The sequence below is a fragment of the Micromonospora humida genome, assembly GCF_016901255.1.
Lineage (GTDB): Bacteria > Actinomycetota > Actinomycetes > Mycobacteriales > Micromonosporaceae > Micromonospora > Micromonospora wenchangensis.
In genome coordinates, this window is record NZ_JAFEUC010000006.1 from 57,672 (window position 1) to 286,647 (window position 228,976).

General features: G+C 72.4%; 210 protein-coding genes, 3 tRNA genes and 4 pseudogenes (2 of these 217 only partly in view). 121 read left to right on the forward strand and 96 right to left on the reverse strand.

Annotated elements, in window-relative coordinates:
• Positions 1-135, forward strand: partial view of a poly(ethylene terephthalate) hydrolase family protein gene (locus JQX11_RS13650; RefSeq protein WP_204925354.1) — the 3' portion only. It extends 1,350 nt beyond the left edge of the window; only the last 135 of its 1,485 coding nucleotides appear in the window; the start codon falls outside the window, past its left edge; its stop codon occupies positions 133-135.
• Between the two features lie 274 nt (positions 136-409).
• Positions 410-2,767 (forward strand): low temperature requirement protein A, encoded by a 2,358-nt coding sequence (locus JQX11_RS13655; protein ID WP_204925355.1) that lies wholly within the window; start codon positions 410-412, stop codon positions 2,765-2,767.
• 25 nt (positions 2,768-2,792) lie between these two features.
• Here the strand turns inward: JQX11_RS13655 and JQX11_RS13660 are convergent, their stop codons facing one another.
• Both JQX11_RS13660 and sigJ (JQX11_RS13665) read right to left on the reverse strand, forming a co-directional pair.
• A complete protein-coding gene (locus JQX11_RS13660) occupies positions 2,793-4,019 on the reverse strand; it encodes a cellulose binding domain-containing protein (RefSeq protein ID WP_204925356.1) in 1,227 nt (408 codons plus the stop codon).
• 110 nt (positions 4,020-4,129) lie between these two features.
• Positions 4,130-5,053, reverse strand: a complete 924-nt coding sequence (sigJ, locus tag JQX11_RS13665) for an RNA polymerase sigma factor SigJ (protein WP_232377848.1) — start codon at positions 5,051-5,053, stop codon at positions 4,130-4,132.
• Positions 5,054-5,360: 307 nt separating this feature from the next.
• Between sigJ (JQX11_RS13665) and wrbA the strand changes: the two genes are divergently transcribed.
• Positions 5,361-5,969 carry an NAD(P)H:quinone oxidoreductase gene (gene wrbA, locus JQX11_RS13670; RefSeq protein WP_204925357.1) on the forward strand — a complete coding sequence of 203 codons (609 nt, stop codon included), beginning with the start codon at positions 5,361-5,363 and terminating at the stop codon, positions 5,967-5,969.
• Positions 5,970-6,141: 172 nt separating this feature from the next.
• On the opposite strand, the gene JQX11_RS13675 is transcribed toward wrbA, so the two are convergent.
• From JQX11_RS13675 to JQX11_RS13695, 5 genes are all read right to left on the reverse strand, one after another.
• The gene (locus JQX11_RS13675) at positions 6,142-7,332 is read right to left on the reverse strand and encodes a cytochrome P450 family protein (protein WP_204925358.1); all 1,191 of its coding nucleotides are present in this window, start codon (positions 7,330-7,332) and stop codon (positions 6,142-6,144) included.
• Between the two features lie 57 nt (positions 7,333-7,389).
• Entirely contained in the window at positions 7,390-8,304 is a 915-nt protein-coding gene (locus JQX11_RS13680; RefSeq protein WP_204925359.1) for an aromatic prenyltransferase, read from the reverse strand.
• A 78-nt stretch (positions 8,305-8,382) separates the two neighbouring features.
• Positions 8,383-9,381, reverse strand: coding sequence for a methyltransferase (locus tag JQX11_RS13685; RefSeq protein WP_204925360.1), 999 nt, complete (start codon positions 9,379-9,381; stop codon positions 8,383-8,385).
• 82 nt (positions 9,382-9,463) lie between these two features.
• Positions 9,464-10,534 carry a methyltransferase gene (locus JQX11_RS13690; RefSeq protein WP_204925361.1) on the reverse strand — a complete coding sequence of 357 codons (1,071 nt, stop codon included), beginning with the start codon at positions 10,532-10,534 and terminating at the stop codon, positions 9,464-9,466.
• Between the two features lie 86 nt (positions 10,535-10,620).
• Positions 10,621-13,353, reverse strand: coding sequence for an ATP-binding protein (locus tag JQX11_RS13695; RefSeq protein WP_204925362.1), 2,733 nt, complete (start codon positions 13,351-13,353; stop codon positions 10,621-10,623).
• A gap of 1,663 nt (positions 13,354-15,016) precedes the next feature.
• On the opposite strand from JQX11_RS13695, the gene JQX11_RS13700 reads away from it, so the two are divergent.
• The 9 genes from JQX11_RS13700 to JQX11_RS13740 all read left to right on the forward strand — a co-directional run bounded on the left by JQX11_RS13700 (position 15,017) and on the right by JQX11_RS13740 (position 24,789).
• Positions 15,017-16,600, forward strand: a complete 1,584-nt coding sequence (locus JQX11_RS13700; RefSeq protein WP_204925363.1) for an AMP-binding protein — start codon at positions 15,017-15,019, stop codon at positions 16,598-16,600.
• Between the two features lie 105 nt (positions 16,601-16,705).
• Complete coding sequence (locus JQX11_RS13705) at positions 16,706-17,464, forward strand: DUF3050 domain-containing protein (RefSeq protein ID WP_204925364.1); 759 nt, start codon at positions 16,706-16,708, stop codon at positions 17,462-17,464.
• A gap of 112 nt (positions 17,465-17,576) precedes the next feature.
• Positions 17,577-18,692 (forward strand): type III polyketide synthase, encoded by a 1,116-nt coding sequence (locus tag JQX11_RS13710; protein WP_204925365.1) that lies wholly within the window; start codon positions 17,577-17,579, stop codon positions 18,690-18,692.
• 17 nt (positions 18,693-18,709) lie between these two features.
• Complete coding sequence (locus JQX11_RS13715; RefSeq protein WP_204925366.1) at positions 18,710-19,258, forward strand: cupin domain-containing protein; 549 nt, start codon at positions 18,710-18,712, stop codon at positions 19,256-19,258.
• 13 nt (positions 19,259-19,271) lie between these two features.
• Positions 19,272-20,414 carry a DegT/DnrJ/EryC1/StrS family aminotransferase gene (locus JQX11_RS13720; protein ID WP_307826176.1) on the forward strand — a complete coding sequence of 381 codons (1,143 nt, stop codon included), beginning with the start codon at positions 19,272-19,274 and terminating at the stop codon, positions 20,412-20,414.
• On the forward strand, positions 20,411-21,532 hold the full coding sequence (locus JQX11_RS13725) for a polyprenyl synthetase family protein (protein ID WP_204925368.1): 1,122 nt from the start codon (positions 20,411-20,413) through the stop codon (positions 21,530-21,532). The genes JQX11_RS13720 and JQX11_RS13725 overlap by 4 nt, the downstream gene beginning before the upstream one ends.
• Positions 21,533-21,659: 127 nt before the next feature.
• The gene (locus JQX11_RS13730) at positions 21,660-22,337 is read left to right on the forward strand and encodes a vWA domain-containing protein (protein ID WP_204925369.1); all 678 of its coding nucleotides are present in this window, start codon (positions 21,660-21,662) and stop codon (positions 22,335-22,337) included.
• The gene (locus tag JQX11_RS13735; RefSeq protein ID WP_204925370.1) at positions 22,334-23,188 is read left to right on the forward strand and encodes a protein phosphatase 2C domain-containing protein; all 855 of its coding nucleotides are present in this window, start codon (positions 22,334-22,336) and stop codon (positions 23,186-23,188) included. The genes JQX11_RS13730 and JQX11_RS13735 overlap by 4 nt, the downstream gene beginning before the upstream one ends.
• A complete protein-coding gene (locus tag JQX11_RS13740) occupies positions 23,185-24,789 on the forward strand; it encodes a serine/threonine-protein kinase (protein WP_204925371.1) in 1,605 nt (534 codons plus the stop codon). The genes JQX11_RS13735 and JQX11_RS13740 overlap by 4 nt, the downstream gene beginning before the upstream one ends.
• An 832-nt stretch (positions 24,790-25,621) precedes the next feature.
• Here the strand turns inward: JQX11_RS13740 and JQX11_RS13745 are convergent.
• Positions 25,622-25,990, reverse strand: coding sequence for a hypothetical protein (locus JQX11_RS13745; protein WP_204925372.1), 369 nt, complete (start codon positions 25,988-25,990; stop codon positions 25,622-25,624).
• A gap of 53 nt (positions 25,991-26,043) precedes the next feature.
• On the opposite strand from JQX11_RS13745, the gene JQX11_RS33415 reads away from it, so the two are divergent.
• Entirely contained in the window at positions 26,044-28,914 is a 2,871-nt protein-coding gene (locus JQX11_RS33415) for a CHAT domain-containing protein (protein ID WP_204925373.1), read from the forward strand.
• An 18-nt stretch (positions 28,915-28,932) separates the two neighbouring features.
• Here JQX11_RS33415 and JQX11_RS33595 read toward each other — a convergent pair whose 3' ends face one another.
• From JQX11_RS33595 to JQX11_RS13770, 5 genes and pseudogenes are all read right to left on the reverse strand, one after another.
• The gene (locus JQX11_RS33595; RefSeq protein WP_372444593.1) at positions 28,933-29,049 is read right to left on the reverse strand and encodes a hypothetical protein; all 117 of its coding nucleotides are present in this window, start codon (positions 29,047-29,049) and stop codon (positions 28,933-28,935) included.
• Between the two features lie 113 nt (positions 29,050-29,162).
• Positions 29,163-30,011: pseudogene (locus tag JQX11_RS33065) on the reverse strand (sensor histidine kinase); the annotation flags it as partial.
• Positions 30,012-30,066: 55 nt separating this feature from the next.
• Positions 30,067-30,750 (reverse strand): response regulator transcription factor, encoded by a 684-nt coding sequence (locus JQX11_RS13760; RefSeq protein WP_204925374.1) that lies wholly within the window; start codon positions 30,748-30,750, stop codon positions 30,067-30,069.
• A 40-nt stretch (positions 30,751-30,790) separates the two neighbouring features.
• Positions 30,791-31,480: a VanZ family protein gene (locus JQX11_RS13765; protein ID WP_307826177.1), complete on the reverse strand. Its 690-nt coding sequence runs from the start codon at positions 31,478-31,480 to the stop codon at positions 30,791-30,793.
• Positions 31,481-32,743, reverse strand: a complete 1,263-nt coding sequence (locus tag JQX11_RS13770) for a serine hydrolase domain-containing protein (protein WP_204925375.1) — start codon at positions 32,741-32,743, stop codon at positions 31,481-31,483. It abuts the gene before it with no gap.
• A 219-nt stretch (positions 32,744-32,962) separates the two neighbouring features.
• On the opposite strand from JQX11_RS13770, the gene JQX11_RS13775 reads away from it, so the two are divergent.
• Genes JQX11_RS13775 through JQX11_RS13785 form a run of 3 tightly spaced genes read left to right on the forward strand, consistent with a single transcriptional unit; the run spans position 32,963 to position 35,216 of the window.
• The gene (locus tag JQX11_RS13775; protein ID WP_204925376.1) at positions 32,963-33,358 is read left to right on the forward strand and encodes a GntR family transcriptional regulator; all 396 of its coding nucleotides are present in this window, start codon (positions 32,963-32,965) and stop codon (positions 33,356-33,358) included.
• Complete coding sequence (locus JQX11_RS13780) at positions 33,355-34,254, forward strand: ABC transporter ATP-binding protein (protein ID WP_204925377.1); 900 nt, start codon at positions 33,355-33,357, stop codon at positions 34,252-34,254. The genes JQX11_RS13775 and JQX11_RS13780 overlap by 4 nt, the downstream gene beginning before the upstream one ends.
• Positions 34,251-35,216, forward strand: coding sequence for an ABC-2 membrane transporter-related protein (locus tag JQX11_RS13785; RefSeq protein ID WP_204925378.1), 966 nt, complete (start codon positions 34,251-34,253; stop codon positions 35,214-35,216). Before JQX11_RS13780 ends, JQX11_RS13785 begins: the two co-directional genes overlap by 4 nt.
• Positions 35,217-35,242: 26 nt before the next feature.
• On the opposite strand, the gene bla is transcribed toward JQX11_RS13785, so the two are convergent.
• Positions 35,243-36,148 carry a class A beta-lactamase gene (gene bla / locus JQX11_RS13790; RefSeq protein WP_204925379.1) on the reverse strand — a complete coding sequence of 302 codons (906 nt, stop codon included), beginning with the start codon at positions 36,146-36,148 and terminating at the stop codon, positions 35,243-35,245.
• Positions 36,149-36,268: 120 nt separating this feature from the next.
• On the opposite strand from bla, the gene sigJ (JQX11_RS13795) reads away from it, so the two are divergent.
• The 4 genes from sigJ (JQX11_RS13795) (at position 36,269) to JQX11_RS13810 (ending at position 41,985) form a co-directional block, all read left to right on the forward strand.
• On the forward strand, positions 36,269-37,213 hold the full coding sequence (gene sigJ / locus JQX11_RS13795) for an RNA polymerase sigma factor SigJ (RefSeq protein ID WP_204925380.1): 945 nt from the start codon (positions 36,269-36,271) through the stop codon (positions 37,211-37,213).
• Between the two features lie 81 nt (positions 37,214-37,294).
• Positions 37,295-38,482, forward strand: a complete 1,188-nt coding sequence (locus tag JQX11_RS13800) for an NAD(P)/FAD-dependent oxidoreductase (protein ID WP_204925381.1) — start codon at positions 37,295-37,297, stop codon at positions 38,480-38,482.
• Between the two features lie 185 nt (positions 38,483-38,667).
• A complete protein-coding gene (locus JQX11_RS13805; protein WP_204925382.1) occupies positions 38,668-39,471 on the forward strand; it encodes an ABC transporter ATP-binding protein in 804 nt (267 codons plus the stop codon).
• Positions 39,472-39,474: 3 nt separating this feature from the next.
• Positions 39,475-41,985, forward strand: a complete 2,511-nt coding sequence (locus tag JQX11_RS13810) for an ABC transporter permease (protein ID WP_204925383.1) — start codon at positions 39,475-39,477, stop codon at positions 41,983-41,985.
• Between the two features lie 131 nt (positions 41,986-42,116).
• On the opposite strand, the gene JQX11_RS13815 is transcribed toward JQX11_RS13810, so the two are convergent.
• The 3 genes and pseudogenes from JQX11_RS13815 to JQX11_RS32435 all read right to left on the reverse strand — a co-directional run.
• Positions 42,117-42,776: a response regulator gene (locus tag JQX11_RS13815; RefSeq protein WP_204925384.1), complete on the reverse strand. Its 660-nt coding sequence runs from the start codon at positions 42,774-42,776 to the stop codon at positions 42,117-42,119.
• On the reverse strand, positions 42,764-43,498 hold the full coding sequence (locus JQX11_RS32425) for a sensor histidine kinase (RefSeq protein WP_307826196.1): 735 nt from the start codon (positions 43,496-43,498) through the stop codon (positions 42,764-42,766). Before JQX11_RS32425 ends, JQX11_RS13815 begins: the two co-directional genes overlap by 13 nt.
• Positions 43,490-43,998, reverse strand: a pseudogene (locus JQX11_RS32435) (sensor domain-containing protein); the annotation flags it as partial. The gene JQX11_RS32425 and the pseudogene JQX11_RS32435, both read right to left, overlap by 9 nt.
• A 134-nt stretch (positions 43,999-44,132) precedes the next feature.
• Between JQX11_RS32435 and JQX11_RS13825 the strand changes: the two are divergent.
• Positions 44,133-44,339 (forward strand): hypothetical protein, encoded by a 207-nt coding sequence (locus JQX11_RS13825; protein ID WP_204925385.1) that lies wholly within the window; start codon positions 44,133-44,135, stop codon positions 44,337-44,339.
• 155 nt (positions 44,340-44,494) lie between these two features.
• Positions 44,495-44,707 (forward strand): hypothetical protein, encoded by a 213-nt coding sequence (locus tag JQX11_RS13830; RefSeq protein WP_204925386.1) that lies wholly within the window; start codon positions 44,495-44,497, stop codon positions 44,705-44,707.
• Between the two features lie 174 nt (positions 44,708-44,881).
• On the opposite strand, the gene JQX11_RS13835 is transcribed toward JQX11_RS13830, so the two are convergent.
• From JQX11_RS13835 to JQX11_RS13845, 3 genes are read right to left on the reverse strand one after another with little or no spacing between them, the layout of a single operon-like run.
• A complete protein-coding gene (locus JQX11_RS13835; RefSeq protein ID WP_204925387.1) occupies positions 44,882-45,040 on the reverse strand; it encodes a hypothetical protein in 159 nt (52 codons plus the stop codon).
• The gene (locus tag JQX11_RS13840) at positions 45,037-45,390 is read right to left on the reverse strand and encodes a serine hydrolase (protein ID WP_204925388.1); all 354 of its coding nucleotides are present in this window, start codon (positions 45,388-45,390) and stop codon (positions 45,037-45,039) included. Before JQX11_RS13840 ends, JQX11_RS13835 begins: the two co-directional genes overlap by 4 nt.
• Before the next feature lie 38 nt (positions 45,391-45,428).
• Positions 45,429-47,021, reverse strand: coding sequence for a DUF6194 family protein (locus tag JQX11_RS13845; RefSeq protein ID WP_204925389.1), 1,593 nt, complete (start codon positions 47,019-47,021; stop codon positions 45,429-45,431).
• Positions 47,022-47,068: 47 nt separating this feature from the next.
• Between JQX11_RS13845 and JQX11_RS13850 the strand changes: the two genes are divergently transcribed.
• Entirely contained in the window at positions 47,069-47,794 is a 726-nt protein-coding gene (locus JQX11_RS13850) for a TioE family transcriptional regulator (RefSeq protein ID WP_204925390.1), read from the forward strand.
• A gap of 95 nt (positions 47,795-47,889) precedes the next feature.
• Here the strand turns inward: JQX11_RS13850 and JQX11_RS13855 are convergent, their stop codons facing one another.
• Positions 47,890-49,977, reverse strand: a complete 2,088-nt coding sequence (locus tag JQX11_RS13855; RefSeq protein WP_204925391.1) for a copper-translocating P-type ATPase — start codon at positions 49,975-49,977, stop codon at positions 47,890-47,892.
• A 201-nt stretch (positions 49,978-50,178) separates the two neighbouring features.
• Here JQX11_RS13855 and JQX11_RS13860 point away from each other — a divergent pair, with 201 nt between their 5' ends.
• Positions 50,179-50,370: a transposase gene (locus JQX11_RS13860; RefSeq protein WP_204925392.1), complete on the forward strand. Its 192-nt coding sequence runs from the start codon at positions 50,179-50,181 to the stop codon at positions 50,368-50,370.
• Positions 50,371-50,428: 58 nt separating this feature from the next.
• On the opposite strand, the gene JQX11_RS13865 is transcribed toward JQX11_RS13860, so the two are convergent.
• Positions 50,429-51,223: a response regulator gene (locus JQX11_RS13865; RefSeq protein ID WP_204925393.1), complete on the reverse strand. Its 795-nt coding sequence runs from the start codon at positions 51,221-51,223 to the stop codon at positions 50,429-50,431.
• The gene (locus JQX11_RS13870) at positions 51,220-53,454 is read right to left on the reverse strand and encodes a sensor histidine kinase (RefSeq protein ID WP_204925394.1); all 2,235 of its coding nucleotides are present in this window, start codon (positions 53,452-53,454) and stop codon (positions 51,220-51,222) included. Before JQX11_RS13870 ends, JQX11_RS13865 begins: the two co-directional genes overlap by 4 nt.
• A gap of 119 nt (positions 53,455-53,573) precedes the next feature.
• Between JQX11_RS13870 and JQX11_RS13875 the strand changes: the two genes are divergently transcribed.
• The 4 genes and pseudogenes from JQX11_RS13875 (at position 53,574) to hppD (ending at position 57,842) form a co-directional block, all read left to right on the forward strand.
• Complete coding sequence (locus tag JQX11_RS13875) at positions 53,574-54,854, forward strand: alpha/beta fold hydrolase (protein ID WP_204925395.1); 1,281 nt, start codon at positions 53,574-53,576, stop codon at positions 54,852-54,854.
• Between the two features lie 184 nt (positions 54,855-55,038).
• On the forward strand, positions 55,039-55,212 hold the full coding sequence (locus tag JQX11_RS13880; protein WP_204925396.1) for a putative ATP-grasp target RiPP: 174 nt from the start codon (positions 55,039-55,041) through the stop codon (positions 55,210-55,212).
• Positions 55,213-55,517: 305 nt separating this feature from the next.
• A pseudogene (locus JQX11_RS32440) lies at positions 55,518-56,342 on the forward strand (prenyltransferase); the annotation flags it as partial.
• 306 nt (positions 56,343-56,648) lie between these two features.
• On the forward strand, positions 56,649-57,842 hold the full coding sequence (hppD, locus tag JQX11_RS32445) for a 4-hydroxyphenylpyruvate dioxygenase (RefSeq protein ID WP_232377890.1): 1,194 nt from the start codon (positions 56,649-56,651) through the stop codon (positions 57,840-57,842).
• On the opposite strand, the gene JQX11_RS13890 is transcribed toward hppD, so the two are convergent.
• The 5 genes from JQX11_RS13890 to JQX11_RS13905 form a co-directional block, all read right to left on the reverse strand.
• A complete protein-coding gene (locus JQX11_RS13890) occupies positions 57,798-57,995 on the reverse strand; it encodes a hypothetical protein (RefSeq protein WP_204925398.1) in 198 nt (65 codons plus the stop codon). The genes hppD and JQX11_RS13890 overlap by 45 nt on opposite strands.
• Before the next feature lie 25 nt (positions 57,996-58,020).
• Entirely contained in the window at positions 58,021-58,155 is a 135-nt protein-coding gene (locus JQX11_RS33420) for a hypothetical protein (protein WP_307826179.1), read from the reverse strand.
• Between the two features lie 219 nt (positions 58,156-58,374).
• A tRNA-Arg gene (locus JQX11_RS13895) sits at positions 58,375-58,447 on the reverse strand.
• A 35-nt stretch (positions 58,448-58,482) separates the two neighbouring features.
• A tRNA-Ser gene (locus tag JQX11_RS13900) sits at positions 58,483-58,573 on the reverse strand.
• A 407-nt stretch (positions 58,574-58,980) separates the two neighbouring features.
• Entirely contained in the window at positions 58,981-59,154 is a 174-nt protein-coding gene (locus JQX11_RS13905) for a hypothetical protein (protein ID WP_204925399.1), read from the reverse strand.
• 656 nt (positions 59,155-59,810) lie between these two features.
• Here JQX11_RS13905 and JQX11_RS13910 point away from each other — a divergent pair.
• Complete coding sequence (locus JQX11_RS13910) at positions 59,811-60,431, forward strand: hypothetical protein (protein WP_232377850.1); 621 nt, start codon at positions 59,811-59,813, stop codon at positions 60,429-60,431.
• A gap of 31 nt (positions 60,432-60,462) precedes the next feature.
• Here the strand turns inward: JQX11_RS13910 and JQX11_RS13915 are convergent, their stop codons facing one another.
• Positions 60,463-61,236 (reverse strand): CPBP family intramembrane glutamic endopeptidase, encoded by a 774-nt coding sequence (locus JQX11_RS13915; RefSeq protein ID WP_204925400.1) that lies wholly within the window; start codon positions 61,234-61,236, stop codon positions 60,463-60,465.
• Between the two features lie 145 nt (positions 61,237-61,381).
• Between JQX11_RS13915 and JQX11_RS13920 the strand changes: the two genes are divergently transcribed.
• A complete protein-coding gene (locus JQX11_RS13920; RefSeq protein WP_204925401.1) occupies positions 61,382-62,500 on the forward strand; it encodes a globin domain-containing protein in 1,119 nt (372 codons plus the stop codon).
• 98 nt (positions 62,501-62,598) lie between these two features.
• Here the strand turns inward: JQX11_RS13920 and JQX11_RS13925 are convergent, their stop codons facing one another.
• A complete protein-coding gene (locus JQX11_RS13925; protein WP_204925402.1) occupies positions 62,599-64,098 on the reverse strand; it encodes a peptide deformylase in 1,500 nt (499 codons plus the stop codon).
• Between the two features lie 352 nt (positions 64,099-64,450).
• On the opposite strand from JQX11_RS13925, the gene JQX11_RS13930 reads away from it, so the two are divergent.
• Positions 64,451-65,230: a hypothetical protein gene (locus JQX11_RS13930; protein WP_204925628.1), complete on the forward strand. Its 780-nt coding sequence runs from the start codon at positions 64,451-64,453 to the stop codon at positions 65,228-65,230.
• An 18-nt stretch (positions 65,231-65,248) separates the two neighbouring features.
• On the opposite strand, the gene JQX11_RS13935 is transcribed toward JQX11_RS13930, so the two are convergent.
• The gene (locus JQX11_RS13935; RefSeq protein ID WP_232377893.1) at positions 65,249-66,946 is read right to left on the reverse strand and encodes a DUF6311 domain-containing protein; all 1,698 of its coding nucleotides are present in this window, start codon (positions 66,944-66,946) and stop codon (positions 65,249-65,251) included.
• 409 nt (positions 66,947-67,355) lie between these two features.
• Between JQX11_RS13935 and JQX11_RS13940 the strand changes: the two genes are divergently transcribed.
• Positions 67,356-68,066, forward strand: coding sequence for a class I SAM-dependent methyltransferase (locus JQX11_RS13940; protein WP_088642340.1), 711 nt, complete (start codon positions 67,356-67,358; stop codon positions 68,064-68,066).
• Between the two features lie 51 nt (positions 68,067-68,117).
• Here JQX11_RS13940 and JQX11_RS13945 read toward each other — a convergent pair whose 3' ends face one another.
• Positions 68,118-68,651: a YbhB/YbcL family Raf kinase inhibitor-like protein gene (locus JQX11_RS13945; protein WP_204925404.1), complete on the reverse strand. Its 534-nt coding sequence runs from the start codon at positions 68,649-68,651 to the stop codon at positions 68,118-68,120.
• Between the two features lie 133 nt (positions 68,652-68,784).
• Between JQX11_RS13945 and JQX11_RS13950 the strand changes: the two genes are divergently transcribed.
• Positions 68,785-69,165 (forward strand): nuclear transport factor 2 family protein, encoded by a 381-nt coding sequence (locus JQX11_RS13950; protein ID WP_204925405.1) that lies wholly within the window; start codon positions 68,785-68,787, stop codon positions 69,163-69,165.
• Here JQX11_RS13950 and JQX11_RS13955 read toward each other — a convergent pair.
• A complete protein-coding gene (locus JQX11_RS13955) occupies positions 69,149-69,487 on the reverse strand; it encodes a hypothetical protein (RefSeq protein ID WP_204925406.1) in 339 nt (112 codons plus the stop codon). The genes JQX11_RS13950 and JQX11_RS13955 overlap by 17 nt on opposite strands.
• A gap of 524 nt (positions 69,488-70,011) precedes the next feature.
• Here JQX11_RS13955 and JQX11_RS13960 point away from each other — a divergent pair.
• From JQX11_RS13960 to JQX11_RS13975, 4 genes are all read left to right on the forward strand, one after another.
• Positions 70,012-70,254 carry a GntR family transcriptional regulator gene (locus JQX11_RS13960; protein WP_204925407.1) on the forward strand — a complete coding sequence of 81 codons (243 nt, stop codon included), beginning with the start codon at positions 70,012-70,014 and terminating at the stop codon, positions 70,252-70,254.
• A gap of 78 nt (positions 70,255-70,332) precedes the next feature.
• Positions 70,333-70,611 (forward strand): type II toxin-antitoxin system Phd/YefM family antitoxin, encoded by a 279-nt coding sequence (locus JQX11_RS13965; protein WP_204925408.1) that lies wholly within the window; start codon positions 70,333-70,335, stop codon positions 70,609-70,611.
• Complete coding sequence (locus JQX11_RS13970) at positions 70,608-71,018, forward strand: type II toxin-antitoxin system VapC family toxin (protein ID WP_204925409.1); 411 nt, start codon at positions 70,608-70,610, stop codon at positions 71,016-71,018. Before JQX11_RS13965 ends, JQX11_RS13970 begins: the two co-directional genes overlap by 4 nt.
• A gap of 82 nt (positions 71,019-71,100) precedes the next feature.
• On the forward strand, positions 71,101-72,546 hold the full coding sequence (locus JQX11_RS13975; RefSeq protein ID WP_204925410.1) for an ATP-binding protein: 1,446 nt from the start codon (positions 71,101-71,103) through the stop codon (positions 72,544-72,546).
• Between the two features lie 213 nt (positions 72,547-72,759).
• Here the strand turns inward: JQX11_RS13975 and JQX11_RS13980 are convergent.
• Positions 72,760-72,846: transfer RNA gene (locus JQX11_RS13980), tRNA-Ser, on the reverse strand.
• A 295-nt stretch (positions 72,847-73,141) separates the two neighbouring features.
• Here JQX11_RS13980 and JQX11_RS13985 point away from each other — a divergent pair.
• Positions 73,142-74,119, forward strand: coding sequence for an NAD(P)H-quinone oxidoreductase (locus JQX11_RS13985; protein WP_204925411.1), 978 nt, complete (start codon positions 73,142-73,144; stop codon positions 74,117-74,119).
• Positions 74,120-74,159: 40 nt separating this feature from the next.
• On the opposite strand, the gene soxR is transcribed toward JQX11_RS13985, so the two are convergent.
• Entirely contained in the window at positions 74,160-74,621 is a 462-nt protein-coding gene (soxR, locus tag JQX11_RS13990; protein WP_204925412.1) for a redox-sensitive transcriptional activator SoxR, read from the reverse strand.
• Between the two features lie 45 nt (positions 74,622-74,666).
• Here soxR and JQX11_RS13995 point away from each other — a divergent pair, with 45 nt between their 5' ends.
• Together JQX11_RS13995 and JQX11_RS14000 are read left to right on the forward strand one after the other, a co-directional pair.
• Complete coding sequence (locus JQX11_RS13995) at positions 74,667-75,389, forward strand: thiamine pyrophosphate-binding protein (RefSeq protein ID WP_204925413.1); 723 nt, start codon at positions 74,667-74,669, stop codon at positions 75,387-75,389.
• Positions 75,390-75,391: 2 nt separating this feature from the next.
• Positions 75,392-76,276 (forward strand): transketolase family protein, encoded by an 885-nt coding sequence (locus JQX11_RS14000; RefSeq protein WP_204925629.1) that lies wholly within the window; start codon positions 75,392-75,394, stop codon positions 76,274-76,276.
• Positions 76,277-76,301: 25 nt separating this feature from the next.
• Here JQX11_RS14000 and JQX11_RS14005 read toward each other — a convergent pair whose 3' ends face one another.
• Positions 76,302-77,006, reverse strand: coding sequence for a glycosyltransferase family 2 protein (locus JQX11_RS14005; RefSeq protein ID WP_204925630.1), 705 nt, complete (start codon positions 77,004-77,006; stop codon positions 76,302-76,304).
• Between the two features lie 145 nt (positions 77,007-77,151).
• Here JQX11_RS14005 and JQX11_RS14010 point away from each other — a divergent pair, with 145 nt between their 5' ends.
• A complete protein-coding gene (locus tag JQX11_RS14010; RefSeq protein WP_204925414.1) occupies positions 77,152-79,422 on the forward strand; it encodes a glycosyltransferase family 39 protein in 2,271 nt (756 codons plus the stop codon).
• 66 nt (positions 79,423-79,488) lie between these two features.
• Here the strand turns inward: JQX11_RS14010 and JQX11_RS14015 are convergent, their stop codons facing one another.
• The 6 genes from JQX11_RS14015 to JQX11_RS14040 form a co-directional block, all read right to left on the reverse strand.
• Positions 79,489-80,082 carry a hypothetical protein gene (locus tag JQX11_RS14015; protein ID WP_204925415.1) on the reverse strand — a complete coding sequence of 198 codons (594 nt, stop codon included), beginning with the start codon at positions 80,080-80,082 and terminating at the stop codon, positions 79,489-79,491.
• Positions 80,083-80,137: 55 nt separating this feature from the next.
• Entirely contained in the window at positions 80,138-81,577 is a 1,440-nt protein-coding gene (locus JQX11_RS14020; RefSeq protein WP_204925416.1) for a sensor histidine kinase, read from the reverse strand.
• Complete coding sequence (locus tag JQX11_RS14025) at positions 81,570-82,265, reverse strand: response regulator transcription factor (protein ID WP_204925417.1); 696 nt, start codon at positions 82,263-82,265, stop codon at positions 81,570-81,572. Before JQX11_RS14025 ends, JQX11_RS14020 begins: the two co-directional genes overlap by 8 nt.
• A gap of 68 nt (positions 82,266-82,333) precedes the next feature.
• Positions 82,334-82,846 (reverse strand): hypothetical protein, encoded by a 513-nt coding sequence (locus tag JQX11_RS14030; protein WP_204925418.1) that lies wholly within the window; start codon positions 82,844-82,846, stop codon positions 82,334-82,336.
• 122 nt (positions 82,847-82,968) lie between these two features.
• Positions 82,969-84,087, reverse strand: a complete 1,119-nt coding sequence (locus JQX11_RS14035) for a phosphotransferase (RefSeq protein WP_204925419.1) — start codon at positions 84,085-84,087, stop codon at positions 82,969-82,971.
• Positions 84,088-84,242: 155 nt separating this feature from the next.
• On the reverse strand, positions 84,243-85,415 hold the full coding sequence (locus JQX11_RS14040) for a thiolase family protein (protein WP_204925420.1): 1,173 nt from the start codon (positions 85,413-85,415) through the stop codon (positions 84,243-84,245).
• 104 nt (positions 85,416-85,519) lie between these two features.
• Here JQX11_RS14040 and JQX11_RS14045 point away from each other — a divergent pair, with 104 nt between their 5' ends.
• Positions 85,520-85,945: a PH domain-containing protein gene (locus tag JQX11_RS14045; RefSeq protein WP_204925421.1), complete on the forward strand. Its 426-nt coding sequence runs from the start codon at positions 85,520-85,522 to the stop codon at positions 85,943-85,945.
• Between the two features lie 28 nt (positions 85,946-85,973).
• On the opposite strand, the gene JQX11_RS14050 is transcribed toward JQX11_RS14045, so the two are convergent.
• Together JQX11_RS14050 and JQX11_RS14055 are read right to left on the reverse strand one after the other, a co-directional pair.
• Positions 85,974-86,921, reverse strand: coding sequence for a rhomboid family intramembrane serine protease (locus tag JQX11_RS14050; RefSeq protein ID WP_204925422.1), 948 nt, complete (start codon positions 86,919-86,921; stop codon positions 85,974-85,976).
• 27 nt (positions 86,922-86,948) lie between these two features.
• Complete coding sequence (locus JQX11_RS14055) at positions 86,949-87,479, reverse strand: peptidylprolyl isomerase (RefSeq protein WP_204925423.1); 531 nt, start codon at positions 87,477-87,479, stop codon at positions 86,949-86,951.
• A gap of 84 nt (positions 87,480-87,563) precedes the next feature.
• On the opposite strand from JQX11_RS14055, the gene JQX11_RS14060 reads away from it, so the two are divergent.
• Positions 87,564-88,442: a hypothetical protein gene (locus tag JQX11_RS14060; protein ID WP_204925424.1), complete on the forward strand. Its 879-nt coding sequence runs from the start codon at positions 87,564-87,566 to the stop codon at positions 88,440-88,442.
• A gap of 253 nt (positions 88,443-88,695) precedes the next feature.
• The gene (locus tag JQX11_RS14065) at positions 88,696-89,619 is read left to right on the forward strand and encodes a polysaccharide deacetylase family protein (protein ID WP_204925425.1); all 924 of its coding nucleotides are present in this window, start codon (positions 88,696-88,698) and stop codon (positions 89,617-89,619) included.
• An 11-nt stretch (positions 89,620-89,630) separates the two neighbouring features.
• Here the strand turns inward: JQX11_RS14065 and corA are convergent, their stop codons facing one another.
• Both corA and JQX11_RS14075 read right to left on the reverse strand, forming a co-directional pair.
• Positions 89,631-90,779 (reverse strand): magnesium/cobalt transporter CorA, encoded by a 1,149-nt coding sequence (gene corA / locus JQX11_RS14070; RefSeq protein ID WP_204925426.1) that lies wholly within the window; start codon positions 90,777-90,779, stop codon positions 89,631-89,633.
• A 310-nt stretch (positions 90,780-91,089) separates the two neighbouring features.
• Complete coding sequence (locus JQX11_RS14075) at positions 91,090-92,184, reverse strand: aminotransferase-like domain-containing protein (RefSeq protein ID WP_204925427.1); 1,095 nt, start codon at positions 92,182-92,184, stop codon at positions 91,090-91,092.
• 200 nt (positions 92,185-92,384) lie between these two features.
• On the opposite strand from JQX11_RS14075, the gene JQX11_RS14080 reads away from it, so the two are divergent.
• From JQX11_RS14080 to JQX11_RS14095, 4 genes are all read left to right on the forward strand, one after another.
• Positions 92,385-93,194, forward strand: a complete 810-nt coding sequence (locus tag JQX11_RS14080; protein ID WP_307826180.1) for a hypothetical protein — start codon at positions 92,385-92,387, stop codon at positions 93,192-93,194.
• 100 nt (positions 93,195-93,294) lie between these two features.
• Positions 93,295-94,026 (forward strand): phosphocholine cytidylyltransferase family protein, encoded by a 732-nt coding sequence (locus tag JQX11_RS14085; RefSeq protein ID WP_204925428.1) that lies wholly within the window; start codon positions 93,295-93,297, stop codon positions 94,024-94,026.
• Positions 94,014-95,081: an iron-containing alcohol dehydrogenase family protein gene (locus tag JQX11_RS14090; protein ID WP_204925429.1), complete on the forward strand. Its 1,068-nt coding sequence runs from the start codon at positions 94,014-94,016 to the stop codon at positions 95,079-95,081. The genes JQX11_RS14085 and JQX11_RS14090 overlap by 13 nt, the downstream gene beginning before the upstream one ends.
• Positions 95,056-95,775 carry a CDP-alcohol phosphatidyltransferase family protein gene (locus JQX11_RS14095; RefSeq protein ID WP_204925430.1) on the forward strand — a complete coding sequence of 240 codons (720 nt, stop codon included), beginning with the start codon at positions 95,056-95,058 and terminating at the stop codon, positions 95,773-95,775. The genes JQX11_RS14090 and JQX11_RS14095 overlap by 26 nt, the downstream gene beginning before the upstream one ends.
• 41 nt (positions 95,776-95,816) lie before the next feature.
• Here JQX11_RS14095 and JQX11_RS14100 read toward each other — a convergent pair whose 3' ends face one another.
• The 3 genes from JQX11_RS14100 to JQX11_RS14110 are packed head-to-tail and all read right to left on the reverse strand — an operon-like array spanning position 95,817 to position 99,372.
• On the reverse strand, positions 95,817-96,767 hold the full coding sequence (locus JQX11_RS14100) for a tetratricopeptide repeat protein (RefSeq protein ID WP_204925431.1): 951 nt from the start codon (positions 96,765-96,767) through the stop codon (positions 95,817-95,819).
• Entirely contained in the window at positions 96,757-99,015 is a 2,259-nt protein-coding gene (locus JQX11_RS14105; RefSeq protein WP_204925432.1) for a CHAT domain-containing protein, read from the reverse strand. The genes JQX11_RS14100 and JQX11_RS14105 overlap by 11 nt, the downstream gene beginning before the upstream one ends.
• Before the next feature lie 27 nt (positions 99,016-99,042).
• Entirely contained in the window at positions 99,043-99,372 is a 330-nt protein-coding gene (locus JQX11_RS14110) for a hypothetical protein (RefSeq protein WP_204925433.1), read from the reverse strand.
• Between the two features lie 269 nt (positions 99,373-99,641).
• On the opposite strand from JQX11_RS14110, the gene JQX11_RS14115 reads away from it, so the two are divergent.
• From JQX11_RS14115 to JQX11_RS14125, 3 genes are all read left to right on the forward strand, one after another.
• Positions 99,642-100,739, forward strand: coding sequence for a tetratricopeptide repeat protein (locus tag JQX11_RS14115; RefSeq protein ID WP_232377851.1), 1,098 nt, complete (start codon positions 99,642-99,644; stop codon positions 100,737-100,739).
• A gap of 174 nt (positions 100,740-100,913) precedes the next feature.
• A complete protein-coding gene (locus tag JQX11_RS14120) occupies positions 100,914-101,723 on the forward strand; it encodes a pectate lyase (protein ID WP_307826181.1) in 810 nt (269 codons plus the stop codon).
• A 263-nt stretch (positions 101,724-101,986) separates the two neighbouring features.
• Positions 101,987-102,184, forward strand: coding sequence for a hypothetical protein (locus tag JQX11_RS14125; RefSeq protein WP_204925434.1), 198 nt, complete (start codon positions 101,987-101,989; stop codon positions 102,182-102,184).
• Between the two features lie 307 nt (positions 102,185-102,491).
• On the opposite strand, the gene JQX11_RS14130 is transcribed toward JQX11_RS14125, so the two are convergent.
• Together JQX11_RS14130 and JQX11_RS14135 are read right to left on the reverse strand one after the other, a co-directional pair.
• Positions 102,492-102,686, reverse strand: a complete 195-nt coding sequence (locus tag JQX11_RS14130) for a DUF397 domain-containing protein (RefSeq protein WP_204925435.1) — start codon at positions 102,684-102,686, stop codon at positions 102,492-102,494.
• A gap of 8 nt (positions 102,687-102,694) precedes the next feature.
• The gene (locus JQX11_RS14135; protein WP_204925436.1) at positions 102,695-103,522 is read right to left on the reverse strand and encodes a helix-turn-helix domain-containing protein; all 828 of its coding nucleotides are present in this window, start codon (positions 103,520-103,522) and stop codon (positions 102,695-102,697) included.
• A 244-nt stretch (positions 103,523-103,766) separates the two neighbouring features.
• Here JQX11_RS14135 and JQX11_RS14140 point away from each other — a divergent pair, with 244 nt between their 5' ends.
• From JQX11_RS14140 to JQX11_RS14150, 3 genes are read left to right on the forward strand one after another with little or no spacing between them, the layout of a single operon-like run.
• Positions 103,767-103,937 carry a hypothetical protein gene (locus tag JQX11_RS14140; protein ID WP_204925437.1) on the forward strand — a complete coding sequence of 57 codons (171 nt, stop codon included), beginning with the start codon at positions 103,767-103,769 and terminating at the stop codon, positions 103,935-103,937.
• Complete coding sequence (locus tag JQX11_RS14145) at positions 103,924-105,123, forward strand: helix-turn-helix domain-containing protein (protein ID WP_307826182.1); 1,200 nt, start codon at positions 103,924-103,926, stop codon at positions 105,121-105,123. The genes JQX11_RS14140 and JQX11_RS14145 overlap by 14 nt, the downstream gene beginning before the upstream one ends.
• 2 nt (positions 105,124-105,125) lie before the next feature.
• Positions 105,126-105,332, forward strand: coding sequence for a hypothetical protein (locus JQX11_RS14150; protein ID WP_204925438.1), 207 nt, complete (start codon positions 105,126-105,128; stop codon positions 105,330-105,332).
• A gap of 235 nt (positions 105,333-105,567) precedes the next feature.
• On the opposite strand, the gene JQX11_RS14155 is transcribed toward JQX11_RS14150, so the two are convergent.
• Complete coding sequence (locus tag JQX11_RS14155; RefSeq protein ID WP_204925439.1) at positions 105,568-106,842, reverse strand: glycosyltransferase; 1,275 nt, start codon at positions 106,840-106,842, stop codon at positions 105,568-105,570.
• A gap of 24 nt (positions 106,843-106,866) precedes the next feature.
• Here JQX11_RS14155 and JQX11_RS14160 point away from each other — a divergent pair, with 24 nt between their 5' ends.
• From JQX11_RS14160 to JQX11_RS14175, 4 genes are all read left to right on the forward strand, one after another.
• The gene (locus JQX11_RS14160) at positions 106,867-107,727 is read left to right on the forward strand and encodes an Fpg/Nei family DNA glycosylase (protein ID WP_088643573.1); all 861 of its coding nucleotides are present in this window, start codon (positions 106,867-106,869) and stop codon (positions 107,725-107,727) included.
• A 329-nt stretch (positions 107,728-108,056) separates the two neighbouring features.
• A complete protein-coding gene (locus tag JQX11_RS14165) occupies positions 108,057-109,568 on the forward strand; it encodes a sugar transferase (RefSeq protein ID WP_204925440.1) in 1,512 nt (503 codons plus the stop codon).
• A gap of 40 nt (positions 109,569-109,608) precedes the next feature.
• Positions 109,609-110,832 (forward strand): sensor histidine kinase, encoded by a 1,224-nt coding sequence (locus tag JQX11_RS14170; RefSeq protein ID WP_204925441.1) that lies wholly within the window; start codon positions 109,609-109,611, stop codon positions 110,830-110,832.
• 17 nt (positions 110,833-110,849) lie between these two features.
• Positions 110,850-111,611 carry a LytR/AlgR family response regulator transcription factor gene (locus tag JQX11_RS14175; protein WP_088643667.1) on the forward strand — a complete coding sequence of 254 codons (762 nt, stop codon included), beginning with the start codon at positions 110,850-110,852 and terminating at the stop codon, positions 111,609-111,611.
• A 157-nt stretch (positions 111,612-111,768) separates the two neighbouring features.
• Here JQX11_RS14175 and JQX11_RS14180 read toward each other — a convergent pair whose 3' ends face one another.
• Together JQX11_RS14180 and JQX11_RS14185 are read right to left on the reverse strand one after the other, a co-directional pair.
• A complete protein-coding gene (locus JQX11_RS14180) occupies positions 111,769-113,850 on the reverse strand; it encodes a choice-of-anchor D domain-containing protein (RefSeq protein ID WP_204925442.1) in 2,082 nt (693 codons plus the stop codon).
• Positions 113,851-114,125: 275 nt separating this feature from the next.
• On the reverse strand, positions 114,126-115,508 hold the full coding sequence (locus tag JQX11_RS14185) for a hypothetical protein (protein WP_204925443.1): 1,383 nt from the start codon (positions 115,506-115,508) through the stop codon (positions 114,126-114,128).
• Between the two features lie 275 nt (positions 115,509-115,783).
• Here JQX11_RS14185 and JQX11_RS14190 point away from each other — a divergent pair, with 275 nt between their 5' ends.
• The 5 genes from JQX11_RS14190 (at position 115,784) to JQX11_RS14210 (ending at position 120,991) form a co-directional block, all read left to right on the forward strand.
• A complete protein-coding gene (locus JQX11_RS14190; RefSeq protein ID WP_204925635.1) occupies positions 115,784-116,179 on the forward strand; it encodes a hypothetical protein in 396 nt (131 codons plus the stop codon).
• 1 nt (position 116,180) lies between these two features.
• Complete coding sequence (locus JQX11_RS14195) at positions 116,181-117,821, forward strand: sodium/solute symporter (RefSeq protein ID WP_204925444.1); 1,641 nt, start codon at positions 116,181-116,183, stop codon at positions 117,819-117,821.
• A gap of 136 nt (positions 117,822-117,957) precedes the next feature.
• The gene (locus JQX11_RS14200) at positions 117,958-118,722 is read left to right on the forward strand and encodes an ABC transporter ATP-binding protein (RefSeq protein ID WP_204925445.1); all 765 of its coding nucleotides are present in this window, start codon (positions 117,958-117,960) and stop codon (positions 118,720-118,722) included.
• The gene (locus tag JQX11_RS14205; RefSeq protein WP_204925446.1) at positions 118,707-120,401 is read left to right on the forward strand and encodes an ABC transporter permease; all 1,695 of its coding nucleotides are present in this window, start codon (positions 118,707-118,709) and stop codon (positions 120,399-120,401) included. Before JQX11_RS14200 ends, JQX11_RS14205 begins: the two co-directional genes overlap by 16 nt.
• On the forward strand, positions 120,401-120,991 hold the full coding sequence (locus JQX11_RS14210; protein ID WP_232377852.1) for an SRPBCC family protein: 591 nt from the start codon (positions 120,401-120,403) through the stop codon (positions 120,989-120,991). The genes JQX11_RS14205 and JQX11_RS14210 overlap by 1 nt, the downstream gene beginning before the upstream one ends.
• Here JQX11_RS14210 and JQX11_RS14215 read toward each other — a convergent pair.
• From JQX11_RS14215 to JQX11_RS14225, 3 genes are read right to left on the reverse strand one after another with little or no spacing between them, the layout of a single operon-like run.
• Positions 120,918-121,388, reverse strand: a complete 471-nt coding sequence (locus JQX11_RS14215; RefSeq protein ID WP_204925447.1) for a nuclear transport factor 2 family protein — start codon at positions 121,386-121,388, stop codon at positions 120,918-120,920. The genes JQX11_RS14210 and JQX11_RS14215 overlap by 74 nt on opposite strands.
• Positions 121,379-121,594, reverse strand: coding sequence for a DUF397 domain-containing protein (locus tag JQX11_RS14220; RefSeq protein WP_204925448.1), 216 nt, complete (start codon positions 121,592-121,594; stop codon positions 121,379-121,381). Before JQX11_RS14220 ends, JQX11_RS14215 begins: the two co-directional genes overlap by 10 nt.
• Positions 121,591-122,376, reverse strand: a complete 786-nt coding sequence (locus JQX11_RS14225) for a helix-turn-helix domain-containing protein (RefSeq protein ID WP_204925449.1) — start codon at positions 122,374-122,376, stop codon at positions 121,591-121,593. The genes JQX11_RS14220 and JQX11_RS14225 overlap by 4 nt, the downstream gene beginning before the upstream one ends.
• A 558-nt stretch (positions 122,377-122,934) precedes the next feature.
• Here JQX11_RS14225 and JQX11_RS14230 point away from each other — a divergent pair.
• From JQX11_RS14230 to JQX11_RS14285, 12 genes are all read left to right on the forward strand, one after another.
• Positions 122,935-123,696, forward strand: a complete 762-nt coding sequence (locus JQX11_RS14230; RefSeq protein ID WP_372444594.1) for a flavin reductase family protein — start codon at positions 122,935-122,937, stop codon at positions 123,694-123,696.
• A gap of 265 nt (positions 123,697-123,961) precedes the next feature.
• Positions 123,962-124,333, forward strand: coding sequence for a DUF485 domain-containing protein (locus JQX11_RS14235; RefSeq protein WP_088643583.1), 372 nt, complete (start codon positions 123,962-123,964; stop codon positions 124,331-124,333).
• Positions 124,311-125,984: a monocarboxylic acid transporter gene (locus JQX11_RS14240; protein WP_204925450.1), complete on the forward strand. Its 1,674-nt coding sequence runs from the start codon at positions 124,311-124,313 to the stop codon at positions 125,982-125,984. Before JQX11_RS14235 ends, JQX11_RS14240 begins: the two co-directional genes overlap by 23 nt.
• Positions 125,985-126,146: 162 nt before the next feature.
• On the forward strand, positions 126,147-127,124 hold the full coding sequence (locus JQX11_RS14245) for a GDP-mannose 4,6-dehydratase (RefSeq protein WP_204925451.1): 978 nt from the start codon (positions 126,147-126,149) through the stop codon (positions 127,122-127,124).
• A 77-nt stretch (positions 127,125-127,201) separates the two neighbouring features.
• A complete protein-coding gene (locus JQX11_RS14250; protein WP_204925452.1) occupies positions 127,202-128,431 on the forward strand; it encodes an LCP family protein in 1,230 nt (409 codons plus the stop codon).
• A gap of 259 nt (positions 128,432-128,690) precedes the next feature.
• Positions 128,691-129,899: an LCP family protein gene (locus tag JQX11_RS14255; protein WP_204925453.1), complete on the forward strand. Its 1,209-nt coding sequence runs from the start codon at positions 128,691-128,693 to the stop codon at positions 129,897-129,899.
• Positions 129,900-130,096: 197 nt separating this feature from the next.
• Complete coding sequence (locus JQX11_RS14260) at positions 130,097-131,038, forward strand: LCP family protein (protein ID WP_204925454.1); 942 nt, start codon at positions 130,097-130,099, stop codon at positions 131,036-131,038.
• A gap of 84 nt (positions 131,039-131,122) precedes the next feature.
• Positions 131,123-131,458 carry a rhodanese-like domain-containing protein gene (locus JQX11_RS14265; RefSeq protein ID WP_088643589.1) on the forward strand — a complete coding sequence of 112 codons (336 nt, stop codon included), beginning with the start codon at positions 131,123-131,125 and terminating at the stop codon, positions 131,456-131,458.
• Positions 131,459-131,468: 10 nt separating this feature from the next.
• Positions 131,469-132,260, forward strand: a complete 792-nt coding sequence (locus JQX11_RS14270; protein ID WP_204925455.1) for a glycerophosphodiester phosphodiesterase — start codon at positions 131,469-131,471, stop codon at positions 132,258-132,260.
• A gap of 116 nt (positions 132,261-132,376) precedes the next feature.
• Positions 132,377-133,834: a sensor histidine kinase gene (locus JQX11_RS14275; RefSeq protein ID WP_204925456.1), complete on the forward strand. Its 1,458-nt coding sequence runs from the start codon at positions 132,377-132,379 to the stop codon at positions 133,832-133,834.
• Between the two features lie 54 nt (positions 133,835-133,888).
• A complete protein-coding gene (locus JQX11_RS14280; protein WP_372444587.1) occupies positions 133,889-134,335 on the forward strand; it encodes an ATP-binding protein in 447 nt (148 codons plus the stop codon).
• A 53-nt stretch (positions 134,336-134,388) separates the two neighbouring features.
• Entirely contained in the window at positions 134,389-135,270 is an 882-nt protein-coding gene (locus JQX11_RS14285; RefSeq protein WP_204925457.1) for a DUF5926 family protein, read from the forward strand.
• 32 nt (positions 135,271-135,302) lie between these two features.
• Here JQX11_RS14285 and JQX11_RS14290 read toward each other — a convergent pair whose 3' ends face one another.
• Positions 135,303-136,520, reverse strand: a complete 1,218-nt coding sequence (locus tag JQX11_RS14290; protein ID WP_204925458.1) for an arginine deiminase — start codon at positions 136,518-136,520, stop codon at positions 135,303-135,305.
• Positions 136,521-136,684: 164 nt separating this feature from the next.
• Here JQX11_RS14290 and JQX11_RS14295 point away from each other — a divergent pair, with 164 nt between their 5' ends.
• The 4 genes from JQX11_RS14295 (at position 136,685) to pheA (ending at position 139,752) form a co-directional block, all read left to right on the forward strand.
• On the forward strand, positions 136,685-137,422 hold the full coding sequence (locus tag JQX11_RS14295; RefSeq protein WP_204925459.1) for a hypothetical protein: 738 nt from the start codon (positions 136,685-136,687) through the stop codon (positions 137,420-137,422).
• Between the two features lie 175 nt (positions 137,423-137,597).
• Positions 137,598-138,056 carry a PAS domain-containing protein gene (locus JQX11_RS14300; RefSeq protein ID WP_204925460.1) on the forward strand — a complete coding sequence of 153 codons (459 nt, stop codon included), beginning with the start codon at positions 137,598-137,600 and terminating at the stop codon, positions 138,054-138,056.
• A 177-nt stretch (positions 138,057-138,233) separates the two neighbouring features.
• A complete protein-coding gene (locus JQX11_RS14305; protein ID WP_307826183.1) occupies positions 138,234-138,785 on the forward strand; it encodes a hypothetical protein in 552 nt (183 codons plus the stop codon).
• Positions 138,786-138,795: 10 nt separating this feature from the next.
• Positions 138,796-139,752 (forward strand): prephenate dehydratase, encoded by a 957-nt coding sequence (gene pheA / locus JQX11_RS14310; RefSeq protein WP_204925461.1) that lies wholly within the window; start codon positions 138,796-138,798, stop codon positions 139,750-139,752.
• A gap of 114 nt (positions 139,753-139,866) precedes the next feature.
• Here pheA and JQX11_RS14315 read toward each other — a convergent pair whose 3' ends face one another.
• The 3 genes from JQX11_RS14315 to JQX11_RS14325 all read right to left on the reverse strand — a co-directional run bounded on the left by JQX11_RS14315 (position 139,867) and on the right by JQX11_RS14325 (position 141,619).
• Positions 139,867-140,586: an AIM24 family protein gene (locus tag JQX11_RS14315; RefSeq protein WP_088643597.1), complete on the reverse strand. Its 720-nt coding sequence runs from the start codon at positions 140,584-140,586 to the stop codon at positions 139,867-139,869.
• Positions 140,587-140,737: 151 nt separating this feature from the next.
• A complete protein-coding gene (locus JQX11_RS14320) occupies positions 140,738-141,082 on the reverse strand; it encodes a metallopeptidase family protein (RefSeq protein ID WP_204925639.1) in 345 nt (114 codons plus the stop codon).
• 108 nt (positions 141,083-141,190) lie between these two features.
• A complete protein-coding gene (locus JQX11_RS14325; protein WP_088643598.1) occupies positions 141,191-141,619 on the reverse strand; it encodes an OsmC family protein in 429 nt (142 codons plus the stop codon).
• A 153-nt stretch (positions 141,620-141,772) separates the two neighbouring features.
• Here JQX11_RS14325 and JQX11_RS14330 point away from each other — a divergent pair, with 153 nt between their 5' ends.
• The 3 genes from JQX11_RS14330 to JQX11_RS14340 all read left to right on the forward strand — a co-directional run bounded on the left by JQX11_RS14330 (position 141,773) and on the right by JQX11_RS14340 (position 144,321).
• Entirely contained in the window at positions 141,773-142,501 is a 729-nt protein-coding gene (locus tag JQX11_RS14330; RefSeq protein ID WP_204925462.1) for a hypothetical protein, read from the forward strand.
• 186 nt (positions 142,502-142,687) lie between these two features.
• A complete protein-coding gene (locus JQX11_RS14335; RefSeq protein ID WP_204925463.1) occupies positions 142,688-143,509 on the forward strand; it encodes an HAD family hydrolase in 822 nt (273 codons plus the stop codon).
• Positions 143,509-144,321: an HAD family hydrolase gene (locus tag JQX11_RS14340; RefSeq protein ID WP_204925464.1), complete on the forward strand. Its 813-nt coding sequence runs from the start codon at positions 143,509-143,511 to the stop codon at positions 144,319-144,321. Before JQX11_RS14335 ends, JQX11_RS14340 begins: the two co-directional genes overlap by 1 nt.
• A gap of 2 nt (positions 144,322-144,323) precedes the next feature.
• On the opposite strand, the gene JQX11_RS14345 is transcribed toward JQX11_RS14340, so the two are convergent.
• A complete protein-coding gene (locus tag JQX11_RS14345; protein ID WP_204925465.1) occupies positions 144,324-144,914 on the reverse strand; it encodes a bacterial proteasome activator family protein in 591 nt (196 codons plus the stop codon).
• Positions 144,915-144,985: 71 nt separating this feature from the next.
• On the opposite strand from JQX11_RS14345, the gene JQX11_RS14350 reads away from it, so the two are divergent.
• Positions 144,986-145,831: an alpha/beta hydrolase family protein gene (locus JQX11_RS14350; RefSeq protein WP_204925466.1), complete on the forward strand. Its 846-nt coding sequence runs from the start codon at positions 144,986-144,988 to the stop codon at positions 145,829-145,831.
• A gap of 29 nt (positions 145,832-145,860) precedes the next feature.
• A complete protein-coding gene (locus JQX11_RS14355; protein WP_204925467.1) occupies positions 145,861-147,075 on the forward strand; it encodes an ABC transporter substrate-binding protein in 1,215 nt (404 codons plus the stop codon).
• Between the two features lie 57 nt (positions 147,076-147,132).
• On the opposite strand, the gene ddaH is transcribed toward JQX11_RS14355, so the two are convergent.
• Positions 147,133-147,966: a dimethylargininase gene (gene ddaH, locus JQX11_RS14360; protein WP_372444588.1), complete on the reverse strand. Its 834-nt coding sequence runs from the start codon at positions 147,964-147,966 to the stop codon at positions 147,133-147,135.
• Positions 147,967-148,025: 59 nt separating this feature from the next.
• Between ddaH and JQX11_RS14365 the strand changes: the two genes are divergently transcribed.
• On the forward strand, positions 148,026-148,484 hold the full coding sequence (locus tag JQX11_RS14365; RefSeq protein ID WP_204925468.1) for an Lrp/AsnC family transcriptional regulator: 459 nt from the start codon (positions 148,026-148,028) through the stop codon (positions 148,482-148,484).
• Positions 148,485-148,540: 56 nt separating this feature from the next.
• Here JQX11_RS14365 and JQX11_RS14370 read toward each other — a convergent pair whose 3' ends face one another.
• From JQX11_RS14370 to mobA, 3 genes are all read right to left on the reverse strand, one after another.
• Complete coding sequence (locus JQX11_RS14370; RefSeq protein ID WP_204925469.1) at positions 148,541-149,653, reverse strand: T3SS (YopN, CesT) and YbjN peptide-binding chaperone 1; 1,113 nt, start codon at positions 149,651-149,653, stop codon at positions 148,541-148,543.
• A gap of 140 nt (positions 149,654-149,793) precedes the next feature.
• Positions 149,794-150,051 (reverse strand): DUF6457 domain-containing protein, encoded by a 258-nt coding sequence (locus tag JQX11_RS14375; protein ID WP_088643673.1) that lies wholly within the window; start codon positions 150,049-150,051, stop codon positions 149,794-149,796.
• Positions 150,048-150,920, reverse strand: a complete 873-nt coding sequence (gene mobA / locus JQX11_RS14380) for a molybdenum cofactor guanylyltransferase (RefSeq protein ID WP_307826184.1) — start codon at positions 150,918-150,920, stop codon at positions 150,048-150,050. The genes JQX11_RS14375 and mobA overlap by 4 nt, the downstream gene beginning before the upstream one ends.
• A gap of 37 nt (positions 150,921-150,957) precedes the next feature.
• On the opposite strand from mobA, the gene fdhD reads away from it, so the two are divergent.
• Positions 150,958-151,812: a formate dehydrogenase accessory sulfurtransferase FdhD gene (gene fdhD, locus JQX11_RS14385; protein ID WP_204925470.1), complete on the forward strand. Its 855-nt coding sequence runs from the start codon at positions 150,958-150,960 to the stop codon at positions 151,810-151,812.
• Between the two features lie 126 nt (positions 151,813-151,938).
• On the opposite strand, the gene JQX11_RS14390 is transcribed toward fdhD, so the two are convergent.
• Positions 151,939-152,193 carry a flavin reductase gene (locus JQX11_RS14390; protein WP_204925471.1) on the reverse strand — a complete coding sequence of 85 codons (255 nt, stop codon included), beginning with the start codon at positions 152,191-152,193 and terminating at the stop codon, positions 151,939-151,941.
• Positions 152,190-152,489, reverse strand: coding sequence for a hypothetical protein (locus JQX11_RS32455; protein ID WP_307826185.1), 300 nt, complete (start codon positions 152,487-152,489; stop codon positions 152,190-152,192). The genes JQX11_RS14390 and JQX11_RS32455 overlap by 4 nt, the downstream gene beginning before the upstream one ends.
• Positions 152,490-152,964: 475 nt before the next feature.
• Here JQX11_RS32455 and JQX11_RS14400 point away from each other — a divergent pair, with 475 nt between their 5' ends.
• Together JQX11_RS14400 and JQX11_RS14405 are read left to right on the forward strand one after the other, a co-directional pair.
• A complete protein-coding gene (locus JQX11_RS14400; protein ID WP_204925472.1) occupies positions 152,965-153,759 on the forward strand; it encodes a helix-turn-helix domain-containing protein in 795 nt (264 codons plus the stop codon).
• The gene (locus JQX11_RS14405) at positions 153,756-153,947 is read left to right on the forward strand and encodes a DUF397 domain-containing protein (RefSeq protein WP_204925473.1); all 192 of its coding nucleotides are present in this window, start codon (positions 153,756-153,758) and stop codon (positions 153,945-153,947) included. The genes JQX11_RS14400 and JQX11_RS14405 overlap by 4 nt, the downstream gene beginning before the upstream one ends.
• A 324-nt stretch (positions 153,948-154,271) precedes the next feature.
• On the opposite strand, the gene JQX11_RS14410 is transcribed toward JQX11_RS14405, so the two are convergent.
• Positions 154,272-155,318, reverse strand: a complete 1,047-nt coding sequence (locus JQX11_RS14410; protein WP_204925474.1) for a DUF4192 domain-containing protein — start codon at positions 155,316-155,318, stop codon at positions 154,272-154,274.
• A gap of 153 nt (positions 155,319-155,471) precedes the next feature.
• Between JQX11_RS14410 and JQX11_RS14415 the strand changes: the two genes are divergently transcribed.
• From JQX11_RS14415 to JQX11_RS14435, 5 genes are all read left to right on the forward strand, one after another.
• Entirely contained in the window at positions 155,472-156,386 is a 915-nt protein-coding gene (locus JQX11_RS14415; RefSeq protein WP_204925475.1) for a fructosamine kinase family protein, read from the forward strand.
• Positions 156,383-157,396: a GTP 3',8-cyclase MoaA gene (gene moaA, locus JQX11_RS14420; RefSeq protein ID WP_204925476.1), complete on the forward strand. Its 1,014-nt coding sequence runs from the start codon at positions 156,383-156,385 to the stop codon at positions 157,394-157,396. Before JQX11_RS14415 ends, moaA begins: the two co-directional genes overlap by 4 nt.
• A gap of 1 nt (position 157,397) precedes the next feature.
• On the forward strand, positions 157,398-157,643 hold the full coding sequence (locus JQX11_RS14425) for a MoaD/ThiS family protein (protein WP_088643614.1): 246 nt from the start codon (positions 157,398-157,400) through the stop codon (positions 157,641-157,643).
• Between the two features lie 12 nt (positions 157,644-157,655).
• Positions 157,656-158,903 (forward strand): metallophosphoesterase, encoded by a 1,248-nt coding sequence (locus JQX11_RS14430; protein WP_204925477.1) that lies wholly within the window; start codon positions 157,656-157,658, stop codon positions 158,901-158,903.
• A gap of 126 nt (positions 158,904-159,029) precedes the next feature.
• Positions 159,030-162,224, forward strand: a complete 3,195-nt coding sequence (locus JQX11_RS14435) for a UvrD-helicase domain-containing protein (protein ID WP_204925478.1) — start codon at positions 159,030-159,032, stop codon at positions 162,222-162,224.
• Positions 162,225-162,327: 103 nt separating this feature from the next.
• Here JQX11_RS14435 and JQX11_RS14440 read toward each other — a convergent pair whose 3' ends face one another.
• The gene (locus tag JQX11_RS14440) at positions 162,328-163,008 is read right to left on the reverse strand and encodes a prepilin peptidase (RefSeq protein ID WP_204925479.1); all 681 of its coding nucleotides are present in this window, start codon (positions 163,006-163,008) and stop codon (positions 162,328-162,330) included.
• A gap of 151 nt (positions 163,009-163,159) precedes the next feature.
• On the reverse strand, positions 163,160-164,134 hold the full coding sequence (locus JQX11_RS14445) for an EamA family transporter (protein WP_204925480.1): 975 nt from the start codon (positions 164,132-164,134) through the stop codon (positions 163,160-163,162).
• A 175-nt stretch (positions 164,135-164,309) separates the two neighbouring features.
• Here JQX11_RS14445 and JQX11_RS14450 point away from each other — a divergent pair, with 175 nt between their 5' ends.
• From JQX11_RS14450 to JQX11_RS14460, 3 genes are all read left to right on the forward strand, one after another.
• Entirely contained in the window at positions 164,310-164,879 is a 570-nt protein-coding gene (locus tag JQX11_RS14450; RefSeq protein ID WP_307826186.1) for an LppU/SCO3897 family protein, read from the forward strand.
• Between the two features lie 1,717 nt (positions 164,880-166,596).
• A complete protein-coding gene (locus JQX11_RS33425; RefSeq protein WP_204925642.1) occupies positions 166,597-167,043 on the forward strand; it encodes an LppU/SCO3897 family protein in 447 nt (148 codons plus the stop codon).
• A 148-nt stretch (positions 167,044-167,191) separates the two neighbouring features.
• The gene (locus tag JQX11_RS14460) at positions 167,192-168,439 is read left to right on the forward strand and encodes an ATP-binding protein (protein ID WP_204925482.1); all 1,248 of its coding nucleotides are present in this window, start codon (positions 167,192-167,194) and stop codon (positions 168,437-168,439) included.
• 68 nt (positions 168,440-168,507) lie between these two features.
• Here the strand turns inward: JQX11_RS14460 and JQX11_RS14465 are convergent, their stop codons facing one another.
• Positions 168,508-169,053 (reverse strand): GNAT family N-acetyltransferase, encoded by a 546-nt coding sequence (locus JQX11_RS14465; RefSeq protein ID WP_204925483.1) that lies wholly within the window; start codon positions 169,051-169,053, stop codon positions 168,508-168,510.
• Positions 169,054-169,253: 200 nt separating this feature from the next.
• On the opposite strand from JQX11_RS14465, the gene JQX11_RS14470 reads away from it, so the two are divergent.
• Together JQX11_RS14470 and JQX11_RS14475 are read left to right on the forward strand one after the other, a co-directional pair.
• Complete coding sequence (locus tag JQX11_RS14470; protein ID WP_088643621.1) at positions 169,254-169,799, forward strand: DoxX family protein; 546 nt, start codon at positions 169,254-169,256, stop codon at positions 169,797-169,799.
• Between the two features lie 204 nt (positions 169,800-170,003).
• A complete protein-coding gene (locus JQX11_RS14475) occupies positions 170,004-171,440 on the forward strand; it encodes a glycosyltransferase 87 family protein (protein ID WP_204925484.1) in 1,437 nt (478 codons plus the stop codon).
• Between the two features lie 67 nt (positions 171,441-171,507).
• On the opposite strand, the gene JQX11_RS14480 is transcribed toward JQX11_RS14475, so the two are convergent.
• The 4 genes from JQX11_RS14480 to moaC all read right to left on the reverse strand — a co-directional run bounded on the left by JQX11_RS14480 (position 171,508) and on the right by moaC (position 174,232).
• Positions 171,508-171,942: a molybdenum cofactor biosynthesis protein MoaE gene (locus tag JQX11_RS14480; protein WP_204925485.1), complete on the reverse strand. Its 435-nt coding sequence runs from the start codon at positions 171,940-171,942 to the stop codon at positions 171,508-171,510.
• Positions 171,936-173,195 carry a molybdopterin molybdotransferase MoeA gene (locus JQX11_RS14485; RefSeq protein WP_204925486.1) on the reverse strand — a complete coding sequence of 420 codons (1,260 nt, stop codon included), beginning with the start codon at positions 173,193-173,195 and terminating at the stop codon, positions 171,936-171,938. Before JQX11_RS14485 ends, JQX11_RS14480 begins: the two co-directional genes overlap by 7 nt.
• 78 nt (positions 173,196-173,273) lie before the next feature.
• Complete coding sequence (locus JQX11_RS14490; RefSeq protein ID WP_204925487.1) at positions 173,274-173,744, reverse strand: MogA/MoaB family molybdenum cofactor biosynthesis protein; 471 nt, start codon at positions 173,742-173,744, stop codon at positions 173,274-173,276.
• Positions 173,741-174,232: a cyclic pyranopterin monophosphate synthase MoaC gene (gene moaC, locus JQX11_RS14495; RefSeq protein WP_204925488.1), complete on the reverse strand. Its 492-nt coding sequence runs from the start codon at positions 174,230-174,232 to the stop codon at positions 173,741-173,743. The genes JQX11_RS14490 and moaC overlap by 4 nt, the downstream gene beginning before the upstream one ends.
• 686 nt (positions 174,233-174,918) lie before the next feature.
• Between moaC and JQX11_RS14500 the strand changes: the two genes are divergently transcribed.
• From JQX11_RS14500 to JQX11_RS14520, 5 genes and pseudogenes are all read left to right on the forward strand, one after another.
• The gene (locus tag JQX11_RS14500; protein ID WP_204925489.1) at positions 174,919-177,447 is read left to right on the forward strand and encodes a putative bifunctional diguanylate cyclase/phosphodiesterase; all 2,529 of its coding nucleotides are present in this window, start codon (positions 174,919-174,921) and stop codon (positions 177,445-177,447) included.
• A pseudogene (locus JQX11_RS14505) lies at positions 177,444-178,730 on the forward strand (glycosyltransferase 87 family protein); the annotation flags it as partial. The gene JQX11_RS14500 and the pseudogene JQX11_RS14505, both read left to right, overlap by 4 nt.
• Positions 178,731-178,757: 27 nt before the next feature.
• Positions 178,758-179,390 (forward strand): phosphoribosyltransferase, encoded by a 633-nt coding sequence (locus tag JQX11_RS14510; protein WP_204925643.1) that lies wholly within the window; start codon positions 178,758-178,760, stop codon positions 179,388-179,390.
• Positions 179,391-179,419: 29 nt separating this feature from the next.
• Positions 179,420-179,845 carry a TFIIB-type zinc ribbon-containing protein gene (locus tag JQX11_RS14515; protein ID WP_204925490.1) on the forward strand — a complete coding sequence of 142 codons (426 nt, stop codon included), beginning with the start codon at positions 179,420-179,422 and terminating at the stop codon, positions 179,843-179,845.
• A 136-nt stretch (positions 179,846-179,981) separates the two neighbouring features.
• The gene (locus JQX11_RS14520) at positions 179,982-180,665 is read left to right on the forward strand and encodes a maleylpyruvate isomerase N-terminal domain-containing protein (RefSeq protein WP_204925491.1); all 684 of its coding nucleotides are present in this window, start codon (positions 179,982-179,984) and stop codon (positions 180,663-180,665) included.
• A gap of 19 nt (positions 180,666-180,684) precedes the next feature.
• On the opposite strand, the gene JQX11_RS14525 is transcribed toward JQX11_RS14520, so the two are convergent.
• Positions 180,685-184,281, reverse strand: coding sequence for a replicative DNA helicase (locus JQX11_RS14525; RefSeq protein WP_232377923.1), 3,597 nt, complete (start codon positions 184,279-184,281; stop codon positions 180,685-180,687).
• A 406-nt stretch (positions 184,282-184,687) separates the two neighbouring features.
• Between JQX11_RS14525 and JQX11_RS14530 the strand changes: the two genes are divergently transcribed.
• The gene (locus JQX11_RS14530; RefSeq protein ID WP_204925493.1) at positions 184,688-186,364 is read left to right on the forward strand and encodes a hypothetical protein; all 1,677 of its coding nucleotides are present in this window, start codon (positions 184,688-184,690) and stop codon (positions 186,362-186,364) included.
• Between the two features lie 103 nt (positions 186,365-186,467).
• Here the strand turns inward: JQX11_RS14530 and rplI are convergent, their stop codons facing one another.
• The 4 genes from rplI to rpsF all read right to left on the reverse strand — a co-directional run bounded on the left by rplI (position 186,468) and on the right by rpsF (position 188,114).
• Positions 186,468-186,914 carry a 50S ribosomal protein L9 gene (rplI, locus tag JQX11_RS14535; protein ID WP_088643629.1) on the reverse strand — a complete coding sequence of 149 codons (447 nt, stop codon included), beginning with the start codon at positions 186,912-186,914 and terminating at the stop codon, positions 186,468-186,470.
• Between the two features lie 14 nt (positions 186,915-186,928).
• On the reverse strand, positions 186,929-187,168 hold the full coding sequence (gene rpsR / locus JQX11_RS14540) for a 30S ribosomal protein S18 (RefSeq protein ID WP_007073789.1): 240 nt from the start codon (positions 187,166-187,168) through the stop codon (positions 186,929-186,931).
• 41 nt (positions 187,169-187,209) lie between these two features.
• On the reverse strand, positions 187,210-187,746 hold the full coding sequence (locus JQX11_RS14545) for a single-stranded DNA-binding protein (protein ID WP_204925494.1): 537 nt from the start codon (positions 187,744-187,746) through the stop codon (positions 187,210-187,212).
• A 77-nt stretch (positions 187,747-187,823) separates the two neighbouring features.
• On the reverse strand, positions 187,824-188,114 hold the full coding sequence (gene rpsF, locus JQX11_RS14550; protein ID WP_088643630.1) for a 30S ribosomal protein S6: 291 nt from the start codon (positions 188,112-188,114) through the stop codon (positions 187,824-187,826).
• A gap of 528 nt (positions 188,115-188,642) precedes the next feature.
• Here rpsF and JQX11_RS14555 point away from each other — a divergent pair.
• Both JQX11_RS14555 and JQX11_RS14560 read left to right on the forward strand, forming a co-directional pair.
• Positions 188,643-189,425 (forward strand): deoxyribonuclease IV, encoded by a 783-nt coding sequence (locus JQX11_RS14555; protein WP_204925495.1) that lies wholly within the window; start codon positions 188,643-188,645, stop codon positions 189,423-189,425.
• A 6-nt stretch (positions 189,426-189,431) separates the two neighbouring features.
• Positions 189,432-191,756: a hypothetical protein gene (locus JQX11_RS14560; protein ID WP_372444589.1), complete on the forward strand. Its 2,325-nt coding sequence runs from the start codon at positions 189,432-189,434 to the stop codon at positions 191,754-191,756.
• A 136-nt stretch (positions 191,757-191,892) separates the two neighbouring features.
• On the opposite strand, the gene JQX11_RS14565 is transcribed toward JQX11_RS14560, so the two are convergent.
• From JQX11_RS14565 to JQX11_RS14575, 3 genes are all read right to left on the reverse strand, one after another.
• Entirely contained in the window at positions 191,893-193,401 is a 1,509-nt protein-coding gene (locus JQX11_RS14565; RefSeq protein ID WP_204925496.1) for a glycosyltransferase family 87 protein, read from the reverse strand.
• 165 nt (positions 193,402-193,566) lie between these two features.
• Positions 193,567-196,503 carry a transglycosylase domain-containing protein gene (locus JQX11_RS14570; RefSeq protein WP_204925497.1) on the reverse strand — a complete coding sequence of 979 codons (2,937 nt, stop codon included), beginning with the start codon at positions 196,501-196,503 and terminating at the stop codon, positions 193,567-193,569.
• A gap of 197 nt (positions 196,504-196,700) precedes the next feature.
• A complete protein-coding gene (locus tag JQX11_RS14575; protein ID WP_204925498.1) occupies positions 196,701-197,147 on the reverse strand; it encodes a DUF5318 domain-containing protein in 447 nt (148 codons plus the stop codon).
• A 175-nt stretch (positions 197,148-197,322) separates the two neighbouring features.
• Between JQX11_RS14575 and JQX11_RS14580 the strand changes: the two genes are divergently transcribed.
• Both JQX11_RS14580 and JQX11_RS14585 read left to right on the forward strand, forming a co-directional pair.
• Positions 197,323-197,961 (forward strand): PadR family transcriptional regulator, encoded by a 639-nt coding sequence (locus tag JQX11_RS14580; protein ID WP_204925499.1) that lies wholly within the window; start codon positions 197,323-197,325, stop codon positions 197,959-197,961.
• Positions 197,962-197,984: 23 nt separating this feature from the next.
• Positions 197,985-199,064, forward strand: a complete 1,080-nt coding sequence (locus tag JQX11_RS14585; RefSeq protein WP_204925500.1) for an inositol-3-phosphate synthase — start codon at positions 197,985-197,987, stop codon at positions 199,062-199,064.
• A gap of 75 nt (positions 199,065-199,139) precedes the next feature.
• On the opposite strand, the gene JQX11_RS14590 is transcribed toward JQX11_RS14585, so the two are convergent.
• The 5 genes from JQX11_RS14590 to JQX11_RS14610 all read right to left on the reverse strand — a co-directional run bounded on the left by JQX11_RS14590 (position 199,140) and on the right by JQX11_RS14610 (position 205,464).
• Entirely contained in the window at positions 199,140-200,612 is a 1,473-nt protein-coding gene (locus JQX11_RS14590) for a DUF4407 domain-containing protein (protein WP_204925501.1), read from the reverse strand.
• Complete coding sequence (locus JQX11_RS14595) at positions 200,605-201,606, reverse strand: hypothetical protein (protein ID WP_204925502.1); 1,002 nt, start codon at positions 201,604-201,606, stop codon at positions 200,605-200,607. Before JQX11_RS14595 ends, JQX11_RS14590 begins: the two co-directional genes overlap by 8 nt.
• Positions 201,607-201,671: 65 nt before the next feature.
• Positions 201,672-203,918, reverse strand: a complete 2,247-nt coding sequence (locus JQX11_RS14600) for an NACHT domain-containing protein (protein ID WP_204925503.1) — start codon at positions 203,916-203,918, stop codon at positions 201,672-201,674.
• A complete protein-coding gene (locus tag JQX11_RS14605) occupies positions 203,911-204,702 on the reverse strand; it encodes a hypothetical protein (protein WP_204925504.1) in 792 nt (263 codons plus the stop codon). Before JQX11_RS14605 ends, JQX11_RS14600 begins: the two co-directional genes overlap by 8 nt.
• Before the next feature lie 282 nt (positions 204,703-204,984).
• The gene (locus JQX11_RS14610) at positions 204,985-205,464 is read right to left on the reverse strand and encodes a methylated-DNA--[protein]-cysteine S-methyltransferase (RefSeq protein WP_204925505.1); all 480 of its coding nucleotides are present in this window, start codon (positions 205,462-205,464) and stop codon (positions 204,985-204,987) included.
• 189 nt (positions 205,465-205,653) lie between these two features.
• Between JQX11_RS14610 and JQX11_RS14615 the strand changes: the two genes are divergently transcribed.
• From JQX11_RS14615 to JQX11_RS14630, 4 genes are read left to right on the forward strand one after another with little or no spacing between them, the layout of a single operon-like run.
• Positions 205,654-206,175 (forward strand): SigE family RNA polymerase sigma factor, encoded by a 522-nt coding sequence (locus JQX11_RS14615; RefSeq protein ID WP_204925506.1) that lies wholly within the window; start codon positions 205,654-205,656, stop codon positions 206,173-206,175.
• Positions 206,172-207,257, forward strand: coding sequence for a TolB-like translocation protein (locus JQX11_RS14620; RefSeq protein ID WP_204925507.1), 1,086 nt, complete (start codon positions 206,172-206,174; stop codon positions 207,255-207,257). Before JQX11_RS14615 ends, JQX11_RS14620 begins: the two co-directional genes overlap by 4 nt.
• A gap of 30 nt (positions 207,258-207,287) precedes the next feature.
• Entirely contained in the window at positions 207,288-207,809 is a 522-nt protein-coding gene (locus JQX11_RS14625) for an NfeD C-terminal domain-containing protein (RefSeq protein WP_307826197.1), read from the forward strand.
• A 28-nt stretch (positions 207,810-207,837) separates the two neighbouring features.
• Entirely contained in the window at positions 207,838-209,358 is a 1,521-nt protein-coding gene (locus tag JQX11_RS14630; protein WP_204925509.1) for a flotillin family protein, read from the forward strand.
• A 59-nt stretch (positions 209,359-209,417) separates the two neighbouring features.
• Here the strand turns inward: JQX11_RS14630 and JQX11_RS14635 are convergent, their stop codons facing one another.
• Positions 209,418-210,875: a CCA tRNA nucleotidyltransferase gene (locus JQX11_RS14635; protein WP_204925510.1), complete on the reverse strand. Its 1,458-nt coding sequence runs from the start codon at positions 210,873-210,875 to the stop codon at positions 209,418-209,420.
• A 300-nt stretch (positions 210,876-211,175) separates the two neighbouring features.
• Here JQX11_RS14635 and murJ point away from each other — a divergent pair, with 300 nt between their 5' ends.
• The 7 genes from murJ (at position 211,176) to JQX11_RS14670 (ending at position 219,441) form a co-directional block, all read left to right on the forward strand.
• Entirely contained in the window at positions 211,176-212,753 is a 1,578-nt protein-coding gene (gene murJ, locus JQX11_RS14640) for a murein biosynthesis integral membrane protein MurJ (RefSeq protein WP_372444595.1), read from the forward strand.
• 445 nt (positions 212,754-213,198) lie between these two features.
• A complete protein-coding gene (locus tag JQX11_RS14645) occupies positions 213,199-214,794 on the forward strand; it encodes a protein kinase family protein (protein ID WP_204925512.1) in 1,596 nt (531 codons plus the stop codon).
• A 43-nt stretch (positions 214,795-214,837) separates the two neighbouring features.
• The gene (sigM, locus tag JQX11_RS14650; protein WP_204925513.1) at positions 214,838-215,620 is read left to right on the forward strand and encodes an RNA polymerase sigma factor SigM; all 783 of its coding nucleotides are present in this window, start codon (positions 214,838-214,840) and stop codon (positions 215,618-215,620) included.
• Positions 215,617-216,609, forward strand: coding sequence for an RsmA family anti-sigma factor (locus tag JQX11_RS14655; RefSeq protein WP_204925514.1), 993 nt, complete (start codon positions 215,617-215,619; stop codon positions 216,607-216,609). Before sigM ends, JQX11_RS14655 begins: the two co-directional genes overlap by 4 nt.
• A 177-nt stretch (positions 216,610-216,786) precedes the next feature.
• On the forward strand, positions 216,787-217,737 hold the full coding sequence (gene trxB / locus JQX11_RS14660) for a thioredoxin-disulfide reductase (RefSeq protein WP_204925515.1): 951 nt from the start codon (positions 216,787-216,789) through the stop codon (positions 217,735-217,737).
• Between the two features lie 36 nt (positions 217,738-217,773).
• The gene (trxA, locus tag JQX11_RS14665) at positions 217,774-218,097 is read left to right on the forward strand and encodes a thioredoxin (protein ID WP_088643651.1); all 324 of its coding nucleotides are present in this window, start codon (positions 217,774-217,776) and stop codon (positions 218,095-218,097) included.
• Between the two features lie 189 nt (positions 218,098-218,286).
• Complete coding sequence (locus tag JQX11_RS14670) at positions 218,287-219,441, forward strand: N-acetylmuramoyl-L-alanine amidase (protein WP_204925516.1); 1,155 nt, start codon at positions 218,287-218,289, stop codon at positions 219,439-219,441.
• A gap of 24 nt (positions 219,442-219,465) precedes the next feature.
• Here the strand turns inward: JQX11_RS14670 and JQX11_RS14675 are convergent, their stop codons facing one another.
• Positions 219,466-220,131, reverse strand: coding sequence for a GNAT family N-acetyltransferase (locus tag JQX11_RS14675; protein ID WP_088643653.1), 666 nt, complete (start codon positions 220,129-220,131; stop codon positions 219,466-219,468).
• A gap of 297 nt (positions 220,132-220,428) precedes the next feature.
• Between JQX11_RS14675 and JQX11_RS14680 the strand changes: the two genes are divergently transcribed.
• Together JQX11_RS14680 and JQX11_RS14685 are read left to right on the forward strand one after the other, a co-directional pair.
• A complete protein-coding gene (locus JQX11_RS14680) occupies positions 220,429-221,736 on the forward strand; it encodes an aminotransferase-like domain-containing protein (RefSeq protein WP_204925517.1) in 1,308 nt (435 codons plus the stop codon).
• A gap of 7 nt (positions 221,737-221,743) precedes the next feature.
• Positions 221,744-222,739, forward strand: a complete 996-nt coding sequence (locus tag JQX11_RS14685) for a D-alanine--D-alanine ligase family protein (RefSeq protein WP_204925518.1) — start codon at positions 221,744-221,746, stop codon at positions 222,737-222,739.
• Between the two features lie 50 nt (positions 222,740-222,789).
• On the opposite strand, the gene JQX11_RS32465 is transcribed toward JQX11_RS14685, so the two are convergent.
• From JQX11_RS32465 to JQX11_RS14710, 5 genes are all read right to left on the reverse strand, one after another.
• Positions 222,790-223,818, reverse strand: a complete 1,029-nt coding sequence (locus JQX11_RS32465) for a hypothetical protein (protein WP_307826188.1) — start codon at positions 223,816-223,818, stop codon at positions 222,790-222,792.
• A 1,610-nt stretch (positions 223,819-225,428) separates the two neighbouring features.
• Positions 225,429-226,481 (reverse strand): ParB/RepB/Spo0J family partition protein, encoded by a 1,053-nt coding sequence (locus JQX11_RS14695; protein WP_204925519.1) that lies wholly within the window; start codon positions 226,479-226,481, stop codon positions 225,429-225,431.
• Positions 226,482-226,508: 27 nt separating this feature from the next.
• Positions 226,509-227,855: a ParA family protein gene (locus tag JQX11_RS14700; RefSeq protein WP_307826189.1), complete on the reverse strand. Its 1,347-nt coding sequence runs from the start codon at positions 227,853-227,855 to the stop codon at positions 226,509-226,511.
• A 264-nt stretch (positions 227,856-228,119) separates the two neighbouring features.
• On the reverse strand, positions 228,120-228,821 hold the full coding sequence (gene rsmG / locus JQX11_RS14705) for a 16S rRNA (guanine(527)-N(7))-methyltransferase RsmG (RefSeq protein WP_232377932.1): 702 nt from the start codon (positions 228,819-228,821) through the stop codon (positions 228,120-228,122).
• Between the two features lie 118 nt (positions 228,822-228,939).
• A protein-coding gene (locus JQX11_RS14710; protein ID WP_204925521.1) for a Jag family protein crosses the window boundary here: on the reverse strand, positions 228,940-228,976 show its final stretch. It continues 542 nt past the right edge of the window; only the last 37 of its 579 coding nucleotides appear in the window; the start codon falls outside the window, past its right edge; the stop codon is at positions 228,940-228,942.

Genomic DNA, 228,976 nt, shown 5'->3' on the forward strand with positions numbered 1-228,976 from the left:
GCCAACGGCACCATCAGCAGCGTGCAGTCCGGGCGGTGCCTGGACGTCTGGAGCACGGCCAACGGGGCGCAGGTCCAGCTCTACGACTGTCACGGGCAGACCAACCAGCGGTTCACCCTGACGCCCCTGACCTGACGGCCCGGCCGGCACCGACCGGCGACCGCTGCCGCACCACGCGGACCGGGCCGGTGTCTCCCGCATCAAGGGAGACACCGGCCCGCTCCCGGTGGGCGTACGCGGCGGAGGTGCATTCCGCCCGGCGCCGACCGTTCGCTCCGCTAATCGACGTTGGCGGGACAAGCCGTGTCCGGTTTGCGAGGCTTATCGGGTGCGGAGGGATGATCCCGCGCCACACCCGACAGCCGGGGGTCGGCGTCTGGTGGCCCGTGACCCCGGGGCCATCGGCGATGTGAGCTGGGTCGAGCTCTTCGTCGATCTGCTCTTCGTGTTCGCGTTCCTGGCCGTCACCACGCTGATGGCCGAGCATTTCAGCCCCCTCGGGTTGGTCCAGGGCGTGCTCGTGATCCTCCTTCTCTGGCACTGCTGGACCCCGTGTGTCTGGCTCGGCAACGTGGTGCACCTCGACCGGGGGATCATGCCCCCGATCATGCTCGGCATCGCCGCCGCCCTGCTGGCGATCGGGGTCGCGATACCCGAGGCGTTCACCGACCGGGCCGGCGGGCTGCCCGGCCCGATGGTGCTGATCTGCGGATATCTGCTGATCAGGGCGACCGCCATGGTCGTCCTCACGTTCGTCAGCCACCGGGGCGAGGGCAGACAGCCGTCGGTGGTCGCCGCCTGGTTGATCTTCATCGCCGGTGGGCTGGTGCTGCTCGCCTCCTACCTGGTGCCGCCGCTGCTGCCGGCGATCGTCGACGCCGCCCTGGTGCAGGCTGTGCTGTTCGCGAGCGCTCTCATGATCGACTCGCTGATCCTCGTGGCGGCCAGCAAGGGCGGCTGGCGGGTCGTCTCGCCCTGGCACCTGGCCGAACGGCACGCCCTGATCGTGCTCATCGCGCTCGGCGAGACAATCATCTCGATCGGCGCCAGCGAGGGGCTCGGGGTGGACCGCCCGGTGACCTCCCAGTTGGCCGTCGGGGCGGTGCTGGGCATCACCGTGGTCTTCGCGCTGTGGTGGAGCTACTTCGACCTGGCCAAGGTGATCATCGAACGGGCCCTGCGGGCCAGCTCCGGGCGGGACCGCGCCCGGGTCGGTCGGGACGTCTACAGCGGGCTGCACCTGCCCATGATCGGCGGGTTGATCTTCTTCGCGCTGGGGCTGAAGTACCTCAACACGCACGCCACCCCGAAGAGCACCCACCCGTGGCCGTCGGCCGGCGTCGCCATCCTGTACGGCGGTGTGCTGCTCTATCTGGGCGCGCTCGTCGTGGTGGAGTGGCGGGCGGTCCGGTTGCTGGGTCGGGGTCCGCTGGTGGGGGTGGCGCTGCTGACGGCGCTGCTGACGGTGGTCGGACGGCTGACCGCGGTGCAGGCGCTGGTGGTGCTCGTCGCCGCCGTCTGCACGATGCTGGTGCTGGACAACACCCTCTTCCGGCGGAAACACCGGCAACTTCACGAGTCGGTCGAGCAGGAGAGCCTCCACGTCGGGACGGTCGACCCTCGGGAACTCTTCGTCGACCTCGTGTTCGTGTACGCCTTCATCGAGGTCACCGCGGTGATGAACCGGTTTCCGACCCTGCTCGGCCTGGCCCAGGGCATGATCCTGCTGGCGCTGCTGTGGTGGGCCTGGACGTCGTACACCTGGCTCGCCAACGCCGTGCGGCACGACAGCACGTTGGTGCGGCTGTGCACGGCGGGCATCATGACGGCGGTGCTGCTGATCGGGCTGGCGATCCCGCAGGCCTTCGTCCCCCTGCCCGGCAGCCTCCCCGGCCCGCTGCTGGTCGTCGGGTGTTACATCGGCGTCCAGCTCATGCAGGGGTTGATCTTCCGGCAGCTCGTCCGGGAGAACTCCGACCTGCGGGGCACCCGGACCCGGTTCGTCGCCACGACCGCCACCATCGCCGTCCTGCTGGTGATCACCGTCATCGAGGTGGTCGCCCCCGACGCGGTCGCCCGGCACCCCGCCATCACGCTGCTCTGGGTGGCCGCGCTGCTCGTGCAGTACGTCGCCGGGTACTGGGCCGGTGGGCGGCTGTGGCGGATCAGGCTGGTCCGGCACTGGGCCGACCGGCACGCCCTGGTCATCCTGATCGCCGTCGGCGAGGCGGTCCTCTCCGTCGGCATCTCCATCAACAACGTGCCGATCTCCGCCCCCACGCTGGTCGTCGTCGTCGCGTCGGTGGTGGCCCTCGGCACGATCTGGTGGAGCTACTTCACCGGCATCGACGCGGCCCGGATCGCCCTCGGGGCCTACGAGGGGGACCGTCGGGTCCGCGCCGCGCGGGACGCGTACACCTATCTGCACCTGCCGATGATGGCCGGGATCGTCCTGGTCGCCTACGGCCTGCACCAGACCCTGGCCGCGTCCCAGGAGCGGCACAGTGCCCTGCTGGGCCACTACACGCTGTTCTTCGGGGTGGCGTTGTACCTGTTCGGCAACCAGATGTTCTGGCTGCGGATCTTCCGGACGGTCAGCCCCCACCGGCTCATCGGCGCGGTGGTGGTCACCGTCCTCGCGCCGGTGACCGTCGCGCTGCCGTCCGTGGTCTCGTTGTTGCTGCTGACCGTGCTCGGCGTCGGCTTCGCCGTCGTCGAGGCGGTGCAGGAGGGTGACCCGCGGACCCGGCGGCCCGCCCGGACGTGACCCGGCTCCGGCGGCCCGACCGGGCTCAGCCGGCGGTGCAGGGGCTGCCGTTGAGCCCGAAGCTGGTCGGTGGCGCGTTGCTGGTGCTCCAGCTGCCCTGGATGCCGAAGCTCACCGAGCCGTTCGCCGGTATGACGCGGTTCCAGTCGACGTTGCGGGCCGTCACCGTGGCCCCGCTCTGGCCGGTCGTCGCGTTCCACCCGGAGGTGATCTGCTGGTCCCCCCGGAAGCTGAAGGTGAGCGTCCAGCCGTCCACCGGCGCGGTCGCGGTGTTCTGGACCGTCACGACGGTGACGAACCCGCCCTGCCACTCGGACTGGTTCTGGTAGGTCACCCGGCAGGTGGGCGGCGGCGGCATCGGCGTCGTCGGCGGGGTGGGCGTCGTCGGCGCGAAGACCGTGTTGGAGGCGATCGAGACGTTGCCGGCCGCGTCGCGGGCCCGCACGTAGAACTGGTACCGCAGCGGCGTCGACGGCGGGGGCGGCGGGGGGAGCGCGATCGTGTACGTCGTCGTCGACACGGTGGCGACCAGGAACGAGCTGTACCAGCCGTCGAAGCGGTAGACGTTGTAGCCGCTCACCCCGACGTCGTCGGTCGACGGTGACCAGGAGAGCGTGGCGGTCGAGTCGGTCACGTCGCCGAGGGTCAGGTTCTGCGGCGCGCTCGGCGGGGTGGTGTCCGGCCCGGTGTCGGTGACCGGGGTGACCACGGTGACCGGCTCCGACGCCAGGGAGCGGTGCCCGACGACGTCCCGGGCGGAGATCCGGAACAGGTACTGCCGGCCCGGCGTGATGTAGTTGCTGATCGTGGTGGTGGTGACGTCGCCGACGCTTGCCGACATGACGACGTCGTCGAAGGGGCTGTAGTACGTGATGTCGTAGCCGGCGATGGCGCAGCAGCCGGGGGTCGCGGCCGTCCAGGTGAGGGTGACCGACCTTGTCCTGACCTGGCTGGCGGTGACGTTCGTGGGCACGCCCGGCGGGAAGGGCGAGGTGTTCGGTGTGCCCGGCGGGGTGGTGGGTGCCGCAGTCGGCGGCGGCGTCGTGGCCGCTCCCGTCAGGGGTGCCGCGGCGGGTGCGGGCGCGACCCCGGGGAGCCCACCGGCGGCCGCTCCGGGGGGCGTCGTGGTGCCGGCACCGGCGGCCGGTACGGCGATCGCTCCCACGCCGAACACGGCGATCGACGAGACGACGGCGACGAGCAGGCCGGGCCGCACGCGGCGGCGCGGCGCGGACGAACGGACCCCTGGCATACGTCCACCGTGCGTCAATACATCGACGACTGTCAACGACTTACACCAACCGGTGCGCGGTTCCCGAGCCACCTCGACCCGTTCGGGTCCGACACCGGCCCCCGCACCGCTCAGCCGGCCGTCCAGGCACGGAGCTTGTCGGGATTGAGGACCGTCCAGATGCGCCTGATCCGCTCACCCTCGACGTCGAACGCCAGCACCGCCCCGACGACGCCCGCCACCTGCGCCACCAGACCGGGTTGCCCGTTGACCGTGCGCTCCAGGAGTCGGACGCCGGAGGCCGCACCGCCCCGATCGGCGAAGAAGCGCGCGATCCGCTCGGCGCCCTCGATCGGGTGGAGTACGGCGCTGACCAGTCCGCCGCCGTCACCGGTCGCGGTGGCGTCGGGCGTCAGCAGACCGACGAGCGCGTCGATGTCGGTGTCCTCCCACGCCTGCTTGAAGGCCCGCACGACACCGGCCTGCCGGGCTGCCGGCACCCTGGGCGCCGACGATCCGCGCACCCGGCGACGGGCGGACGAGGCCAACTGGCGGCACGCGGCGGGCGTACGGCCGACGACCTCGGCCACCTCGGCGAAGGAGTACCGGAAGACGTCGTGCAGGATGAACGCGACGCGCTCGGCCGGTGTCGTCGATTCGAGCACCACCAGGAAGGCCATGCTGATCGACTCGTCCAGGGTGACCCGGTCGACCGGGTCACCCGTACCGTCGCCGGTCCACTCGGCACTGTCGGGCAGGGGCTCCGGAAGCCACTCCCCCACGTAACGTTCCCGCCGGACGCGGGCCGAGCCGAGCACGTCGAGGCAGATCCGGCCGGCGACCCTGGTCAGCCAGGCACCCGGGGTCTCGATGGCTCCCCGCTGGTCGGGGGAGAGGGCATACCAGCGGGCGTACGCCTCCTGCACGACGTCCTCGGCGTCGGCCAGGGACCCGAGCAGCCGGTACGCGAGACCGATGAGCTGGGACCGCTCGCTCACGGGTCCACTCGGGGCCACCTCGGGCCAGTCCAGTCCGGGCCCGCTGGGGTTGGTCATGCTGACGCCGACTCCCTTGATCGTCCGCTTCCCCACCGGTTCGACCGACGGCACCCGCAGCTGCGGAGTCGAAGCGCCGCCTGACATTCGGCAGGGCTGTTTCGTCGTATCGGTAGGCCGAACACTATCCCAGCAAACCGCGGGGAGAACCTGACATGAACCTCGCCCCGGGCGACACCGACACCGTCGTGGCGGACCTCGCGCCGCCGGTGCCGGCCGGTCTCGTCCGGGGTCACTTCGGCCCGTGCTCCGTCAGCAGTTGATCCACGGCCATCGTCACGGCACCGCCGACCGGGAGAGAACGATCATGGAACCAGTGAACCTCGCGATCATCTACTACAGTGCCACCGGCACCGTGCACACGCTGGCCAAGGCCGCGGTCGAGGGGGCGGAGAAGGCCGGCGCGAATGTACGCCTGCGCAGGGTGGCCGAGACGGCTCCGGCCGAGGCTGTCAACGCGAGGGAGGAGTGGGCCCAGCACGTCCAGGACACCGCCGACGTCGAGGTGGCCAGTGGCGACGACCTGGAGTGGGCCGACGCGGTCATGTTCGGCACCCCCACCCGCTTCGGTCTCGTGTCGAGCCAGCTCAAGGCATTCATCGACACCCTCGGTCCACTGTGGTTCCACGGCAAGCTCTCGAACAAGGTCTACTCGGCCTTCACCGCCTCCAACAGCGCGCACGGCGGGCAGGAGTCGACCCTCCTGTCGCTGTCCAACATCTTCTACCACTGGGGCGGGATCATCGTTCCTCCCGGCTACACCGACCCGATCCAGTTCCAGTCGGGCAACCCCTACGGCACCTCCCACGTGGCCGGGGGTGGCCCGCCCAGTGACGTCACCCTCCAGGCGGCCCGCTACCAGGCCCGCCGCGTGGTCGACACCATGGCCGCGCTGAAGGCGGGCCGCCCCGCCTGATCCGACCTCCGGCGACAGCCGTGGGAGGGGTGACCCGCCGGCCGGGCCGGCGGGTCACCCCTCGACGTGGCCCACGAAGCGGGGACGGGACGGTGGTCGTCCGGCCCGACCGGACCCACCCGGGCCGTCCTGCCGGCGACAGGTCGTCATACGCCGCCGGTGGCGTACGCCGTCAACCGGCGAGCCGGACCGGCAGCGCGGCCAGCCCTCGGGTGAGCAGGCCCGGGTGCCACTCGATGGCGTCGGCATCCACCGCCAGCCGGGCCTGCGGGAACCGGGCCAGGAAATCCCCGATGGCGACCTGTGCCTCCATCCGGGCCAGCGGCGCCCCCATGCAGAAGTGGATGCCGTAGCCGAACGAGAGGTGCGGGTTGCGCTCACGGTTCATCAGGAACCGGTCGGCGTCGGCGAACGCGGCGCCGTCCCGGTTGGCCGCGTGCAGGGACACCATGACCAGATCCCCCGCCGCCACCTCCGTACCGAAAAGGTTCATCGCCGTGGTGACGGTGCGCAACGCGGCACCCGTCACGGGGCTCTCGTACCGGAGGAACTCCTCGATGGCCTGGGGCAGATCCTCGGGGTGGGCCCGGATGTGGTCGGCCAGCTCCGGGGTCCGCAACAGCAGGTAGAGACCGTTGCCGATCAGGTTCGTCGTGGTCTCGTGGCCGGCGACGACGAACAGGAAGGCCGTCGAGATCAGCTCGTCCTCGGTGAGCCGGTCGGCCTGGTCCCGGGCGGCGATCAACGCCGACAGCAGCGCGTCGTCCGGGTCGACCCGACGCCGGGCGACCAACCCCTGCAGGTGCGCCACGAAGTCGGTGACCTCGCGGACCGGAAAGACCGGCGCTCCCAGCCCGGCGCTGAACGCGTCGGCCCACCTCCGGAAGTTGGCCCGGTCCTCGACCGGCACCCCCAGCAGTTCGGAGATCACCTGGACGGGCAGCGGGGACGCGTACCCGGCGATGAGATCCGCCTCGTCGGCACCGGCCGCGAGCCGATCCAGCAGATCCCCGGAGAGGTGTTCGACCCGGGGACGCAGCGCCTCGATCCGCCGGGGCACGAAAGCCTTGGCGACCAGCCTGCGCAGCCGCGTGTGGTCGGGCGGGTCGATACGCAGCATCGACGTGTTCATCGCGGACCGCACCTGCGGACTCAACGCGCCCTGGTCGAACCAGTCGTGCTGGTCCCGGTTGGACAGGCGGGGATCGTTCAGCGCCTCGCGCACCTCGGCGTGCCGGGTGACCATCCAGACCGGCACGCCGTTGGGTAGCCGCACCTGCCGGACCGGTCCGGCGGCGTGCATCGAGGTGAGGAAGTCCTGCACCGTACCGGTCAGGTCGAGGACATCCGGGGAGTCGCTCATCAGCACCACTGCTCTCTCACACGGCGACGGCTACGGACCGGGACAACGCGCGTGGCGTCACCCGCTTGTCGTACCGGAGTCGGACAGCAACATCTGGTCCAGCATCCGGGGCTGCCAGTTGTAGTACGACTGGACCTTGTAGTTCTCCTCACCGGTCGACGACACCCCTGCGTAGTAGACGAACCTGCTGTCGGCGGCGTTGTTGGGCAGCCCCCGGAGAAACTGCTCGATCTTCGGTTCCAACGGGACCGGGAGGGATGCCGAATCCGACGTCATCACGGCGAAGCAGAATCGCTCGACCGCCGAGGACTCCCAGCCCAGGCTGGCGTAGATGCCGAAGGAATGCCGGGCGAGCCGGAGCATCCGCTCGCCCGGATCGGGCAGACCGAGTTCACGGGTCATCGACAGGACGCCCTCGGGGGTGAGGCATGCGTCGGGCAGCGCACCGAAGTACACGTTCACCGTCCGGTGCCGGTAGTCGATGCCGAAGGTGTTCACCCTGTCGTCGAGGCCGCGCCGGGCGAAGAACTCCATGTTGTCGGCCAGACTGCGGGGCATCGAGGGACATGCGGCGAGCGTGGCCAGCGACTGCATGCCGTCCGGCGGGAAGAAGACGTATATCTTCTTGAACCCGCCGGCCACGCCGAAGTCGATTCCGTAACCGGCGATCGGACAGTTCCCGCGGATCTCGGCGAGCAGGGCACCGACCGGGTGGTCCGCCCTCCCGGTGAGCCCGTTCGACAGCGCCACCGCGTACGGGTCGACCTCCCTCCCGACGGTGAAGCGCCAGTCGAGATCACCCTGGTACCGCGTCCCGGTCGCCACCCGGAGCGCGATGACGGCACTCGGCAGCGAATCCGCGTACGCGTCCAGGATGGGCTGGACCCGCTCATGCGAGCAGGGCACCTCCAGCAACCGGGCCGACTCCTCGATGGCCGAGTACAGGTCTGCTGACTCGGGGTGCTCGGACATTCATCCTCCAGGTGTCCGGGCCGGCGCGCGGAGCACGGGCCGACCCGTCGGCAGCGGCAGAAGCATGGGTTGGCCCGGCTAGCGGGCGAGGATCACCGTGGTCGGCGACGGAGTGGGGTGGAAGGTGACGTCCTCGAAACCGGCCTTGGCGAGCCATGCCAGGTAGTCGGCCCGCCGCCAGGTCCCGCCCCGCCTGCTCTTGAGCAGCATCTCCGCTGCGAAGATCAGCGAGAAGGAGGGGCCGCTCCGGTCGTCGTCGACCACGTAGTCACAGATGACCAGGGTGCCGCCGGGCCGCAGCGCGCCGCGCACCTTCGCGAGCAGGGCCGTGTTGTCCTCCGGGCCCTCCTGGTGGGCCACGTGGGAGTAGACCACGACGTCGTAGGCGGCGGCCGCCAACTCGGTGCTGTGGAAGTCCCCGTCGATGCAGGTGAACCGGTCCGCGACCCCCTGCTCGGCGACCAGCCGGCGGGCGATCGCGTTGATCGGCGCCCAGTCGAGCTGGGTGGCCCGGGCCGCCGGGTTCAGCCCGAGCCACGCGGCCGAGAAGATCCCCGAGCCGCCGCCGAGATCCAGGATCGAGATCTCGCCGGCGTCCGCCAGTCCCAGCAGTTCGGCGACGATCGCCGTGACCGGGACGGACTGCGGGGCGATGGCCGTCACCACCTTCTTCCAGTGGGGGTTGTCGGCGACCTCCACGGTCGCGGCCCTGATCGGTCCGCCGGCACGGACCACCTCCGGCAGGTCCGCCAGCGCAGCCATGTGGGTCATCTTGAGCTTGGCGAACTCGCTCAGGCTGGTGGGTTTCCCCTCGACCAGGAAGGTGCTCGCCTCGGCGGTGTTGCGGTAGCGACCGTCGTGCAGCTCGACCAGGCCGATGCCGACGAGCCCGTCCAGGAGGGTCTGCGCTCCGCGCTCGGAGATGCCGGACCGGTCGGCCAACCCGCCGGCGGTGTCCGCGCCGGCCTCCAGGTGGGTGAAGAGCGAGTGGCTCGCCGCCGCGCCGAGGATGCCGGTGGCCCAGTAGCCGTTGACGAGGTGCATGATGCGGTCCGGGGTGGGCTGGTCGCTGGTCATGCTGCTCCTGCTCGGGTGTGGGGGTGCAGTGCGCACCCGGTGCCGGCGACGGGGGTCGGTGGGGCGCTCCGGTCCCGGCTGGTCATGCGGTCTTCGTCGCGAAGAGGATGAACCGTCTCGGGATGGCGTCCGGTGGGATGTCGGCGGGGTCCTTGCCGACCACCCGGGTCAGCTCGAAGCCGCACTCGGCAAGCCAGTCGCGGTACGTCGACACCTTCTGCAACCCGCCCTGAGCGGTGGCGCAGCCGAGCAGGAACGTCGGGAAGAAGTCGACCTGGGAGTCGTCGCGATCGGTGACGTCCTCGGGATAGACCGGCGCCAGGATCACGAGCTGACCACCGACCTCCAGGGCCCCGTTGGCGCTCCTGAGGATCCTGAGCACGTCACCCCTGTCGTACATGTCGAGGTAGTGCTTGATCAGCACCACGTCGAAACCGGTCGGGACATCCGTGAAGATGTCGCCGCCGACGAACGAGCAGTGTTCCTCGACGCCGTGTTCCCGGAAGTTGCGCAGCGACTCCTCCTCCTTGCCGGGCGCGTCGAAGTTCGTGACGTGCAGGCCCGGTGACGCCTTCGACCGGTAGGTCATGATCGATCCGAGACCGTTTCCGCCGAGCAGGTCGAGCACCCGCGCGCCGGCCGGAATGTCGAGGTTCTCGAAGAACCAGCCGTAGACGTGGCCGGTCTCCAGCTGCGCCAACCGGCCCCACGACTCGAGGATGTCCTGGTGTTCGGCCGCGGCGTCGAAGAGCGTGCCGTCGAAGCCGTACAACTCCTTGAGCCCCACGAGCGTTCCGGTCTGCACGCTCTCGGTGAGATAGAACATCTGCCGGAGCATGGCCACTTTGATCATCTTCATGAAGGCGAGCGCGCGGTCGAGGTCGGCCTCCGCGACGCCACCGAGGGCGTCCAGCGAGTAGGCGCGTGAACCCTCGTCGTACGCGACGAAGCCCTCCTTGACCATCAACTGCAGGAGCTGCTCCACCGCGTCCGGCTTCACCCCCACCGCGTCACCGAGCTTCACCGCCGTCAGACCCGGGTTCTCCCGCAACCGATCGATCAGCCCGAGCTCGAAACAGGACAGCAGGTTCATGAATCGCGTCGGCCCCACCATGTACTCACGGAACCGGGCGAGCGTGGCTTCTGGCGTCATGTACTGATCCCTCCGAATTGTTTGCTGCCGCGGCACGACAGGTGACCCCGGCACCCACCACGGAACGTCCCGGGACCGGCTGATGGTCAGTTAGGGTTCGGCCCCTGATCGGATCTGCCGTCGAGCATCGACCACCGGGCTTGGCCGGGACTGTTCGACCGGTTGGCATCGACTTGGGGGAGGTCGGTCAGGGCCAGGCGGTCGTTCACGAGCCGGGTCAGCGCAAGCGCCTCGTCCGACAGGGCGACCCGGCGACCCCGGTCGTCGTCGCGCATGCGGGCCACGCCCAGGCAGGACAGCAGCAGGGCATGGGACACCGGGTCGGTCACCTGTGCCAGTGCGCGCTCCAGGGCGTCGACGAGCCGACGGCCGGCCTCACCGTCGCCGGACTGACGCCAGAGCGGCTCGCCGACCGCCGCCGCCGCCACGGCTACCAGCCGGGAGGTGGCCGGTTTGCCACGGGACTCCCCCACGACCAGTGACTCCTCGATGGCCTGGATGAACACGGGCAACCCGTCGCGCGGGTTCCCGGCGCGGTACAGGCTGGTGCCCAGCCCGAGCAGCAGCGGATACCTGTCGAAATCCTCCCGCTGAGCCAACTCCGCGGCGGTCAGGGCCTGCCGCCAGAGTGTGGCGGCCTCCCCGAACGCCAGTCGGGTGTCGGCCGCCCGTGCCGCGGCGGCCGCGTACGTACAGGCGCGGGCGGCGGCTGCGGGATCGAGTTCGGCGGCCAGCAGCCAGTGCCGGGCGATCTCGGCGGCTCGTTCCGGAACACCCGCCCAGGCCCGGACCGCCGCCATCCCGATCCGTCGGTGCAGCCTGACCCGGCGCAGTCGCCCGATCGACTCGTAGAGCGCCTCGGCGGCCAGGGCGTGGGTGAAGCGGAACCATCCCAGTCGCTGCTCGTCCTCGACGATCAGGCCCACCGCGCCGGCGGCGTCCATGATCTCCAACGCCGACTCGATCCCGATGCCGGCCGCCTCGGCGACGATCTCGATGGCGAAGTGTCGGCCGGCGACGGCGGCCACCGACACCACGTCGAGGGCGGACTGCGGGAGACAGCCCATCCGACGAAGCACCACCTCACGTACCGGCACGGGCACCGGCACCGTGTGCGGATGCGCGAGATGCTCGTCGGTGGTCAACAGCTTGATGAGTTCCCGCAGGAAGAACGGGTTGCCCTCGGTGCGTTCCCAGAGCCCCTCGGCGGTCGGCCTACCGACCTCCCGGTGCAGCAGGTCGCTCGCCAGGCACCTGGTCTCCCGGACGTCCAGACCCGCGAGCTCTATCCGGGTCAGCTCCGAGCGGGCGAGTGCGGCAAGCGTCTCGGCCAGGGACGCCGCCTCCCCCGACCGGTAGGACACCGCCAGCAGGAGGCGGTTCTCCGGCACCGACTCGGCCAGGTGGGCCAACAACTTCAGGGAACTCGCATCGGCCCGGTGCAGGTGGTCGAAGACGATCACCAGGGGTGCGGCCTGGGATGCGTCGGTCAGGTAGTGCAGGATCGCCTCGAACCGGCGCAGCGTGGCCGTGGCCACCTCGGTGCCGTCCGCCATCTGCTGGTGGTCGCCGTTGAGGAGTTCGGCCACCGGCGCGGGCACGGGATGGTGCGGGAAGCAGGTGCCGGCCGCCCGCAGGATCTGCTCCCACAACCACAGGGGCGGTGCGACGACGTGTTCCGGGCAGCTGCCCCAGAGCACCGGCGCACCCGCCAGCATGGCGAACCGGCGCAGCAGGCTGGTCTTGCCGATGCCGGGCTCACCGGAGACGGTCACCACCCGGCCCCGACCGGTCGCCCCGGTCAACGCGTCGAGCAGTTGCCGCAGGGCGTCCTCCCGGCCGACGAATACCTCGCCGTCCACCAGCGGCGACGGTGCTGCCGGTGGGAGCGGGCCGGTCGTCCGGGCCCGCCCCGTCGCGGCGGGCCGGTCGGGACCGGTCGGCACCGCGACAGGCGGGGCGGGACGCCACTCCAGCGCCGGCACCTGGTTGAGAATCTCGCGTTCCAGGTGCTGGAGTGACGGTCGTGGGTCGATGCCCAGTTCCTCGGACAGCCGCCGCTGGGTCGCCCGCAGCACACCCAGCGCGTCGGCCTGCCGGCCCGCCCGGTACAACGCCAGGCTTAACAGCTCGCAGCCGTACTCGCGCAACGGATAGGCGTGGACGAACGCGTCGAGTTCGGCGACGGCCACCTCGTGCGCGCCGACCGCCAGGAGCGCCGCACAGCGCGCCTCGACAACCGACAGCCGCAACTCCTCCAGTCGCGCCACCTCCGGCACGATGCAGGGGGCGTACGCCACCTCCGCGTAGGCCTGCCCACGCCAGAGCGACAGGGCGGTCTCGAACTCGCGTAGCGCCTGCTGCGCGTCGCCCCGGTCCCACGCCTGCCAGCCGGCCGTGGCATGTCCGCTGAACCGGTGGACGTCGACGTCCACGACCCGCCTGTCCAGCAGGTAGCCGGGCGGGCAGGTGCGCAACACCGTGGCCGGGGTCCGTGGTGCCCGGTCCGGCTCCAGCACCCGGCGCAGATTGGCCACGTACGCCTGCAACGAGGCCATCGCCGACGGCGGTGGGTGCTCCGCCCACAGCGCTTCCAGAATCACCTCGACCGCCACCGGCTGACCGGCCCGGCTCACCAGCAACGCCAACAGCGCGCGCTGCTTCGGTGCGCCCAGATCGACCAGTCGGCCCGCGACCACCGCCTCCAGCGGCCCCAGCGCGCGGAACTCCGCCAGGACCCGGCAGGCGACCCGCGCCTCATCCCTTCGGGAGGGGTCCGACGCGGTACGGAATGAGGACCCCGCAGCAATATTGATCATGCGTCGGCACTTCCGGTGTGAACAGCGGAAGAAGCGCAACGACACGGGTCCGGTGTGACGATACCAAATGGTTTGTGGTCCCGCTTGCCCGTTACCCGGGCATGGACCGCAGACCGCATGACGGTGCCCCTTCCCCCGCGGCTACCTAGGCTGCGCTCATGTTGCCGGGCAAAACGCTACCGCCGACCGGAGGTGGTGGCAATAAGGACCATAACCTTCGCTAATCGATGCAGGTCATTGATGGTATCGAGTCGGGACGCCCTCGCTTCGGGCACCCGTTGACATCACCGAAAAGGCGTCACGATGTTAGGCCGGGGTGGATGGTGTCGGGTTTCCGCCGCCTGGATGATCACGGTGCCACTTCGGCGTACCCTTATGCGCGATCACGGCTGCCGGCCGGGGTGCGTCCATGCTGCCCGGCGCATTTCCGGCGGACGCGTTCCGGGTCCGCCCCGGGCCAGCCGGACGGCGGCCACAGTCGATCCACAACGGCCCGCCCAGCTCAGCATTCCGCGCCGTCGCAGCGTGCGCCGCCGGGGCCGGACCAGCGAACCACACCGACCCACGGGCCCGCGCGGACACACCGGCCAGTGGCCACCGACCGGCCGTACGCACGCCGGGGCCGACCGGTGTCCCCCGTCGACGCGTGACGTCACCGGCGGCTACAGCGGGCCAGGCTGCGCGGCGCCATTTTCGGGCATCCCTCTTGCCGTCGGCTTGGTGTCGACTTGGAATCGACTTGACGCGGCCTGCCGACCGGACCACCCGACGCGGTGATCGGATAATCGACGACACGGGCGCTGGTGATCGATTGTTATTGCAAGCGAATTTTCGGCAAGTGGCCCCCGGGGACGCCCTCCGGACAGGCTCTCCCACCTGTCGACCTCACCAATACGCGACACCCGGCGCATATGGTCGAACTCACGGAGACTGCTGCCGGCCGGCGACGGAGTCCGGTTTCCCCTAAGGGTACGACGGGAGCGCGCCGACGAAACCGCCTCGAAAACGGTTTCCGACGAACCGCAGCCCCGGTCGACATCAAGGCGGTACCGCAGGCACGAAAGTGTCGCGTCGGATACCTGGCCCCGGGCAGAAAAGCGGGGCGGTCCCGCCGAGACCGGCTGGAGACCGTGCACGACCACCGCGACCGAGCACCTCACCTCCTCGCCACCCGGCAGCCTGGCGGCACCGCGCCCGGACACCGAGGTCGCCCGGCCCGTCCAGATCGGCCCGGATCACGCCGGACCGGCCGGCGGCGAGGACGGGACGTCGAGACGACCGGGTGTGTAGCGCCGGTGGATCGCCTGACCGGCGCGCTGGTCCAAGACCGCACCAAGCCGGCACCAAGCCGCCGGACAGTCCGGGTCAAGCCCCGTACTCGATGCTGTGCGAGGCAGCGCACCCGGAAGCGGGAGCAGGACGCCGCCGGGACCGATGTCGACCGGCGCAGATGGGCACAGCCGTAGCAGAGCAGGGCCGGCGCGTCACCGAACCAGCACCGTCCACGCACCGGCGACTCCTCCCGATCGAGGTCGCGGCGTCCCGGACCGATCGACCCGGCCGGGCCGGTGCACCCCGCGCCGCAGGGGCGTGGACCCCTCACACGCACCGGTACGCAACAACGGCCCGAACGGCCGTCAGAGATCCCGAGGAGGCGGTTCAGATGAAGGGCTCCGCGATCCACCGCTCGATCCGGAAGGACGGCCTGCACCTCGGTCTCGTACCGCAGATGGCCGCGGCCCGGAACAGGTCCACCCTGCTCACCCTCGACCACGACCTGGACGTCCTCCCGCAGGCGGGCCGGCGGCTGACGGTGGCCGAGATCGCCGGCCACGTGGACGACCTGGCGGCCCGGCTGTGGGCGGCCGGGGTACGACCGGGAGAACGGATCGCGATCTACAAGAGCGCCAACTTCGACGTCTGGGTGCTGGCGAGCGCCGCGTCGCGCGTCGGCGCGGTGCCCGTGCTGCTCTCGCCCGCCCTGGACGCCGCCACCGTCGGCGCGCTCCTCGGCCGGCTGGAGCAGCCGAACCTGCTCACCGATGACCGTAAGCTCGACGACCTGGCCGACGTGCCACTCGCCGAACTCACCAGGCGGGTGGTCACCGTGACGGGGCGCCGCCCCGGTACGGCGTCGCTCGCCGACCTCGCCGGCTCCCCGCGGATCACACCGGTGTGCCGGAAGTTCGACGAGCCAGCGATGATCACCCACACCTCGGGTACCACCGGACTGCCCAAGCTCGTCGTGCACACGCCGCAGACGATGGGCGCCCGGCTCACGCCGCAGTGGCGGCTGCTGTCGCTGATGCGCCGACGGGAGACGGTCGCGATCCACATCTCCTTCGTGCACTCACGGATGTTCGCAGCGATGGCACTGGCGTTGTTCTTCGAGATGCCCGTACTGCTCATGCGGGAGTCCGATCCGGACCGCGTCGCCGACCTGTTCCTCGCCAACCGGCCGGGATTCATCGAGGTGCTCCCCAACTCGCTGATGGAGTGGGAGCGACTCACCGAGGACCGGCGCAAGCCGTTCGCGTCGATCAAGTACTTCAGCACGACGTTCGACGCGATCCACCCCCGGACGATGAGCCGGCTGCTCAGGTCCTCCGAGCGGCGGGGAGCGCTGTTCTTCCAGATCTACGGCCAGAGCGAGGTCGGCCCGGCCGTCGGCCGACCGTACTTCCGCCACTCCGCCCACCGGGCGAACGGCCGCTGTGTCGGCTGGGCGATGCCGGGATGCGCGCGGATCCGGGTGGTCAGCCGCAACGGCAGGCGACCCTCGGAGACGAATCCCGGCTTCATCGAGGTCGCCTGGCCCGGCCTGGCCAAGACCTACTTCGCCGAGCAGGAGCGGTACGACACCAACCGGGACGACGAGTGGTGGCGCACCGGGGACGTCGGCTACCGGACCAGGTTCGGCTGCCTGCACATGTTCGATCGGGAGGTCGACATGATCCCCGGGTTGCGCAGCGCGCTGGAGGTCGAGGACGTCATGCTCGGGGAACTGGAGGAACTGACCGAGTTGGTCGTGGTGCCCGGCCCGAACTCCGAGCCGATCCCGGTCATCTGCACCCGGGACGACCAGCCGCTCGACCTCGACCGATGGCGTACCGCCGCCGCCAGGTTCCCCCAACTGGCCGCCCCGATCCAGATCCCCCAGGCCGACCTGCCCCGTACCGGCACCCTGAAGGTCCAGCGGATCGCGTTGTCACACCGGCTCCAGGGTGAGCTGGAGAAGCGGAGCTGACGGGCACCGCCACGTCGACGGTCGCGGGCCCGACCCACGGTGCCGGCCGCCCCCGTCGGGTCGGCTGACCCCCACGACGTCCCATCGATTGACCGGGAGAAGAAGTTGACCGCGCATGCTGAGTTCGACACGGCACGGGCCAGGCTGATCGACCACCCCCTCTATGCGCAGATCTCCACCGAGGAGCGGCTGCGGATCTTCATGAAGCACCACGTCTTCGCCGTATGGGACTTCTTCACCCTGCTCAAGCGCCTACAGACCGAGGTGACCTCGGTGACCCTGCCCTGGCGACCCCGGGGGCACGCCGAGCACGGCCGGTTCATCCTGGAGATCGTCCTGGCCGAGGAGACCGACGAGGACATCGGCGGGGGTTACGTCAGCCACTTCGAGCTGTACCGACGGGCCATGGACGAGATCGGTGCCGACACCGCGCCGATCGACGGGTTCCTCGCCGCCCTCGACCGCGGTGTCAGCCCGACTGCGGCGCTCAAGGACGAGCAGATCCCGCCCAGTGTCCGCGACTTCGTCGGCCACACCCTCACCGTGGCGCTGGACGGCGCACCGCACGAGGTGGCGTCGTCGTTCTGCCACGGCCGGGAGAACCTGCTGCCCGACGTCTTCTCGGCGGTCCGCGCCAACGTCGACGACGTACTCGCCAACGCGCCGGTGTTCCGTCACTACCTCGACCGCCACATCGCCCTCGACCACGACGAACACGGGCCGCTCGCCCTGCGGCTGCTCGCCGCGCTCTGCGACGGCGACCCGCAGCGTGAGGCCGAGGCCACCGCCGTCAGCATCGCGGCGGTCAGGGCACGCATCGGCCTCTGGGACGGGGTGCTCGCGGAGTTCGACGCAGTTCGTTGACCGATCACGTCCCGCCGGACCGCCGGTCAGGGACCGGGCCTGGGTGCCCGGACGCCCCGACCAGGCCAGCGGCCGGTGACCCCCGAATGCCGAGAGAGAGTGGTTTCCCGAGATGCCTACGTTGTGCAAGCCGTCGGTGGGTGTACCGGAACACGTCGTCACGATGGAAGAGACCCTGGAGTTCGCCAGGACGGTCCACGCCGGCAACCCGCAGCTTCCGCTCGCGCTCCGACTGATCGGGAACACCGGGGTACGCAAGCGGCACATCGTGCAGCCGATCGAGCAGGCGCTGCGCCACCCGGGTTTCGAGGAGCGCAACCGGATCTACGAGATCGAGTCCAAGAAGCGCTGTCCGGGCGTCATCGAGCAGGCCCTGGCACACGCCGGGGTGACCGCGCGGGACATCGACGCGATCATCTACGTGTCGTGCACCGGCTTCATGATGCCGTCGCTGACCGCCTGGCTGATCAACACGATGGGCTTCCGACCGGACACCCGGCAGCTCCCGATCGCGCAGTTGGGCTGCGCGGCCGGTGGGACGGCGATCAACAGGGCGCACGACTTCTGCACCGCGTACCCCGGGGGCAACGTGCTGATCGTCTCCTGCGAGCTCTGTTCGCTCTGCTACCAACCCACCGACGACGGGGTCGGTTCGCTGCTGTCCGACGGGCTGTTCGGCGACGCGGTGGCGGCCGCCGTGGTGCGGGGCCACGGTGGCACCGGCATCACGCTGGAACGCAACGCCTCGTACCTGATCCCGGACACCGAGGACTGGATCTCCTACGCCGTCCGGTCCACCGGATTCCACTTCCAGCTGGATCGCCGGGTGCCCGGCACGATGGAACCCCTCGCCCCGGTGCTGCGCCGCTTCACCGACGGCCACGGCTGGGACGTCGGCAAGCTCGACTTCTACCTCATCCACGCCGGCGGTCCGCGCATCCTGGACGACCTCGCCAAGTTCCTCGACGTCGACCGGGAGATGTTCCGGCACAGCTGGGCGACCCTGACCGAGTACGGCAACATCGCCAGCGCGGTCGTCCTCGACGCCGCCCGCAGGCTCTTCGACGAGGATCCGCCGTCCCCGGGGGACCACGGGATCATCGCGGCCTTCGGCCCCGGCATCACCGCCGAGATGGCGGTGGGCAGCTGGAGCACCGACACCCGCGCGGCCCTGGACCTGGCGCCCCCCGCCGCCGCGGTTGCGCACCGCGACCCGGAACTGGTCTAGGGAGAGGGGAACATCGCATGAGTGGCCTCATCGTCCCACCCGGCGAGGGACGCAAGCTGATCACCAAGGCACAGGAGGTCACCTTCAAGGTGACCGAGGCACACGGCTCGGCCACGTCGATCTTCGAGGTGGTGGTGCCACCCGGCTTCGACGTCGGGGCGCACACCCATCACCACGCGCAGGAGTTCTTCTACGTCCTCGACGGCCGACTCGACCTGCTGGCGTTCGAACCCACCACCCGCACCCCGCACGGGTGGCAGGACTGGGCGTCCGCCGACGGGGACCGGGTGGTGACGGCGGGTCCGGGTAGCTGCATGTTCGTCCCGGCCGGCTGCCCGCACGCGTTCCGCAACTCCACCGACGAGCCGGCGCGGATGCTGTTCCAGAGCCATCCGTCGCCCGACCACGAGAACTACTTCGAGGAGATCGTGGAGATCTTCTCCGCAGGGAAATCGGTGGACCCCGACGCCGTGCAGCGACTGCGCGACAGGTACGACGTCGACCAGATCACCCCCCTGCGCTACGGCCTCCCGGCCCTGACCGGCACCAACGGCAATCCGGCGTAGTGGGGAGATGAGAGTGGACGCGATTCCTCTGGTCCGACCGAGTCTGGGCGAGCGGGAACTGGCCGCGGTCGCGCAGGTGTTCGCCTCGGGTTGGCCGGCCGGCCAGGGACCGAGTGGCAAGGCCCTGGAAGCCGACCTCACCCGCCGGTACGGCGTGGCCGACGCGGTCGCGGTCAGCAACTGCGGTGCCGCCCTGCACCTGGCACTGCTCGCCCTCGGCGTCACCGAGGGCGACGAGGTGATCGTCGCCGACTACACCTTCCCCGCGCCCGCCCACGCCGCCCGCTACGTCGGCGCCACCCCGGTCTTCGCCGACGTACGCCCCGACACCGGCACCGTGGACCCGCAGGCCGTCGCCGCTCTGATCGGCCCCCGTACCGTCGGTGTCATCGCCGTGGACACCCTCGGCCTGCCGGCGGACTACGACGAGCTGAACGACCTCACCCGGCGTCACGGGCTGTTCCTCGTCGAGGATGCCGCCTGCGCCATCGGCGCGACCTACCGCGGTCGACCCGCCGGTGCCCTGGCCCCCGTGGCGTGCCTGTCCTTCCACGGACGCAAGGGCATCACCAGTGGCGAGGGTGGCGCCCTGCTCACCACCGATCCCGCCCTCGCCGTCGACGCGCGCCTGCGCTCCTCGTTCGGCATCGGCAGCATCTTCGACCAGGCCCAGGTCGTCGGCCTCCCCATTCCCGAGTTCACCGAGATCGGCTACAACTACAAACTCTCCGACATCGCGGCGGCGATCCTCCAGGTGCAGCTCACCCGCATCGAGGAACTCCTCGAACGCCGCCGTGCCGTCGCCGCGCACTACGCCCACCTGCTCGCCGACGAGGACCTCGTCACCCTGCCGCACGTACCCGACGACCGCAGCCATGCCTGGCAGTCCTACCTGGTCACCCTGCATCCGGACGTCGACCGCGCCACCGTCGCCACCGCCCTGCGCACGCACGGCATCGGCTGTGGTCACGGCACCTGGGCCAGCCACCGGCAACCCGTCTACGCCAGCAGCCAGCACTGCCCCGTCTCCGCCGACCTCGCCCGGCGCAACCTGGCCATCCCGATGCACGCCGAACTCACCCCCGACCAGGTGGAACGGGTCGTCGCGACCCTGCGCACCGCGCTGCACACCCGGACCCGGGCGGGAGCGGCGTGAACACCCGTCCACCCGTCGTGGAGCACCGGGCCGCCGGTCCGGCAGTCGGGACGACCGTGGGTACCGAGGCGATCGACGCCGTGCTGCGGCGGTTCTTCGTCGACCGCCGGGCGGAGGCCGACGCGATCGGGCCGGGCTTCGCCACCGCCGTCGCCGAGCTGGAGGGTCACGTGTTGCGCGGCGGCAAACGCGTACGGCCGACCTTCGCCTGGCTAGGGTGGATCGGTGCCGGCGGCGACGAGGCCGGCCCCACCGCGGAGGCGGTACGTCACACCTGTGCCGCGCTCGAACTGCTCCACGCGTCGGCGCTGATCCACGACGACATCATCGACGCCTCACCGACCCGCCGCGGTCACCCCGCCGCGCACGTGGCCTTCGCCGAACACCACCGCCACCACGGCTGGCCGGGTGACGCGGAGTCGTTCGGCACCGGCAGCGCCATCCTCACCGGGGACCTGGCCCAGGGCTGGGCCGACGACATGATCCGCGACGCCGGCCTCCCGGCCGACGCGTACGAACGGGTCGGCCCCGTCTGGTCGGCCATGCGCACCGAGGTCCTGGCCGGCCAACTGCTCGACCTGTGGGCCGAGGCCGGCCACGACGAGGAGGTCGACTCGGCGTTACGGATCGACAGGTACAAGACGGCTGCCTACACGGTTGAGCGACCGCTGCACATCGGCGCGGCTGTCGCGGGCGCGGGTGCCGGTCTCGTCGCCGCGTACCGGGCGTTCGGCGTCGACATCGGCATCGCCTTCCAGTTGCGTGACGACCTGCTGGGGGTCTTCGGCGACCCGGAGTTGACCGGTAAGCCGTCCGGCGACGATCTGCGCGAGGGCAAACGGACGGTGCTCCTCGCCACGGCCCTGCGCTTCGCCGACGACCGCGATCCGGCCGCTGCGGCCTACCTCCGGGCCAGGATCGGCACCAGTCTCACGGCCGACGAACTGCGCAGCATACGGGGCATCTTCACCGACATCGGCGCGGTCGACCACGTCGAGCGGGACATCACCCGCCGCACCGGGCGGGCCCTCGCCGTGCTGGAGGCCAGCGACGCCACGTCCCACGGTCGTCGTGGGCTCGCCGCGATGGCGGTCAGCGCGACGCAACGACGCTGGTGAGCGGGTTCGACACCGCTCGACGCCGCCGCCCGGCGACCCGGCGGGGCGGCACGTCGCGCACCGCCACCGCCACATAGACGCACGGTGTTACGTTGAAGCCGTCCACTGACGACGGTTGGGGGTACGCATGGCGGAGACTGCCGGGCGGGTGCTGCCGGTCTACCTGGTGGCGGACGAGTCCGTCTCCATGACACCGGTGGTGGGCGAGCTGAACGCCGGACTCCAGTCGCTGCACGACGCCCTGCTGCGCGAGCCCCTCGCGGCGGCCAAGGTCAGATTTTCGATAATCGGCTTCTCCGAGGACGTGATCGTCCACTCGGCCCTGTCCGACCTGCGCAACGAGACGGCGCTGCCGCAGTTGTCGGTACGCGCCGGCACCTCCTACGGTGCCGCGTTCCGTCTGCTGGTCGACCGGATCCCGGCCGATGTACGGGCCCTCAAGCGGGAGGGCTTCGCGGTGCACCGGCCGGCGGTGTTCTTCCTCAGCGACGGGCAGCCCACCGACCCGGGCCAGTGGGAGCCGGTCTACGCCGAGTTGACCGACCGGGAGCGCACCCCGACCGCACCGAACATCATCGCGTGCGGCATCGGTGAGGCGCGGGCCGAGACGATCCTGCACGTGGCGACCCGGCCGGAGTTCGCGTTCGTGGCCACGCCCGGGGTCGAGGTGGGCTTCGCGATCGCCGAGTTCTGCACCGCGCTGACCCGCAGCGTCATCAGGTCGGGGCAGGCCGTCGGGGGTGACACCGCAGAGCTGGTCGTGGAGCGGCCGGACAGCTTCCGGATGGCCGTGGACGTGGTGTGAGCTTCGACTGGACGCCGCCGCTGATCGGGGTGCCGGGGCCGCAGGTGCCGGCCCACGCCCCGCAGACGCAGCCGTACCGGCCGGACACCGTGGCCGACGGCTGGGCGGCGGCCGGTTTCGAGGTACGGGCGGCCTCGGTGCGCGGGCCCGGCCACCGGGCGTCCGGCGTACCCCGGCAGGATGACTTCGCGTTGGCCACGGCGGCCGGTTCGGTGATCGCGGTGGTGGCCGACGGGGTCTCCAACGCCCCGCTGTCCCACCTGGGCGCAACCATGGTGTGCCGGACGGTCGTCGACTACCTGCAACGCGCCGACGACCCCGTCGACTGGCACGACCTGCTGCGCTGCGCGGGCTGGGCGCTCGTCGAGTACGCCGGACGGCAACTGGGCGAGACCGATCCGCAGCGGGCCGAGTCGCTGCTCGCCAGCACCGTGGTCGTCGCCCTGGTCCGGCCGGACGGCCCCGGACGGGCGGTCGCCCACCTGGTCCGGGTCGGCGACTCGGCCGCCTGGCGGCTGCGCGACGGCACCTGGGAGCCACTGTTCACCGACCCGGCCGACCCTGGGGGCGAACTGCTCCCGGACGGCGTCGCCGCCCTGCCCCGGGTGCCCGCCGAGGTCGACCCGGTGACGGTGACGCTCACCGCGGACGACGTGCTGGTACTGGCCACCGACGGCTTCGCCGAGCCGCTCGGGCACGGCACCGGGGACCTCGGGCGGCTGTTCGGCGACGCGCTGACCACGCCTCCCGCGATGACCCGACTCGCCTGGATGCTCGACTTCACCGGCGGGTCGTGGGACGACGACCGCACCGTGCTGGCCGTCTGGCCGGTGCCGCCCGAGCCGTCATGACCGGCCCGCTGCCACCCGAGGTGAGCCTGTCCGCCCTCGGCCCGCGTACCCGCATCGGCACCGGCGGCCAGGGCACCGTCTACGCCCTCACCGAGGACCCCCGGTGGGTCTACAAGGAGTACGCGACCCGGTTCGTCGACGACGTCGACGTCACCACGTTGAACCGGTTCGTCCGGCTCACCGCCGGGGCCGGCCCGGATGCGGAGACGCTGCTCGGTCTCGCCGCCTGGCCCACCGCGATCGTCCGCAAGGAGGGCGTGGTCCGTGGGTTCCTGATGCCACGGGTACCCGACCGGTTCCGGGTCCGCATCCAACTGCCGCGCGGACCGGACACCGTCCTGGCCCAGGTGCAGTACCTCTTGAACAGCGACGACTACCTGCTCGACCGTGGGCTGCACATCGACGACCGGATGCGTCTGGAACTGCTGCGGGACACCGGCGAGGCGTTGACCCTGCTGCACCGGCTCGGCATCTGCGTCGGCGACCTGTCACCGAACAACCTGCTGTTCAGCCTCGACTCCCGGCCCCGGTGCTACTTCATCGACTGCGACGCGATGCGGCTGCACGGCGACTCGGTGCTGGCGCAGGCCGAGACCCCCGAGTGGCACGTGCCGGACGCGGACGCCGAGGAGCTGGCCACGCCCGCCACCGACGCGTACAAGTTCGGGCTGCTCGCGGTGCGCCTGTTCGCCGGTGACCAGCAGACCCGTGACCCGCAGGCGGCCCGGCCGCGACTCGACCGGCACCTGGTCACCCTCGCCGGCCGGAGCCTGGACCCCACCCCGCACCTGCGGCCCGCCCCGCAGCAGTGGTCGGACGCCCTGGAGCGGAGCATCCGCCGCACCCCGCCGACGGCACCGCCACAACGGGCCGCCACCGCCCCGAACGGCCCGGAGCCGACCCGCCCGGACCCGGTCCGCCGCGTCGTCCCCGCGTCCGCGATGGCCGTCGCCCGGCCGGCCGGCCGGGGTTGGGGTCTGGCCGTCGCGGCGCTGGCCGCGGTCGCGGTGCTGGCCGGCCTGCTCAGTGGCAACGACGACTCCCCGGGCAGGCCCTACCCGACCAGGCCGGTTCTCCCGACGGGACTTCTCGGGCAGCCGTCCTATCCCCCGTTGCCGACGGGGATCCCGGGTCTGACCCGGCCCACCGGCGGTGCGGCCGGGGCGACCCGGTATCCCGGCCTGCCCCTGCGGACCGGGCTCGACCTGGAGAAGCTCCTTCCGCTGGCCAGGCCCTGTCTCTTCACCGACGTCAGGGTGGGCAGTGGTCTGAACCGGACGTCCGCCCGGACGAAGTCCTCGGTCGTCGCCGTCCGTGGCTTCCTGTGCGGGATCAACACCGACTCACCACGCCTGGACGACCGGAGCCGGACCCAGCTCGCCCGGGCCGCCACCCTGACGAAGAACGGCCCGTTCCCCGTCGCGACGATCATCGGCATCCGTACCGCGACCGACGGCAACCCTCAGGTCAACGTGGTGTTCGACCCGGACGGTGCCGGCTCGTCGTCCGGCTGCTGGCGCTCCCGGCTGTCGCTCCTCACCGACGACGACGGGTACGGTGTCGGCTCGCTCTCCGCGCCGACCCGGTCGTACTGCCCGTGACCGCTGGCACCCTTGTGCAGCAGGTCGTTGACGGCGGCAGCGGTGGACGGCGGTAGCGGACGCCCCTGCTCGACCGGGAAACCCAGCTCGGCGACCAGGCCACGGTGCCGCAGGTCGACGGTCGCCTCCACGATGTCGGCGAACAGGCCCGCCGCCGACCGGGCCCGCCGCCAGGAGACGACACCGACGGTCACGCCGAGCACCGCCGCCGGCCACCACCACGGGGTCAGCGCGAGACAGAGCACCGCCCAGCCGGCCCAGGCGACGGCCCGGTCGAGCCGGTCACGCGCCTGCATCACGTCGGTGCGCCCCTCGGGGGTGAGCAGCAGCCACAGGCGCGGCCAGATCAGGCCCAGGCGCAGGCCGTACTGCGCGGCCACCCGGTCGTCGGCGAGCCGGATCCGGTCGCCGATCCAGGTGGGTCGGGCCGGCAGGTACACCGCCGGAACCACCCGTGCCCGTGCGGTGAACCGGCGCGCGGCGGCGGCCCGCCGACGGGCGGTCAACGCGGTCGCCAGCCGGCGGGCCGGGCCGGCCCAGGTGCCCAGCCAGACGTGGCGGACGACCCTGCCGGCCGCCTGGGCGCAGCCGGCGGCCACCGCCGCTGCCGCGACGACGAGCGCCCCGACCACCAGGGCCAGGCCGACCCGCTCCCGCAGGTGGTCGACGGTGTCGGCGGCGGCGAGCGCCGCCCCGGGTACGTCGAAGACGGCATCACGCCCCGGTAGCACGGCGAAGGCGGCCACCGCGAGCCACAGCAGGGCCGGGCCGAGCGCCCGGGTCAGCCAGCGGTCGTTGATCCGCCGTCCGACCTCGCCCAGCAGCACCTCGATCATGGCTCGGACCGGTACGTCATCGCCGTGTCGGCGAGCGCGCAGTGCGGCACCCGTCCCCGGTCGTCCCGGTGGGCCCGGCGCGAGCAGCGGTGCAGCGGGCAGCGGTAGTCGCCGTCGAGCACCACCGGCGCGAGGCCCTCCAGCCGGGCGCCCTCGGCGTGGTCCGACGGGCCGACGCCGATGCTGCGCTCGGTCTCGGTCCCGGTCGTCCAGCCGAGCTGCCGGCAGACCTCCACCACCGGCCTGCCGGCGGCCAGTTCGTCGAGGAGTTCGTCGAGCAGGTCGCTCCACGCCCCCGCCTCGGCACGTTCGCGCAGGGTCGGTACGGCGGCGCACAACGAGGCCAGCAGACGGCGTTGCTCCATGTACGACACTCCCGTCGGTTGACGCCCGAGCCGCCGTCGAATCTACTGAGCCGGTGCCAGCGTCCGAGCGGTCCATCGATGCGGTGGACGCGCTCATCGCCGCCTACAACGACAGTGGCGACGAGTCGCGGCTGGTCCGGGCCGAGGGCGTGGCGCGGGACCTGCTCGCGGCGGATCCGTCCCGGGTGGACGCGCTCGCCGCGCTCTCCACCGTGCTGATGCTGCGGGGCCGCACCTCGGACCCGAAGCAGCTCGACGCCGCGGTGGCCGCCGCCGGGAGGGCCACGGCGTTGACCCCACCCGACGATCCGTGGTGGGCGTACGTCAACGCCCAGCTCGCCATGGTCGTCGGCTTCCGGTTCGAACAGCGGCGCGAGGTGTCGGACCTGTCCTTGGCCAAGCGGCACGCGGACGTCGCGGTGGCCGCCGTCGGCGAGGACGACCCGCTGCGGATCGACGTGCTGCTCCGCTGCGCGAACGTGTACCGGCTCGGTTCCGAGAGGTTCGGCCAGGTGGCGGACATCGACACGGCCGTCCGGCTCAGCCGGGAGGTGCACCGGTCGACCGACCCGGACCACGTGCTCACCGCCCACCAACTGCTGGCGCTCTGCCTGGTCACCCGGTTCGCCCGGACCGGCAGCCCGGGTGACCTCGACGAGGCGATCGCGCACTGCCGTCGCGGGCTGGCCACCATTCCCGCACGGCACATCGACCGGGCCGCCCTCAACGGTGTGCTGGCGATCGCGCTGATGCAACGCTGGGTGAACCTGGACGGCGACGACGACGCCGACCTGCGCGAGGCGGTCCAGGTCAGCCGGCAGGTCGTCGCCGACCTGCCGAGCATCGGCACGGTCCGCGCGCAACTGCTCGCCACCCACGGCGCCCTGCTGGTCATGCACGGCCTCAGCAGCAACTCGTCGGCGCACCTGGACGAGGCGATCCGCAGCTCCCGGGAGGCCGCCGACGCGCCGACGGCCGGCACCCAACGGGCCGGCCACCTGGTCAGCCTGGCCCACTCGCTGCTCGTGCGGGCCCGGATGAGCAGCGACCCGGCCGGGGTCAGCGACGCCGTCGACACCGGCATGGCCGCGCTGGCCGGATTCTCCCCCGGCCACCCGGACCGGGCGCGGGCCCTCAACGTGCTCGGCACGGCACTGCGGACGCGCTACCTGATCGGTCGGGACCCGGCCGACCTCGACGCCGCGGTCGGCATGTGGCGGTCGTCGGCGGCCTCCCGGGCAGGTGCCGTCGGGATCCGGATGACCGCGGCCCGCACCTGGGCGCAGACCGCCGCCGAGGCCGGTGACGCCGAGCTGGCCCTGGAGGCGTACGGCACCGCCGTGGGTCTGCTGCCGCTGCTCGCGTGGCGGGGTCTGGACCGTACCGTGCAGGAGAAACGGCTGGCCGCGGTGTCCGGCCTGGCCGGTGACGCGGCTGCCTGGGCCATCGCCGCCGGGCAGCCGCACCGCGCGGTGGAGCTGCTGGAGCAGGGCCGTCAGGTGCTGTGGTCGCAGGCCCTGCAGACCCGCAGCGACCTGTCCGCGCTGGCCACGGTCGCGCCCGCGCTCGCCGAGGAACTCGACCGGACCCGTCGGGAGCTGGACGGAACCGGGGCGTCCCCGGTCGGCGAGCTGCCGGCCCGTCCCGGCTGGGAGCTGGGTCGCGACCTGCTGGCCGGCGCGCTGGATGGACCGCACCACGCGGGGACCGAGGACGCCGGTCACCGTCGCCGGTTGGCGGAACGCTGGGAGCAGCTCGCGGCCGAGGCCCGCCGCCTGCCGGGCTTCGAGAACTTCCTGCACCCGCCGTCGTTCGCCGCCCTCCAGCCGGCCTGCGCGGGCGGGGCGGCGGTGCTGGTCAACACGTCCCGTTGGCGCAGCGACGCGATCATCGTCACCGCCGACGGGGTACGCGCCGTGCCGTTGCCGTGGCTGTCCCACGACACCGCGCAGCGTCGGGCCGTGGCGTTCCTCGACGTGCAGCGGGCGGTGGAGGAGGGCGGCGGGCCGGTCGAGCGGGCCGCGCTGCGCCAGACGCTGGTGTACCTGCAACGGTGGCTCTGGGACACCGTCGGCGAGTCCGTCTGCGCGGCCCTCGACGACATCCTCGGTGGCGGTCCGGACCGGCGGCACCGGGTGTGGTGGTGCCCGACCGGGCCGTTGACGATGCTGCCGCTGCACGCCGCCGGCCGGTTCGGCGCGAGCGCCCCGCTCGCCGCGAGACGCCGGATCTCGGTCGCCGCCCGCTGCGTGTCGTCCTACACCCCGAGCCTGTCAGCGCTGCTGCGCGCCCGCGCCACCCCGACGCCGGACGGGGCGCCGCAGGCGTTCGCGGTGGGGCTCGGCACCCTGCCCGGCCAGGCGCCGCTGCCCGCGGTCAGCGACGAGCTGCGCGCGGTCAGCTCACACGTGCCCGGCCTGCGGGTGCTCTCCGGCCGCAGCGCCACCGTCGAGGGCGTGCTGACCGCGCTCGAACAGCACAGTTGGGCGCATTTCGCCTGCCACGGCGACCAGGACTTCAAGCGGCCCAGCGCCGCCGCCCTCCGCCTGGTCGACGGCAAGCTCAGCGTCCTGGACCTGGCCGGCCGGCTCGCCACCCGCAGCAGGTCGGCCGGCGGTTGCGACCTGGCCTACCTGTCCGCGTGCCGCACCGCGGCCGGTGGTCGGGACCTGCCCGACGAGGGCATCCACCTCACCGCGGCGTTGCAGATGGCCGGCTTCCGGCACGTCATCGGCAGCCAGTGGGCGGTCTCCGACCGGGTGGCGGCCCAGGTCGCCGACGACGTCTACGCCGGGCTGAAGGCGGGGGGCCGCCTGGACGCCGACGGTGCGGCCGTCGCGCTGGACCGGGCCATCGCCCGGGTACGGCGTGCGCACCCGGACCGTCCGGAGGTGTGGGCGGCGCTGATCCACACCGGTCCGTAGCAGTCCCGGGCCGGCCGGTCACCCCGTCCCGCCGGGATGGCCCATGCCGGGGAGCCGGACCGTGACCGTGAGACCTCCGTCGGGGCGGGCGACGAGGTCGAGGGTTCCGGCGTGGGCGCGGACGATGCTGTGCACGATGGCCAGGCCGAGTCCGAAGCCGGCGTGTTCGTCGGTGCGGACCCGTTCGTGCCGCGCTGGAACGGCTCGGTGAAGGTCTGCACCAGCTCGGGCGGGAGCCGGCGACCGGTGTTCTCGATCCGCAGCATGCAGTTGTCGCCGGACGCCCCGGTGTGGACCGTCACGGTGCCGCCGGTGGGCAGGTTGTGGACGACGGCGTTCTGCACGAGGTTCGTCACCATCCGCAGCAGGAGTTCGGCGGAGCCGCTGGTCCGGGCCGCCCCGCCGGTGACCTCCAGGGTGGTCCGACGTCGTTCGGCGAGGTGGAGCAGCGTCTCGGCGGCCTCCTCGGCGAGCAGGGACAGGTCGACGTCGGCACGGGTGAAGGTGCCCCGGTCGCCGTGGCCGAGCAGCAGCAGCGCCTCGGTGAGGTCGATCGCCCGCTGGTTGACGGTGTGCAGCCGGTCGAGGAGTTCGGCCGGCCCGGCGTCGGGGTCCCGGCGGGCGACGTCGAGGAGGGTACGGGAGATCGCCAGCGGGGTACGCAGTTCGTGCGAGGCGTTCGCGGCGAACCGCTGCTGCTCGGCGACGTGGGATTCGAGTCGTTCGAGCATCGAGTCGAACGCGTCGGAGAGTTCCCGGAACTCGTCCCGGCGGCCCTCCAGCCGGACCCGGTGGGACAGCGACCCGGCCGCCGCCACCCGGGTGGCGTGGGTGATGCGGGTCAGCGGCGCGAGCATCCGGCCGGCCAGGACCCAGCCGCCCAGCAGGCCGAAGACCAGCAGGATCGCCAGCACCTGGACCGCTCTCGGGGCGAAGGCGCGCAGCAGGTCGAAGCGGTCCGGCACGAACATGGTGGGAGCGGGCAGCGGGGAGCTGTCGGGTGCCGGCGTGGGTAGCCGGGGGGCGTCGATCACCTCGGGCACGTACCGCAGCAGGAACACCCACACGGTGCCGAGGAGCAGACCGCCGGCCAGCATGACGAACCCGGCGTAGCTGAGGGTCAGTTTGAGCCGGACGCTCAGGCCGGGCGCCCTAGCCACGGCCGTCTCCCGGGTGTCCGGTGTCGATGCGGTAGCCGACGCCGGGCACGGTGGCGATGATCCACGGCTCGCCGAGCCGTTTACGCAGGGTGGAGACGGTGATCCGGACGGCGTTGGTGAACGGGTTGGCGTTGACGTCCCAGGCCCGTTCCAGCAGTTCCTCGGCGCTGACGACCCCGCCCTCGGCGGCGACGAGGACCTCCAGCACGGCGAACTGCTTGCGGGTCAGCGCGACGTGGCGTCCGTCGCGGAAGACCTCCCGGCGGAACGGGTCGACCCGCAGGCCGGCGGTCTCGCGGACCGGGGGCCGGGCGTGCCCGCGCCTGCGGTCGAGCGCCCTGATCCGGAGCACGAGTTCCCGCAGGTCGAACGGTTTGGTCAGGTAGTCGTCGGCGCCGAGTTGGAAGCCGGACGCCTTGTCGTCGATCCGGTCGGCGGCGGTGAGCATGAGGATCGGCATGCCGCTGCCGGAGGCGACGACCTGTCGGGCGACCTCGTCGCCGGAGGGGCCGGGGATGTCGCGGTCGAGGATCGCCAGGTCGTAGTGGTTGAGGGCGAGCAGTTCCAGAGCCGTGTCGCCGTCGGGGGCGATGTCGGCGGCGATCGCCTCCAGCCGCAGGCCGTCCCGGACGGCCTCGGCCAGGAACGGCTCGTCCTCCACGATCAGTACGCGCACGTCGGCAGCCTATGGTCGGCGGGCAGCGGCACCGCCGCGCTCATGCCGGCCCCGGGTCGGCCGCTGCCGGCACGGGGCCGGGCGGCACCCTGCCCGGGGTACGCCACCAGCGGCGTGAGGCGAGCGCGGCCAGCCCGGCACCGACGGTGTTGACCAGTACGTCGTCCACCGACGACACCCGGTCCAGCCACAGGACGAACTGTGCGGTCTCGATCAGGACCGAGCAGCCGGCACCGAGCGCCAGGGCCCGCGGCACCGACGCCAGCGCCGGGAACCGGATCGGGGCGAAGAATCCCAGCGCCGCGAGGACCAGCAGGTTGCCGCCGATCCCGATCGGCCCCATGGTGACCAGGTCCCGTAGCGGCACCAGGCTCACCCGGCCGGGGGCGACGCCCGGCGCGGCCCCCGGCATCAGGGTCATCCACCCGAACGGCACCGTCCCGTAGACCATGCCCACCTCGGCCAGCGACCTGCGCCACGCCGAGGTGACGCCGGCGGCCCGCCGCAGCCGTGCCAGCGCCCACACCAGCAGGGCCGCCACCGGCAGGCCAACCAGGGTCATGAGCACCACCCCGTTGAACGTGTCGTAGCAGCCGTGCCACTGCCCGGCCAGGCACGTCGGGGCGGACATCAGCAGTGGCCGCCGTACGGTGAACGCCGCGCCCGCCAGCCCGAGGACAGCCAGGCCGGCGAGCACGACGGTCCGGGTCGGGGGGTCCCGCCGGGCCACTCAGCCACCGCCGCCGGGCGGGCCGACCGGCGCTCCGGTGACGGCCTCGGCCTCCCGCAGACAGATGTCCAGCATGGGTACGCCGTCGGTGTTGGCGAGGATGACGCCGACCCATCCGGTGTCCGGGTAGATGCTCCAGTTCGCGCCGATGCCGCCGGCCCCGCCGCCCCGGCCGATCACCCACTGGCCGTTGACGATGCTCACCGGCATCGTGTACCCCTCGTACGCGGTGGGCACCGGGCCCGGGAGTTTGGCCCCGGCGAACAGGTCGGCGTACGGCCGGTCGAGCACCGTGCCGTCGCGCAGCGCCTCGGCGAACCGGACCAGGTCCGGTGCGGTGGCGAAGCCGTCGCCCGAGGCGTACCCGATGTAGGCCCGGCCCGGGTTGCGGCCCGGGATGTTCGGGTCGAGGCTGCCCTTGTCGAGGTTGCGGACGGCGTCGACCAGGCTGCCGTCGGCCTGCCGCAGGTACGGGTGCGCGATGTGCCCGTCGGTGAGCCACTGGTCCCTGGTGTAGAACGCCGAGCCGGTCATCCGGCAGCGCCCGAACACGTGCCCGTGCACGTAGTCCCAGAACGTCGTGCCGGACACGGCCTCCACGACCTGCGCGGCCATGGCCAGGCCGACGCCCCCACCGGGAAGGTGGCCGTTGGACCCGGTGCCGGGCACCCCCGTCAGCGTCGCCTGCCGGACCCACTGCTGGTGGTACCCGTGCACCTCCGCCCGGCTGTGGAAGACGCGTTGCCAGTCCGGCATCGGGGCGTCCAGGCCGGAGGTGTTGGTGAGCAGGTGGTGGATGGTCACCTGCTCGGCGATCGGAGCGGCGAGCCCGGTCAGGTGGGTGCCCACCGGGTCGGCCAGCCCTACCCTGCCCTGCTGCACCAACTGGAGGACGGCCACCGACAGGAAGGGCTGGCTGCCCGAGGAGAGGTTGAAGGCGGTGCCCTCGTGGTTGCGGACCTGCCGCTCCCGGTCGGCCATGCCGTAGCTGCGGGACAGCACCGTCCGGCCCCGGTGGGACAGCAGCACCACGCCCGAGAATTTGCCCTCGGCGGCCAACCGGGCCACGTACCGGTCGTAGGCCCCGCCTGGCCGGGTGTCCGGCAGGGCCCGGTCGCGCCCGGACGAGCCGGTGCGGGCCGGCCCGGCGTGGCCGGTGCCGGCAGCCGTCAACGGCGCACCCGCCACCAACCCGGCGGCGGCCATGCCACCCCAGGTGACCAGCCTCCGCCGGTCGACACCCCGTACGGGATCCGCGTTCATGGTCACGCTCCCTGCCTGGTCGGCGGTTCGTGCGTTGACGGTGGTGCGCTCCAACTCATGGCCGTAGTCAAGACGCCGGCACGTTGCACCGGCGTATGCGTTTTCCGGTACGTCCGCGATACGGCGTACCGCCGGCCGACCGGTCTGCGGCCGGTGTGGCGGTGTTGACCGGCCCCTTACTGCTTTACTAGGGTGCTAGTAAAGCAGTAAGGGGCTCCCGTGTTCGTCTTCCGGCTCGACACCCACTCCGGCGTGCCGCCGTACCTGCAACTCGTGCAGCAGGTCCGCCAGGCGGTGCTGCTGGGCTTCCTCCGGCCCGGCGACCGCCTCCCGCTCATCCGCGAGGTGGTCGAGCACCTGGCGATCAACCCGAACACCGTCGCCAAGGCGTACCGGCAGATGGAGCAGGAGAACCTGGTCACCGGCCGGCCCGGCCAGGGCACGTTCGTCAACGAACAGCAGTCGGCGGTGATACCACCGGCGACGTACACCTCGCTGCGTCGCGGCCTGGCGACCTGGCTGCGTCGCGCCTACGCCGCCGGCCTCGACGAGCAGGCGGTCACCGCGCTCTTCACCTCCGTCCACCAGCAGACGAGGAACGAGGACGTGGCGTGACGGACACCGGGATCGCGCTGCGCACCGACGGGGTGGGCAAGCGTTACCGCAAGGGCTGGGCGCTGCGCGACTGCACCCTGACCCTGCCGGCGGGCGGCGTGACCGCCCTGGTCGGGCCGAACGGCGCGGGCAAGACCACGCTGCTGCGCCTGGTCGTCGGGTTGCTGGCACCGAGCACCGGGACGGTGGAGGTCCTCGGCCACGACGTCACCGCCAGCACCCCGCAGACGCTGTCCCGGGTCGGGTTCCTGGCCCAGGACCACCCGCTGTACAAGCGCTTCACCGTCGCCGAGCTGCTCCGCTTCGGCCGGGCCTGCAACCTGCGGTTCGACCAGGGGCTGGCCGAACGTCGGCTGGCGAAGCTGGGCATCCCGCTCGACCGGAAGGCCGGTGCGCTCTCCGGCGGGCAGCAGGCCCAGGTGGCGTTGGCGCTGGCCCTGGCGAAGCGGCCGGACCTGCTCGTCCTCGACGAACCGGTGGCCAGCCTCGACCCGCTGGCCCGGCACGAGTTCCTCCAGGTCCTCATGGGCGCGGTGGCCGAGGGCGGGGTGAGCATCCTGTTCTCCTCCCATGTCGTGCACGAGCTGGAACGTGTCTGCGACCACCTGGTCGTGCTCAACCACGGCCGGGTCACGCTCACCGGCGATATCGACACCCTCCTCGCCGAGCACCGGCTGCTCGTCGGCCCGCGTACGACCGCCGACGTGGACCGGGCCGACACGGTCGTGCAGGCCGTCCACAGCGACCGGCACACCACCCTGCTGGTACGCGACGGCGCGCTCCCCACCGCGCCCGGCTGGCAGGCCCAGCCGGTCGCGTTGGAGGACCTGGTGCTGGCGTACCTGCGCCGGCCGTCCGGGGCGGGCACGACGACCGCCCCGGGGGTGCCGGCATGACCTGGTTGATCTGGCGGCAGCACCGGACCGAAGTCTGCGTGCTGGGTCTGCTCGTCGGCATGTTCGGCATCGCCCTGCTCGTGTTCGGGACGCAGGCGCACGACCTGTTCCCCGACGGTCCCGCCCGGTGCGCGGGGCAGGCCGGCGTCGATGGGGCCTGCACGGCCTCCTTCCGCCGGCTCGACGAGGGGTACGGGGACGTCGAGAACCTGCTCGCGGCCTTCTACCTGGTCCCCGTCGTCATCGGCGCGTTCCTCGGGGCACCGCTGCTCGCCCGCGAACTGGAGGACGGCACCTGGCAGCTCGCCTGGACGCAGGCCGTGCCGCGGATGCGCTGGCTGGCGGCCAAGCTCGTGGCACTGGCCGGCGTCACCGTCGCGCTCACCGGCACGTTCACCGCGGTCCTCACCTGGTTCCGGCAGCCGTTCGACGCGTGGGAAGGGCGGTTCCAGTACGACGCGTTCGACCTGGAGGGGGTCGTTCCGGTCGCGTACGCGCTGTTCGCGTTCGCCGTCGCCACCGCCGCCGGGGCGATCCTGCGGCGCAGCCTGCCCGCGTTCGGCGTCGCGTTCGGGGCGTTCCTCTCCGCCCGGATGTCGGTGGCGCTGGTGGCCCGCCCCGCGTACGCCACCCCGCTCACCGCCATGCAGCCGGTCCCCGTCGGCGGCACCGGGCACCGACCCGGGCCCGGCGTCGCCGACTGGACGATCGAACAGGGCCACGCCGACGCGACCGGGCGCAGGCTCAGCTCGACCGAGTACCACGAGCTTGAGGACGCGGCCGACCGGGCCGGCACCAACCTCAACCAGTTCCTGCACGCCCGGGGCGTCCAGCAGTTCGGGGTCTACCACCCGGCCGACCGGTTCTGGACGTTCCAGCTCATCGAGGCGGCCCTGTTCGTCGCCGTCGCGGCAGCCCTGGTCGCTGTGGTGGTGTGGCGGGTACGACGCCGCATGATCTAGGCGAACGACGCCCCTTCCCGATCCGGTCACAGGAGTGCGGTGGTGACCTCGGCCGCCCGGGCGATGAGGGCGTCGTCGTAGCTGGCGTCCTTCGTGTCGCGGGTGGACAGCACCGCGAGGACGATCGGCGCACGGTCCGGGGGCCAGAGCACCGCGATGTCGTTGCGGGTGCCGTAGCCGCCGGCACCGGTCTTGTCGCCGACGATCCAGCCGTCGGGGACACCGGCGCGGATCAGTTCGTCGCCTGTGGTGTTGCCCCGCAGCCAGGCGGTGAGCACGTCGCGGTCCGCCGGTTCGAGGGCGTCGCCGACGACGTACGCCCGCAGGTCCCGGGCCAGGACCCGGGGGGTGCTGGTGTCGCGGCGGTCACCCGGCTTCGCCTCGTTGAGTGCGGTCTCGGAGCGGGCCGGCTCGGTGATCTCGTCACCGAGCTCGCGCAGTTTCTGCCTGAACCCGGGCGGCCCGCCGAGGCGACGCAGCAGGAGGTTGGCGGCGGTGTTGTCGCTGTGGCGCACGGCCGCGTCAGCGATCGCCCGCAGTGTCATGCCGTTGGCGACGTGCTTTTCCGTGATCGGTGAGTAGGTCACCAGGTCGTCCGCCGAATACCGCACCACCCGGTCCAGTTCGGCGTCGGTGGTCCCGTCGAGGATCTCGGCGGCGGCCAGGGCCTTGAACGTCGAGCAGTACGCGAACCGCTCGTCGGCCCGGTACTCCACCGTGCGGCCGGTGCCCGTGTCGATCGCGTAGATCCCCAGCCGTGCGTCGAACCTCTCCTCGAGCTGCCGGAATGCGTGGTTCCGGTCGGCCGTGGACGGCGGGGCGGTCGTCACCGCGCCGTCGCCTACCGGCTGGCTGGCGGGTCCGGCCGTGCCGCACGCGCTCAGGGACACCGCTGCCACCACGGCGGCGAGACTGCGTGTCGCGGGGATCATGCCTGCTCCAGGTCATTCGCGGGGTCGGGTGACGGCATCGCACGGCGAGGCCACTGTACGGCCGGGCATGCTGGTCCGGTGCGCGGATGGTGATCGGGCACCGCTGGTTAACCTGGGGCCATGCCGGTCGGGGCGCACGACGTCGAAGTCTTCGAGGGTGCCAGGGCGCGGTTGGAGGCGATCGCGTACCGCCTGCTGGGGTCGTCGAGCGACGCCGAGGACGCGGTGCAGGACACGTTCCTACGCTGGCAGTCCGCCGACCGGGGCCTGATCGCGACGCCCGAGGCATGGCTGACCAGGGTGCTCACCAACCTCTGCCTCAACCGGCTCACCTCGGCGCGGGCGCGGCGTGAGACGTACGTGGGTCAGTGGCTGCCCGAACCGGTTTTCGCCGGTGACCAGATGCTCGGCCCGTCCGACACCGTGGAGCAGCGGGAATCGGTGTCGATGGCGGTGCTCACCCTGATGGAGCGGCTCTCCGCCAGGGAACGCGTCGTCTATGTCCTGCGCGAGGCGTTCGGATACTCCCACGCCGAGATCGCCGAGATCCTCGACGTCACCGAGGCCAACTGTCAGCAGATCTTCCGGCGGGCCAGGAACCATGTGGCCGATGACCGGCGTCGGGTGGCGGTCGACGCCGCAGCGGCTCGCCGGATCGCCGAAGAGTTCCTCGCCGCGGCGCTCAGCGGCAGGACGGAATCGCTCGTGCAGATGCTGACCGACGACGCGGTCAGCATGGGCGACGGCGGTGGTGTGATCTTCTCGGTGCCCCGACCGGTCGTCGGTGGCCTGCGGGTGGCGAGGTTCCTCCGCACGCTGTTCACGCCCAGCGAGACCACCTGGGAGACGATCGGTGGTCGCCCCGAGGTGTTCGCCGAGCTCGCCAACGGCGTACCCGGGCTCGTGCTGGTGGTCGACGACCGGGTCGTCGGGATCGTCGCGCTGGATGTGACCACCGACGGCATCGCCGGCATCCACGCCCAGGTGAATCCCGCGAAGCTCCGACGGGCGACCCGTCGCTGGGCCACGTCCGAGCACGGTGCGCCGCTGACCGGCGCCTGGTGACCCGGGTCACGCCCCTCGACTGTCAGGTTTCCCGCCGCCGTCCGGTTCAGGAGGCGACACCGACCGGACAGGAGCGAAACCATGAAGCACCGCATCGTCGTCCTCGGAGCCGGATACGCCGGCGCCAACGCCGCCGCGCGCCTGGACAGGCGGCTACACCCCGCCGACACCGAGATCCTCCTGATCAACGCGGACGCCGAGTTCGTCGAGCGGGTCCGCATGCACCAGCTGGCGACCGGTCAGGACCTCAGGCCACGCCGGCTGGTCGACGTCTTCGCCGGCACCGGCGTGCAGGTACTGATCGCGAAGGTCGACGCCGTCGACGTCGAGCGCAGGACGGTCACCGTCGTCGACGCCGGCGGCCCCCGGCAGATCGCCTACGACCAACTCGTGTACGCCCTCGGCAGCACCGCCACCGACCGCGCGGTTCCCGGCGTCACCGAGCACGCCTGTCACGTCACGGGCAAGCAGTACGCGTTGCAACTGCGTAGCCGCCTGGCTGACCTCACCGCCGGCGCGACCGTCCTGGTCGTCGGTGGTGGCCTCACCGGCATCGAAACCGTCACCGAGATCGCCGAGGCCCGGCCCGACCTCAGGGCGTCGCTCGCCGCACGGGCCGGCCTCGGCGACTGGCTGAGCGACAAGGCCCGCAACCACCTGCGCCGGGCCGTCGACCGGCTCGGCATCACCGTGTACGAGCACGCCGACGTCACCGCCGTCGAGCGGGCCGGCGTCGTCACCGGCGACGGCCGGATGATCCCGGCCGACGTGACCGTCTGGACCGCCGGATTCGGCGTCCACCCCATCGCCGCGGCCACCACCCTGAGCGTCTGCGCGACCGGGCAGATCGTCGTCGACGACACCATGCGGTCGGTCTCCCACCCCGACGTGTACGCCGTGGGTGACGCCGCCTTCGCACCGGGCGTGACCGGCACGCCGCTGCGGATGTCCTGCGCTTCGGGGGTTCCCTCCGCACATCTGGCAGCCGACGTGATCGCCGCGCGGCTGACCGGTGACCGGATCCCTGCGAACAGGATCGGCTACGCCGGGCAGTGCGTCAGCCTCGGCCGCCGGGACGCGCTCGTGCAGTGGGTGACCCCGGACGACCGACCCAAGCCGTCGGCGCTCACCGGCAGGACGGCCGCGCGTTTCAAGGAACTGATCTGCAGGACCGCGGCCTGGAGCATGTCCCACCCGACCGGGATGCTGCCGACCCGCCGTCGCCGCGTGCTCCCCACCGCCGCGTCCCGTACGCGGACGGGCGGCTGAACGGAGCGCCCACCCGTGTCGCCGCGCGATCCGCCCCGCCGGAGTCACCTGACGACCGTGCCGGGCTCCTGACGGTACAGCCAGCGCTACCTCGGTCGGCCCGCCACCTGGATTGCTGGCGGGGATTCCCAAAAATATGGTTTCCAGGCGCGGAAAAAATCAACGAAAAAAATGGGAGTCCGGCGATGGCGGTTAATAGTGCACGACTCGATTTCGTGCCGACGGTGGACAGAGCGACGCCAGTGGCGGCGGTGCGGGTCCAGCAGTTGCGCAAGGTCTATGGCGGGGATCGGCACGCGGTAACCGCGCTCGCCGGTGTCGACGCGACTTTCCAGCGGGGGACATTCACCGCGGTAATGGGGCCGTCCGGCTCGGGCAAGAGCACGTTGCTGCAGACCGCGGCGGGGCTGGACCGCCCGACCAGCGGCCTGGTGTGGGTCGGGGAAACGGAACTGTCGAAGCTGTCGGAGACAAAGCTGACCAAGCTGCGACGGTCGGAGATCGGGTTCGTCTTTCAGGCGTTCAACCTCGTCGGAGCATTGACGGTGCAGGAGAACATCACGCTGCCGTTGCGGTTGTCCGGAAAGCGGGCGGACCCCCTCTGGATTCAGCAGATCGTCGAGCGGGTCGGGCTCACCGAGCGGTTGTCCCACCGCCCTTCGGAACTGTCCGGCGGGCAGCAGCAACGCGTCGCGATCGCCCGGGCACTGGCCACCCGACCGGAGGTCATCTTCTGTGACGAACCGACCGGCGCGCTGGACACCCAGACCGCCGGCGAGGTGCTGGCCCTGCTGCGCTCGGTGGTGGACGAGGCGGGACAGACGGTCATCATGGTGACGCACGACCCGGTGGCGGCGTCCTACGCCGACCGGGTGATGGTGCTGGCCGACGGGCGCATCGTGCAGGACATGCCGCAGCCGGGCGCGGCGCGGATCGCCGAGCACCTCGCGACGCTCGGGCGTCGCCCGCAGCAGACGCAGGAGGGCTGACCCGTGCTGAAACTGGCCGGACAGATGCTGCGTCACCGCAAGGGCAGCGCGGTCGCCACCCTCCTGGCGATGACCGCCGGAGTGCTGATTCTGATGTCGCTGGGCGTCCTCGTGGAGTCCGGCCTGCGCTTCACCGCCGCCCCCCAGCGTTACGCGGCCGCCGACGTCGTCGTCGCCAACCGCGACATCACGCTCACCTCCACCATGCTCGGCGAAACGGAGACGAACACCGTCGTGCTGCCCGAGGGCGGAACCGTCCCGGCCTCGATGGTCGACCGGATCCGGCAACTGCCGGGGGTGGCCACCGTCGTCGCCGACCGGACGGTGCCGGCGATCCTGCCGAACGGCGCCGCCACCGGTCACGGCTGGAGCAGCACCGCCATCACCCCGTACCAGTTGACCAAGGGTGCCCGACCCACCCGCGACACCGAGGTCGCGCTGGACGAACGGCTGGCCGCTTCGGTCGCTCCCGGCGACGAGGTGCCGGTCCTGGTGAACGGCAGCGCGCGGACGTACCGGGTCAGCGGTTTCGTCCGCCACGCGGGTCCCCGGCCCGACCCGCACGCACCACCCGCGGTGTTCTTCACCGACGCGCACGCGGCGGTCATCCACCCACGGCTGGGACAGGTCGACGCGGTGGCCGTCCTGGCCGAACCCGGTGCCGCTGCGGCCGTGGTGGCCGACGTGCGCCGGCTGGCCGCCGAGGCCGGCGTCAAGGCCTACGCCGGCGACGAACGGGGCCTGCTGGAGCAGTCCGCTGACCAGGCGGTCTCCCTCATGCTGGTCCAGCTGGGCAGCGTGTTCGGCGGCTATGTGGCGCTGCTGGTCATGTTCGTGGTGGCGGGCACCATCGGTCTCGCGGTCCGGCACCGCCGCCGTGACCTCGCCCTGCTGCGCGCCGTCGCCGCCACCCCCGGCCAGGTCGCCCGCCTGGTCCTCGCCGAGGTGGGGCTGCTCAGCCTGTTGTCGGTCGTCATCGGTGTGCCCGTCGGTTGGCTCGCCAGCCGCTGGCTGCACCAGGAGCTGGTGGACCGGGCGTTCATCCCGGACACCTTCCCGGTTCGCGGTGGCGGCTGGGCGGCGATCGCCGTGGCGGTGGCGACGGTCACGGTGGCGACCGGTGCCGCGTTGCTCGCGGCGCGCCGGACGGTGCGGATCCGCCCGACGGAGGCGCTCGGTGAGATCGCCGTGGAATCCGGCCGTAACGGTGTCCTTCGCCTGATCTTCGGCTTCGCCGCCCTGGCGGGCGGCTTCATCCTGATCGCCCTCACCGGCGCGGCGAAGGGGACCGCCGCCCTCGGGCCCGCGATGGGTCTGCTGTGCCTGTTCGTCCTCGCGGTCGCTCTGCTCGGGCCGTGGGTCAACCGGGCGGCCGCCCGTCTGCTCGCCCCGGTGCTGCGGCGGGTGTGGGGCGACAGCGGCTACCTCGCCGCGGCGAATCTGCGCGCCAACGCCCAGGGCATGGTCACGGTGCTGACCGCACTGGTGCTGTCCGTCGGCTTCGGTGGCTCGATCTGGTTCCTCCAGGACAACCTGGACAAGCAGATCGTCGCCGAGAACCGTGGTGGGATGCTGGCCCAGCAGACAGTGGTTTCCGCCACCGGACTGCCCGACTCCATGCTGGCGCAGATCCGCGACATCCCCGGTGTGCTCGCGGCGACCGGCGTACGGAACACCTCGATCATCCCGGACGGAGCCGCCGAGGGCGCGGACGCGCAGGCGATCGACCCGGAGGGCGTCGACCTCACCATGGACCTCAAGGTCCGCAGCGGGAGCCTGGCGGACCTGCACGGGTCGGCCATGGCAGCGTCGACGCTGCAGGCCGGGTCGAGGGGCTGGCGGGTGGGCGACCAGGTCACGGTGCGCCTCGGCGACGGCACACCCGCCGACCTGCGCGTCGTGGCGATCTACGACCGGGGCTTCGCGTTCGGCGACGTCACCGTCGTCAAGGACGTCGTCGCCGGGCACACCGCCGTCGCCGGCTACGAGCGGATCCTGGTACGCACCGAGCCCGGCAGGGATGTCTCCGCCGCGCTGGGCGAGGTCATCGGCCAGTACCCCGGCAGCTCGGTGACGACCACGGCCGACGTCAGCGGTCAGCTCGCCGACGACCTTGCGCTGAGCGCCTGGCTCAACAAGCTCCTGATCGGCATCATGGTCGGCTACGCCGCTCTCGCCGCGGCGAACACCATGGTCATGGCCGCGCTCGCCCGGGGCCGCGAGCTGGCCCTGCTGCGCCTGGTCGGTGTCACCGGCAAGCAGGTCAAGCGGATGGTCCACGCGGAACAGACCGGCCTGCTCGGCGTCTCGCTGCTCATCGGCGGAGCCATCGCCGCCGTCACCCTGGTGTCGATCGTGCACACGCTCACCGGCCAGCTGGTGCCCTACGTGCCACCGCTGGGATGGGTTTCCATCATCGGCGGCACGACGCTGCTGGCGCTGTTCACCACGATCCTGCCGGTTGCCCGGCTGCTCCGCGTCCCGCCGGTCGCCGGCATCGGCATCAAGGAGTAGTCAGCCACGGATCGGCCGAACACGTTCGACGGGCGGGCCCGCATCACGGGCCCGCCCGTCGACGTCCGTGTCACGGCACAGCCTGCTGTGTCCCGGCCGCACCGCCGGCTGGCGGCGCACGCCGTGGACGCTCACGACTGGCGCTGGGTGTCCTCGAGGTAGCGCAGCACCGCACTGACCCGGCGGTCCACCCGGTCGGTCGGGGTGAGGTCCAGCTTGGCGAAGATGCTGCGAATGTTCTTGTGCACCGCGCCCTCGGTGACGTACAACCGCTCCGAGATGGCCGTGTTGCCGAGGCCTTCGGCCATCAGTGACAGCACCTCACGCTCACGCGGGGTGAGCCGGTCCAGGGCGGTGTCCGGCCGGCTGCGGGCGAGCAGTTGCCCCACCACCTCCGGGTCGACCGCGGTGCCGCCCCCGGCGACCCGGTGCAGGGCGGTGAGGAACTCCTCCACCCGGCCGACCCGCTCCTTGAGCAGGTAACCGAGCCGTTCGCTGCCGCCGGCGAGCAACTCGGTGGCGAAGGCCTGCTCGACATAGGCCGACAGCACCAGGACCGCCAACCCGGGCTGTCTGCGGCGGGCCTCACCGGCGGCGACGATGCCCTCATCGGTATGGGTGGGCGGCATCCGCACATCGACGATGGCGACGTCCGGTCGGTGCTCGTCGACGGCGGCGAGGAAACCGGACGGATTGTCGGCGGTCGCCACCACGTCGAGCCCTTCCGCGCGCAGCAGCAGGACCAGGCCCTCGCGTAGCAGGGCGTCGTCCTCGGCGATCACGATTCGCACGGCAACTCCACGTCCATCGTCGTCGGCCCACCGGGTGGGCTGATCAGCAAAAACTTCCCGTCGTGGGCCTCGACCCGACGACGGATGCCGGCCAGGCCGGATCCGCCGTGCTCGTCGGCACCGCCGCGGCCGTCGTCGCTGACCGTGAGCCGGAGCCGGCGGTTCACCACGTCCATGGTGACACTCACGGCGACGCCGGCGGCCCCACTGTGCTTGACCGCGTTCGTCAGCGCCTCGGCGACCACGAAATAGGCGGTGGCCTCCACCGACACGGCGCATCGGCCGGGCAGGTGGACGTCCAGACGGCAGGGCAGGGCACACCCGGCGACCAGCCCGTCGAGCGCACCGGCCAGTCCCCGGTCGTCGAGCACCGGCGGCAGGATGCTGCGCACCACGGTACGCAGTTCGCCGAGCGCCTGTTCGGCCGCCAGTTGCGCACGCTCGACCAGTTCCCGGCCGACCGCCGGGTCCCGTGCCAGGGCCCGGCCGGCAGCGCCGAGCAGCACGGTGACCGCAACCAGGCGGTTCTGGGTACCGTCGTGCAGCGACCGCTCGATCCGGCGTAGTTCGGCGGCGTGCGCGTCCAGGGCGGCGGCCCGGGTGGCCGTCAACTGGGCCACCCGGAGGCTGAGGTCGGTGCCGGCAGGCGGCGACAGCAGCAGCAGGCCCGGCCACGCCTGGAGACGGGCCAGCCACCGGCCCGCGCCGAAGAGCACCGCCACCAGGGCCGCGCCGAGCAGCGACACGCCGATCGCGTCGACCAGGCCGTCGATCCGCCACGACACCAGGCCGGGCCCGCCGTCCTCGGGGGGTACCAGGCGGTGCCAGAACGGGAAGGTCAGGCTCTGCAGGGCGGTCAACGGCAGGGTCAGCCCGAGCAGGCCCATCGCCAGACCGAAGGAGGAGTGCACCGGCAACCAGACGAGTTCACGACGTACGGCCGGGTCACGCAGCCCGGCCAGGGCCCGGTCGGGGGCCGGGGCGGGCTGAGGATCTCCGGGCCCCACCGGGACAGCCGCAGCCGTTCGCGGTCGGCGACCGATCGCACGACCCGCAGGGCGCCGGGGATCAGCAGGATGCCGACGCCGAGGATGCTCGACACCAGCACGATGAGCAGGCACAGCAGCGCCCCGATCGCCAGTACGGCAGTGGTGAGGCCACCGACCAGGTCTTCCAGGGCGTCGACGGCGGCGCGTATCCGCTCCCCCGCGTACCGCCGCATGCCCACCTCCCGCGAGCCCCCGTCGCCCGTGACCTTAGGACACCTGCCACCGGCCTGGCAGTACAGCAGGCTGTACTGCCTGTCGTCGCGCTGGCGGGATCGTTTCCGACCCGCGATCCTCCTAGCGTGTGCTGATGGCTGAACACATCTCGTCGAGCGACGGCCGCCACCGGCGGCCGGTCCTGTGGCTGCTGCTCTTCGTGAGCATCACCGCCAACGCGATCGCGTCGTCCGTCGACACCACCACCGGCAGCACCGTCGTCAGCGTCCTCTTCGGCGTCACCGCCCTCGTCTGCGCCGGCTCCCTGGTGGTCGGCCACTACCGCCACCGCGAACAGTGAACCCGTCCGCCGCGGCCGGCGCACCGGTGGCCGCAACGGCGTCAGCGGACAATGCCGCACGGCACAGGTGCCGGAGTGTCCCCCGGGCCGATGCGGCAGGCGGATCCCTGCGGCACGATACCGCCGGGGCGGAAGACAGGGAGGCGATTCCAGCCATGACGAGCGACAGGAACACGGGCCGCCGGGGGTGGATCGCCGCTGCGACAGCCGTCCTCGCGGTGGCCGTCGTGATGGAGGAACTGCTGCGCTCCGGCACGCTGGCCGACGGTCTGCTGGACCACTGGTGGGGTCACGTCGGCAGCACCGTACTGCTGCTCGGCGGTGTGGGTGCCGGGCTGTACTTCCTGCATCGCGCGTACCGCAGCTGATCCACCCTCGAAACAGCTATGCCCTGACCGGGCCTTCAGACCCAGGTCGTCCCGCGCGGCTACGACGAGATCCTCGTCCGTAGCCGCGCCGTGACGCGTGGGGCCGTACCGGCACAGGGAAACGGGCCGGTGCGGTGGAATCCACCGCACCGGCCCGGGAAGGGCAGGTCGATCTCACCTGCCGGCGCACAGCGCCTTGTCGAAGAGGGCCAGCAACTCATCCACCTTGGCGTCGTCGTTCGTTCCGACGAGGGTGACCGCCCGGCCGTCGGTCGTGATCCCCACGCGGCTCTGGAAACCGTCGGCGTCGCCGCCGTGGCCGTACGCGGTCACCCCGCAGCTGAGCTCGAACCTGATCGTGCCCAGCCCGTAGCTCCACCCCTCGGGAAGGCCGGGGGCGACACCGTCCGGCGCATGTTCGCCAGCTCGCGCGGCTTGAGCAACCGGCCATCCTGCAGGGCGACCAGGAACTTGTTCATGTCGGTCGGGGTCGCGATCATCTGCCCTGCGGCGCCGGCGACCGACGGGTCGAAGCGGGTGATATCCAGCAGCTTGCCGTCCTGGGCGAAAAGGTAGCCCTGCGGGTGGGGTGAACGGATGCCCCGCTGCCCCGGGCCGGGGTAGTAGGTTTCCCGCAGTCCGGCCGACGCCAACAGGTCCGGAGACGACTGCCGGCCACGCACGCCTGTGGAAGCCTGCGGGCTTACAGCACCTACTTCGATCACCGGTTCCTGCGGCGCTCACGATCAGCGGCACGGGCACGGGCACGTGCCCGTTCCAGCAGTCGATCTACCTCGTCCGCGGTGGCCGGGCCCGGGTTGACCACGCAGACCCAGCCCTGCACGGCGTAGGCGGGATGGGGCATCAGCTGGTCGGTCTGCGTGAAGTCGATTGTGTCGCTGTGCGCGGCGAACTCCTCCGGTCCGTAGTTGAACAGGTTGCGGAACTCGGCGCGCCCGACCTCGATGTTGAGCCGGTATCGTCCGGGCTCGGACAGCCGGGATCGTTCGTCGAAACCGGGCACGTCGTGCCCGACGATCGTGGCGAACGGCCGCATCCGGTCCTCGCCGGCGAAGAAGAACCGGTCGCCCCAGGTGTAGGACGGCATCTCGGAGCCCGCTTCGATCCGGGTCTCGGTCACTGCGGGACGGCCGGCGATCCGGGCCGCGTCAGCCGCGCCGGGCTCCGAGCCGATGTGCAGGATCGCGTCGCAGGTCTCGACCGTGGTCGCGTCGAGCGGAAAGTACCCGAGCAGGTCCGTCACGCGTGGGCGCAGGTTACCGCCGTCGGGTGGTGCGAAGATGCCGGTCTGCGGGCCGAGGCGTTCCTCATAGGTGCCGGCCTCCGGTTGGCCGAGGCCGACCGGCCCGCTTGCCCCGAGGCTGCCGGCCACGTACAGGTATTTGTCGCCGAGCAGTGACGACACGATCGAGCCGGCGCCGTTCCACTGTGCTGTGAGGTCCTGACCATCCCAGTGGGTGTCCCACCGGCTCGGGTGCCGCTGGAGGTGGGCGTTGTTGGCGGAGACCAGGACCGGTCCACGGTCGCGTTCCAGGGCGAGGATGTCGAGCAGATTCTGCGCCATCAGCGCGTCCCGCGCCGCGAGCAGGCGGCCGATCCGCTGGGACTGGGTGCCCGGCTCGGCCATTGCGCCGTGGTAGGTGAGCAGCCCGATCGCCGTGGTGGCGAGCACCCTGGCGCGGTTCCAGGCCTGGGCGGAGGTGTCGCCGATGAGATGGGGCGCGTCGGCGTACAACCGGGATCGCAGGTCCTCGGCGAGGCCGCGTAGCGCGGCGGCCTGCGGTGAACGGCCCGGTGAACGCGACGCGTCGTACATGATCTCCGGGGCGCTCCAGCGGTCTTCCTCGCCGACCAGGCGGTCCAGGTCGGTCGTCGCTGCGCCGAGGTATTCGCACAGCTCACGCAGCAGCGGGCCAGGGTTCGGCGCACCGGTGATCTCGGTCGGGGCGTCGAAGCCATGGAAGGTGACGCGCTCTGCGGGTGGCAGTTTCCCGTTGTGTTCGCGCAGCCAGTCCACCAGTTCACGGGTGGCCGGGTGAGCACCCCAGCCGTGACTGATGCCGGTGCTCAGGTCCACCTCGTCGCGCCGGCCTTGGACGTAGTCGTCGACGGCGAGGCCAGCGGCCCGGTCCGATTCGATCGCGATCGACCGGAAGCCGTGCCCGACGAGGGTTTCGAGGATCCGGTTACGCAGGCGGGGGAATGCCGGCTCCCCGTGGTAGGGCTCACCGATCGCGAGCAGGTGCGGCCGGCGGGCACGGACAAGGGACAGCAACTCGGCGTCGAAAGCCATGACCTCAACCGTATCGTTGAACCAACCTGTGAAACTTCACTCGATTCATGCTCGGAGACTGCCACGTGAAGCCTCAAACGGTGAGGTACCGGCCGGTGGATCTGGGCCGGGCAGTCGGGCTATCCGCGCAGGCGGTCCGCAACTACGAGCAGGCCGGGATGATCCCGCCCGCCGCCCGCACGGCCAGCGGCTACCGGATCTACACCGATGACCACGTGCGCGCGCTGTCCGCCTACGTCGCGCTCATCGCGGGATACGGCCACCGCGCCGCCGGGGAGATCATGAAATCCGTGCTCGGCGGCGACCTCCCGACGGCGCTGGCCGTGCTCGACACCGCTCACATACAGCTGCACCGCGACCGGGAGACCGTGGAACGAGTCGCCTCAGCGGTCGTCCTGCTCGCCTCCGGCCCGCCGGCCACGCTGGCCTCAGATCGGCCTGTCTCGATCGGAGTCCTCGCCCATCGGCTCGGTGTCACCCCGGCCACCCTGCGTAAATGGGAACGAGCCGGAATCCTGGCCCCAGCCCGGTCACGGACCGCACGCGCCTACCACGCCGACGACGTACGCGACGCCGAACTCGCCCACCTGCTGCGCCGAGGCGGCTACCCACTACAGCACATCGCGGCCGTGATCGAGCAAGTCCACGCTGCCGGCGGCCCCGGCCCGCTGGCAGCGTCGATCGACCAGTGGCGCGAACGGATCACGACCCGCGGTCGGGCGATGCTCACCGGCTCGGCCCGCCTCGCGGACTACCTGTCCTCCTCAAGCTGACGCACAGCAATGCGTGAACCCATCAGCCCACCGCCGACATACCGGTCACGGTCATCACGCTACCGGGCTCCCGCCGGGTCGCGACGCCAACCTCGTCACGTCATCTCTTCCGGGCGCAGACGCACGCGGCGCAGCAGTTGGGCGTTCAGCGCCACCACGATCGTCGACGCCGACATCAGCACCGCCCCGACGGCCGGACTGAGAGTCACCCCGGCCCACGCCAACGCGCCCGCCGCGAGGGGAAGTGCGACGACGTTGTAGCCAGCGGCCCAGGCCAGGTTCTGGATCATCTTGCGGTAGGAGGCCCGGGACAGCGCGATCACCCCGGTCACCCCACGCGGATCGGAGGAGGCCAGCACGACCCCTGCCGACTCGATGGCCACATCGGTGCCGGCACCGATCGCGATACCCACGTCGGCGCGGGCCAGCGCCGGGGCGTCGTTGACCCCGTCACCGACCATCGCCACCCGCAGGCCCCGCCGCTGCAGGTCGGCCACGGCGTCATCCTTGTCGGCGGGCAACACCTCCGCGTACACCTCATCCTCGCCGGCCCGGAAGCCCAGGTCTGCGGCAACCGCCTCGGCGACCGGCCGCGCGTCCCCCGTGATCATGACGATCTTCCGGACGCCCTGGGCCCGCAGATCGGCGATGGCCTGCCGGGCCTCCGGGCGGACCTCGTCCTCCAACGCCAGGGCCCCGGCCACGGTGGCCCGGTCGCCGTCCAGGCGCAGCAGGTGCAACACCGCGGCTCCCCGGTCGGACCACTCCCGCTGTCGGTGGGTCAGCTCCTCGGGTATTGCCACGCCCTGTTCCCGCAGCATCGCGGGGCCGCCGACCGCGTAGCTGACGCCGTCGACCTCGGCCCGCACGCCCCGCCCGGTCAACGACCGGAACCCCGACGCCCGGCGGGCCGGCTGCCGTGCCTCGGCGGCGGACACGATCGCCCGGGCCAGGGGGTGCTCGCTGTCGGCCTCGACCGCGGCCGCGACCGCGAGGACCTCGTCGTCGGCGGTGCCGCCGACGCCCGCGACGCCGGTCAGCGCGTGTTCGCCGCGGGTCAGGGTGCCGGTCTTGTCGAACAGCACCGCGTCCACAGTACGCATCCGCTCCAACGCGAGCCGATCCTTCACCAGGATCCCACCCCTGGCCGCCACGGCGGTGGACAGGGCGATGACCAGCGGGATGGCCAGACCGAGGGCGTGGGGGCAGGCGATCACCAGCACCGTGACGGTGCGGACCACCGCCTCGCCGAGGTTGCCGACGACGGTCCAGACGACGAGGGTGACCGCCGCCGTGGCGGTGGCGATGTAGAACAGCCAGGCCGCGAACCGGTCGGCGAGCACCTGCGCCCGCCCGCTGGACTGCTGCGCCTGCGCGACCAGTCGCTGGATGCCCGCGAGGGCGGTGTCCTCGCCGACCGCGTTCACGCGGACCCGGATCGCCGCGTCGGTGGCCACCGTTCCGGCCACGACCCGGTCACCGACACCCCGGTCGACCGGCCGGGACTCTCCGGTGATCATCGACTCGTCGAGTTCGGCGCCGCCGTCGACCACCTGGCCGTCGGCCGGTACCCGCCCGCCCGGCCGGACCAGCACCACGTCCCCGACGCGCAGGTCCGCGACCGCCACCGGCCGCGGTTGGCCGTCCTCGCCGACGCGTTCGGCGTCGTCGGGCAGCAGCGCGGCCAGCGCGGCGAGGGCCCCCTGGGCTTGGCCGATGGCCTTCATCTCCTGCCAGTGACCGAGCAGCATGATGGTGACCAGGGCGGCCAGTTCCCACCAGAAGTCCAGGTCGAAGGCGCCCAGCGCGGTGGCCAGCGAGGCCACGTAGGCCACGGTGATCGCCATCGCGATCAGCAGCATCATCCCGGGCGCGCGATCCCGGATCTCCCGCACGGCTCCCTGGAGGAACGGCCAGCCGCCATAGCCGAACACGACGGTGCCCAGCACCGGCCCGACCAGGTTCATCCCGGGGAAGTCGACCCGATAGCCGAACCAGTCCATCACCATGTGGCTGGTCACCACAATGGGCACAGTCAGCACGAGGCTCAGCCAGAACTTGCGGCGGAACGCCTCCGGATCATGCCCGGCGTGCTTGTCGTGTCCCCCGTGCCCGGGCGCGCCGTGCTGTTCATGGCCCGCAGCCGCCGAGTGATCGCCGTGCTGGTGCGTGTGACGGGACATCTCGTCACCTCCTCGCCATCCACCCTATACCCCCGGGGGGTATCTGATGCGTGGTTCGCGCCTCACTCGGTCTCACCGCGCGGCCGATGAAGGTCTCGGACCGGCCCCTCGACAGGAGTCACCACCCAGCCCCGAGTGAAGTGACCCGCTGAGACCGGACATCTCCTGACTTGGCATCCTGCCGAAGAGGAGGAAACCGCTGTGGCTCGGCAGAGCAAGTACCCCGAGGAGTTCCGGAGCCAGGCCGCGGCGTCGGTGCTCGACTCCGGTCGCACGATCCGTGACGTGGGTCGGGAGTTGGGCGTCAATCACGAGACGCTGCGCAACCGGGTGGATCGGCTTCGGCAGGAACGCGACGGTGGCCGGCCCAGCGACCTGGCCGCTCGTGCGTGACTCAGGGAGTCGACGGGGCGGTAGGGGCCGGGTGCGGCATGGCCGACCGGCCGGACCTTCATCCGAGCAGCCGGCCCTTCGACGGTGGAGACCCGTGGTGCCCCGACGATTCCGGGGCCTGCTGCTCGCGTACCCCCGGGCGGATCAGCCCGCCCTCGTACGCCGCGATCGTCGCCTGCACCCGGTCGCGCACGCCCAGCTTGCCCAGGACGACCGCCACGTGGTCCTTGACCGTCGACGCGCTGATGCCCAGGACCGCCGCGATCTCGGCGTTGGACAGCCCGCGTGCCACCTGGTGCAGCACCTGCGTCTCGCGGGGGGTCAGCCCGCCGAGGCGTGCGGCGTCCTCGGGCCCGGGCCCGGTCGCGAACCGGTCGATGAGCCGGTGGGTGACCCCCGGGTCGAGCATCGCGTCCCCGGCGGCGACGACCCGGACGGCGTCGATGACCCGCTGCGGCTCCGCGTCCTTGAGCAGGAACCCGGCCGCTCCGGCCCGTAGCGCCGCGAACACGTACTCGTCGAGGCCGAACGTCGTCAGCATGACGATCCGGGTCGCCGGATGCCGCTGCCCGATCGCGGCGGCCGCCGCGATCCCGTCGGCGCAGGTCGGCCGGCCCGAGGGCGGGCCCTCCGGGCGGAGCCCCCGAACCGGCGGACCCGGGGTGGGGGGCCGGCGGGCTGGCATGCGTACGTCCAGGACGGCGATGTCGGGAGTGGTCGACGCGACGAGCGCGACGGCCGAGTCACCGTCGTGGGCCTGGCCGACGACCGCGATGTCCGGCTCTGCGTCGAGGATCGCGGCGATGCCGGCGCGCACCGTGGCCTCGTCGTCGGCGACGATGACCCGGATCATCGCAGCGCCTCCGGCAACCAGACGCGGACCGTGGTGCGGTCGGTGTCGACCGCCACCGAACCGCTGGCGGCGTCCGTCGAATCCCGCAGCGACCGCAGCACCTCCGCACCGACGGGCGGGCAGCGGCGGACCTCCAGGCCGATCCCGCCGGCGACGTACGTCACCGTGGCCACCGCGCCGTCGGCGATGAGCGCCGCGCCCGCCCGGTGCGCGGCCACCTCCAGGGGCGCGGGCAGGGACCGTGGCTCGCCGACGAACCGCAGCGCCGACCGGCGGCGCGCCGCCAGGTCGGACAGGGCGGCGACGGCGGGCGGCGGGTCGGGCCGGTCCTGGGGCAGCCCGTGCAGCAGCCGTCGCAGGGCGACCAGGCCGGCGCGGGCCTGCGCCGCGACCTCGTCCAGCCGGCCCGCCTCGGCCGCGGCGAGCGCCGAGGTGGCGTGCAGCCGCGCGCTCGCGCGCAGGTCGTCCACGATGCGCGCGCGCTCGCCCCGCGCCGCGCTGTCGGCGTGCCGGCGCACGGTCTCCCGTGCGGCGGCCTCGGCGGTCGACCGGCGGGACCGCCGCGTCGTCACCAGCCTGCCGGCGAGCCAGGCGGCGCCCAGCGGTATCGCGAGTACGACGCCCAGCACCGCACCGGCCGCGGCACGGTTCCCGGTGATGTCGGCGCCCGCGCCCAGGGCCACCCCGCCGACGGCGGCCACCGCCAACGGCGCGGCGAACCCGAGGCTGGCTGCGGGCCGGTAGGCGGCCACCGCGTACACCAGCGCCAGCTCGACCCACCAGCACCACAGGAACGTCTCCGCCGGGTCGTGCCGGGTCCAGCCGGCAGCGGTGCCGGCGAGCCAGGCGACCTGGATCGTCAACGCCGCGACCAGCGCCGCGCCGGGCGCGAGCCGGCGCCATGCCAACGGCAGCGCGTGCAGCACCAGCAGCGCGACCAGCAGCGTCGCCGGAATCGGCGCGGCCAGCGGATCGGGGCCGTCCCCGCCCGGCAGCAGCACCGTGCCCGTGGACAGCCCGAGCGCGAGGACGACCATCGCCCCGTCCCGGACCGCCGCGCCGGCCCCGGCCCAGGTCCGGACGCCCGGCGGCGCTCCCGTCGTCGCCCGGACGGGCGGCGTCGCTCCGGTCCCTGGCGGGGCACCCGGTGCCGCCCCGGGCCGCCACGGCAGCCGGGCCCGGATCCGCCATCCCGGACCGGCCGGCCCGGCGTCGAGGTCGCCGCCGACCGCCTCGACCCGGGCGCGGAGCCCGGCGATGCCGAGCCCGCTGCCCACGTCGCCGGCCGCGCGGCTGCCACCCCCGTCGAGCACCGTCACGGTGCACCCGCCGGGGTCGGCGGTGATCCGCACCGTCGCCGCCGCGCCCTGCGCGTACCGCATGAGGTTGGTCAGCGCCTCGCGGACGATCAGGTGCGCCAGGGCCGCGACCGCCGGCGGGACGACCCGCGCGGTGCGCTCGTAGTGCACCCACGGGTGGCCCGCCACCAACTCGTCGACCGTCTCGATGCCGACCTCGTCGTCCCGCCCCGCCGACGCCACCACCCGGTCCAGGTCGTCGACCGCCGCCTGCCCGGCGCCGATCGCGTGTTCGATCGCCCGCTCCCGCAGCACCGGGTCGGCGAGGCGCAGCGCCGCACCGGCGGACACGAGGATCGCGGTCAGCCGGTGACCGGCCACGTCGTGCAGCTCGGCCGAGAGCCGCCGACGTTCCTGCGCGACCGCGAGCGGCGCGAAACCGTCCACGGCCGCCCGGAAGGTCTCGGCCGAGGCCCGGTCGGCGCGGACCCGACGGCGGAACCGCCCGACCGCCCACACCCCGGCGGCCACGGCCCCGAGCACGAGCGCGGTCGCGACGGTGGCCCGCGCCGACGCGCCGGAGGCCGCCGCCGTCACGGCGAACCCGGCCACCACGGCCGCGACGCCGGCCGCCGAGACCGCCGCCGTGCGGTGCACCACCAGCGCGTACGCCGTCAGCAGCACCGCGGCCGGGCCGGCCGGGGCGGCCCCGACGACGGGGGCGGCCAGCGCGGTGGCCAGGGCGGCACCGGCCAGCGCCGGGCCGGGCACCCGCCTGCGGTAGAGCAGCGCGACCACGGCGACGACGGCGACGGCGCAGACGCCGGGCGCCAGCCGCGGGTCCGGCCGGGCGGCGAGCCACCACAGCGCCTGCGACACCGCCACGGCACCGGGAGCCCAGGTGTCGCCCAGGTCAGGGGCCCAGCGTCGCATCCCCCGATGGTACGGGCCGCCCGGCCGGTCGGGACCCCGCCGCGAGACGGGGGTGGGGCGCGCGGAAGCCGTCCTGTGGCACGACGCGCCTGCGCCAGGCACCGGCCAGCATGATCTTCATGGTTCGTTCCCTTGTTCGCCGGAGCATCGGCGTCCTGCTGCTGCCGGTCGCCGTGGCCACCGCCGTGACCGTGGGCGGCGCGGGCTTCGTCGCCACCGCGCTCGTCACCGCCTGGATACCGCTGCTGTGCGCGGTAGGGCTCGTGTTGCTGGGCACCGTCGCCCAGCTCCTCGCCCGGCCCGCGTTCGCGCTGCTCGGCGTACGACGCCGGAGCCGCGCCGCGACGGCGCTGGCCGCCGCCGTCACCGTCGCCGTCGCCGGGCTCGCCGCCGTGACCGTGTTCCGGCCCGGCCCGCACCCGGCCGCCCCGCCCCCGCCCGCCGGCGTCCGGTTCTGGGACCTGCCCACCGGATCACGGATCGCGTACGTCCACGCCGCCGCCTCCGGCACGCCCCGCCCGACGCCCGTGCTCTTCCTGCACGGCGGCCCCGGCACCCCGGGGGAGGGGGTGCCAGCCGTCGGTGCCCTGCTCGCTGCCGACGGCTTCGAGGTCTACGCCTACGACCAGCTCGGCGCCGGCCGGTCCACCCGGCTCGCCGACGTCACCGGCTACACCGTCGCCCGGCAGGTCGCCGACCTCGACGCGATCCGTGTCGAGCTGGGCGCCGAGCGCGTCGTTCTCGTCGGGCAGTCGTGGGGCGGGTCGCTCGCGGCGCAGTATCTCGCGGCCCACCCGCAGCACGTCGCCCGGGTCGTGTTCACCTCGCCCGGACCGATCTGGGCGGGCGCCTACCCGGACGGCGGAGGCGGCGACCCCTGGGCCCGGATGACCGCCGAGCAGCGTCGGCAGCGCGACGACCTGTTCGCCTCGCCCCGGGTCGTCGCCCAGGCGGTCCTGCAGGGCGTCAACCCGAACGCGGCGCACGCGCTCGTCGGCGACGACGAGGCGGACGCGCTGATGCACGCCGTCGCCGTGCTCGGCAAGGACACCGCCCGCTGCCCCGGTTCGGCACCCGCCGAGGTGCACGACAACCACCAGGGCTTCTACGTCAACCAATTGACGGTCGAGGACTTCGCCCGCATCCCCGATCCGCGGCCCGCGCTCCGGCAGGCCCGGGTGCCGGCACTGATCATGCGCGGCGAGTGCGACTTCGTCCCGTGGGAGGAAACGTACGAATACCGGCGCACGTTGCCGCAGGCGACCCTGGTCTACCTGCCGCACACGGGACACGACATCACCTCCGGCCAGCGGGAGGCGTACGACGCGCTGCTCCGCGCGTTCCTGCGCGACGAGCCGCTGCCGCTGCCGGCCTACACCTCGGCCCGACCCCCGTCGTGAGTCGGACCCCGGCGACGATCGCTCCAGCGCCGGCCCGGCCGCGCGTCCGGCGGACACCCGGCCAGCCAAGACTGGGGTCCCGAACCAGGGAGATCCCTGGTCCCAGGCGGTTCCCGGCGGCCACACACTGGCGTTCGTCCGGCCGAGCAGCCGGGCGCTCCCTCAGGGTGAACAGGGGTACGACATGAGGCGCAAGACCGTGCGGATCGACACGATTCCGGCAGGCGGCGTGGAACTGGCCGACGAGCAGCTCGCCCGAATGCTGGGCGGCCTGCCGAGGCGGGACGTCGGGGGTTCGTCGAAGACCATCGACGACATCCCCAGCGGGGGCCGGAACGACACCGACAGCGACTTCTGATCGGCCGCCGTCGCCGGCCCGCCCTGTTCCGGGCCGGTCGGCGACGGCCACTCCGCCCGGGGCGCCGATGACGGTGCGGCGATGACCGACTGGCCGGATGACCTCACGCCCGCGGGTGCTCGCCGAGCACGGGTTTCGCGACCGGCAGAGCCGCGTCGCAGGTTCAACAAATTAATAAGCGTCATTTGTATTAACGCAATCATCCCGATAATGCTAAATGTAAAACATTGATGTCGCCGATAGTGCTGGCCCTCGACGGTGGCGTACGGTCCAGGCAACCGTCCGCCTACGTAGAGATGGTCCCGATGAGTGTTGTACCGGGAAACCGCCTGACCACCGCATCGACCGGATTCATCGCTCCGCGCGTCAACGTGCGCGGCTTCGTGCGCCTGGCCCGCCTGCGCTTCCTGCTGTACAACGTCCTGCCGGTCGGCCTCGGGGTGGCCGTGGCGGTGCACCAGGGCCATGCGATAGACGTGAAGTGGTACTTGCTCGCCCAGGTGTTCGCCTGGACCGTCCACGTCACCACCCACTACTGCAACGAGTACTTCGACCTAGAGGCCGACCGGGCGAACGTCTACTTCACGCCTTGGACCGGCGGCAGCCGAGCCTTGGTCGACGGGCTCGTGCCACCGCTGGTGGCGCTCGGCACCGCGTTCGTGCTGCTGAGCGCGTCGATCGTGATGGTGGCGGTCATGCCGACCTGGCTCACGCGACTGCTCGCGACCGGTGCCGTCGTGCTGGCCTGGTTCTACACTGCGCCGCCACTGCGGCTTAACTACCGCGCGGCGGGGGAGTTCACGGTCGCTGCGATCCTCAACGGCCTGTGGCCCGCGGTTGCGGTGGCGCTGCAGACCGGGCGGGTACCAACGCTCCTGCTGGCCGTGCTGGCCCCGACCGCGCTGCTGCAGGCGGCCCGGATGATGGTGATGAACCTCGGCGACCGGCAGTCCGACGAACTGGTCGGCAAGCGCACCTTGCCGGTGATCCTCGGCTACCGCCGCGCGGTGACCGTGATCGTCGGCGCGCAGCCCGTCGCTTACCTGGCCCTGACCGCCTTCGCGCTGGCCGGCTGGGTTCCGTGGCTGGTCTGGGCGCTGATGACGGTGACCGCGCCGCTGTCCTGGTGGCTCGCCGTGCAGCTGCGCGGCGGCGCCATGCGCGATCTCGACCCGCGCCGGATGACGCCGGTCGTGTTCTGGGCGTCCAACCACGTGTCGCTCATCGTCGCGGCGGCGATGCTGGGCATGGTCCTCGACGCCGCCCGGCGCGGGGCCGGCGGCACGTCGATCGCCGTGCTGAGCGTCGTCCTGGCCGCTTACGCGGCACTGTTCGGCCACCGCCTGTGGCTCGCGAGCCGAGCCCGAGCCCAGGCTCATGCCTCGGGAGCGCCGCAGGCCGCGACGGTGACGCAGGCCCCGCCAGCCGCGACAACGCTGGGGGCCCCGGCCGCAACAAAGCCGGAAGCCACGCCGGCGGTCGCCACCGCCGATCGTACGGTCGCCGACCTCATCGGCGCCGTCGAGCGCGCCGCTGACGATCCCTTCCCGGTCGAGGACCTCGACCACCTCCGGTTCGTCGTCGGCAACGCGGTACAGGCGGCCCACTACTACCGCACCGCGTTCGGCATGACTTGCGTCGCGATGCGCGGCCCGCATCAGGGGTACCGTGACTACGCCGAATACGTGATGGTCAGCGGCACGGCCCGGTTCGTCCTCGCCGGCGCGGTGCACGCCGAGGCAGACGGGGCGGCTCACCACGCGAAGCACGGCGACGGCATCCAGGACGTCGCGATCGAGGTGACGGACGTGGACACCGCCTTCTGGTACGCCACGCAACGGGGTGCCACGGCGGTCGCCGAGCCGCACGACCTCACCGACGAGCACGGTACGGTGCGCACGGCCACGATCGCCGCATACGGCGACACCCGACACACCTTGATCGACCGTTCCCGGTACACCGGACCGTTCCTGCCGGGCTTCGTCGCGTGCGCGCCGCCGAAGGCACCGGCCTCCGGCGAGTTCTTCCTGGCCGTCGACCACGTGGTCGGCAACGTGGAGCTCGGCGCGATGGACGAGTGGGTCGAGTTCTACCGCTGCGTCATGGGCTTCACCAACATGGCCGAGTTCGTCGCCGACGACATCGCCACCGAGTACTCGGCGCTGATGAGCAAGGTCGTCGCCGACGGTACGCGCCGGGTGAAGTTCCCGCTCAACGAGCCGGCCGTGTCCCGCAAGCGCTCGCAGATCGACGAGTACCTGCAGTTCTACGGCGGGCCCGGGGTCCAGCACGTGGCGCTGGCGACGCCCGACATCGTCGCGAGCGTCGACGCGATGACGGCGGCCGGCGTCGAGTTCCTCGACACCCCCGACTCGTACTACGACGCGGAGCTTCGCGCGCGCGTCGGCGACGTCCGGGTTCCGATCGAGGATCTGCGCCGGCGCCGGATCCTGGTCGACCGGGACGAGGACGGCTACCTGCTGCAGATCTTCACCAAGCCGGTCCAGGACCGCCCGACGGTGTTCTTCGAGCTGATCGAGCGGCACGGCTCGGCAGGCTTCGGGAAGGGCAACTTCAAGGCCCTGTTAGAGGCCATCGAACGCGAGCAGGAAAGCCGCGGCAATCTTTGACCGTAACGGCGCGTCGCCCCGGATCAGCCGCCGGACCTGGCTCACGAGCAGCACCGCCGCGGAGATTGGGCCACGCCCGGACATCACGGCGCCGCGTCGCTCGCCCACGAGGCCGGCGTCGACCTGAAGACCCTGCAGGACCTCCTCGGGCACTCCAGCATCGTGATACGGCCGACACCTACACCAGCGTCCTGCCGCAGATCCAGCGCCGCTGCGCCGACGCCACCGCCCAACTGGTCCTCAACGCCGCCCGCCACACCCGCCGGAAGATCAAAGCCAGCGCCCGCGAGAACCGCCCCCACCGCAGCCCCAAAGCCGGCACCCCGGCGCCGACGAAACCGAAAACAGGTGCTCCAAACCGGCCGAAGCGCGAGCAGGCCGCAAAGCCGCAGGTCACGTCCCAGCGAACCCACGAGAAGGCCGCTTCCGGGGCTGCACACATCGCACCCACGTGACACCCACCGTCCACACAGGCCAGACAGCAGAAAGGGTCTGACCGCCGTATCGGCAGGTCAGACCCCTCATGATCTTGTGCGCCCGAAGGGACTCGAACCCCTAACCTTCTGATCCGTAGTCAGATGCTCTATCCATTGAGCTACGGGCGCCCGGTGCTCGACCAGTCTACACAACCGGTTTTGCGCGGAGACTCCGGGATTCGAACCCGGGAGGGGCTTTAAGACCCCAACCGCATTAGCAGTGCGGCGCCATAGACCAGACTAGGCGAAGTCTCCTCGGTGACCCTGCGGACCACCGCGGACGAGGATACAGGTCCGCCCCCACCCTGGGCAAAGCGACTATCCCGACGGGCGGCAATCCCTGGTGGGGGCCGCGCCGGGGGCGCCGCCGCATCGCCCCACGCGGCGTATTCCCGCGTGTGCGAGGTCACGTTCGCGGCTACGCTCCTGTTCCATGCAGGAGCAGCCGCCGAGCGACCCGCCCCGCCGCCCCTCCAGCGACCGGGCACGTCGCCGCTCGCCGGAGGCGACCTTCACGCCGCCGCCCGCGCCGCCCCGGCAGCCGCAGCCCTCCGACGATGACGCGACGGCCCGGCCGAAGCGGACCCGCCCGACGAAGGCGGCGCCGGCTGTGCTGTTCCAACCTCCTGCCGCCGAGTCACCCGTACCACCACCGGCGGCTGTCACCCGACCTCGCCGTCCGGCCGCGGGTCGGCCCGCAGCCTCGCCGTCCGGCGCGCCGGACGACCCGCCGACGGCAACGACGCCGTCCGGCACGGACGACGCACCGGCACCCGCCGCCAGCACGGCGACGCCCGCCACCGCACCAGCACCAGCACCAGCACCAGCACCAGCACAGCCCACCACCGCGCGGACGCCGGCCGCGCGGCGTACCCCCCGCAAACGGGCGACGGGCGCGGTCGCCGGCACCACCGACTCACCCCCCGGACAACTGGCACCCGACGAGGCCGCCATCCCCACCGCGACCGCACCACCGGAAACACCCTCACCGGCAGCAACAACAACCCATCCACCGGAATCAGACACACCGCCGGAAACGGCCGGTCCGTCGCAGGCGGTCACGGCCGCTCCCATGGAAACGGACACACCGACGGCAGCGGCCGCGCCGACGGAGCAGGACACGGCAACGACGGCGCAGGGCACGGCACCAGAACCGGACACCCCTTCCCGGAAGCGGACCGCGCGAAAGGCGACGACGGCGTCGACCACCCCGGCCCCCCGCCGGTCTGCGCCCCGCACGCGGGCGACCCCACCGAAGAAGGCGCCCTCGAACAAGACGCCAGCGGAACCCACCTCCGAACCGACCACCACCCCCGCCACGGACACCACTCCCGAACCGACCACGGTTCCCGCCACGGAACACACCCCGACCACCACGCAGCGTCCACCTGCCGGCCCGGACCCCGTCGGCACCCCGACCGCCGCCACCAGCGCCCCCGCCGTAACGGCGGCGGGCCCGGACGGCGCGGCAGCGGGACGCCTGGATCTGGCGGTGATCCGGACTCGACTGCTGGCCCATCCGGGGTTCGCGCCGGAGTTGCTGGCCCTGGCGGCCGTCGAGGGGATCGGGCCGCAGGCCCGGGAGTGGGCGCGCGGGCTGCGCGAGGCGTACCCGGACGCCGGTCCGGACGGGCTGGCCCGGCTGGCCACCCGGCGGTTCGTCAGGTGGGCCGGGGTGGGTGGGGCGACGGCGGCGGTGGCCGGGCTCTTCGCGCCGCTGGCCGAGCTGGCGGTGGTGCTCTGGACGCAGTCGGCGCTGGTGCTGCACGTGGCGGCGGCGTACGGCCGGGACCCGGCCGACCCGGAGCGGGCGGTGGAGTTGCTGGTGCTGACCCGGGTACACCCGGACGCGGACAGTGCCCGTACCGCACTGGACGCGGCGCGGGCGGCGGACGGTCCCGGCGACGGGCCGTGGCCGCGTGCGGCCGAGGCCGCGTGGCGGTTGGCAGCTCCGCTGGCCGCGCAGGCCGGTGGCTGGGCCGCGCTCCGGCTGGCGGCCCGGCTGCTTCCCGGGGCGGCGGTGCTGGCGACGGCGGCGGGTGACGCGGCGGCGACCGACCTGCTGGCCGCCCGCGCGGTGGCCAGCTACCGGCCCGCCCGGACCGGCAGCTAGGCCGCCCGAAGATCGGCGGGGACAGCGACGGTCAGAGCCAGTCGAACCAGTCCTTCGGCAGTAGCGAGTACCCGACGAAGGCGACCACGTCGAGCAGGGTGTGCGCCACGATCAGCGGCATCACCCGCCGGGTGCGCAGGTAGAACAGGCTGAACACGACGCCCATCACGGCGTTGCCGACGAACGCGCCGAAGCCCTGGTAGAGGTGGTAGGAGCCGCGCAGCAGCGCGCTGGTCGCGATGACCGCGCCGAGCCGCCACCGGAGTTGGCGCAGCCGGGTGACCAGGTAGCCGACCACGATCACCTCCTCCAGCACGGCGTTCTGCACGGCGGCGAGGACCAGCACCGGCACCGCCCACCACAGCGGCGGCAGGCCGGCGGGGACCAGGGTGGCGTTGACGCCGAGCTGCGCCGCCGCCCAGAACAGGGCCAGGCCGGGCAGGCCGATCAGCGCGGCGAGCCCGGCGCCCCGGGCCAGGTCGGACCCGGGCCGTCGCAGGTCCACCCCGAGGGTCCGCGCCGGGTCGCCGGGGTCGCGCGCCAGCAGGTGTACGGCGAGCAGCACCGGCAGCAGCGCGAAGGCGATGCCGAGCAGTTGGTACGTCAGGTCGAGCCAGGGCCGGGCGGACTGCGAGGTGTTGAGCGACGCGGTCTGCTTCGACAGCGGCCCGTCGGCGGTCAGTTTCGCGGTCAGCGACACCATGGCGTAGACGGCCGACTGCCCGAGTGACAGGCCGAGGACCAGCAGGGTCTCGGTGCCGAGGACCCGCCTGGACTCCGGGCGGGTGTGCTGCTCAACGGTCACCGCACCACTCTGCCCGACGGGGTGGCCCGATCGCACCGGCCGGTGGGCCCAGATGAGCCGATCGCACATTCTGTGCGACCGGTGCACACGCTCCGTGGACATTCTATCGGTGCCCGATCCGCCGTCAGGAGGAGGACCGCCCCCCGTGGACAACTTCGCTCGGCTGCTGAAGGAGAGTTGGACCCTGGTCGAGGAGGACCGGGACCGGCTGAGCGGTCGCTTCTACGCCCGGCTGTTCCTGCTCGATCCGGAGCTGCGCCGGCTGTTCCCGGCGGAGATGACCGGCCAGGGCGACCGGATCCTGGACGCGATCGTCACCGCCACCCAGGTGATGGACGACCCGGAGAGCTTCGACGAGTATCTGCGCTCGCTGGGTCGGGACCACCGCAAGTACCACGTCGACGCCGCGCACTACGCGACGATGGGGGTGGCGCTGCTCGACGCGCTGCGTACCACCGCCGGTGACGGCTGGAACCTGGAGTACGACCAGGCGTGGCGGGACGCGTACGCGGCGATCACGGCGACGATGCTGGCTGGGGCGGAGTCGGACGAGAATCCGCCGTACTGGCACGCGGAGGTGCTAACCCACGAGCGGTACGGCGGCGACACCGCCGTGCTGACCGTCCGCGCCCTCCAGCATCCGCTGGTCTGGAAGGCCGGCCAGTACGTCAGCGTCGAGGTGCCCCGGCACCTGCCCCGGGTGTGGCGGACGTACTCGGTGGCGAACGCCCCGAACGACGACAACGTGCTGGAGTTCCACGTCCGTACGCCGGCCGGCGCGGGCTGGGTCTCCGGGGCGTTGGTGCGCCGGACCAAGCCGGGTGACCTGCTGCGGGTGGCCGCCCCGATGGGCTCGATGACGGTGGACCGGGATTCCGGGCGGGACATCCTCTGTGTGGCCGGCGGGGTCGGCCTGGCCCCGGTGAAGGCGATGGTGGAGGAGCTGGCGGGCTGGAACCGGGCCCGCTGGGTGCACGTCTTCTACGGTGCCCGGCACGCCGACGAGTTGTACGGCCTGGCCGGTCTGGAGGAGCTGGTCGCCGTCCACCCGTGGCTGTCGGTGACCCCGTCGTGCAGCGACGACCCGGATTTCGCCGGTGAGCGCGGGGACGTCCCCGACGTGGTGGCCCGGTACGGCCCGTGGACGTCGCATGACTGTTACGTCTCCGGTTCGGCCGCGATGGTCCGGGCGACGTTGCGGGCGCTCGCCGAGGACGACGTACCGCCGCAGCACATCCGGTACGACACGTTCGGCAACCTGTAGAGCTTTACTCCCCCCGAACCGGGGCGCGTGCCCCCGCCCCCTGGGGCACGCGCCCCGGTCCCCTCCGTGCCCACCCGGACCGGCGTCCGGGGCAGGGTTCAGGCGTTGCTCTCGCGGTACTCCTCGACGGGGACCAGCGGCACGCCGGGGGCCATCCGGTCGGTCCAGGCCCGGCCGTCGAGGTGGTCGATCTCGTGGGCGACCAACCGGGCCATCCCGTACGCGAACGAGGTGATCATCCGGCTGCCGTCGGCGCGGGCGTGTTCGACCTCGATGCGCAGCGGCCGGGCCACCAGGCCACGGTGGTCGGCGGCGGCGAGGCAGCCTTCGTACTGTTCGACGGTTTCCGGGCTCTCCCCGACCATCCGGGGGTTGACCAGGACGACCGGCGGGGCGGCCCGGTCGGCGGGGCGGACCACGGCGACCGCGACGTCCAGGCCGATCTGCGGGGCGGCGAGGCCCGTGCCGGTGCTGAGCGGGTGCACCTCCTCGGCCCGGGCCAGCAGGTCGGTGAGCCGGTCGGCCACCTCACGGGCGGCGGCGGCCTCCCGGGGCAGGTGCAGGGGGCGGGCGGGTCGGCCGGGCGGGGTGGCCTCGGGGGGCAGCACGCCGAGGGCGCGCATCCGGTCGGCCGGTCGGGTCGGCACGGGGGGCGTCTCGACGGCTTCCCGCCGGAACCGCCACTGGAGGCGGAAGCGGGTGTTGAGCGGCGGGTCGTCGGTGGACCAGTCGAAGACCACCCGGTCCCCCCGGTCGTGCCGGCGGACCGGGGTGCGCAGCGGTCCCTCGTCGGCGGACAGCGAGGTCTCCACCCCCCACACCCGGGGGTCGAGGGCCGCCGGGAGGTCCAGTCGTACGGCGAGGTGCCGGGTGGGCAGGCGGACGGCCCGCTGGAACCAGGGGCCCCACTTGACCCGGCCGACCCGGTAGGCGTACTCGACCTCGGCGCGTTCGCCGGGGTGCAGTGGGAACCGTCCGTCGGCGTTCTCGAACAGCAGCCAGATCTCCTTGTACGCGTCCCGGTCGTGGCGGACCCGCCAGTGCATCGGTTCGCGGGCGCCGTCGTCGTGGTGGACGGCGCGGAAGCGCAGCTCGGCGAAGGTGAGCGGGTGTTCGCGGTGGTGCCGGTTGGAGCGGCCGGGGTCGTCGGGCCACCTGTCGACGGCGACCCGGACGAGATAGCGGGTGACCGGTTCGGTGCCGGCGTTGTGCAGCCGGCGGCGGATCACGCACCGGTAGGTGCCGTCGACCAGGGTGAGGGTGGCGGTCTCCCGTTCGACGACGAGCCCGGTGCCCGGGGGGAGCCAGCGGCCGGGGGGTGCGGGTTCGCGGTGGCCGGGGGTGGCGCGGGTGTGGCGGAGCTGGTCGTACTCGCGGAACCGCTGCCAGATGACGCCCCCGGCGTCGAGGACGGCCTCGGCGCGGCGGGCGAAGTCCTCGGTGGGCCGGTGTCGTCGCCCCTCGACGTGGCTCACGTACGACGGGTCGAAGCCCATCATGGTGGCGAGCTGTTTCTTGGTCAGCCCTCGCCCCGTCCGGTGCCGGGCGAGTTCCGCCGCGAACGAATCGGCGGCCCGCTCCAGGGGAGAGGTCGTCATCAGCTTCCTCACGCAGCGCAGCCGGGATGACAAGTCTTCACGTTTTTCCCATCGCCCTGTACCGAACTGGCACGTTGCCGACATATGCCTTGACATCGCCCGCGTTTTCCCCGCGTTCGGCCGGGTAGTAGCCGAACCGGGCCGATCCGTACCGACGGGACGGACATGGTGATCCCGGCCTCCCGATCCACCTCCGCAGAGACTTCCCTCAGCGCCCAGGCATGGTTAGGCTAGCCTTAGCTTCGCGGACGTAGTTTCACGGACGACCCCTCCGGCACCGGAGTGGCCGAGGAGACCGCCACCACCCGTGGCGGGCCGAGCGGGACGGGAGGGGGTCCGGATGACGGCGGTGCTGCCCGGCCAGGATCTCGCCGACCGACTCGCCCCGGTCACCGCCACCCTGCGCGCCATGTTCGGCACCGACGTGCTGCCCGGCCTCGCGCCCGGCCTGGTGGTCACCGACGACATCGGCTGGAGCCCGGCCACCACCCTCGTCGACGGCACCCGGATGCCGGAGTTCCTGCGCGCCGCCGCCCGCCGCTGGGGCGGCACCCCGCACGCCTGCGCCGCGCTGGCCTGGAAGTCCTACAGCTACTGGACGGCGCTGCCGGTGGTGCTCGGCTGGGCCTCGGCCCGCCGGGTGCCGCTGCTCGACCCGGCCGACGTGCTGATCCACTTCGAGGACCACCGGCAACTGCTGACCATGGGCCTGCACCGCTCGACGACCGTCGCGGTGCTGCCCGGTGACCCGCTCGCCCTCACCGGCCAGCCCGGCGTCCGGGTCGCCGCCGACGAGGCCGAGCTGCTCGGCCTCCTGCGGGCCTCGCTGCTCGACGCCCACCTCACCCCGATGATCACCGCGATCCAGGCGGAGGTGCGGGTCGGTGCTCGTACCCTGCTCGGCTCGGTGGCCTCGGGGATCGCGCACGGCATCCTGCGCGCGGCGGACGTCCTGCCCGGCCCGTCGGTGACCACCATCGACACGCTGCTCGGCACCCTCGGCGTGGCCGACCTGGTCGAGCTGGTGCCCGGCCGGGGCGGCGAGCCGACCGTGCAGCGGCGCACCTGCTGCCTGGCGTTCACCCTGCCCAGCCCGAAGGTCTGCCAGGGCTGCTGCGTCCGCACGGCCTGACCCGGCACCCCGGCGGGTTCACCCGGTGAGCGACCGGACGTCCCACCGCCACACCCCGCCGGTCAGCACGGGGGTGATGCCGGTCAGCGCGGTCATCGCCCGACGCAACGCGTCGGCGTGCCGGTGCGGGCCGAGGATCACCACACCGGCCCGCCAGTAGCGCAGGTCGGTCACGGCGGCCCGCCGGTCGGCGTCGGTGATCGGCCCGACGGTGCCGGTCCGCGCGATCCCGCCGAAGAAGTTGCTGGTCCGCCGGTAGGGGGCGGTGAACAGGGCGGCGTCCGGTTCGGGCGACCACGGCCGGGTGTCGGGGGCCAGGAAGTAGCCCCGGGCCAGCGGCATCTCCAACCCGGTCCGGGCCGACCAGCGCAGCGGTTCGGCGTAGGTGTTGTCGGGCAGCGGCAGGGTGACCACGCTGCGCCCTCCCGCCACGTACGGCCGCCAGCCGCCGTCGGTGACGAACTGCGGCACCGGGTCGAGCCGGGTCGCCGGCAGCGGGGTCGGCAGCAGCGGCACCAGGGCCATCAGCAGGACGGTGACCGTGGCGAAGCGGATCTGCCGGCGGGCGGCCGGATGCCGGCGGGCGAGGTCGCGGGCCCGCTGGGCACCGAGGGCCAGCAGCACCCCGACGATCGGGGTGATCGCCAGCGACCAGCGGGTGGGCACCACGGAGTGCAGCAGCGGCAGGTCCTCCAGCAGTGCCCAGGGGGCGGGGACGCCGGTGTTCCGCCCGTTGAGCTGCACCTCCCGGCCCAGCGACAGGGCGGCGAAGAGCAGCCCGAGGACGGCCAGGCCGACCACCAGGGCGTTGCGCCGCAGCCACCAGACCAGGGCGACGGTGAGGACGGCCAGCGGCCAGCCGAAGAAGGCGTTCTCCTCGGTGGGGTTGCGGGCCAGCGGGTCGGCGGACCGGGCGTCCCCGGCCAGCGACTCCCGCGACCACCCGACGAACGCGCCGAGGTCGGTACGGTAGCCCCGGATCAGCCGGGACAGCCCGTGGTAGGAACCCGGTCCGAAGAGCTGCACGTACAGCGGGTAGGCGAGCAGCACGGCGGACAGCAGCGCGGCCACGCCGAGCCCGGCGAGGAACGGTCGGGTGGCCGCGCGTAGCGGCGGTCGGCCGATGGCGAGGGCACCGACCACCACGGCCAGGGCGATCGCGGTCATCAGCAGGATCTCCAGGTTGAGGAAGGCCTGCCAGACGATCAGCAGGCCGAGCAGGAGTCCGTTGCGCAGCCACCGGCCCGGCCCGGCCAGCCGCAGGGTGCGCCAGATGATCAGTGGGACGACGAACTGGGAGGCGATGTTCGGGTGGGCGTTGGCGTGCGACACCATCGCCGGGGCGTACGCGCAGAAGGCCGCGCCGAGCCAGGCCGGCCCCCGGGATCGGGTGACCACCCGGGACAGGAAGAAGTACCAGGCGGTTCCGGTGGCCGCCATTCCGAGGGTGAGAAAGACAAGAAATGACCAGTGCGGCCCGAAGAGGACAGTGACCGGGGTCATCGGGATTGAGACGGATAATACCGAGGTATTCGCCATCAGGTTGACGCCGTCGGGCACGTTCATCCGGTCCGAGGCGAACGGATAGCTCCATTCCGTGACCACCCGCGCGCCGTGCGCCATCATCCACTCGAACTGCGCCTGGTCCGACCGGTTGTCGCGTACCCCGGCCGCCGGGTCGCGCCAGAACCGGGCGGTCACCCAGAACGCCAGCATCAGGTAGCTGACCACGGCCAACGCGTCCCACCGCCACCCGGCGGCGGACGGACGGGCCGGTGCCGGCGGCCCGGCACGCGGCGCACGGGCTGCCGGGAGCACCCGCCGCCGGCGCCGCCGGACGACCCGCCGGACCGGCACAGGTCCGGCGTCCCCGACGTCGGATCGACCGGTCCCGCGCTCCGATTCGCCAGTAGTCATAGCAATTCAGAGCGTAGTTGGCCTATGGCGGTCACGTGACATGTTTCGGGTACTGCCGTACTATGTGCCGGGTTCGCCGACCGCCGATCACGTGCCCTCCCCCGACCACATTTCGGCCTTCACAGTGCCCCGTTTCCTCCGCCCCTGACGCGGATGATTCACTCTGTCGGTCCAGGCGCGGGTCAGTCATATCGTGAGGAATCGACGCATGGCAGAAATCCTTGGGGACCAGCGCGTCCAGGCAGAGGTTCTGGAGGGCCTGGCCACCGCGGTCAACCACCGCCGGTGGTTCGTCGAACTGGCGGTGCCCCACCTCGGTGACGACCCCATCGAGATCGGCAGCGGCCTGGGCGACTACGCCCTGGAGTGGGCGCGGCACGTGCCCCGGTTCACCGCCACCGAGGCCGACCCGGACCGGCTCATCCTGCTCAAGGAGCGGCTGGTCGACGAGCCGACCATCGAGGTCCGCGAGATGCTGCTGCCGCACCCGGGGGGCGGCGACTACAGCGCGGCCGTGTCGTACAACGTGCTGGAGCACATCGAGGACCACGTGGGCGCGCTGCGCAGCATGCGCGACCTGGTCCGGCCCGGCGGTGCCGTGATCATCATCGTGCCGGCGTTCCAGTTCGCGATGGGCCCCGCCGACATCGCCACCGGCCACGTGCGCCGCTACACCAAGAAGACCCTCGGCGACGCGATGACCGCGGCCGGGCTGCGGGTCGAGACGATGCACTACGCCAACGCCCTCGGCCTGATCGGCTATTTCATGGCCACCAAGGTCTTCCGGCTGATGCCGAAGGAGGGCCCGATGGTCAAGGTGTACGACACCCTCGTCCTGCCCGCCACCAAGGCCGCCGAGCAGCTCGTCCGGCCGCCGTTCGGCCAGTCCGTCTTCGCCGTCGCCCGGGTGCCCGGCTGAGGGCACCGCACGCCCGCCGGCCCCGCGTGCGCGGGACCGGCGGGCCACCGGTCACTCCTTGATCTGGTACGTCGGCCTGATGACCGCCCGCGCCAGGGTGTGGAACGCCAGGTTGAAGCCGACGTACGCGGGGCTGGCGTCGGGCCCGACGCCGAGCGTGTCGACGTCGACCGCGTGCACGGCGAAGACGTACCGGTGCGGGCGGTCGCCCGGCGGCGGGGCCGCGCCACCGTAGCCGGTGTCGCCGTAGTCGTTGCGGACGCTGAACGCGCCGCCCAGGTCCGCCTCCCGTACGCCGGTCGGCAGGCTGGTCGTGGAGGCCGGCACGTCGACCAGCACCCAGTGCCAGAAGCCGCTGCCGGTCGGGGCGTCCGGGTCGAAGCAGGTCACCACGAAGCTCTTCGTCCCGGCCGGGAAGCCCGACCAGGCCAGGTGCGGGGAGACGTTCTCGCCACCGGTGCTGCCGTGCGCGTACCGGGCGTCCATCGGCTCGCCGTTGTGCACGTCGTCACTGGTCAGGTCGAACGACGAGACGGTCGGCAGCAGCTCGTACGGGTCCGGGGCGATCGGTCGTTCCAGGGTCATCGGGAAGGTCCTTCCGGTGTACGCGTTTTCCTCTGCCCCTTCTTACCCCGCCGGGCCGGCACGACGAACCGGAAGCACCGCGCACCGTCGGGCCGCCAGAATGAGGGGACGCGGCGGACGACCGGGAGGGCGCATGCAGGACACCGAACGTGAGGCGGAACTGTTGGAGGCGGAGCGTCGCCTCCAGGCCGCCCAGCGGGCCGGCGACGTGGCCGCGCTCGATGCCCTGCTCGACGACCGCCTGATCGCCGTCGGGCCGGACGGTCGTACGTTCAGCAAGGAGGACGACCTGGCCGCCCACCGCAGCGGCACCTCGGTGCTCGACGAGCTGGTGGAGGAGGAGCTGGAGCTGATCGTGGCCGGGACGACGGGGGTGACGTTCTTCCGGGGGCGGGTCAGCGGCACCTTCGCGGGCGAGCCGTTCGCGGCGCGGCTGCGCTACACCCGCACCTGGGCCTACGACGACGGGTACGGCTGGCGCATCCTCGCCGCCCACCTCAGCCCCGTCCCCTGACCAGTTTTCCGGGCTGCCTGCCGGCCGGCACAGGGCGGCTGCCACCGGCGTCAGGGCGGCGGCGCACACCCTGGGGTCGCCGCTGTTCAGGCCGGCCGACCGGTTGCCTGCTCTCCAGCTTCGCGGGCTGCACGAAGATCGACCGACGAGCGACCGCGTCGCCTTTGGCGTCCAGTTGGTAGACGTCGAGCCAGCACCACCCGTCGTAGGTGATCCAGTCGAGCACCCGGATGACCCGGCACCAGATCGGCTTGACGAACTGCACGCTGGCAGCGCGGGTGACGTACACCAGGTCGCCGGCCTCCGGCAGCGGCGCGTTCATCGATGGCCCCGGACGTGACGTAGCCTGCGCCACGCCCTGATCCGGGCACGGGCGGCCTCGACCAGCGGGCAGAAGCCGCCCTCGGTGCATCTGCCGCACCGGCTGTGGCGGTGGTGGTCCAGGCAGTCCCACGCGGACTGGACCAGGAGTGGCACTCCGCTGCGCGCATCCACCGCGCCCCGACGGACAGGCGCCACCCGGCAGCGGCAGTCATCGATGGCACTGCGCGGGTAGGGCTGGGGTGGCGTGCTCCGGACCGGAGCCCACGCGCCGGTCTGATTCGGATACGCGGTGGCGGGACCGGTCCGATCCAACGGTGGGGAAGCACTCGGACGGCCAGCCAGCCGGCGCAGGGCACGTGTGATCAACGAGCGCAGCATGAGCATCCGGTCCTTCTGCCGACGTTTGCGATCCTGCGAAACGGTAACGCTCCTGGTTCAGGAAGTACAGGAGGTTCAACTTGTTCAGTAGGTGCAGTACTTACCTGACGACCCGAGCTTCCTGGTCGTCCGTAGGTTGACGTCATGGTCGACCAGTTCTCGCCGACGCCCCTGTACGTGCAGCTCGCCGACCTGATCGCCAAGCGCATCGAGTCGGGAGAGTTGCAGCCGCTCAAGCCGTTACCGAGCGAGCTACGGCTACAACAGGAGTACGGGGTAGCGCGCGGCACGGTCCGCGCGGCGATCGCCCTGCTACGGGAACGCGGGCTGGTCATGACCATGCCCCAGCGCGGCACGTACGTCACCGAGAACCACCCGCAGGGGTAGGCACCGACCAATAGAAAGCGACAGTCCCGAAAAGGCCAGAAGCTAGAGCGGTAGAACGTCTAGTTCTACACTCGGGTCATGGAGCGTATCGGGGTCCGGGAGCTGAACCAGAACACGAGCCAGGTGCTGGCCCGGGTGAGTGGCGGCGAGACCCTGGAGATCACCGATCGCGGCCGCCCGATCGCCCGACTCGTCCCGGTGGGCAACGACCGGTCGGTGCTGGCCAAACTGGTGTCGGCTGGACGGGCCGTCGCCCCCACCGGCGGAGGCCCCGTGCCCTTTCCACCAAAGCTCGGTGACGAGAACGTGGACGTGGCCGCCTCGCTCGCCGCGATGCGCGACGAGGAACGCTGGTGATCTATCTCGACTCCGCCGCCGTCATCAAGCTGGTCCGGCAGGAGGAGTGCAGCACCGACCTCGTCGCCTGGCTCAACAAGCACGACGACGTTCCCCTGGTCTCCTCCGCCCTCGTCGAGGTGGAGGTCCCCAGAGCCCTGCGCCGATCAGCCCCGCAAGCGCTGATCGGCGTGCCGGCCGCCGTCGGACGGGTGTTCCGCCTGGAAATCGACAGCACGATCCGGGCGACCGCAGCCGCATTCGCCGAGCCGACACTCCGCAGCCTCGACGCCATCCACCTGGCCACCGCCCATGTGCTGACCAACGAGTCCGGCGCGGCACTCACCGCCTTCGTCACCTACGACCGACGGCTGCTCGAATGCGCCAAGGAAGCAGGACTACCTACAGCAAGCCCCGGCCAGAACTGACCTACTGGTCCCCGCCCCGACACACCCCAAATGTAACCCGACAAGCTTGAAATGTAACTCACGCGCAGTTACATTTCGCGCCATGACCGAGGACGTAGCCGACCTGGTACAGACGCTGCGTGAGGCTGGCGGGGACACGACCAGTGTCGAGGTCAAGGCTGCCGCAGGCGGACTGCCTGTATCGCTGACCTCCTCGTTGAGCGCCCTGGCCAACCTTCCCGGTGGTGGGACGATCATCCTGGGCCTGGACGAACGTACCGGCTTCCGCCCGGTGCCACTCGCTGATCCACAGATCCTCAAGCAGGGCCTCGCCACGAAGGCACGCGCGTACACGCCGCCGGTGCGCCTGTCCATCGATGATGGCGTCGTCGACGGGAAACCGGTGATCGTCGCCCGGGTCCACGAATGTGACCCCTCGGCTAAACCGTGTCGAGTCACCGCCACGGGTACCGCCTATCTCCGCGGCTACGACGGCGACTTTCCGCTGTCCGACCTGGAGACGCAAGGCTTCCTCACCGCCCGGCGACCACCGCTGTTCGATCGCCAGCCCGTTGACGGTGCCAGCTTCGATGACCTCGATCCGGACCTGGTCGCCTCGTTCCTGGCGACGGTACGAGAGCGGGACGCCACGGGACTGGGACGCTTCACCGACGACGCCGAGTTGTTGCGTCGGGCTGGAGTCACCGTGAGCGGAGGTCGCCCCACCACGGCCGGCCTGCTCGCCCTCGGTGTCCATCCGCAGCAGTTCTTTCCCCGCTACGTCATTCAGGCTTCCGCCGAACCCCTGCCCCATGACCCACCCGGAGCGCGGGCCCGCAACCAGATCACGATCACAGGGCCCATTCCCCGCATGCTCGACACCGCCCTGGACTGGGCCCGCCGCACGTTCGACACGGTCATCGTCGCCAACCCCGATGGCAGTGTCACTGATCGACCCGTCTACCCCCTGGTCGCGTTTCGCGAGATCATTGCCAACGCTCTCATCCACCGCGACCTCGACCACTGGTCACAGGCCTTCGCCATCGAGGTACGGCTGCGCCGCGACCGTCTCGTCATCACCAACCCGGGTGGCCTGTACGGCATCACTGTCGATCGACTCGGCCACGACGCCGTCACCTCCGCCCGCAACGGGCTCCTCGTGGCCATCTGCCAACACGTCCGGTCGGCCGCCACCGGCGGCCGGGTCATCGAGGCCCTCGCCAGCGGCATCCCCACGATTGCTCACGAACTGTCAGACCATGCCCTGCCACCGGCGCAGTACGTCGACTTCAATATCAGATTCACCGTGCTGCTCCGTGGCCCCGCAGCCAACTCCACGAGCCCGGCCCTCAACGCCACCGAGCTACGCATCTATGACGCGCTCGGACCCGCACCGAGGACCGTTGCCCAACTGGAGGTAATCCTCGACCTGACCGGACCCAACATTCGCAAGGCCCTCCGAAGCCTGCGCAACCGTGGTCTCGTGCACCAGGACGGCGGCAGAGGCCGCACCACCACATATCGCCACAGTCTCACTCCACGCGGCTGATGCCCACGCCGCTGTGGCTGCGGTTGCGGTCGGTGTCAGCACCGGAGCGGAACGATGCAGGACCACCGAGGAAGCCGAGTAACGCCGACACGAATGCGACACGACCAGCGAAACGAGACGGCCCAGCGGGACGAAGTGGGACCGATCCGCAGTGACGAAACGCCCCCTGCCGGCGTCCGCACTGGTCAGGGGGCATTTCTGCGGCTCAGGACGCGGAGGGTGTGGGATTCGAACCCACGAAGACATCGCTGCCTTACCGGTTTTCAAGACCAGCGCCATCGGCCACTAGGCGAACCCTCCCGAACCGCCACCCGGGGGTGCGCGGCCCGTGCCTAGTCTGCCACGAACTGCGTCCGGACGAGCCGGCCCATCGCCGTCGGGCGGGGTTCGGCGTACCGGAGAGGGGTCCTTGATCCCTGGCATGACCAGCGTGACCTCACCCGGATGGTCCACTGTGGCCGAAATTCCGGCCGTCGTGGGCGAGCGGTGGACCGCCCGGGACGACGGCCGGTGGATATTGCCGGCCGGACCTGCCCACATGGCGCTTCTCGTCGGCCGGGCGTGGTTCGTGGCCCGGATCGGGTAAGACTGGGCCATGCACGCGATCACGATCCCGGAACCCGGTGGACCCGACGCGCTCGTCTGGGCGGAGGTGCCCGACCCGGAGCCCGGCGCGGGTGAGGTGGTCGTCGAGGTGACCGCCAGCGCGGTCAACCGGGCCGACCTGCTCCAGCGGCAGGGGCAGTATCCGCCGCCGCCGGGCGCGCCCGCGTACCCCGGGTTGGAGTGTTCGGGGGTGATCGGCGCGCTCGGCGCGGGGGTGACCGGGTGGGCGGTGGGTCAGCCGGTGTGCGCGCTGCTGGCCGGCGGTGGGTACGCCGAGCGGGTGGCCGTGCCGGCCGGGCAGTTGCTGCCGGTGCCGGCCGGCGTCGACCCGGTCGACGCCGCCGCGCTGCCCGAGGTGGCCTGTACGGTCTGGTCGAACCTGATCCGGGTGGCCCACCTGGGCAGGGGCGAGACGCTGTTGGTGCACGGCGGCGGGAGCGGGATCGGCACGTTCGCGGTGCAGTTCGGCGCGGCGCTGGGCGCGACGGTGGTGGCGACCGCCCGGTCGTCCAAGCACGACAGGCTGCGCGAGCTGGGTGCCGCGCACACGGTCGACTACCGCGAGCAGGATTTCGTGGCGGAGGTCCGGCGGGTCACCGACGGCCGGGGTGCGGACGTGATCCTCGACATCATGGGCGCGTCCTATCTGGGCCGGAACGTGGCGGCGCTTGCCGACGGCGGCCGGCTGGTGGTGATCGGCATGCAGGGCGGCCGGAAGGCGGAGCTGGATCTGGGCGCGCTGCTGGCGAAGCGGGCGTCGGTGGCGGCGACCGCGCTGCGGTCCCGCCCGCTGGCCGACAAGGCGGACATCGTCCGGGGCGTACGGGAGCAGGTGTGGCCGCTGGTGGAGGCGGGCACGGTCCGGCCGATCGTGGACCGGCGGCTGCCGATGCGCGACGCCGCGCAGGCGCACCGGCTGGTCGAGTCGAGCGACCACGTGGGCAAGGTGCTGCTCGTCACCGGGTGACGATCGGCCGGGCCACACCGGGCGCAGGCCCGGGGGGCGCTCAGGTCGGCGGGCGCGGGCCGTCCCGGCGGGGTAGCACCAGGCGGGCGCCGGGGCCCTCGCCGGCCAGCGTGTCGCCCGGGTTGTAGAGGGTGCAGCGCTGCAACGACAGGCAGCCGCAGCCGATGCAGCCGTCGAGGTCGTCGCGGAGCTTGCCGAGCAGCTTGATCCGTTCGTCCAGCCGTTCCCGCCAGGTGCGGGAGAGGGCGGCCCAGTCGTCGGGGCTGGGGGCGCGGGACGAGGGCAGCGAGTCCAGCGCGGCACGGATCTCCTCCAGCGAGATGCCGACCTGCTGGGAGATCCGGATGAACGCCACCCGACGCAGCTCGGTGCGGGCGTAGCGACGTTGGTTGCCGCCGGTGCGCTCGGCGTGGATCAGCCCGAGGCGTTCGTAGTAGCGCAGCGCCGACTGGGCCACCCCGCTGCGCGCGGAGAGCTGACCGATGGTGAGTGACTCGTGCATCACTGCCCTTGAGTTGAAGTTAACTTCAAGTAGCACGCTAGCCACATGACCACAGCGACCGCAACCCATCCGCCGGGCCGTGCCCTGCCTGCCCCCGTCGTCGCGCCGCTGGAACGCCTCCGCGCCGGCCGCCACTACGACGCCAACGTGTACTCCACCGTCGACGTGCACTGGGTGCTCTACGACCGGGTGCTACGGATCACCCCGGCCACCGTCGACGACCCGGACCGGGACCGCTTCCTGCTCTCCAAGGGGCATGCCGTGGCGGGCTACTACGCCGTACTCGCCGCCAAGGGGTTCATCCCCGTCGACTGGCTCGACGACGCGGGCGGGCCCGCCAGCCGCCTCGGCGGCCACCCCGACCGCACCCTGGTCCCCGGCGTCGAGATCGGCTCCGGCTCACTCGGCCACGGCCTCGGGCTGGGCGTCGGCACCGCGCTCGGCCTACGCGCCCAGGGCCGCACCACCCCCCGGGTGTACGTCCTGCTCGGCGACGCCGAACTCGACGAGGGCTCCAACCACGAGGCGATCGCGTACGCCGGGGCCACCGGCCTGGCCGGGCTCACCGCGATCGTGGTCGACAACGCGTCGGCCAGTCACGGCTGGCCGGGCGGGGTGGCCAGCCGGTTCACCGTCAACGGCTGGACCGCCGCCACCGTCGACGGGCACGACCACGACGCCCTGCACGCCGCCCTCACCGACCACGACGGCCACCGCCCCCACGTCGTCGTCGCGGTCGACGGACCGACCCCGGGGAGCCGGTCATGACCATGCGGGACACCTTCGTCGCCAGCGCCACCCGGTTCCTCGACGACCCCCGGACCACGATCGTGCTGGCCGACATCTCCGCCGACGCCTTCACCGAGGCGGGCCGACGGTATCCGGACCGGGTGGTCAACGTGGGCATCCGGGAACAGTTGATGGTCGGGGTGGCCGGTGGGCTCGCCCTCGCCGGGCAGCGCCCGATCGTGCACAGCTACGCCCCGTTCCTCGTCGAGCGGGCGTACGAGCAGATCAAGCTGGACCTCGACCACCAGGGCGTCGGTGCGGTGCTGGTCAGCATCGGCGCGTCGTACGACCGGGCGGAGGCCGGACGCACGCACCTCGCCCCGGCCGACGTCGCCCTGATCGACACCCTCCACGGCTGGACCGTGCACGTGCCCGGCCACCCCGACGAGGTGCCCGACCTGCTCCGCGACGCGGTCTGCGGGCAGCACTCGACCTACCTGCGGCTGTCCCTACAGAGCAACGCGCGGGCGTACCCGAAGGCGGGTGGGTTGCAGGTGGTCCGCGACGCCGGGCCGGGCGCGACGCTGCTGGTGGCGGTCGGTCCGGTGCTCGACGCCGCGCTCGCGGCGGTAGCCAACCTGCCGGTGACGGTGGCCTACACGCACCGGCCCCGGCCGTTCGACGTGACCGGGCTGCGGGCGCTGGCCGCAACCGAGGTGATCGTGGTGGAGCCCTACCTGACCGGCACCTCGACTCGGGTGGTGGCCGAGGCGCTGGCCGACCGGCCCCACCGGCTGCTCAGCCTCGGGGTGGGTCGGGCGGAACTACGGCGCTACGGCACCGCCGAGGACCACGACCGGTGGCACGGCCTCGATCCGGCCGGGCTGCGCCGGGCGGTCGACGGTTTCCTGACCCCGGCGGGATGACCGCGGGCTGACCGGGAGGGACGGGTCAGCGGGGCGTGCGGGCGGGACGGCGGCGGGTGCGTTCCCGGCCGAGGATCCAGATCGCCTCGACCCCGTCCTTCCAGGTGATCTTCTTGCCCTCCTCGCGCCCACGCGCCCGGTAACTGATCGGCACCTCGTACGGGCGGATGCGGCGACGCAGCAACTTGCCGGTCACCTCCGCCTCCATCCCGAAACCCCGGGACCTGATGCCCAACGACCGGTACAGCTCGACCGGCATCAGCTTGAAACACGTCTCCAGGTCGCCGATGTAGGAGTTGAACAGCACGTTCGCCGCCATCGTGACGCCCTTGTTACCCATCACGTACCAGAAGCTGTAGGCGCTGTGGCTGCCGAAGGTGCGGTTGCCGTAGACCACCGTGGCCCGCCCGTCGAGCACCGGGGCGAGCAGCCGGGGGATGTCCTGCGGGTCGTACTCCAGGTCGGCGTCGAGGATGACCATGTACTCACCCTCGGCGCTGTCCACGGCCGTCCTGATGGCCGCGCCCTTGCCCGCGTTACGCGGGTGGGTGATCACCCGCAGCCGGGAGTCGTCCGCCCGACCGAGGATCTCCCCGGTGCCGTCCCGGCTGCCGTCGTCCACCACGACCAGCTCGATCTCGCACGGGTAATCGACCGCCAATGCCTGCTTGAGGGCATCCGCGATGCGTTCTTCCTCGTTGTAGACCGGCATGAGGATCGAGAGCTTCACGGGAATCTCCACGGTGGCGACAGTGAGTCGGGCCTAGCCTAGCCTGGCAGGTCAGCCGCGCGAGGGTCGCCACCGCAGCGGCGAATGCCCGCCACCGGACCGGCCGGCACCCGGTCACCACGCGGAATGGTGTTTACTTCCGCCCATGTCGGCAGCCGGCTGGATGCTCGTGGCGGCCCCCGTCGCGGCGCTCGTGCTACTCACCGCCCTCCTGCGCCCCCGGGCCGCCGGGGTGGTCGCCCCGCACCGCCTCGGCGTGGTCCGGGCCGCCCTGCTGACCGGCGTCTTCGCCGTGCTGACCGTGGAGGTGCTGGGCGCCCTCGACGCGCTCACCCTGCCCGCCTTCGCCCTGGCCTGGCTGATCTTCATCGCCGGGGTCACGGTGGCGGTCGGCCGCCGACGCGACCCCGCCGCGCCCCGGGCCGCCGTCGCGGGCAGCCGGCGGGCGGTGCTGGTCGGCGCGACCGTGGGCGGTCCGCCGGCCGACGACCCGACCCTCGGCGCGGCGTCCGGACCGCCGCCGGCCGACGCTCCGGCGCTCCCGGCGACCACCGTCCGGGCCGGCGTCGCGGCGCTGCTGACCGGCTGGGCGGACCGGCTGACCCACTTCCGGCGTACGGCGACCCGGGGCGAACGGCTGCTCGCCGGCACGGTGCTCGCGGTGGTGCTGATCGAGCTGGTGGTGGCGCTGCTGGCCGAGCCGAACAACTTCGACTCGCAGACCTACCACCTGCCGAAGGTGGAGCACTGGGTGGCCCAGGGCAGCCTGGAGTTCTGGCCCACCGCCATCCACCGGCAGGTGACCATCCCGCCCGGGGCCGAATACCTGCTGCTGCACCTGCGCCTGTTCACCGGCGGGGACGCCCTGCACAACCTGGTGCAGTGGGCCGCCGGGATCGGTTGCCTGCTCGCGGCCACCCGGATCACCGCCCAGCTCGGCGGGGGCCGGCGGGCCCAGCTCGTCACCGCGTTCCTGCTCGCCACCACGCCGATGGTGGCCCTGCAGGCGACCAGCACCCAGACCGACCTGGTCGCCGCCGCCTGGGCCGCCTGCGCCGCCACCCTGGTGCTGGACGGGCTGCGCCGCCGGGCCGGCCTCACCGACGCGCTGGCGCTCGGCGCGGCCACCGGCCTGACCGCGCTGACCAAGACCAGCGGGCTGATCGCCGTCGGGCCGCTGCTGCTGCTCTGGGGCCTGGCCCAGCTCCGGCTGGCCCGCCGCCCCGCCGGGGCCGCTCCGGAAGACCCCGCCGGGGTCACGCCCGACCGGGCCGGCCGGGCGCCGGGCGGGTTCAGCCCGGACCCGACGACCGGACCGACGGACCGGCCGGGGCCGACCGGGGCCCGGCAGGTCGCCCGGACGGTGGGCGGTTCGCTGCTGGTGCTGCTGGTCGCGGCGACCGTGGTGGGGCCGTTCCTGGCCCGGGAGACGGCCGAGTTCGGCCACCCGTTGGGGCCGCCCCGACTCCGCGAGTCCATCCCGATGGAACGGCACGACCCGGCCGCCGTGCTGGTCAACGCGCTGCGGATCGGGCACACCGCGTTCGACACCCCGCTGGCCCCGCTGCGCGCCGGCACCGCCTCGGCCATCATGGACGGCTCCCGGGCGGTCGGCGTCGACCCGCAGGACCGCGCCATCACGTTCGGCCGGGAGGTCTTCCCGGTGCCCGCCTGGTATCCCGACGAGGACCGGGTGGCCTTCCCGCTGGCCGGGGCGCTGGCGCTGGTCGGGGCGGCCGTCGCGCTGGCCCGGCCCCGCCGGATCAGCCCCGGCCGGGCGGGGACGCTGCGGGCGTACGCGGGGGTGGTGGTGGGCGCGGTCGTCCTGCACACCGCGATGATCAAGTGGCAGCCGTGGGGGAACCGGCTGCTGCTGTACGCGCTGGTGCTGGCCGTACCCCTGGCGGGGCTCTGGGTGGACGCGGTGCTGCGGCGGCGGGCCGGGGCGGGCCGCCGGTCGGTGGCCGCCGGGCTGGTGGTGACCGTGCTGGCCACCTCCGCGCTGGCCGGCGTGCTGGCCCTGTCCTACGGCTTCCCCCGCCGGCTGGTCGGCGCGGGTTCGGTCTTCACCACCGCCGAGTGGGACACCCGGTTCCTGCGCCGGCCGCAGTGGGCCGACGAGTTCCGCTGGGCCGCCTCGGCGGTACGGGCCAGCGACGCCCGACGGATCGGCCTGGTGCAGCAGAACGACAACTGGGAGTACCCCTGGTGGCTGCTGCTGCGCGACGACGACGGCCGGTCGCCCGAGCTGGTGGCGTTGCAGTCGGTGCTGCCGGACCGGCCGCCGGCCGACCCCACCTCGGTCGACGCGATCGTCTGCACCGGTCCCCGCACGGAGTGCGCCCGGCTCGTCCCGGCCGGCTGGACGATCGAGTACCGCGACCACGTCGGCTACGCGCTGCCCCCGACCCGCTGAGCACCGGGGAACACACGTCGGGGCCGGCGTGGTGGTCCACGCCGACCCCGACCGGTCCCCCACGGGTCACTTCTGCTTGATCGGCACCACGATCAGCCGGGCGACGCTGGCGTCCCCGTCCCTGGCCCCGGCCACGTTGACCTGGGTGCCCACCTTCACGTCGCTGGCCTTGACGGTGGTCCGCCGCTCGACCACCCGGAGCTGGTCGCCCAGCTTCCAGGTCAGGGTGAAACCGTCGGTGGACTTCACCGTCACCGAGTCCCCGTCGATCGCGGTCACCTCGCCGCGCTGCACGACGACGGTCTTCGTGCCGTCCTTGGTCTGCACCACCGCCTCGCCGTGCAGGCCGTTGCGGCCCAGCTTCACCCGGGCCTGCCGGCGCTGCCGCAGCTCCTTCACCCGCTCGCCGCGCTTACCCTTGGCCCCGGCCTGCGGGGACGGGGTGGTAGACGCGGCGGGCGCGGCGAGCAGGTCCAACTCGACCGGGTCGAGGCCCAGCGCGGCCAACGCCTGCCCCTCGACGCCCAGCGCGGCGGCCACCTCGACGACGGCGGCCTTCGTGCCGTCCTGCGCGACCTGGGCCGTACCGCAGCCGGCGACACCGAGTGCGAGCGCCGCGAGCAGCGACGTGGCGGTGACGGCGATTCCCCGATGTGCCATGACTGTCCTCTCGTCCGTGATGCCACCAGCCTCACCGAACGGGATGGGGGCGGGGTCAGACCGATGTTCGGGTCAGGTAAGGACGGGCGGGCAGCCGGACGGTGAACGCCGCGCCCCCCTCGGCGGCGTGCCCGGCGACGATCTTCCCGCCGAGCCGGCGGACCAGCCCGGCCGCCAACGCCAACCCCAACCCGCTGCCCACCTTGCGGACCCCCCGGTAGCGCTGGTGCAGCGCCCCCCGCTCGAAGGCCACCGCCAGGTCGTCGTCGGTGAAGCCCGGTCCGCCGTCGCGGACCTCGACCAGCCCACCGGCGGTCGGGCCGGCACCGGCCGCCCGGACCGCGAGCACCACCGGCGCCCCCGGCGGTACGACCCGCAGCGCGTTCTCCAACAGCCCGTCCACCACCTGCCTGATCCGTCCCGGATCGGTGTACGCGGGCACCGCCGTGCCCGGCGTCTCCAGCCGGAACGGCACCCCGACCGCCGCACACCGCTCCGACCAGGTGCGTTCGGCGTCGGCGGCCAACCGGGTGAGGTCCACCGGCACCGGTTCCAGCGGGAAGTCCACCGCCTCCAGCCGGGCCAGCGCCAACAGGTCGGCGACCAGCCGGTCCAGGTGCTGCGCCTCGGCGAGCATGGTCCGGCCCGTCGCGGTCGCCTCGTCCGCGCCGATCACCCCGTCGGCGAGCGCCTCCGCCCACCCCCGGATCGCGGTCAACGGGGTGCGCAGCTCGTGTGAGACGGAGAGCAGGAACTCCCGCTGCCGGCCCTCGCTGGTGGCCAGCGCGGCGGCCAGCCCGTTCAACGCGTACGCCAGGTCGGCGACCTCGTCGGGGGGTTCGACGGGCACCCGGACGGCCCGGTCACCGGCGCGCAGCCGGGCGGCGGCGGTGGCGGCGTGCCGGATCGGCCGGGCCAGTCGACGGGCGAGCAGCAGCCCGGCCGCCGCCCCGGCGGTGAGCCCGGCCAGCAGCGGCAGCCACAGGGCGCGCAGCACCTGCCGCCACGGTCCCTGCGGGGTGGCCCGGGTCAGCACCACACCCTCCCCGCCGGGCAACGCCCGCCCCTCGACGAGGGTCCGCTGGCCGTTGACGAACCGGCGACCGGAGACGTCCCGGCCGGCGGAGATCCGGTTCACCACCTGCCGGGGCAGGCCGGGGCGGTCGGCCAGCCCACCCTGCACGACGTACACCTCGATCTGCTGGTCCTTGAGCTGGCGGATCAGCCGGTCGCCGGCCGCGTCGCGCTGACGGCTGGGCCGGACCCGCAGCACGTCGGCGGCGAGCCGGGCCTGCGCGGCCAGCGCCTCCTGGTCGCGACGTTCCACCCCACGTACCGCCAGGGGGACCGCGACCAGGGCGGTGACCAGGACCGACACCAGCGCCACCGCGCAGGTGACCAGCACCGCGCGGGAGGTCAGCGTGTGCAGGGAGCGGCGACGGCGGGGGGCGGTGTCACCCCGGGGGGCGGCCGGCGGCGCGGCGGGTTCAGCCATCGGCGGCGTACCCGACGCCCCGGTGGGTGCGGATCACGCTGGCCGCGCCGAGCTTCGCCCGGACCTGGGCGACGTGCACGTCGACCGTACGGGTGCCGGCGTGCGCCGCGTACCCCCAGACCCCGGCCAGCAGCTCCTCCCGGGTGAAGACCCGGCCGGGGCGGGCCATCAGATGGGCGAGCAGGTCGAACTCGGTGGAGGTGAGCTGGACGGGGGCACCGGCCGCGAGCACCGTACGCCGGGCCGGGTCGAGGGTGACCGGGCCGACGGTGCGGGACCGGTCCGCGCCGTCGGGGGCACCGACGGTCCGCCGCAGCACCGCCCGGACCCGGGCCACCAGCTCGCGAGGGCTGAACGGTTTGGTCACGTAGTCGTCCGCGCCCAGCTCCAGGCCGACGATCCGGTCGACCTCGTCGTCGCGGGCGGTGAGGAAGATGACCGGGGTCCAGTCGCCGGACTCGCGCAGCCGCCGGCAGATCTCGGTGCCGGCCAGGCCCGGCAGGGTGATGTCGAGGACGCAGGCCACCGGGCGCAGCCGGCGGGCGGCGGCCAGCCCGGCGGTGCCGTCCCGTTCCAGGTGTACGCCGAACCCGTCCCGGCCCAGGTAGAGCCGGACCAGGTCGGCGATGGCCGGTTCGTCCTCCACGACGAGGACGAGCCCACGTGGTGCGGTGGCATCGACGGTCACCGGCCCATGATGACCGACCCGGCGTCGGGCGGTGCGGACGGCCGTGTTCGGGTCAGGTAAGAACCCGGTCAGCGGGCCGGCAGCGGGCGCAGCAGCGGGGCCGGCGCGACGGGCGGGGCGTCACCGATGGTGGCGACGACCCGTTCCTCGGGCCGACGCAGCCGGGTCCGGAAGGCGTGGTGCAGCAGCGTGTCGAGCTGCCACACCTGCTTCGGGTGCTGGGTACGGATGACGAACCGCTCGCGTACCCCGTCGATCGCGGTGGCGGCCAGCTCGACGGCCTGTGCGCGCGGGTCGGGGCTCCAGGTGACATTGCTCAGCTCCCGCAGCTCGGTGTTGAGGTGCAGGCGCAGCCGGTGCAGCACCCGGGTCTGCCGGGTCACCACCAGCCGGCGGTGGGTGAGCAGCAGGAGGTAGTCGCCGTCGACCGGGCGGTCGGGGCGGGCGCACCGGGCGACCAGGATGGTGGCGTCCCCCGACCCGACGCACTGGCGGAAGACCGGCATGTGCCGGCTCACCGTCTGGACCGCCAGCCCGGTCTCGGCGGCGGCCGGGAGGAAGGTGCGCGAGAAGACGTCCATACCTGGCCAACGAGCCGCGACCAGGGGTGATGTGGGTCACTGTCGACTTTTGGAACTTCCACTCCCCCGGGTCGCACCACCGGTGCGTCTTTCCGCACCGGCTGCTGTCCGGGGACGGGACGTCAGACGGGCATCGGCGCGAACAGCTCGCCGAGCCAGCCCGGTACCGCGTCGGCGTACTCGGCGCGGGTCGGGTCGGTGGTGGCCAGCGCCCGTCGCCAGGACAGCGCCCGGCTCACCGTGGTCACCCGTACGGCCAGCCCGGCGGCCTCCCGCAGGGCCGCCCGGTCGTGCCGGTCGGTCCACGCCTCCAGGTAGGCGTCGCGCAGCCGGAGCAGCACCGGGTCCCCCTCGGGCAGCGAGTAGGTGTGCGCGACCGAGCGCAGGGTCACCAGCAGGGTGCCGAACGGGTGCGCCACGGACGCGTCGCCCCAGTCGAAGAAGCGGTAGCCGTCGGCGGCGAACACGTTCCCGTCGTGCAGGTCGTCGTGCTGCACGGTGGCCGGGATGCCGGTGTCGGCGAGCCGCCCGCAGTCCTCGGCGAAGCGCGGCTGGTACGCCCGCAGTCGCTCGTAGGTCGCCGCGTCCAGCCCACTGTCGTCACCGTCACCGTCACCGTCACCGTCACCGTCGGCGGCCGGGCGGGTCTCGCCGTCGCCCTCGCCTCCGGTGGCCGGGCGGGTGTCGGTGCCGCCTCCGGTGGCCGGGCGGGTGCCGGTGCCGTCGGGTCCGGGGTCGAGGAGCAGGGCGGCGCGGTCGTCGAGGAGGTCGGCGAGCAGGGCCGGCAGGGCGGCCGGCCGATGGTCGGGCACGCCGAGCGCGACGAGGTCGTCGGCCCGGGGAGCCACCGTCCGTTGGAGGTCGGCGTAGGCGGCCAGCACGTCGGCCCACCGGGTCGGGTCCGGTTCGGCCAGGTCACGCAGGGACGGACCACCGTGGGGCAGCAGCGACCAGCCCCGCGCGGGGTCCACGGCCACCGGGTCGAGCACCCGGCCGGGGGCGTGCCGGGGCAGCTCGGCCAGCAGCACCGCCTCGTACGCCGTGCCGGGGTTGTTCGACTTGAACCAGTACGGCCCGGCGTCGGTGGGCACCTGCCAAACCAGCGACCAGGGGCGTTGCCGGGCCTCGACCGGGCCGGTGACCTGCCGGCCGTGCCGGTCGAGCTGCCCGCTCACCCACTCCAGCGCGGTGGCCCGCCACTGCGGGTCGGCCCACCCGGGGGCCATGGAGACGATCGTCACGCCGCGCAGAGTAGGCCACCCGCCCACCCCGACACCCGCCATTTTCGGCCGGGCGGGATCGCAATGGGGCCGATGTAGCGGCATCAAGGCCGCTCGGACACCGCAACATCGGCCCTATTGCTGGGATCGCGGGCGGGGATCGCGGGCGGGTGGCGTCAGAGCAGTTCGAGGATGGTGGCGTTGGCCATGCCGCCGCCCTCGCACATGGTCTGCAGGCCGTACCGGAGGTCGTTGTCCCGCATGTGCTGGAGCATCGTCGTCATGATCCGGGCACCGGACGCGCCGAGCGGGTGCCCCAGCGCGATCGCCCCGCCGCGCGGGTTCAACCGCTCCGGGTCGGCCTCGGTCTCGGCGAGCCAGGCCAGCGGCACCGGGGCGAACGCCTCGTTCACCTCGTACACACCGATCTCCTCGATGCCCAGGCCGGCGCGGCGCAGCGCCTTCGCGGTGGCCGGGATGGGGGCGGTGAGCATGGCGACCGGGTCGTCGGCGGCGACCACGGCGGTGTGTACCCGGGCCAGCGGGCGCAGGCCGTGCCGGCTGGCCCACTCGCTGGTGGTGACGGCGAGCGCGGCGGCCCCGTCGGAGATCTGCGACGCGGACCCGGCGGTCACCACCCCGTCGGTGCGGAACGGGGTCTTCAGCTCACCGAGCGCGGCGAGGGAGGTGTCCCGGCGGATGCCCTCGTCGGTGGTGAACGAGCGCCCGTCACTCAGCGGCACCGGGGCCAGCTCCGGGTCGAACGCCCCGGCGTCCTGCGCGGCGGCGGCCTTCTCGTGGCTGGCCAGCGCGAACTCGTCGAGCTGGCCACGGGAGAAGCGCCACCGGGCGGCGATCAGCTCGGCGCCGACGCCCTGGTTGAACGGGAGCGGCTGGTCGTCGGCGAAGCCCTCGACGCCCCGGTAGCGGGCCCGGATGCGGTCGCTGAACGGCATGCCGTCGCCGACGCTGGACCCCATCGGCACCCGGGTCATCGACTCGACGCCCCCGGCCACCACCAGGTCGGCCTGCCCGGAGACGACCGTCGCGGCGGCGAAGTGCAGGGCCTGCTGGCTGGAGCCGCACTGCCGGTCGAGGGTGGTGCCGGGCACCGACTCGGGCCAGCCGGCGGCGAGCACGGCGTTGCGGGCGACGTTCCACGACTGCTCGCCGACCTGCGACACGCAGCCCCAGACCACGTCGTCGACCTGGCCGGGATCGATGCCGGTGCGGTCGGCGAGGGCACGCAGCATGTGCGCCGACAGGTCGACCGGGTGCACCTCGGCCAGGCCGCCCTTGCGTCGCCCGACCGGGGTACGCACCGCACCGACGATGACTGCGTCACTCATGACTACTCCCCGGTAACTTTGGCTGTGTCGATACTACGTCCCCGGCCGCCGGTCCGCCCCCCGCGTCGCCGGGACCGGCCCGGTGCGGCTGGCATGCTGGGACGGTGCATCCACCAACGTCTCCGGCCCGTCAGTGGCGGGTCCCCCCGGCGGTCCCGGCGGTGAAGCTGGCCGGCGCGGTCGGGCTGGTCGCCCTCGGGCTGCTGCTCGCCGACGGCGACCCGGTCCGGCTGGCGCTGGCCGTCGCCGCCGCTGCGGGGATGGCCGCCTGGGCGGTACGCGACCTGCTCGCCCCGGTCCGGCTCGCGGTCGACGCCGACGGGATCACCGTCGTCCGGGGGTTCGCCGGGCGACGGCACCTGCCGTGGGAGGTGGTGGAGGCGGTCACCGTGGACCGGCGGACCCGGTTCGGGCTGACCGGTGAGACGTTGGAGATCGACGCGGGCGAGACCCTGCACCTGCTGGGCCGGGCCGACCTGGGCGCGCCCCCGGCCGAGGTGGCCGAGGAGGTCCGGGCCGCCCACCCCTGACCGGCGCACGGCCCCGCCCCGGTACCGCTCAGCCGAGCAGCATCACCGTACGAACGATCACCAGGCCGAGCAGCGCGAGCAGGATGACCCCCGCACCGGCGGCCTGGAACACCGAGCGCCGCATCCGGGGGGCGTACGCCAGCACGAGCGCCATCAGCGCCCCGACGATCAGCCCGCCGACGTGACCCGGAATGGAGATGCCCGGCACGGTGAACGTGAAGATCAGGTTGATCACCAGGATCGGCAGGATCGCCGAGGTGTCCCGACCGAGCCGGCGCATCAGCACGAAGACCGCCGCGAACAGCCCGAAGATCGCCGTCGAGGCACCCGCCGAGGCGGTGTTGGGGCTGCTGAACAGGTATGCCGCGACGTTGCCGCCGAGGCCGGCCATCAGGTAGAGACCGAGGAACCGCAGTGGCCCGAGCAGGGCCTCCAGCTCCCGCCCCAGCACCCAGAGCGCCCACATGTTGAGCAGCAGGTGCAGCACGCCGTAGTGCAGGAACATCGCGGTGACCAGCCGGTACCACTCGCCGGAGGCGACGCCGTGCGCCTCGCCGAACGGCACGTACGAGGCGTAGCTGAGCACCGAACCCCACTGGGTCAGCGGGGTGCCACCGCCGAGCAGGCCGCCGAAACCGGAGCCGCCGATCAGCGAGTCACCGCCCCGGTCACTGAGCACCGAGACGATCATCACCAGCACGTTCAGCGCGATCAGGGTGCGGGTGACCAGGCCGCGACGGCCGGCGGCACCGCCACCGAAGGCGGTACGCGCCGGCCGTACGCTGCGGCGTCCCTCGTTCACGCACTCCGGGCACTGGTGGCCGACGGGAGCGTCCCGCATGCAGTCCGGACAGATCGGCCGGTCGCAGCGGGAGCACCTGAGGTACGTCTCCCGGTCGGAGTGGCGGTAGCAGACCGGGGTGGTCGGCACCGGCCCACCGGTGGCGTCGCCGGCCGGCCCGGAGCGTTCAGTCATGCGTGCAAAGGTACCTCGCGGGTGCGGTCAGGCCCCGGTGCGCTCGATCTCGACCCGCTCGATCACCACGTCCTGCAACGGCCGGTCGCTCGGGCCGGTGGGGGTGTTGGCGATCGAGTCCACCACCTTCGCCGACTGCTCGTCGGCCACCTGACCGAAGATGGTGTGCCGGTTGTTGAGGTGCGGGGTCGGCCCGACGGTGATGAAGAACTGCGAGCCGTTGGTGCCCGGCCCGGCGTTCGCCATCGCCAGCAGGTACGGCCGGTCGAAGCGCAGCTCCGGGTGGAACTCGTCGGCGAACGTGTAACCCGGGCCACCCCGGCCGGTGCCGGTCGGGTCGCCCATCTGGACCATGAAACCGCTGATCACCCGGTGCGAGATGGTGCCGTCGTAGTACGGCCCGTTGCCCGGCTGACCGGTGCGGGGATCGGTGTATTCCTTGTTGCCCTCGGCCAGGTCGACGAAGTTACGAACCGTCTTCGGAGCGTGATTGCCGAAGAGTTCCAGCCGGATCGGGCCAGCGTTGGTGTGCAAGGTGGCGTAGACAGCCTCGGCCACGGGTACTCCTCACTCGTTGGTCAGTTCCATGCGGATCCTCCCATGTGCCCCATCTGGCAGTGCGGAGGCATCCGGTGGTAGAGGATGACGAAGGAACAACTCCCAGGAGGTGGGACCGTGTTTGGAATCGGGCGGCGCAAGACCCAGGGGCAGCTGGCAAAGGTGGAGCTGCACCAGGGCATCGGTCACCTGAGGCAGGCGGCCACGCACGCGGCGAAGGGCGCCGGCGCCACGGTCGGCCCGCGGGTCCAGTCGGCCCGCAGCGCCGTCGCGCCGACCGCGGTCGCGGTGCGGGACCGGGCTTCCAGCGGCCTGGCGACGACGGCCGCGGCGCTCGCCCCGGTGGCCCTGGCGGTGCGCCACGCCCAGGCCGAGGCCGCCGGCAAGGCGCTGGCCGGCAAGAAGGCCGCCGCCGCCAAGCAGGCCAGGGTGAGCAAGAAGATCAAGGCGAAGAGCCCGAAGGCCCGGAAGAAGAAGCAGACCTCGCGCGGCATGATGGCGGGCCTGCTGGTCGCCGGCACGGTCGCCGGGGTGGCCGGCGCGATGGCCCTGCGTCGCCGCCGCGAGCAGCAGGAGTGGGCCGAGTACGACCCGACCCGCAGCATCGGCACCGCCCCCGTCCCGTCGTCGACCTCCGGTGCCTCCACCGCTTCGGCCGCCGGTGCCCCCACCGGCTCGGCCGCCGCCGGCGTCGACGCCCCCCGCGACGACGTCGACATCCTGGTGGTGGAGACCCCGTCGGCGGGCGGCACCACGCCCACCGGTTCGGCCACCCCGGCCACCGGCGTCGGCAGCTCCGCCGTGGCGGCCGGTACCCCGGCCGGCAAGCCGGTGATCCACCCGAACGACAAGGTCCCCTCGGTCGCCGAGGGTGCCACCGACGTCTCCGGCCGGCCGGCCGACGACCTCGGCAAGGCGCTCGACGCCGGTCGGGGCGCGGCGCAGTCCAGCACCCGGCGCTGATCCCCCGCACCACGTCGGCGGCGCGGCGGCGACCTGACCGGTCGTCCCGCGCCGCAGCCGACTTCCGGACCCCGTCGGGTCCCGGGCCGCCCGACACGACGCCGGTACCCGCAGCCCTCGACCCGGGTACGGCCCGGCACCGTCATCCGGCCTGCCCAGGGCGGCGGCCCCCACGAGAACGTAAGGATTTTTCAGGGTTACCCCCGACCGTTACGGGTCCACCCGGCGGGCTTGCGGCTCCTACAGTGCTCGTATGTCGTCGACCACCGACCCGGAGCGTCCGGCTCCGGAGCCGAACGGCGCCCCCTCGGGACGCTGGGACCAGTCCGCCGAGCGTCCAGGAGAGCCCCCGGCGGGGCGTGACCGGGCGCTGTCCCGGCGACGGGTGCTCTCCGGCACCGCCGCCGCCCTGGCCGGCGCGGGCGTGGCGCTGACCGGCGAGTTCGGGTATGCGGAGGCGACCGCCGACAGCAAGCTGCCCGTCTACGGCGGGTACGCCGCCACCGTGCACGCCGACCGGCGCACCCCGCCCCGGTCGTCCCGGGTCGACGTGGTGTGGAGCGTCGACACCACCCGCCGGCTGATCGCGCTCACCTTCGACGACGGGCCCGCGCCGAACTGGACCCCCCGGGTGCTGTCGATCCTCGCGCAGACCGACACCCCGGCCACGTTCTTCATGGTCGGCCGCCGCGCCCGCGAGTACGGCCGGCTGGTGGCGCACCGGCTCGACGGTCACGAGGTCGGCAACCACACCTGGGCCCACCAGGACCTCGCGAAGATGACCTACGAGCAGGCGTGCACGGCGATCAGCCGGGCGCACAACGAGCTGACCCGGCTCTGGGGCCGGGAGCCCACCCTGCTCCGCCCGCCGTACGGGCACCTCGCCGGCAGCACCCTGCTCGCCGCCAACGACCTCGGCTACCAGGTGGTCCTGTGGAACCGGCAGATGCTCGAATCCCGGTTCACCCGGAATCCGGACGGCCTGGTCGACTACATCGTCGACTCCTGCGAGCCGGGCACCATCCTGCTCGCCCACGACACCGGGCCGGCGGACCGGCTGGTCGCGATCCGGGGGTTGACCGCGATGATCACCGGACTGCGCCGGCAGGGCTTCGAGTTCGTCACCGTCTCCGAGCTGATGGCGGCGGCCACCCCGGCCACCGCCCCGACCCACTGACCGGTGGGCGGTCAGAGCCAGCCGTTGCGGCGGAACCACCGGTAGAGCGCCAGCGAGATGGCGAGCATCAACGCGAGCACCCCCGGATAGCCGTACGTCCATTTCAGCTCGGGCATGTTCTCGAAGTTCATGCCGTAGACCCCGGCGAACGCGGTCCACACCGCCGCGATGGCCGCCCACGCGGCGATCTTGCGCATGTCGTTGTTCTGGTCGACGGTGACCTGCGCCAGCCGGGCCTGGAGGATCGAGTTGAGCAGGTCGTCGTAGGAGTTGACCTGCTCGACGGTGCGGCTGAGGTGGTCCTGCACGTCGCGGAAGTACCGTCGTACCTCCTGCGGCACCTCGCGGTTGACCTGGGCGGTCAGCGTCAGCAGCGGCCGTTGCAGCGGGATCACCGCCCGCTTGAACTCGACCAGTTCCCGCTTCATCTGGTAGATCCGCTGGATCCGCCCGCTGCTCTGCCGGTCGAAGACGTCGGCCTCCAGCACGTCGAGGTCGTCCTCCAACTGGTCGGCCACCTCCAGGTAGAGGTCCACCACCCGGTCGGTGATCGCGTACGCCACCGCCCATGGGCCGTGCCGCAGCAGGTCCCGCTTGGCCTCCAGGTCGGCCCGGACGGGCGACAGCCGGCAGGCGTCCCCGTGCCGGACGCTGATCAGGAAGTTCGGCCCGATGAACAGCATCACCTGGCCGGTCTCCACCACCTCGGAGGTCTCGGTCAGCTCGGTGTGCTCGCAGTACCGGGCGGTGCGCAGCACCAGGAAGCTGACCTCGCCGAAGCGCTCCAGCTTGGGCCGCTGCTGGGCCTTCACCGCGTCCTCGACGGCCAGTTCGTGCAGGCCGTACGTCTCGGCGATGGCGGTCATCTCGGCCAGTTCCGGTTCGTGCAGCCCCAGCCAGACGAACCCGTCGCGTTCCTCGCGGGCGGCGGCCAGCGCCTCGGCGTACTGCCACTGGCCGGGGCGGCGTTCGCCGTCGACGTAGAGGCCGCAGTCGACCACCCCGCTGCGTCCCGGGCCGGCGGGCGCGGGGGTCCGGGGGGAGCCGTCGGCGTTGAGGATGCGGGACATCGCGCGCACCGGGGACACCCAGGCGCGGGGGTTCAGCACCCGACCGCCGTGGAGTGTCGCCGACCGCTCCCGTGCCGCCCGGTCCGTCATGGCGTTCCCCCTCCCGGGTGTCCTGCTGCGGCTTGCAGGCTACGCCGCCCCGGGCGCGGCGGCGCTCGGCCGATCGGGGTGTGGGCGCCGGGCGGGTCGGACCGCGTTCGGGGGGTGAGGGGGCGACCCGACCCACCCGGCACCGCTGGGGGCGGGGGTAATGCTGCCGCGTCACCCACCCGTCCGGCGGGTACGACCGGGTCACCGGCCGAACGTGAGTGACGCTCGCAGCATTGTGGGTCGCCCGGCCGGCCGAGGGGAGCCCTCGACCGGCCGACGTCGCACTTTTGTCAGAAACCCGACAGATAATTCAGCCGCGGACGGCCGCCACCGCCTCCGCGAGCCGGCGCACACCCTCGTCGATCCGGTCCGCGGTCACCGCGGAGAAGGCCAGCCGCAACGCGTGCCGCCCACCGTCGACCATGAAGTCGCTGCCCTTGACCACGGCGACACCCCGCTCGGCGGCGGCCGGCGCCAACCGGTCCACGTCCACGTCGTCGGGGAACTCCACCCAGAGGAAGTAGCCGCCGTCCGGCTCGACGAAGGTCACCTCGGGCAGGTGCCGGCGCAGCGACTCGGCCAGCACCCCGGCCCGCTCACCCAGCGCCGACGACACCGTGGCGATCGACCGCTGGATGTCACCCGAGACGCAGAACTGGTGCACGATCGACTGCGCCACCATGCCCGGCGAGATGTAGAGGCTGGTCGCCTTCTTGGCGATGTCGGCGATCAGGCTCGCCGGCCCGACCAGGTAACCGACCCGGACCCCGGGGCAGACGGTCTTGGTGAAGCTCGACGCGTGCACCACCACGCCCCGGGTGTCCATCGACAGCATCGACGGCAGCGGCTCGCCCCGGAACCGGATGTCGGCGTACGGGTCGTCCTCGAAGATGGTGAAGCCGTACTCGGCGGCGAGGTCGAGCAGCTCACGGCGCTTGTCCAGGGAGAGGGTCACCCCGGCCGGGTTCTGGTAGTTCGGGATCACGTGGGCCAGCCGGGGGCGTACCCCGGACTCCAGCAGCTTGCGCAGCTCGGCGGTGTCCAGGCCGTCCGGCTCGATGCCCACGCCGTGGATCTCGCCGCCCATCCGCTGGAGGTTGAGCAGGGTCCGGTCGTACGTCGGACGCTCCACCACCACGGCGTCCCCGCGCCGGACCAGGTGGTCGAAGAGGAACGCGTCGGCCTGGAGCGAGCCGTTGGTGACCAGCACCTGATCCGCCTCGACGCCGTGCTTCTCGGCGATCCACTTCCGCAACGGGGGGTAACCCACGGAGGTGCCGTAGGCGGTGACCCCGGCGGGGTCGGCGTCGAAGGCACGGACGGCGGCGGCCTTGAGCCCCTCGACATCCACGATGTCCAGCGAGGGCGCGCCACGGGCGAACGAGATCAGCTGCTCGGCGGTCATGCGCACGAGCCTAGGGCCTGGCCGGGCCGCTCCGGCCGGCATACACGCCAAGTTCAACATGCGGGCAGCCCGGCACCCCCGGCGCGGCATCCGGTGCGTCGGGCGGCCGGGGCAGGGCGGGGCGAACCGGTCGACTCCGGTGCAGGTCGGGACGGGACCGGACATCGGCGCGGGCGGTCGACGCTCGCTACTGTCGAAGCGTGCCCACCGAGCCCCTCCGCAGCGCCGGCGCGTTGATCACGGACGATGGCGTCGAGCTGGCACCGCACCGCTTCGCCGGGCTGGTCGCCCCGGCGGTCGAGCGGGCGTTCGTGGCCGGGATGCTCGCCGGCCGCGACGGCGGCGGCGCCGAACTGAGCCAACGGTACGGCGGGCCCGCCGCCACCGGCTTCCTGGTGGAGTTCCGCACCCGGCTCGCCGCGCCGGGCGGCACCGTCGACCGGGCCGGCTTCGCCGCCGTCAACCGCTACCGCGACCCGGCCACCTGCCAACGGGCGCTGGACAAACAGGTCGCCCACGGCACGATCGCCCGCCGGCCCGACGGCGGGATCACCGCCACCGAACGCGGCGTCGACTTCCTCACCGAGCTGTACCAGGTGCACGCCGAGGTGACCGAGGAACTGTGGGCCGGGCACGACGACCGGGTGCGCCGGCTCGTCGAGGCGTACGGGCGGGTGGTGGCGTACGCGGTGCTGCTGGCCGGGGAGCCGGACGCCGGGCCGGGGCCGGCGTTCGCGGCGGTGGCCCCGCCGTACGAGCCGGACGGCATCCCGCCGGGCGTGCTGCTGCTCAACCGGATCGGCGCGCTGCGGTACCACCGGGCCGACGCGTACGCCGACGCGTGGACCGCCGCCGGGCACACCGCCGGCAGCGTCGGCGAGCTGCCGGACGGGCCGGAACGGCGGGCCATCGAGCTGGAAACCGATCGTCGGGCGGCCGGCCCGTACGCCACGCTGACCGCCGACGAGCGGCTGTGCGTGCTCGCCGACCTGGCCGCCCTGCCCGGCTGAACCCCCGTCCGGCCCGGGTGAACTCCCGGTTGACGGCGGCCGGCGGGTCACGCGGGGCTATCCTCCACGGTGACCTGGAGTCGTACGAGGGAGGCCCCGCATGATCGGGATGGTGCTCGCGGCCGGTGCGGGACGCCGACTGCGCCCGTACACCGACACCCTGCCCAAGGCGTTGGTGCCGGTGGACGGTGAGACCACCATCCTGGACATCGCGCTGCGCAACCTGGCCGAGGTGGGGCTCACCGAGATCGTGATCGTGGTCGGCTACGCCGCCGACGCGGTCGTGCAGCGGCAGTCGGCGCTGGAGGAGAAGTACGGCGTCACCCTCACCCTGGTGCACAACGACAAGGCCGAGGAGTGGAACAACGCCTACTCGCTGTGGCTGGCCCGGGAGCACTTCGCCCGGGGGGTGCTGCTGGTCAACGGGGACACCGTGCACCCGGTGAGCGTGGAGAAGACCCTGCTGGCCGAGCGCGGGCCGGGCATCCTGCTCGCCGTCGACACCCTCAAGGCGCTGGCCGAGGAGGAGATGAAGACCACCTTCGACGCCGCCGGCCAGCTCACCCGGATCACCAAGCTGATGGACCCGGGCGAGGCGTACGGCGAGTACATCGGCGCGACGCTGATCGAACCGCAGGTGGCCGGGGCGCTCGCCGACGCGCTGGAGGCGACCTGGCGGCGCGACCCGAACCTCTACTACGAGGACGGCTACCAGGAGTTCGCCGACCGGGGTGGCGAGGTGCGGGCCGCGCCGATCGGGGACGTCTCCTGGGTCGAGGTCGACAACCACGACGACCTGACCCGGGCACGGGAGATCGCGTGCCGCTACTAGCCCGTACCATCCTGACCCCGCTGCACATCGACGTGCGGCGCGGCGCGGTCGCCGACCTGGCCACGATCCTCGCCGACGGGCGGATCTCCGCCGGCGGCGACGTGGCGGTGGTGGTCGGCCCCGGTCAGGGCGGGCAGATCGCCGACCTGCTGCGGCCGTCGCTGCGCTCGGCGGACGTGTTCACCGTGGCCGGCGGCACCCTCGACGCCGCCGACGAGCTGGGCGGCAAGCTCCGCGAACGCTCGTACGACGCGGTGGTCGGCATCGGCGGCGGCAAGACCATCGACGTGGCGAAGTACGCCGCCACCCGGCGCGGCCTGCCGATGGTGACGATGGCGACCAGCCTCGCCAACGACGGCATCGCCTCCCCGGTCGCCAGCCTGATCACCGGCGGCCTCAAGGGCTCCTACGGGGTGCACATCCCGATCGCGGTGATCGTCGACCTCGACTTCGTGGCCGCCGGCCCCGACCAGCACAACCGGGCCGGCATCGGCGACGTGATCAGCAACATCAGCGCCCTGGCCGACTGGGAACTGGCCCGCCAGGTACGCGGCGAACCCGTCGACGGGCTCGCCGCGTCGCTGGCCCGGATGGGCGCGGAGGCGGTGCTCGCGCACACCGGCGACATGACCGACGACGCGTTCGTGACGGTGCTGGCCGAGGCGCTGATCTCCAGCGGCCTGGCGATGGCCGTCTGCGGCAGCAGCCGACCGGCAAGCGGCGGCTGCCACGAGATCATGCACGCCGTCGACGCCCTCTTCCCCGGTACCTCGTCGCACGGCGAGTTGGCCGGGCTCGGCGCGCTGTTCTGCACGTTCCTGCGCGGTGACGAGCGGCGCTTCGCCGAGATGGCGGCCTGCCTGGGCCGGCACCGGCTGCCCCGGCACCCGGCCGACGTGGGCCTCACCGACGACCAGTTCGTCGAGGCGGTGCAGTTCGCCCCGGCCACCCGTCCCGACCGGTACACCATCCTGGAGCACCTGGCCATGTCGGTTACCGAGACGCGGGAGCGGCTGGCAGACTACGCCGGTGCACTCCGCGACCACAGTGGCTGAACCCCGTCCCACCGTTGCCGACTTCCACCGGGTCAACCGGGGCGGCGGCCTGTTCAGTGAGTCGGTCAGCCAGTGGCTGGGTGCCGTCTTCGCCCTGGTCGCCCAGCGCCTCGGGCTGCGCCCGACCGCGCTGACCATCACCAACCTGGTGCTCGGCCTGGCCGCCTCGGTGACCGTGGTGGCGCTCGCCGACCGGGTCGCCGCCGGCACCGTACCGGCCTGGCTGGTCGGGCTGGTCGCGCTGGTCGGCTGGCAGGTGGCGTACGCCCTGGACTGCGCCGACGGGCAGCTCGCCCGGGTGACCGGTCAGGGCAGCGCGGCCGGTGCCCGGGTCGACGTGCTCTGCGACGTGGCCGCCCAGATCGCCCTGGTCGCTGCCCTGTCCGCCACCGCCGTGGCGCAGCGCCCCTCCACGCCGACCTGGCTGGTGGCGACCTTCGCCGGCACCTGGATGGTCAACCTGGTGACCTCGGTGATGCAGGCCGGCCCGAACGCCGCCAGCATGGTCACCTCCACCTCCCTGCCGGTACGCCTGGTCAAGCTGGTCCGCGACTACGGCGCGGTGATCTTCGTGGCGGGGTTGGTGCTGATGCTGGTGCCTGCGCTGGTGTTCTGGGTGGTCGTGGCGTTCACGGTGGTCAACGGCGGGTTCCTGCTGGCCAGCATCGCCTTCTCGGCCCGCGCCTCGCTGTAGGGGCCGGCACTGCGTCAAGCATCCGCAGGCGGTGCGGAACCCTACCCTTGCGCGCGTTCTCGGCGGAGTTGTTCGAGGACGGCGGTGTCGGCTTCCAGGTCGGGGTGGTCGACCTGCCGGTCGAGGTCGACGACGTGTTCGAGTTCGCGGATCGCCTGGTCGAGGTCACCGTTCGCCCGGTGGACCATCGCGATGTTGTACCGGGTGACGGCTTCGCCGGCTCGGTCGCCGACGTCCTGCTGAATGGGGAGGGCCTGGTAGTAGTGGTCGAGGGCCCGCTGCCGATCCCCCGACCTGTAGTGCACGTGGCCGATGTTGTTGAGGGTGGCGGCTTCGCCGGCCCGGTTGCCGACCTCACGCTGGATGAGGAGGGCTTGGTGGTAGTGGTCGAGGGCCTGCTCCCGATCCCTCAGACCGTGATAAACGCTGCCGATGTTGTTGAGGGTGCCAGCTTCGCCCGCCCGGTCGCCGACCTCACGCTGGATGGGCAGGGCCTGGTGGTAGTGGTCGAGGGCCTGTTGCTGATCCCCCCACCCGTCGTACACGAGACCGATGCTGGTGAGAGTGGCGGCTTCGCCTGCCCGGTCGCCGACCTCACGCTGGATGGGCAGGGCTTGGCGGTAGTGGTCGAGGGCCTGCTGTCGATTCCCTAACCCGTCGTATATTTGGCCGATGCTGGTGAGGGTGGCGGCTTCGTTGCCCCAGTTGCCGGCCCGCCGGCACAGGGTCAGGGCCTGCTGAAAGTCCTCCAGCGCCGGCCAGGGCCGACCGGTCATCGACTGCGCCCAGCCACGCCGGTAGAAGGCGTTGGCATTCGGGCCCAGGGTCAAGGTCGCGGCGGCCATGACCTCGACGGCGGCGAACCGCGAGGTACGCAGCCACACCCGACATACCCGGTCATTGACATCCCAGGCGATCTCCGGCTGCCTGCCGGCGACGGCGAGCCGATGCACCTCGACCCAGCGGGCGAGGACCTTCGGGTCAGTGGCCATCGGCGGGGGTGGGGTCGAGGACCCAGAGTTGGTAGAGGGACCGGGCGGCGGCGGCGCATGCCTCGGTGTGTTCGTCGTCGGTGAGCAGGGGGCGGACGAGGGGGTGCAGGACGTTGGAGACGAAGTACCGGGGTTCGCGGGTGTCGGGGTCGGTGCCCTCTTCGAGTAGGCCGAGTTCGACGGCCCGTTGGAGGTGCCGGGCGGCGTCGTAGTGGGGGTGCAGGGCGTGGACGGTCGCGGCGGGGATCGGTAGTTCGACGACGTTGATCCTGGCGAGCATCCGGCGCAGTTCGAGGGGTTGGGAATCGAGGAGGTTGTCGGCGAGGACCGTCTCGCGGCGGAACCGGTCGGTTTCGCCCTCGATGGCGGCGAGCAGGCCGTCGACGTCGAGGGTGGCGTCGCCGACGATCCGGTTAAGCCAGTCGAGCAGGCGGGGGTTGCCGGCTGCGGCCTCGATCGCCCGGATCCGGATGGTGGGGTTGATGGTGGATTCGGGGCGCAGGTTGGTCAGGTTGGCGATCTTCTTGGTCTGCTCGACCGGGGTGAGGCTTTCCAGCGCTTCGACGGCGAGGGTGGCACCGGGCGGGGTGGGGAAGCGGTAGCGGCTGGTGATGACGACGCGGCTCGGGCTGCCGGTGTCGCGGATAGCGGCGAGCAGGGCGGGCAGGATCTCGGCCATAGCCGGGGCGAGGACCCGGCTGCCGTCGTCGCGGGCGTCGAGGTTGCCGGTTTCGAAGTCGTCGAACACGAACAGGCAGGGCGTGTCGCCGAGCGGTCCGTCGACGTCGAGCAGGTGCCGTAGCCGGATCGACAGGGGAACCTGCTCGTTGTCGAGCAGCGCGGCGGCCTCGATGCTCTGGTCGAGGCTGTCGAAGCGGATCTTGCTGGTCAGCTCGCGGAACTTTATGGCGTCGACCCGGCCGTACCAGACGGCGCGCTGGTGGGTGGGCATGCGTTCCAGGAGCCGGGAGGCGAGGCTGCTCTTGCCGAGCCCGCCCATGCCGGCCAGCAGCAGGCCCTGCGCCGCGCCGGGGATGTCGGCGGGTTGCCGCAGGACACGCAGGCAGCGCTGGATGACCCGCCGTCGGCCGACGAACTCGGCGCGGGACGCAACCCGGGACAGTTGGGTTTGCGGGTCCAGGAACTGCTGGTCGGCGGCGCGTACCTGCAACCGCTTGCGACCCCTGGTGTGCAGTGGGGTGACCAGGGGTGCCAGCGGGGACCGGTCGGCGTAGACGCGGAGCAGATGCCAGTAGCTGCTCTCCCTGTCGTGGAACAGGTAACGGCGGGCCTGGACGACGGCCCGGTCCAACGAACCGCCGTCGGCCAGGGCCCGGTAGAGCGCGGCGGCGAAGTCGGTGGCGGCGACGTCCCCGACCGGCAGCGCCCAGCCCAGCACCGCAGGGGCACCGGCCTGCACCAGGCTCTCACTCATCGACGGGAACACCCCGCCCTCCGGGGCGTCGGCGGTCAGGCAGCCGGAGACGAACACCAGCCTCGGCCAGTGGCCGTGCATCGCCTCGGCGAGCTGGTCGGCCGTCGCCCGGGTAGGCCTGCCGTACTCGTCCTCCATAACGAAGACCGGCTGCCCGCCGGCGGTGGTGGCGTGCCCGCTCAGGTGCAGCACGTCGAAGTGGCCGGACCCGTAGTCGTGGCTGAGGAACCGCAGCCCCTCCAGGGTGCCGCTCTCCTCCACCACCAGATCGGTGCCGGTGCGCCGGGTCGCGGCCAGGATCGCCGCCTCCTCGGCCTCGAAGTTGAGCACCGGCTCCACACCCTCGGGCGAGGCCGCCATGAACAGCACCCGCAACGGCCGGTTGCCCGGCGCGACCGGGCCGGTCAACGCCGCGTGGGTGCCGACCGCCCGGACCGGCAACAGCGGTGCCCGCCCGGCCACCGTCAGGAACGCCCTCTCCTGGGCCAGCAACTCCCACGGCAGGTGCCGCAGCCGCTGCTCGGCGGTGATCCGCAGCACCGCCCCGGCGGGATGGGCCAGCATCGGGGTCAGCCACCGCTCGTCGCCGTCGAGGAACTCCGCCAGCCGCATCCCCAGCTCGGCCAGCCGGGTCGCGCCGTACACCTTGTGGGCGGTGGCGTCGGTGCTGTAGTCACGGCGGACCAGGGTGATCAGCTCGTCGACCGCGGCCCGGTTCAGGCTGCGGACCCGGGATGGCTGGCCGTCGGCGGACAGCCGGAGTTCGTAATGGTCCGAGGTCTGCGCGAAGACCTCCAGGTCGAAGGTGCTCATCTGCCCGTCCCCGTCGTGGTGGTCAGGTCAGTGCGGCCCGGTGCCGTCCTGCCGCATGGCGATCTCCAGCCGGGCCTGGCTGCCCTCGGCCAGCTCGATCCGGGTGCCGTCGGGCAGCAGCACGGTGACGGCAGCGCCATCCCTGCGGCGGGCACCCCACCACTCGGTGATCGTCTTGGCCGCACCGACCCCGGAGAACACCAGCCCGATCACCGCGATCACCATCTCGGCCGAACGCTGCACCTGCACCGGCGACACACTGCCGTCGGGCCCCACGGCCCTGAGCAGCGCGGTCCGCAGTTCCGCCGCCCAGCTCGCAGCCTGCGCCCCGGAAACCTCCACTGTGGCGTTCCCCATCGCCCGCACCTCCCCCATCCCACCGGCCCAAGACCGCCCCGCCGGCCCAGCCGGACGATCAACGGTACGGACCTTGGCGGCTACTGTACGTTTCATTCGCGTCCCGGGGCCGCTCGGAGAACCGGGCCCAGGTGACAGCTTTCCGACTCACCGACGGCCCCGGTCATCGGGCAAGAACAACGACGACCGATGCCACTGCCCTCATGCCGGTGGTGTCGCCGTCCTACCCTCGACAACGGGAGCAGCAGGAAGAGCGAGGTGGGCCGGCGATGGAGGATCGAGAACGCCCCGTCAACCCTGCTGCGGCGACCACCATCGCCCGACGCGTGGAGGTGCATCGACTCGCGGTCGCCGGTCGACAGCCGGAGATCGCCCGGAAGGTCGGCGACCGGGTGTGCCGGGTGTGGTTGCGTACCTCGCGGTTCGCTGCCGTCGAGGCCATGGCCACCGCGACCCTGACCCTGGGCCCGGACGCCGGTTCCTTCTACGACCGTGGTTGGGCGCGGTCGTCGACCGGTCGACCCCGGCCAGCGCTTGAGGACTACCAGCAGGCCCTGACCATGTACCAACAGGCCGGCCACCGGGGCAATGAAGCCGCCACCCTCACCAGCATCGGTCGCGTGTACGACAGCCTGGGGGATCGGCAGCGGGCCTTGGACCACTACCACCAAGCCCTCCCCATCACGCGGGAAGTCGACAACCGGGCCGGCGAAGCCGCCACCCTCAACAACATCGGCAGCGTGTACGACAGCCTGGGGGATCGACAGCGGGCCTTGGACCACTACCACCAAGCCCTCCCCATCATGCGGGAAGTCGACAACCGGGCCGGCGAAGCCGCCACCCTCAACAACATCGGAAACGTGTACGACAACCAGGGGGATCGGCAACGGGCCCTCGACCACTACCACCAAGCCCTCCCCATCCGGCGGGAAGTCGGCGACCGAGCCGGCGAAGCCGTCACCCTCAACAACATCGGCCACGCGTACAACAGCCAGGGGGATCGGCAGCGAGCCCTCGACCACTACCACCAAGCCCTCCCCATCCGGCGGGAAGTCGGCGACCGAGCCGGCGAAGCCGTCACCCTCAACAACATCGGCCTCGTGTACGCCAGCCTGGGGGATCGGCAACGGGCCCTCGACCACTACCACCAAGCCCTCCCCATTCGGCGGGAAGTCGGCGACCGGGCCGGGGAAGCCGTCACCCGGTACAACATCGCGATGGTCCACCAAGCGGACGGTGAACTCGACCAGGCGATCGGCGAACTCGAACACGTCGTCGACCTCGACCGGCAGGTCGGCCACCCCGACCTCGAAGCCGACACCCGTGTCCTCGAACAACTCCGTCAGGAACGCGCGGAACGCCAGTAGGAATGCGCTTCGGCCATGGCCGAGCGAGACCCTTCCGGCGCATCGAAAGGTATCGTAGTGTGGCGTTCGCAGGTAAGCGCTTTCCAATCCTGTTGCGGCACTTTGGCGGGCGCCCCTGCGCGTGCGGACGGCTGTCCGCCACCACCCCGTCCCATCACCCGTCTCGGAGGACACGTGAGCACACGTGACAACGGCGCGACGTCGCGCCGTCGACGGTGGCAGGTCGCCCTGCTGCCGTTCGCCACCGTAGGGCTGGTCGCCGCCGGCCTGGTCGTGACCCAGACCGGTGCCCAGGCCGCCACCTGGCCCACCGCCAAGAGCACCACCACCGTCACCAGCACCCAGTCGATCAGCGGCACCCGGGACTTCGGCCTGGTGCGTTACAAGGCCGGTGGCGCGATGGGCGACGGCGGCCAGAGCGAGAGCCAGAAGCCGATCTTCGAGCTGGCCGACGGCGCGACGATCAAGAACGTGATCATCGGTTCACCGGCCGCCGACGGCATCCACTGCAAGGGCAGCTGCACGCTGGTCAACGTGTGGTGGGAGGACGTCGGCGAGGACGCCGCCACGTTCAAGGGCGGCTCGTCGGCGAACTACACGGTCGACGGCGGGGGTGCCCGGTCCGCCTCGGACAAGGTGTTCCAGCACAACGGCGGCGGCAAGCTGACCATCAAGAACTTCGACGTCAGCAACTTCGGCAAGCTGTACCGGTCGTGCGGCAACTGCTCGACCCAGTACAAGCGGACCGTCGTCATCCAGAACGTCACGGTGACCGCCCCCGGCAAGGTGCTCGCCGGCATCAACACCAACTACGGCGACACCGCGACGTTCTCGGGCATCACCATCTACGGCGACAGCAGCCGGAAGATCTCCATCTGCGACCGCTACACGGGCAACAGCTCCGGTGCCGAACCCGTCAAGACCGGCAGCGGGCCCGACGGGACGTACTGCAAGTACACGTCGTCAAACATCGTCTACCGGTAGGGCCTGCTGGCAAGGAGGGTCCAGCATCGACGTTCGGCCACGGGCGAGGCGGGCCGCGCACGCGCCCAGGTGGGCATGCGCGGCCCGTCGCCGTCGCTGGCATCGACGCCCCAACGAGCAGGCCAAACCACGACAACAGTCCAGGTCACAGCCACACTAAGGGCGTGACGGAAGACGACTGACAGTTGGCCGTGACATGCGGACGCCTGGACGTCAGAGGTGCGAGAATAGGCGACGATCCAAGACGTAGGAGGTGAGCCGGGATGTCGAGCAGCGCCGAGCAGATGCCTGAGTGGCCGACCGCTGAGCACGTACCGGCCGAGGAGACGGCCCGTCGCCAGGGTGTCCGGCCAATCGCCTCCGTCGACGACCTCGCACGGCCGGGCCTGTTCGAGTCCGACGACGAGCTGGACGACTTTCTCGCTGATCTGCATGCCTCCCGCCGGGCCACCGCCGCGTGAGCCTCGACAAGGACTACGCCGACTTCGCCGAATACGACGGCCTCCGGCTCTTCGACGTCTCCTAGCTTCCGGTGCGGAGGCTGGATGCCCGTCAACCCTGGGCAGGCCGTATGCGTCCTGGGTGTCTTCCAGCTTGATCGACTCAGTTGGGGTGAAGTTGGGGTGTCGACCGCGACGGGACACCGCTACTTCGGCCCACAGGTTTGCCGCTCAGCTCTCGGGCGGCGGTTCGTCGCACCGCAGCGTGCCCCGGGCTCCGAAGTGGGGCCGAGGGCAGGTCACTGCCACGGCGGCACGAGTGGCGACGTCAGTTGCTCTTGAGGGAGTTGACGAAGGTGCGCCAGCCCTGGGCGTCGAAGGCCAGGGTGGGGCCGGACTTGTCCTTGCTGTCCCGGACGGCCACCCCGTCGCGGAGGTCGGCCACCTCGACGCACGCGCCGCCGTTGGAGTCGCTGCGGGTGGACTTGCGCCACACCGCGCCGGTGAGGTCCGGGTTCGACATGTCAGCCTCTACTTCATCTCGCCTGCAATCCGCAGCATGAGCCTGCGGGACTCCGCCGGCCCCAAGGCCGCAGCCTGGAGACGACCCCACAGCCGATTGTAGGCCCGAAGCGCCTCGGGGCTGTCGAGGTAATCCGCGTCCGTGAACGTCTCCAGGTAGACCACGTCGGAGGCGACCTCCTCCCCGAACCGGAGAATGATGAAGTTGTACGAGGCGGTCACGTAAGTCTCAGCATCCAGCGGAAACACCTGGATCGTGACGTTCGAGCGGTCGGCGAGCGCGGCGAGGTGAGTCAACTGATCCCGCATTGCCGCCGGGTCGCCGAGGTTCCGCCGGAGGGCGGACTCGCTGAGGATGAAGTTCAGCTCCGGCCCGTCCGGGCGGTCGATGACCTTCTGCCGTTCGAGACGTACCTCGACCTGCCGCTCCACGTCGTCCCGGTCGATGATCGCCCGGATGTACGGCTCGGTCTGGAGGATGCCGGGGATGACCTCGGACTGGTACCAGCGGATCTCCGCCGCGTCCGCCTCCAGGTCGAGGTACTGCCGGAACCAGTCCGGCACCACGTTGCGGTACCCGCTCCACCGTCCGCGCTGCCTGCCGGCGCGGGCGAGTTCCCGTAGCGGTTCGGCCTCCTCCGCCGACACGCCGTAGAAGTCGAGCAGCAGCTTCAGGTCCGTCAGCCGGATGCCGGACTGGCCCAGCTCCATCCGGCTGACCTTGCTCGATGCGGAGTCGATGACCTCCGCCGCCTCGTCCTGACTCTTGCCTGCCGCCTCCCGGGCCCGTCGGAGGGCGTTGCCGAGGCGACGTCGCTGGATCGTCGGGGTGACCATCCGGCGAGTATCCCGTCCCTTCCGCCCACGATCCGGCGACACGCCGTGGGTTCCCAAATCAGTTCTCACCTCCTAGCATGCGTTTTTAGATTCCTAAATTAGGTAACCAGAAAAACTCTCGGGAGGTCCCCATGGCTCGGCATGCGAAGAACCCGACGAACTCTGGCCCGCTGGCGAGGCTCTGGCAGCCGTTCCGGCGGCCGCTGCTGACCCTGGCCGGGGAGTACCGGGCGGGGTGCTGGTCGTGACGGCGCGGCGCGGGTCCGACCACGACGACCGGGGCGAGCAGATCCAGGCGGCGGAACGCGAGGCGGCGCGGCAACGGATCCTCGCCCAGGCCGAGGCGGAGCGGATACCGGCCGAGGACACCACCCGGGCGGTGCCGGACCGGCGGTGGCGTCGTGGACAGCAGTGAGCTGCTGCCGGTCGGCCGGCGGGTGGCGTACTGGCGGGGGCGGCGGAAACTGTCGCAGCAGGTGTTCGCCGACCGGCTCGGCCGGTCGAAATCCTGGGTGGACAAGATCGAGCGGGGTGTCCGGTCGCTGGACAAGGTGTCGACGTTGCGGGACATCGCCGCCGTGCTGCGGATCGACACCGCCGTGCTGCTCGGCCGGGATGCCCGCCCCGCCACGCCGACCGCCCGGATCGAGGGGGTGGAGCGGATCCGGGCAGCCCTGTCGACGTACGAGATGGCGCTCGGGCGACCGGCGACCCGCCCGGCGGTGCCGGCCGGCCGGGTGGTGCGGGACGTCGGGCACGCCTGGGTGCAGTTCCAGCACGCCAGGTACCCGCAGGTGGTCGACGTGCTGCCGGGTCTGCTGGCCGGCGTGCAGCGGATCTCCGCCGACGATCACGAGTCGAACCGGCCGCTGCTGGTGGACGTGTACCGGCTCACCGCCGCGCTGCTGGTGAAGCTCGGCGAGGTCGACCTGGGTTGGCTGGCCGCCGACCGGGCGATGGCCACCGGGGCCGGCGATCCCCTGCTGGTGGCCGCCGCCACGGTGCAGCTCGGCCAGGTGTTCCGCGCTTCGGGGCGGGCCCGCGCGGCGGTGTCGGCGTCGCTCGCCGCCGCGTACCGGATCGCCCTGCTCGGCCCCGACGACGGCGGCCCCGGCGAGTTGTCGCTGTGCGGAACCCTGCTGGTGCAGGCCGGGCTGGGGGCGGCCCGCCGGGGCGACGACCGCGCCACCGCCGACCTGCTCGACGAGGCCGCCGGGATGGCCGCGCAGATCGGCGACGGCCACGACCACCACCGGACGGCGTTCGGGCCGACGGCGGTGGACCTCGCCCGTACCGCCGCCGCCCTGGAGCTGGGCCACGCGGGCGAGGCGGTGGCCTGGCACGAGCAGACGACCCGGCGGGACGCCTGGCGGTGGCTGCCGCTGGAACACCGGGCGGCGCACCTGGTCGACGCGGCCCGCGCCTACCTCCAGGCCGACGACCCGGCCAACGCCGGCCGGGTGCTCGCCGAGGCCGACCGGATGGCCCCCGCCGAGGTACGCCACCGGCCCGCCGCCCGGGAGGTGCTCGCCCAGGTGGCCCGCACCCCACACGCCCCGGCCACGATCGTCACGCTCGCCGCCGCCCTCGGGGTGACCTGACCATGACCGCGCCGCACCTGTCGCTGGCGCAGATCCGTAACCGGCTGGTCCTCACCGCCCGCGCAGTCCTCCGCGCCCACCGGTCCGGCCCGGACGGTCACTGCCAGGTCTGCCGGGTGGCGGGCTGCCGGGTGTCGGCCGCCGCCCGCGACGTCCTCGCCGCCGCCGCTGACTGCCGGCCACCCGGCGAACCCCACCACCCGGCTTGAAACGCCGCCGCACCGCAGCAGCCTCACCGCCCACCACCGGCCGCGAGGGCACCGTCACCCACCACGCTCAGCCCTCGGGTCGCCCGGGGCGGACAGCAGGGGCACGGCCCACGGAGTTGGTTCGGCCAGAGTCGTCATGCCCAGCAGGCATGAATATGACTGCTGGGCATATCACTTCGCGCAGACATGTCGGCCGCCCCGCGACACGCCCGGCCGCCGCGAGGACCGCAGCAACTCAGTTGGCGCGGGTGAGGGAGGCGTAGATGGCGAGGTGCCGCTTGAGGACCACGTCCGGGTGGAACGTCTGCTCGTACCGCAGCCGGGCCGGAGCGGACAGCAGCGCGGCACCGGCCCGCGCGACCGGAAGCGCGGCGGCCAACGCGGCCGGGTCCGGCGGGACCACCCAGCCGGCGGTGCCGCCCAGCAGGCTGGCCGGGACCGCCGGCGGACCGGCCGGCGGCGGGGCGTGACCCGCGACCGCCGAGGCGACCGCGGCCGGACCGGTGCCGGCGGGCTCGTGCGGGGCGTCCGCACCCACCAGGTACGGGATGCCGCCGAGCGCGGTACCGAGCACCGGCCGCCCACTGGCCAACGCCTCGATGATCACCGTGGGCAGCACGTCGTGCCACATCGAGGCGGCGATCACCACGGCACTCGCCTCGACGGCGGCGCGTACCCCGTCCCGGTCGAGTTGGCCCAGGTAGACGACGTCGGCGCGCTCGGCGGCGGCGGCCTCGACCAGTGGGCGCAGCTCGCCATCGCCGGCCACCCGCAGCGTGCCGAGGCTGCCCACCGGGTGCCGCCGCCAGGCTTCCAACAGCAGGTCGAGGCCCTTCTCCGGGGTGAGCCGGGCCAGGAAGAGGAAGCCGTCGCCGAGCGGGGCAGGTGCACCCGGGTCGGGCACCGCGTTGGGCTTGACCACGATCCGCTCCGCCGGGATGCCGTAGTCGGTCAGGTGGTCGGCGATGGCCGAGGTCAGCGCGATGAACCGGTCCACCGAACGCCAGGTGCCCCGGTGTACGGCCAGGGTCGCCGCCATCAGCGCGCTCTGCGCCCGGGAATCCCGGTAACAACGGTGCACGATCGACGGCACCGCCAGCGTCCGGCCCTTGCAGTCCTGGCAGATGACGCCGTCGCGGAAGTAGATCCCCGACGAGCAGACCTGCCGGTAGTTGTGCACCGTCTGCACCACCGGCACCCCGTGCCTGTGCGCCGTCCGCACCACCCAGGGCGAGAGCAGGGGGTACGGGTTGTGCAGGTGCAGCACGTCCGGCCGGTGCTCGGTGAGCAGCCGGGACAGGTCCTGCTGTGCGCGCGGGGCGTAGATCGGTGAGATCGGCAGCAGCGCCTTGGCCGACTTCGGCATCGACGGGATCTCGTCCGAGCTGCGGATGAACGGCAACACCTCGACCCCGGCCGCGGTGAGCTGCCCGATCTCCGAGTCGACCATCGTGTTCTCACCCGACGGCTGGGCTTCCCGGTACCGGTTGTGCGCCACCACGATTCTCACGGGAACGAAGGCTACCGTGATGTGATGCCCGAACTACCGGAGGTGGAGGCGCTCGCGGGGTACCTGCGTGAGCGTGCCGTGGGGCGACGCGTCGACCGGGTCGAGGTCGCCGCGATCAGCGCCCTGAAGACGTACGACCCGGCGCCCACTGCGGTGTCGGGCCGGGCGGTGGCCGACGCCCGGCGGCACGGCAAGTTCCTCGACGTGATCTTCGACGGTGACCTGCACCTGGTGGTGCACCTGGCCCGCGCCGGCTGGCTGCACTACCGGGAGGCGTTCCCGTCCACCACCCCGCTGCGCCCCGGCAAGGGCCCGATCGCCCTGCGGGTACGCCTCGACGACGGCTCCGGGTTCGACCTCACCGAGGCGGGCACCCAGAAGAAGCTCGCCGCCTACCTGGTGACCGACCCGGCGCAGGTCCCCGGGGTCGCCAAGCTCGGGCCGGACGCGCTCGACGCCGACCTGGCCACCTTCACCGAACGGCTGCGCAGCCGACGCGGGCAGGTCAAGGGGGTGCTGACCGACCAGGCGGTGCTCGCCGGTGTCGGCAACGCGTACTCCGACGAGATCCTGCACGCGGCGAAGCTGTCCCCGTTCGCGATCACCGACCGGCTCACCGACGACCAGCTCGCCACCCTGCACGCCGCCACCCGGACGGTGCTCGGCGACGCGGTACGCCGCTCGGCCGGGCACCGGGCGGCGGAGCTGAAGGGTGAGAAGCGTTCCGGGCTGAAGGTGCACGCCCGCACCGGACTGCCCTGCCCGGTCTGTGGCGACACGGTACGGGAAGTGTCGTTCGCCGACTCCAGCCTCCAGTACTGCCCGACGTGCCAGACCGGGGGCAAACCGCTCGCTGACCGTCGGTTGTCCCGCCTCGTACGCTGAGTCACATCGCGCCATTGTTACGGAGAGGTATCGTCCCTGGCGCGCGGAACGTCCCCGTCCGCGCTCTACCCCGGTGGCCGTCCATCGGTATAGTGGCTCGGTCCCCGGCTTCGAAAACTGACGTGAAGTCGGCCGGTTCCCCGTCGGCAGCGCCAGACGCAAAGCCCCCCCGGCTCCGCGTTTGACCCGCTGCCAGCGTGGGAGACTGGAACGGTGGGCGACCCGGGCCCCTCACGGCGAGTGAGCGGCGCGTGTCATGCGGGAGGACATGGGTTGAGGTGACGACAAGCCTCCAGCGCCCGGTAACCAACACAGGCCGGAGCAAACTCGTGCGGCACGTGGACAGCTTCGAGATCCAGCCGCCGACACCGCCGTCACACAACGGGGTGCCCCGGTCGGCGTGGGCCCGCGCCCGCCGCCGGGTGTCCCGCTGGCACCGCCCGTACATCGTCGCGCTGCTGCTGCTCGACTTCGCCGCGGCGGCGCTGGCGAGTTTCCTCGCCATCCAGATCTTCGACCAGGCGGCCTCCGGCTTCTACGGCGTGAAGGAGAACCCGACCTGGTTCCACACGGTCGCGTTCGGTCTGCTGCCGCTCGGCTGGGTGGTCATCCTCTGGGGAAACCGGGCATACGACCGCCGCTACCTGGGGCTGGGGCCGGACGAGTACAAGCGGGTCATCCGGGCCGGCGTCGCGGTCGCCGCGACGGTCTCGTTCCTCGCCTTCGCCACCGTCACGCAGCTCTCCCGGTGGACCGTGGGCTTCGCGCTCCTCGGTGCGCTGGTGCTGGTGCTGGTCGGGCGGATGACGGCCCGGTTCGTGCTGCACCGCATCCGGGGTCGGGCCGGGCACGCCGGGCACCGGATGGTGCTGGTGGGCACCCTGCCGGAGTGCCTGGAGGTCTACGTCGCGGTCACCCGCAACCCGAGCGCCGGCCTGGTGCCGGTTGCCATCCACATCACCGACGGGTACGCCGCCGCCCGGGGCATCCAGACCCCCGTCCCGGTGTACGCCGGGCGGGACGTGCTGGCCCTGGTGCGGGAGGTCGGCGGGGACACCATCGCGGTCTGCGGCTCGGCCAGCGCCGAACCGGGTGAGCTGCGCCGGCTGGCCTGGCAGCTGGAGGGCTCCGGCGTCGACCTGGTGGTCGCCCCGCAGCTCACCGACATCGCCGGCCCCCGGGTGCACATCCGCCCCATCGAGGGCCTGCCGCTGCTGCACGTGGAGGAGCCGACCCTGTCCGGGCCGGCGCTGCTGGCCAAGAACCTGATGGACCGGGTCGCCGCCGGGCTGGGCCTGCTGCTGCTCGTCCCGGTCTTCCTCGCCATCGGGCTGGCCATCCGGCTCTCCGACCCCGGGCCGGTCTTCTTCCGCCAGCCCCGGGTGGGCCACGAGGGGCGGACCTTCCGGGTGTGGAAGTTCCGCACCATGTACGTCAACGCCGAGGAGCGGCTGGCCGGTCTGGTCGACCAGAACGAGACCGACGGCATGCTGTTCAAGATGAAGCAGGACCCCCGGGTGTTCCCGGTGGGCCGCTTCCTGCGGGCCTCCTCGCTGGACGAGCTACCCCAGCTGATCAACGTGCTGTGGGGGGAGATGTCGCTGGTGGGGCCGCGTCCGCTGCCCGCCGACGACGGCGACTTCCTCGGCGACGTACGGCGGCGGCTACTGGTCCGGCCGGGGATGACCGGGCTGTGGCAGGTGTCCGGCCGTTCCGACCTGTCCTGGGACGAGGCGGTCCGGCTCGACCTGTACTACGTCGACAACTGGTCGCTGGCGTACGACCTGAGCATCCTGTGGCGCACGGTGGGTGTGGTGCTGGCCCGCAAGGGCGCGTACTGAACCCCTTGGCGTGGCGGGCCGGACAGGCCAGGATCGCGGGGTGGGTGGCAACCTCTCCGCCGTGGTCGGCGTCGTCTCGCTGGTGACCGCGCTCGCCGCCGCGCTCTGGGCGGCGCTGCGGCTGCGCGGTCGACGGGGCATCGCCACCGCCACCCAACGGGCCACCTACGAGGTGCTGCACACCGCCGGGCTGGCCGCCGAGCCGCTGCGCACCGGCCTGCACCCGGCGGGCGCGGCGAAGGCCGTACGCCACCTGCGGGCCCTGGTGGGGGCGGCCGGACTGGCGTTGACGGACGCCGACACGCTGCTCGCCCTCGACGGGCGCGGCGGGCACCACGGCGGGCAACTGCTCGCGGCGGCCCGGCGGGTGGCCGAGACCGGCCGGTCTACGGTGCTGGGCGAGTCGGAGCTGCACTGCGACCGGGTGGACTGTCTGGTCCGGGGGGCGGTGGTGGCCCCGCTGTCGGCCGACGGTCGGGTGGTCGGGGCGCTCGTCGCGGTGGCCGACGGGCCGCCCGCGCCGGGCCTGGTGCAGGCCACCCTGGAGACCGCGCACTGGGCCGGCAACCAGCTCTCGCTGGCCGAGCTGGACTCGTCCCGGGAGCGGCTGGCCCGCGCCGAGGTCCGGGCGTTGCGGGCGCAGATCAGCCCGCACTTCATCTACAACGCGTTGACCGCGATCGGGTCGTTCGTGCGCACCGACCCGGAACGGGCCCGGGAGCTGATCCTGGAGTTCGCCGAGTTCACCAGGTACTCGTTCCGGGCGCACGGGGAGTTCACCACCCTCGCCGAGGAGTTGCGTTCCATCGATCGTTACCTGACCATCGAACGGGCCCGGTTCGGTGACCGGTTGCAGGTGCGGTTGCAGATCGCCCCGGAGGTGCTGCCGGTGACCCTGCCGTTCCTGTGCCTGCAACCGTTGGTGGAGAACGCGGTAAGACACGGGTTGTCGCGCAAGCCCGGTACCGGCATGGTGAGCATCGAGGCCCGGGACGCGGGTGCCGAGTGTCACATCACGGTGGAGGACGACGGAGTGGGGATGGACCCGGCCACGCTGACCGCGGGGATCGCCGAGCTGACCCGGGCCGGCAGCGACCCGACCGACGACCCGGGCCAGCACGTCGGCCTCTCCAACGTCGACGAGCGGCTCCGCTCGGTCTTCGGCGACGGGTTCGGCCTGGTCGTCGAGACGGGCCCCGGTTCGGGTACGAAGGTGAGCCTGCGGATTCCGAAGTTCCACCCGGGCGTACGGGCCGGCGCGTGAGCGAGCGGGGCGGCGCGGTGAACGCCTCCGGGTTCCTGCGGGTGCTGGCGGTCGACGACGAGCCTCCGGCGCTCGACGAGTTGGCGTACCACCTGCGGGCCGATCCCCGGGTGGCCCGGCTGCACACGGCCGGTGACGCCACCGAGGCGCTGCGGGTGCTGCGGGACACCGACGTGGACGTGGTCTTCCTGGACATCCGGATGCCCGGACTGGACGGCATGGAACTGGCCCGGGTGCTGCGCCGGTTCGCCCGGCCGCCCGCGATCGTCTTCGTCACCGCGTACGACGACGGCGCGGTCGACGCGTTCGACCTGGGCGCCACCGACTACGTCCGCAAGCCGGTACGCGCCGAACGGCTCGCCGAGTCGCTGCGCCGGGTGATGGGCTCCCGGGTGGTGCCGTCGCACCCGGCGGCGCTGGCCCGCGCCGAGGAGGACCCGACGATCCCGGTGGAGCTGGCCGGGACGACCCGGATGCTGCCCCGCTCGGCGGTGCGCTGGGTGGAGGCGCAGGGTGACTACGCGCGGCTGCACACCGCCGACGGGTCGCACCTGGTCCGGGTGTCGCTGGCCACGCTCGCCGAGCGTTGGGCGGACGCGGGTTTCGTGCGCATCCACCGGTCGTACCTGGTGCAGTTGCGGCTGATCGCGGAGCTGCGCCTGGTCAACTCGGGGTACGTGGTGCTGATCGACGCCGCCGAGCTGCCGGTGAGCCGCCGGCACACCCGGGAGCTGAAGGACAAGCTGGTCCGCGCCGCCAAACAGGACTGGAACCGCTGACCCGGGTGCGGCCATGATCGTCGCGCCGGCGGCTGATCGTCGCAATGTCGGCGACGTTGCGGTGACCGGGTGCCCGGATGCCGCAACATCGGCCCCCTGGCATGAACGGCGAAGGGCGCCCCGACCGAGGCCGGGACGCCCTTCGCCGCGTCGCGGGTCAGCGCGGGGAGGGAGCGCCGACGCCGGAGTCGGTCACCTTGAGCCTGCTGCCGGGGGTCGTGGCCCGGCTCGTGGGCGGAGTAGCCGTACCCGGGTAGACCCAGAGCGTGCCGACGACGTCGGCGACCACGTGGGTGTTACCCGAGTGGTTGTAGACGTTGAAGCCCTGCGTGGGACCGAGGATGCCCAGCACCGCGTTGGAGACGGTCTGCCCGGCGGCCGGGTTGAGGTTGCTCGCCGTGGGCCGGGTCATCGCCGAGTCGGCCGGCCACACCGTGAGCACGGTGTTGCTGGTCGGGGTGACCGCGGTGACGTTCATCGCGAGCACCTGCGTGCTGGGGGTCAGCATGCTCGCCGGTGCGGTGACCTTGCCGACCGCGGTCGGCCCGAGCACGCTCGGCAGGCCCTGGCCGATCCGGCTGTCCGCGATCCGGGTCGGCGACATCGGCGTGAACCGCAGGCCGTCCGGAACGGTGCCGTCGTCGATCACGCCCACCACGTCCACCACCAGGTGGGTGGTCTGCGAGGTGTAGATCGCGAACTGCGGTGCCCGCTTGCCGCCGCACTCGGTGCACTCGACGGTCTCGACGATGGCGAGGTTCGGCACCACCTTGCCCGCCGGGTAGTTGACCGTGGACGCGCTCGGCACGTCCCCCTGCCCGTTCCAGGCCGTCAGGTAGCCGGCCTTGCGGGGCGAGACGGCGGTGATGTTGACGACCAGCGCCCTGACGTTGGCGTTGACGCTGCCGAAGCTGAGCCAACTCTCCATGTAGTAGTTGGCGGGCAGGGGAGCGCCGTCGTCCCGGGTGTCGTAGAGCCGGAACGGCTTGATCCACTGGTACTGGCCGCCCGACCCCCGGCTGGAGAGCGAGTTGTTCCCGGCCCAGACGCCCGTCACGTCGACCACGACGTCCGTCGACCCGGCGTGGTTGTAGACCGACACCTTGCCGCCCGAGCCCACCTTGACGGTGACGCTGTTCGAGCCGAGCCACGACTTCGCGAAGTTGATCGAGGACGCGGTCGGACGGCTCTGGCCGGCGGGGTAGAGGGTCAGGAAGCTCCCCGCCGTCGGGCCGACGACCGTCACGTTCAGCACGACGGAGCCGACACCGCTGCTCGGCACCCCGCCCCGACCGGTGACCTGGAGGTCGACCTTCTTACCCGGGCCGATCTTGGCCTTGGGCGCGCCCAACCCGGAACGGGTGTCCATCAGGCGCTTCGGCGCCAGCGGGTAGTAGCTGCCGGTGACGCCCCGGAAGCCCTCCACGGCCAACTGCACCCGCCGGGTGCCGGAGGCGCTGTCATCGGCGAGCAGCAGGCTCGCCTGCTGCACACCCTCCCTGGTCGGGTTGGCCGCGACCGAGACCGTGCAGGTCTGCCCCGGGGTCAGCGTCCGGCCGGTGCAGTCCGAGCCGAGCAGCGCGAACGCCTCGGGCGTCGGACCACCGAGGCTGGCCGCCCCGAAGGTGACCGGGGCGCTGCCGACGGACCGGAAGGTCACCGTCCGGGCCGCGCTGGGCACCGCGATCTCCTGGTAGTTGAAGCTGACCGGGTTGGGCTCGCCGTGCGCGACCGCATAGTCCACTGACGAGTTCCAGCGCAGCTCACCGCTGACCGTGCCGGTGTAGTAGGTGCTGTCCCGGCAGCTGTACTCGTAGGCGGCGGCGAACGCGTCGACCCGGCCGGTGTCACCGTCCCGCTCGGCCTGCCGGACCTTGATCCATCCGCTGACGTGGCCGCAGCCGCGCCCGTCGGAGGCCAGGTCCATGGCGGCGGTGCCGCCGTCGCCCTGCCAGGTCGCCTGGTAGGTCTGACCGGCGGTCCACTGCTCGCCGGCCGGCGGCTGGATGCTGAGCCGCACGTAGGAGCCGGCCCGGTTGGTATCGACCGCCAACCGGTCGTTGCTCTGCGCGACCACGGAGATGGTGGAGTTGTCGCGGTCGAAGACGTCGGACCGGTTGATCGGATAGCCGCCGGTCTGGTCGCCGACGTCGACGGTGAGGACCGTGTACGGCGCGGTCGGCGCGGCCAGCGCCATTCCCGGCAGTACGGCCAGCGCACAGGCCCCGGCAACGCTCATGCCGAGTAGAGCGCGAAAAATGCGCATGCATTACCCCGTGAAGAAGGAAGAGTGATTGTGGACCACACACTATGGGCGGTGATCACGAGCGGCAAGGCCGTATCGACGGAATGCCAAGAAAGGGCATTGCGCCCTTACCGGATCGACGACCGGCACGTGAGCCGGGCCTCCGACGGAACCACCGTCCCATTCGCGGAAACGCGAGAGCGCCCCGACCGTGTGGTCGGGGCGCTCTGCGGTGACGGCTGACGGTCCGCCGTCGTGGCTGCTGCCGGTCAGCTCCGGTTCGAGCCCGGAACCGCGCTCGGCTTGGCCTTGCCGCCCTTCAGCGACGCGGCCGACTTGGCCGTGGCCGCCTCCGGGTAGTAGAACGTGCCCACCACGTCGGCGACCAGGTGCGTGCTGCCGGACAGGTTGTTGACGTTGAACGCGTAGTTCGGGCCGATGACACCGAGCACGCCGTTGGAGACGACCTGGCCCGCGTACGGGTTCAGGTTGCTGGTGTCGGGCTTGCCGACGCCGTCGAAGTCGGCCGGCCAGGTGGTGATGACCGTGTTGTTGGTCGGGGTGACGGCGGTGACGTTCATCGCCAGCACATCGGTGTCGGGCGTGACCAGCTCGGCCGGGGCGGTCACCTTGCGGGTGCCGCCCGCCGGGATGGCACCGGAGATGCCCAGGTTGGAGCGGCTGTCCACGATCCGGGTCGGGCTCAGCGGGGCGAACCGCATGCCGTACGGGGAGTCGCCGTCGTCGACCACGCCGACCAGGTCGACCAGGACGTGCGCCGCCTGCGAGGTGTAGATGCTGAACTTCGGCGCACCCGGGATGCACCACTCGTTCTGCTCGGTGCCGGTGCAGGGGGTGGTCTGCACGAAGGTCAGGTTCGGCACGTTCTTGCCGGCGAGGTAGTTCACCGTCGAGGCGCCCGGCCGGGTGCCCTTGCCGGACCACGCGGTGAGGAAGCCGGACTTGGCCGGCGACACCGCGGTGACGTTCAGGACGAACGACTTGACGTGCGGGTTGTAGTCCCCGAAGTCGAGCGAGTATTCCAGCACCTGACCGGCCGGGGGCTTGCCCTCCGGGTCCTCCCGGCTGTCCCAGTACCGCATCGGCAGGTACCACTCGTACTGGCCGCCGGCCCGGTTGGTGAGGCTGTTGTCGCCCGCGTAGAAGCCGACCACGTCGACGATCACGTCGGTCGAGCCGCTGTTGTTGTAGACCGAGACCTTGCCACCGGAGCCGAGCTTCACGGTGACGTTGTTGGAGCCCAGCCAGCCCTTGGCGAAGTTCACCGAGGAGGCGGTGGGGCGGGACTCACCCGTCGGGTAGGCGGTGAGGAAGCTGGCGGCGCTGGGACCGGTGACGGTCACGTTCAGCACGACCGCGCCGACGCCGCTGGCCGGTACGCCACCACGGCCGGCGACCTGGAGGTCGACCTTCTTGCCGGCGCCGATCTTGCCGACCGGGGCGCCGGTGCCGTTGCGGGTGTCCAGCAGCCGGGCCGGGGAGACCGGGTAGTAGGCGCCGGTCACGTCGTCGAGGGCTGCCGCCTTCTGCAGCGGCGCGGAGACGGGAGCCGCGGAGGCCGTACCCGGCACCACGGCGAGTGCACATGCTCCGGCGAGACCGACGCCGAGGAGAGTGCGAATTTTGCGCATAGAGACCCCGTGTTCGAAGAGGAAGGGATTGGCTGCCCCAGCGTAGGGGCCTGGGTCAATGCCGGCAAGGCCGTTACAGATGATCTCCGGGTGACGTTCCGGTGAGGACGAATCAGACGTAACGCCATGGTGGTCGCCGGGTCGCCCACCGTCATCCACAGGCCGGTCGCGTTGTCCACAGGTTGTCCACACCCCCGGTGGACGACACTTGACATTCAGGTGGGGCGGACGAGACTGCCCGGGTGACCGCCGACCACCACCCCGAACCACCATCGGTGGACCCGGGGCCGCCGGCCGTCCGGTCGACCGGACGGGTACGGATCGTGCTGGCCGGCGTCTCCCGCCGGGACACCCGGGCCGCCCACACCCGCACCGAGTTGACCCAGCAGACCCGGGTCGGTGAGGCGCTGGTCCGGGGCCTGGTCCGGGCACAGCTCACCCTCGCCCTGCGGCTGAGCCTGCTGGTGCTCATCGGGTTGGGCGGGCTGCCCTGGCTGTTCGCCATCGCACCCCCGGTCGCCCGGGTCACCGTGCTCGGCGTCAACCTGCCCTGGCTGCTGCTCGGGGTGGTCTCGTTCCCCTTCCTCATCGCCGTCGGCTGGGCGTACGTGCGGCTCGCCGAACGCAACGAACAGGACTTCGTCGACCTCGTCCAGCGACCGGAACGCTGAGATGGGCAACGGGTACGTCGTACCGGCGATCGTCGCGGTCACCCTGATCACCGTCGGCATCGGCTTCTACGGACTGCGCCTGGCCCGGACCACCTCCGACTTCCTGGTGGCCTCCCGGACGGTCAGTCCGACCTGGAACGCCGCCGCCATCGGCGGGGAGTACCTGTCGGCGGCGAGCTTCCTCGGCATCGCCGGGCTGGTCCTCAAGTACGGCGTCGACGTGCTCTGGTACCCGGTCGGTTTCGCCGCCGGGTACCTGGCGCTGCTGCTCTTCGTCGCCGCGCCGCTGCGCCGCTCCGGGGCGTTCACCCTGCCCGACTTCTGCGAGCTGCGGCTCGGTTCCCGCCGGCTGCGCACCCTGGCCACCGTCTTCGTCATCTTCATCGGCTGGCTCTACCTGGTGCCGCAGTTGCAGGGCGCCGGGCTGACGCTGGCCACGGTGGCCGGCTCGCCGTACCCGGTGGGGGCGTTGCTGGTCGCCGCGGTGGTCACCGCCAACGTGGCGTTGGGCGGGATGCGGGCGATCACCTTCGTGCAGGCGTTCCAGTACTGGCTGAAGTTGACCGCGCTCGCCGTACCCGCGATCTTCCTGGCCCTGCAGTGGCAGGCCGACGCCCGCCCGGCGGTGACCCCGCCCGACGGGCCGGCGTTCCGCACCGCCACCACCGTCGTGGTCGAGCACCGCGCGGCCCTCACCTTCCCCGACGGCACCATCCGTGAGGTACGCCCCGGCGACGAGCTGAGCTTCGCCGCCGGTGACCCGGTGCCCGAGGTGTCCGGGGTCGCCACCGGGGCCACCGACTGGCTGCTGCCCAGCGCCGCCGGGGACGACGACCGGGGTCTGTTCGCCACCTACTCGCTGATCCTGGCGACCTTCCTCGGCACCATGGGACTGCCGCACGTGCTCGTGCGCTTCTACACCAACCCCGACGGCGCGTCGGCCCGGCGGACCACCCTGGTGGTGCTGGCCATGGTCGGCGTCTTCTATCTGCTGCCCACGCTGTACGGCGTACTCGGTCGGATCTACACCCCGCAACTGCTGGTCAGCGGGCAGACCGACGCGGTGGTGGTGCTGCTTCCCGAGGCGGCGCTCGGTGACGGCGTCACCGGGCGGCTGCTCTCCGCCCTGGTCGCCGCCGGGGCGTTCGCCGCCTTCCTGTCCACCTCGTCCGGGCTGCTCACCAGCGTCGCCGGGGTGATCTCCACCGACGTGCTGGGGCACGGCTCGGTTCGCGGCTTCCGGCTGGCCACGGTGATCGCCGGCGGGGTGCCTGCGGTGCTCGCGCTGAACGTCTCCGGGCTGGACGTCTCCCAGGTGGTCGGGCTGGCCTTCGCGGTCGCCGCGTCCAGCTTCTGCCCGCTGCTGGTGCTCGGCATCTGGTGGCGCGGCCTGACCGATCTCGGCGCGGCGGCCGGGGTGCTGGTCGGCGGCGGCGCGGCTATCGGCGCGGTGCTGGTCACCGTGCTCGGGCCGCCGCTGACCGGCTGGCCGGCGACCCTCACCACCCAGCCCGCCGCCTGGACGGTGCCGCTGGCCTTCACCGTGATGATCGCGGTGTCGATGGCGACCCGACGCCGCACCCCGGTCGACGTCGGCGCCACCATGCTCCGCCTGCACGCACCCGAGTCGCTCCGTTCCTGACGGTTCGTCCCGGTCGGCCGGTATCGCGGTCGGCGTCCTCCCGGAACCACCCCCGCCCGGTCGTCCGCCTGCGGGATGATCCGGGATCGTCCCCTGGCGGGAGCGGCTCCTCGCCCGGCCCGGATACGGTCGGGACATGACTGGTGAACACCCTGCGCTGGCACTCCGTGGCCTGGCCAAGCAGTTCGACGGCAAGGTGGCGGTCGCCGGGGTGGACCTGGCCGTCCCCGCCGGCTCGTTCTACGGCCTGCTCGGCCCCAACGGCGCCGGCAAGACCACCACCCTGTCGATGGCCGTCGGACTGCTCCGGCCCGACCACGGCCAGGCCTGGGTGCTCGGGCACGACGTCTGGGGTGACCCAGTCGAGGCGAAACGGCTGCTCGGCGTCATGCCCGACGGCGTACGGCTGTTCGACCGGCTCAGCGGCGCGGAGCTGCTGGCGTACCACGGTCTGCTGCGCGGCATGGACCCGGCGGTGGTCGACCAGCGGGCGGCGGAACTGCTCGACGTGCTGGCCCTCACCGACGCCGGCCGGACCCTGGTGGTCGACTACTCCGCCGGGATGAAGAAGAAGATCGGCCTGGCCTGCGCGCTGCTGCACGGCCCCCGGCTGCTCGTGCTCGACGAGCCGTTCGAGGCGGTCGACCCGGTGTCGGCGGCGCTGATCCGCGACATTCTGCACCGGTACGTGGTCGGCGGCGGGACGGTCGTCTTCTCCAGCCACGTGATGGAGGTCGTCGAGCGGCTCTGCTCACACGTGGCGATCCTCGCCGAGGGCACCATCAAGCGGGTCGGCACCCTCGCCGAGGTACGCGGCGACCGCTCCCTGGAGGACGTCTTCGTCGAGGTCGTCGGCGGCCGGACGGCGACCGGTGAGGAGCTGGCGTGGCTGTCCCGGTGACCGCGCCCGCGCCCCCCACTCGGGTCCGCGCGGTCTCCCCCCGCCACTTCGTCCGGCTCAAGCTACGGGTGATGGGCAACAACTTCCGGGGCCAGGGCTGGCGGATCGCCCTGTTCGTGACCGGCGTGCTGGTCGGGCTCTGGTTCGCGGCCGGCGGCTTCCTCATGTTCGCCGCCCCCGGCTTCGCCGACGAACCCCGGTACGCGGTGATGGCCGCCGCGTTCGGCGGCGGGATGCTGGTGCTCGGCTGGCTGCTGCTGCCACTCGTCTTCTTCGGCGTCGACGAGACCCTCGACCCGGCCCGGTTCGCCCTGCTGCCACTGTCCCGCCGCACCCTGGTCACCGGGCTGTTCGCGGCGGCCCTGGTCAGCGTCCCGGTGTTCGCGGTGCTGGTCGCGGTCACCGGGCTGGTGGTCAGCGCCGCGCTGCTCGGCGGCGCGGTCGCCGGGGTCGTCGCCGCCGTCGGCGTGGTCGCCGGGGTGCTGCTCTGCGTCGCCGCCAGCCGCGCGGTGACCAGCGCGTTCGCCACCATGCTGCGGTCCCGCCGGGTACGCGACCTGGCCGCCGTGCTGCTCGCCGTGGTCGCCGCGTCGCTCGGCCCGTTGCAGCTCGTGGTGCTGGCCGCAGTCCGCACCGCCGACTGGGACCGGCTGGTCGGGGTGGCCCGGATCGTCGGCTGGACCCCGTTCGGCGCACCCTGGACGATCGGCTTGGACGTGGCCGAGGGCCGGGCCTGGGCCGTCCCGGTCAAGCTGCTGATCACCGGGGTCGCCATCGGGGCGCTGCTGCTCTGGTGGTCCCGGTCGCTGGAGTCGGCGATGGTCGGCGCGGCGAGCGCCGCCCCGACCAAGGCCCGCCAGGCACCGACCGGCGGCGCGGTCGCCCAACTCTTCCCCCGGGCGGTCGGCTGGGCCCGTCGGGACCGGTTCGGCGCTCTGGTGGCCCGCGAGTGCCGCTACTGGTGGCGGGACGCCCGACGACGGGCCAACCTGATCACCATCGCGGTGGTCGGGATCTTCGTCCCGGTGATGGTCAACCTCGGTGGCGCCGGATTCGCCGTCGGCGAGGACGGCTTCGAGGCCACCGGGGACCCGTCGCCGGTGCTGCTCAGCATCTCGATGCTCTTCGTCGGCGTGCTCGCCTCGGTGACCCTGGCCAACCAGTTCGGCTTCGACGGCAGCGCCTACGCGGCCAACGTCGTGGCCGGGGTGCCGGGTCGGCTGGAGCTGCGCGCCCGGATGACCGCCTTCTCCGTGTACGTGGTGCCGATGCTCGGCGTCGTCTCCCTGATCATCAGCGGGGTGCTCGGCCGGCCGGAATGGTTCGGGGTGGCGGCGGGCGCGCTGCTCGCCTCGTACGGGGTGGGATTGGCGATCAACGGGTTCATCTCGGTGCTCGGGGCGTACTCGCTGCCGGAGACGAGCAACCCGTTCGCGATGAACGGTGGTTCCGGGGTCGCCAAGAGCATGCTCACCCTGCTGTCCATGGTCGGCTCGGCGGCTGCCGCCGTACCGATGGTGGTGGCCGCCGGGCTGCTCGGCGACGTCTGGCTCTGGCTGGCCCTGCCGGTCGGGGCGGCGTACGGGGTGGGGGCGGCGCTGCTCGGGGCGTACCTGGCCGGGGACGTGCTGGACCGCCGGATGCCGGAGCTGCTGTCGACCGTGACCCCCCGCCGCTGATGCCCGTCGTCGAGGCGGTCACCACCGTCGCGGTCCCGCCGGAGGTGGCGTTCGCGGTGTCGCAGACCGTCGCGCCGGTGCGCTACCGGTGGGACCCGTTCGTCCGCGAGCAGCACTTCGTCGACGGGGCCACCCGGCCCGGCAAGGGGGTGCGTACCTTCACCCGCTCCCGGCACGGCCTGGCGATGGTCAGCGAGTACGTCTCCTTCGCCCCGCCGACGAACGTCGGGATGAAGATGGTGCGCGGCCCGTGGTTCTTCGAGATGTTCGCCGGTGGCTGGCGGTTCGCCCCCGCACCCGAACCGGGCCACACGGTCGCCACCTGGCGGTACAGCTTCCGCTGCCGGCCGGCCTTCCTGCGGCCGGTCGCCGACCGGGTCGGCGTCTGGCTGCTCACCCGGGACATCCGTCGTCGGATCGCCGGTTACGCGGCCGGCTGCGCCGACCCGCAGGTGCTGGCCGCCGCCCGTGCCGCCCTGTCCGACGGGCCGGACGGCACACCCCGGGAGGTGGACCTCAGCTCTCGGGGTGCTGACCCCGCCCCTCGGGATGCAGCGGTCGACGACGCGGGACCACCCTCCGGTAGCTGATCCGCCAGCCCGCCGCCGGCCGCCGCGCGCCGGCCGTACCCGCCGGGGGCTGTACCTCGACCCGACGGACCACGTCCTCGTAGACCACGGTGCCCACCGGGCCGTCGACCGGCACGCCGAGCCCCTTCGAGCGGACCCGGACGGTGCCGTCGGCGTCCTCACTGACCACGACGTTGGTCACGTGGTGGCCAAGCGGGTTCCCGTCGCCCAGGGTCCGCGCCGCCTCAGCGAACGCCGCGTACCCCCGCAGTACGCCGAACCCGTAGGCGGTGACGTCGTAGGCGAAGTCGTCGGTGAACAGCTCGGACAACCGGTCGAACGCCCCGTCGTCCATCAGGTGGCCGTGCAGCGCGACGAGTTCGTGGATCGCCAGCCGGTCATCGGCGCTCAGCGGCACACCCGTGGTCCCTCCAGCCGGGCGGCGGTTCCCGCCGAGGTGACGAAGGAACGCCAGGTGTCGGGGGTGAAGTGGAGCGTCGGGCCACAGCGGTCCTTGCTGTCCCGGACCAGCACCACCCCGGGCAGATTGTCCGCCACCTCGACACAGTTACCGGAGTCGTCGGAACGCGACGAGGTCCGCCAGCATGGCTCGTCAGAGGTCATGGGGTCACCTTCAGCTTGTTGACCAGATCGAGCGAGGCCCGCTCGGCCAGCGCCTCACCCAACAGACTCTCCCACTTGCGCAGCATCAGTCGAATCCATTCCGGATGGTCCGCGATCTGCCCCCGGGCGGTGTTGTCCAGACACAGGACCTGCTCGCTCCCAGGCAGTTCCGCCAGCACGAACCCGCCGCCCAGCGAGACGTGCGCGCCGGCATCGAGCGGCAGCACGTGGAGCCGCACATGGGGCAGCTCAGCGGCCTCCAGCAGCCGTCCCAACTGCCGATCCATCACCGCCGGCCCACCGATCGACCGCCGCAGTGCGCTCTCGTCGATGACAAAGACACATTCGGGTGGGTCGTCCCGGCTCAGTACCGCCTGTCGGCTCATCCGGAGCGCGAGCAGTCCCTCGACCCGCTCGTCCCGCTGGAGCCCGCCGGCCGAGAAGATGGCCCGCGCGTAGTCCTCGGTCTGGAGCAGCCCGGGTACCAGACACGGCTCGAAGTTACGCAGCCGAACCGCTTGGGCCTCGTAGCTCTGCCAGGGCAGGAACCATGACGGTGCCCGCTCCCCCTCGTGGTCGGTGAGGAGGCCGGCGAGGAGACCGCCGGTGCCGAGGGCTTCGTCGGCCGCCACGGCGAACTCCATGGTCGGTCGGCGGCGACCGGTCTCGATCGCGGCGATCAACGACGGGCTCCACTTGACGAGGCCGGCCAGGCCCTCCTGGGACACCCCGGCACCGGCTCTGGCCGCCTTCAACGCCCGAACCCACATCTCGAAGTTCATCACTCACCTATCCGGTAAGTACGCGAACGCGCTCCGTAGTAACCGCTGGCATCCTCCCCTGCGCGGGCTGCCGCGTCCAGGGTGGAGGGCACGCGGCCCGGTCGATGGAGGCAGCGTCCCGGCGACCGGTCCTGCGCGGGTCGCCCCGGCCACCTCCGGCCGGGGCGGCCTCCACCCCGCGAAGGAGGCTTCCGTGCCGCAGCCACGTCGCTGGCCCGCCCGGTCGAGACCATTGATCCCGTCCGGCAACGTTTGTCGCTCGCAGCACCGCACCGGCCACGGCCACTCGCACTCCCCGCGCGAGGCGGCCCGGATCTTGGCGGGAAACGGCCCCCAGGGAGGCCGGAACTTTCCAAGATCCTTCCTGGCGCATCCGGGATGTCGGCGCGGCGAGGGGCGGGGCAGATGGTGAGGCGGTTCGTGCCGCATGTGGCGATGCGGCCGTTGTGGCGCTGCCGGGCCTGTGGCGCACCCTGGCCCTGCCAGCCGGCCCGGCTCACGTTGCTGGACGAGTACCGGGGCCAGCGGACCGCCCTACTGGTCTACCTGGGCACGCTGATGGTGGAGGCCGGCGACCAATTCGGCCAGCTCACCGGCCACGTCCGGCCCGCCGACCTGCACGAACGCTTCCTCGGCTGGGCCCGCGCCCGCCCGGCGGGGAGTTCCGAAGATCATCTACGCGGGAGCGGCACCGAACCGGCGCGCCCTGGTCGCCCCGGCGTAGACGATCATGGAAGCTCGGCCGACTCTCGCCCCGACCGGGCAACGCGGGACGGGGCGGGGGCCACAATGTTTCACGTGAATCCAGAACCGGGTGCCGAGATCCACCACACCGACCCGTTCGCGGTGCCGACCGGGCAACGCTCGCCGGCCCGTCGGCTGCGGGGGCGGCTCGCCGCGCCGGTGACGCTCTGGACCGCTCCCGGCCCGGCCGGACTGACCGTGTCGTCAACCCTGGTCGCCGAGGGCGAGCCGGACCGGCTGCTCGGCCTGGTCGACCCCGAGGCCGACCTGTGGACGGCGATCGAGGACGCCGGCCGGTTCGCGGTGGCCCCGCTCGGGCCGTCCCACCGGCAGCTCGCGGACCGGTTCGCCGGGCTCTTCCCCTCGCCGGGCGGGCTGTTCGCCACCGACGCGTGGACCGACACGCCCTACGGGCCGGTGCCCGCCGACGCCGGGAGCTGGGCCGGCTGCCGCCTGGACACCGCCCGGGAGTACGGCTGGGCCCTCCTCGTCGAGGCGACCATCGAGACGGTCGAGATCGTCGCCGACACCCCGCCCCTCCTGCACCACCGGGGCCGCTACCACCAGCTTCCCTGACCAGCCCCGCCCGTGCGGGGCTGGGGTGGCGTCGCAATGTCACCGATATAGCGGCATCCTGGCCGGCGGATACCGCAACTCCGGCCCAGGAGGCTGGATCAACATGCGGTCACGCCGGTGAGCGGGGTGACGTGGGTCACTGGGCGCAGGTGGGGGACCGTTCGGCGCAGGGGACTGCCGGGATCGATCTGCACCTTTTCTCGCAGGCAGGCCGCTCTCTACGGTGCGCGAAACTCCCGATGCCTGTGAAGGTGGTGATCCACAGATGTCCACGGACACACCCACGCCCGCCCCGGCCGACTCGGCGGCGGAGCGTTATCTGGCCGTACAACGGTCGGACGAGTTCGTCGGGTTGCGCCGCGCGCTGCGCAGCTTCGTCTTCCCGATGACCGTCGCGTTCTTCCTGTGGTACGCGCTCTACGTGATCCTCTCCGCCTACGCGCGGGACTTCATGGGCACGAAGCTCTTCGGCAGCAACATCAACGTGGCGCTGATCTTCGGGCTGCTCCAGTTCGTCTCGACGTTCCTCATCGCCTGGCTCTACTCCCGGTACGCCGACCGCAAGCTCGACCCGACGGCCGACCGCATCCGCGCCGAGATCGGGGAGGTGAACCGTGAACACGGTCCTCGCGGTTGAGGCGGGCGGCGGCACCGCCCGCAACCTGACCATCACCCTGTTCCTGGTGTTCGTGGCGGTGACGCTGGCGATCACGATCTGGGCCAGCCGGCAGACCAAGACGGCCACCGACTTCTACGCCGGCGGCCGGTCGTTCTCCGGTTTCCAGAACGGCATGGCGATCGGCGGCGACTACATGTCGGCCGCGTCGTTCCTCGGCATCGCCGGCATCATCGCCCTGTACGGCTACGACGGCTTCCTCTACTCCATCGGCTTCCTGGTCGCCTGGCTGGTGGCGCTGCTGCTGGTGGCGGAACTGCTGCGCAACTCGGGCCGCTACACGATGGCCGACGTGCTGGCGTTCCGGATGCGTCAGCGCCCGGTGCGTACCGCAGCGGCGGTCTCCACCATCACCGTGTCGATCTTCTATCTGCTGGCCCAGATGGTGGGCGCGGGCGCCCTGGTCGCGCTGCTGCTGGGGATCAAGCCGGGCACGACGTTCCTGGGCATGGACGCCGACACCGCCAAGGTGGCCACCATCATCATGGTCGGTGCCCTGATGATCATCTACGTGACCGTGGGCGGCATGAAGGGCACCACGTACGTCCAGATCGTCAAGGCGTTCCTGCTGATGACCGGCGCGCTGGTGATGACCGTGCTGGTGCTGGCGAAGTACAACTTCAACCTGTCGGCGCTGCTCGGTGACGCCGCCGCCACGTCGGGCAAGGGCAGCGCGTTCCTCGAACCCGGGCTCCGGTACGGCGTCGAGGTGGCCGGCAACTCGACCCAGACCTTCTACAACAAGATGGACCTGCTGTCGCTGGGCATCGCCCTGGTGCTCGGCACCGCCGGCCTGCCGCACATCCTGATCCGCTTCTACACGGTGCCGACCGCCAAGGCGGCCCGCAAGAGCGTGCTCTGGGCGATCGGCATCATCGGCACCTTCTACCTGTTGACCCTGGCCCTGGGCTTCGGTGCGGCGGCGCTGGTCGGCGGCAAGGAGATCGTCGCGCAGGACAAGGCCGGCAACACCGCCGCGCCGCAGCTCGCCGAGGAACTGGGCAAGACCTTCCTCGGCGGCGACCTGGGTGGGGCGACCCTGTTGGCGATCATCGCGGCGGTGGCGTTCGCGACCATCCTGGCGGTGGTCGCCGGCCTGACCCTGGCCTCATCCTCCAGCCTGGCGCACGACTTCTACGCCAACGTGGTCAAGAAGGGGCAGACCTCCGAACGCCAGGAGGTCCGGGTGGCCCGGATATCGGCCCTGGTCATCGGCGCGGTCTCGATCGCCCTGTCGATCTACGCGCAGAGCCTGAACGTGGCCTTCCTGGTGGCGTTGGCGTTCGCGGTGGCCGCGTCGGGCAACCTGCCGGCGATCCTCTACAGCCTGTTCTGGAAGCGGTTCAACACCTCGGGCGCGGTCTGGGCGATCTACGGCGGCCTGGTCTCGGCCGTGTTCCTGGTGTTCTTCTCGCCTGTCGTCTCCGGGGCACCCACCTCGATGTTCCCGGACCACGACTGGCAGTGGTTCCCGCTGTCCAACCCGGGCCTGCTGTCCATCCCGTTCGGGTTCCTCTGCGGCTGGCTCGGCACGGTGATCTCCAAGGAACACGACGAGGACAAGTACGCCGAGTTGGAGGTACGTGCCCTCACCGGCGCGGGCGCGCACTGAACGACCGGCACCACGGGCCCCCGACGCGACCGCTCGCGTCGGGGGCCCACCCGTCGGTCACCCCGGGGAGTCGTCAACCGGGCGGGGACGGGCGCAGGACGAGGCGCGCCCGGCCTCGGGTCGACCGGGCCCCGGGCAGCAGGGAGAAGTAGGCTGGCCGCCATGAAGGTTGCCCAGCGGTTCGGAAACGGTCACCGCGTCCTGGTCACCGGCGGTGCCGGGTTCGTGCCGTCACACCTGGCGGACGCCCTGGTCGAGCGCGGGTGCACGGTGGTCGCACTGGACAACTTCGTCACCGGTTCCAAGGACAACGTCGCGCACCTGGCCGAGCACCCCCGGTTCACCCTGGTCGAGGCGGACATCTCCGACGGCCTGCCCACCCACCACCCGGCCCTGGCACAGCGGTTCGACGCGATCATGCACATGGCGTCCCCGGCCAGCCCGACCGACTTCGCGAAGCTGCCGGTGGAGATCCTCCGGGTCGGGTCGGTGGGCACCCTGCACCTGCTCGACCGCGCGGTCGCCGACGACGCCCGGTTCCTGATGGCCTCCACCTCCGAGGCGTACGGGGACCCGAAGGAACACCCGCAGCGGGAGACGTACTGGGGCAACGTCAACCCGATCGGGGTGCGCAGCGTCTACGACGAGGCGAAGCGCTTCTCCGAGGCGGCCACCATGGGTTACCACCGCAGCCGGGGGCTGGACGCGGCGATCGTCCGGATCTTCAACACGTACGGCCCGCGGATGCGCCCGGACGACGGCCGGGCGATCCCCACCTTCATCTCCCAGGCGCTGCGCGGCGAGCCGATCACCGTGCACGGCACCGGTGACCAGACCCGGTCGATCTGTTACGTCGACGACCTGGTGCGCGGCATCCTGCTGCTGCTCGACTCGACGCAGACCGGCCCGATCAACTGCGGCACCGAACACGAGATGTCGATGCGGCAACTCGCCGAGACGATCGTGTCACTCTCCGGCAGCACGTCACAGGTGACCTACGTCACCCGCAGCGCGGACGACCCGGAGATGCGCCGTCCCGACCTGACCCTCGCCCGGGACCTGCTGGGATACCAGCCGGAGGTCTCGCCCGAGGAGGGCCTGCGACGCACCATCGACCATTTCCGCGACCGGCTAGGGTAGCTCCCCCGCGCCACGCGGGACGGCCGGCGGGCTTCACATTCAGCGAACGCTCGACCCGCCTACGTACGCTGAAACGCATGTCAGCGACCTCGTCAGCCGGCGCCTCGCTCCCTTACCTGCACCGCGGCGCGGGCCGGGCCTCGGTGCCCGGCACCGACCGGGGCCCCACCGGGCGCGCCCGGGCGTCCGACGCGCAGTGGTACCCGTCGCACCAGGAGAGTCAGCCCCGGTCGGGCGGGCCGGGCGGGCCCGGCACACCCTCGGGGCCGGGCGGGCCGGGCAACTACGGCCGGCGTGGACCGCGCCCGCGCTGGGGGCGGATCGCCCTGGTGGCCGGTGTGACGGTGCTGGTGGTGGCGCTGCTCGGCGGGATCGGAGCCTGGTTCTACACCCGCAACCTCAACGAGGACCTGGCCCGCACCGACCCGTTCTCGGAGATCACCGGTGGCCGGCCGGCGAAGGCGGTCGACGGGGCGCTCAACATCCTGCTGGTCGGCACGGACTCGCGGGACCCGGACGCGGCGGTCGACAAGCCGGGCGAGTGGCGGGCGGACACGCTGATCGTCATGCACATCCCGGCCGACCACAAGTCGGCCTACCTGGTCTCCGTCCCGCGTGACCTGTACGTGCCGATCCCCGAGAACGCGGGCGCGGCCTGCGACTCCGGTCAGCGCGCCAAGATCAACGCTGCGTTCGCCTTCGGTGGCCTGCCGCTTGCGGTACGCACCGTGGAGTGTTTCACCGACGTCCGGATCGACAACGTGATGGCGATCGACTTCGGCGGCTTCAAGGAGGTCACCGACGCGCTCGGCGGGGTCGACCTGAAGGTGGAGCGGAGCATCACCTCGATCCACAAGCCGTACCGGAAGTTCACCAAGGGCACCATGCACATGGACGGCGCGACGGCCCTGGACTGGATCCGCCAGCGCAAGCAGTTCCCCCAGGGCGACTTCGCCCGGATGCGCCACCAGCAGGAGTTCCTGCGGGCGCTGATGGACAAGGCGGCCAGCACGGGCACGCTGACCAACCCCAAGAAGTTGAACGCGTTCCTCAAGTCGGTGACCGCCGCGGTGACCGTCGACAACGACTTCTCCCTCGGCGACATGGCCATCCAGTTCCGCAACCTGCGCGGGGAGAACCTGACCTTCCTCACCAGCCCGAACAGCGGCAGCGACACCATCAACGGGGAGTCGGTGGTGGTCTCCGACCGGGAGAGGGCGCTGGCGATGTACAAGGCGATGTCCGCCGACACGATGGCGGACTGGGTGGCGGCCGACAAGAAGGCGGACGCCGGCAACGGCAACTGAGACGTCGCCCGGCGGGGGCGGGCGGTCACGGCCCGCCCCCGTGTGTCCGACAGATTTCGACGAACATCATCAGAGGTCATTTCCGGAACGCTTGATCATCGGACGCCAACGGCCATCCGGTCGCATCGATTCGCCCGAACGGATGAATCATGGGGCTAAAGGTCAGGTTGTCTGGGATTTGTGCGTGTGACGACCTCGCCTTGCCGGGAAGCGGTACGTAAAGTGGTCCCGCCCCCCGATCACGCGAGCTGGAGCACGCATGCCGGTTCAGACCAGCCCCCGCCCATCGCCGCCGAGCGCCGACCCCTACCGGGCGTCGGCCGCCGTCCCGTCAGCGGGCGGTCGCGGCGGTCGGCCCTCCACCACGGCCCGCAAGCGCGCCCGGCGCAAGGACCCGCTCTGGGCGCGGCTGACCGTGGTCTTCGGCGCGGTGCTGATGCTGACCAGCGGTGTGGCGATCGTGGGCAGCAAGGCGCTGATCAGTCAGGCGACCGGCAACATCGCCCAGCGCAACCTGCTCGGCGGGGCGGGCAAGACCGAGGCCGAGGGCGGCGCCAACCTCGACGGCCCGATCGACATGCTGCTGCTCGGCGTGGACGCCCGGGAGCGCTGGGCCGCCGACGACGTCCGCTCGGACAGCATCATCGTGCTGCACATCCCGGCCAGCCACGACCAGGCGTACCTGGTCTCGATCCCCCGGGACACCGAGGCGCAGATCCCGCCGTTCAAGAAGAGCGGGTTCAAGGGCGGCACCGACAAGATCAACGCGGCGTTCCAGGCCGGCGCGCGCAACGGCGGCGGCTGGGAGGGCGGCGCGCAGCTGATGGCCCAGACCATCAAGAACATGACCGGGGTCAGCTTCGATGGGGCCGCGATCATCAACTTCGGTGGCTTCAAGAACGTCATCGACACCCTCGGCACGGTGCGCATCTGCGTCAGCCACGAGGTGAAGTCGCACCACATGATGATGGTCGACGGCAAGCAGATGTGGAATGCGGACGCCAAGAAGACCGGCCGGCCGATGACCCCGGTGGTCTACAAGAAGGGCTGCCGGGAGATGAACGGCCTCCAGGCGCTCGACTACTCGCGGCAGCGCTACGGCCTGCCGAACAGCGACTACGACCGGCAGCAGAACCAGCAGCAGCTGATCAAGGCGATGGCCCGCAAGGCCACCGACAAGGGCATGATGACCAACCCGGTCAAGGTCAACCAGCTGATCAAGGCGGCCGGTAAGGCGTTCATCCTGGACACCGGGGGCGTGCCGGTGGCCGACCTGGTGTTCACCATGCGCGGGGTCACCGCCAACGAGTTGACCATGCTGCGGACCAACGGCGGCACGTTCAACGGCAACGCCAACAACCGCGAGGCGCTCAGCCAGCAGACGCTGGACATGTTCCAGGCGATCAAGGAAGACAAGCTCGGCGAGTTCGTGTACGCCAACCCGAGCGTGCTGTCCACCCGGAAGTGACCGGTCGGTAGTCGCGGCGAACCGGCCCGGGAGCCGGTCGGCCCACCGTAGCCTGACGTGAGAGATATTCACGTTGCGGCCACGGGGAGGATGTCACGGCCAGGTCAGCGCGATCCGACCGGGGGCGGGGCACACCGCCTCCCGGCCGGCGCAGGGCACGCTGGCCACGGGCCCTGCTCGGCGTCGGCCTCGCCCTGGTGCTGCTCGCCGGGCTCGCCGTGGTCGGGGTGCGGCTGCTCGCCCACCGCTACGAGCGCACGGTCAGCAAGGAGCAACTGCTCTCCCCCGACGCCCGGCAGGCCCGCACCGAGCTGGACACCGGGCTCAACTACCTGATCGTCGGCTCCGACCGACGCCCCGGCGCGCCCGGCCCGGACCAGCGGTCGGACACCATCCTGATCGTGCACGTACCGCCCGGCCTGCGGCAGGCGTACCTGATTTCCGTCCCCCGGGACCTGCTGGTCGACATCCCCCCCGACGGCGTCGGCTACGCCGGGGGCCAGGACAAGATCAACGCAGCGTACGAGCACGGCGGCGGCGGCGAGGGCGGCACCCGCCTGCTCTCGGCCACCCTGACCCGGCTCACCGGCATCCGCTTCGACGGGGCCGCCCTGGTCGACTTCGCCGGCTTCCGACGCGTCATCGACCTGCTCGGCGGCATCCGGATGTGCGTCGACACCGAGGTCCGCTCGATCCACACCGGCGTCGTCTTCCCGGTCGGCTGCCAGCAGATGGACGGCGCACGGGCGCTTGACTACGCCCGGCAACGCTACGACCTGCCCAACGGCGACTACGACCGGCAGCGCCACCAGCAGCAGATGCTGCGGGCGATGATGGACCGCGCCGGCGAGACCCACCTGCGCACCGACCCGGTGCAACTCGACCGGGTGCTGCGGGCGGTCGGCAGCGCGCTCACCGTCGACACCAACGGCGTACCCCTGGACGAGCTGCTGTTCGCCCTGCGGTCACTGCCCGCCGACGCGCTGCGCGGGGTGCAGCTCCCGTCCTACCCGCAGACCATCGACGGCGTCTCGTACGTGGTGCTCGACAACGGCGGCGGCGGGCTCTTCGAGGCCGTCCGCACCCACCGGCTGCCCGACTGGTCCCGGGCCAACCCGCGCTGGGTCAACCGGCTCTGACCGTCATGCCGTACACCCGCCGACAGGTCGCCACGCCGAGCGCCGACGTGCCCTCGCCGGCACCGAGGATCTAGGCTTTCGACCGTGTTCGGATCCCAGGTTCCCAGTGTCCCCGTGACCGCGATCGACGACGACACCTACCTGCTCGACGTCCGCGAGGACGACGAGTGGGCGGCGGGCCACGCGCCCGGCGCGCACCACGTACCGATGATGGAACTGCCGGCCCGGCTCGCCGAGGTGCCCACCGACCGCGACGTCGCGGTGATCTGCCGCTCCGGCGGGCGCTCCGCCCAGGTCGTCGGCTACCTGCTCGGCAACGGCTGGGAGCAGGTCCGCAACGCCGACGGCGGGATGCGGCAGTGGGCGGCCGTCGGCAGGCCGGTCGTCACCGGGGACGGGCAGCCCGGCCAGGTCATCTGAGCGGCGCAGCATGGCTGATCCACTGGTCTTCGCGCACCGGGGCGCTTCGGCCGACCTGCCCGAGCACACCCTGGCGGCCTACCTGCGGGCCCTCGACGAAGGCGCCGACGGGCTGGAGTGCGACGTCCGGCTGACCCGCGACGGGCACCTGGTCTGCGTACACGACCGGCGGTTGAACCGGACCAGCAACGGTCACGGCCTGGTCAGCGCCCGCACCCTGGCCGAGCTGGAGACCCTGGACTTCGGCTCCTGGCATCCCGGCTGCGCCCCGGCCGACGGTGACGAGGCGATTGACGACACGCACACCCGGCTGCTCACCCTGGACCGGCTGCTGACCGCCGTCCGCGACTCCGGCCGCCCGGTCAAGCTGCTGGTGGAGACCAAACACCCGTCCCGCTACCGGGGGGACGTCGAGCGCCGGCTGGTGACCATGCTGCGCCGGCACGGGCTGGCCGAGCCGCGCCCGGACGACCTGGTGCAGGTCACCGTGATGTCGTTCTCCCCGCTGGCGGTACGCCGGATGCGTGAACTGGCCCCGGCGCTGCCGACCGTGCTGCTGCTGGAGGTGCTGCCGCGCTGGCTGCGGCTCGGCCGGCTCCCGTTCGGGGCGCGGATCGCCGGGCCGGGCATCGGCCTGGTCCGGGCCCGCCCGGAGCTGGTGCCCACACTGCGCGCCGCCGGCCACCCGGTGTACGTCTGGACGGTCAACGAACCCACCGACCTGGAGCTGGTCCTCGACGCGGGGGTGGACGGGGTGATCACCGACCGGCCCGCGCACACCCTGGCCCGGCTGGGCCGGTGACGCCCGGCTCACACCGGTCCCCGGCCGACGCCGGTGGTTCGGGCCGGCACCGGCTGCCGGATCCGGGTGACCTGCGGGGGGTGCCCGAACCGCCCGGTACGGGGCAGACTCGGGGCATGCCGGAGCGCCCCGATCTCGCCACCCTCATCGCCGACCACGGCGCGGTGATCGAGATGATCAACTCAGGTGAGGCCGGACTGCCGGTGCTCACCTCGCTGCTCCGGGCGGCCCGCCCCACGCTCGGCGCGGACTGCGTGGCCTTCGTCGAGTTCGCCCCGACCGGCGGCCGGGTGATCGCCGCCAGCGGCTGCGCCGAGTGGAGCGTCGGCCGCCCGCTGCCCGCCTCCGACCCGGCCACCGTCTGCCTGCTCACCGGGCCCCGGGTCCGGCAGGCCCGGCTGGACCACCTCGACGGTCCGCTCGCCGCGGAACTGGTCGGCAACGGCCTGCGCCGCATGATCGTCGCCCGCGCCGAACTCAACGGGCTCACCGTCGGCACCCTGCACGCCCTCTACGCCGACGACGACGAGACCGAGGACCGCGTCCAGCACGCCACCCTCGGCTACCTCGCCTCCTGCATCGCCCACATGTACGGCGACCAGAGCGGCCTGCCGGTGCACGGCGACGGCCCGGTCGTCGCGGCCCTCGCCGACGGCCTGGCCGTGGTCGACCGGGACGGTCGGGTCCGGCTGTGGAACCCGGCCGCCACCCAGGTCACCGGGCGCAGCGCCGGTGACGCGATGAACCGCCCGCTGCCGTTCCCGCTCCCGCCGGCCGGCCAGGTGCTCGACCACCAGCTCCCGGACGGGCGGTGGCTGCGGATCACCACCGGCGAGCTGGTCGGGCCGGGCACGCTGCGGGTGATCACCTTCCGCGACATCACCGACCAGCGACGCCGGGAGTCCGACCGGGACCTCTTCGTCGCGGTCACCAGCCACGAGCTGCGCACCCCGGTCACCGTGATCAAGGGATACGCCGACACCCTCACCGACCACTGGGAGTCGCTGACCGACCACGACCGGCGGCAGGCGGCCCGGGTGATCGGTCAACGGGCCAACGAACTGGCCCGGCTGGTCGACCGGCTGCTCACCTCGGCCACCGACGTACGCTCCGACGGCGAGCCGGCCGTCCCGTTCGACCTCGGTGAGGCGCTGCGCGCGGCGGTCCTGGACCTCCCCGGCGACCTGCGCCGACGCCTGTTCCTGCACGCGCCGGCCGACCTGCCCAAGGCCCTCGGGGACCGGCGCAGCCTGACCACCGTGCTGACCGAACTGTGCACCAACGCGGGCAAGTGGGCGCCGGCGGACTCCCCGATCGAGGTTTTCGCGTCGGCCGACAACCAGACCGTGTCGTTCCGGGTGACCGACCGGGGGGTGGGCATCCGGCCGGAGCACGTCGAACGCGCCTTCGACAGGTTCTGGCAGGGCGAGTCCGGCGACCGGCGGGCCTATCCGGGTGCCGGACTCGGCCTCTATCTCGTCCGCCGGATCGTTGAACAGCAGAATGGATGGGTATCCCTACGTCCACGCGACGGTGGCGGTACCGTCGCAGAGGTGCGGCTCCCCCGCGGGTGAGCCGCCCGGTGGGCCGGACGACCCACCGCGGGCACGGGCCGAGAAGGAGCCGGAGTGTCGACGGGACGAGCCGAGCGTGCGTGGTGTGTGGTGGTCCCCCACCACGCCACCGGCGCGCGGCTGGCCCGGCACCGGCTCGCCGACGAACTCGCCGACCTGGTGCCCCCACCGCTCCTCGCCGACCTGGTGGCCGTCCTGGCCGAACTGGTCGGCAACGCGGTCAGGCACGCCGACCCGCTGCCCGGCGGGGTGGTCCGGGTGGCCTGGCGGCTGCGCCCGACCCGGACCGGGCCGGGCCTGTCCGTCCGGGTGACCGACGGCGGCGCCGGGGCCGGCCCCCGGATGCGGTCCGCCGGCACGGACGCCGTCGACGGCCGGGGCCTGCACATCGTCGCCGGGCTGGCCAGCCGCTGGGGGGTCGACCGGGACGGTCTGGGGCAGAGCGTCTGGGCCGAGTTCGACCCCGCCGACTGCCGGCCGGACCTGGTCGCCGCCGGCTGACCGGGGCGGGTCCTTCCCCCACCGCCGCCCGCCGGGCTCTAGGCTGTCTCGCCGTGAGCAAGCGTCGAAAGAACCAGCGCGCCGAGACCGCTCCCCGCCGGGAGAAGATCCGGGACGTCTTCGTCCCCCGTCCGTTCGAGGGGTTGGTGGACGAGCCGGAGTGGATCGCCCTGCGCGAACTCGTACCGGCCGCCTCGGCACCGCTGCGGCTCACCCCGGACCTGGTCGAGGAGCACGGCGACCGCCCGGTCGTCCTGGCGACCGTGCTGCCGATGGCCGCCCCGGCGATGACCAAGCCGGACGGTCGGGTGTTCATCGGCCTGCAGCGGCACCAGCAGTCCGGCGACGTCTCCCGGGACCTGGCCGACGCGCTGCTCTGCGCGCTGCGTACCGAGCCGGGCGGGGCGGTGACGGTGCCGCCGCTGCCGGGTCCCGGCCCGCGCCTGCAGGACATCCTGGTGGACGGTCCGCTGGAGATCACGATGCACGACGGCTTCGAGTTCTGGCTCGACCCGGGCGCGGCCGACGACCCGACCGTGCAGGCGTCCCTGGAGCGGGCGAACGCGGCGATCTACCCGACCGTGAAGCTGGCCGCCGCGCGGGCCGCCTACTGGTGCCAGGTGCCGGAGAAGGCGCACGTGCGCTGGGTGCTCGGCGACGACGAGGACGCCGCGCTGGACGCGCTCTCCCGGCTCTCCGCCGCCGGTGCGCTCACCCTCGGCGAGGGCACGAAGTTCGCCGGCATGTTCCGGGCGCACGGCCGGCTGGCACCCGTGTGGGACCTGCCGGAGGACGTCCCGGCCGCCGAGTGGGAGGAGCCGGTGGCCGCGTTCGCCAAGCGGTACGCCGACGCGCTGGCCGAGAAGGAGCCGTTGGACGCCGCCGGCCGCCGGGCCCGTCAGGGCCTGCTCGGCCGCCAGCTCACCCTCCGCTAGCCCGCCGGCCGGGCCGCCCCGGGTGGGGCGGTTCAGCCGGCCGTCGGATGCAGCGGCTCGCGGACCAGCGGGCAGGACATGCAGCGGGGGCCGCCCCGGCCGGAGCCCAGCTCCGAACCGGCGATCGGGATGACCTCGATGCCGGCGCGCTCCAGCTGGGCGTTGGTCTCCACGTTGCGTTCGTAGCCGACGCAGAGCCGGGGGGCCAGGGCGAGGGTGTTGTTGCCGTCGTCCCACTGTTCGCGTTCGGCGGTCACCGGGTCCAGGCCGGTGTCGATCACCCGGAGCTGGTCGAGGTCCATCGCGTCGGCCGCCGCGCGCAGGAACGGCGCGGGGCCGTCCACCCGGGGCTCGCCGTCCGGCCCGGCGATCACCGTGTACGCGGACAGCGTGCTGGCCACGTTGGGGTACATCAGCACCGCGTCGACGTCGACCATGGTGCACACGGTGTCGAGGTGCATGGTGGCCCGTTCCTGGGCGATCGGCACCACCAGCATGGTGTGCGCCAGGCCGGCGGCGAAGACCTGCCGGGCCAGTCGTTCGGCACCGGCCGGAGTGGTCCGCTCGCCCACCCCGACGGCGAGCACCCCGGGGGCGAGCAGCAGCACGTCGCCGCCTTCGAGGTGTTCCAGGCCCGGGTGGTAGACGGTCCTGGTGCCGACGAAGCGGGGATGGTGCCGGTAGATCGCGTCGGTCAGCGTGGTCTCCCGGCGGCGGGCCGGCATGGCGAGGCTGGTGACCCCGACCCGGTCGCCGATCCACAGTGACGAGTCCCGGGTGAAGAGCAGGTTGGGCAGCGGGTCGATGACGAACTCGTGGCGGTCCATCATCGTCCAGACCAGACCACCGGGACGCTCGGCGCTGATCCGCACCTCCTCGTGGGCGAGTCCGGCGATGAGCACGTCGGCGAGCGCGGCGGGGTCGAGGTAGGTGAGGTGGTCGGCGACCCGGCGGCGCAGGGTGTCGCCGAGCCGGGGCGACGCGAGCACCTGCTCGGTGAGTTCGGTGCGGGCCTCGGCGACGGCGAGCGTCTCGGCGAGCAGGGTGGCGAGGTAGAGCACCTCCACTCCCCGTCCGCGCAGCTCGGCGGCGAAGGCGTCGTGCTCCTCCTGGGCCCGGCCGACCCATGGGATAGCGTCGAAGAGCAACGAGTCGTTGTTGCGGGGGGTGAGGCGGGCAAGTTCCCGGCCCGGTCGGTGCAACAGCACCGTGCCGAGTCGACCGACCTCGCTGTCCACGTAGTGGGTCACCCCCGCAGCGTAGGACAGTGATGAACGATCTTCAGCGGAAGAACTGCGGATGAATATGGCATTCATCCGCACTCATTCCGGCGTTCCAACTTGCCGTACCCCCACAGTGGCGACGTAGGGTAGTGAGAACATAACTTTCGAGGGACCTTTTGCCGGAGGTCGCGATGACTGTCTTTCCCGCTCGTCGAGCCGTACCCACCCGGGCACTGCCGCCCGTGACGGTGCCGCACCCCCGTCCCGACGGGTCCGCGGCTCTCGACCCGGTACGTCCGACCCCACTGGAGTGGGCACGTCGACGTCGGGCCGAGCGGGGCGCCCGCCGGCTGGAGGCCGCCGGTGCGCGGGCGCTCGGTCAGCTCGACCACCTGGGCCCCGCCTGGCACGTCATCGAGTGGCCGCGCACCGACGTCGCCGACGTCCTGCGCGAGCACGGTCAGGACGAACGCGCCGGGTTCCTCGCCATCGGCCCCAGCGGGCTCTTCGCGGTCAGCATCGCCGACCACGGCCGGGCCCGGGTGCTGGTCGCCGGGGACGTGGTGCAGATCAACGGCAAGCGCCCGCCGTACGTGGCCGAGGCCCGGCGGGACGCCAAGCGGGCCAGCAAGGCGCTCACCCAGGCGGTCGGGCTGCCGATCCCGGTGACGCCGGTGCTGACATTCGTCGGCTCCGGCGTCATCAGCGTCTACGGCCTGCCGAAGGACTGCATGATGGCGACCCACCGGGAGCTCGACCGGCTCCTCGTCGCCGGAGGCAACCGGATCAGCCCGGCCACCGCCGAGAAGCTGTCCCGGGTCGCCCAGGCACCGCAGACCTGGCACAACGGCACTTACCGTCCCACCGGCGACTACCGGTGGTACGACGAGGGCCGAACGGCCGCTGACAAGCCGGCGGGTCGCCGGTAACGTCACCGGCGACGCCCCGCGGTACCGGTCCCCCCGACATGCCGGTCCGCGCCGTCGCCGGCCGCCCACCAGGGCACATGATCCCTCCACCGGCGGCCGGTGGCTCCCGCGCGGTCGGCGACCGTCACGAAGACCGGCTAGCGTGGACAGACCGTCGGTGTACCTAGGAGGCGCGGTGGCCCACGTCGAACTCTCGCTCCCGGACGTGTTCGTGCCGGCGGCGCGGACGCCGACAGGGCCGGGGTGCGACAACGTCGGGAAGTGGTCGGCGAGTGTCTCGCACGCCGAGGAGCCCTGCCTGCTGATCGACGCCGACACCCTCGTGGTGGCCATCTCCGCCGCCGGCTGCGAACTGCTCTGCCTCGGCGCCCCCGAGGACGTGGTCGGCCTGCCGCTGCTCGAAGGGGGGCTGCGGCTGCTCGACTTCACCGCCGCCCGGCACGAGCTGCCCGAGCAGGAGACCGACAAGATCCCCCCGCTGCTCGCCCTGCACTCCGGTCGACTCGCCCGGGGCCTGCTGCGGGTGCAGCCCGCCGGCGACGCCAGCACCTACGCCACCGTCGACGCCGTCTCCACCCCGATGCTCACCGGCGGCTCGGTCACCGGTTCACTCACCTTCTTCTCCCCGATCTGACCGGCACCGCCCCACGCCGGGCCGCCGCGTCGGACGTCGCGCCGGCCTTCACCGGGCGGGCGGTTTTTCCTACGATGGGCTCACCCCACCGGCCACACGACCGGCCCCCTCCCACGGTCCGTGAGGCCGGACCCCGTCGCGACGCCCCCCGCGCCCGAAGCCCCCGAGGACCGGCCCGTGCCGCCTGACCCCGCCCACCGTCCCCCGCACCGGCGGCCGGTCGCCGCCCGGATCGCCGTGGCCCTGCTCGCGGTGTCGCCGTTCACCGGCTGCGCCGCCCCGCCCGAGCCCCGACTGCCGGCCCCGGTCGCCCCACCCACGCCGGCCGTGACCCTGCCGCCGACGACGCCGCCCCCCGCCCTACCGGTGACCCCCACCCTGCCGCCGACGTCGACGCTGCCCAGCCCCACCGTCGCGACGGTGGCGGAGGCCTGTGCCGGCCGTCCCTCGGCCGACCGGGTGATCGGGTTGCTCCGCGGGAACGTGCTGCCCCGCGACGTGTCGGTACGGGCCGTCGACGGGCCGCTGTGCGCCGACGGCTGGCAGTACACCGTGCTGTCGGTCAGCGGGCACGAGGAACTCCAGGCGGTCAGCCGGGGGGAGCCGGGCGCGCTGCGGCTGGTCACCGCCGGTACGGACGTCTGCTCGATCGAGGTGAAGGCCGTCGCGCCGCCCGCCATCCGGACGTTGGCCTGCGACACCGGGACCGGGCTGCCGCCGGGTGCGTAGGCTGGGCGGCATGCCCGGAACACCGCCGACCCGCTACGTCTACCTGGGCCCCGAGGGCACCTTCGCCGAGCAGGCGTTGCGCACCGTCCCGGCCGCCGAGCGCGGCAGTCGTACGCCCGCCCGCAGCGTCGGTGAGGCGCTGGAGAGCGTACGGGCCGGTGAGGCGGACGCGGCGCTGGTGCCGATGGAGAACTCGATCGGCGGTGCGGTCGGGGTGACCCTGGACGAGCTGGCCGAGGGGGACCCGCTGGTGATCACCCGCGAGGTGATCCTGCCGGTGGAGTTCGTGCTCGGCGCCCGCCCCGGCACCGACCTGGTCGGGGTGCGCAGCGTGGCCGCCCACCCGCAGGCGTCCACCCAGTGCCGCAACTGGCTGCGCGCGCACCTGCCCGACGCCACGGTGATCGACGTGCTGTCCAACGGCGCGGCGGCCGCCGGCGCGGCCGGCGGCGAGTACGACGCGGCGATCTGTGCCCCGATCGGGGCGGCCCGGCACCGGCTGACCCTGCTCGCCGACAAGATCGCCGATCACCCGGACGCGGTGACCCGGTTCGCCCTGCTGTCCCGTCCCGGCCCGCCCCCGCCGCCCACCGGCGACGACGTCACGTCGCTTGCCGTCTCCATCGCCCACGACCGGGTGGGCGCGTTGCTGTCGGTGCTGATGGAGCTGGCCGTGCGGGGGGTCAACCTGACCCGGATCGAGTCCCGCCCCACCGGGGAGGCGCTGGGCCGGTACGTCTTCTTCCTCGACTGCACCGGTCACGTGGCCGACGCCCGGCTCGGTGAGGCGTTGCAGGGGCTGCGGCGGGTCTGTGCCGAGGTGCGTTTCCTCGGGTCGTACCCCCGGCACCGGTGGGCCGACGCGGCGGGTGACCGGCCGGTCCCCGCGCCGGCCGGGCTCTCGGACACCGACTACACCGACGCGGCAGCCTGGCTGGCCCGGCTGCGCGCCGGCGAGCTGAGCTGAGCCCGCGCGACCGGGGTCCCGGCGGCGGTGCGGCACCGGGTGCGGACCGCACCGCTCCGGCCGCGCAGACGACCGTGGGGCGGTCCCGGCCGGGACCGCCCCACGTCGCGAAGATCAGCTGAGCAGGCCGCCGAGCAGGCCCTGTTGCTGCTGCTGGCCGCCGCTGCCCTGGACCGGCGGCTCCTCGGACGGCTGGACCACGACGAAGCCCTGGCCGGCGAAGCTCATGGTGAACGCCTCACCGGTGCTGCGGCCGAGCAGGGTGCCCAGGCCGAGCTGCTCGGCGCGGTGGTAGCCGGTCTGGAGGTTGGCCGACCAGCACACCGCCGCCTGCGGGTCGACGTAGGTGGGCGCGTCGACGTTGAGCACGACCGGGGTGCCCTTGGTGGTGATGGCGATCCGGCCGTAGCCGCTGAACACGCAGTTGAACAGGCCCGACGAGGCCATCCCCGCGCCGCCGACCATCTTGATGTCGTACGACAGGGTGGAGTCGAAGGCCAGCACGCTGGACCCGTTGATCGACAGCGCGTCGCCCGGCTCCAGGTCGATGATGTGCACGTCCTTGGCCAGCTCGGCCAGGAACACGTCGCCGTGGCCGCTGAGCTTCATCAACGGCACGCCCTCGCCGGTGAGCCGCTGCTTGATGAACTTGCCGATGCCGCCCGAGCCCAATGCCTGGAACTGCACCTGCCCCTGGTAGGCGACCATCGACCCGACCCGGGCCATCGCCTCACCGTTGAGTTCGATCTTCAACATCTTGGAGTTCTGCAGCCGCATGCCGGGCTGGGCGGACTCCTTCTCCAGGTTCTCCGCGGAGAACAGCGCGCTGCGCATTGGGTCTTCCTCCTGATTGGGGGTGTGCTCACCACACGGTAGGCAGCCCCCGCAACCCGTTGCATCGGCCGAGCGGCGGGCAAGCCCGGCTCCGCGCACGGAACCGGTCAGGTGCGCGCAGACGGCCGGCCGGACGCGGCGGGTGGCGGGCTCAGCCCCAACCCAACGCGTGCAACCGCTCGTCGTCGATGCCGAAGTGGTGGGCGATCTCGTGCACCACGGTCACCGCCACCTCGTCGACCACGTCGTCCTCGGTGGCGCAGATCCGCAGGATCGGCCGGCGGTAGATGAAGATCCGGTCGGGCAGCACGCCCGAGTAGTTCCAGCCTCGTTCGGTGAGCGCGTGCCCCTCGTAGAGGCCGAGCAGGTCCTCGCCGGGCGGCGGGTCGTCCTCGACCAGGATGACCACGTTGCTCATCAACCGGAGCAGTTCCTCGGGCACCTCGTCGAGGGCCTCGCCGACCAGCTCCTCGAAGCGTTCACGGCTCATCTCCACGGGCACCTCACCCATTGTGCCCGACCGGCCGGCCGCCCACCGGTCCCGTAGCGCGCCGCCGGTACCCCGTCCGCGTCCGGCCCGCGGGCCGGACGCGGACGGGACGGATCAGGCGAGGCGGGCGGTGAGGCTGATCTGCGCGCCGGGGGAGAGCAGCCGGGAGATCGGGCAGCCCTCCTTGGCGGCCTCGGCCAGCTTGGTGAACTGGGCCTCGTCCAGGCCCGGGGCCTGGCCGACGGTCTCCAGGTCGATCCGGGTGACGGTCATGCCCGCGTCGGTCTTGTCGAAGTGCACCTTCGCGGTGGTCTCCACCGAGGTGCCGGACACCCCGGCGTCGGCGAGCTGCTTGGAGAGCGCCATCGAGAAGCAGCCCGCGTGGGCCGCCCCGATCAGCTCCTCCGGATTGGTCCCCTCGCCCTCCTCGAAGCGCGACTTGAAGGAGTAGTTCCCCTCCAGGCCACCCTTGCCGGTACGGACGGTCCCGGCGCCCTCGGTGAGGTTGCCCTGCCAACGTGCGGATGCGGTACGGATAGGCATACCCGAACGCTAGTCGAAAGCCCCGCCCGCGGCGACCGACCCGGCGGGCCCGGCGGCGGCCGACGTACGGCGTTCCGGGGCGTCGGCGCTGCCGGGTCGGGGCGTACCGGCGTGGGATGATGCGGGTCAGGCCCGCGACGCGGAAGGTAGCCGATGTCCCAGGATCTCCCCATCCCGAGACAGGACGACCGCTCGGACGACACCCCCGTGCTGGAGTGGGGTGACCCCGCACGACCGGCCGGCGCACGGTTCGGGCACTGGCCCGCCGCGCTGCGCCGGGACCGGCGGCTGCCCCCGGTGCTGGCCCTGCTCGGCGCGGTCGCCGCCACGGCGTCGATGGCCGGGGAGTGGCTGGTGATGACCGTGCCGAACGGTGGTCCGGAGGGCAGCGGCACCATCCGGGTGCCCGGTGGCGTGGCCGAGGTGGGCGGCTTCGGGATCGCCTACCTGGTGGGGCTCCTGCTGCTCAGCGTCGCGGTGGCGCTGACCCTGCGCGGGCGGCCGGCGGTCCGGCACGACGCCCGGGTGGCCGGGCTGGCGGTGGCGGGCGCCCTGGCGGTCCTGCTCACCGTCACCGCCTTCTCGTTGGACGACTCGGGCCAGCGGGCACTGTTCTACTCCCCGGAGGACGGGTTCGGGGTCGACTACGGCCGGGGCCTGGTGATGGCCTTCGTCGCCGTCGCGCTGGTCGGGGCGGCGCTGCTCACCGCCGTCGCGCAGCCGGACGGTCCGCCGGCCGACGCCGTCGGGCCGCGTGCCGACCCGGACGCGGTGGACCGGTACGGGGTCGACCCGGACGGGGACGACGAGCGGCCGGCCGCGCCCGCCGGTCTGACCGTCACCCCGACGGTCCCGTTCGCCCGCCGCGAACCGCACCCCTGAGCCCGCCGGGCCCGAATCCGGTCAGCGTGACCGCGTCCCGGCCGAGGGCCGCGCGGCGGTCACCGGGCGTTGCCTGCTGATTCGCCCGGAAGCCATGGTTGCGACCCGGACGGCGAGGTACGGTTGCTGCCCGCCGTCACACCGGGTCGGACGACCGGTACGGACGGCGGCGGGCAAGGAGGAACGATGACCCGCCCGGGACTGCCCAAACTCATCGCCACCGACCTCGACGGCACGCTCGTGCGCAGCGACGACACCGTCTCGGCGTACACCCACGGGGTGCTCGACCGGGTGCGGGCCGCCGGTATCCCGGTGGTCGGCGCCACCGGCCGCGGACCCCGGTTGAAGGAACTCACCCGCAACGACATCCGGGCCGCCGACTTCCTGGTGATGGCCGGTGGTGGCTGCGTGGTGGACCAGAGCGACCCGACCGGCCCGGTGGTGCTGCGCGACGAGCGCCTCTCCGCCGAGGTGCTGGCCGGTCTGCTGACCGACCTGGAGGCCGCCGTCGGCCCGCTGACCGTCATGGTCGAGGGGTCCGACGAGCACGACGCGCCGCTCTGGGGCGACTACCACCCGGCCTGGCCCTACCCGGAGCGGTTCGAGGCGCGGAGTCGGGCGGAATGTCTCGCCCTCGACGTGATCAAGGCGTTCGTCCGGACCGCCGACCACGACGTGGACGAGTTGCTGGCCACCGCCCGCCGGATCGTCCCGCCGCAGGTCGCCACCCTCACCCAGGCCGGGCTCGGCTTCGTCGAGATCACCCCGGCCGGGGTGGACAAGGCCAGCGGGCTGACCGTGGTCGCCGAGCGGCTCGGCGTCGACCCGGCGGACGTGCTGGTCTTCGGGGACATGCCCAACGATCTGCCGATGTTCGCCTGGGCCGGCTGGTCCCGGGTGGCCGTGTCCAACGCGCATCCGCTGGTGCGGGCCGCCGCCGACGAGGTGACCCTGCGCAACGACGACGACGGGGTGGCGGTCTACCTCGACCGGCTACTCTCCCGGTGATGGCAGAGACACCACGGCTGGTCGCCAGCGACATCGACGGCACCCTGCTCGGCGACGAGCGCCGGCTCAGCGCGCGTACGGCGGCGGTGCTGGAGCGGATCGCCGCGGCGGGCACCCCCGTCGTGCTGGTCACCGGCCGCCCGATCCGCTGGCTCCAACTGGTGTACGACCAGCTCGCAGCCCCGCTGCCGGCGATCTGCGCCAACGGCGCGGTGGTCTACGACCCGGACACCGATCAGGTGCTGCGGGCCGACCCGCTGGCCCCGGAACTGCTCGCCGAGGTGGCCCGCCGGCTGCGGGCGGCGGTGCCGGAGGTCAGCTTCGCGGTGGAGATCGTGGACAGCCGGGAGATGCGGCACGAGGCGCACTACCCGCTGCGCTGGGACGCTGACCACGAGGCCATCCGGGCGGTCGAGTCGCCGGAGGAGCTGGCCTCGGTGCCGGCGGTGAAGCTGCTGGCCCGCGCCGGCACCCAGGACCCGGACGCCTTCGTGCAGGTGGTGGCGGGGGCCCTGGAGGGGCTGGCCGAGGCGACCCACTCGTCGTACAGCGGGCTGGTGGAGATCTCCGCCGCCGGGGTGACCAAGGCCGCCGGGCTGGCCTGGTACGCGGCCCGGGTCGGGGTGGCGCAGGCCGACGTGCTCGCCTTCGGGGACATGCCCAACGACGTGCCGATGCTCACCTGGGCGGGGCGGGCGGTGGCGGTGGCCAACGCACACCCCGCCGTGCTGGAGATCGCCGACGAGGTGACCGGGGCGAACACCGCCGACGGTGTGGCGGCGTACCTGGAGAAGGTCTTCGGGGTGGGCTGAGCTCAGAGGTACTGGCCGGTGTTGTGGCCCTCGCCACCGGGCTGACCCATGCCGGGCATGCCGGGGATCATCCCGCCGCCGGGGCCGCTGGGCAGGGCGGGGCGGCCACCGGAGCGCATCTGCTCAAGCTGCATCCGGGCGGCCATCTGCTGGGCCACCAGGGTGGCCTGGATGCCGTGGAAGAGCCCTTCCAGCCAGCCGACGAGCTGGGCGTGGGCGATCCGCAGCTCGCCCTCGCTGGGCGCCTGGTCCTCGGCGAACGGCAGCGAGAGCCGTTCCAGCTCCTCGCGCAGCTCGGGGGCGAGGCCCTCCTTCAGCTCGACGATCGACCGCTGGTGGATCTCCCGCAACCGGTGCCGGCTGGCGTCGTCGAGCGGGGCGGCCTTGACCTCCTCCAGCAGCTGCTTGATCATGCTGCCGATCCGCATCACCTTGGCCGGCTGCTCGACCAGGCGGGTCGGGTCCTCGCCGGCCTCGTCGGTCTGCATGGTGCCGACCGGGCGGCCGTCCGGGCCGACCACGACCAGGGTGCCCGACTGCCCGTCGGGGCGGCCCGGCTCGTCAGCTTGTCCAGTGGGGTGCGCTTCGGTCATGGCCCCATCCTTACCCACCCGCTCCCGTCGCACCCACCCGGACCGCCACCAGCCGCGCTACCGTCGCCGGCATGTCCCACGACCCCCGGGCGGTGCTCAGCCGGCCCGCCCCGCCGCCGGACCTGACCGTCGCCTACGGCGACCAGCCGGAGCAGCTCGTCGACCTGCGCCGGCCGGCCGGTGGTGGTCCGGTCCGGCCGCTGGTCGCGGTGGTGCACGGGGGCTTCTGGCGGGCCGAGTACGACCGCACCCACACCGGCCCGCTCGCGGCCGCCCTGGCTGAGGCGGGTTGGCCGGTGGCCCAGCTGGAGTACCGGCGCACCGGCCAGCCGGGCGGTGGTTGGCCGAACACACTGACCGACGTCCGGGCCGGGGTGGCGGCGCTGCCCGGGTTGGTGGCGCAGGCGCTGCCGGGGCCGGTCGCGCCGGGGCCGCCGCTGCTGCTGGGGCACTCGGCGGGTGGGCAGCTCGCGCTGCACGTGGCGGCGCACGCTCCGCAGGACGTGGCCGGGGTGCTGGCGCTGGCCCCGGTCGCCGACCTCGCCGAGGCGTACCGGCTGGGGTTGGATTCGGGGGCGGTGGCCGCGCTGCTCGGCGGCGGCCCGGCCGAACACCCGCAGCGGTACGCGGTGGCCGACCCCTGCCTTTCGGTGCCGCGACGGACACGGACGGTGATCCTGCACGGCGGTGGAGACCGCCAGGTACCGGCCGCCCTGAGCAGGTCATATGCTGCCACCGCACGGGCCGCCGGCGCCCCGGTCACCCTCATTGAGCTGCCGGAATGCGAGCACTTCGGGTTGATCGACCCGCTCTCGGCGGCCTGGCCGCAGGTAAGGGCTGCGTTGCAGTCGTTGCTTGAAGATCAAGATCCATTGACGCAGGGTCGCCCACCAGGTAGAACGCCGGAGGGGCGGTGACGCCCGGCAATGCTCCCGGAAGGATTTCGGTGTCGCAGATGAACCGCAGGCGGGCCCTTCAACTGCTGGCCGCGCTCGGCACGACCGGACTCGTCGCCGCCTGCGGCACGGACGACACCGAGACGCCGGCCCCGGGCAAGCCGATCAAGATCGGGCTGATCCGGCCGGAGAACGGCGACGGCAAGACGATCGGCATCGACATCGAGAACGGCTTCCAGCTCTTCCTGGCGATGAACGGGCAGCAGCTCGGCGGCCACCCGACGACGGTGGTGGCCGTCGACGAGGGCGACAACGCCAAGAGCGGCCAGGCCGCCGTCGACAACCTGCTCGCCCAGAACGTGCTCGCCATGACCGGCGTGGTCAACTCGACAGTGATGTCCGGCATCAGGGACGCCGTGGAGAAGGCCCGGGTGCCGCTCATCGGGTCCAACGCCTCCCCGCCCAGCCTGCAGAGCGTCGTCTACATCTGGCGGACGTCGTACGTGCTGGACGAGCCCGGCCGGGCGCTCGGGTCGTACCTGCGGCGAACATTTCCCACCGGAAGCCGGCTCGCCATCGTCGCCCCCGAGGGCACCGCCAGCCAGGACGTGATCAACGGCTTCCGGGACGGCTTCGGCACCGACGACCCCCGGATCATCGGTGACCCCATCCTCACCACCGCCAACCCCGCCCCCGGCGACAACGAGTTCCGCGCGCAGATCGACGAGGCGCTCAGCCGCCAGCCGGACGGGATCTTCTGCTTCTACTCCGGCACCGCAGGTGAGCAGTTCATCAGGCAACTGCGTCGCAGCCGCTGGTTCGGTGACATCTACGCGCCCGGCTTCCTGACCGAGGGCAACATCCTCACCGACCTGCGGTCGACCCTGGTCAACGCGGACGAGAGCCTCAAGGCCGGCACCATCCAGACCGCGCTGAACTACTCGGCCGACCTGAACAACAACGCCAACCGGATCTTCGCCTCGGCCTACCGGAAGACCTACAACGTCTCGCCCACCACCTACGCGATGGCCTCGTACGACGCCGCGCAGGTGCTCGACAAGGCGATCCGGCTGGCCGGTGCCGAGCCGACCGCGCAGCAGGTCAACCTGGCGCTGGGCAAGATCGGTCAGATCGACAGCCCGCGCGGCCCGTGGCAGTTCAACCAGCCGCGTACCCCGCAGCAGAAGTGGTACCTGCGCAAGGTGCAGTTCGACGGCCGGCTGCTCTCCAACGTCCTGATCAACGAGATCGCCACCCTGGGCTGAGCCGCCCGGCACCCGGCCGGCCCTGGCGGGACCGGCCGTTCGTGGTGCCGGAGCCGGTCAGGGGCGCAGCTCGGCGATGCAGCACTTGACGCTGCCGCCACCCTTCTTCAACTCGGCCAGTTCCACCGGGACCGGGGTGTAGCCGGCCGCCTTGAGCTTGCCGGCCAGCCGGGTCGCGTCGCTGTTGAGCACCACGTTCGCCCCGTCGCTGACCAGGTTCAGGCCGAAGGCCAGCGCGTCCTCGTCGTCGGCGAGCACCGCGTCGGGGAAGAGCTGGGCGAGCACCCGCTGGCTGGCCGCCGAGAACGCCCCCGGGAAGTACGCGACGTTGCCGTCGTCGATCGAGGCGAGCGCCACGTCCAGGTGGTAGAAACGCGGGTCGACCAGGCGCAGCGACACCACCGGACGCCCCAGCGCCTCCTGTGCCTCGGCGTGCGCCGGCAGCTCGGTGCGGAACCCGTGCCCGGCGAGGATCAGCCCACCGTGCGCCTCGGGCAGGTAGGCGAAGTCGCCCTCACCCTCGTTGGTCTCGCTCGGCGCGATGAAGTGCCAGCCGTGCTTCTGGTAGAACTCCCGGTGCGCGGCGGCCTCGGCGGCCCGCTGCTCGTGCTTGAACTGCGCCCCGTAGACGGTCCCGTCCACCACGAAGGCGCCGTTGGCCGCGAAGACCATGTCCGGCAGCCCCGCCTGCGGGGTGAGCACGTGCACGTCGTGACCGAGGTCCACCAGGGTGTGCCGCAGCCGGTCCCACTGTTCGACGGCCAGTGCCACGTCGACGCCGACGGTGAGGTCCATCCACGGGTTGATGGCGTACTCGACCGCGAAGTGCTCCGGGGCACACATGAGATATGTCCGCTTTCGCGGGACGCGCTGCTGGTTCACGGTCACCAAGGGTAGGTAGCGTAGAACTTTGGTAACAGCCAGAACCATTGCTTCCCCGAGGCGGAACGTTGCAGATAGACGCGGTCGACCAGCGAATCATTGCGTTGCTCGTGGCGGACGCCCGAACCTCGTACGCGGACATCGGCGCCCGGGTGTCACTCTCCGCTCCGGCGGTCAAGCGACGGGTGGATCGGCTGCGGGCCACCGGGGTGATCCGGGGCTTCACCGCCGTGGTCGACCCGGCCGCCGTCGGCTGGACCACCGAGGCGTTCGTCGAGCTGTTCTGCGCCGGCCGGACCACCCCCACCCAGCTCGGGGTGGCCGCCCGCCGGCACCCCGAGGTGGTCGGCGCGTACACCGTCTCCGGTGAGGCCGACGCGCTCGTGCACCTGCGGGCCGCCGACATCTCCCACCTGGAGGAGGCGCTCGAACGCCTGCGGGCGGAATCGTTCGTCACCTCCACCCGGAGCACCATCGTGCTGTCCCGGCTGGTCGAGTCGCCAGGCGTCGGCCCGTCCACCCCCTGACACCCGGCCGGGGGCGGGCGGGCCGGCGCGCCTGCGGCCCGGCGCGCGGCGTTGGATCAGAGGTACATGCCGGTGCGGTGCCCGGTGTCGCCCCGGCTCGCCTTGTCGCCCTCGCCGAAGAACCGCTTGCCGCCGAACTCGCCGTGCAACCGGTCGTCGAGTTCGTCGGCGAGCCCCGTCATCACCTGCACGGCCAGCATCAGGTGGGTGGCCTGGAAGTTGCGCCCGAAGACCGGGATGGACGCCCACACCGTGTCGTCGGCGCAGTACAACCGGCCGATCGGCATCCGGTTGGTCAGCTCGGAGAGCTTCACGTACAACCGTTCCGTCGGCTCGACCTCGGTCAGCACCGGCGAGAAGACGTCCACCAGCGGTGGGTTGTCCCGCACCCGGACGAAGACCATCGCCGAGCCGGCCCGGATGTTGATGTCCCCGTCGGAGTCGATCTGGAGGTGCTCGGAGGTCGACTTGAGCATCGTCGACACCACCGTCCGGACCCGCTCGGGCAGGTCCAGCACCTCCTGATCTTCGCTCTGGGCGTTCGCGGCGGCGGCCAGCGCCTCGTCCAGGTCGGCCTCGACGTCCCGGTCGGGGCCGAACTCGCTGCGTGCGGTGCCGAGCGCCTCGATCGGCAACGGCTCCCCCTCGGCGTCCTGGCTGAGATAGACCAGGAAGGCCGGGTGCGGTGCGCCGTACACGTCGCGCAGGGTGCGGGAGAGCAGCCCGGCCAGCTTGCTGGCGTCCCCGGTCGACCCGTCCAGGCCGAAGCGTTCGCCGGAGCCGGCCACCACGCCGGGCGGCGACCAGCCGAGCGCGATCATGTCGGCCACCGCGGCACGGTCCAGCCGGAAGCCCTGCGGCAGGGTGGCGTTGCCGACCGCCCGCGCGGACAGCCGTCCCTGCTCACCTACGGCCACACTGATCGAGTAGACGGCGTCGCCGGTGCCGGAGGCGGTCGGGTCCAGGGTCACTTCGAGCTGCGCCCCGGTGGGCAGTTCGCGCAGCCGTTCGGCGAGCGCCCGGGCGAACTCCCGCCACGCCTCGGTGACCTTGGCCCGCAGGTCGGCCGTGCTCGGCTCGTCCAGCAGGACCGACTCGTGGTGGTCGTGGTGCGCCGGCGAGGTGCCGGGCTGGTCACCGGTCGGCTTCGAGGGGTGGTCCGCCGTCATGATCGCCTCCATCCGTCAAGGTCACCCTACCCAGGCGGGCCGGAGAACGAATCCACCGCGACCGGCATCGGACACCGCCGCCCGCCGCCCTTCGCCAAGGCACGGCGGACCGGATCGTGCGCCGGGGTCCGCCCGGTCGGTCAGGAGGCGGGGCGCTCGCCGCCCAGCTCCACCGGCCACTGGGCGGCCAGCCCGGTGAGCCGGGCCGCCGCCGCTGCCGGGTCCGCGCCGCGTCCGACCGCCACCCCCAGCAGGTACGCGGTGACCGGCGCACCCGGCCGTAGCACCTGGTGCGCGACATCCCTGGCCAGGTCCAGCACCGTCGGCACCGGCACCTCGGCCGGGTCGAGACCCAGCTCGGCGCAGGCTGCCGTCACCCAGTCGTCCAGCACGGTCATCGCGTCCACTCCTCCGCCCGGCGTACGTCGGAGTCAGTGTCGCAGTCGAACCACGGTGGCGGGCCGGCAGCGGACCAGGCCAACTCGCGTACCGTCAGCTCCCCCAGCAGCTCCCGCATGGACGCCCCGGCGAGCGCGGCGGCTCCCCGGGGCCGCCCGGGGGCGGGCTCGCAACGGCGGGCGGCGACCCGGTCCAGCGCGGCGCGTAGCGTCGGCACCCGCCACACCCCGCACAGCGGCTGGCGTCGCCCCCGGTCGTCGACCAGGCAGACACCGTCCGCCGCCGCCGGACCGGCTTCGGCGGCGAGCGTGTCGAGCAGCGCGCCGACGGCCGGGCGGGTGAGCAGCGGCAGGTCGGCGGCGAGCAGGGCGACGACCGCCGGACCGGGACCGAGCAGGGCCAGCCCGGCGGACGTGGCGGCCACCGGCCCCCCACCGGCCGGTTCCTCCCGGGTCACCAGGACGTCGGCCGGCAGCGCACCACCCGGCCCGACCAGCACCCGGGGTACGGCGTCGGCGACGGCGGCGAGCACCAGGTCCCGCATCGGTCGGCCGTGCACCGGCACCGCCGGCTTGTCCCGCCCACCCATCCGGCGGGCCGCCCCACCGGCCAGCACCACCGCCGCGTACGCCGTCACCCGGCCACGGTAGCCGCCGGGCCCGACCCTCGTGCTCCGGTCGCGCGGCCTCCCGGTTCCGTCCCGTCCCCGGCTGCCGGGCCGACGCCCGCTGCCGGCGGCCGGGGACTGCCGGGTGGTGTCGGCGGCCGGGGACTGCCGGGTGGTGTCGGCGGCCGGGGACTGCCGGGCGGTGCCGGCGGCCGGGGAGTGCCGGGTGGGCGCGGTGGGGACCGCAGCCAGGGTGGTCACCGTGCGGGGGGCCGGGCGGGCGGGGCAGGATGGCGGGATGGGACGGGCCACTGACCGGCGGAGCGTGCTCCGGATCGACCTCGACGCGGCGGACGACGCCCGGGTGGCGCTGCGCCGGCCGGACACGCTCGCCGTGGAGGAACCGCTGGAGATCCGGGTCGGCCCCGGCGGGCCGGGTCGGCGACGCCCGCTGGCGGTGACCATGCGTACCCCCGGTGACGACCTCGACCTGGCCATCGGTTTCCTGCTGACCGAGGGGCTGATCCGCAGCGACGCCGACGTGCACACCGCCCAGCTCTGCTCCGGGGCGGAGACACCCAACACGTACAACGTGGTCGACGTGGTGCTCTCCCCCGGCGTGCCGGCACCGGCGACGGACCCGGCGCGCAACTTCTACACCACCAGCTCCTGCGGGGTGTGCGGAAAGGCCAGCATCGACGCGGTGCGTACCCGGTCCCGGTTCACCGTCGCCGACGACCCGCTCACCGTGCCGGCGACGCTGCTGGCGGAGCTGCCCGACCGGCTGCGCGCGGCGCAGCGCGCGTTCGACCGCACCGGCGGCCTGCACGCGGCGGGCCTGTTCACCCACGACGGCGAACTGGTGGTGCTGCGCGAGGACGTCGGCCGGCACAACGCGGTGGACAAGGTGGTCGGCTGGGCGGTCCGGCAACGGCGGCTGCCGCTGTCCGGGCACCTGCTGATGGTGTCCGGCCGGGCGAGCTTCGAGCTGACCCAGAAGGCGTGGATGGCCGGGCTGCCGCTGTTGGCGGCGGTCTCCGCGCCGAGCACCCTCGCCGCCGACCTGGCCGACGAGGCGGGGCTGACCCTGGTCGGTTTCCTCCGTGGCCGGACCATGAACGTCTACACCGGCACCCACCGCGTCACCCCCTGACCCGCCTGCGGTCGGCGCGGAGTCGTCAGGCGTGGGGCGTGATCGTGGAGACTTCTTGTCGCTGGGGCCGCAACAACTCTCCACAGTCGAACGGCGACCGCTGCCGGTTCCGGCGGACGGGAGGGATCAGCGGTCCGGCGGGCGGACCCAGGTGAGGAAGCGGTCGGTCACGTCGATCCGGCGACCGTTGTCGAGCTGCGTCAGGTGTTCGGTCGCCTCCGCCGACAACCCGGTGAGCAGGGCGAGCAGTCCGGGCAGGTCGTCGCCGTACCGCGCGAGGAGGGCGAGTTTCGCCTCCCCGCACGGCCACGGGTTCGCGTCGACCCGGCACAGCCAGATCGGCCGCAGCGGCGTGTGCCGGCCGGGCAGCGCCCCGGTCACCGCGTCCCCACCGGCCTGAGCCGCCGCCCCCGGCCACCCTGCGGGAGCGCCGCGCCTGCCGGCCGGTCCCGCTGCGCGAGCCGGCGCGCGCCCGCCGGCATCAGGAACAGGGTCCGCCGCCGGACCGCGTCGCCTGCGGCATTCAGCTCGTACGCGTCGATCCAGACCCAACCGTGGTACGTGTGCCAGTCGGCCAGCACCCGGATGACCCGGACCGTGATCGGCCGGATGAACTGCACACTGGCGGTACGCGACAGGTGCAGCACGTCTCCCGACCTGACCTCCGGCGGAGTCACCGGGGCCCCTGGTTCCGGCCGTACGCCCAGCGGTGTGCCGGCACGACGCCGGTCATCCGCCCCGGCCCCCGGTACGGCGGCACGAGCGGCCCGATCGGTCCGGGGACGATCGGGCGCGCGGGTGGCCCGGGATCGGGTACGGGTTCGGGGCGGGGTGCGGGCTTCGGGCCCCGGTCGGGCTTCGGCTTCTCCCTGGGCACGGCGTCTCCTCTGTGTCGGTGCGTCCGCGTCGGCGTATCCGCGTCGATACGTCCGCGTCGGTGTGGAGGAGGGGCCGGCCGCCCTTCCACGGCCGGCCCCTCCGGCAGACGCCGCCGCCAGCTCTCGACCACTACCGACAGCGCCGCCTCGGTGACACTCTGGTGTGGAGGTCATTAGGCTCGGAAGGTGCGACGAACGTTCGGGCTGAGCCGGATGAGGAACCGCCGACGAGGTGGCGGCATGAATAGTCGATCTTCAGATTGGGGCGCCGTGCATGGCTGACGTACCAGATCCGCTCGCCGATTTCGTCGTTGCCGAGATCCGCCGTGCCCGGGGTGCCGCCGGTATGACGCAGGAGGCGTTCGGGCGGGGTGCCGGCTTCAGCGCGTCGCACGTCAGTGCCGTCGAGGGGAGCACCCGGGCGCTGACCCTGGACTTCATCAAGGGAGCTGACCGGGCGCTCAGCACCGGTGGGCTCTTCGAGCGGCTGGTGAGCAAGCTCGGCACACCGTCGTGGTTCCTGCCGTGGCTCGACGCCGAACGCAACGCGACCCAACTCAGGTACTTCGAGCCGAACCTGATTCCCGGCCTACTACAAACCGAGGCCTACGCCCGCGCGGTGCTGAGACTCGATCCACGTTTGACCGATAGCGAAGTGGATCGCCGGGTGGCGGCACGCCTGGAACGACAACATGTCCTGGACCGGGTTGACCCACCCCAACTCGTCGCAGTGATCGACGAAGGCGCAGTCCAGCGCGCCGGTGAGGGCTTCGAGAAACTGATGGCCGAGCAACTCGGCCAGCTTGTAGCTTGTGCGGAACGACCGAATATCAGCATCCACATCGTGCCCGCCGACGTTGTTCTCTATGCAGGGCTTTCCGGCCCACTGTCGCTCGCGCATCTGGGTGATGGCGGTTGGGTTGGACACCTCGAAAGCCAGTTGGGCGGCGATGTCGTGAGCCAGCAGGCAGACCTGGCTACGCTCTTCGAGCGGTGGGAGAGCATCCGCAACGAGGCGTTACCACGACGGCAGTCGTTAGACCTGATCATGGGAGTTGCAGGCCAATGAACCTGACTGATGCGCGGTGGCGGAAGTCCACCCGAAGTGGCACCAGCGGTGGGAACTGTGTCGAGGTTGCCGACAACCTTCCCGGTGCGGTCGCCGTGCGGGACTCCAAGGACCCGGACGGGCCGGCCCTGACCTTCGCCCCGGCCTCGTGGCGCACATTCGTCGCCGGGTTGCCCGATCGCGCCTGACCGACCTGCCGGCGAAATGCCTGCCCCGAGGTCCGGGGCAGGCATTTCGCGTCAGGGAACGACCCGGCATCCCAGGTCTGAACCACCCGACCCGGTCGGTGGAGAGCACGGGCGGCTGTCACTCCGGCCAGGCGTCGACCGCGTCCGCCCCAACCCCATGCCGCTGACAGCCGTATTCCTGTCAGGCATGAATATGACTGCGAGGCATATCCCTCTCAGGGACCACATAGCCCCGACCATCCCCACTGACATTGACCCTGCTGCCGGTCGGGCCAGCGAGGCCGGCCGGAACGGCGGATCAGCGGGGGCGGCGCAGCCGCCCGGTCAGCGGGGGCGGCGGGGCCGGCGACGGCGGCGGCGCAGCACCTCCGGCTCGGTCACGGCCGGCCACCCGTCCAGGTCGGACGGCGGAACACCGCGCCGCAGCAGATCGTCGAGGAGCCGGGCGAGGGTGTAGTCGGGGCGGACGGTCAGCGCCCGTTCCAGGGCCACGGCGGCGAGCGCGCCCTGGCCGGCCCGCCACGCGGCGAAGGCGAGCAGGCAGGCGGGGGCGGGGACCAACTCCTCCTCGGCACGGCGCAGCACCTCACCCCAGAAGGCGATGTCCTCCTCCCGACCGTCGGTGCGTTCCCACGCGTGGTCGCGTACCGGCAGGTGGGTCAGGAGCAGGGTCAGCCAGGCCACCTCGTCGTCGGCGAGCCGGTCGCCGCGCCGGTGCCGGCGTTGCGCCTGGCGTACCGCCGTGGTGCCGGCCCTGCTGATGGCCCGCTCGCCGGACTCGTCAGTGGCCGGGGCCGCCTCCAGCAGGCCCAGCAGGCGGCGTTCAGCCCGGTCACCGGCCCGGCGCAGGGCGACCGGGTCGACGCCCCCGGCAGGGGCGACCTGCGCGGCGAGTGCCGCCCGGTCGGGGAGCGCCACCTGACCGGCGTAGACCGCGGCGGCGGCGACCTGGCTGGCGTCCGGGTCGTACGGGGTGCCGTCGGGTGGGCAGCAGTCCGGCGCTTCGCAGAGGTAGGACCAGTAGCGGCGACCGGTCACCCGCAGCGCGTCGAGCACGGGCAGGCCGAGGTCGACCAGCGCCGACCGGACGGCGTCCACCGCCGGGGTGACCCGTTCGGGCGGGCCGAAACCGATGACGGTGGTGGATTCGGCGTCCTGCCGGCCGATCACGTCGCCGAGATGTCGCGCCGGCAGGGCCGGGTCGGTGCCCGGTCCGGGCAGGTCGGCGCGGGCGGCGAAGACGATCCGCCGGCCCCGCATCGCCACCACCACGATGCTGTCGACGGGGTGGAAGCCGATCAGGTACGGCACGGCGGTGATCAGGTCGGCGGGTGAGCGGACGGTGAGCCGGGGGCGGTCGGTCGCGTTCATGTCCGGCAGCCTGCGGCGGGCGGCCACAGCGCCGACAGCCCCTGTGGACGACACACGGGTTATCCACAGATACGGAGAGTATTTGCCCAGGTCATCGCGATTCCGGAGGTTGTGCGGCCCACCGGGGTCGGTCCGAGCGGCTACCTTGCGCTCATGGACCTGGCGTACCTGCGGGCGCACCCGGAGCACCTGCCCACCTTCCTGACCCACCAGCGCATCCGGGAGACCCCGGTGGCGGGCGGGGACAGCTGCATGGCCTCCCGGTTGACCCTGGACGACGGCCACTCGGTCTTCACCAAGACCTGGCCGGAGCGGGCCGGTCGACCCGTACCGGCGGGCTTCTTCGACACCGAGGCCGCCGGGCTGCGCTGGCTGCGGGAGGCCGGCGCGGTGGCCGTACCGGAGGTGGTGGTGGCGCTGCCGGAGCTGTTGGCGCTCGACTGGGTCGACCCCGGCGAGCCGACGCCCGGGGCGGCCGAGCGGTTCGGCCGGGAGCTGGCCGGCACGCACCGGGCCGGCGCCGACCGGTTCGGGGCGGCGTGGCCCGGGTTCATCGGCACCCTCACGCAGGACAACACCCCCGACGACGGGCCCTGGCCGGACTGGTTCGCCAGGCGACGGCTCCTGCCGTACCTGCGGATGTCGGTCGACGGCGGTGCCCTCGACGGCCCGGACGCCGCGCTGGTCGAGCAGGTGGTGACGCGGATCGGCGAGTTCGGCGGCGACGAGCCCCCGGCCCGGCTGCACGGCGACCTGTGGCCGGGCAACCTGCTCTGGGGCGCGGACGGGCGGGTGTGGCTGGTCGACCCGGCGGCGCACGGCGGGCACCGGGAGACCGACCTGGCCCAGCTCGCGCTCTTCGGCGGCCCGCCGCACCACGACCGGATCATGGCCGGCTACCGGGAGGCGTGGCCGCTGGCCGACGGGTGGCGGGAACGGGTGCCACTGCACCAGCTGCACCTGCTGCTCGTGCACACCGCCCTGTTCGGCGGGGCGTACCGCGATGCGGTCGTCGGTGCCGCCCGAGCGGCGCTGCGGGGTGTCGGCCGCGCTACGGTCGACGGATGACCGCCGCCCCGACGACCGCCGGCGTCCTCGTCGACCGGTACGGCCGGATCGCCCGGGACCTACGCGTGTCGCTGACCGACAAGTGCAACCTGCGCTGCACCTACTGCATGCCCGCCGAAGGGCTGCCCTGGCTGGCCGGGCCGCAACTGCTCACCGACGCGGAGATCGTGCGGCTGGTCCGGGTCGCGGTGCAGCGGCTGGGGGTGACCGAGGTTCGGTTCACCGGGGGCGAGCCGCTGATCCGGCCGGGGCTGGTCGGCATCGTCGCCGCCGTGGCCGCGCTCACCCCCCGCCCCAGGATCTCGGTGACCACCAACGGGCTCGGCCTGGACCGACTCGCCCCGGCGCTGCGCGAGGCCGGGCTGGACCGGGTGAACGTGTCGCTGGACACCCTCGATGCGGCCCGGTTCGCCGCATTGACCCGGCGGGACCGGCTCGGCGACGTGCTCGCCGGGTTGGCCGGCGCCGCCGCCGCCGGGCTCGCCCCGGTGAAGGTCAACGCGGTGCTGATGCGCGGGGTCAACGACGACGAGGCACCGGCGTTGCTGCGGTTCGCCCTCGACCACGGCTACGAGCTGCGGTTCATCGAGCAGATGCCGTTGGACGCCCAGCACGGCTGGGACCGGGCCACGATGGTCACCGCCGACGAGATCCTGACGTCGCTGGCCGCCGAGTTCGCCCTCACCCCCGACCCGGCGCACCGGGGCGCCGCACCAGCCGAAACCTGGCTGGTCGGCGGCGGCCCGGCCCGGGTCGGCGTGATCGGCACGGTGACCAGACCGTTCTGCGGCGACTGCGACCGGACCCGGCTCACCGCCGACGGTCAGCTCCGCAACTGCCTGTTCGCCACCGAGGAGTCCGACCTGCGTGGCGCGCTGCGGGCCGGCGCGGACGACGCCGACATCGCCCGCCGCTGGCAGGCCGCCACGGTGGTCAAACGGGCCGGGCACGGCATCGACGACCCGACGTTCCTGCAACCCGTCCGGCCCATGTCGGCGATCGGAGGCTGAGGTGGACCTCACCGTCCGGTACTTCGCCGGGGCGCGGGCCGCCGCCGGCCGCAGCGAGGAGACCGCATCCGCCGGCCGGCCGCTCGACGAACTGCTCGGTGAACTCGCGCACCGGCACGGCCCCCGGCTGGCCGCGGTGCTCCAGGTGGCGAGTTTCCTGGTCGACGGCGTGGCCTGCCATGATCGTCAGACACCGTTGCCGGCCGGGGCCACGATCGACGTGCTGCCCCCCTTCGCGGGCGGCTGAGGAAGGGCTGCCGTGTTGGCGATTCTGGGGTTCGTGGGCACGATCGGCCTGATCACCGGCCTGATCCACTTCTACCTGTGGAAGCGGCTGGTCAAGGACACCACCGGGCCGGGCCGGTGGCGGCGGGTCGGCACGGTCGTCGCGCTGGTGCTGGCGGTGCTCGTCCCAGCGACGATGGCGGGCACCCAGATCGCCGGGGCGTTCTGGCTGGCCTGGCCCGGTTACCTCTGGCTCGCGGTGATGTTCTACCTGCTGATCGTGCTGTTGGTGCTGGAGGCGCCGATGGCGGTGGCCCGGCTGGTGCTGCGTCGTCGCAGCGCCGCCGCCGAGGCGACCACCGCTGCCCCGAAACCGGCGCTGGTCGGCATGGCCGGCAGCGCGGACCCGCCGGCCGCCGAGGCGGTGGACCGCCCCGACCACGACGAGTCCCGGCGGTTGCTGCTCGCCCGGGGGGCCGCCATCTTCGCCGGTCTCACCGCCGCCGGCATCACCGGGTACGGGGTCCGCACCGCGGTGGGTCCGCCACAGCTCGACCGGGTACGCATCCCGCTGGCGAAGCTCCCCCGCAGCATGGACGGCCTGCGCATCGCCACCGTGTCCGACATCCACCTCGGCCCGTTGCGCGGTCGGGCGCACACCGAGCGGATCGTCGCCATGATCAACCGACTGGACGCCGATCTGGTCGCGGTCGTCGGTGACCTCGTCGACGGCTCGGTCGCCGAGTTGGGCGAGGCCGCCGAACCGCTGCGTGACCTGCGTTCCCGCTACGGCAGCTTCTTCGTCACCGGCAACCACGAGTACTACTCCGGGGTCGAGGAGTGGGTGGCCGAGGTCGACCGGCTCGGCCTGCGGGTGCTCCAGAACGAGCGGCAGGAGATCCGGGCCCGGGGCGGGGTGCTCGACCTGGCCGGGATCAACGACGTCACCGCCGACGGCACCGGCGTCGCCGGCCCTGCCGACTTCACCGCCGCGCTCGGCGGCCGGGACGTCAGCCGCCCCGTGGTGCTGCTCGCCCACCAGCCGATCGCCGTGCACGAGGCGGCGAAGTTCGGCGTCGACCTGCAACTGTCCGGGCACACCCACGGTGGGCAGCTCGCGCCGTTCAACCTGGCCGTCAAGCTTCAGCAGCCGGTGGTCTCCGGCCTCGGTGAGGTCGACGGCACCAAGGTCTACGTCACCAACGGGGCCGGTTTCTGGGGCCCTCCGGTCCGTGTCGGCGCACCGCCGCAGGTGACCCTGGTCGAGCTACGCGCCCCGTGACCTGCCTGGATGGCGGACGGTCCCGCTCATACCGCGTCCGACGGGTGGAGTCCAGCACCGGATTGCTCTCCTCACGCGTACGCGTGGCGGCGGGCGGGTAGTGGACCGGTCGTGACAGGATGCGGCGTGCCTCCGTTCAGCGCCGCTCCCCCTGGTGGCGTCCCGCCGTTCGTCGCGGACCTGCACATCCACTCGAAGTACTCCCGCGCGTGCAGCCGCGATCTCACCCTGCCCAACCTCGGTTGGTGGGCCCGACGCAAGGGCATCGGGGTGCTCGGCACCGGGGACTTCACCCATCCCGCCTGGTACGACCACCTGCGGGAGACCCTGCAACCGGCCGAGCCCGGCCTGTACCGGCTCGGCCCGGAGGCCGAGGCGGACATCGCCCGGCGACTGCCGCCCCGGCTGGCCGACGCGGCGGAGGCGGACCCGGTCCGGTTCATGCTGAGCGTGGAGATCTCCACCATCTACAAGCGGGACGACCGGACCCGCAAGGTGCACCACCTGATCTACCTGCCCGACCTGGACGCGGTGGCCCGGTTCAACACCGCGCTGGGCCGGATCGGCAACCTCGGCTCGGACGGCCGGCCGATCCTCGGTCTGGACTCCCGGGACCTGCTGGAGATCACCCTCGACGCCAGTCCGGACGGCTACCTCGTGCCGGCGCACATCTGGACGCCGTGGTTCTCCGCGCTCGGCTCGAAGTCCGGCTTCGACGCGATCGCCGACTGCTACGCCGACCTGGCCGAGCACGTCTTCGCGGTGGAGACCGGGCTCTCCTCCGACCCGGCGATGAACTGGCGGGTCGGCAGCCTGGACCGCTACCGGCTGGTCTCCAACTCCGACGCGCACTCCCCGCCGGCCCTGGCCCGGGAGGCCACCGTCTTCTCGTCGGCCCGTGACTACTTCGCCATCCGGGACGCGCTGCGGACCGGTGACGGGTTGGCCGGGACGATCGAGTTCTTCCCCGAGGAGGGCAAGTACCACGCCGACGGGCACCGGCTCTGCGGCGTCAACTGGTCGCCGGAGCGGACCCGGGCGGCCGGCGGGCGCTGCCCGGAGTGCGGCAAGCCGCTGACCGTGGGGGTGCTCAGCCGGGTCGAGGAGCTGGCCGACCGGCCGGACGGGCACCGCCCGGAGCACGCCCGCGAGGTGACCCACCTGGTGCCGCTGGCCGAGATCCTCGGTGAGATCAACAAGGTGGGGCCCCGGTCCAAGAAGGTCGAGGGGAAGCTCAACGAGCTGGTCGCCGCGCTCGGCCCGGAGCTGGAGATCCTCACCCGTACCCCGGTCGCCGAGATCGGCCGGGTGGGCGGGGAACTGCTCGCCGAGGGCATCGGCCGGTTGCGCCGGGGCGACGTGCGCCGGGTCCCCGGCTTCGACGGCGAGTACGGCGTGATCACCCTCTTCGACCCCGCCGAGCTGGGCGGGGCCGCCGGAGCGGGGCAGGAGACGCTGTTCGACGTACCGGTGCCGGCGCAGCGCAGGCCGACGGAGCCGGCGGCGAAACCGAAGGCCAAGCGGCCGGCGGCGGCGAAGGCCGAGCCGAAGCCGAAGCCCGCGCCGACCCCGCCGCCGCCACCGATCGCCTCGACCCCCTCGCCGCACGAGCCGTTCGAACCGATGCTCGCCGGGATGGAGGAGGTCGGCACCGGCCTGCTCGACCGGCTGGACGCGATGCAGCGGGTGGCCGCCTCCGCGCCCGGCGGCCCGCTGCTGATCGTGGCCGGGCCGGGCACCGGCAAGACCCGCACGCTGACCCACCGGATCGCCTACCTCTGCGCCGAGCTGAACGTCTTCCCCGAGCAGTGCCTGGCGATCACCTTCACCCGGCGGGCCGCCGAGGAGCTGCGGCACCGGCTCGACGGGCTGCTCGGCCCGGTCGCCGAGGACGTCACCGTCGGCACCTTCCACTCGCTCGGGCTGGCCATCCTGCGGGAGAACGCCGCCGCGGCCGGCCTGCCGGAGGGGTTCCGGATCGCCGACGACGCCGAACGCGCCGCCGCCCGGACGGAGGCCGGCGACGACCCGGCCCGCTACACCGCGCTGCTGCGCAAGCAGGATCTGGTCGACCTGGACGAGCTGCTGACCCTGCCGGTCGCGCTGCTCAAGGGCGACAAGAAGCTGGTCCGGGACTACCGGGAACGCTGGCGGTGGATCTTCGTCGACGAGTACCAGGACGTCGACGCCGTGCAGTACGACCTGCTGCGGCTACTCAGCCCCGCCGACGGCAACCTCTGCGCGATCGGCGACCCGGACCAGGCGATCTACTCGTTCCGGGGCGCCGACGTCGGCTACTTCCTGCGCTTCTCCGAGGACTTCACCGACGCCCGGCTGGTCCGGCTCAACCGCAACTACCGCTCGTCCGCGCCGATCCTCGCCGCCGCCGTCCAGGCCATCGCGCCGTCGTCGCTGGTCCGGGGCCGCCGGCTCGACCCGGCCCGGCTCGACCCGGAGGCCCCGCTGGTCGGCCGCTACCCGGCGGCGTCAGTCGCCGACGAGGCCGACTTCGTGGTACGCACCGTCGACGACCTGGTCGGCGGCCTCTCCCACCGGTCGTTGGACTCCGGACGCATCGACGGCCGGACCACCAGCCTGTCCTTCTCCGACATCGCGGTGCTCTACCGCACCGACGCGCAGGCCGCCCCGATCGTGGACGCGCTGGCCAGGGCCAACATCCCGGTGCAGAAGCGGTCGCACGACCGGCTCCGGGACCGGCCCGGAGTCCTCGCGATCGCCCGGGAGCTGCGGCACGCCGACGGCTCCACCGGCGGGCTGCCCGCCCGGGTCCGGGCCGCCGGTCAGGTGCTCGCCGAACGGTTCGCCGCCCCCACCCTGGACGCCGCCGGCACCGTACGCCCGGAGGACGTGCGGACCGCCGTCGACCTGCTCGCCCCGCTGGCCCGACGCTGCGGCGACGACCTGGAACTCTTCCTCTCCCAGCTCGCCACCGGGGCCGAGGTGGACGCGTTGGACCCGCGCGCCGAGGCGGTCACCCTGCTCACCCTGCACGCTGCGAAGGGGCTGGAGTTCCCGGTGGTCTTCCTGGTCGGCGTCGAGGACGGTCTGTTGCCGCTGCGCTGGCCCGGCTCGACACCCGACGACGACGCGATCGCCGAGGAGCGGCGGCTCTTCTTCGTCGGGCTGACCCGCGCGCAGGACCGCCTCTACGTCAGCCACGCGGCCCGCCGAGTCCGACACGGTACGGAACGCGACTGCCGACCGTCGCCGTTCCTGGACGTGGTCGACCCTGGTCTGTTCGAACGGTTCGGCGAGGCCGAGCCACGCCGCCCCAAGGACCGTCAGCTCCGCCTGATCTGACGGCCCGTCGACCGACCTGCGGGGTCGACGTAGCGGTATCCGCCCGCGCTGATACCGCTTCATGCGTGACGTTGCTGCCCGCCCGCCCCAGCCAGCCCGACAGTCAGGCGAGGAGGACTGCGAGCCAGGCACCGGTGAGCAGGGCCGGGCCGAACGGCAGGGCGGTGTCCCGGCGTACCCGGCGGGCGGCCAGCAGCGCCAGCACCAGCACCCCGTTGAGCAGGTGCGGCAGCAGCAGACCGAGCCAGAGGGTGGGCCAGCCCAGCCAGCCCAACGGCAGGCCGAGCACCGCCGTCAGCTTCACGTCACCGAAGCCGAGCCGGGAGCGGGGCAGCAGCGCCAGCACCACGTACAGGAGGAAGGAGAGCGCGGCACCGGCCAGCGCGGGCGCCAGACGGCCGGGAGTGCCGGCGGCGACGGCGGCCACGGTCAGTGCGGTGCCGCCGCCGAGCGCTGCCGCACCGACCAGCGGGTCGGGCAGGCGGAGGCTGGTCAGATCCACCACCGCCAGCACCACACCCACCGCCGCCACCAGCAGGAACGCCGGCAGTGCCGGCTCCGGGCCCCGCGCGGCGGCCAACCCGCCGCAGACCACCACCCCCACCACGACCGGAGGCGCGCCGTGCCCGGGTTCCCCGGCCGGTGGGGGAGCGGCCTGCCCGGCCCGCGACGGTCGCAGGGGCGCGGACGGTGGGAAGGCGCTGGCGACGCGGGGTGCGGCGAGGCCGGCCAGCGCACCGAGCGCCGCCGCCGCAGTTACCAGGCCGATCGACGCCCCGGTCATCGTGGCTCCCGGCGGCCGGTCGCCGGGCTACGAACGGCCGGCGAAAGACCGGGCAGCACGCTCAGGGCCGACCTTCCGGTCCGCACGCTCGGGGTCGACAGACCGGGCAGCGGGCTCGGGGTTGGCGGGCCGAGGGGCACGGCCGTCGACGTTACCGGCGGGACGGCTCCGGGACCGCCCCGTCGACCACCGGTCGGCGGGGCCGCTCGGTGGTCACCACCAGCGCCACACCTGCCACGATCACCGCGCCGCCGAGCAGCACCTGACCGGTCACCGGCTCGGCGACCAGCAGCGCGCCGAGCGCCACCGCCACCACCGGATTGACGTACGCGTAGGTGGCGGCCAGCGAGATGGGGGCGTTCGCCAGCAACCAGACGTACGCGGTGAAGGCCACCAGCGACCCGGCCACCAGCAGATACGTCAGCGCCAGCCAGGACCGGGCGGTCACCTGCCCCGGGGAGAACCCGCGCAGCTCGCCCCGGGCCAGCGACAGCACGGACAGGGCCACCGCCCCGGCGACCATCTCGTAGACGGTGGCGACGAACGGATCGGCGGGCATCCGCAGCCGGTTGGACAGGAACGATCCCAGCGACCAGCAGACCGCCCCCGCGACCACTGTCAACGCCCCGACCAGCGGCACCGCACCGGACCCGCCTCGGGGAAGCACCAGCAGCACCAGCCCGAGGAAGCCCAGCGTCACCCCGGCGAACGTCCACCCCGGCGGGCGGTCCCCGGTGACCGTACGGAGCAGGACCACCAGCAGCGGAACGGTCGCCACCAGCAGCGCGGCGATCCCTGACGGCACCGCCACCCCGGACGGACCGGACTCGGCGAGCACCACCAGGCCGTTGCCTCCGGCCAGGAGCAGCACCCCGACCAGCGCGGCGGAACCGAACTGCCGGCGGTCGACCCGCAGCGCGCCCCTGCCGCGTCGCAGCCGCAGCACGACCGCCAGCACCAGCGCGGCACCGCCGAACCGGGCGGCGGCCGACCCGAGCGGCGGCATCGACTCCACCACGACCCGGATACCGAGGTACGTGGAACCCCACAGCACGTAGACGAGAATCAGTGCCGTCCAGATCAGGGCTGGCCGGGCGGGTGTCGCGGCCGAGGGAGATGAGGTCATCGCAGGACCACGCTACGGTGACCACGTCGGTGGCGTCTTCCGGATAACCGGCATCTCGGCACGCGGGAGGACGGGCATGGCGAACTACGGACCACCGGGGGGGTCCCCGGAACCGTGGGGTGGGCGACGCCCGGACGACCGCTGGAGCCGTCCCGCACCGGAGCAGCCCCCGGCCGTGCCGTCCCAGCCGTCCGGGCACCCGTCGTACGATCCCTCGTACCGGCAGCCGGAGGCGTACGGTTCGACGGATCCGTACGCGGTCAGCGGACCGGCGGCGTACCCGGATGCTCCGACGCCGGGGCGCGGTCGTGGGCCGCTGGTCGCGGTGCTGGTCGTGCTCGCGGTGCTGGTCGTCGGCGGTGGCATCCTGTGGTACCTGCTGGGTGACGACGACGGATCACCGTCGACGACCGGGGCCGTCCTGCCGACGACACCTGTCGAGCCGGACGGGGCGAACTCCGCTCCGGCAGCCACCACTGCCGCCCCCGCCTCGTCGGCCGACCCCCGGTTCGTCAAGGCGGGCCAGTGCGTCCGCAACGAGGGCCCGGCCGGTGGCAAGCCCAAACTGCTGATCACCGCGTGCGCTCCGAAGACCTATGAGGTGCTCCGCCGTTTCGACGGAGCGACCAGTGGTGAAAGGGACGCCGAGGCGAAGTGCGGCGTGGTGGAGGGCTACACCAACTGGTACTTCTTCGACAGCGAGCTGGACACCCTCGACTTCGTCCTCTGCCTGAAGCAGCGCTGAGCCCACCCCTGGAGAGAGATTGTCAACCTTCGGCCCACCCGACTCCGGCCGTCCCGACAAGGAACACCGGCCCACGGCTTCCGAGTCCGAGCCACCCACCGAGCCCTTCGACTCCGAGCCGCCCACCGCGCCGATCTCCCCGGAACCAGCGACGGAACCCATCGACCGGTCCGACCCCGAGCCGCCGACCGCCCCGCTCTCCCCGGAACCAGCAACGCAACCGATCGACCGGTCCGAGCCGGAGCCGCCGACCGCACCCCTCGCCCGGTCCGAGTCCGCGACCGGGGGAGTCCCGTCTGACGCGGACGCGCCGACGGCGTCGATCCCGGCGGAGCCGGACGATGCGCCGACGGCTCCCCTCGCCCGCGACCAGGACGAGGCCCCCACCGCGCCGACCACCCCGGTCCCGTCGACCGCCGACGAGACGCCGACCGCACCGATCTCGTCGCCTCCCCCGCACCCGGCCGACGAACCGCCGACCGCACCCGTCGCGGCCGACCCCGACGACCAGCCGACCGCGCTCATCACGGGCGACTCCAGCGAGCAGCCGACCGCACCTCTGTCCGCAGGGCCGGCCGGGCACGTCCCGACCGCCCAGGACGACGAGCCGACCGTTGTGTCGACCGGACCGGTCGCCGGCTCGGCGGGCGAACCAGACACCGCCCCGGTCGAGGCGGCGACCGAGCCGATCCGGGCACAGGACCCGGAGCCACCGACCGTGCCCGTGTCACGGGAAACGGACGAGCCGGCCACGGCACCCGTCCCAGCGGTGGAGGAACCCCCGACCTCCCCGCTGGCCGCGTCCCCGCCGGAACCGCCGACCGCACCGATCTACGCCACCGCAGCGGAACCGCCGGCCACGGCGATGCCGGCGACCCCGCCGGAACCGCCGACCGCACCCCTCTCCGCCGCTACGCCGGAGCCGGCAACCGCGCCGATGGCGGCGACCCCGCCGGAGCCGCCGACCGCGCCGATCTGGTCCGGTGCGGACGACGCACCGACCACGGCGCTGCGCAGCGAGCCGCCGACGGCCCCCGGGACCGGTGATGCGGAAACCACCGCGATCGCCACGTCACCGGAACCGCCGACCACCCGACTGCCGGTGTCGGGAGCGGCCCAGCCGGCCCCGCCACCACCGGCCGGCGGCTACTCCCCGACCACGCAGATGCCCACGTCGACCGGCGGGTACTCCCCGACCACGCAGATGCCGGCGTCGGAGGCCCCGCAGCCCCCACCCACGTCGGGAGCGGGGTACCCGCCACCGCCCACGTCAGGGGCGGGCTACCCGCCGCCGCCCACCTCGGGGGCGGGCTACCCGCCGCCGGACACCTATCTGCCGCCGACCGGTCAGCCGGCGGCGTCCACTGAGGCCGGTTACCCGCCGCCGGGGCCGTTCCCGCCCGCCGGGCCGACAGCAGCGCCGGCAGCGGGCGCGTTCGCCGCACCGGCGTCGCCCCCACCGACCGGCTACCCCGGCCAGTCGGTACCACCGCCGTCCTCCGGATTCCCCGGAGCCGCCGCCCCCACGTCCGGCTACCCCGGCCAGGCCGCACCACCGCCGTCCTCCGGATTCCCCGGGGCTGCGGCCCCCACGTCCGGCTATCCCGGTCAGGCTGCGCCCGGCTTCCCGGGACAGCAGCCCCCGGGCTTCCCGGGGCAGCCCGGGCCGGGCTATCCGCCCCCGCCACCGGCGAAGGGGCGGGGCGGCCGGATCGCACTGATCCTCGGGCTGGTGGTGGTCCTGCTGCTCTGCGCGTGCCTCGGGGTGGGCGGCTGGTTCTTCCTGGCCGCAAAGGACGGCGACGAGCCGGCGACCCCGACGGGCAGCTCCGCCACTCCCACCGAGGACGGGCCGACGCAGGCCACCCCGACGGACGCGCCGGAGCCGACCGGGGAACCGACGACGGCCGAGCCGACCCCGACGCCGACCAGGGCGGCACAGATCGTCCGGGGCGACTGCGTGGTCAACGACGGTACGGCCAGCGACGCCGAGCTGCGCAAGGTGCCGTGCGGCCCGAACACCTACGAGGTGCTGCTGCGCATTCCCGCGTCCACGAACGGGGAGCGGTGCCGGTCGTTGGCGCCGGAGTCGAACGCCAACTACGTGCACGACAACTCGGTCGACCTCTTCGACTACGTGCTCTGCCTGCGCAAACGGAGCTGAACAGGAGAATATGGGGCTGTCTAGCGTGGATGCTAGACAGCCCCATATTCGTGTCGAGAGCCGTGGCCGGGGCGGGTCGGCGACACGCCGGTAGCCCCGTCTACGCATCTCTAGTCCGCAGGCTAGAGCGCCCGATACTGTGCGATGCGTGGATCCGGTCCGCAACCCGTACGCCCCGGGCGCCGGTCAGCGCCCGCCCGAACTCGCCGGGCGGGGGCGGGAGCTGGACGTCTTCGACGTGGTGCTGGAACGGATCGCCCGGGGTCGTCCCGAACGCAGCCTGATGCTCACCGGCCTGCGGGGCGTCGGCAAGACGGTGCTGCTCAACACCCTGCGCTCGCAGGCGATCAACCAGCTCTGGGGCACCGGCAAGATCGAGGCCCGGCCGGACCAGTCGCTGCGCCGGCCGATCGCCGCCGCCCTGCACATGGCGGTTCGCGAACTGGCCCCCCGGCACCGCGCACCGGACCGGATCGACGCCTTCCTCGGCGTACTCAAGGCGTTCGCACAGCGCAGCGTGCCCACCACCACCGGGCGGGCCGGTGCGGCCCCCCGGTTGCGCGACAGGTGGCAGCCCGGCATCGACGTGCCGGCCAGCAGCGGCCGGGCCGACTCCGGTGACATCGAGATCGACCTGGTGGAGCTGCTCACCGACGCGGCGGCGGTCGCCGGCGACGTGGGCACCGGCATCGCCGTCTTCATCGACGAGATGCAGGACCTCGGCGCGGAGGACGTCTCGGCGCTCTGCGCCGCCTGCCACGAGCTGTCGCAGCTCGGCGCGCCGCTGATCGTGGTGGGCGCGGGCCTGCCGCACCTGCCGGCGGTGCTCAGCGCCGCCAAGTCGTACTCGGAGCGGCTGTTCCGCTACCTGCGGATCGACCGGCTGGACCGGATCGCCGCCGACCAGGCACTGTGCGCGCCGGCCGAGCGGGAGCAGGTGGAGTACGAGCAGAAGGCCCTCGACCTGCTCTACGAGTCGTCCGGCGGCTACCCGTACTTCGTGCAGGCGTACGGGAAGGCGACCTGGGACCACGCGCCCCGCTCCCCGATCACCGACGCGGACGTGCGGGTCGCCGCCCCGGAGGCGGAGGCGGAGCTGGCGGTGGGTTTCTTCGGTTCCCGGTTCGAGCGGGCCACCCCTGCCGAACGCGAGTACATGCGGGCGATGGCGACCCTGTCCCAGGTGGCCGGGGAGGCCGACGGCGGTGGTCGGGACGACATGGACGCGGCGGTGCCGACGGCCGAGATCGCCCGTGCGTTGGGCCGCAAGCCGGCGAGCCTCTCCCCGGCCCGGGACGCGCTGATCAAGAAGGGGCTGATCTACTCCGGGGAACGCGGCACGGTCGCCTTCACCGTCCCGCACTTCGGCCGCTACCTGCGCACCCAGCCGGCCTGAACGGCCGGGCGGCCAGGCCAGCCCCGCTGTCCGCGCGCCCGGCCGCCGAAAGGCCGGGGCGCGGCGGCTCAGACGCGGGACCAGGGGGGCGGGAAGACCACCTCGCCGTGTGGTGGCGGCGGCGCGTCGCTGACCTCCGGCGGCAGCACGAGCGCCTGCCACGGCTCCCCCAGCCCCGACCAGGGGCTGACCAGCCCCATCCGGTCGGCCCGGGTGAAGCCGAACCGCCTGTAGTACGCCGGGTCGCCGAGCACCACCACCAGCCGTTCGCCCAGCTCGGTGGCGGCTTCCAAGGCGGCCTGCACCACCGCCGTGCCGTGCCCGACCCGTTGCCGGTGCGGGGCGACCGCCACCGGCCCGAGCACCAGCGCCGGGACGCGGACCCGGTCGGCCTCGACCTGTACCCGGGTGAGCAGCGCATACCCGACCACCTCGCCGCCGTACTCGGCGACCATCGCCAGTTCCGGCAGCCACGCCGCGCTGCCACGCAGGTCGTCGACGAGCGCCACCTCACCGGGGGTGGTGCGGTCGGGGCGGGCGAAGGCGGCGGCCAGCACCCGGCGGACCGGGCCGGCGTCGGCCGGGCCCTCGGGACGCAGCCGAAGGGTCGTCACCCGCGCGACGTTACCGGTCGGAGCCCGTCCATCAGCGACGGTCGCTCCATTCGGCGTGGCGTACCGCCTCTGCCTGCCGGTATGCACGGCCGCCGGCCCGGGGCGGGGGTCGACGCACCGATGCGGACCGTCGACACGCGGACCGCCGCGGATCGGCCATTGCCCGGATAGCGGGGCGTCAAACGGGGTATGACTGAGCCATGAAACCCGTGCGCTCCCTCGCCCGTGTCATGTTGAGCGGCATCTTCGTGGTCAGTGGCGCCCGCAACTTTCAGCACCCCCACCGGCTCGTCCCGGCGGCCAAGCCGGTCACCGACCGGGTCACGCCGCTGATCCAGCAGGTCGCGCCGCAGCTCCCCACCGACACCGAGACGTTGATCCGGGCCAACGCCGCCGTGCAGTTCACCGCCGGTCTGATGCTGGCCACCGGGAAGTTCACCCGGCCGGCCGCGCTGGTCCTGGCCGGTACGCTGGTGCCCACCACCGCCGCCGGTCACCCGTTCTGGAGCAACGACGATCAGGCGACCCGGAACAACAACCAGGTGCACTTCCTGAAGAACCTCGGGCTCTTCGGTGGTCTGCTGCTCGCCGCCGCCGACACCGAGGGCAGGCCGGGTCTGCGCTGGCGGGCCGGCCACCGCATCGGCCACTCCCGACGGTCGGTGGGGCGCGCGGTGCGCACCGCCCGGCGGGAGGCCCGGATCGCCGTACGGTCGGCCGCCGCCGCCCGTCGGCTTCCCGGCTGACCTGCATCGATTCGGCCATCACCCCCCGCAAGGCCACGAATTACCTGAACCGCCCGACACCCGTTAACGCGGTGGAAATGTCAAAAACTGGTGTGGGATCGGACACGGTCGGATAACGCGGGAGGCAGCAACGTGAGGCGCCGTTCTAGGCTCCCTACCGGACCTGGACGGGTAGGACGACCTTGGTACGGGGGTGGCCACGCCATGCCGACAACCGTCGGTAGACGTGCGGACCGCCTCGCCCCGGTGCGTCGCGCAACGCGTGGGATCGATCGTAGGACAGTCGTACGGACCGGCATCGTGGCCGCCGTCGCCTATGCCGCATGGCTCGCCATCGGTGCTTTCGGGCGGCCGTACAACTTCTTCGACATGAAGATCTACCACGGCGCGGTGGTGTGGTGGGCGAGCGGGCACGAGTTGTACGAGTTCATCGCGCCCACCACCACGCTGGGTTTCACCTACCCTCCCTTCGCCGCGCTGGCCATGCTGCCGATGGCGGGGCTGCCGATCGAGGTGGCCGGGTGGATCAACGCAGCCGGCAGCATCGCCGCCCTGGCGGTGGTCCTCGCCGCGCTGCTGCGTCCGATCGTCGACCGGCTCGGTTGGCCGCTCTGGTTCACCGTGGCCATCGCCACGCCGATGGCCACCGCCATCGAACCGGTCCGGGAGACCCTGGGGTACGGCCAGGTCAACCTGCTCCTGTTCGCGTTGATCATGGCGGATCTGGTGGGCCTGCGCTGGCGTTCCCGGCGCGGCACCCACGGGCGCGACACCGACGGCCCGTTCCTGCGGCTGTTCTACAGCGGGTCCTGGGCCGGGGTCGGCATCGGCCTGGCCACCGCCGTCAAGCTCACCCCGGCGCTGTTCATCGCCTACCTCCTGATCACCAGGCAGTGGCGGGTCGCCGCCACCGCCGTCGGCACCACCATCGGCGTCACCCTGGGCAGCTTCGCCCTGGTCGGCACCGAGTCGCGGGCCTACTTCGGCGGCGTGCTGTGGCAGACCGAACGGGTCGGGGCCGCCGACATGACGCCCAACCAGTCGCTGGCCGGCCTGCTGGCCCGGCTCTACGACTCGATCGAGACGCCCGGCCTGCTCTGGCTGGCGTTCTCGGTGCTGATCCTGGCCGTCGGGCTGTCCCGGGCCGCCAACGCCCGCGCCGATGGCGACGAGTTGACCGCGTTCACCCTGGTCGGGCTGACCGCCAACGTGATCAGCCCGATCTCCTGGTCGCACCACCTGGTCTGGGTCATCCCGGCGATCGTCGTACTCGCCGACGCCGCCGTGCGCCGCCGCGAGGCGAGCCGGGGGTTGTCGCTGCGCACCGGCCAGCCGGCGTTCGGCGGGCCGCCCGGGGTGAACGGGCTGCGCCCGCCGATCTGGTACCCGACGCTGACCGGGCTGCGGCACGGCGTGGCGGCGCTCGGGTTGTACCTGCTCTTCCTGATCTCACCGATCTGGCCGTACGAGCACAAGCTCCCCGAGGTGTCGCACTACCAGAACGGCCTGTTCGGCGCGCTCATGGAGAACTCGCTCGCGCTGGCGCTGATCGTGCTGGTCGCCGCCCTGCCCTGGCGGCCCGGTGCCGAGCCCGCCTTCTACGCCGACCGGCCGGCCCGCGCTACCTCCGGCCGCCGCTGACCCCGCCCGTCCCGCTCCACCGCGGACAGCCTGCCCAGGCCGGCCCGGCGACTCCCGACGGCCGGGCTCAGGGGCAGTTGACCCACTCCTCGGTGCCGTCGGCGAAGACCTGCCGCTTCCAGATCGGCAGTCGCGCCTTCACCTCGTCGACCAGCCGGGCGCAGGCCGCGAAGGCCGCCGCCCGGTGTGCCGTGCTCACCGCCGCCACCAGCGCCACGTCTCCGATGTCGAGCCGGCCGATCCGGTGCGACACGGCCACCGCGTAGACGTCGGGGTCGGCGGCGATCTCGGCGGCCACCGCGCGCAGCGTCTCGACGGCGCTCGGGTGGCCCTCGTACTCCAGCAGGGTCACCGGTCGGCCGTGGTCGTGGTCGCGGACCACGCCCTGGAAGGAGACCACCGCGCCGGCCCGCCGGTCGGCCACCGCGGCCTCGTGCGCGGCCAGGTCCAGCGGCTGGTCGGTGACCGCGAGCAGGGCCGTCGTCGGGCCGGCCGTCACCATGTACGCTCCCCGGGCAGCAACGGCAGCGGTACGACCGGCACCCGGGCCCCGACCTCGCCGGAGGTGCCCGGCCGGATCACCGCGAACCCGTCCGCGCCGGCGAGCCCGCGCAGCATCGCCGACCCGACGTGACGGACCGGGTGGGCGGTGCCGGCGGCCCGGTCCAGCCGGACCAGCGCCAGGTGGGTGTAGTCCCCCCGACCGGGCACCGGCCCGGCGAGGGTGGCCTGGGGCAGCGCCGGCAGCGCGCGGCCCTGGAGCCCGGCGAGCAGCGGCGCAACCAGCGACACCAGGGCGACGATCGCGGACTGCGGGTTGCCCGGCAGCCCGGCCACGAAACGCACCCGCCCGTCGCCGTCGACCAGCCGGGCCAGCAGCATCGGGAAGCCGGGCCGCACGGCGACCGTGTTCACCACGTGGTCGGCCCCCAGCGCCTCCAGCGCGGGGTGCAGGTGGTCGACCGGGCCGTGCATGGTGCCGCCGGTGGTGCAGACCAGGTCGGCCCCGGCGAGCGCGCCGCGCAGGGCGGCCACGTGGGCGGGGAGGGTGTCCGCCACCGGGCCGACCACGTCGGAGGGCCGCACCTGGCAGCCGTAGCGGCGCAGCCAGGACGGCACGGCGGGGCCGAGGGCGTCGCGGACCCGGCCCGACCCGGGCGGACCGGCGGTGAGCAGTTCGTCGCCGAAGACCAGCAGCGCGGCGCGCGGTTGGCGGCGCACCGTGAGCTGGTCGTGCCCGCAGGAGGCGGCCAGCCCGATCAGCGCCGGGTCGACCGGGGTGCCGGCCGGCAGCAGTTCCTCACCGGCCACCGCCTCCTCGCCCGGCTCCCGCCACTCCGGGTTCGGGCGTGGCGTGCCGGTCACCCGGCCGTCCGGGGTACGCCGCGACTCCTCGATCCGCAGGATGGCGGTCGTCCCGGTGGGGACCATCGCGCCGGTGGCGATCTCCACGGTGGTGCCGTCGGCGGCCAGCCCGGCCGGGGTCTGCCCGGCGAGCACCCGTCCCACGACGTCCCACGGGCCGGCCCCGCGTACCGCCCAGCCGTCGACGCTGGAGGTGGGGAAGGCCGGCAGGTCGGTCCGGGTGGTCAACGGCGCGGCCAGAGTGTACCCGTCGGCGTCGGCCAGTGCCCGCTGGACCGGGGGCAGGGCGGCGGCGAGGCCGACCGCGTACACCCGGGAACGGGCCTCCTCCCAGCCGGCCGGCGGCGGCGCGGCGACCTGGGCCGCGGCGGCGGCGGTTTCCGTGCTCACCGGGGGCCTCCGTTCGGACGGTACGCGGCGCTCCGCGTACACCCCCGCGAGCCTATCGCCGCCACGCCGGGCGTGCGGTCAGTGGTCGCCGCCGCGCAACTGGTCGACCGCGTGGCCGAGGATCGGCCCGAGCACGGCCAGCCCGTCCTTCGCGCCGCCCCGCGAGCCGGGCAGGTTGACCACGAGCATCCGGCCCAGCACCCCGGCGACCCCCCGGGACAACGCCGATGTCGGCACCCGGTCCCGGCTGTACGCGCGGATCGCCTCGGCGATGCCGGGGATCTCGTGGTCGAGCAGCGCCCGGGTCACCTCGGGCGTCCGGTCGGTCGGGTTGATGCCGGTGCCGCCGCTGGTCAGCACCACGTCGATCCCGTCGGCGTGGGCGGCGCGCAGGGCCTCGCCGACCGGTTCGCCGTCGGGCACCACCACCGGTTCGTCGACCTGGCAGCCCAGCTCGCGCAGGCCGGCGACGAGCAGCGGCCCGCTGGTGTCGGCGTACACCCCGGCGGCGGCCCGGTTGGACGCCACGACGACCCGGGCCCGGATCACGGCCGGTCCTGCGGGCGGACCCACTCGCCGGTCTTGCCGCCGGACTTGCTCAGCACCCGGACGCCGTCCACGGCGGCGGCCGGGTCGACCGCCTTGACCATGTCGATCAGGGCCAGACCGGCGACGGCGACGGCGGTCAGCGCCTCCATCTCCACCCCCGTCCGGTCGGCGGTGCGGGCGGTGGCGGTGATCTCGACGGTGTCGTCGGTCAGTTCGAGGTCGACGGTGACGCCGTGCAGGGCGATCGGGTGGCACAGCGGGATCAGGTCGGGGGTGCGCTTGGCGCCCATGATGCCGGCGAGCCGGCCGACGGCCAGCGCGTCGCCCTTGGGCAGCCCGTCGCGGCGCAGCAGCTCCACCACCTCGACGGTGGTGCGCAGCCGCCCGGCGGCCACGGCGATCCGGCCGGACACCGGCTTGGCGGAGACGTCGACCATGCGGGCCGCCCCCGCGGCGTCGACGTGGCTGAGCTGCGCGGGATCGGTCACGTCCGCGAGCCTAGCGGTGTGCTCCGTTCCGGGGGTACGTCCGGGCGTGACGGCGACCCGGGAACCGGAGTGCCGGGCGCGCGGGGACGATTCGTGATCGGTGGTTCATCGTCGATTTCATCGGCCGCCACTAATAGGTTCTCGGGTCGACGGTAGAGCGGGAAACACCATCACGCGCGAGATCGTCACACCTGAGAAACCCTCCGTCGCGTCGTGGCCGCGAATCGCCACCGGGCCACTTCGCCCACGTTGGCACCACCGCGCCGAGACGACTACGCTGCGTTCCACAATCGGGTGATCTGTCGCACTCACCTAGCCGGTCACCTCGACGTACGGCAAACGGCCCCTCTCGCCCGATGTCGCGAAGCCGCCGTCTGCACCATTATCTAGCGTTAACGAGAACCGTCGGGAGCGCTCAGCACTCCGTTTCCCCGTGGAAACGGAAAGTCACCAAGGTGCACTCAATTCTCACCTATCGCTCATAGTTACATTTATACCTCCAAAAACGGCCTAACCGCCCTTAGGCTGTCCCCTGTCAGATCCCGACCGCAAGGGTCGGCGACAACGATCAGGGGAGGGCGAACGCGATGTCCGCACACGAGTGGCTCTGAACGATTGTGGTGGCGGCGTGACCCCACGTAGCCTTGGCCTCTGCTCAGCGACACGGAGTGGTTGTCGAGGACACGGTGGCACGACCGGACGAAGGCAAGACGGAGGCCGAGCGGCAGCTGACGCTGCACGTCGGCCTCGTCTGCGTGGTGGCCACCGCAGCGGCGGTCGTCGCCCTCTACCAACTGGTCCACCTCGACCTCACCGGCGGCGACCTCACCCGGTCCGTCGCGCTGGCCTTCATGGCCGCACTCAGCGTCCGGATCAACTGGCAGATCCGCATCCGGGCCACCGTCCACGCGGTCTCCTGGAGCGAGACGGCGATCGTCCTCGGGCTGGCCGTCGCACCGGCGCCCCTGGTCGTCCTCACCACCGGGACGGGCGTCGCGATCGCCCTGCTGTCCATGAAGCGCGGACCGCTGAAGACCACCTTCGGCATCGCCAAGAGCATGCTGCTGGCGGCCGCAGGCGGCGTCGCGCTGCACACCCTCGGCTGGTCGCCGCAGGACACCGACCTGCCGAACGCCATCGGCATGATCGGGCTCGCCTACGTCGTCGCCGTGGTCCTCGACGAACTGCTCACCCTGCCCGTCATCGCGATGGCCACCGGCACCCCGCTGCCCCGGCTCTTCTCCGACGACCTCGGCCTACGCCTGACCAGCGCGCTGGCCCGCTTCGTCCTGATCGCCGTCACCCTGGCCATCCTCCAGGCCGACCCCCGGCTCCTGCTCGCCGTGCCACCCCTGGTACTCAGCCTGCACCTGCTCTACTCCAACCAGGTCAAGTCCCGCACCGAGCAACAGGCCTGGCAACGGCTGGCCCGCACCACCGACGCGCTCAACGTGGTCGACCTGGACAAGGTCCTCACCACCGCCGTCACCCAGGCCACCGAACTCTTCTCCGCCGACGAAGTCGAGATCGAGCTGCGCGACGCCGGCCGCACCGTCCGGGGCGCGAGCGGCACGATCACCTACGACGGCCCGTCCGGCACCCCGAGTGAGATCGAGGGCACCGTCCTGCCCGCCCGCCTCGAAGGCCACGACCGCACCGTCGACGTCGGGATGCTGCGGCTGCGGTTCCGGGGACCGGTCCGGCTCAACGAACGCGAGCAGTACACCCTGCGCACCTTCGCCTCCGCGTTGTGCACGGCCGTCCGCAACGCCCAGGCGTACGCCGAACTCGCCCGGGTCGCCGCCGAACACGCCCACGCCGCCAGCCACGACGCACTCACCGGCCTGGCCAACCGCCGGCAACTGCTCGACCGGGGCACCGAACAGCTCGGCACCCGGCACGCCGAGGGGGTGACCGCCCTCGTCCTGATCGACCTCAACCACTTCAAGGAGGTCAACGACACCCTCGGCCACGCCGCCGGTGACCAGGTACTGATGCGGGTCGCCGACCGGCTGCGCGCCGCCGCCCGCGACGAGGACCTGGTCGCCCGCCTCGGCGGCGACGAGTTCGCCGTGCTGATGCGCAACCTGCCCGCCCCCGCCATCGCCGCCCACCGGGCCGAGACCCTGCTCGGCGCCCTGCACGAACCGATCGACGTGGACGGCATGCGGATCAGCGTGGAGGCCAGCGGCGGCATCGCGGCGGCCCCCGCCACCGGCGGCATGCCCGAACTGCTCCGCCGCGCCGACGTCGCCATGTACCAGGCCAAGCGGGCCGGCCAACGGATCGCCACGTACGCCCCCACCCGGGACACCGCCGACCTGCGCCGGCTCACCCTCGGCGGTGAGCTGCCCCGCGCGGTGGCCGACCACGAGTTCACCGTCAACTTCCAGCCCATCGTCGACCTCGGCACCGGAGAGGTGACCGGAGCCGAGGCGCTGGCCCGCTGGCACCACCCCCGACACGGGGTCATCGACCCGCTGCGCTTCATCGAGGCGGTGGAACGCTCCGGCATGCTCCCCGCGTTCGCCGAGGCCATCCTCGACCAGGCGCTCGTCGCCGCCGTCGGCTGGCGGACCGCCGGCTTCGACCTGCCCGTCTCGGTCAACGTCTCACCCCGCAGCCTGCTCGACGCCCGGTTCCCCGGCGCGGTGCTGGCCCGGCTCCAGGCCCACGACTTCCCCCCGGACCGGCTCGTCCTGGAGCTGACCGAGACACTCACCCTCAGCCAGCTCGACGTGGTCGACCGGGTGCTCAACCGGCTCCGCGACTCCGGCATCCGGCTCGCCCTGGACGACTTCGGCACCGGCTACTCGTCGCTCTCCCTGCTCTCCCGCATCCCCGTACACGAGCTGAAGATCGACCGCAGCTTCGTCACCGCGATGGAGAGTTCCGCCGAGGCGGCAGCCGTCATCCGCTCCACCCTCGACCTCGGCCGCAGCCTCGACCTGGCCGTCGTCGCCGAGGGCGTGGAGAGCGAACCACAGCGCCGGGCCCTGTGGTCGCTCGGCTGCGCCGCCGGCCAGGGACACCTGTTCGCCCGCCCCCTGCCGGCCGGCACGCTCCTCGCCGCACTGCAACGGGGCTCCGGTGGCCGCCCCGGCAGTCTCGCCACCCCGCTGCACGACACCGGCGCGGTCATCCGACTCAGCACCCCCGGCCGCCGCCAGCCCGCCCGGAACCGTTCGACGGGTCTGCCACACTTGCCGGCGTGACCGCCGCCGACCGTGCCGCCCGCCACCTGCGGGCCGTCGACACCGCAGCCGGCGGACTCGCCCTCGACCTCGGCCTCTACCTGCTCTCCGCGACCTTCGCCGCCGTCACCGCCGCCACCTCCACCCTGCCGCCGCACCGGGCCTGGGGTGGCGTCGCCGCCGTCGGCTACCTCGCCGCGACGATCCTGGTCGCCACCCAGTTCCTCCTCCGCCGCCACCGACCCGGGCTGGCCGGCACCACCGCCCGCGCCGTGGTCACCGGCCTCACCTGGGCCGGCACCGCCCTGCTCCCGCTGATCATGCAGGCCGGGCAGCGGGCCGCCGGGCGCACCGACCGGGCCCAGGAGGAGGCGGTGGTGGTCGAGCAGGCCGGCATCCGGCTCGCCGAGCACGGCACCCCCTACCTCGGGCCGGACGCCATCGCCGCGCTGCCCGCCGACGAACGGCTGCTCGGCTACACCCCATACCAGCCGGGAATGGCGCTGTTCGGGCTGCCCCGGGCCGCCGCCGACACCTGGTGGACCGACTCCCGCGTCTGGTTCGCGCTGGTCACCGCCGCAGCCCTGGCATGGGCCGTGGTCGCGCTGCGCCGTCCCGCCCCGACCACCGGCGGACGGGCCGGGGCACCGGCGGTGCTGCGCGGCGTGCAGGCGGCGACCGTCCTGCCGATCTGCGCGCTCACCCTCGCCACCGGCGGCGACGACCTGCCCGTACTCGCGCTCTGCCTGCTGGCGCTGGCGTTCGCCGCCACCGGCCGGCCCGGCGGGGCCGGGCTGGCGGTGGGGCTGGCCGGCGCGTTGAAACTGTTCGCCTGGCCGGTCGCGCTGGTCCTGATCTTCTGGGGGGTGACCCGACGGGCCGGGCTGCGGGTGGCGGCCGGCGCGCTCGGGCTGCCCGTCCTCGCCCTGCTCCCCGCCCTGCTGGTCGACCGGGACGCGCTGGTGGAGAACGTGCTGCGCTTCCCGCTCGGCCACGGCCAGGTCACCAGCCCCGCCCAGTCCCCGTTCCCCGGCCACCTGATCGCCACCGCCCTGCCCGGCGGCCGGGTCGTCGCCGCCGTGCTGCTCGTCGCCGTCGGCGCCGCGATCGCCGTCCGGCTCGTCCGCCGCCCGCCCCGCACCGCCGCCGCCACCGCACTGGTCTGCGGGTACGGCCTACTCGCCGCGATCCTGCTGATGCCGACCACCCGCTTCGGCTACCTGCTCTACCCGATCGCCCTGCTGGCCTGGGCCCCCGCCCTCACCACCCGACCGGCACCGGTTCCGCCGAGTTCCCGACGCACCCTGCCCACAGGGCGTAGACCTGAGGACATGAGCAGCTACCGCGACCGCGTCGACGCCGGCCGTCGCCTCGCCGAACGACTCACCGCGCTGAGCGGCCGACCCGACGTCGTCGTGCTGGGCCTGGTACGCGGCGGGGTGCCGGTGGCCCGGATCGTCGCCGACCGGCTCGGCGTACCGCTCGACGTGCTGGTGGTCCGCAAGCTCGGCCTGCCCGGGGCACCCGAGGTGGCCTTCGGCGCGCTCGGCCCCGGTGGGGTCCGGGTCCTCAACGACCAGGTCGCCGCCCCGCTCGACCCGGCCGACCGCGCCGAGGTGCAACACCGTGAACAGGCCGAACTCGACCGTCGGGAGGCCCGTTACCGGCACGGTCGACCCCCGCTCGACCTGACCGGACGTACCGCCGTGATCGTCGACGACGGGCTGGCCACCGGCGCCACCGCCCGCGCCGCCGTGCAGGTCGCCCGGCAGCTCGGCGCCCGGCGGGTCGTGGTCGCGGTGCCGGTCGGCGCGCAGCAGGCGTACGAGATGCTCGCCGCCGAGGCCGACGAGGTGATCTGCCCGCAGCACCCGGTCGGCTTCACCGCGGTCAGCGCCCACTACGACGACTTCCACGAGGTCGACGACGACGAGGTGACCTCGGCGCTGATCGCCACCGCCTGAATGCGGCACGGACCGGGTACCGTCGAGCGATGCAGCTCACCTGTCCCAAGTGTCGCGGAGATATGCGCCAGTACGAGCGCAGCGGAGTCGTCATCGACCAGTGCGGCGAGTGCCGGGGGATCTTCCTGGACCGCGGCGAACTCGAAAAGCTGTTCGAAGCCGAGGCGAACTGGAACCAGCAGCGCAGTGGGGCCGCGCCCGGTCAGCCGGGGGCCGCTCCCGGTCAGCAGCACGTCCAGGCGCCGGGCGGATATCCGCCGCCGCCTCCACCGCCGCCCGCCCCGAGCCACCAGCCGGGCTATGGTGCCGTGCCGCCGCCCCCGCCGCCGCCGGGCTATCCGCTGCAGCCCGCGTACGGCGGCCACGGTGGCTACGGCCACCCGCAGCACCACGGCTACCACGGCCACTACAAGCGCAAGAAGCACAAGGGTTTCCTCGACGAGATGTTCGGCTGACCGGTTCCGTCGACGGCCGGGCCGGGTCCTCCCGCGCCCGGCCCGGTCCCGTCACCGCCGTCGGCCGCGCGGGGTTCCGGCCGGTGGTTTCCGGGTCCGGATGCCGGAGCATGCCGGTCGTGCGACGCTGCACGGCATGACGTTCGTCCGGCAGCACACCGCGTTGGCGCAGGCCTACGACGGCATCACCCGGGTGGTCGCCGACCTCGACGACGACGCCCTGCAACGCCCCACCCGGTGTCGCGGCTGGGTGGTCGCCGACCTGCTCTTCCACCTGCTCGGCGACGCCCAACGGGCGCTGGTCACGCTGGCCAGCCCCGCCGAGGGGCCGGCCGACACCGACGACGTCAGCTACTGGCGGTCGTTCCCGGCGGATGCCGATCCCGACGCGACGGCCCGGCACGCGTGGTGGGTCCGCCGCTCGGCCGCCGCCTTCGACCGGCCCACCGGTGTGGTCCGGATCTGGGCGGACACCGCCCCGGCCGCCGTACGCGCGGCGGGTGCCGCCGACCCGCAGGGTTGCGTCACCACCCAGGGACACCTGCTGCGGGTGCCCGACTTCCTGGCCACGCTGACCACCGAGGCCGTCGTGCACCACCTCGACCTGGTGCCCGACCTGCCCGATGCGCCGCCACCCGGAGTGCTGGCCGTCGAGGTCGCGGTCGCCACCATGGACGGGCTGCTCAGCGACGACGCCGTCCGGCCCGCCGACTGGGACGACCTGACGTACCTGGGCAAGGCCACCGGTCGGGAGCCGCTGACCGACCGGGACCGGGTGGCGTTGGGCGAGGCCGCCGGCTGGTTCCCGCTACTCGGCTGAGTCACCGGCCGGCGTCGGGTCAGACGATCGCCATGTCGACGAAGCGGGACAGGTGCAGTTGCGCCGCCACCGTGATCGAGTCGGTGGGCCCATTTCTGTGCTTGGCAACAATGAAATCCGCCTCCCCGGCGCGCGGCGACTCCTTGTCGTAGTAGTCGTCGCGGTGCAACAGGATGACGACGTCGGCGTCCTGCTCGATCGAGTTGTGGGTGGCGATCCCGTTGGCGACGAAATTGTGGGTGCCGAGTACCGTCGCGTCGAAAACGTCCTGCTCGCCGAGTGACTCGATCGAGGTGATCTCGTCCCAGAAGATGTCGTTGGTGGCGTGCAGTTCGAGGTCGGCGGCGTCGAGCACCGAGGCGATCTTCGCCAGTCGGGATCGGCTCGGTGCGCGCTTCCACAGCGCGCTTCCACAGAACTGGGTACCGATGGCCCGGGCGAACTCCCGGTGGCTCATGCCCCGGTCCACCAGGACGTCCCGAACCCGGCTCCACACCTCGGTCGGTACCGTGTCGACGTTGGTGTTGCCCACGACCGTCTCCAGCACCGTGAGCAGCGCTTCACACTTCACGGCGCGCTCCCCGTGCACCCCGATCTCCCGCAGGAACCGCAGTTGGTCGTCCCGGCCCGAGATGTCGAGGGTGTACTGGGGACGGTGGGTGGCCGCCGGCACGACCTTGAGGCGTGCGGTGATGCCGTACCGCAGGAGGAGCCGGGAGATGTCCTCAAGCATTCTGCGACTGGTGGAGGAGAAGTAGACACGTCCGCCCCTACCCGACTTGTTGACATGGACCGAGCCGTCGGTCGACCACAGGTGGCGCAGGAAAAGCGTGACCTGCTCCTTGGGCATACTGAAGATCGCCTGCGGAATGAACTTCTCGTGCGAACGCAGCCCGAAGAGCCCCAGCCCGTCGAGCCATTCTGCAATTGGATTACGCCGTCCACGGGCCAGTCGGTACGGTGCGGGCAGCCGGAGCGTCGTGACCCGGGCGGCCTCGTACTCGTCCCGTACGGCGCTGATCCCGAAGTGCTTGGCGGCCTCGGCGACGGCCGTCAGGTTCTCCTCGTCCCTGCTGGCGTACCGGATCGGCTGGCGTCTGACGAACGAACCGTCACCAAGCAGGTGCGCGAGCAGTACCACCTCCGCCTCCACCCACGGCCGGATCGCCAGCGGCGGGGGCAGGTGTCTCGGCGTAGCCAGCCGCGCTCCGACAGCCAGCTCACCGAGCGGCACCCACCCGGCGAAGGTGAGGAAAGGATGGTTCGCCGTCGCGTCGATCTGCTTCCCCGACGCGAGGGTCAGCCGGAACACCTCGCGCCGACCGCTGGGGAAGACATGCGTCATGGTCCGGGGCGAGTACCGCAGATTCTCGTCGAGCGCCCAGACCGGGATTTCCCTCGTCCCGGCCTTCAGCAGCTCGCCCATGGTGACTTCCGCATTGGTGTCGGCCCGGATCAGTCGGGTCTCCGCGGTCAGACAGCCCGACTCCCGCAGGTCGGACAATTGTGGTCGCTTGTCGGTGCGTTGCTCGGGACCACGGTTGAGCTGGCTGACCGCGATCACCGGGCACTCGACCTCCTTGGCCAGCAGCTTCAGGCCACGGGACAGGTCCGCGACCTCCTGCTGCCGGCTCTCGGTGCGCTTCGGTGAGGTCATCAGCTGGAGGTAGTCGACGACGATCATCTTGAGGTCGTGCTTCTGCTTGAGCCGCCGCGCCTTCGCCCGGATCTCCATCAGGTTCATGCTCGGGGTGTCGTCCACGAACAGCGGCGCCTCGCTGATCTCGCCCATGCAGCGGGCCAGCTTGGTCCAGTCGTCGTCGGAGAGCTGACCGCTGCGCAGCACGTGCAGCGGGACGCGCGCCTCGGCCGAGAGGAGCCGCATGACGATCTCGACCTTGCTCATTTCCAGCGAGAAGATGGCGGCGGCCTGGTTGGCCCGGATCGCCGCGTTACGGGCGAAGTCCATGCTGGCCGTGCTGTTGTGGGTGGGGATCATCGACCGGCCGGCCAGGTAGAGGTGGTCCGGGTTGTCGACGGTCACGCACCGCACCGGCACGCTGGCCACCGGCCGGACGTCCACCACGTACCGCACAGCCGGGTCGGTGCGCAGGCGGACGGCCTCGGCGGATGCCCTGGGCTCCCGGCGGAAGACGGCGTCCGGGGTGGCGAAGGCGACCGTGTACGTCGTCCCGGTCCGGCCGGGTGCCGGCTGCTCGGTCAGCGTGCACCGGTAGCCGAGACCCACCACGAGTTCCCGTACGTCGCCGGCGAGCCGCCGCGAGACCGAGGTGTACCGGTGCTCGCCGGTCGGGGTGAGGGTGCCGGCGGTGTCCATCAGCCCGGCGAGCAGCGCCCGACGCTGCGCCTCGGAGCCGCGCAGGTAGTCGCGGGGGATGTGCTTGTCCGCGAGGACACCGATCTCCCGCAGCGTCGTCAGGAAGGACGCGGCCAGGTGCCCCGGGTCGGCCCGGCCGTCGCCGAGCCAGCCGCCCAGGCCGTACGGGGGGATGGGCACCGCCCGTTCGGGCAGTTGCAGGGGGGCGCAGGTGGCGATGGCGTGTCGGGGGCGTCCCTCCGGTCCGGTACGCAGCGTCGCCGCGATCTGCGCCGTGGTGAGCACGCAGTCCTCGGCCTCGGCAGGGCCCTGGGCCGCCTCGGCCGGCGTGCCGCCCGCCGGGGCGAGGGCCCGCGTCCGGGTGGTGGTCCGCCACAGGTGTCCGGCGTCGGCGACGATCACGCTGCCGTCGGAGAACTCGACCTCGTAGCAGGGTCGCCCGTGCATCACGGCGAAGGCGGCGGTGATGGTGGTCGGCGTGCCGTCCGCGGCGAGCAGCCGGTCGCCGACCTCGACCTCACCCATGGTGGTCCAGCCGTCCGGGGTGGGCAGCGGCGTGTCGAGCGCCAACGCCTTACCGAGACCGGGGCGGCCGGCCACGATGATGAGCTGTCCCGGGTGCAGGCCGTTGAGCAGCCGGTCCAGGTCGGTGAAGCCGGTCGGCACGCCGGTCATCACGCCGCCCTGCGCGCCGACCGCCTCGATCTCGTCCAGGGTGGGCTGGAGCATGTCGGCGAGCACCGCGAAGTCCTCGCTGACCCGCCGTTCGGTGATCTCGTAGACCGCCTGCTGGGCCAGGTCGACGACGTCGTCGACGTCCCGGCTGCCACCGGCGGCGGTGCCGTAGCCGAGCTGCACGATCCGGGTGCCCGCCTCGACCAGGCGGCGCAGCACGGCGCGTTCGCCGACGATCCGGGCGTAGTAGGAGGCGTTCGCCGCGGTCGGTACGGCCGCCATGCAGGTGTGCAGGTAGGGGGCGCCGCCGACCCGGGCGAGGTCTCCGGAGTCGGCCAGGGCCGCCGCGACGGTGATGCCGTCGGCGGGCTCACCGCGACCGTAGATGTCGAGGATCGCGTCGAAGATGGTGGCGTGGACGGGCCGGTAGAAGTCGGTGGACTTGAGGATCTCGACGACGTCGGCGATGGCGTCCTTGGAGAGCAGCATGCCGCCGAGGACGCACTGCTCGGCGGCGACGTCCTGTGGTGGGGTCTTGTCGAACTGGCCCTCGCGGGGCGGCGGGGCGGACGACTGCCCCGCGACCCGGGGCTCGGCCCGCATGTCGTCGGTGATCGACACGGTTCCCCCTCCACAGCGTCGCGGTTGCCCCGGCGGTACGCCGGCGGTGACACCGTCCGGTCAGGTCGATCGGGGGGCCATCGCGCGACCGGTCGGTGCCCCACGATACGGACCGCGAGGTCAGACCCTCAACCGGCGCGGTGGACGAGCCTCGGGACAACCTGTGGACGCGCGTGGACAACCATGTGCGCAGCGTGTGCACAGCCTGTGGAAAACTGTGGGGGAATTCTGACCCACAGCGCCGTGAGCTGCGGGTTCACTATCCACACCCTGTGGACGAATTTTTTCCGGTAAGGCTCTTGGGTCGGTCTTCCCGTACTATCTCTGCGAAACGGGTACACCTGGACAGCGGATTGCACTTTCGGTTGAGAAGGGTCACGCTCCGGCCGTGAGTTACCGGGACTGGGAGCGCGGGGAGGGCAGCCCGCGTGCGCGTCAGCCGATCGCCCCGTGGGACGACCTCGGCGACCCGGTTCCGTCGGATTCATATTCCTCGACGGACCGCTACCGTACGCCGAGTCGGCGTCGGGCGGTCGAGCGTGGCCAGCAGGAACCTGTCGACGCCTACCTGCCGCGCTGGGCGGTCGAGTCGGGCATCGCGCACGCCGACGGCCGGGGCCGGCACGCCGCCCCGGACGACGACGAGGACGACACCCGTCGGGCTGCCGGGGTGGGCCGGCGGGCGGCCAGGCGGCGGCGGGAGAGCGAGCGCCGGGAGGCGCGGGTGATGGGCGCGGGCCCCGGCTCCGACGACCACACCCGGGAGTGGACCTTCGACCGCCCCCAGCAGGAGCAGGGGTACGTCGGGAGCCGACGGGCGGACGCCGACGAGGGTGAGCCGGTCTCCGGGGCGGCCCCGACGGCCCGTCCACGCCGGGCGTCGTCGCGTCGTCCGGAGGTGATCTGGTCCGGCGGTGACGATTCCGACCTGCCCGTGGAGGCCGTTCCCGAGCAGCCGCCCCGGCGTCGGCGACGCAACACCGACGAGTCGTGGGCCCGGCCCCTGACCGATCCGGCGAGCCGTCCGGCGGCCGACCCGTGGAGCCGGTCGGCCGAGCCGGAACCGGACTACCGCCCCGCGGTGGACCCGTGGGACGCCTCCGGTGTGCACGGTTGGCAGAGTCCCGCCACCGACGACCGGTGGGATCGTCTCGGCGGGTCGTCGCGGTGGGGGCAGAGCGACAGCACCGGCCAGTGGGACCGGTTCACCGACACCGCCCAGTGGGACCGGACGGACGTCGGCCGGTGGGGTCCGGTGAGTTCGGACCGTGACGGGTGGGAAGGCCGGGATCCGGGCCGGGTCGACCGTCCGGACCGCGCGGGCGTCGATCCGTGGGACCAGGGTGGGCCCGACCGGCGGGACGCGGGCGACGGGGGCCGGTGGGAGCGGTCGGTGCCGCCCCGATCGTCGCAGCCGGTAACCGGGGAGGGCTGGCCGTGGGGCGAGCAGCCGGAGGGCTTCTGGTCGGGTACCCGCCTGGCGGGCGACGACCCCCGTTGGATGGACCCGCCGACGTCGGCACCCCGGTCACCGGTGGTGGGTTACACAGCGCCGCGCCCCCGGGCGGCTCCGCGCCGTCGGGCCGAGCCGGTGTCCGGGCGGGCGGCGTCGGGGTCCGGGCGGGCGGCGTCGGCGTCCTCGCTGCGGGAGCGGATCGGCTCGGTGGGCGCCGGCTCGTGGAACCGTCGTCTGGAGGACGACCTGCTCGACCCGGACCCGGGTGGTCCGCTGCGTCCGTTGGTCTACACGGCCGCCTGTTATCTGGTGCCGGCGGTGCTGGTGTTCCTGTGGCTGTTGACCCTGGACGGTCAGCCGCCGGCCGGTTGTGTCACGGACATCAGCGGGGGCGGGTGTGAGCCGCCCCGGGCCCACGCGCTGGGTTCGCTGGTCGCGGGTGGCCCCCGGTTCGGTCTGTCGTTGCTGAGCAGCCTGGTGGTGGCGGTGCTGCTGCGTCGGGTCGGGACGACCTGGCGGCCGGCGACGGTGGCGTTGGCGGCGGCGGTGGTCGGTGGCGGCCTGTCCACCGTGATGATCAGCGCGGTCACCGGTCAGCCGATCGGCTGACCGGGCGGTGCCGGGGCCCGTGGAGCCTGCCCGGTGGGAAGCGCGTAGTGGCCCGCACCGGATGCCGGTGCGGGCCACTACGGGTGTTGCCTGGTGGTTGAGGTCAGCCCTGGACGACGTTGAGGTCGAACGTGGCGGACACCTCGGGGTGCAGCTTGATCTTCACCGGGTAAGAGCCGGTCGACTTGATGTGACCGGGCATCTCCAGCCGACGACGGTCGAGGACCGGGCCACCGGCCGCCTTGACGGCGTCGATGACCTCGGCCGGGGTGACCGAGCCGAAGAGCCGGCCGCCGTCGCCGGCGCGGACCTTCAGGCTGACCTTGAGGCCTTCGAGCTGGCCCTTGACTTCGTTGGCGTGGCCGAGGTCGCGGATCTCCCGGGCCGAGCGGGCCCGCTTGATGACCGTGACCTGCTTCTCCGCACCCTTGGTCCAGCTGATCGCGAAGCCCTGCGGCAGCAGGTAGTTACGGCCGTAGCCGTTCTTGACCTCGACGATGTCGCCGGGGGCACCGAGACCGGAAACTTCCTGGGTCAGGATGATCTTCATGTCGGTGCCTCCTCTCAGCGGGCCGTGGCGGTGTACGGCAGGAGCGCCATCTCACGGGCGTTCTTGACCGCACGGGCGATCTGCCGCTGCTGCTGGGAGGTGACCCCGGTCACCCGCCGAGCGCGGATCTTGCCGCGGTCGGAGATGAACTTGCGCAGCAGCGCGGTGTCCTTGTAATCGATATAGGTGATCCCGTCCTTGTCGAGCGGGTTCACCTTCTTCTTCGGCTTGCGAAGTGCCGCAGCCTTGGCCATTGCACGTGCTCCTGGTTTGCGATCGCGGGCGCTCGGCGCCATTAGAACGGAGGCTCCTCGTCGAAGTTGCCGCCCGAACCACCGCGGGAGGAGGGGGCCGGAGCAGCAGAGGCCCAGGGGTCGTCGAAGTTGCCTCCGCCGCCGCCCTGGTTGCCACCGCCACCGGAGCCGAAGCCGCCACCGCCGCCACCGGAGCGCGACATCTTCTGCACCTTCGCCGTGGCGTAGCGCAGCGACGGGCCGATCTCGTCGACCTCGAGCTCGATGACGGTGCGCTTCTCGCCCTCGCGGGTCTCGTACGACCGCTGACGCAGCCGCCCCGAGACGATCACGCGGGCGCCCCGCTGGAGCGACTCGGCGACGTGCTCCGCCGCCTGCCGCCACACGGTGCAGGCCAGGAAGAGCGGCTCGCCGTCCTTCCATTCGTTGGTGGTCTTGTCCATGAACCGGGGCGTCGAAGCGACCCGGAACTTGGCGACCGCCGCACCGGACGGGGTGAACCGCAGCTCGGGGTCATCGGTCAGATTGCCGATGACCGTGATGGTGGTGTCTCCTGCCATGACCAACTCCTCGCGCACTCAGCGTTCTGCCGTACAGGCTCTCAGAGCCCTCCGACATCACGATGAGGTTGATCCGGGCGAACCGGGTTGGATGCTTAGCGCATTTCCGGTCGGATGACCTTGGTGCGCAGCACGGACTCGTTCAGCCGCAGCTGGCGGTCGAGTTCGGCCACCGCCTCCGGCGTCGCCTGAAGGTCGACGACGGCGTAGATGCCCTCGGCCTTCTTGTTGATCTCGTACGCGAGGCGCCGGCGGCCCCACACGTCGGTCTTCTCCACCGAGCCACCCGCGGTCCGGATCACGTTCAGGTACGTGTCGAGCGACGGGGCGACGGTGCGCTCCTCGAGACTGGGATCGAGGATCACCATGACTTCGTAGTGACGCAAGACGTGCTCACCTCCTGTGGGCTAGGCGGCCACGGTCCTTCCGTGGCAGGAGGTCGTGCGTCGTGCCCGCCCCGCGCCGGGGGAACCCGGCCGGACGCGGACAGCCGGACCAGGATACCCGGTCCCGACGATCACCCCCGGGCAGGTCGACCCGGCAGGTCGGCGGTGGAGACGACGACGGCGACAGGGGCCCGCCGCGACACCCGAAGGCCGACGGCGGACCCCTGTCCACGGGGCCGCGGGGCGTCCCGTCCGCATTCCTTGGGTGGGACCTGGGGAGGAACGACCACACCGATGAGGTTGGATCGAGGACACCCCGCGGAGCTTCATCCTGTTGTTATCTGACGATACAACGGCGATCGTCACGTGATAGCCGAATTGAAACTATTCGTCCGGCTGTTCCACTCCCCTCAACGATCGCCGGCCCCGACCGGTGACGCCGCAGGCCCCGCGCGCGGGGCGGACGGGCGCGACTTGCCCGCGACCGTCACCTCTCGCACGTCGGGGGCGGGACGTAGGCTCGCCTGCATGCGTATCGGAGCCCACGTCGACCAGGCCGACCCGTTGGCGGAGGCGGCCACCCGCGCCGCCGAGGCGGTGCAGTTCTTCCTCTCCGACCCGCAGGGCTGGAAGGCCCCGAAACCCCGGGAGGACGCCGACCGGCTGCGCGCCGCCGAGGTCGACGTCTACGTCCACGCCCCGTACGTCATCAACGTGGCCACCCTCAACAACCGGATCCGCATCCCCAGCCGCAAGCTCCTGCTGGGCCATGCCACCGCGGCGGCGCAGCTCGACGCCCGGGGGCTGATCGTGCACGGCGGCCACGTCAACGCCGGTGACGACCTCGCGGTCGGCTTCGACAACTGGCGCAAGACCTTCGCGTACGCGGCCGACTCCGGTGGGTTCCCCGTCCCGGTCCTGATCGAGAACACCGCCGGTGGCGACAACGCATGCGCCCGGCGGCTCGACGCGCTGGCCCGGCTCTGGGACGCCCTCGGTGACTACGAGGTGGGCTTCTGCCTCGACACCTGCCACGCGTACGCCGGTGGCGAGGAGCTACTCGACCTGGTCGACCGGGTCAAGGCGATCACCGGCCGGATCGACCTGGTGCACGCGAACAACTCCAAGGGCGGGTTCAACTCCGGGCAGGACCGGCACGACAACCTCGACGGCGGCACCATCGACCCGGAGCTGCTGGTGGCGGTGATCCGGGCGGCCGACGCCCCGGTCATCGTGGAGACCCCCGGCGGGGCGACCGGTCAGGGCGCGGACATCGCCTTCCTCCGCGAACAGCTCGGCACGGGAGCCTGAACGCCGATGACCACCAACGCGACGGGCGGCAGCCCACCCCCACGGCAGACCGGCAGTACGGACCCGACCCCCGCGGGCGGGACAGGGTCGCCGCAGGACCGGCCGGCACCCGACGCGCGCGACAGCCCGGAGCCGGGCAGGACCGACCCGTCCCCGACCGACGGAACCGACCCGAAGCCCGACGGAGCCGGCTCGGGGCCGGCCGGATCGGGTGCGACGCCCGGCGGGCCCGACCCGAAGCCCGACGGATCGGGCGCGGAGCCCGCCGGAGCCGGTCCGAAGCCCGACGGAGCCGGTCCGGAGGCCGACGAGGGCCGGGCCGGGGGCGGTAAGGGCGGGGCTGCGCCTGGGCCGGCCGGGACGGAGGTCCAGCCGTCCGGGACGACGGTGGAAAAGGCCGGAGCGACTGCGGCAGCGGCCGGTCAGGCCGGCACACCCGACCGGACCGGCACGCGCCGGACCTGGAAGGACAAGTTCCGCAGAAGCAGGACCGGGCAGGACGGGCCCGGGAAGGGCCGGAGCGACGGGCCCGCCGGGGACGGAGAGAAGAAGCCGGCGGCCGAGGCCGATCCGTGGACCTCGTTCGCACCCGCGCCGGAGCCGGTGCCCGGCCGCACCGGACGGGCCGTCCGCGCCACCGGCCGGTTCCTGGTGCACGAGTGGACGCTCGCCGTCCTCGCCTCGCTCGCCCTCGCCGTGGGGATGACCTGGCCGACCCTGCGCTATCCGCTCTACACGCTCCCCCAGGACTACTGGGACCCGAGCCTGCAGGCGTGGCAGATGGCCTGGTCCGGGCACGCCCTGCGGACGAATCCGGGGCAGTTGTTCCAGTCCAACACGTTCTTCCCGGAACCGTGGAGCTTCGCCTTCTCCGACATGCTGCTCGGGTACGCCCCGGCCGGTCTGCTCGGCACCGGCCCGGACGCCGCCGTGCTCCGCTACAACATCATGTTCGTGCTGGCCCACGCGATGGCCACCTTCGGGGCGTACGTGCTGGCCCGACAGTTGGGCGCGGGCCGGATCGGCTCGGCGGTCGCCGGGGTCAGCTACACGTACGCGCCGTGGCTGCTCGCCCAGGCGGGGCACCTGCACATCGTCTCCAATGGTGGTATCCCGCTGGCGTTGGCCATGCTGGCCCGGGGCCACGGCTGGTCACTGCGGCACGGTTACCGCCCCGAACGCCGCCGGGTCGGCTGGGCGTACGCCGGGTGGGTGGTGGCCGCCTGGCAGCTCAGCCTCGGCTTCGGCATCGGCCTGGTCTTCGCGTACGTCCTCGCACTGACCCTGCTGGTCTCGGCGGCGGTGTGGTTCTGGCGGCGGCGACGCGTGCGGCGGCCCTTCGGTCGCCGGCTCTTCGTCGCCGACCTGGTCGGCGGACTGCTCTTCGCCGCCGTCGGCGCGCTGCTGGCGGTGCCGTACTTCAAGGTCGCCGAGCTGCACCCGAACGCGGAACGCACGCTCGGCGACATCGGCGTCTACTCGCCGCCGGCCAGTGGTTTCTTCACCGCGCCCGCCGAGTCGTGGATCTGGGGCGGCCTGCACGAGGGGGCGCGGGCCGCGTTGCCCTGGCACCCGGAGATGACCCTCCTGCCGGGTTTCGTGCTGTACGCGCTGGCGGCCGGTGGGCTCTTCTTCTCGGTGTGGCGGCTGCGGCACCGGCTGCTGATGCTCGCCGGGGTGATCGTCACGATGGTGATCGCGATGGGGACCCGGTTCTTCGACGGCACCTTCACCTACGCCCCGCTGTTCGAGCACCTGCCCGGCTTCAACGGGCTGCGTACGCCGGGACGGATGATGCTCTGGACGACGCTCCTGCTCGGCCTGCTCGCGGCCGGTGCGGTGAGCGCCTTCGCCCGGCGGGTACGCGAGATCAGCGCCGACCGGGTGCCCTCCCGGCCGTCGCCGTGGCTGCGGGCGGTCACCCTGCTGCCGTTGCTGCTGGTGCTGGTGGAAGGGCTGAACGACACCCCGCACCCGGTCGTGCCGGAGCAGCCGGTGGCGATGCGCACGGTGGAGGGTCCGCTGCTGGTGCTGCCCAGCGGCCAGAACCAGGACCAGCCGGTGATGCTCTGGTCGACCACCCGCTTCCAACAGGTGGTCAACGGGGGCAGCGGCTTCACCCCGAAGCAACTCGACGACGTGCGTCGGGTGTCGGCGGCCTTCCCCGACCAGACCAGCGTCGACTACCTGCGCACCCTCGGCGTACGCAACGTCGTGGTGCTACGGGACCAGATCGTCGGCACGCCGTGGGAGGTGACGGTGGACGCGCCGGTCGAGCAGTTGGGCATCACCCGTCAGCAGGTCGGCAACGCCGTCGTGTTCCGTCTCTGAGGTCGGGTTGCGGTGGGGGTTTGCGGGGAGCCCAGCCGGCTCCGGGCGGTCAGGCTTGATCCCTGCGCCGGCTGGGCTCCCCGCAAACCTGACGTGCGCACGGCCGTCTCGGACTTGCGCGTTGGTCGGGGGGTGTTCAGGCGGGGGTGGGGGCTGGTTCGGGTTCGGGGGTGGGGGTCTTGCGGCGGAATCTGTCCAGCCAGGGGGCGTCGGGGGCACCGTCTAGCACGCCGCCGTCCGGATCGTCGAGATAGATCTGGCGGACCGCGTCGCGCTCCGGGTGCAGGATGTCCTTGACGATCAGGACGCAGAGCACCACCACCGTGCCGAGCCGCAGCGACGAGGCCAGCACGAAGACCCCCTCGGGGAAGACCGGGCGGCTGGTGGCCGAGCCGAGCAGTTCGCCGTAGAAGGCGACGAAGTAGCAGACCTCGGCGAACTGCCAGGCGAGGAAGGCGCCCCAGCGGGGACGGGCGAGCACCGCCAGCGGCAGCAACCAGAGCACGAACTGCTGCGACCAGACCTTGCTGAAGATCAGGAAGGCGGCCACCACCAGGAACGCGAGCTGGGCCAGCCGGGGCCGTCGGGGTGCCCGCAGCGCCAGTACGGCCACGCCGATGCAGGCCAGCCCGAACAGGGCGTACGACAGGTTGTTGAGGGTCGGGATGTTGGCGTTCAGCCACTGGAACGGGCCCTGGTCGCCGGGACTGCCGGTGTTCACCTTGCCGTCGAGGTACCGCCCGATGTACCAGAGCGTGCCCCAGTCGATGGGTCGGGTGGTGTTCAGCTCGAAGAACCGTCCCCAGTTGTCGGGGTAGCGGATCGCCGTCGGCAGGTTCACCGCGACCAGCGCGACCAGGCCGGTGGCGACGGCGGTGAGCGCGGCCCGTAGCCGACCGGCGCGCAGGCCGAGGATCAGGATCGGGCCGAGCAGGAACAGCGGCCACATCTTCGCCGCGCCGCCGAGGCCGAGCAGGACGCCGGCCAGGACGGGTTGTCGTTTCGCCCAGGCGGCCAGCCCGAAGGCGGCCAGCCCGATGGCGAGGAAGTCCCAGTTGACGGTGGCGGTGAGGAACAACGCCGGGGCCAGGGCGAACAGGGCTCCGTCCCACGGTCGTCGGCGGCGCAGGGCGAGGATCACCCCGACGGTGGCGACGGCGAGCGCGCCGAGGGTCAACGCGTTGGCGTTGTAGAACCAGCGCCCCTGGTTGATCGTCGGGTCGTCGACGCCGAGCGAGTGCACCGGCAGGCCGAGCGCGCCCATCATGTAGCCGGTGAGCACCGGGTACTCCACCGGGTGGTCCCGATAGGGGACCTTGCCCTCGTGCAGGCCCTCGGCGTAGTAGAGGGCCAGCACATCGGTGTAGCACATCCGGGTGTACTGGATGTTGTTCTGCCAGGCACCGTTCTGGCAGGGTGCCTTCTGCACCCAGTGCAGCGCCAGGGTCAGGCAGGCCAGGGCCAGCACGATCCGGGCCGCCGTCCAGAACCGACTCTCCCGACCAGCGGGCCGGTCGACGGCGACGGCGTGGTCGCCGAGCGGTCCGCCGATCGCCTCGGAGACGCCTCGGACGAAGCCGTCCGATCGGGACGGGTGGTCGCTGCTCCCGGCGTCGTCGATGCCGGCCGTCGGCTGGGTGCTCATGAGAATGCATCCTGCCCTATGAATGGCTCCCGGACGAGCAGCATGTTGCGGTGCGGACTCCGTTCGCCCGACGCGGAGCACCCACCCGCGACATGCCGCTGCCGGCGACCGCAGGTCTGCGGGTCGCCGGCAGCGGCATTGACGCTCGTCGGTACGGCTTTCGGCTCAGTCCCGGGCGCGTGGGGTCGGCAGCAGTCCGCCGCCGTTCCCGCCGTTCTGGCCGGGAAGGTTCGGGTTGGGCGGGATCGGCGGATCGCCCCCCTGGTTCCCTCCCTGATTACCACCCTGGTTGCCGCCCTGGTTCCCACCCTGGTTGCCGCCTTGGTTCCCACCCTGGTTGCCGCCCTGGTTCCCACCGCCGAGGAGGCACTGCAGGTCGGTCGGGGCGCAGTTCTGGCCGTTCGGGTTCGGCGGCGGCGGCGGGGGCGGCGGGGGGGTGCCGTTGCCGGACTCCGGGTCGCCGACCTTCGCCGCCGGCGGGAAGTCCAGCTTGTCCTCACCCTTGAGCGCGCCGTTCATGACCCGTTCCCAGATCTCGCCGGGCATGGTGGCACCGCTGATGTTGTCGCCGTTGTTCAGCTTGATCGCTTCCCGCTTGCCCTTGTTGCCCACCCACACGGCGGTGGCGAGCTGCGGGGTGTAGCCGATGGTCCAGGCGTCACCGTTCTGGGTGGTGCCCTCCTTGAGCTCCCAGGTGCCGGTCTTGGCGGTCGACTTCCGGCCGTCCGCCAGGGTGTGGTTGATCCGGCCCGGGTAGTCCTTCAGCACGTCGGTCACGTCGGCGACCACGTCCGGGTTGATCCGCTTCTGCGGCTTGAGCTGCTCGCCGCCGAGCTTCTCCCACTTACCGGTCTCCTTGTTCTGCTTCTCGGCGGAGATCAGGAAGTGGGCCTTGTTGTAGATGCCCTTGTTGGCGAAGGTGGCGATGCCGTTGGCGTGGTCGAGCACGGTGATCGGGTACTGGCCGTAGGCGACCACGTGGTAGAAGGGGTCGGGCGCCAGGTCGGCGGCCTTCTCCTTGGTCAGGTCGTGCCCCTTCGGCGGGTTCACGTTGGTCTGCCACATCATGCTGACGCCGGCCTTGGCCGCCATGTCGACGATCTTGTCGGGCCCGATGTCCAGGCTGACGTGGTAGAACGGCACGTTCAGCGACTTCAGGGTCGACTCCCGCAGCGTGCAGGAGTCCCCGCAACTGGGATTGTCGGTGCCGGCGTTGCTGACCCGGAACTTCACGCCCTCCGGGGTGAACGCCCGGCCCTTCCAGCGCGACTCGACGGACTTGCCGGCCTCCAGCGCCGCCGCCAGCGTGTAGATCTTGAAGCTGGAGCCGGGCGAGTGCCCACCGGTGACGTTGCCGTTGGTGTCGGTGTTGGTGCCGGCGTAGTCGGTGCCGGTGCCGTCGTCCCCGCCGTAGTAGCCGAGCACCCGACCGTTGCGCGGGTCGATGGAGACCACGGCGGCCATCAGATTCTTGCGGGCGCCGTCCAGCTCCGAGCCCTTGGTGCTGCGCTGGGCGGCACCGGTGACGGCCTTCTGCACCTTGTTGTCGATCGTGGTCCTGATCCGGTAACCACCCTCGCGGAGCATCGCCGAACAGCGCGGCTTACGCTCGGTCACCTCCGCGTCGTTGTCGGTGCAGAGCTTCTTCTCCCGCATCTCCGCCGACACGTAGTTGATGACGTTGCCGATCGGGGTGTTGACCCCGAATTTGACGCCCGACCGGGACTCCTTGGGGGTCTGCAACGTCTTCGTCGGGTACTCCGTCGGATGCGCCGGCCGGCCGGGGGCGTCGACCCAGCGCATCTCGATCATGTTCTTGATGACGTAGTCCCAGCGGCTCTTGGCGTCGGTGGGGTTGATCGACGGGTCGAAGCCCTTGTGCGTGCTGCTCGGCTCCGGCTGCTTGATCAACGCGGCGAGCACGGCGGCCTCGGCCACGTCGACCTTCGAGACCGGCTTGCCGAAGTACGCCCACGCCGCCGCCTCGATGCCGTACGCGTTACGCCCGAAGTAGATGGTGTTGAGGTAGTGCTCCATGATCTGTTCCTTGGTGAACTGATCGTTGAGCTTGGAGGCGACGATCGCCTCCTTCACCTTCCGCGCGTACGAGTCGTCCTGGAGGTTCTCGTAGGCGTTGCGGGCGTACTGCTGGGTGATCGTCGAGGCACCCTGCTTGTCGCCGTTGGAGAGGTTGTTCCAGGCGGCACGGGCGATGCCCTTGTAGTCGACACCGGCGTGCTCGTAGAAGTTCTTGTCCTCCGCCGCCGCCACCGCATCCCGCATGTGCTGCGGGATCTGGTTGATCGAGACGAAGGTGCGGTTCTGCTCGCCCACCTTGGCGATGACCGTCTTGTTGTCGCTCGCATAGATGGTGGTGGCGAGCGGCAGCTTGATCTGGTTCGGCAGCACCACGGTGGTGGAGTAGTAGGTGAACCCGACCACCCCGAGGCCGGCGAGCATGATGAAGACCGCGAAGCTGGCGATCAACAGGTTGATCCGCTTGCGCCGCTTCGCCCGCGCCATCGCGTCCGGGTCACCCGGACCACGCCCGCGCCCACCACCCGCACCGCCGTAGCCACGGCCCGGCCCGTTCGGCCCGTTCGGGCCACCCGGCCCGCCGGCCTGCGGGACACCGGCCCGCGCCACGGAGGCCCGCCCGGCGGAGCCGACCGAGGCCGCGCCGACGCTGGCCCGCCCCGCGGAGGCCGTTCCCACCGAGGCCCGGCCGGAAGGCCCGCCCGCCGGGGAGACCGGCACCGACGCCCGACCCGGGCCACCCCATCCCGGCGAGGCCGGGGAGACCGGTACGGACGCCCGACCCGGCCCGGCCGGCGAGACCGGCACCGAGGCCCGGCCCGGGACGGCCCGGCCGACGGAGGCCGATCCGGCGGCACCACCTGTCGCGCGCGGCGGAGGGACCGCCGCCGAAGCCCGCCCGGTGGGGGCGGCACCGCCGACCGAGGCCCGGCCCGCCGGGGCCGCGCCCCGGGCGTCACCGCCCCGCCGGGGGTACCCGTCGTCCGCCCCCGGTCCGGGGCCGCCGTTCGAACCCGGAACCTGGGCCCGCGCACGCGGGGAACTGGGATCGCCGTACGAGTTCATTCCTCACACCCTGCCGGTCGCGGTGGGACGCGGGGGCGTCACCACCGGGTTGCCGTGAGTTGACACACGCGTCGGGAGGCCGGCACGGAGCCGGGGACGCGCTGCAAATTCCACATCATTCGGGCCATTCGGGCCGAAGTGCCGCCGGTCACGGTGACTGTGTCGTACGCCACCCGAATCGACCGGATCAGCCAGGTTCACCGTTGCGCCTCTCGCCTTCGCCCCTGCGTGGCAGCGGTGGCGGCGTCCGCCACCCCCTGCTCCGGGCCGCCCTCGGCCAGCCCGTCCCGGCCGAGCAGGAACTGCTCGACGAGATGGTTCCAGTCACAGCCGAGGCACACCTCCACCACGAAGACCTGGAACTCACGCAGCGTCATCGCCAGCACGGGCAATTCGGCCAGGGAACGCGCCTGGCCCGCCGACTGCCTGAGTTCGTCCCCGTAAATGTAGTGGACGTGGGTCAGGTTCTCGCTCCGGCAGATCGGACACCGTTGGTCGGTCGGTTCGCCGTGGAAGCGGGCCGCGTTCTTCAGGTACGGCGACGCGTCGCAGACGTCGTACGTGCCGACCCGCCCGGCGTGGAGGTCACGCAGCACTGCCCGCTTCTGGAGCGAGTAGTCGACCACCTGGCGAGACGTACGCATGCGGCAAAGGGTACGCGCTCCGGTCGGGCGGGGCGACCACCGTCACGATCCGTGAATAGGTCGGCGCACAACCGGGGTTTGCCCGGACGCCGATCGAGGTACTAACGTGCGATGTATCGGTCCGATACATCGAGGCGGTTGACCTTCCGCCCCGACGGCAGGGGAAGGGTGGCCCGTGCTGGAACTCGCCATCCTCGGCCTCCTCCAGGAGTCCCCGATGCACGGCTATGAACTCCGCAAGGAGCTCGCCGCCAAGCTCGGCGCCATCCGGGCGGCGATCAGCTACGGCTCGCTCTACCCGACCCTGCGCAGGTTGCAGGCGGCGGGTTGGATCACCGAGGCCGCCGACGCACCGGCCACCGCCGAGGAGGTTCCCGCGCTGACCAGCCGGCGCGGTCGGGTGGTCTACAAGATCACCGCCGAGGGCAAGGAACGGTTCGCCCAACTGATCGCGCAGGCCGGGCCGGAGACGTACGACGACACGGGTTTCGGCGTGCACTTCGCGTTCTTCGCCCGCACCGACCAGGCGACCCGGCTGCGCATCCTGGAGGGCCGCCGACGCACGATCGAGGAACGTCGCGAAGGACTTCGGGACGTGCTGGGCCGGGCGGCCGAGCGGCTCGACGCGTACACCCTGGAACTGCAACGCCACGGCCTCGACGCCTGCGAGCGTGAGGTCCGCTGGCTGGAGGAGCTCATCGCCAACGAGCGCTCCGGCCGTGCCCCGACCGCCCCGCGACCCGGGGTGGCCGACGGTCCACGAGACAACAACAGCCCGCCTCCGCCTGGAGAGTCCAGGAAAGAGCGGCCGTGATGAAGAAGAAGGAGGCAGACGCTATGGGCTCCGTCCGCGTCGCCATCGTCGGTGTGGGTAACTGCGCCTCGTCCCTCGTGCAGGGCGTGGAGTACTACCGCAACGCCGACCCGAACGACCGCGTCCCGGGTCTCATGCACGTCACCTTCGGCGACTACCACGTATCGGACGTGGACTTTGTCGCGGCGTTCGACGTGGACGCCAAGAAGGTCGGCATGGACCTCGCGGAGGCGATCGTCGCCAGCGAGAACAACACCATCAAGCTCTGCGACGTACCGCCCACCGGCGTCAGCGTCCAGCGCGGCCCGACCTTCGACGGCCTGGGCCAGTACTACCGCGAGATCATCGAGGAGTCGGACGCCGAGGCGGTCGACGTGACCAAGGCGCTGCGCGACGCCCAGGTCGACGTGGTCGTCTGCTACCTGCCGGTCGGTTCCGAGCAGGCGGCGAAGTTCTACGCCCAGGCCGCGATCGACGCCGGCTGCGCCTTCGTCAACGCGCTGCCGGTCTTCATCGCCTCCGACCCGCAGTGGGCGCAGAAGTTCACCGACGCCGGCCTGCCGATCGTCGGCGACGACATCAAGAGCCAGGTCGGTGCCACCATCGTGCACCGCGCGCTGGCGAAGCTGTTCGAGGACCGTGGGGTCGAGCTGCTGCGCACCTACCAGCTCAACTTCGGCGGCAACATGGACTTCATGAACATGCTGGAGCGCAACCGGCTGGTCTCGAAGAAGATCTCGAAGACCCAGTCGGTCACGTCCCAGATCCCGCACGAGATGGTCAAGAGCGACGTGCACATCGGCCCGTCGGACCACGTGCCGTGGCTGGACGACCGCAAGTGGGCGTACATCCGTCTGGAGGGTCGTTCCTTCGGCGACACCCCGCTCAACGCCGAACTGAAGCTCGAGGTGTGGGACTCGCCGAACTCGGCAGGTGTCATCATCGACGCCGTCCGGGCCGCGAAGATCGCGCTGGACCGCAAGATCGGTGGCCCGATCCTGTCGGCCTCCTCGTACTTCATGAAGTCCCCGCCGGTGCAGTACGCCGACCACGACGCGCACGCCGCCGTCGAGGGCTTCATCACCGGCGACGTCGAGCGCTGACGCACCGACCACCGCACCGTCGAGGGCCGGGTCCGTACGGACCCGGCCCTCGCGTGTCGCCCTGACAGAGTGTGCTCAGGGCAACAGACCGCTCAGGTGGGTGCCGTTGGTGCCGCCTCGGCGGGACTCCGCCGGGCCCTCGGGCTCGTCGTGGTAGTCGCGGAGATTCTGGTGGCGGGCCTGAGGCCCGTCGGTGCTGGAAAACGGCGGCACGGGGTCGGTGGCGGCGGATCGCGGCCGGCCGCCGGCCCCGCGCAGCAGTTCGGCGGCGTACGCGCTGACCGCGTCTCCGCGCCGGGCGTGCAGTCCCACCTCGTGCTCGGTCAGGGACAGTTCGTGCTCGGCACGCCTCATCCGGGACCGGCGCTCGATCTCGTCCTGTTCGGCCAGGTAACCCTCGGCCAGCCGCCGTTCCTCGGTGGTCATCCGCTCGGCGAAGGTCCGCAGGGCCACCCCGGCCCGGAGCTTGAACACCTCGTCGTAGCCGCTGGTGCCGCCGAAGAACTTGACCACCACCGGCAGACAGTCGACGGCTACGAAGAAGAACCGGATCGCCCAGGTGCCGACGAAGAGCGCGAAGCTGCTGCCGGAGAGGGTGTGCAGAGCGTCCATCCGCTCCAGGAAGCCGATCCGGCCCTGATGGCTGCGGGCCTCGGCGACCCGCTGATCGATCTGGGTGCTCCGATCGGCTTCGAAATCGGCGCGGGCGGTGCTCAGGCTCCCTTCCAGTGCGCCGAGCCGGTCCCGCAGCGCAGCCAGTTTGCTGGTGTTCTCCCCCACCTGGCTCGTCCTGGTGAACTTCTCAGCGGCCTCCCGGCGTAGCCGGCAGAGATCGCCGTCGCCCCGCCGGCCGCTGAACCCGTCCCGTGCGCTACCGCCGCCCCCGCACTCCCTCATGGCGTCGTTCTCCAGCTTCTTGAGCGTGGCGCTGTCCGCCGTGACCACCTTGGTCAAGGCCGCCACCTCGCTGCGGACTCCGGCAAGTTCCCGCTGGGTCGAGCCGGGGGTCACCGCAAAGGTGAGGGTGTAGTCCCGGCACTCGGGGGAGACCGCGGCGGTCGGGGAGATCGCCCGATCCTCGCCGTTGCACTTGACCAGGTTGGTCCGCAGGGTGTCGAGCTGGACGCTCCGCTCGTCCCGGATGTGCTGCTCGATCGCGGTCTCGAAGATCCGCATGATCAGCGGTTCGGCGATGATGAACCCGAACATCAGCGCCACGGTGAGCCGCATGATCAGCGAACCGAACCGCCGGGCGCTGCCCACCATGCTGGTGACCAGCAGGCGGTCCAGGTTCAGCACGAACAACGCCCAGAGCAGCGCCGGCAACAGGGGCAGCAGGGAAACCGCACCGAGTGACTGGCTGACCGCGACGAACATCGAGAACCCGGCGATCACGGCCGTGCCGAGGACCACCCCACCGAGGGCGGTGTGCCGGGCCCGCTCGTGCCAGACCTCCCGGAGCAGGGACTCGTCCACGCCGGCGAGGGCGCGGAGCAGCCGGGGCGGACGCAGACGACGGTCGGTCGACAGGTTCTGCTGGTCAGGCAATGTCTTCCTCACTGGGGATCGGGTCGGGCTCGGTCGATTCGGTGTCGCGCTCCGCGGCAGGCCTGGCACGGGGGCCGGCGCCCACCGCACCGGCGGTCTCCGTGCCTTCGGCGAGCATGCGCGACGGGGCGGCGCCCATGCTGCGTCCGGCAACCTCGTCAAGCAGCCGCACCGGGTCGATGGGCATCCGGTCGAAGTAGCCCCGGTCGACCATCATCTGGAGCGTGGCACCGAGCTGCTGACGGCGTTCCCGGTCGTCGTCGTGCATCCGGTCGGAGAGTTGACCCACGTTGATCTCGTTTCGGGCGATCCCGAGTGCGTCGACGTGGGCCGGGCCGGCGGCGATCAGGTCCCGGTACCGCTGGACCTCGATGTCCTGCCAGGCCATGTCGAGCCGGCCCTCCTCGTGCTGCCACTTCTTGTCCCTGATCCGGCGACTCTGCTCGCGCAGGTCACGGGACGGGTCCACGACAACCGAGTTGAGCTCGATCGACATGCCCCGGACGTTCGGCGGCACCAGCGTGCAGTACGCGGTGATCTGCGCGTCGACCACCCGGCGGACCTCGTTGATGTCGTCGATGCGGTAGCTCAGTCCCAGGGTCTTCAGGTCCCGGTCCTGGGCCAGGTGGCTGGTGAGGAGCGCGGCCAGGTCGCTCAGCCCGGACTCGGCGACCGCCTCCGGTGCGAGCACCTGGCAGCGGAAGGTCGCCGCGACGGTGAAGTCGTCGGCCGCGCTGGTGGAGGGGATCGTGAACTGTGCGGTGATCAGCGCCGGTCGACGTAGCACCAGACTGACCGCAACCGCCTCGACCACTGTCGGGTCGGCAAGGTCGAGGTGTCGGTCGCCGTAGAGCCGCTGCCGGCCGTCGACCTTGAAGACGTAGACCGCCCCCGGGGGCAGGTCCGGCAGGTCGGCCCGGTCACGCCGGGCGGTGAACAGGAGTCGACGCGGCACCACCGGCAGCGTCTTCTCGAAGAGCACGGGATATCCCATGATGGAATTCCTTCCCTGGTGTCGGTTCGAGGTCGACCAATGTCGGTCCGACCGATGTCGAGGGGTCAGCGCTGGGCGGAGCGCGCCGGCACCCTCGGCCGGCTCGGCGACGGCGCGGTCAACGCGCTCAGCAGCGTGGCAACCACCGGCCGGTACCGGGCGGCGTCCCCCAGCGGGTTCCGCAGGGCCCATTCCAGGTCCCGCCGGAGCAGGGCACACTCCTGCGGCGGGAGCTTCTCCCGCACGGCGTCCCCCAGGGTGCCGACCGCGTCGGCGGCCTCCGGGGTGTGTGCGAGCGCGCCGAGGGTGGTGCGGAGCGCGTCCATGGCCGCACCCCGGTGGGGCAGGCTGCGCAGCACCTCGGCCCAGAGCGCGCCGACCGTGCCGGTGACCGCCGGACGTTCCCGTAGCAGATACGCCACCATCGGCTCGGCCCGGTCGAGGTGCTCGACCGAGAGGATCTCCAGAACCGCCGCGATCGCGTGCCCACCGCTGTCCAGGTCCTCGGCCCGCTCCAGGGTCCGGCAGAGCCGGACGTGCAGGCGCTCGACGAGCGCGACGGCACCGTCGGGATCGGCGGCGGTGGTGCAGAAGAGCAGTCCCAACGACCGGACGGCGACCTGGCGGATCCGCTGCCCCCGGGTGGAGAGGTGCCACAGCCAGCGCTCCGCCTCGGTCGGGTAGCGCACCCCGAGAGGGCCACCGAGCGCCATCGCCGCCGTGACCGCCCGGTTGGCCCCCCGCCGCTCGGTCCAATCGAGCGCGATACGCAGGGCGACCGGCGCGAGCACGTCGTCGCCGGCCATGAAGGAGACGATCGAGACGGCGGTGAAGCGTTCCGCGGCGAGCCCGGCCGACCACTGACTCAGCAGTTCGACGGCCTCGGCGGTGGCGCTGCGGTTACGGGCCAGCAGGGTGACCCCGAGGGCGAGTTGGAGCCGGACGTCCAGGTTGCCGTTGGCCGCCAGCTCGTGCATCCAGACCCGCAGGGGCCGCCAGAGCTGGTAGTCACACTCGTTCAGCTCCCGCAGCACATGTTCACGCATCGCCGGATCGGTGAAGACGATGCGCCGTTCCCGACCGAACAGGCCCTCGTCGAGGATGGTTCCGTCCTGACGGATGACGATGCCGCCCTCCCGGTCCAGCCGGCGTCGACCACGCAGGACCGGGGACGACGCAGCGGGTTGCCCCGACGTGAGCGGACGTGGCAGCTCGGCCTGATTGATCTCCCGCAGCCGGGCGTGCGCCTCCTCGAAGACCCGCTCCGGCAGTTCGTACGCGAAGGCGAGCGCCGCCACCATCAGCAGTTCGTCCCAGTCGGTGGTCTGGTCGAACCACTCCGTCACCCGACGCCGGGCGTTCCGCGCCACCTCGTCGAGGGCCGCCGCCACCCCCTGCGTCAGCCGGTCGACCAGGCGGACCACCTCGCCGGGCAGGCTCAGGTCGGCGACCCGCTGCCGAACCCGGTCCCAGTCCTGCTCTGTCAGCTCCACCGCGCCGGGACGGGCCCGGTAGGCGTCCAGGACCGCCAGCGAGTCGGGGCAGTGCCATTCGACGACGTAGCGGGCAAGGGCACGCTGGACCGTCGCCCGGGGCTCGGTGGTGATCACCAGGAAGGCTCCGGCCTGCTCCAGCCGCTCACTGAGCCGCTCCGCGTCGAACGCCTGCACCGCGCCGTCGCGCTGCTCGCCCAGCCAGTCCAGCACGACGTAGCCGCGCCCGGCGACGAACTGGTACTCGGCCAACTGGACCAGGGTCATGGCCGGCGAGAGCCCGGTGAACTGCATCCCGGCACCGGTCATCTCACGCAGCAGTGCGAAGGTCGCGGTCCGGCGGCCGGTGCCCTCCGCGCCGACAAGCAGCGTCAGGTGCGTGCGGCTGAGCCGGTCCAGGGCATCGGCGAAGCCCTCGGGGCGGGTGTAGAAGCGCAGCGCGTGGGTGATGTCGGCCAGACGCAACCGACCGACCAGGGTCGGGGTGGCCATACCACCACCGGTGACCCCGAAGGTGGCGTGGGCCGCGTGCACCTGACCGTAGAACTTGTTGATGACGCGTGCGCCGTACCGTTGGTCGGCCTCGTCGACCTCGTCGTCGACCGGGCCGAGGGGGCCGCTGGTGTCGCCACCGGAGGCACCGGGCGGCTCCGCTGCACCCGCCGCCGGCTGGTCCGGGCCGGTTGCCGTCCCCGACGGATTGCCACCTTGAGGGCCGGCAGCCGGGTCGGTCGGGTGCTCGGCACCGGCCGGGTGGCGAGCACCCGACCGCTGCTGGCGCGGCATGCTGTCCGGCGGGCCGCCGCTGTTGTCAACCACGGGCGCCGCCGGAGAAGCCGAAGGTGGCGTACCGGGCGTCCACCTCGCCGTGGAACTTGTTCGTCACCGCCGCAGCAGGCGGAGTCGGCGCGGTCGCACCGTCGGCCCGGTCGGCGGGCTCGGCTGCCGCCGACGCCGTGCCAGCCGGCTCGGTCGCCTCCGCCGTTCTGTCGGCCGCCGCCGAAAGATCGAGGGCACTCACATCGACGCCGGGCACCCGCAGCCAGGCGTGGCCCTGGTATTCCTTCTCCGCGATGTCGACCCGGCGGAAGTCGCCCGGCCCGAGGGTGGTGTGCCCCTGGCACACCACGTCGTCGAAGAGCCCGGCGGAGACGATCAGGGCGAGATTCGCCGACGGGGCGACCTTCAGCGCCCGCCGGACCGGGGTGGAGTTGAGCAGTCGGCTCACCACGACCACGCCCTGACCGGCGAACCCGTTGTCGGCGGGGTAGGCGACCCCGACGTTCATGGCCACCCGCAGCCGGATCCGGTTGTCGGGGGGTCGGCCACAGTTGACCCGGGACAGTTCGGCGTCGAGTTGCCGGGGAAGGTCGTCGACCACCAGGGGCTCGCTCGGCCCGAGCGGAATCAGGGACAGCTCCTCGTCCCCGATCCCCTGCCGGGTCCAGGTCGCGCGATCCAGGTGCGCCCGGCCGGCTGCCGCCGCCAGGATCCGGAGCAGTGCCCCCTGCATGTCCTGCTGCGCGCGGTCGTCCCGCCTGCCATAGCCTTCCGCGTCGACCGAGATACAGAGTTTGCGGTCGAAGTACTCGTGTTTCGGCAACGAAGCAGCCCTCTCCGGCGAAAAATGAACGGGTTGGATTTCTGCCCGCCCACTCTCCATGAATCCGGCCGGAACATCCCCTCCCAGTACGGGTTTTCGGCTGTCAGTTCAATGACATTGTTCGCGAAGGCAAGATCAGCTAATCGCGCTGACGTCCAATGGGCACGATAGACCTACCTGATCACGGAAGCCCCACTCGCGAGACAGTTATCCGGCGCACTTGTCTATGCGATACACCGGCAACGAAAACAGCACGTCAGAGCTGTGGGATATCGAAAGCGGTCAGCCCCAGCTCCGCTCGAAGGCGACCCGCGCCTCCAACTCCAGCAGGGTCACCTTGCGAGGCAGGCCACCGCCGAAGCCGACCAGCTTGCCGCCCGCGCCGACGATCCGGTGGCAGGGCACGATCACCGGAACCGGGTTGCGGTTGCAGGCCACCCCGACCGCACGTGCCGCGCCGGGGTCGCCGACCCGCCGGGCCACCTCGCCGTAGGTGAGCGTCTCCCCGTACGGGATGCGGGTCATCTCCTGCCAGACGGCGCGCTCGAACTCGGACCCGCGCGGCACCGTCACCGGCACGGTGAACCCGGTCAGCTCACCGGCGAAGTACGCCCGCAGTTCCGCGACCGCCCGGCTGGCCAGCCCGTCGGCGGGCTCGTCGGCGGCCGAGGCGACCCGGCCGAAGTGCGTGCCGCAGACCGCCGTCCCGTCGGTGGCGACGGAGAATTCCCCGATCGGCGAGTCGAGCACGGTCCAGCGCATGCCGACCATTCTCCCCGTCCCGACCGGCACCGGGAGCGGGGGCCGGGCCCGGGGAGGGCGCGGGATCGGCCCGCCACGGCGGACCAGCCGGACCGTCGCCGACCATCCCACGGAGCCGACGGTGGCGAAACACCCGTGGACGGGGCAAGGTTTCCCCGCCGCCGAGCGTCTTCGGTACGGAGGTGAGCGGTGACCGAAGGCACCGACGGGGAGTTCACCGCGTTCGTCAACGAACGGGGGGACGCGCTGCTGCGCGTCGCGTACGCGCTGGCGGGCAGCCAGCACGCCGCCGAGGACCTGCTGCAGAACGCGCTGGCCAAGGCGTACGCCCGGTGGCCCCGGATCCGGGGTGACGCCGAGCCGTACGTACGCCGGATCCTCTACCACGACCAGGTCTCCGGCTGGCGGCGGCTGGCCCGGCGACGCGAGGTCCCGGTGGCGGTGCTGCCGGAACGGCCCGGCGAGCGCAACAGCAGCCACGACAGCGAGCTACGGATGCTGTTGCGCGACGCGCTCCGGACGCTGCCGCCCCGGCAACGGGCGGTGTTGACGCTGCGCTACCTGGAGGACCTCAGTGTCGAGCAGACCGCCGCGATCCTCGGCTGCCGGGCCGGCACGGTGGCCAGCCAGGCCTCCCGCGCGCTGGCCCGGCTGCGGGAGCTGGTGCCGTCCTTCGACGATCTCATCGGCAGCCCGGAGGTGAAGCGATGAGCCGACGGGCGGAGGACGCGCTGCGGGCCGCCGTACACGATCTCGCCGAGGAGGCGCGGCCGTCGCCCCGGCTGGCCCTGGCGGCGCTGGCCCGGGGCCGTCGGCTGCGTACCCGACGCCGGGTCGCGGTGGTCGGCACGGCGGTGGTGGCGGTGGTGGCGCTGGTGGTGCCGTTCGTGCTGCTCCGGCCGGAGCGCCCGGTCCAACCGGTGCGACCCACGCCGAGCCCCACCCCCGGCACGACGCTGCTGCCCACCCCCGGTGCCGACTGGCCGGCCCGGCCGTTGGCGCTGCCCGGCGGCTGGGTGGTCACCGGCGGCGTGACCGGCGGCACCGGGTACGTGCTGGACCGCACCCGGTCCCGCTACGTCCGTGCCGGTGGGTACGCCGAGGTGTGGCCGGCCCCCACCGGCACGGTCACCGCCGTGCGGGACGAGCAGCGCCCCGGCCAGCTCGGTCTCGCCGACGCGGCCACCGGGAAGCTGCGCTGGCAGCGGGCCCGGGGTGCGCTGGACGTCCAGTGGTCGCCGGACGGCCGCCGGTTGGCGGTGACCGTCCGGCGGGACGGGGTGAACCACCTCGGCGTGCTGGAGGTCGGCGGGCGGTACCGGGAGTACCGGATCGACCCGGTCAGGCACCGCTGCACCGACCACTGCGCCTTCACCTGGACCCGGGACGGCCGGGAGGTGACGTTGCCACTGACCGACAGCTTCGCGCCACAGTCCGAGAGCAGCCGCCATCCGCGTTGGGGAGTGCAGTTCTTCTCCGCCGACGACGGGCGGCCGACCCGGTTCGTGAAGATCCCCGGCGACCCGGCCGGCCCGTGGTCCTGGTCGCCCGACGGAACCCGGGTGGTGGTCCAGGGGCAGCGGGAGCCGTTGCTGGTCGACGCGGTCACCGGTGCGGTGCTCGGCACGCTGCCGGTGGCCGAGGTCGCCTGGGTCGGCGACGACCGGCTGCTCTACCGGCGGCCGGGTGGTCACCGGGACGTCGTGCTCGCCGACCCCGCCGGACACGAGCTGCAACGGTTGCCGCTGCCGAGGGAGTTGGCCGAACGGACGGTGTCCGTCGCCCCCAACTGATCATGCGGGACGTTGCGCCGGGTCGCTACCGTGCAGGTCGTGGCCACGGGGACGCTCATCTTTCTGATCATCGGTGGGGCGGGCGTCGGTGTGCTGGCACTCGCCCTGCTCGGCGGCGAGCTCCTGCATTTCGGTCATCCCGACGTCGACGGTCCGGTCTCCGTCGAGGCTGTCGCCGGTTTCCTCGGCGCGTTCGGCTTCGGCGCGGCCATCGTCAACGAACTGCTCGGTGGGGGTACCCCCGGGATGATCGCGGCGGCCGTCGGCGGCGGCGCGCTCGCCGCGGTGCCCACCGCGTGGCTGGCGGGGCGGCTGAGCCGGGCGGCGCGCGACATGCGCACCGACGCCACCCCCACCCGCGACGACCTGGTCGGCGCGCTCGGCCTGGTGGTCACCCCGATCCCGGCCGCCGGCTACGGCGAGGTCCGGGTACGCGTCGCCGGCCAACCCGTGAAACTCAACGCCCGCGCCGACCGGCCCATCCCGCTCGGTGCGCAGATCTTCGTGGTGCAGACGCTGAGCGAGACCAGCGTGCACGTCGAGACCTACTGACCCCTCTTCTCGCAGAGACGGAACCACCATGCCTCTCCTCATCGCCATCGGCGGCGCGGTCGTCCTCGCCCTCGTCCTCGTGTTGTTCGTGCTCTCCCGGATCAAGGTGGCCGGCCCGAACGAGGCGTTCATCGTCACCGGCCGCAAGGGTCGGACCACGCAGACCGCCGACGGCGGCCGGTCCACCGACAACTCCGGCCAGAAGGTCGTCCTCGGCGCGTCGGTCTTCGTCCTGCCGGTGGTGCAGAAGCTCCAGTCGCTCGACCTGTCCAGCCGCCGCATCGACGTCGGCATCCGGGGCGCGGTCAGCAAGCAGGGCATCCGGGCCGACCTGCACGGTGTGGCCATCGTCAAGGTCGGCGGCACCGAGGACGCGATCCGCGCCGCCGCCCAGCGCTTCCTGCACCAGCAGGACGAGATCGACAACTTCACCCGGGAGGTGCTGGCCGGCGCGCTGCGCTCCATCGTCGGCCGGCTCACCGTCGAGGAGGTCATCCGGGACCGGGCGGCGTTCGCCAACGCGGTCGCCGAGGAGGCCGAACACTCGATGACCAACCAGGGGCTGGTGCTGGACACCTTCCAGCTCCAGGACATCCTGGCCGAGGGGTCGTACCTGCAGGATCTGGGGCGGCCGGAGGCGGCCCGGGTGCTCAAGGACGCGGCCATCGCCGAGGCCCGCGCCCGGCAGCAGGCCGAGCAGGAGCGGCTGCTGGCCGAGGAGGCGATCGCCGAGGCGAACCGGAACCTGTCGCTGAAGCAGGCCGGCATCCAGGCCGAGATCGACGCGGCGAAGGCGAAGTCGGCGGCGGCCGGGCCGCTCGCCCAGGCCGAGCGGGACCAGGCGATCCTCTCCGAGCAGCAGAAGGTCGCCGAGCGCAACGCCGAACTCAAGCAGCGTCAGCTCGACACCGAGGTGCGCAAGCCGGCCGACGCGGCCCGGTACAAGGTGGAGCAGGAGGCGGAGGCGGCCCGCAACGCGGCGGTGCTGAACGCCGACGCGCAGCGGCAGGCCACCATCGCGGCCGCCCAGGCCGCCGCCGAGCAGGCCCGGCTCACCGGTGAGGGCGAGCGGGCCCGCCGGGCGGCGCTGGCCGAGGCGAACGCGATCGAGGGCGCCAAGGAGGGTGAGGCCGAGCAGCGGCGGCGGTCCGCGATCGCCGAGGCGGTCGAGCGGGAGGGCCAGGCCGAGGCCACGGCCATCCTGGCCCGGGGTCAGGCCGAGGCCGACGCGATGGCCCGCAAGGCCGAGGCGTTCGCCGCGTACGGTGAGGCCGCCGTGCTCGACCTGCTGGTCAAGATGCTGCCGCAGGTGGTCGAGGCGGCCAGCGCCCCGATCGGCGCGATCGACAAGCTGACGGTGATCTCGACCGACGGGGCGTCGTCGCTGACCAAGTCGGTGGCCGGCAACGTGGCCCAGGGTCTCCAGCTCGGCTCCGACCTCACCGGCATCGACCTCGCCGGCCTGCTCGCCAAGCTCGGCGCGGCGTCGTCCGGCTCCCCGGCCAACGGCAAGCCGCCGGTCGAGGGCAGCGCGGTCGAAACCCGCTGACCGTACGCGCGACGAGGGGCCGTCCGGCGTGCGCCGGGCGGCCCCTCGGGTCGTTCAGGTCAGCTCAGGCCCTGCTCGGCGGCCCAGCGCCGCAGTTCCGCCTCGGCCTCGTCGCGGTCGAGCGGGCCGCGTTCCAGCCGCAGTTCCTTGAGGTGCTGCCAGGCCCGGCCGACCACCGGCCCCGGCGGCACCCCGAGCAGTTCCATGATCGCGTTGCCGTCCAGGTCGGGCCGGACCCGGGCCAGGTCCTCCTCGGCGGCGATCCGGGTGATCCGTTCCTCCAGCGCGTCGTAGTCGGCGGCGAGCTGGGCCGCCTTACGCCGGTTGCGGGTGGTGCAGTCGGAGCGGGTCAGTTTGTGCAGCCGGTCCACCAGGTCACCGGCGTCGGTGACGTACCGGCGCACGGCCGAGTCGGTCCACTCGCCCCGGCCGTAGCCGTAGAACCGCAGGTGCAGGCCGACCAGCTTGGTGACCTGGGAGGTGACGTCCTTCGGGTAGCGCAGCGCCTTCATCCGGTTCTTGGTCAGCCGGGCACCGACCACCTCGTGGTGGTGGAAGCTGACCCGACCGTCCGGACCGACCGCCTTGGTGGCCGGCTTGCCGACGTCGTGCATGAGCGCGGCCATCCGCAGCACGAAGTCGCAGCCGTCCGTCTCGTACGACACCGCGTTGCTCACCACGGTCAGGGTGTGCTCGTAGACGTCCTTGTGCTGGGCGTGCTCGTCGATGGTGAGCTTGAGGCCGGTCAGTTCGGGCAGGAACCGGTCGGCCAACCCGGTGTCGACGAGCAGCCGCAGCCCGGTGATCGGGTCGGTGCCGCACAGCAGCTTGGTGAACTCGTCGCGGACCCGCTCGGCGGTGATCCGGTCCAGGTCGGCGGCCATCGCCACCATCGCCGCCCGCACGTCGGGGTGGACGGCGAAGCAGAGCTGGGCGGCGAACCGGGCGGCCCGCAGCATCCGCAGCGGGTCGTCGCCGAACGACTCGGCGGGCGTGCCGGGAGTACGGATGATCTTCGCGGCCAGGTCGTCCAGCCCGCCGTACGGGTCGGTGAACCGGTGGTCGGGGAGGCTGACCGCCATCGCGTTGACGGTGAAGTCCCGCCGCTTCAGGTCGTCGGTGAGGTTCGTGCCGTATTCGACGACGGGGTTGCGGCTGACCTGGTCGTACGCCTCCGCACGGAAGGTGGTGACCTCCAGCCGGAGGCCGTCGCGCTGGCAGCCGATGGTGCCGAACTCCCGACCGGTCTCCCAGATCGACTCGGCCCAGCCCCGGACGATCCGTAGCGTCTGCTCGGGGTGGGCGTCGGTGCAGAAGTCCAGGTCGTCGCCGAGCCGACCGAGCAGGGCGTCACGGACGGACCCACCCACCAGGTGCAGTTCGTGCCCGGCGCGGGCGAACCGGCGGCCCAGTTCGTCGGCGACCGGGGAGACGCGGAGCAGTTCGGCGACGGCGTTGCGCTGCACGGTGGTGAGTTCACGGCGTGCGGCGGCGTGGGGTGTGGAGGCTTCGGACATGGGATCGCCAGCCTATCGGGCGGGGACGGGAACCGATCCGCCGGGCGCGGGTGTCGGGTACGGGTTGACTATGGTCATGGACGTGCGGACCGGTGCCGGCTCCGACGTACCCCCGGGAGGCTGGAGATGAGCGGCGGGCTCTACCGCAGCGCGAACGCCGCGCAGGGGGGTGACGGTCCCCGGCCGTACGACGGGGCGACCTTCATCTCCGCCGAGCCGTTGAACCAGCCGGGGGTGGAGGCGACCGCGCCGCCGCAGGAGGTGGTCGCCGAGACCAGCGCGGCGGCGAACAGCGCGGTGATGGCGGTCGGCAGCCTGGTCAGCCGGGGCACCGGCTTCATCCGGAACCTGATGATCGGCGCCGCGCTGGGCAGCGCCGTCGGCGACGCGTTCACCACCGCCCAGTTCCTGCCCAACCAGGTGTACGAGTTCCTGCTCGGCGGCGTGCTGACCAGCGTGCTGATCCCGGTGCTGGTACGCCGCAGCAAGGCCGACCCGGACCGGGGCGAGGCGTACGCCCAGCGGCTGCTGACCCTCGCGGTGCTGGCCCTCGCGGTCACCGTGGTGCTGGCCCTGCTGCTGGCCTCGACCCTGACCACGCTCTACGCCGGCGGCAAGAACGCGGCGTACACGAGCCTGGTCACCAACCTGTCCTATCTGATGCTGCCGATGCTGTTCTTCACCGGCGTCAGCGCGTTGATCGCGGCGGTGCTGAACACCCGGGGGCACTTCGCCGCGCCGATGTGGGCGCCGATCCTGAACAACCTGGTCGTCATCGGCACGTTCGGCCTCTACATCGCGGTGTACGGCGCGCGGGCGCTGGGCCCGGAGGACATCGGCTGGGAGCGCGTCCTGCTGGTCGGCGGGGGCACCCTGCTCGGCGTGGCGGTGCAGGCGGCCGGGCTGCTGCCGGCGCTGCGCAAGGTCGGGTTCCGGTGGAAGCTGCGGTTCGACTTCCGCGAGCTGGGGCTGCGTGAGCTGGCCCGGCTCGGTGGCTGGATGTTCTGCTACGTCGCGGTCAACCAGCTCGGCCTGTTCGTGGTGGTCAACCTGCTCACCCGGGCCGCCGGTGGCGACGAGAACAACGCCGGCCTGCTGATCTACAACAACGTCTTCCTGCTGCTGATGATGGCGCACGGCATCATCGCCGTCTCGATCATCACGGCGCTGATGCCCCGGATGAGCGCCGCCGCCGCCGAGGGCCGGTTCACCGACGTCACCGCCGACCTGTCCCGGGGCACCCGGATGGTGACGGCGGTGCTCGCGCCGATCGCGGTCTGCTACGCGGTGCTGGCCGGCCCGGTCTCCGTGGTGGTCTTCCAGTACGGCGCGTTCAACGGTGACAACGCGCTGGCCACCTCGCTGGTGCTGCTGGTCGCCGCGCTGGGTCTGGTGCCGTTCGCGATCAGCCAGTTGTTCACCTTCGCCTTCTACGCGTTGCCGGACACCCGTACCCCGGCGCTGGTCAACATCCCGGTGGTGATCCTGCGGGTGGCCGTGCAGATCGGGGTCTTCGTCACCTTCTCGGCCACCTTCGCGGCGGCCGGCATGATGCTCGGCAACGCCATCTCGTACGTGGCGGCGGCGGTGCTCTCGGCGATGCTGCTGCGGCCCCGGGTGGGCCGGATCGGGCTGGGCCGGATCATGCGGACCATGGGCAAGGTGCTGGTGGCGGCGCTCGGCGCGGCGCTGGTCGGCCTGCTGGTGGTCAACCTGCTGCCCGGCGACCCGGAGAACCTGAGCCGGCTGGCGGCGGCGGTGCGGCTGGTGCTCGGCGGGGCGGTGATCGGCGGGACGTACCTGGGCCTGGCGATGGTGCTGCGGATCGGCGAGATCACCGAGGTGGTCGCGATGGTGCGCCGGCGGCTCGGCCGCTGAGCCGCCGGCCAGCCCGCAGCCGGGCAGGGGACACGCAGGGTGAACGAGGATCACCAGCCTGGGGACACGCCTGTGGATAACTTGGTGATTGCCCGCTCAGTCACCGTAAAGGGCTGTGGATAACCAACCGTAAGGCTGAGCATGTACGACCGTTCGGCGGGAACCAGACCTGCCGACACCGGATCGTTCCCGGTGGGTCGGCCCGGAGGTCGACGGTTTGCGACGGGCGTCTAGATTGGCCAGTACATGTGTCAGCAACGTGGGAGAGAGTGGCGTTAAACGGACTTTCCACCCCATATGCGACAGGCCGTCGAGCGCGGCGGGAAGATGACATGTCGGTATGACGGGCGGTCCGGGTAAGGTCGCTGTCGACGGACACGGCAGGTGGCCGACGCCCGAGTCGACGCCGCCGGTCGGTTCCAGCGACGGCGGAGCGGGAAGCCACATGCCCAGCAGCGCGGGTCCATCGATCGACACGATCACCGAGGGAGGACGGGTGACCCAGGTCGGCGAGGGTCAGGAGGCGGAGGAAACTGCTCCTCCGGTCATGACCTTCGGTGCTCCCACGGCCGGTGAGATCCTCGCCGAGCGGTACGAGCTGGTCGAGCACATCAACAACGACAGTGCCGGGCGCCTGGTCTGGCGGGGGGTCGACGTCATCCTGCGCCGACCCGTGGCGGTGGTGCTCCGCTACCCCGGCGGCGACTCGGCCACCGAGATGCTCCAAGCCGCCGTGGCGGCCAGCCGGGTCATCCACCCCAACCTGGTCGGCGTCTACGACGCGATCGACGAGGACGTCCGGGCGTACGTCGTCCGGGAGTGGGTCGACGGTCGCTCCCTGCGTGAGCTGGTCGCCGAAGGGCCGATGGACCCGGCCCGGGCCACCGCCGTCGGCAACGCGGTCGCCAGCGCCCTCGCCGCCGTGCACGCCACCGGGATGGTCCACGGCAACGTGCACCCCGGCACCGTGATGATCAGCGACGACGGCCGGGTGGTCCTGGCCGACGCCCGCACCGACGGCGACGACAGCCAGGAAGCCGACATCCGCGCGGTGGGTGGCGTCCTCTACTTCGCCCTCACCGGGCACTGGCCGCACGCCGAGGCCCCGCTGCGCGGCGCGACCGCCGGCCACGGCCGGGCCGCCATCCCGGACGCCGTCCGCGACGCCAGCGGCGCCATCGCCGCCCCCCGGCAGGTCCGGGCCGGCGTGCCGGCGTACCTCGACGACCTGACGATGGACCTGCTCGACGCCGAGATCGCCCCGCCGTCGTCGGACGTGCTCTCCGCCGAGCTGGGTCGCCTCGACATCCCCGCCGAGGACCACTTCCTCGACCAGACCGGCACCATCCGGTTCACCGCCGACGGCGTCGAGGACCGTTCACCGCTGGCCGCCGCAGGCGGCCGGAAGGTCGCGATCGGCATCGCCGGGCTGCTGGCGGTCGCCCTCGTCGGCCTGCTCATCGGCATCACCACCCTGGGCGGCGACGACAGCCCCGAGACCGAGCCGGTGGCCCGCCCCTCCAACAGCGCGCCGGCCGGCGACGCCACCCCGGCCCCCGTGGTGCGCAAGCTCGCCATCCAGGACATCCGGATCATCGACCCGGACAGCCGGCAGCGCAACGAGCTGGACGACGCCGAGAAGATGATGGACGGCGACGAGGACAAGGGTTGGGAGACCGACACCTACTACTCGGCCAAATTCAGCAACTACAAGAAGGGCATGGGGGTCTGGATCGACCTCGGTGCCCCGCACACGGTCAAGTCGCTCACCGCCACCCTGTCGGACTCCGGCGTCTCCGCCGCGCTGTTCACCGGCAACGGCGACTTCCCGTCCACCTCGCAGGGCGACAAGGACCTGGTCAAGGGCTTCAAGACCCGGATCGGCCAGCCGTTCGAGCAGCACGACGGCACCAAGATGGCCTTCGACGGTTTCGACCCCGAGCAGAAATACCAGTACCTGCTCTTCTGGATCACCGAGCTGCCCTCCACCGAGCGGGGCTTCAAGCTGGGCGTCCAGGAGATCTCGGTCCAGGGATCGTGATCCGCCGGCCGCGACCCCGTCACCGCCTCCGCCGGACGTGGTGATGGTCGGTCGCGGCGGGCAGTCACCCGACCCGGCGACCGGTGGGCCGGCGTCGGTCGTGGTGTCGCACCCCGAGACCACCGACCTGGACCTGCTCCGCGCCCACGTCGCCGGTGACCGGGACGCCTTCACCGAACTGTTCCACAGGCACCGCGACCGGCTCTGGGCGGTGGCCCTGCGGACCACGGGCGACCGGGAGGAGGCGGCCGACGCCCTCCAGGACGCGCTGCTCTCCGCCCACCGCGCCGCCGGCCGGTTCCGGGGCGACTCCGCCGTCACCACCTGGCTGCACCGGATCGTGGTCAACGCCTGCCTGGACCGGCTCCGCCGTCGGCAGGCGCACCCCACCGTCCCGCTGCCCGACGGCAACCACACCGACGACGTCCGGGGGACCGGTGGCGTCGAACCGGCAGCCCCGGCCACCGACCACGACACCGCCCTGGTGGTACGCCAGGCGCTGGCCGGGTTGCCGGTCGAGCAGCGGGCCGCGCTGATCCTGGTGGACGTGCAGGGCTACCCGGTCGCCGAGGTCGCCCGGATCCTCGGCGTGGCCGAGGGCACGGTGAAGAGCCGGTGCGCCCGGGGCCGGGCCCGGCTGGCCGGCGTGCTGGGGCACCTGCGCACCGGCGGGGACCACCCCCCGGTCGGGTCGGCCACGGCGGACGGGCCCCGCCGGACGGGTCGGGACGTTCCCGACGTCACACCCGGGAACCGGCAGCCGGCCAGCGACGTCCGATCGGGGTCGGGGCAGGCCCGGCGGGACGCCATCCAGGAGGAGCCGTGACCGGCCGGGAGTTCAGGGAGGTCGACCACGACCTGCTCGCCGACTATGTGGGCGGGGCACTGGACGGCACCCCGGAGCACACCGTCGTCGCCCGCCTGGTGACCGAGGATCCGGCCTGGGCCGACGCGTACGCCGTCCTGACGCCCGCCGTGGCCCGGGTGCACGACGCGTTGGCCGGTTGGGGGGCCGCCGCACCGGAGATGCCGCTGGCCGTGGTGGAGCGGCTCACTGCCGTACTCGCCGGTGCCGGTCCGGCCGCCGACGATGATGCGACGCCCCGCCGGGCCGCACCGGGCGATGTCCGGCCGGTCCGGGCAGCCGGGCCGGTGCCGACGCAGCCGGGCGGTCGGCGTGCCCCCGGCGGTCGTCCCGACGAGGGGCGTGCCGATCCGTCGGGCCCCGGTCGGCGGCGACGCTGGGCGCGGCTGGCCGGGCCGGTCACCCTCGCCGCGGCGTCGCTGGCGGCGGTGGGTTTCGGCGTCGCCCACCTGGTCGACGGCACCGCCGACCGGGACGCGGCCACCTCGCTGGCCGGCCCGGCGCAGGAGCGCGCGGAGGGTGGGTTCCGGTTCAGCGGTGAGACCCGGCGCAGCGGCGTCGACTGGTCCCCGTCGACGCTGCGGGGCACCACGGCGGCCCCGATGGTCCAACCCGTCACCCCGCCGGGCCTCCAACCCGGTGACGAACCGGGGGTCACCACCCAGATCAGCCCCGGCGCGCCGGAGAGCAAACGGCTCGCCGCCCCCGCCGGGCTGGACCGGCTGACCGGGCGGACGGCGCTCGACGCCTGCCTCGCCGACATCGCGTCCGCGCACCAGCGTGGGCCGCTCACCGTCGAGGTGGTCGACTACGCCACGTTCAACGGTGAGCCGGCGCTGGTCGTCCACTTCGCCGATTCCACCGGGGCGCGGTGGGCGTGGGTGAGCGGCGCGGAGTGCGGTGTGCCGGGGTCCGGCGCGGACACCCGCTACCAGTCGCGGGTAGGGTGAGGTCCCGGTCACCGCTCGTCCCGCATCGCGTGACGTGACCCACCGGACGACCGGTCCGGGAATCCCCGGTTCGTACGATGACGTTCTGCAAGTCAGCCGCCGACGTCGTTGAACCGTCGGCGCTCGGATCGACGTCGGTGCGCCGCCGATGTCGTACACACACATCGGGAGACGGCAGTGGACGAGGTCCGCAACCTGATCATCATCGGCTCCGGGCCGGCCGGGTACACGGCGGCGGTCTACGCCGCACGCGCCAACCTCAAGCCACTCGTGATCGAGGGTGTGCAGTCCGGCGGTGCGTTGATGACCACGACCGAGGTGGAGAACTTCCCCGGTTTCGCCGACGGCATCCTCGGCCCCGAGCTGATGGACAACATGCGCAAGCAGGCCGAGCGGTTCGGTGCGGAGTTCCTGACCGACGACGTCACCCGGGTCGAGCTGAAGGACACCGGCGACACCGGTTCCGACGCGGTCAGCACCGTGTGGGTCGGGCAGACCGCCTACCGGGCGAAGGCCGTCATCCTCTCCACCGGCTCGGCCTGGCGTCCGCTGGGCGTGCCGGGTGAGCAGGAGTACCTGGGCCACGGCGTGTCGTCCTGCGCCACCTGTGACGGGTTCTTCTTCCGCAACCAGCACATCGTGGTGGTCGGCGGCGGCGACTCCGCGATGGAGGAGGCCAGCTTCCTCACCCGGTTCGCCGAGTCGGTCACCATCATTCACCGGCGCGACTCGTTCCGGGCCAGCAAGATCATGGCCGACCGCGCGCTGAGCAACGACAAGATCCGGGTGGAGTGGAACAGCACCGTCGAGGAGGTGCTCGGCGCCGACGGCAAGGTGACCGGCGTCCGGGTCCGCAACGTGCACACCGGCGACGTCAAGGTGCTCGACGTGACGGGCGTGTTCGTGGCGATCGGCCACGACCCGCGCAGCGAACTCTTCCGCGACCAGGTCGAGCTGGACGACGAGGGTTACGTGAAGGTGCAGTCGCCGAGCACCCGTACCAGCGTGCCGGGCGTCTTCGCCGCCGGTGACGTGGTCGACCACACCTACCGGCAGGCGATCACCGCCGCCGGCACCGGCTGTGCCGCCGCCCTCGACGCCGAGCGGTTCATCGCCACCCTGAGCTGAACGACTGCAACACCACAACTGAGAAGGAGGGTCATAGTGGGAGCGACCAAGGTCGTCACCGACGCCAGTTTCACCGCTGACGTGCTCAAGTCCGACAAGCCGGTCCTGGTGGACTTCTGGGCCGAGTGGTGCGGGCCGTGCCGCAAGGTCTCACCGCTGCTGGAGGAGATCGCCGGCGAGATGGCCGGCCAGGTCACCATCGTCAAGCTCAACATCGACGAGAACCCGGAGACCGCCCGCGCCTACCGGGTGATGTCCGTGCCGACCCTCACCATCTTCAAGAACGGCGAGCCGGTGCAGTCGATCGCCGGTGCCAAGCCGAAGGGCGAGCTGGTCCGGCTGATCGAGTCGGCGCTGTAACCCCGCACCCCACCGGGAACCCCGCACCCCACCGGGTGCGGGGTTCTGGCTGTTCCGGGCCCTGACCTGCACGAACCCCCGGCCGGCGGCAACCGGTCACGGTACGCTCCGTAAGCGCTGGTCCTACCGGACGCGCAAGCGTGGCCGTCATCGAAGGTGCCCGGCAGCCAACCTCTGAGGGGGTCCTGCGTGCGTCCGATCCGACCTGGTGACCGTGGACCGGCAGTGACCGAGATCCGTGCCGTCCTGACCGGCCTGGACCTTCTCGCCGCGCCCGGCGACGAGTTCGACGCCGCCACCGAACGGGCCGTCCGGGCCTTCCAGCAGTCCCGTGGGCTCAGCGCGGACGGGCGGGTCGGTGCCGAGACCTGGCGGGCCCTGGACGCCGCCCGCTGGCGGCTCGGCGCCCGCACCCTCTACCACGCGGTGCCCGACCCGCTGATCGGCGAGGACGTCCGGTCGCTGCAGGAACGCCTGCTGGAGATGGGGTACGACGTCGGCGGCGCGGACGCCGTCTACGGCGTACGCACCTCGCGGGCGGTGGCGCAGTTCCAGCGGGAGGTGGGGCTGAAACCGGACGGCTCCTGCGGGCCGTACACGATGGGCGCGCTGCGCCGGCTCGGCCGCAAGGTGGTCGGCGGACGCCCCCAGTGGCTGCGCGAATCCGACGCGATCCGACAGTCCGGCCCGACCCTGGTCGGGCGCACCGTGGTCATCGACCCCGGCCACGGCGGCACCGACCCGGGGGTGGTGGTGCCCGACGGGACGCTGCGCTGGACCGAGGCGGACCTGGTGCACGACCTGGCCAGCCGGCTGGAGGGGCGGCTCGCCGCAGCCGGCGTCCGGGTGCAGCTGACCCGGGGCCCCGCGCCCCGTACCTGCCTGCCGGACATCGACCGGGCGGAGCTGGCCAACTCCCTCGGTGCCGACGCGTTCATCTCGCTGCACACCGACGGTCACGTCAACCCGGCCGCCGACGGGGTCGCCACCTACCACTACGGCACCGACAACGGCGTCACCTCGGCCACCGGGGAACGCCTCGCCGGGCTGGTACAGCGGGAGATCGTGGCGCGGACCGGGCTGCGCGACTGCCGTACCCACGCCAAGGCGTGGGACCTGCTGCGGCTGACCAGGATGCCCGCCGTGCGGGTCGAGGTGGGCTACCTGACCTCGCCGCAGGACCGGGCCCGGCTGGTCGACCCCCGGTTCCGGGACCGGATCGTCGAGGCGCTCGTGGCGGCCGTACAGCGGATGTTCTTCCCCGTCGAACGGGACGTGCCGACCGGCTCGATCGACGTCAGCGCGCTCCGCGCGGTGGTGGCGGCAGGAGCGGTCCGGGACTGAGCCGGCACCCCGGGCGCGGCCCGCTCAGCCGGCGCTGGAGCGGGTGGCCGGGGCGGGGCGCACCGGCCGCAGCAGACTCTCCGGGCTCATCGAGCCGAGCAGCTTCTCCAGCGCGTACTCGACGTCGGACTTCCAGCTCAGCGCGGTGCGCAGCTCCAGGCGCAGGCGCGGGTAGCGGGGGTGCGGGCGGACCGTCTTGAAGCCCACCGAGAGGAAGAAGTCGGTCGGGGCGACGCAGGCCCGGGTGTCGTCCGGCTCGTCACCGAACTTCGCGTCGCCGAACGCCTCGATCGCCTTGATGCCCCGCTTGGTCAGGTCCCGGGCGACACCCTGCACCAGCATCCGGCCCAACCCGCCCCCGGCGAAGGCCGGCACCACGTTGGCGGTCATCAGCAGCGCGGCGTCCGCCGAGACCGGCGAGGTCGGAAACGCCATCGACCGGGGTACGTAGGCCGGCGGCGCGTACATCACGAACCCGGCCGGCATCCCGTCGACGTACGCCAGCTTGCCGCAGGAACCCCACTCCAGGAGCGTCTGGGAGACCCACGCCTCCTTCTCCAGCCCCGGGTCGCCGTTCGCGCAGGCCCGCTCGGCGGAGACCGGGTCCAACTCCCAGTAGACGCACTGCCGGCACGGGCGAGGCAGGTCTTCCAGGGTGTCCAGGGTCAGACTGACCAGACGTCGCGACATCAGAGCATCCCCACACTTAGGCTCGGAGGCGAGACCAGCCCGCGGCGGCAGCATCGCCCGCTGCGTCCCCGACGAGCGATCGTACGCCGACTGGCGACCGTACGGGAGGGGACGCGCGAATGGCCACCCGGGACGGGGACGGGACGTCCGGGATGTGGACCCGACCCGGATCGTGACCGGCAATCTGCCGAACGGGGACTACGATCGGCCGACCGGCGTCCCGCGCCGCCATGGTCGCCGGCACCGCGGGTACCCCAGCGGGCGGGAGCCCGACCGACACCCGATCGAGGTGATGTCATGACCGGCACGACGCTCGACGACTACACCGACCGGTACGCCCGGCGGGTCCGGGGCATGACCGCCTCGGAGATCCGGGCCCTCTTCGCGGTCGCCAGCCGGCCGGAGGTCGTCTCGCTCGCCGGTGGCGCACCCTACATCGCCGCGCTGCCGCTCGACGCGGTCGGCGAGATGCTCGGCAGGCTCGGCTCCGAGTTCGGTTCCACCACCCTCCAGTACGGCATCGGCCAGGGCAGCCTGGAGCTGCGCGAGCGGATCTGCGAGGTGATGGCGCTCTCCGGCATCGACGCCTCCTGCGGCGCCTCCCCCGACGACGTGGTGGTCACCGTCGGCGGGCAGCAGGCGCTCGACCTGGTGGCCCGGCTCTTCCTCGACCCGGGTGACGTGGTGCTCGCCGAGGGTCCGACGTACGTCGGCGCACTCGGGGTGTTCCAGGCCGCCCAGGCCCAGGTCGTGCACGTGCCGATGGACGACGACGGGCTGATCCCGGAGGCCCTGGAGGTGGCCATCGCCGACCAGGCCCGTGCCGGCCGTCGGGTCAAGTTCCTCTACACCATCCCCACCTACCAGAACCCGGCCGGCGTGACGCTGAGCGACGAGCGGCGGGAACGGGTGCTCGACATCTGCGAGCGGGCCGGCCTGCTGGTGGTCGAGGACGACCCGTACGGCCAGCTGGGTTTCGAGGGCGACGCGCCCGCGCCGCTGCGGGCCCGCCGCCGCGACGGGGTGTTCTACCTGAGCACCTTCTCCAAGACCTTCGCCCCCGGGCTACGGGTGGGCTGGATCCTCGCCCCGCACGCCGTCCGCGACAAGCTGGTCATCGCCAGCGAGGCGCAGATCCTCTGCCCCAGCGCCTTCGCGCAGGCCGCCGTCTCGACGTACCTGTCGACGATGCCCTGGCGCGAACAGCTGAAGGTCTACCGGGAGATCTACCGCGAGCGGCGGGACGCGCTGCTCGGCGCGCTGCACGACCAGATGCCCGAGGGAACCACCTGGACCAGGCCCACCGGCGGGCTGTTCGTCTGGGCCACCCTGCCCGACGGGCTGGACGCCAAGGCCATGGTGCCGCGTTCCATCGCCGCCCGGGTCGCCTACGTGCCGGGGACCGGTTTCTACGCCGACGGCACCGGCACCGGCAACATGCGGCTCAACTTCTCCTTCCCCACCCCGGAGCGGATCCGCGAGGGGGTGCGCCGGCTGGCCCGGGTGATGGAGCAGGAGCTGGCCATGCGGCAGGTCTTCGGTGCGGTCACGCCGACCGGGAGCCGGCGGGGTGGTCCGGACGTCCCCGGCCCCGACTTGGCATGATTCCGGGATGGCTGTCACCCCCGTCGAGCGCTCCCTCGTGACCGGTTCCGCCGCCGCCGACCTGCACGTGCTCGTGCTCGCCGGCGGCCTGTCCTACGAGCGGGACGTCTCCCTGCGGTCCGGCCGGCGGGTCCTCGACGCGTTGCGCAGCGCCGGGGTGGAGGCGGAGCTGCGGGACGCCGACGTGGCGTTGCTGCCCGCGCTGGCCGCCGACCCGCCCGACGCCGTGGTGATCGCCCTGCACGGCGCGACCGGCGAGGACGGTTCGCTGCGGGGTGTGCTCGACCTCTGCGACGCGCCCTACGTCGGCTGTGACGCGCGGGCCGCCCGACTGGCCTGGGACAAGCCGTCGGCGAAGGCGGTGCTGCGGGAGAACGGCATCCCCACCCCCGACTGGGTGGCCCTGCCGCACGACCGTTTCTCCGAGCTGGGTGCGGTGGCGGTGCTCGACCGGATCGTGGACCGGCTCGGGCTGCCGCTGATGGTCAAGCCGACGCAGGGCGGTTCGGGCCTCGGCGCCGCCGTGGTCAAGGACGCCGCCGCCCTCCCGGCCGCGATGGTCGGCTGCTTCGCGTACGACTCGACGGCGCTGGTCGAACGGTACGTGGCCGGGATGGACGTCGCGGTGTCCGTGCTCGACCTGGGCGACGGACCGCAGGCGCTGCCGCCGGTGGAGATCGTCCCCCGCAACGGCGTGTACGACTACGCGGCCCGCTACACCGCCGGCCGTACCACCTGGCACGCGCCGGCCCGGCTCGACCCGGCCGTCGCCGGTGCGGTGGCCCAGGTGGCGCTGGCCGCGCACACCGCGCTCGGGCTGCGTGACCTGTCCCGCGTCGACCTGATCGTCGACGGGGACGGCCAGCCGCACGTGCTGGAGGTCAACGTCTCACCCGGTATGACGGAGACGTCGCTGCTGCCGTTGGCGGTCCAGGCGGCCGGGCTCGACCTCGGCCAGGTCCTCGGCACGCTCGTCGGTCGGGCTGCCACCCGCCGCTCCTGACCCGCCGCTCCTGACCCGCCGCTGTCGGCCGGCTTCCGGCCGGCGGTCCGTCAGGGTCGGACGGTGTCCCGGGTGACGGTTCCGCTGCTGTCCTCCCCGGTTCCGGCCGGCTCGTCGGTCGCGGTCGTCCCGGTGGCGTCCGTCGCCGGACCGTCGGGACCGCTCGGCACCGAATCGGTACCGGCACTCTCGGACATGCTGTCCGGCTGGGCTGTGGCCTCGGCGGACTGACCGTCGGCGTCCCGGCCCGTCTCCGGGTCGGGGTCGTCGCCCGGGGTGCCGTTGCTCGGTACTTCCGCCGCATCTTCCCCCGACGCCGTGTGTTCCGCCACGGTGTCGGCCAGTGCTCCCGCCCCGGTGCGGGTCAGGTCCGGGGCGGGCTCGTTCTCCGTGACCGGGAGCGGGGTCTCCTCCGCCGACTCGATCACCGAGACGGCTTCCTCGGCGGCTGCGGCCGCAGCCTCGGCCGACGACTGCGCGGCGATGCTGGAGGGCGTCTGCCACTGGATGCGCGGCGGCTCGGCGAGCGGGCGTCCACCGAACTCGGCCAGCCAGGCCGCGACGTGCGCGAGGTTTTCCCGCCACCGGGATTCCGAGATCGGGGGCAGGATCGAGTCCCAGAGCGACAGGAACGTGCCGCGCAGTTGAAGCCGACCATACGGCCGGGCCAGGAACCACATGTGCAGGTGGGCGGACCCGTCGCCCCACCGGTTCACGTGCACCCGGGCGACACCGTCCAGCGAGCGGATGGCGCGCTCCAGCCGAACCGTCATCACCCCGAGTTCGGCCGCGAGCAGGTTGGGCAGGTCGCCCAGGTCGAGGTGGGACCGCGACTCCAGGATGAGCACCATCGGCAGGCCGGTGGGACGGTCCATCGCCCGCACCCGCCAGCGTTCACCCACCCAGATGTACGCGTCGTCCGGCGCGTTGCAGGCGATGCATTCCCGGAGCCCTTCGCCCTTGCGGGGAGGCTCGACCGCTACCGGCTCGTCGAGCTGCTTGACCCGGAGGTCACCTTCGAAGGGGAACGACGGCCACTGGGTGAAGTCCGGAACCGAGGGGGGAGGGGTGTCGTGCACGACGCTGACCCTAACCGAGACGAGGACCGCTGTCCCTACCCCGAACGCCGCTGATCATGAGGGGATTTCGGTCAACGGGAGGCGACCGGCAGGGGTGTCACGACGGTTGTCCACAGGCTGATGAGATCACCAGCACACCCCGTCATCCACAGGCTGGCGTGCGTTCTGACGCGCTGTTTCACGTGAAACGGGTGCAGCCTGTGGAAAACTTCTGTGGATAACTCTGGTGCTTCATCCACAGCACTGTTCACAGGAACCAGGGGTCCGTCTTCTTCAACGATCGAGGGGTTGGCCGGGCTGCTGGGCGACCGCCGTTTTCCCCGACAGACACCCGGGATCGTCGACTCTTGGGTCGGTCCCTGTCCGCATCCAGGAGGTAGGGCGACCCGGTATGGCTAGTGGTGGGGACCGCTCGCCATCCACGCCGACCGCGCTCCCCCTCGCTTCGACGCCGTGGTGCTGAAGCCGCAGTGAACCGGTCGACGGGTTTCACGTGAAACAGCACCCGGACGGCGCGTTCGGTCGCATGGGCTGGCACTCTGCCGCAGTGGTGCGGACCGGCTCCCGGCATCTCCCGGCCTTCTGACGGTTCGAGCACCACCCGTGCGGAGGTGTCGCGGCAGTTGGCTCGCAAGAAGCCGCCGTGAGGATCGAAGGGCGGTCGGGGCGCCGTTCGGGTAGGAGCGGGAATGCGTCCGTAGAGCCGACCCCGACATCGGAGCGCTGGGTCGACTGCGATTCGTGGGCGGCGGGCGGTCAGGCATCCCGGGTGCCTCTGTTCCACGTGAAACGTTGCGGCGGCGGACACGCCTGGCCGCCTTACCAACGTCCCGCCGGACACCGGCCGGCGGCGGCCCTCAGATCAATCGTGTCGGCCTCTGCGCCTCCCGGACGGACCCACTTGTGGGTTGCGATAGTCAACGTGATCCAGGCGATCTGAGCGGCCGGCACGCCACCCGGAGGGGCGGGGCGACCGTCGCGGCTTTTCCCGCTGGCGACCCCCGGATCGGGGCCGACCCACGGTGCTGCGCCTCCACCCGCGCGCCCGACGGCTCCAACCGTCTCCGGTGGCCCTTCACTGGAGCGCGATTCCCTGTGGGTCATCAGGGCACGATTCCCTGGGGTCTCAACGCGCCGGGCACCACCGCCCCACCCCGGTTTCACGTGAAACCGGGCGTTCGACAATGGCTCGTTGGCGTCGCTACCAAAAACCGCCGCCTCTCCCACAGCAGCCGAGCCGGACACCGCTCCGGACGCGGTCCTCTGCCCAGATGCCATCCGCTGACCGCGCCAACCGGAACGCCCGAGTCCCGTCTATCAGGCCTCCCATCGCCAGGCCGGCCCACGGGCCAACTGTTGCCGACGATGGCGGTGGCGAGGTCGTCCCAGGGTCCGCCCGACGCATGCGCGCGGGTATGGAGGGACCGCCCCCTGGTTGCCCGAACGCCGAGTCCCGGTCCTCCTGGGCCGGCCGCCGACGGTCCAGCCGCGCGGCCTGACACCTCCCCGGGACGAGCAACCGGCCGCGTACCCGGGCGGGTACGCGGCCGAAAGTGAAGACTGCGCGGCGGAGGCTGGCGGACAGGCCGCACCGGCGTACCGGACGGTCGTCAGTCCTCGGGTTCCGCCTGCTCTTCCTCGCCGACGCCGATGATGCCGACGATCCGTTCCAGATCGTCCACCGTGGCGAACTCGATTGTGATCTTTCCCTTGCTCCGACCGATGTCCACCTTCACCCGGGTGTCGAACCGGTCGGAGAGCCGGTCGGCCAGGTCGGTGAGCGCGGGGGCGTGCGGCTTGGCCCGACGCTTGGCAGCCGGCGTCTTCGTGGGGCCGTCGCTGAGCGCCAGGGCGACGATCTCCTCGGTGGCCCGTACGGAGAGTCCTTCGGCGACGATGCGCAGGGCGAGCTGCTCCTGGGCCTCCGACTCGTCGAGGCTGAGCAGCGCCCGGGCGTGACCGGCCGACAGCACGCCGGCAGCCACCCGCCGCTGGACCTGAGGGGGCAGGTTCAGCAGTCGGATCGTGTTCGAGATCTGCGGACGGCTGCGTCCGATCCGGCGGGCCAGTTCCTCGTGGGTGGCGCCGAACTCCTCCAGCAGTTGCTGGTAAGCGGCGGCTTCTTCCAGCGGGTTGAGGTTGGCCCGGTGGATGTTCTCCAGGAGCGCGTCCCGGAGCATCGCGTCGTCCTTGGTTTCCCGGACGATCGCCGGGATGCTCTCCCGGCCGACCGCCTGGGCGGCACGCCAGCGCCGCTCGCCCATGACGAGTTCGTACTTCTCGCCGTCGAGCTGACGTACGACGATCGGCTGGAGAAAGCCGACCTCCTGGATGGAGGTCTTCAGCTCCTCCAACGCCTCCTCGTCGAAGACGTGCCGGGGTTGCTTGGGGTTCGGCACGATCGCGTCGACGGAGATCTCCGCGAAGCGCGCACCGGGCACCGGGCTGAGTTGGGGTTCCTCAGGCTGCGGCGGTGCGCTGACCGTCGGGGTGGGCATCGACGGGGCCGGGCTCACGGGATCGGCGGACGTTTCGATCACCGGACGCGCCGGGTCGACCTCCACGGGCATGGTCGCCGTGGCCGTACTGCTCTCCTGCACCGGCCCGGTCGGGATCAGCGCACCGAGCCCTCTACCCAGACCGCCCCGGGGACGGTTCTTCATACGACGCCTCCCAGCGACTCGTCCGCACTACGCATTCCGGTTCACCGGCTCCTTGGCACCGCGCTCGGCGATCTCCTGGGCGGCCTCGAAGTAACTCGTAGCCCCCCGCGATCCGGGATCGTAGGTCATCACGGACTGCCCGTAGCTCGGGGCCTCCGACACGCGGACGTTGCGGGGGATGACAGCCTGGAGGACCTTGTCGCCGAAGTGGTTACGGACGTCCTGTTCCACGGCGTCGGCCAGCCGGGTACGGCGGTCGTACATGGTGAGCAGGATCGTGGAGACGGCCAGCTTCGGGTTCAGGTGCTGGCGTACCAGATTGATGTTGTTTATCAACTGGTTCAGCCCCTCCAGCGCGTAGTACTCGCACTGGATCGGGATCAGCACCTCCTGGGCGGCCACCAGAGCATTGACCGTCAGCAGGCCGAGGGAGGGCGGGCAGTCTATGAACACGTAGTCGAAGTGCCCCGGGTACGCCTCGATCGCCCGGTTCAGCCGGGACTCCCGGGCGACCACCGAGACCAGCTCGATCTCGGCACCGGCCAGGTCGATGGTCGCCGGCACACACCACAGGTTGGGGATGCCCTCCACCTCCTGGGCGACCTCGGCCAGCGGCACGCTGTCGATCAGGCAGTCGTAGACATCCGGCACGCCGGTATGGTGCGGGACGTTCAACCCGGTGGAAGCGTTGCCCTGCGGGTCGAGGTCGACCACCAACACGCGGTTCCCGTGCAGGGCCAGGGCCACCGCCAGGTTCACCGTGGTCGTGGTCTTGCCCACGCCGCCCTTCTGATTGGCAACGCACATCACCCGGGTCCGCTCGGGACGGGGCATGGTCACCTCGCCACTCGGATTAAGGATCTGCACGGCGCGCATCGCCTCCATAGCCAACGGTGGATCATCCTCTTCGCGCGTCGGGGTTTCACGTGAAACGTACGCGGCGTCCGCCGCATCGACGGTCCCGGGAGCGGGAACGCCGACCATGGTCACGGCATCAGGCACCGCGCCGGGATGGGGTTGTACGGGCACCGGCGGCGTGTTGCCGTGCACCGGTGCCTCGAAGCGCGAGGATGCCCCCGCGTTCCGTCGTACCGAGGTGGTCGTCCGGTCGTCCGGAGCGTTGACCGGGCGACCGTCGGGGCCGGACTGCACGGGAGGCGGTGGCACGTACGACTCGGGAACCGGACGGGCGGCACCCACCGCGGGCGGCTCCCGGCGTACCCCGGGATCGCGCTCCGGCGGCCGGATCGTGGGCTGTCCGCCGGTCGTCCAGCCCTGCTGATGGTCGGTTTCACGTGAAACAGGGTCCACGCCTGAGCCCGGCCCCTCGGGCCGGTTCACCCGTGGGTCGTCGTACCTGCCGTCGTCATGCACCTGTCATCCCTACCCGCTCCGGATGGTCGGTCCGCACCCCGTCTCGCTTGCCGTACACGCGCTCGCACCGCAGGGCGTACGGCCCGGCGGGGGCGATCGGTATCCGGTGCACCCGAACATCCGCCCGCCCCACACTATCGACGCGCGGTCAGCCTACGGGGGACGGGCGCGGCGGGTCCATCTTCGTTATCCGGACGGCCGGGTGGCCCCCACCCGTCGGGCAGCCCACCACGCCGCGCGGCGCTCGGCACCGACAGGTCAGGGTCAGCGGACGCGCTTACGGCCTCCACGGGACCGCTTCGGCGCCATCTTCACGCCGGGGGCACGGACCACCCGCTCCCGGACGACCTCCACCACGGTCGTGGGCGGGTCGAGGAGATCGACGCCGCAGAGTCGTACCGTCGGTTCGCCTCCGCCCAGCGCGGCGACCGCCCCGGCGTGCTCGACGATCTCGTCCGCTGCGGAGGCCCCCTTGAGGGCGATCAGTCGTCCACCGCGGACGACCAGGGGAAGGCTCCAGGTGGCGAGCCGGTCCAGCGGTGCCACCGCGCGGGCGGTGACCACGTCGGCGGTGAACGGGCCGACACCGTTCGCTCCGGTGGCCGCCTCGTCGGCCCGCCCCCGGAACACCCGGACGGTCCTGGCCAGTCCGAGCCGCTCCACCGCCTCGACGAGGAACGAGGTGCGCCGGGCCAGCGGCTCGACCAGTACGACGTTCAGGTCCGGACGGGCGATCGCCAGCACCACCCCGGGCAGGCCGGCACCGGACCCGACGTCGATCACGCTGGCGTTCTCGGGGATCAGCTCGGCGACGGCCGCGCAGTTGAGCAGGTGCCGGTCCCAGATCCGGGGTGCCTCGCGGGGGCCGATCAGGCCGCGTACCACCCCGTCGGTGGCGAGCAGTTCGGCGTACCGGACGGCCAGGTCGAGCCGGTCCCCGAAGAGGGTCCGCGCGGCGGCGGCCAGCTCGTCCGGGAGCGCGGCGTCCTGCGCCGAGGGTACGGGCCGCTCGGGCGACGGCCCGGGTGGTGTTGCACCCGGGCCGGCAGCGGTATCGGTCGTGACGTCGTCGGTGGGCACCAGTTCAGTCCGCCGGCCGGACGACGATGCGCCGGGTCGGC

Excerpts from the sequence above, each read along its gene's own strand:
- JQX11_RS13660 (WP_204925356.1), bottom strand. The coding sequence starts at position 4,019 with ATGCCAGGGGTCCGTTCGTCCGCGCCGCGCCGCCGCGTGCGGCCCGGC.
- sigJ (WP_232377848.1), bottom strand. The coding sequence starts at position 5,053 with ATGACCAACCCCAGCGGGCCCGGACTGGACTGGCCCGAGGTGGCCCCG.
- wrbA (WP_204925357.1), top strand. The coding sequence starts at position 5,361 with ATGGAACCAGTGAACCTCGCGATCATCTACTACAGTGCCACCGGCACC.
- JQX11_RS13675 (WP_204925358.1), bottom strand. The coding sequence starts at position 7,332 with ATGAGCGACTCCCCGGATGTCCTCGACCTGACCGGTACGGTGCAGGAC.
- JQX11_RS13680 (WP_204925359.1), bottom strand. The coding sequence starts at position 8,304 with ATGTCCGAGCACCCCGAGTCAGCAGACCTGTACTCGGCCATCGAGGAG.
- JQX11_RS13685 (WP_204925360.1), bottom strand. The coding sequence starts at position 9,381 with ATGACCAGCGACCAGCCCACCCCGGACCGCATCATGCACCTCGTCAAC.
- JQX11_RS13690 (WP_204925361.1), bottom strand. The coding sequence starts at position 10,534 with ATGACGCCAGAAGCCACGCTCGCCCGGTTCCGTGAGTACATGGTGGGG.
- JQX11_RS13695 (WP_204925362.1), bottom strand. The coding sequence starts at position 13,353 with ATGATCAATATTGCTGCGGGGTCCTCATTCCGTACCGCGTCGGACCCC.
- JQX11_RS13700 (WP_204925363.1), top strand. The coding sequence starts at position 15,017 with ATGAAGGGCTCCGCGATCCACCGCTCGATCCGGAAGGACGGCCTGCAC.
- JQX11_RS13710 (WP_204925365.1), top strand. The coding sequence starts at position 17,577 with ATGCCTACGTTGTGCAAGCCGTCGGTGGGTGTACCGGAACACGTCGTC.
- JQX11_RS13715 (WP_204925366.1), top strand. The coding sequence starts at position 18,710 with ATGAGTGGCCTCATCGTCCCACCCGGCGAGGGACGCAAGCTGATCACC.
- JQX11_RS13730 (WP_204925369.1), top strand. The coding sequence starts at position 21,660 with ATGGCGGAGACTGCCGGGCGGGTGCTGCCGGTCTACCTGGTGGCGGAC.
- JQX11_RS13740 (WP_204925371.1), top strand. The coding sequence starts at position 23,185 with ATGACCGGCCCGCTGCCACCCGAGGTGAGCCTGTCCGCCCTCGGCCCG.
- JQX11_RS13745 (WP_204925372.1), bottom strand. The coding sequence starts at position 25,990 with ATGGAGCAACGCCGTCTGCTGGCCTCGTTGTGCGCCGCCGTACCGACC.
- JQX11_RS13770 (WP_204925375.1), bottom strand. The coding sequence starts at position 32,743 with ATGAACGCGGATCCCGTACGGGGTGTCGACCGGCGGAGGCTGGTCACC.
- JQX11_RS13785 (WP_204925378.1), top strand. The coding sequence starts at position 34,251 with ATGACCTGGTTGATCTGGCGGCAGCACCGGACCGAAGTCTGCGTGCTG.
- bla (WP_204925379.1), bottom strand. The coding sequence starts at position 36,148 with ATGATCCCCGCGACACGCAGTCTCGCCGCCGTGGTGGCAGCGGTGTCC.
- sigJ (WP_204925380.1), top strand. The coding sequence starts at position 36,269 with ATGCCGGTCGGGGCGCACGACGTCGAAGTCTTCGAGGGTGCCAGGGCG.
- JQX11_RS13800 (WP_204925381.1), top strand. The coding sequence starts at position 37,295 with ATGAAGCACCGCATCGTCGTCCTCGGAGCCGGATACGCCGGCGCCAAC.
- JQX11_RS13805 (WP_204925382.1), top strand. The coding sequence starts at position 38,668 with ATGGCGGTTAATAGTGCACGACTCGATTTCGTGCCGACGGTGGACAGA.
- JQX11_RS13825 (WP_204925385.1), top strand. The coding sequence starts at position 44,133 with ATGGCTGAACACATCTCGTCGAGCGACGGCCGCCACCGGCGGCCGGTC.
- JQX11_RS13830 (WP_204925386.1), top strand. The coding sequence starts at position 44,495 with ATGACGAGCGACAGGAACACGGGCCGCCGGGGGTGGATCGCCGCTGCG.
- JQX11_RS13845 (WP_204925389.1), bottom strand. The coding sequence starts at position 47,021 with ATGGCTTTCGACGCCGAGTTGCTGTCCCTTGTCCGTGCCCGCCGGCCG.
- JQX11_RS13850 (WP_204925390.1), top strand. The coding sequence starts at position 47,069 with ATGCTCGGAGACTGCCACGTGAAGCCTCAAACGGTGAGGTACCGGCCG.
- JQX11_RS13855 (WP_204925391.1), bottom strand. The coding sequence starts at position 49,977 with ATGTCCCGTCACACGCACCAGCACGGCGATCACTCGGCGGCTGCGGGC.
- JQX11_RS13865 (WP_204925393.1), bottom strand. The coding sequence starts at position 51,223 with ATGATCCGGGTCATCGTCGCCGACGACGAGGCCACGGTGCGCGCCGGC.
- JQX11_RS13870 (WP_204925394.1), bottom strand. The coding sequence starts at position 53,454 with ATGCGACGCTGGGCCCCTGACCTGGGCGACACCTGGGCTCCCGGTGCC.
- JQX11_RS13875 (WP_204925395.1), top strand. The coding sequence starts at position 53,574 with ATGGTTCGTTCCCTTGTTCGCCGGAGCATCGGCGTCCTGCTGCTGCCG.
- JQX11_RS13880 (WP_204925396.1), top strand. The coding sequence starts at position 55,039 with ATGAGGCGCAAGACCGTGCGGATCGACACGATTCCGGCAGGCGGCGTG.
- JQX11_RS13925 (WP_204925402.1), bottom strand. The coding sequence starts at position 64,098 with ATGACGACCTCTCCCCTGGAGCGGGCCGCCGATTCGTTCGCGGCGGAA.
- JQX11_RS13935 (WP_232377893.1), bottom strand. The coding sequence starts at position 66,946 with ATGCTGGCGTTCTGGGTGACCGCCCGGTTCTGGCGCGACCCGGCGGCC.
- JQX11_RS13940 (WP_088642340.1), top strand. The coding sequence starts at position 67,356 with ATGGCAGAAATCCTTGGGGACCAGCGCGTCCAGGCAGAGGTTCTGGAG.
- JQX11_RS13945 (WP_204925404.1), bottom strand. The coding sequence starts at position 68,651 with ATGACCCTGGAACGACCGATCGCCCCGGACCCGTACGAGCTGCTGCCG.
- JQX11_RS13950 (WP_204925405.1), top strand. The coding sequence starts at position 68,785 with ATGCAGGACACCGAACGTGAGGCGGAACTGTTGGAGGCGGAGCGTCGC.
- JQX11_RS13955 (WP_204925406.1), bottom strand. The coding sequence starts at position 69,487 with ATGAACGCGCCGCTGCCGGAGGCCGGCGACCTGGTGTACGTCACCCGC.
- JQX11_RS13960 (WP_204925407.1), top strand. The coding sequence starts at position 70,012 with ATGGTCGACCAGTTCTCGCCGACGCCCCTGTACGTGCAGCTCGCCGAC.
- JQX11_RS13965 (WP_204925408.1), top strand. The coding sequence starts at position 70,333 with ATGGAGCGTATCGGGGTCCGGGAGCTGAACCAGAACACGAGCCAGGTG.
- JQX11_RS13975 (WP_204925410.1), top strand. The coding sequence starts at position 71,101 with ATGACCGAGGACGTAGCCGACCTGGTACAGACGCTGCGTGAGGCTGGC.
- JQX11_RS13985 (WP_204925411.1), top strand. The coding sequence starts at position 73,142 with ATGCACGCGATCACGATCCCGGAACCCGGTGGACCCGACGCGCTCGTC.
- soxR (WP_204925412.1), bottom strand. The coding sequence starts at position 74,621 with ATGCACGAGTCACTCACCATCGGTCAGCTCTCCGCGCGCAGCGGGGTG.
- JQX11_RS13995 (WP_204925413.1), top strand. The coding sequence starts at position 74,667 with ATGACCACAGCGACCGCAACCCATCCGCCGGGCCGTGCCCTGCCTGCC.
- JQX11_RS14000 (WP_204925629.1), top strand. The coding sequence starts at position 75,392 with ATGCGGGACACCTTCGTCGCCAGCGCCACCCGGTTCCTCGACGACCCC.
- JQX11_RS14010 (WP_204925414.1), top strand. The coding sequence starts at position 77,152 with ATGTCGGCAGCCGGCTGGATGCTCGTGGCGGCCCCCGTCGCGGCGCTC.
- JQX11_RS14015 (WP_204925415.1), bottom strand. The coding sequence starts at position 80,082 with ATGGCACATCGGGGAATCGCCGTCACCGCCACGTCGCTGCTCGCGGCG.
- JQX11_RS14020 (WP_204925416.1), bottom strand. The coding sequence starts at position 81,577 with ATGGCTGAACCCGCCGCGCCGCCGGCCGCCCCCCGGGGTGACACCGCC.
- JQX11_RS14030 (WP_204925418.1), bottom strand. The coding sequence starts at position 82,846 with ATGGACGTCTTCTCGCGCACCTTCCTCCCGGCCGCCGCCGAGACCGGG.
- JQX11_RS14040 (WP_204925420.1), bottom strand. The coding sequence starts at position 85,415 with ATGAGTGACGCAGTCATCGTCGGTGCGGTGCGTACCCCGGTCGGGCGA.
- JQX11_RS14050 (WP_204925422.1), bottom strand. The coding sequence starts at position 86,921 with ATGACTGAACGCTCCGGGCCGGCCGGCGACGCCACCGGTGGGCCGGTG.
- JQX11_RS14060 (WP_204925424.1), top strand. The coding sequence starts at position 87,564 with ATGACGAAGGAACAACTCCCAGGAGGTGGGACCGTGTTTGGAATCGGG.
- JQX11_RS14065 (WP_204925425.1), top strand. The coding sequence starts at position 88,696 with ATGTCGTCGACCACCGACCCGGAGCGTCCGGCTCCGGAGCCGAACGGC.
- corA (WP_204925426.1), bottom strand. The coding sequence starts at position 90,779 with ATGACGGACCGGGCGGCACGGGAGCGGTCGGCGACACTCCACGGCGGT.
- JQX11_RS14075 (WP_204925427.1), bottom strand. The coding sequence starts at position 92,184 with ATGACCGCCGAGCAGCTGATCTCGTTCGCCCGTGGCGCGCCCTCGCTG.
- JQX11_RS14085 (WP_204925428.1), top strand. The coding sequence starts at position 93,295 with ATGATCGGGATGGTGCTCGCGGCCGGTGCGGGACGCCGACTGCGCCCG.
- JQX11_RS14100 (WP_204925431.1), bottom strand. The coding sequence starts at position 96,767 with ATGGCCACTGACCCGAAGGTCCTCGCCCGCTGGGTCGAGGTGCATCGG.
- JQX11_RS14105 (WP_204925432.1), bottom strand. The coding sequence starts at position 99,015 with ATGAGCACCTTCGACCTGGAGGTCTTCGCGCAGACCTCGGACCATTAC.
- JQX11_RS14110 (WP_204925433.1), bottom strand. The coding sequence starts at position 99,372 with ATGGGGAACGCCACAGTGGAGGTTTCCGGGGCGCAGGCTGCGAGCTGG.
- JQX11_RS14115 (WP_232377851.1), top strand. The coding sequence starts at position 99,642 with ATGGAGGATCGAGAACGCCCCGTCAACCCTGCTGCGGCGACCACCATC.
- JQX11_RS14125 (WP_204925434.1), top strand. The coding sequence starts at position 101,987 with ATGTCGAGCAGCGCCGAGCAGATGCCTGAGTGGCCGACCGCTGAGCAC.
- JQX11_RS14130 (WP_204925435.1), bottom strand. The coding sequence starts at position 102,686 with ATGTCGAACCCGGACCTCACCGGCGCGGTGTGGCGCAAGTCCACCCGC.
- JQX11_RS14135 (WP_204925436.1), bottom strand. The coding sequence starts at position 103,522 with ATGGTCACCCCGACGATCCAGCGACGTCGCCTCGGCAACGCCCTCCGA.
- JQX11_RS14150 (WP_204925438.1), top strand. The coding sequence starts at position 105,126 with ATGACCGCGCCGCACCTGTCGCTGGCGCAGATCCGTAACCGGCTGGTC.
- JQX11_RS14160 (WP_088643573.1), top strand. The coding sequence starts at position 106,867 with ATGCCCGAACTACCGGAGGTGGAGGCGCTCGCGGGGTACCTGCGTGAG.
- JQX11_RS14180 (WP_204925442.1), bottom strand. The coding sequence starts at position 113,850 with ATGAGCGTTGCCGGGGCCTGTGCGCTGGCCGTACTGCCGGGAATGGCG.
- JQX11_RS14185 (WP_204925443.1), bottom strand. The coding sequence starts at position 115,508 with ATGCGCAAAATTCGCACTCTCCTCGGCGTCGGTCTCGCCGGAGCATGT.
- JQX11_RS14195 (WP_204925444.1), top strand. The coding sequence starts at position 116,181 with ATGGGCAACGGGTACGTCGTACCGGCGATCGTCGCGGTCACCCTGATC.
- JQX11_RS14200 (WP_204925445.1), top strand. The coding sequence starts at position 117,958 with ATGACTGGTGAACACCCTGCGCTGGCACTCCGTGGCCTGGCCAAGCAG.
- JQX11_RS14210 (WP_232377852.1), top strand. The coding sequence starts at position 120,401 with ATGCCCGTCGTCGAGGCGGTCACCACCGTCGCGGTCCCGCCGGAGGTG.
- JQX11_RS14220 (WP_204925448.1), bottom strand. The coding sequence starts at position 121,594 with ATGACCTCTGACGAGCCATGCTGGCGGACCTCGTCGCGTTCCGACGAC.
- JQX11_RS14225 (WP_204925449.1), bottom strand. The coding sequence starts at position 122,376 with ATGAACTTCGAGATGTGGGTTCGGGCGTTGAAGGCGGCCAGAGCCGGT.
- JQX11_RS14230 (WP_372444594.1), top strand. The coding sequence starts at position 122,935 with ATGGTGGAGGCCGGCGACCAATTCGGCCAGCTCACCGGCCACGTCCGG.
- JQX11_RS14235 (WP_088643583.1), top strand. The coding sequence starts at position 123,962 with ATGTCCACGGACACACCCACGCCCGCCCCGGCCGACTCGGCGGCGGAG.
- JQX11_RS14245 (WP_204925451.1), top strand. The coding sequence starts at position 126,147 with ATGAAGGTTGCCCAGCGGTTCGGAAACGGTCACCGCGTCCTGGTCACC.
- JQX11_RS14250 (WP_204925452.1), top strand. The coding sequence starts at position 127,202 with ATGTCAGCGACCTCGTCAGCCGGCGCCTCGCTCCCTTACCTGCACCGC.
- JQX11_RS14255 (WP_204925453.1), top strand. The coding sequence starts at position 128,691 with ATGCCGGTTCAGACCAGCCCCCGCCCATCGCCGCCGAGCGCCGACCCC.
- JQX11_RS14270 (WP_204925455.1), top strand. The coding sequence starts at position 131,469 with ATGGCTGATCCACTGGTCTTCGCGCACCGGGGCGCTTCGGCCGACCTG.
- JQX11_RS14275 (WP_204925456.1), top strand. The coding sequence starts at position 132,377 with ATGCCGGAGCGCCCCGATCTCGCCACCCTCATCGCCGACCACGGCGCG.
- JQX11_RS14295 (WP_204925459.1), top strand. The coding sequence starts at position 136,685 with ATGACTGTCTTTCCCGCTCGTCGAGCCGTACCCACCCGGGCACTGCCG.
- pheA (WP_204925461.1), top strand. The coding sequence starts at position 138,796 with ATGCCCGGAACACCGCCGACCCGCTACGTCTACCTGGGCCCCGAGGGC.
- JQX11_RS14315 (WP_088643597.1), bottom strand. The coding sequence starts at position 140,586 with ATGCGCAGCGCGCTGTTCTCCGCGGAGAACCTGGAGAAGGAGTCCGCC.
- JQX11_RS14325 (WP_088643598.1), bottom strand. The coding sequence starts at position 141,619 with ATGCCTATCCGTACCGCATCCGCACGTTGGCAGGGCAACCTCACCGAG.
- JQX11_RS14330 (WP_204925462.1), top strand. The coding sequence starts at position 141,773 with ATGTCCCAGGATCTCCCCATCCCGAGACAGGACGACCGCTCGGACGAC.
- JQX11_RS14335 (WP_204925463.1), top strand. The coding sequence starts at position 142,688 with ATGACCCGCCCGGGACTGCCCAAACTCATCGCCACCGACCTCGACGGC.
- JQX11_RS14340 (WP_204925464.1), top strand. The coding sequence starts at position 143,509 with ATGGCAGAGACACCACGGCTGGTCGCCAGCGACATCGACGGCACCCTG.
- JQX11_RS14345 (WP_204925465.1), bottom strand. The coding sequence starts at position 144,914 with ATGACCGAAGCGCACCCCACTGGACAAGCTGACGAGCCGGGCCGCCCC.
- JQX11_RS14350 (WP_204925466.1), top strand. The coding sequence starts at position 144,986 with ATGTCCCACGACCCCCGGGCGGTGCTCAGCCGGCCCGCCCCGCCGCCG.
- JQX11_RS14370 (WP_204925469.1), bottom strand. The coding sequence starts at position 149,653 with ATGACGGCGGACCACCCCTCGAAGCCGACCGGTGACCAGCCCGGCACC.
- JQX11_RS14375 (WP_088643673.1), bottom strand. The coding sequence starts at position 150,051 with ATGACCGTGCTGGACGACTGGGTGACGGCAGCCTGCGCCGAGCTGGGT.
- fdhD (WP_204925470.1), top strand. The coding sequence starts at position 150,958 with ATGGGACGGGCCACTGACCGGCGGAGCGTGCTCCGGATCGACCTCGAC.
- JQX11_RS14400 (WP_204925472.1), top strand. The coding sequence starts at position 152,965 with ATGGCTGACGTACCAGATCCGCTCGCCGATTTCGTCGTTGCCGAGATC.
- JQX11_RS14405 (WP_204925473.1), top strand. The coding sequence starts at position 153,756 with ATGAACCTGACTGATGCGCGGTGGCGGAAGTCCACCCGAAGTGGCACC.
- JQX11_RS14410 (WP_204925474.1), bottom strand. The coding sequence starts at position 155,318 with ATGAACGCGACCGACCGCCCCCGGCTCACCGTCCGCTCACCCGCCGAC.
- JQX11_RS14415 (WP_204925475.1), top strand. The coding sequence starts at position 155,472 with ATGGACCTGGCGTACCTGCGGGCGCACCCGGAGCACCTGCCCACCTTC.
- moaA (WP_204925476.1), top strand. The coding sequence starts at position 156,383 with ATGACCGCCGCCCCGACGACCGCCGGCGTCCTCGTCGACCGGTACGGC.
- JQX11_RS14440 (WP_204925479.1), bottom strand. The coding sequence starts at position 163,008 with ATGACCGGGGCGTCGATCGGCCTGGTAACTGCGGCGGCGGCGCTCGGT.
- JQX11_RS14445 (WP_204925480.1), bottom strand. The coding sequence starts at position 164,134 with ATGACCTCATCTCCCTCGGCCGCGACACCCGCCCGGCCAGCCCTGATC.
- JQX11_RS14470 (WP_088643621.1), top strand. The coding sequence starts at position 169,254 with ATGAAACCCGTGCGCTCCCTCGCCCGTGTCATGTTGAGCGGCATCTTC.
- JQX11_RS14475 (WP_204925484.1), top strand. The coding sequence starts at position 170,004 with ATGCCGACAACCGTCGGTAGACGTGCGGACCGCCTCGCCCCGGTGCGT.
- JQX11_RS14480 (WP_204925485.1), bottom strand. The coding sequence starts at position 171,942 with ATGGTGACGGCCGGCCCGACGACGGCCCTGCTCGCGGTCACCGACCAG.
- JQX11_RS14510 (WP_204925643.1), top strand. The coding sequence starts at position 178,758 with ATGAGCAGCTACCGCGACCGCGTCGACGCCGGCCGTCGCCTCGCCGAA.
- JQX11_RS14515 (WP_204925490.1), top strand. The coding sequence starts at position 179,420 with ATGCAGCTCACCTGTCCCAAGTGTCGCGGAGATATGCGCCAGTACGAG.
- JQX11_RS14520 (WP_204925491.1), top strand. The coding sequence starts at position 179,982 with ATGACGTTCGTCCGGCAGCACACCGCGTTGGCGCAGGCCTACGACGGC.
- JQX11_RS14525 (WP_232377923.1), bottom strand. The coding sequence starts at position 184,281 with ATGCGGGCCGAGCCCCGGGTCGCGGGGCAGTCGTCCGCCCCGCCGCCC.
- rplI (WP_088643629.1), bottom strand. The coding sequence starts at position 186,914 with ATGAAGATCATCCTGACCCAGGAAGTTTCCGGTCTCGGTGCCCCCGGC.
- rpsR (WP_007073789.1), bottom strand. The coding sequence starts at position 187,168 with ATGGCCAAGGCTGCGGCACTTCGCAAGCCGAAGAAGAAGGTGAACCCG.
- JQX11_RS14555 (WP_204925495.1), top strand. The coding sequence starts at position 188,643 with ATGCGTATCGGAGCCCACGTCGACCAGGCCGACCCGTTGGCGGAGGCG.
- JQX11_RS14560 (WP_372444589.1), top strand. The coding sequence starts at position 189,432 with ATGACCACCAACGCGACGGGCGGCAGCCCACCCCCACGGCAGACCGGC.
- JQX11_RS14565 (WP_204925496.1), bottom strand. The coding sequence starts at position 193,401 with ATGAGCACCCAGCCGACGGCCGGCATCGACGACGCCGGGAGCAGCGAC.
- JQX11_RS14570 (WP_204925497.1), bottom strand. The coding sequence starts at position 196,503 with ATGAACTCGTACGGCGATCCCAGTTCCCCGCGTGCGCGGGCCCAGGTT.
- JQX11_RS14575 (WP_204925498.1), bottom strand. The coding sequence starts at position 197,147 with ATGCGTACGTCTCGCCAGGTGGTCGACTACTCGCTCCAGAAGCGGGCA.
- JQX11_RS14585 (WP_204925500.1), top strand. The coding sequence starts at position 197,985 with ATGGGCTCCGTCCGCGTCGCCATCGTCGGTGTGGGTAACTGCGCCTCG.
- JQX11_RS14595 (WP_204925502.1), bottom strand. The coding sequence starts at position 201,606 with ATGGGATATCCCGTGCTCTTCGAGAAGACGCTGCCGGTGGTGCCGCGT.
- JQX11_RS14610 (WP_204925505.1), bottom strand. The coding sequence starts at position 205,464 with ATGCGCTGGACCGTGCTCGACTCGCCGATCGGGGAATTCTCCGTCGCC.
- JQX11_RS14620 (WP_204925507.1), top strand. The coding sequence starts at position 206,172 with ATGAGCCGACGGGCGGAGGACGCGCTGCGGGCCGCCGTACACGATCTC.
- JQX11_RS14630 (WP_204925509.1), top strand. The coding sequence starts at position 207,838 with ATGCCTCTCCTCATCGCCATCGGCGGCGCGGTCGTCCTCGCCCTCGTC.
- JQX11_RS14635 (WP_204925510.1), bottom strand. The coding sequence starts at position 210,875 with ATGTCCGAAGCCTCCACACCCCACGCCGCCGCACGCCGTGAACTCACC.
- murJ (WP_372444595.1), top strand. The coding sequence starts at position 211,176 with ATGGCGGTCGGCAGCCTGGTCAGCCGGGGCACCGGCTTCATCCGGAAC.
- JQX11_RS14645 (WP_204925512.1), top strand. The coding sequence starts at position 213,199 with ATGCCCAGCAGCGCGGGTCCATCGATCGACACGATCACCGAGGGAGGA.
- sigM (WP_204925513.1), top strand. The coding sequence starts at position 214,838 with ATGGTCGGTCGCGGCGGGCAGTCACCCGACCCGGCGACCGGTGGGCCG.
- JQX11_RS14675 (WP_088643653.1), bottom strand. The coding sequence starts at position 220,131 with ATGTCGCGACGTCTGGTCAGTCTGACCCTGGACACCCTGGAAGACCTG.
- JQX11_RS14680 (WP_204925517.1), top strand. The coding sequence starts at position 220,429 with ATGACCGGCACGACGCTCGACGACTACACCGACCGGTACGCCCGGCGG.
- JQX11_RS14685 (WP_204925518.1), top strand. The coding sequence starts at position 221,744 with ATGGCTGTCACCCCCGTCGAGCGCTCCCTCGTGACCGGTTCCGCCGCC.
- JQX11_RS14695 (WP_204925519.1), bottom strand. The coding sequence starts at position 226,481 with ATGAAGAACCGTCCCCGGGGCGGTCTGGGTAGAGGGCTCGGTGCGCTG.